Genomic DNA, 229385 nt, shown 5'->3' on the forward strand with positions numbered 1-229385 from the left:
GGTCCTGGAGTCCGGCGAGACGATCATGTTCTGCACGGACGGTCTCATCGAGACCGGCGGGCACGACATGGCCACCGGCTGGGACCGGCTGCGCCCGGTCCTGGAGGAGCCCGCCGAGGACCTGGAACAGCTGGCCGACGCCCTGGTCCAGGCCGTGCACGGGCCGATTTCGCACTACACGACGGGGCCGCTCGCGGACCGGCGGGAGGACGACATCGCGGTCCTGGTGCTGCGGCGCGAGAGCGTCTCCGCCCGGGAGACGCCGCCGCGCCGCAGCGTCATGACCATCGCGCAGGCCGAGCCCGAGCGGATCTCGGTCGGCCGGCATCTCGTGCGCGAACTGCTCCACGACTGGGGCGATCCCGAGCAGGTCGACTCGGCGGTCCTGATGGTCTCCGAGATGGCCACCAACGTGCTCGTCCACACCGACGGGGACGCGCTGATGGTGGCGGAGATCTCCGGCGAGCGGGGGAAGCGACGGCTGCGCGTCGAGGTCGCCGACGCCAGCGACGAACTGCCGCACAAGAGGCGACCGGGCGAGATGGCGTCCAGCGGGCGGGGGCTGATGCTGATGGAGATGCTGGCGGACGCGTGGGGGGTGGATCCGCGCGGAGAGGGGAAGTCGATCTGGTTCGAGCTGTACGAGGCGCCCGGCCCGGGCGAGCCGGCGGAGGCCGCGGCCTCCTGAGCCCGGCGCACCGGCCCCCACGGCCCTGCCCTGCTTGGGCCCCTGGGCCCGACCCCCTGGGCCCTGGCCTCCGGAGCGCTCGGGCTCACCTCCGTAACGGTTCCGTCCTCAGACGCCGGACGGGCTCGGGTGGCTGCCCGAAGGGCCACCGTCCGGGCCTCCCGGACCCGGCCTGGTGCCGGGTGGCCCGTACCCCCCGCGCAGCTCCCCCAGGACCCCGAAGGCCGCCGCGCACAGCGGCACGGCCAGCAGCATGCCGAGCAGGCCCGCCACGCTCGCGCCCGCCGTCAGCGCGATCATGACCATGGCCGGGTGCATCTGGACCGTACGGCTCTGGATCATCGGCTGGAGCACATGGCCCTCCAGCACCTGGACGGCGAGAACCACCCCCAGGGCCCACAGGGCGATCACGAACCCCCGGTCGGCCAGCGCGACCAGCACCGCCACAGCGCCGGAGAGGAACGCCCCGAGGTACGGGATGTACGCGCCGACGAACACCAGCGCGCCGAGCCCCACCGCCCCGGGAACGTCCAGGATCAGCAGGCCCACCGTGATGCACACGGCGTCGATCAGGGCGATGAACGTGGTGCCGCGCATGAAGCCCTCGACGGCCTCGAACGCCCGGCGCCCCATGGCCTCGACCAGGTCCCCGGTGCCACGCGGGGCCACCGAGTGGGCCAGGTTCACCGCCCGGTCCGAATCGCGCAGGAAGAAGAAGGTCAGCAGGAGGGCCAGCACGCTGGTCGCCACCAGCGAACCGACCAGGCTGATGCCGCTGAGCAGACCGCCCGCAGCGCTCGCCCCGAACTTCTCGACCAGGTTCTTCGCGTTGTCGGCCAGGTCGTCGACGTCCGTGGCCCCCGCGATGTCGAGATGGTCCACGACCCACTGGCCGGCGTCCTTCAGCGAGTCGACGATCTGGGCGCCGGAGTCGACGAGAGCGGTGACGACGATGTACCCGGCGCCCCCGACCACCGCGACGAGGGCCGCACAGGTCAGCCCCGCGGCCAGCGACCGGTTGAGCCTGCGGGCGATGAGCCACCGGTGGACGGGGCCGAGCAGCGCGGTACCGAGCAGCGCGAGCAGCACCGGGGTGACCGCGGTCTTGAGGACGACGACCAGCCAGATCGCGACGGCGGCGACGCCCACGACGAGCAGGACGACACCGCACCAGGCGGCCGCGCGGCGGGCGCTCTCGGGAAGGAGGGGCTTGGGTGCGGGCACCCTCCCACCCGATCACGGGGCAGGGCGGCCGGCCCGTCCGCCGCCCCCGTACGGGTGACGGGGAGTCACCTGACGGAAGCGGCCGGGAGGTGTCACATGCCGTGGACCGCGGGGACCGTGCCCAGGCGGCCGGCCTGGAAGTCCTCGAAGGCCTGCTTCAGCTCGGCCTGACTGTTCATCACGAAGGGCCCGTAGTGCGCCATCGGCTCCCGGATCGGACGGCCGCCGAGGAGGACGACCTCCAGGTCCGGGGTGTTGCCGTCCTGCCGCTCGTCCGCGCGGACGGTCAGCGAGCCGCCGGCTCCGAACACCGCGGTCTGGCCCATCGCCACGGGGCGGCGCTCCGCGCCGACCGTGCCGCGCCCGGCCAGGACGTAGGCGAGGCCGTTGAAGTCCTCGCGCCACGGCAGCGTCACCTCGGCGCCGGGCCGGGCGGTGGCGTGGATCATCGTGATCGGGGTGTGGGTGATGCCGGGGCCCTCGTGGCCGTCGAGCTCACCGGCGATGACCCGGAGCAGCGCACCGCCGTCGGGGGAGGCGAGAAGCTGGACCTCACCGCCGCGGATGTCCTGGTAGCGCGGGGCCATCATCTTGCCGGCCTTGGGCAGGTTCACCCAGAGCTGGAGGCCGTGGAAGAGCCCGCCGGACATGACGAGCGACTCCGGCGGGGCCTCGATGTGCAGCAGGCCCGATCCGGCGGTCATCCACTGGGTGTCGCCGTTCTCGATGGTGCCGCCGCCACCGTTGGAGTCCTGGTGGATGAAGCTCCCGTCGATCAGGTACGTGACCGTCTCGAAGCCGCGGTGCGGGTGCCAGGGGGTGCCCTTCGGCTCACCGGCGGCGTACTCCACCTCACCCATCTGGTCCATCATGATGAACGGGTCGAGGTGCCGGTAGTTGATGCCCGCGAACGCACGGCGGACGGGGAAGCCCTCGCCCTCGAATCCGCTCGGCGCGGTCGTGACGGTGAGGACGGGACGGGCCAGGGCGTCACCCGAAGCGGTCACCTTGGGCAGGGTCAGCGGGTTGTCGACGGTCACTGCGGGCATGGAAGCCACCTCCGGGCGAGTGTTCTGCGATCAATTTAGTTGAACAATGAACATCTTGCAAGGCGTCACGCATTCCCGGGCGGCCACGCCGAGGGGCCCGCCCGGGGCCCCGACAGCGAAAAAGGCCCGCGCCGCTTTCGGCACGGACCCGCTTCCGAACAAAGAAACAGCAGGCCGGCGACCCACCTGGAGGCCGCCCCCGCCCGTACGCGCCTACCCGTACATGCGGCGCATCGCGAAGTCGACCATCTGCTCGACGGCCTTGGCGTCGAAGACCATCCGGTGATCACCCTCCATGTCCAGGACGAAGCCGTACCCCGTCGGCAGCAGGTCGATCACCTCGGCCCCGGTGATCACGAAGTACTTGGACTCCTTGCCCGCGTACAGCCGCAGCTCCTTCAGCGTGGTGAACATGGGGATCACCGGCTGCTGCGTGTTGTGCAGCGCGAGGAAGCCCGGATTGTCGCCGCGCGGGCAGTAGACCTTCGACGTGGCGAAGATCTGCTGGAAGTCCTCGGCGGAGAGGGAGCCGGTGGTGAAGGCCCGTACCGCGTCGGCCAGGGAGGGCGGCGACGGTTCGGGATACAGCGGCTGCTCCCCGTAGCCGCCGCCCATCTGACCCATCTGGCCCATCTGACCCATCTGCTGCTGAGCACCAGGGTTCTGGTCGTAGCCGTACATGCTGCAAAGAGTAATCGGACACATCTACGGCTTGAGGGGTTGCGCCTTATTACTGACGGGTAGCATCATCGTAGAGGTCAGCTGACGGACCTACGCCTGCCTGCCGCCCGACCCGCATCACTCCCCGGGGCGCTGTGCGCCACTGCTATTGATTACGGAGCCTTCCCATGGGGCACTACAAGTCGAATCTCCGCGACATCGAGTTCAACCTCTTCGAGGTCCTCGGGCGCGACAAGGTGTACGGCACCGGTCCGTTCGGTGAGATGGACGTCGACACCGCGAAGAGCATCCTGGACGAGGTCGCGCGCCTCGCGGAGAACGAGCTGGCCGATTCCTACGCGGACGCCGACCGCAACCCGCCGGTATTCGACCCGGAGACGAAGACCGCTCCGGTCCCGGCGAGCTTCAAGAAGTCGTACCAGGCCTTCATGGACTCCGAGTACTGGCGCCTGGGCCTCCCCGAGGAGATCGGCGGCACCACCTCGCCCCGCTCCCTGATCTGGGGCTACGCGGAGCTGCTGCTCGGCTCGAACCCGGCCGTGTGGATGTACTCCTCCGGCCCGGCGTTCGCCGGCATCCTCTTCGACGAGGGCAACGACGAGCAGAAGAAGATCGCGGAGATCGCCGTCGAGAAGCAGTGGGGCTCGACGATGGTGCTGACCGAGCCGGACGCCGGCTCCGACGTCGGCGCCGGCCGGACGAAGGCCGTGCGGCAGGAGGACGGCTCCTGGCACATCGAGGGTGTCAAGCGCTTCATCACCTCGGGCGAGCACGACATGTCCGAGAACATCCTCCACTACGTGCTGGCCCGCCCCGAGGGCGCCGGACCCGGCACCAAGGGCCTCTCGCTCTTCATGGTCCCGAAGTTCCACTTCGACTGGACCACCGGCGAGCTGGGCGAGCGCAACGGCGTCTACGCGACGAACGTCGAGCACAAGATGGGCCTCAAGGCCTCCAACACCTGCGAGATGACCTTCGGCGACCAGCACCCCGCCAAGGGCTGGCTGATCGGCGACAAGCACGACGGCATCCGCCAGATGTTCCGCATCATCGAGTTCGCCCGCATGATGGTCGGCACGAAGGCCATCGCCGCCCTCTCCGCGGGCTACCTGAACGCGCTGGAGTACGCCAAGGAGCGCGTCCAGGGTCCGGACCTGGCGAACTTCATGGACAAGACGGCGCCCAAGGTCACCATCACGCACCACCCCGACGTGCGCCGCTCGCTCATGACGCAGAAGGCGTACGCCGAGGGCATGCGCTCCCTCGTGCTGTACACGGCCTCCGTCCAGGACGCGATCCAGGAGCAGGAGGCCGCGGGCGAGGACGCCAAGGCGCTCAACGGTCTCAACGACCTGCTGCTGCCGATCGTGAAGGGCTACGGTTCCGAGAAGTCCTACGAGCAGCTCGCGCAGTCGCTCCAGACGTTCGGCGGCTCCGGTTACCTCCAGGAGTACCCGGTCGAGCAGTACATCCGGGACGCCAAGATCGACACCCTCTACGAGGGCACCACGGCGATCCAGGGCCAGGACTTCTTCTTCCGGAAGATCGTCCGCGACCAGGGCGCCTCGCTCAACACGCTCTCCGAGGAGATCAAGAAGTTCCTCGCGGGCGCCCACGGCAACGAGGAGCTGGCCCCGGCGCTGGACTCGCTCGCCAAGGCCGCCGTGGACCTGGAGGCGATCGTCGGCACGATGATCACCGACCTCACCGCGACCGGGGAGGACGTCAAGAACATCTACAAGGTGGGTCTCAACACGACCCGCCTGCTGATGGCCTCCGGCGACGTCGTCGTCGGCTACCTGCTGCTCAAGGGCGCGGCCGTGGCAGCCGAGAAGCTGCCGACCGCCTCCGCCAAGGACGTCCCCTTCTACCAGGGCAAGATCGCCGCCGCGAAGTTCTTCGCCGCGAACGTCCTGCCGGGCGTCTCGACCGAGCGCGCGCTCGCCGAGTCGATCGACAACTCGCTGATGGAGCTGGACGAGGCCGCGTTCTAGGACCGCGTTCGCCCGCTCGTTTCGTCCATACGTGCCGCCGCCCGGACTTCGTTCGGGTGGCGGCTCTGTCGTATCGGCTGGGTACGCTGAGTGCACGGTCCGGAGTCCCGTCCATGGGAGGAACCATGACCGCCGAGGCATTGCCCGAATCGCTGCACCGTCAGCCGGACGGCTCCAAGTGGCCGGTCCCGCCTGCGGACGGCTACACCGTGGACAAATTCTTCACGCTTGGCCTCCCGCCGCACACAGAGCTGATCGACGGGAGCCTGGGCTCAAGCTCTCCGCCCCGTACGACATCGACACCGACCTGACCGCGATCGACGAGCTGTAGGGCCATCGATCTCCCCGGTCACCGGATACCGGACCCCGGGTCCTCGTTACAGTGAAGAACATGAGTTCTCCCCTCCGGTTCGACCGCGCGCACACCGACGACCTGATGTCCTTCCTGGCGGCCAGCCCGTCCCCGTACCACGCCGTGGCGAACGCCGCCTCGCTGCTGGAGGAGGCCGGCTTCCGGCAGGTCGAGGAGACCGCCGCCTGGGACGCGTCGGCCGGCGGGAAGTACGTGCTGCGGGGCGGGGCGATCGTCGCCTGGTACGTGCCGGAGGGCGCCGAGGCACACACCCCGTTCCGGATCGCCGGGGCGCACACCGACTCCCCGAACCTGCGGGTGAAGCCGCTGCCCGACACCGGGGCGCACGGCTGGCGCCAGATCGCCGTCGAGGTCTACGGCGGCACCCTGCTGAACACCTGGCTCGACCGCGACCTCGGCCTGGCCGGGCGGATCTCCCTGCGGGACGGCACTCACCGGCTGGTCAACATCGACCGGGCGCTGCTGCGGGTGCCGCAGCTGGCCGTGCACCTGGACCGGTCGGCCAACACCGAGGGGCTCAAGCTCGACCGGCAGAAGCACATGCAGCCGATCTGGGGGCTCGGCGAGGTCGAGGAGGGCGACCTGATCCGTTTCGTCGCCGAGGAGGCGGGTGTCGACGCGGAGGACGTCACCGGCTGGGACCTGATGCCGCACGCCATCGAGCCGCCCTCCTACCTGGGCCGGGACCGGGAGCTGGTGGCCGGGCCCCGGATGGACAACCTCCTCTCGGTGCACGCGGCGACCGCCGCCCTGGCCGCCGTCGCCGGGCAGGACGACGCCGACATCCCGTACATCCCCGTGCTCGCCGCCTTCGACCACGAGGAGAACGGCTCCCAGTCCGACACCGGGGCCGACGGGCCCCTGCTGGGCTCGGTGCTGGAGCGCTCGGTGTTCGCACGCGGCGGCACGTACGAGGACCGCGCCCGCGCCTTCGCCGGCACGGTCTGCCTCTCCTCCGACACCGGCCACGCCGTGCACCCCAACTACGCGGAGCGGCACGACCCGACGCACCACCCGGTCGCCAACGGCGGGCCGATCCTCAAGGTCAACGTCAACATGCGGTACGCCACCGACGGCAGCGGCCGTGCGGTGTTCGCCGCGGCCTGCGAGAAGGCGGGCGTGCCGTGGCAGAGCTTCGTCTCCAACAACGCGATGCCCTGCGGCACCACGATCGGGCCGATCACCGCGGCCCGGCACGGCATCCAGACCGTGGACATCGGCGTGGCGATCCTCTCGATGCACAGCGCGCGTGAGCTGTGCGGCGCCGACGACCCGTATCTGCTGGCGAACGCGCTCACCTCGTTCCTCGCGGGCTGACCCGCCCGCCCAAACGCCTTCGCACACATGCTTGTTGCCGGGCCGGGTACGCGACCCGTACACCGGCCCGGACTCACCGGGCGGTCGAGGAGGCGTGATTCATGGGACTCGGAGGATGCATTCTGCTGATCGGCGCGGGCGCGATCCTGGCGTTCGCCACCGACTGGCAGATGGACACCGTCAACGTCGACCTGGTCGGCTGGATCATGATGCTCGTCGGCCTCGTGGGGGTCTTCGTCTACATGAGCATCGCGCGGCGGCGCCGTATGGTCGTGCCGCCCACCACCACCACCGTCGTATCGGACGACGAACAGCGCTACCGCTGACGGCCCGGCCGGCGGTCGGCCCGCACTGCCGCTGAGGCCCGTGCGACGACCGGCGCGCACTGCCGCTGGCGGCCCGTGCGACGACCGGCCCGCGGAGACGGCCGAAAGCCGTCACCGGGTCGGTCGGATCTGCGCGGGGACCTGCGGAATCCCCGATATTCTGGGGCGGACCCCGTGCCCCCACCGTGGGCGCGTCACGCCCGGAAGGGGAGCCGCCCGTGGAGTTCCGGCTGCTCGGCACGGTCTCCGTCGAAACGCTCACCGGGCCCCTGCCGCTGGGGCCGGCCAAACGGCGCAGTCTGCTCGCCGCTCTGCTGCTGTCCGCCAACACGCCCGTGTCCATCGGGCGGTTGACGGAATGCCTCTGGGACGACGAGCCGCCGTCCCAGGCCCGTGGCGTCATCCAGGGGCATGTCTCCCGGCTGCGCGCCCTGCTGGCGGGCGCGGAAGCGGAGGCGTACGGAGTGGAGCTGGCCACCCTCGGCGACGCGTACGTGCTGCGGGCACCGGAGACGCTGCTGGACTCGCAGCGGTTCGAGGAACTGCTGACGCTGGCACGGGAACAGCGCGGCCCCGCCGACGCCGTGCTGATGCTCAAGGAGGCCCTGTCCCTGTGGCAGGGCCCCGCGCTCAGCGGGGCGTTCGCCGGTCCGCCGCTCCGGGTGGCCGCGCATTCCCTGGAGGAATCACGGCTGGCGACGGTCGAGCACCTGTCCCGCGCGTACGGGGCGCTCGGGGAGCACCACCGGGCCGCCGCCCTGTTGACGGCGGAGACGGCGGCGCATCCGCTGCGCGAATCGCTGGCCGCGGAGCTGATGCTGGCGCTGTTCCGGGCGGGGCGCCAGTCGGAGGCGTTGGACCGTTTCCACCGTACGAGGCGGCTCCTCGCCGACGAGCTGGGCATCGACCCGGGGCACGAGCTCGCCGACGCCTACGCGCTGATCCTGCGCGGCGCCCCGGGGCCGCCCACGGGCACCGCTCCGTCGGAGGCCGCCGGTCCCGCTCCCGCCGCCGGGCCCTCCCCTGCCGCCGGACCGCCCGGGAACGGGGGCCGGACCGCCGGGGGGCCGCCGGTCGGCGAACCGCACCCCGTCGATCTGCTGCCGCGCGCGCCCCGCGGCTTCCACGGGCGCGCCGCCGAACTCGCCGCGCTCAGCCGGTCGGCGGCGGGCGAGGCGCCCGTCTGTCTGGTCACCGGTCCTGCCGGGGTCGGCAAGACCGCGCTGGCCCTCCAGTGGGCGCACCGCAACCCCGCGCTCTTCCCGGACGGGCGGCTCTTCGCCGATCTGCGCGGGTTCAGCACGGCCGGGGAGCCCGCGCTCATCGACGTGCTGCGGGAGTTCCTGCTCGCGCTCGGCGTCTCCCCGCGCCGCGTTCCGGAGTCCGTGCCCGCCGCCGCCGCCCTGTTCCGCTCGCTGACCGCCCGGCGGGGGTTGCTGGTGGTCCTGGACAACGCGCGCGACTCCGCCACCGTCAGGGCCCTGCTGCCGGGCGGCGCCGACTGCGTCACGCTGGTCACCAGCCGCCACCGGCTGGAGGGGCTCATCGCCTCGGACGCCGCCCGGCCGGTCCCGCTCGACACCCTGGAGACCGACGACGGCACGGCGCTGCTCGCCGGAGTGCTGGGGGAGGAGCGGGTCCTCGCCGAACCGGTGGCGGCCCGCCGTCTCTCCGAGCTGTGCGGCGGACTGCCCCTCGCCCTGCGCGTCACCGCGGCCCGCCTGGCGGGGCGCCCCGGCTGGACACTGGCCACGCTCGCCGGAGAACTGGCCGACGAGCGCGGGCGGCTGGCCTATCTCGACGTGGACGACACCGGGGTCGCCGCCGCGCTACGGCTCACCGTCCAGCACCTGCCGCCCGGGGCCGTCCACCAGCTCGCGCGGCTCGGCCACCACCCGGGCGGCCATTACGACCCGTACGCGGCGGCCGCGCTCGCGGGGACGGACCCGGTCACCGCGCGGGCGGCGCTGGAGCGACTGGCCGCCGCCCACCTCGTCACCGAGACCGCCCCCGGGCGCTGGGTCCTGCACGACCTGGTGCGCCTCTACGCCCGGAGCCTGGACCCGGCGTCCGCGCGCGAGGCCCTGATCGGGGTGCTCGACCACTGCATCGCCACCGCCCTGGCCGCCGCCGACACGGCGGAGCCCGGCGGGGAACCCTGTTTCGTGCTCCCGGACGACTACCGCCGGCCCCGCGCCGTACAGGACTTCGCCGACCGTGCGGAGGCGATGCGCTGGCTGGCCACCGAGCGCGAGGACCTGGCGCTGACCGCCCTCGCGGCCCGGAAGGCCGGGTTCGACGACCGGGCCTGGCGGATCATTCTGCTCCAGTGGCCGCAGATGGTGTGGCGGGCGCGGGACAGCTGGTCCCCGCTGCTGGAACTGGCCCTGGAGTCGGCACGCGCGGAGAAGGACGCGTACGCGGAGTCGAGGGTGCTCACCCTGCTGGGCTGGGTGCTGACGGAGGAGGGCCGCACCGCCGAGGCCGCCGCGCTGCTGGAGCGCTCGCCCGCGCTCGCCCGGGAGGCCGACGACCCGCTGGGCGAGGCGACCGCGCTGATCAACCTGGCGGTCGTCCAGGCCGAACTGGGCGAACTCCCCACCGCGCTGGAGAACTGCGCACGCGCCGTCGAGCTGGCCCGCCGGGAGGGCGACCGGCACACGGAGACGCTCGCGCTCCAGCACCTCGCCCGGATGCACCTCACCGCGCACCGCCCCGAGGAGGCCCTCTCCTGCGCCCGGGCCGCGCTCGATCTGGGACCCGAGCACGAGGAGGCGGCGCGCCGCTCCCTGCTGCTGGCCGTCTGCGGCGAGGCCCGACTGGCGCTGGGCGACGAGGAGGACGGCGTACGGCTGCTGGACCGGGCCGCACAGGAGGCGGAGCGGGACGGCTACGACGAGGGGGCCGTACGGGCCCTGGAGGCGCTGCTGCGGGTGTCCGCGCGGGCGGAGTTCCGGCGGCGGCACGACGAGGCGCTGCGACGGCTCGCCGAGGAGAGCTGAGCGGAGCTCCGGCTCCAGGGGCCCGACGTCAGCAGGACGTCAGCGGGACAGCAGCGATACGTGAGCGGCGGCGGGCAGAGTCGTTCCCGTAAGCCGCTCACGGGCGGGCGTCTTGACCGGGCGTCCGCCTCACCATCACCTCGGGGGAATCTCCATGCGCACCTTCCGCGACCGCACCACCGTCCTGGCCGCCGCGACCACGGCCGCTCTCGCTCTCACGCTCACCGCCTGCGGTGACGACGGCACCGGAACCCGGTCGGAGGGCCCGGCGACCAGCGACTCCGCGACCGTCGCCGCGTCGGCCGCCGAGTCCGGGAAGACCGGCGACGACGCGGCGGAGTCCGGCACCACGGGCTCCACCGGCGGCGGCACCGGTACCGCGCGGGCCGCGGGCACCACCAAGAGCTCCGACGGCTCCGGAACCACCGGCGGCACGTCCGACAAGGCCTCCGCCCCCAAGGCCTCCACCCCCCTCTGCACGGCGAAGGGTCTGACGATCACCGCCGAGCGCCAGGACGGCCCGCCGTACACCCACCTCACGCTGAGCGCGAAGAACACCTCCGGCGCCGGCTGCGAGATGAAGGAGTACCCGCACATCCACTTCCTGGACAACGTGCGGGGCATCGTCCCGCCCGTCGCCAAGAGCAAGCCGGAGGCCCCGGTGATCCTGGAGCCCGGCCAGTCGGCCCATGTCGCGGTGCGCATGTCCGAGGGCGGCCGGAAGGAGAGCACCGAGACGGTGAAGGAGTTCACGGTCACGCTGAAGGCCAACGGCGGCGGCATGGCGGTCGTGCGGTCCCCCGCCTCCGAGGGCCTCTCCGTCAACCCGCAGAAGTGGGCCACGGGCTACTGGACCACCGAGCTGCGCAACGGCGCCGACGACTTCTAGGCGGCCCGGGCGGGCCGCCCGGTCCGAGGGGGCCGCCCGGACAGATCAGCTGTCGGCCCCCTCCGGCCCCTCGGCCTCCTCAGCCCTGCTCGTCCATGCCCGCCAGCACCAGCGGCAGCCGGGGCGTTCCCTCCGCGGTCACGCGGACGGGGACGCCCCAGTCCTGTTGGTGCACATGGCAGGCCGGGTACTCGTTGGCCGGGTCGTCGTCGCAGGACGCCGCCATCGCGGAGACGTGCAGCACGCCCTCGGTGACCCCGTCCGCGAGAACCAGGTCGCGCCCGAGGTCCGTCCCCGCGCCGGAACCTTCCGCCAGCAGCTCGGGCGGGGTCGCGGAGACCAGCAGCCGGGTCGAGGGGCCGTAGCGGGTGTCCAGCTTCTGGCCCGCGGGCGCCTGGAAGACGACGTCGAGGCGGAGGGTGCCCGGGGCGATCTCGGTCGCGGCTCGCTGGGTGCGGTGCGCCTGGTCGGCGACCCGGACCGCCTCCTCCGGCAGCCGGAGCCGGGTCAGCCGATGGCGGGCCGACTCGACGACGACCAGATCGCCGTCGACCAGCACCGCGTCGCTGGGCTCACGGACGTCGGTGGCCAGGGTGGTGACCTCGCCGGAGGCCGGGTCGTACCGGCGCAGGGCGTGGTTGTACGTGTCGCTGATCGCGACGGACCCGTCGGGCAGCGCGGTCACGCCGAGCGGATGCTGGAGAAGTGCCTGGTCCCCGGCACCGTCGCGGTGGCCGAAGTCGAAGAGGCCGGTGCCGACCGCGGTGCGGACGTGCTGCTCGCGGTCGACCCAGCGCAGCGCGGAGGTCTCCGAGTCGGCGACCCAGAGTCGCTCCCCGTCGGCGGAGACGGCGAGCCCGGACGGCTGGGCGAACCAGGCCTCGGCGGCCGGCCCGTCGACCAGGCCCTCGTTGGTGGTCCCGGCGGCGACGCGCACGGTCGCGCTCTCCGGGTCGTACGCCCACAGCTGGTGCACGCCCGCCATGGCGATCCACAGCCGGTCGCCGAACCAGGCGACGTCCCACGGCGAGGAGAGGTCCACCTCGCGCGCCGGACCGCTGGTCGGGGTCCCCTGCCACCACTGGCGGCCGGTCCCGGCGAGGGTGTTGGTCACGCCTGTCGTGAGGTCCAGGGCGCGGATGGCGTGGTTGACGGTGTCCGCGACGGCGACCCGGCCGTCGGGGAGCACGGCGAGCCCCTGCGGTTCACTGAACCGGACCTCGTCCGGGCCGCCGTCGTTCAGGCCGCGCTCGCCCGTGCCGAAGTGGCGGCGCACGGTCTCGCCGTCGGCGTCCAGCTCGACGAGGCGGTGCCGGGTGGTGTCGGAGACCAGAAAGCCCCCGTCCGGCAGGAGCAGCGCCTTGCCGGGGAAGCGCAGATGCGTGGCGACGGGCTCGGGCGCCACGTAGGGGCCGTCACCGCGGCGGAGGGTGCCCTTGGCCCCGTGCTCGGCCTCCAGCTCCTCGACGAGCTTCTCGATGGCGTGCGCGTGGCCCTCGCCCGCGTGCTGGGCGACGACGTAGCCCTCGGGGTCGATCACGACGAGCGTCGGCCAGGCGCGTACGGCGTACTGCTTCCAGGTGGCCAGCTCGGGGTCGTCGAGGACGGGGTGGTGGACCTCGTAGCGCTCGACGGCGTCGACGACGGCCTGGTGCTCGGCCTCGTGGACGAACTTCGGCGAGTGGACGCCGATGATCACCACGGTGTCGCGGTGTTTCTCCTCCAGCTCGCGCAGCTCGTCCAGGACGTGCAGACAGTTCACACAGCAGAACGTCCAGAAGTCGAGGATGACGATGCGGCCCCGCAGGTCAGCGAGGGTGTACTGCCGGTCGCCTGTATTGAGCCAGCCGCCCTTGCCGATGAGTTCGGGGGCGCGGACGCGTGCACGTGATGCCATGCCACCAGTCAACACCGTGACCACCTGCACGCATTCCGCAGGACCTCGGGGGAACCTGTGGCGCATGAGACTTCTCGTACGTGAGCGGCTGTTCGCCATCGGCGACGACTACTGGATCGAGGACGACGGTGGCCGCAAGGTCTTCCTGGTCGACGGCAAGGCGATGCGGCTGCGTGACACCTTCGAGCTGAAGGACGCAGACGGCCGGGTCCTGGTCGAACTGCGGCAGAAGCTGGTCAGCCTGCGCGACACGATGCTCATCGAACGGGGCGGCGAGGAGCTGGCCAAGGTCAAGCGCAAGCGGCTGTCCCTCCTCCGTAACCACTACCGGGTGACGCTGGTGGACGGCACGGAGCTGGACGTCAGCGGCAGGATCCTGGACCGCGAGTTCGCCATCGAGTACGACGGCGAGCTGCTGGCCCAGATCTCGCGCCGTTGGCTGACCCTCCGGGACACGTACGGCATCGACGTCGTCCGGGACGACGCCGACACCGCGCTGCTCATCGCGGTGGCGATGTGCGTGATCGTGCTGGCGGACAAGGAGAACGAGGACTGATCACCTTGCCCTCTCGCGAAGGCTGAGCGCCTGCCAGAACGCGGGCGTTCGTTGTTTCACGTGAAACGTGGAGCCCTGAAGGCCCCGGAGGACAGGGACGGCTGGAGCTCATGCCGCCTGTCGTGCGGCAGCCCGCCGGTCCGCCTGGACGAAGGCGCACGCCGTGAGGGCGACGGTGGCCGCGAAGGAGACCGCGAGGGCCGGGTTGAGCCAGGAGGGGACGACCCGGCTGGTGAACTCCCCGCCATCGGTGGTGCGGCACAGGACGTGCACCGGCAGGTAGCGCACCTCGTGCGCCTCCACGTGAGCGCCATCCGGCAGGTTGGGCGCGTATACGCACTGGTGCATGGGCGTCGAGTTCGTTCCCGACCCGACCTCGCTGACCGTGAGGCCCACGAGGAGGAGGCCGAAGAGGTAGAGGACGACCGTGACCGAGGCGGCGAAGATCGCCGTTCCACGGAGCAACGTCGATTCGGCGGTGCTCTGTTCAGCCATGGCGCTCACTGTAGACAGGGGCCCCGGCCGCCCGCGCCGGGCACCCGCGCGCCGGGCCGCCCTCAGAGCGGCGGCGCGAGCCCCAGGCGGCGGTCCTTCAGCGCCGGGAACTGCTCCCGGGTCTCGTGCACCTTCGCCGGGTCCAGCTCGACGGTCAGGACCTCCTCGTCCGCGCCCGCCTGGGCCAGCACCTCGCCCCAGGGGTCGACGACGATGCTGTGCCCGGCCTGCTGGATGTCGCCGTGGGTGCCCGCCGTCCCGACGGCGAGCACGTACGCCTGGTTCTCCACGGCACGGGCCTGCGCCAGGAGCGTCCAGTGGGAGCGGCGGCGCTCGGGCCAGCCCGCTGCGACGACCAGCGTCTCGGCGCCCGCGTCGACGAGTCCCCGGAACTGCTCGGGGAAGCGGAGGTCGTAACAGGTGGCGAGGCCCAGGGTGGTGTCCGGCAGGGCGACGGTCACCAACTCCTCGCCCGCGCCCATCATCACCGCCTCGCCCTTGTCGAAGCCGAAGCGGTGGATCTTGCGGTAGACGGCCGTGCGCTCGCCCTGGGGGGAGAAGACCAGACTGGTGTTGTAAAGGGTGCCGTTGTTCGCCCGTTCGACGAAGGAGCCGGCGTGCAGCCAGATCCCGGCCTCGGCGGCGGCCTTCGCCATCACCTCGTGCGTGGGGCCGTCCAGGGGCTCCGCCTCCGCCTCGAAGGCGGTGTAGGCGAACGCCCCGACCGGCCACAGTTCAGGGAGAACCACCAGGTCAGCGCCCCGCTGAGCGACGACCAACGAGGCCGCTCGCGCTCTGCGGGCATCGACGGATTCGTCCGGGTCCACTGCGATCTGGATGAGGGAGGCGCGCACACTACCACCGTCCTGGCATTCGAGCCGTCAACACGGGCCTACGATCGTCACACCAAAGCACTGCCGGGGTGCCTGCTCGCAGCGTAACTTGGACCCACCGCCGGTGGGTCCGGCGGTCGAACCTCCCACGCAGCTCGCCGACAGCGCCGTCAGTGCCAGCCCACCCGCCAGCACTCCCTGCTCTCTCCAGCCCATGCACCGCAGAACCGCACGAGGGGTCCCGTGACCGTCCATCCCAGCCTCCAGCCCTACACCGACGCCGCGACCCACTCCATCGAGGCGATAGCCGAGCTGGTGAAGCCCCTCCCCGAGGGCGAGTGGAACCGCCGAACGCCCTGCCCGGGATGGTCGGTGCGCGACATCGTGTCGCACGTCATCGGCATGGAGTGCGAGATGCTCGGCGATCCCCGGCCGATCCACACCCTGCCGCGCGACCTCTACCACGTGCAGAGCGACTTCGCCCGCTACATGGAGATGCAGGTCGACGTCCGGCGGCACCACACCTCCCCGGAGATCACCGCCGAGCTGGAGTACGTCCTCATCCGCCGGGCCCGCCAGATCCGCAACGAGTCGCGCAGCCCCGAGACCAAGGTCCGCGCGCCGCTGGGCGCCGAGCAGACCCTCGAAACAGCGCTGAACCTGCGGGCCTTCGACGTCTGGGTGCATGAGCAGGACCTGCGCGCCACGCTCGGTCAGCCCGGCAACCTGGACTCCCCCGGCGCCCTGATCACCCGCGACATGCTGCTCGCCGGACTGCCGAAGGTGGTCGCCAAGAAGGCCGGCGCCCCCGCGAATTCGGCGGTCGTCTTCGACGTGCACGGGCCGGTGGAGTTCCTGCGGACGGTACGGGTCGACGCGGAGGGCCGCGGTTCGGTGGACGGCGCGCCCTCACTCGGCCCCGCCGTGACCCTGTCGGTGGACTGGGAGACGTACGTCCGGCTCGCCTGCGGCCGGGTCCGCCACACGGCCGTCGCCGACCGGATCAAGGTCGAGGGCGACCAGGAGCTGGCCACCGCGATCCTGGACAACTTCGCCGTGACCCCGTAGCACCGGCCCCGTGCCCCGGCGGCGCCCGTCCCGGACCCTGGGCGACGGGCGCGCCGCCGAGCGCGAAGGAGACGGCTAAGCCGGTACGTGCACGGCCTCGACGCGGCTCACCACGTGGTGCTCGCGTTCCCTGAGCGCCGCCCGGCGGCGCAGCCGCAGGATCTGGGTGACGCCGAGCGCCTCCAGGACGAAGACCGAGGCGAACGCGGCACGGTAGTTGTCGCCCGTGGCGTCCAGCAGGACCCCGACGGCGAACAGGGTGGTCATCGAGGCGATGAACCCGCCCATGTTGACGATTCCGGAGGCGGTGCCCTGTCGCTCGGGCGGATTGGCCGGCCTGGCGAAGTCGAAACCGACCATCGAGGCCGGTCCGCAGGCGCCGAGCACGACGCACAGGACGACCAGCAGCCACATCGGCGTGTGGTCGGCCGGGTAGAAGATCGCGGACGCCCAGAGCAGGGCCGTCGTGGCCACCGTGCCCAGCGCGATGGGGACCCGTGCCTCGTGGTGGCGGGCGATGATCTGCCCGTAGACGAGCCCCACCACCATGTTGGACAGCACCACCAGGGTGAGCAGTGTGCCCGCCGTGGCCCGGCTCAGCCCCTGCGCCTCGACGAGGAACGGCATCCCCCACAGCAGCAGGAACACCATCGCCGGGAACTGGGTGGTGAAGTGCACCCACATCCCGAGCCGGGTCCCCGGCTCCCGCCAGGCGGCGGCGATCTGCCGGCGGACGTACGCGGCCCCGGCGTGCTCGGCGGGCGGCGGCTCGTGGCCCTCCGGGTGGTCCTTGAGGAACAGCAGGAGCGGCACCAGCACCAGGACACCGGCCAGCGAGCTGCCGACGAACGTCGCCGTCCAGCCGTAGCTGTGCAGCGCCCGCGCGATGAACAGCGTCGAGACGAGGTTGCCCGCCATCCCGAACAGCGCCGCGACCTGGCCGATCAGCGGCCCGCGCCGGGCCGGGAACCAGCGGCTGCCGAGCCGCAGCACGCTGATGAACGTCATCGCGTCGCCGCAGCCGAGCAGCGCGCGGGCCGCCAGCGCCATGCCGTACGACGGGGAGAGCGCGAAGCTCAGCTGCCCGACGGTGAAGAGAACGGCCCCGATGGTGAGGACCTTCTTGGTGCCGAGCCGGTCGACCATCAGGCCGACGGGTATCTGCATGCCCGCGTAGACGAGGAGCTGGAGGATCGAGAACGTGGACAGCGCCGAGGCGTTGACGTCGAACCGGTCGGCGGCGTCGAGTCCGGCGACGCCCAGGCTCGTACGGAAGATGATCGCGACGAAGTAGACGGCGACCCCGATGCCCCAGACCCAGGCGGCAGTCCGGCCGCCGGGCGGGTCACCGGGCAGCGACAGCGTGGGGGCGGCCGAACTCACCGGTCCTCACCCCGCACCAGCACCCGCACCCGGCCGACATGACGGCGCACGACCAGGGCCGCCCCCTCGGCTTCCCCGGCGCGGATCGCGTCCAGCAGCTCACCGTGCTCGGTGATGTTGGCCTCGATCCTGCCCGGGTGGGCCTCCATCACCGCGACGCCCATCCGCAGCTGACGGTCGCGCAACTGGTCGTAGAGGCGGGAGAGGATCTCGTTGCCGGCGTTCTTCACGATCTCGGCGTGGAAACAGCGGTCCTTGACCGCCACGGCGGCCAGGTCCCCGGCCTCCGCCAACTGCCGCTGCTCCTCCAGGAGCTGTTCCAGCCGGGCGATCAACTGCGGCGACGCGGGCACCGCCTTGCGCGCGGCGAACTCCTCGACCAGCAGCCGGGTCTCCACCACGTCCTTGATCTCCTGTGCGGAGACGGCGAGGACGAGCGCGCCCTTCTTCGGGTAGAGCTTGATCAGCCCCTCGACCTCCAGCCGCAGCAGCGCCTCGCGCACCGGCGTCCGCGAGACGCCGACCGCGTCCGCCAGATCCCCTTCGGTGAGCAGGGTTCCGCCCTCGTAGCGGCGGTCCAGGACGGCTTCCTTGATGTGCGTGTAGACGCGCTCGGCGGCGGGCGGACGCTTGAGGGAGGCGGTCGGCGGCTGTACGGGGGCAGAGGGGGCGGAGGGTGCGGCAGGCATGCGCACAGCATAGATACAACATGCACGCATGAGGGAACGGCGTCCGGATCCTGGGCCGGCGTGCGGCTGCCCGCGCCGCGCCCCTTGCGTTACGTTGAGCGGGTGACAGGTCACGCTCTCGAAGAGGTACGTCTCACCGCGTTCAAGAGCTTCCACGGCGCGGTGCTTCCGCTGGCGCCCCTCACGGTCCTCATCGGGCGCAACAGCAGCGGCAAGTCGAACGCGCTGGACGGGCTGGAGGTCCTCTCCCGGCTGGCGCGCGGCGACGACATCACCGAGGCCCTGGAGAGCCGGTACAGCGGGTCGGGTCCGGTGCGGGGCGGGCTGAGCGGGTGCGTGCCGCACGGCTCGGACCGGTTCGCGCTGGGTTGCACGGTCGGCACGGAGCACGGACCCATCACGCTCGATGTGACGATCCAGGTGGACCCAGAGGTCCAGATCACCGAGGAACGGCTCACCGGCCCGACCGCGAGCGGCACACGCCCTCTCCTCGTGAGCGGAGAACCGATCCCGCACCGCGCGGACATCGACGCCTCCTGGCACAACGGAAAGCGAGGGCGGAACCCGAGCGCCTCATTCCGGGGCACCCGGCTGCTGACTTCGCAGCTGCCCCTGCGCATTCCTGGTGACAGCGACGGCGAGATCGACACCATGCTGGCGGCCGGTACCCTGCTGGACGCACTCAGCGGAGCCTTCCACCTCGATCCCGTACCCCACCTGATGCGGCACTACGTACCGGCCCGCGACTTTCGCCTCCGCAGAACGGCAGAGAACCTCTCTGCGGCGATCGGCCACATCAAACGGCACGACGAGGAGACTTTCGAGAGCCTCGTCGGCCTCCTCCGAGGCGTGGCCGATCACGATATCGAGCGGCTGGCCGTCACCAGGTCGGAGCTCGGTGACGTCATGCTCGCGCTCGACGAGGGGCCGCTGGGGCTCACTCCCGCCCGCGAGATGAGCGACGGCATGCTCAGGTTTCTCGCGGTCACGACGTCGCTGCTGACCGGTGGGGACGGGCTGGATCTGGGACCTGCGCCGGAGGGCGACCACCTTCGGTCACTCACTCTGGTCATCGAGGAGCTGGAGAACGGACTGCACCCCTCCCAAGCGGCGGAAGTCCTGCGGCTCGTCCGTGGAGCGGCGGCCGAGAGCACGACGCGCGTCCTCATCACCACGCACAGTCCGGCCCTGCTCTCCGCCCTCAGTGGCGACGATCACCAAGGGGTCATCGTCTGCTCCCGGGACCGGGAGACGGGTGCCAGCCTCCTGACGAGACTCACCGAGCTGGACGGCTACGCCACGGCGATGGGAGCAGGGCCGCTGGGTGACGTGGTGACCCACGGCCGGCTGATGCGGGAAGAACGCGGCGAACAGGACTACGCCGAGTTCGACCGACTCCTCGGGATCGGGTGAGCCCATGGCTCGGGGGGTTGAGTTCGTGGACACGTCGATCCTGTGCAATCTGCTGGAGGTTCCCGGCAAATGCAGGACCGCAAGCGGGTCATCGACGAGCTGAAGAGGAAACGTGACCGCCGGGACACGGACCTCCTGCTGCCGGTGACCGCGATCATCGAGACGGGCAACCACATCGCCCAGGTGTCGGACGGCCGTGCGCGTCGCTCCTGCGCGGAGCGGCTCAGCGCGGTCCTGACCACCGTCGTCGAGGGCACGGCGCCCTGGGCGCTCAACGAGGTGGAATGGGACGCGGCCCACCTCCGGGCGCTCGTGGACGGCGGCAACACCGGAAGCAGCCTGATCGAGCACGCCTGCAACAAGCTCGGCTGCGGCGACCTCAACATCCTCATCGAGCGTGACCGGTATCTCGCCCGTACGTCCGGGGTACGGGCCACGATCTGGACGCTCGACGAACTCCTCTCCTCCTACGCCTGACCGAGAGCGCCTGGCTGTGCCGTGCAGGACTCCGCCACCCGGCAGCGACAGTTCACGCTTCCATGAATTCAGCTGTGCCTGTACTGTCACGTCATGCTGACCGTCGCTTCCGACATCGAGGTGCTCGCGCGGTTCGGCCGCGCGCTCGCCGACCCGATCCGCTGCCGCCTGCTGCTCGCGCTCCGCGAGGCCCCTGCGTACCCCTCCGACCTGGCCGACGCCCTGGGTATCTCCCGCACCCGGCTCTCCAACCACCTGGCCTGCCTGCGCGACTGCGGTCTCGTCGTCACCGTGCCGGACGGCCGCCGGACACGCTACGAACTGGCCGACGAACGCCTCGGCAGCGCCCTGGACGACCTGCGTTCCGCAGTGGTGGCCGTCGAGTCGGACCGCACCTGCGCGGACGCGGAGACGAAGGGCTGCTGCTGATGACCACGCTCTCCCTCGGCCCCTCCCCGGCCCGCCGGGAAGCGCTCGCCCGCCGGATACGGCTGCTGGTCGCGGTCACCATCGCCTACAACATCATCGAGGCGGCGGTGGCCCTCACCGCCGGAACGATGGCCTCCTCCAGCGCCCTGATCGGCTTCGGCCTGGACTCCGTCATCGAGGTGTCCTCCGCCGCCGCCGTGGCCTGGCAGTTCTCCGCCCGGGAGCACGCGGTGCGCGAGAGTCGGGAGAGGACAGCTCTCCGGATCATCTCCGTATCGTTCTTCGCGCTCGCCGCGTACGTCGCCATCGACGCGGTCCGGACGCTGACGGGGACCGGCGAGGCCGAACCGTCCCCCCTCGGCATCGTCATCGCCGCGCTCTCGCTGGCGGTCATGCCGTTCCTGTCGGCCGCCCAACGGCGGGCGGGTCGCGAGATCGGGTCCGCCTCCGCCGTCGCGGACTCGAAGCAGACCCTGCTGTGCACGTACCTCTCCGCAGTGCTGCTGGTCGGACTGCTCCTCAACGCCACGCTCGGCTGGACCTGGGCCGATCCGGTCGCCGCCCTCGCCATCGCCGGCCTCGCCGTCAAGGAGGGGCGCGAGGCCTGGCAGGGCAAGGGCTGCTGCGCCCCGACGGCCCATGGTCAAGCCTGCGCAAATTCACCCGATCAGTAACACATCCATTGCCCCGGCTCAGGAGTCTCACCTCCGAGCGGCACCCTTATGTGGCCGCATATCAGGGGCATTTGGAGCGTTCAGTTGAATAACGGCATCAAGCGCATCAATCGCGTCACCGTCACGGCCACCGTGACGCTCACCGCCGGCGCGGTGCTCGCGGGCAGCGCCTTCGCCTCCACGGCGCACGCCGCCACGCCGCCGACTCCGAAGATCGTCGCCAAGGGCGGCTTCGTGATGAACAACGGCACCGGCAAGACCCTCTTCACCAAGTCCGCGGACACCCGTCGCGCCACGGGCTCCACCACCAAGATCATGACGGCGCTGGTGGTCCTGTCGCAGAAGAACGTGAACCTGAAATCCAAGGTCACGGTCCAGAAGGCGTACAGCGACTACATCGTCAAGAAGAACGCCTCGTCCGCCCGGCTCATCGTCGGCGACAAGCCCACCGTGGGCCAGCTCCTCTACGGCCTGATGCTCCCCTCCGGCTGCGACGCCGCGTACGCCCTTGCCGACAAGTTCGGCTACGGCAAGACCCGCGCGGCCCGCGTGAAGTCGTTCATCGGCAAGATGAACGCCACGGCGAAGAGCCTCAAGCTGAAGAACACCCGCTTCGACTCGTTCGACGGCATAGGGGGCGGCAACAACTACTCGACCCCGCGTGACCTGACGAAGATCGCCAGCAAGGCGATGAAGAACTCCACGTTCCGCTCGATCGTCAAGACCAAGTCGACGAAGCAGAAGGTGACCACGAAGAGCGGTGGCTACCGCTACATGTCGTGGAGCAACACCAACAAGCTGCTCAGCAGCTACAGCGGCGCCGTCGGCGTCAAGACCGGCTCCGGCCCGACCGCCAAGTACTGCCTGGTCTTCGCCGCGACCCGCAAGGGCAAGACGGTCATCGGCACGGTGCTAACGTCGTCCTCCGAGGCGAACCGCACCGCCGACGCGAAGAAGCTGATGGACTACGGGTTCAAGAGGTAACCCGCACGCACGCGTTGTACGGCGAAGGGGCCCGGCCCGCACGGTGTGTGCGGGCCGGGCCCCTTCGCCCGTTCCTACGGCCTACGGCTGCCGGCGGCGCAGGTCGGCCGTGAAGGCGTCCCAGGCGGCGGCGGCGAGAGTGAGGACGGGTCCGCCGAGGCGCTTGGAGTCGCGGACGGCGACGGTGCGGGGGAGGTTGCGGGCCACTTCGACGCACTCGCCGTTGCCGCTGCTGTAGCTGGACCGGACGAACTCGAAGTGGGGCACAACTACAACTCCTTGCGAATACGCCCTATGAGAGCGATGGAATCGCGGGGAGCGAGTCCGCATCTGGCAATGCGACCGAATGTGACGTTGTGGCGGGCGGCATCCGTCTCACTCTCCAGCCACAGCGTAGACGACGTCGTGTCCATGTAGACCACGTCCATCGCACCAGGTTCAGCGAACGAGACAATGCTGAAAGCACTGGTCATGCCCGGGTGGGACCCCGCAAGGAAGGGGACAACCTGCACCGTGACATTTGGCTCGGCGGCCGCCTCCGCCAGGTGCGCCAGTTGAGCGCGCATCACCTCACGGCCACCAACCAGTTGATGGAGGGCCGCCTCGGCGACAATCGCCCACAACGCCAGCGGAGTGCTCTCCGTGAGACGCGCCTGCCGCGCGATCTTCGCTTCGACGAAACGCTCGATCTCGTCGGGGTCGTCCCAGTCCGCGTTCCCGACTGCGAGCGCCCTGGCGTAGTCCGGGGTCTGGAGCAGCCCTGGAACGAAAGCCCCCTGCCAGGTCCGGACGCCTGTCGCGATGTCTTCGAGCGCAACGTACTCGACCAGCGAACGCAGCTCGGGGTACTGGTTCCACCAGCCCTTCGCCTTGCGGCGCTCGCGGTCCATCCGGGCGACTTCCAGCAGCCGCCCGACGGACTTCGCATCCTCCAGACCGTAGAACTCGCAGAGGGTTCGGATGTCCGGATCCCTCATGGGAACCCAGCCCCGCTCCATCTTGACGATCTTCGAGTTGGTCGCGCTGATGACCTGGGCAGCCTGCTGCTGCGTTTTCCCGGACGCGTCCCGCAGGCGCAGCAGCTCGCTACCGAGCCTGCGCCCAAGAACAGTTGACGATCGGTTTCCCTGCGGAGTCGCTGGATTCACGGCCTCAGTTTCCCGCGTCCCCGGGCTGGGCGTCGACCACCTTCACCCGTTGGGGACAATTGTCTCCGTTTCACTTGCACCACCAGCAGGAGGTCAATACTTTCGGTACTCCACCGCTCGCACAGCGGAGCCAACTCGGCGGAAGTGCACCGCCCTGCCCTGCGCCGGAACCGAAGGACTCACGGCCCGGCCCACCGCAGCAGCGACATCGCCACCGCCCACCCCACCCCGGAGGCACGCACCCATGTCCGCAGCCCAGGAGACCCCCGTACCCGCCCCCGCCCTCCTCCGCGAGGACCGCGTCGACTACCCGCCCACCGCGCACAGCGTCGTCCGCAGCCGGCACCGTGCCGCCCGGCTCGTCCTCCAGTGGGGGCATCCCGGGCTCGCCGGTGACGCGGCGCTCCTGGTCAGTGAGTTGGCCACCAACGCCTTGCTGCACGGGGCCATCCGGGGGCGGCTCTTCCGGGTCCACCTCGCCCTCACCGCGAGCGCACTCCGTATCGCGGTGAGCGATCCGCGCGGGGAGCGGCTGCCCAGCCTCCGGCGGCCCGACGCCGACGACTGTTACGGGCGCGGGCTCCTGGTCGTCGCGCAGCTCGCCGACGACTGGGGCGTCGAGCCGCGCACGGTGGGGAAGACCGTGTTCGCCGAACTCGCCGTGCGAGCCGTGCGGTGAAGGCCGGACATGCCGGTGGGCCCGTACGCGGAAACGTACGGGCCCACCGGGAACAGGAGTTACGCCCAGGTGATCAGGCGCTTCGGCTGCTCCAGGATCGCCGCCACATCGGCCAGCACCTTGGAGCCCAGCTCGCCGTCGACCAGGCGGTGGTCGAACGACAGGGCCAGCGTGGTGACCTGACGCGGCTTCACCTTGCCCTTGTGGACCCAGGGCTGGAGCTTGATCGCGCCGACCGCCAGAATCGCGGACTCGCCCGGGTTGAGGATCGGCGTACCGGTGTCGACGCCGAAGACGCCGACGTTGGTGATGGTCACCGTGCCGCCCGCCATCGCCGCCGGGGACGTCTTGCCGTCCCGGGCCGTGGCGACCAGCTCGCCCAGGGCCGCCGCGAGCTGCGGCAGCGTCTTGTCGTGCGCGTCCTTGATGTTCGGCACGATCAGACCGCGCGGGGTGGCCGCCGCGATGCCCAGGTTGACGTAGTGCTTCTGCACGATCTCCTGGTTGGCCTCGTCCCAGGCGGCGTTGACCTCGGGGTGCCGCTTGATCGCGACGAGGAGGGCCTTGGCGATGATCAGGAGCGGGTTGACCCGCACCCCCGCCATGTCCTTGTCCTCCTTCAGCTCGGCCACGAGCTTCATCGTGCGCGTCACGTCGACCGTGACGAACTCGGTGACGTGCGGCGCGGTGAACGCGCTGCCCACCATCGCCTGCGCGATGGCCTTGCGGACGCCCTTGACCGGGATACGGGTCTCCCGGGCGGAGCCGGAGGCCACGGCGGCTGCCGGAGCCTCGGGGGCCGCCTGCGAGGGGGCCGCCTGCGAAGGGGCCGGGGCAGCCACCGGAGCCGTAGCAGCCGGGGCCGCCGCCGCGTGGACGTCCTCGCGGGTGATGACGCCGTCCTTGCCGGTCGGCACCACCGTCGCCAGGTCGATGCCCAGGTCCTTGGCGAGCTTGCGGACCGGCGGCTTGGCCAGCGGACGGCCGCCGGCCGGAGCGTCGGCCACAGGCGCGGGAGCGGGAGCAGCGGCCGGCGCCGCGTGCCCGTTCAGTTCGGCCTGCACCGCCGCCGCGACGGCGGCGGCCTCCGGAGCGGCCGACGCCCCCTTGCGCGGGCGGCGCTTGGTGGAGGACTCGGCGACGCCGTAGCCCACCAGGACCGGCGTACGTCCCTTCGGCTCGGCTTCCGCCTCGGGCTCCTCCACCGGCTCCTGGGCCGGGGCGGCTGCCGGGGCGGGCGCGTCGCCGCTGCCCGGGGCCACGTCGATCGCGATGATCACCTGGCCGACGTCGACGGTCGTGCCCTCGGGGAAGCGCAGCTCGTGCACCACCCCGTCGAACGGGATCGGCAGCTCGACGGCCGCCTTCGCGGTCTCGACCTCGCACACGACCTGGCCGTCGGTGACGGTGTCGCCGGGCTGGACGAACCACTTGAGGATCTCGGCCTCGGTCAGTCCCTCGCCCACGTCGGGCATCTTGAACTCACGGAAACGAGCAGACGTTTCGGTCATCGTCGTCACGAACCCTCTCCTCAGAACGCCAGCGAGCGGTCGACGGCGTCGAGCACCCGGTCCAGGCCGGGCAGATACTCGTCCTCCAGCCGGGCCGGCGGGTAGGGGACGTGGTAGCCGCCGACCCGCAGCACGGGCGCTTCGAGGTGGTAGAAGCAGCGCTCGGTGATCCGGGCGGCGATCTCCGCGCCGGAGCCGTAGAAGACGGGAGCCTCGTGGACGACCACGACCCGGCCGGTCTTCTCCGCCGACGTCTGGATGGCGTCGAAGTCGATCGGGGACATCGAGCGCAGGTCCAGGACCTCGATCGACTTGCCCTCCTCCTGGGCGGCCGCGGCCGCTTCCAGGCAGACCTTCACCATCGGCCCGTACGCGACGAGCGTGAGGTCGCTGCCCTCGCGGACGGTCACGGCCTTGTGGAGCGGGCCGGGGATGGACTCGGTGTCGACCTCGCCCTTGTCCCAGTAACGCCGCTTGGGCTCGAAGAAGATGATCGGGTCATCGCTCTGGACGGCCTGCTGCATCATCCAGTAGGCGTCGCTCGCGTTGGACGGCGAGACCACCTTCAACCCCGCCACGTGCGCGAAGAGCGCCTCGGGGGACTCGCTGTGGTGCTCGACCGCGCCGATGCCGCCGCCGTACGGAATGCGCACGACGACCGGCAGCTTGATCTTGCCGAGCGCGCGGGCGTGCATCTTGGCGAGCTGCGTGACGATCTGGTCGTACGCGGGGAAGACGAAGCCGTCGAACTGGATCTCGACGATCGGGCGGTAACCGCGCAGGGCCAGGCCGATCGCCGTGCCGACGATGCCGGACTCGGCGAGCGGGGTGTCGATCACCCGGTCCTCGCCGAAGTCCTTCTGGAGTCCGTCGGTGATACGGAAGACGCCGCCGAGCTTGCCGACGTCCTCACCCATGATGAGGACCTTGGGGTCGTTGTCGAGGGCGAGGCGGAGCGACTCGTTGAGCGCTTTCGCGATGGACATCTTTTCCACGGCCATGGCTACTTGCCCTCCTCGGCGGAATCGGCGAACGATGCCTGGTAGGCGGCGAACTGGGCGCGCTCCTCGTCCACGAGGGAGTTGCCGTCGGCGTAGCCGTGCTCGAACAGGGCCATCGGGTCCGGGTCGGGCATCGCGCGCACCGCTTCCCGCACCCGCTTGCCGAGGGTCTCGCTCTCCTCGTCCAGCGCGGTGAAGAAGGCCTCGTCCGCGAGCTTCTCCTTCTCCAGGTAGGCGCGCAGCCGCAGGATCGGATCCTTGGCCTCCCACGCGGCCCGTTCCTCGTCGGCCCGGTACTTCGTCGGGTCGTCGGAGGTGGTGTGGGCGCCCATGCGGTAGGTGAACGCCTCGACGAGGGTCGGGCCCTCGCCCCGGCGCGCGCGCTCCAGCGCGGAGCGGGTGACGGCGAGGCAGGCGAGGACGTCGTTGCCGTCGACGCGGACGCCGGGGAAGCCGTAGCCCTGGGCGCGCTGGTAGAGCGGCACGCGGGTCTGGCGCTCGGTGGGCTCGGAGATGGCCCACTGGTTGTTCTGGCAGAAGAAGACGACCGGGGCGTTGTAGACCGCGGAGAAGGTGAACGACTCGGCGACGTCGCCCTGGCTGGAGGCCCCGTCACCGAAGTACGCGATCACGGCGGAGTCCGCGCCGTCCTTGGCGACGCCCATGGCGTAGCCGGTGGCGTGCAGCGTCTGCGAGCCGATGACGATCGTGTAGAGGTGGAAGTTGTTGCTGTTCGGGTCCCAGCCGCCGTGGTTCACCCCGCGGAACATGCCGAGCAGATTGGTCGGGTCGACGCCGCGACACCAGGCGACCCCGTGCTCCCGGTAGGTCGGGAAGACGTAGTCGTCGTCGCGCAGGGCCCGGCCGCTGCCGATCTGGGCGGCCTCCTGGCCGAGCAGTGAGGCCCACAGGCCCAGCTCGCCCTGGCGCTGGAGGGCGGTCGCCTCGGCGTCGAAGCGGCGGGTGAGGACCATGTCCCGGTACAGGCCGCGCAGCTCGTCGGCGCTCAGGTCGATGCTGTAGTCCGGGTGCTCGACGCGCACGCCCTCGGGCGTCAGCAGCTGTACGAGCTGGGGCTCGGAACTCTGCGGCTTCTTCGCGGCGCTGGTCCGCTTACTGGCGCGTCGCGGTTTACGCGCGGCGGCAGTGCTCTCCACGGTCACGTGCGTGCTCCTCCGTCGGTCCGGCCCCCGGGGTCTGCCGGGGACCAGTGCGGCTCGCCTGGATCCGGAGCCGTGCACGGGGTGGGTGCCGGTCGGCCGGAGTCAGGCGTGACAGGTGCCCCGGCGAGTGCCCTGTCATAGGCACGTTACCCACAGCGTCGCAGAACTGCGAAACCCTATCTGACCTGCGATTTTGCTTGGATTTCCAAGTAAATCGAAAAAATCGCGAACCTCTGCTGGTCAGGGCGCTGAAAGCAGCCTTGCGGGCCGCCGGAACAACGGCACGTTATCCCGCGGATCAGCGCCAGGGAAGAGCGGAGGAGAGGCGAGTGTGTGAGACTGCGATCGTGCGCGAAGATGGAAAAATCACGGTATTTCTGCTCGATGATCACGAAGTCGTCCGGCGTGGCGTCCATGAGCTCCTCTCCGTCGAGGCGGACATCGAGGTGGTCGGCGAGGCCGGTACGGCCGCGGACGCCCTGGTGCGGATCCCGGCGACGCGTCCCGATGTGGCGGTGCTCGACGTGCGGCTGCCGGACGGCAGCGGTGTGGAGGTGTGCCGGGAAGTCCGTTCCCAGGACGAGAACATCAAATGCCTGATGCTCACCTCGTACGCCGATGACGAGGCGCTTTTCGACGCGATCATGGCGGGCGCGTCGGGATATGTGCTGAAGGCGATCCGCGGCAATGAACTGCTGAATGCCGTACGGGACGTGGCGGCCGGAAAATCCCTGCTGGACCCGGTGGCCACCGCCCGGGTGCTGGAGCGGCTGCGCGACGGCGGCAGCGGCAAGGGTGACGAGAAGCTCGCCGGCCTCACCGAACAGGAACGCAAGATCCTGGACCTGATCGGCGAGGGCCTGACCAACCGGGTCATCGGGGAGCGTCTGCACCTCGCCGAGAAGACCATCAAGAACTACGTCTCCAGCCTGCTGTCCAAGCTGGGCATGGAGCGCCGCTCGCAGGCGGCCGCGTACGTCGCGCGGCTCCAGGCCGAGCGCCGCTGAGTCTGCCGAGCGCCGCCGAGTCTCCCCGCTCCGCAGGGACTTTGGTCCCGGGCCACCCGGGGCAGGCGACTCTTACACGGCCCCTACGGCCGGGGGACAGTGGAATCCATGTCCTTCGACGAACTCCCCGCGACCGGGACGCTCCGGCGGACCCCGGCCGGCACGCTCGGGTCTCCCGCGACCGGCACGATCGAGCGGGCCGATCCGATCCGGAGAGCGGAACCCATCGAACTGCTCCGCCGCGTCCCGTACGGCCGCCTCGCGACCAGCATGCGGGCCCTGCCGTTCCTGACGGTGGCCCGGCACATCGTGTGCGACGGCCGCATCCTGCTCCGGATGCACAGCGGCTTCGGCCACCACGAGGCATGCGACGGGAGCGTCGTCGCGTACGGCGCGGACAACTACAACGACACGGCCTCCGGCGACGGCGGCGACCTGTGGTCGGTGCAGTTCACCGGCCCCGCCGAGATCGTGCACCCCTGCCCCGAACAGGAGCGGCTGTTCGGCACCGCGCCCGTCTCCGTCAACGGGGAACCCTTCGCGCCGGCCTACCTCCGGGTCGACCCGCACTTCGTCACCGAGCACACGCTGAAGTTCTGAGGCGTCGAGTCCCGTGCGCCCTCGACGGCGTGCCCTCTAGCGCACCTCCGGGCGTGACCGCAACTCCGCCGAGCGGCCACGCAGAGTGATCTAACATCTGGTAAGTGCCGCGCTCATATGTCACTCGTCCACCTGTTCCCCCGGTCGGCGAGGTGCTGCGCCGTTACCCCTACGTGGGCGAGCCTCTCGCCTGCGAACCGATCACCAAGGGCCTGCTGAACCACGGGTACCGCGTCTCCACCACGAGCGGGTCCTACTTCCTCAAGCACCATCTCGACAAGAAGCACCTGGACGACACCAGCGGCGAACCCGCCGCGATCGTGCGCCAGCACCGCGCCACCCAGCGCCTGAAGTCGCTCGGCGTCCCCGTCGTCCCGCCTCTGACGGACACCCGGGGCGAGACCGTCACCGTGATCGGCGATCGGTGCTACGCCCTGCACCCCTGGGTCGACGGCCTCCACCGGGTCGGCTCCGAGCTGACCCTCTCCCAGTCGCGCCGGCTCGGTGCGCTCCTGGGGACGGTGCACACCGGCCTGGAACAGGTGATGGCGCCGCGCGACGGCCCGCACCCGGCGAGCCCGCCCGCCCGGCCGGGCCACCGCAGCCCGGACGCCGCCGACACCTTCGCGCTGATCGACGACCTGCTGGCCGCCGCGCGCGGGCAGGACGGCCGGGACGCCCCCCGCGACGCCTTCGACGAACTCGCCGTGCACCGGCTCGTGGAGCGCCGCGCCCTGCTCGAACAGCACGCCCACCGTCGGCCGCCCACCCCGGACGGGCCCGCCACCGGCTGGGTGCACGGGGACTTCCACCCGCTGAACCTGCTCTACCGGGGCGCCGACCCGGTCGCGATCGTGGACTGGGACCGGCTGGCCGTACAGCCGCGCGCCGAGGAGGCGGTACGGGCGGCGGCGATCTTCTTCGTCCGCCCGGCCGGGGAGCTGGACCTGGCCAAGGTACGGGCGTACGCCCGCGCGTACCGGCGGGCCGCGGGGGTGGGGGCCGCCGAGCTTGCGGCCGCCGTGCACCGGGTGTGGTGGGAGCGGCTCAACGACTTCTGGATACTCCGCTGGCGCTACCGCCTCCACGACCGCAGGGCCGACCCGCAGTTCCCCGCGGTGTCGGCCCTGGCGGTGTGGTGGACGCGGGAGTACGAAGCGGTGTGCGCGGCCTTCACGGAGTGACGTGGCTTTCACGGAGCGAAGCAGTTTTCGCGGAGCGAGCGGCCTTCGCGGAGTGAAGCGGCACACCACCGCGTGAGCCCGGCGCGCGCCACGAGGGCGCACGCCGGGCTCAAGGCTGGTGCAGTGGTGCGTTATCCCGTTGTGGCGCCGAGCGCCGTCTCGCCGGGCGTCGTGCCCGTACCGCCGTCGTCGCCGGCCCCGCCGTCGTCGCCGCCCCCGCCGCCCGGGGTGCCGGGGTCGGTGGTCGGCTCGGTCGGCTCACCGGTGGGCTCACCGGTGCCGCCCTCGTTGGTGTTGCCGTCCGAGGTCCCGGTGTCCGTGCCGGTCGGGTCCGGGGACGGGGTGAACGAGGGCTCGCTCGGGGTCGGGTCCGGGTTGTACGGCGGCGGGTTCGGCTGCGTCTGACCGCCGCCGGTGGAGGTGTCCGGGTCCTCCGGCTCGTCGCTCTCCTCCTCCTCGGACGGAGACTCCGAGGGCTTCTCCTTCTCGGACTGGCTGACCGAGGGGGACGGGGTGACCGGGGCCTTCTTCCCGCCGCCGTCGTTCGCGGCGTTGACGGCGAAGGCGACCCCCGCGCCGATCGCGATCAGCGCGAGCAGGACGAAGAGCCACATCTTGCCGCGCCCGCCGGAGCGCCGGCCGCCGCCGTCGTAGCCCCCGTCGTCCGGGTTGTACGGCGGCAGGATCGGGCCCTGCGAGGTGTCCCCGTGCATCGGATGGCCCATCGCGCGGGTGGATCCGGACATCCCGTGCGGCGGGGTCTGGCCCCCCTCGTGCAGCGCGACCGGGCCGGTGTTCCACGTGCCCGTGTGACCGCCCTGCACCTGGAGCATCTGGAGGCTGTACTGGACGAGCCCGCGCATCTCCTCGGCGCTCTGGAACCGGTCGTCCGGGTCCTTCGCCAGCGCGCGCATCGCCATCCCGTCCAGCTCCGGCGGTACCACGTCCGAGACCTCGGACGGCGGCACCGGGATGTCCTGGACGTGCTGGTAGACCACCGAGAGCGGGGTCTCGCCGGTGAACGGGGGCCGCAGCGCCAGCAGTTCGTAGAGCAGGCAGCCGGTGGCGTACAGGTCGGACCGGTGGTCGACGGCCTTGCCGAGCGCCTGCTCGGGGGAGAGGTACTGCGGGGTGCCCATGACCATGCCGGTCTGGGTCATCGTCGACTGCGCGCCGTGCAGCGCGCGGGCGATGCCGAAGTCCATCACCTTGACCGCGCCCGATTCCGTGATGATCACGTTGGCGGGCTTGATGTCGCGGTGCACGATGCCGTGCTGGTGCGAGTACGCGAGGGCTTCGAGCACCCCCGAGACGATGATCAGCGCCTGCTCGGGAGGCGGGGCCTCCGCGGTCAGGAGCAGGTCGCGGATGGTGCGGCCCTCGACCAGCTCCATCACGATGTAGGGGACGGTCTGGCCGCCCACGACGTCCTCGCCGGAGTCGTAGACGGCGACGATCGCGTGGTGGTTGAGGCCCGCGACGGACTGTGCCTCGCGGGTGAAGCGCGCCTTGGAGACCGGATCCTCGGCCAGGTCGGAACGGAGCAGCTTCACCGCGACCGTGCGTCCGAGCCGGACGTCCTCCGCCGCGTAGACCTCTGCCATGCCGCCCCGGCCGAGCCGGTAGGTCATCCGGTAACGTCCGTCACCGACCACGCCGCCGATACCCCAGGCGTCGGTACCATCCGAAACTCCGCCGCCGTTTGCTTCGGAATCGGGTGCCATCAGTCCTCGCCGTCGTATCTGTCCGCGCGTCCGCGGGTTCTCACGGTGCCTTGCTGCATTGCAGCGTCACGCTACAGCCTCCACCGGACACCACGGTTCCGCTGCGGCAGGATCATCGGACCGCCCGGCGCGTCGTACACATGGATTTGATGCGTTTCCTGTAACGCTTCCGAGACGCTTCTTGTGCGTAGGGTCACGGAACGGGCACCCGGCTTGACGTGTCGTACCCCTGCGGCAGACTTGGCGCGTAATCGCGTTGTACGGAACCGCGTCGCACGCAACCACGTCAGACAGAAACGACGTCAGACAGACACACCGCGTGCGACCGCGCGCCGCCGAGGGGGATGCAAGTCATGAGCCAGGACGGCGCACAGGGCCGCTACGCGGGCGGGGCGGTCGCGGGCGGCCGCTACCAGCTGCGCGACCTGCTCGGCGAGGGCGGGATGGCGTCCGTGTACCTGGCCTACGACTCCGCCCTCGACCGCCAGGTCGCGATCAAGACCCTGCACACGGAGCTCGGTCGCGAGCAGTCCTTCCGCGAGCGCTTCCGGCGTGAGGCGCAGGCCGTCGCCAAGCTCCAGCACACCAACATCGTCTCCGTCTTCGACACCGGCGAGGACGAGCTCGGCGGTGCGCTGATGCCGTACATCGTCATGGAGTACGTCGAGGGGCAGCCGCTCGGCTCGGTGCTGGCCGCCGACATCCGCAGTCACGGCGCGATGCCCGCCGACAAGGCGCTCAAGGTGACGGCGGACGTGCTCGCCGCGCTGGAGACCAGCCACGAGATGGGCCTGGTCCACCGGGACATCAAGCCCGGCAACGTGATGATGACCAAGCGGGGCATCGTCAAGGTCATGGACTTCGGCATCGCCCGTGCCATGCAGTCCGGTGTCACCTCGATGACACAGACCGGCATGGTCGTCGGCACCCCCCAGTACCTCTCCCCCGAGCAGGCCCTCGGCCGCGGCGTCGACGCCAGGTCCGACCTGTATTCGGTCGGCATCATGCTCTTCCAGCTGCTCACCGGCCGGATCCCGTTCGACGCGGACTCGCCGCTGGCCATCGCGTACGCGCATGTGCAGGAGGAGCCGGTCGCGCCGTCCAGCATCAACCGTTCGGTCACCCCGGCGATGGACGCCCTCGTCGCCCGCGCGCTCAAGAAGAACCCGAACGAGCGCTTCCCCAGCGCCGCCGCGATGCGCGACGAGATCGCCCGCGTGCTGAACGCCTCCGGCGGCCAGACCGGCGCCCCGGTGATCGTGGCCGGCGGCGGGCCCGCCAACAGCGGCTCCGGTGTCGGCTCGGCGGTGTTCCCGCCGGTCGACCAGAGCACCTCGGCACCCCAGGGCGTCCAGACGCCGTACCAGCCGCATCCGCAGCAGCAGCCCCACCAGCCGGGCCCGTACAGCCAGCCGACCCCGGCGCCCACGCCGGGCTACGGCTACCCGCAGGCGGCCCAGAGCTATCAGACCCCGGGCCCGCTGGCCCACCAGACCCCGCCGCCGTACTCGATCAGCCCGCAGCACTCGACGGCCGTGGGCACCACCGCCGCCGGCGGCTCCAAGCGGAACATGCCGGTCGTCGTCGGTTCGATCGTCGTCGCGCTGCTGGCCATCGGCGGCCTGATCACCGCGATCGCCCTCCAGGACGGCAGCAAGGACGACGAGGCGGGCAAGGACGGCGACCCGGGCACCGCCGAGGTGGAGGGATACCGCCCGCCGGAGCGCAACCGGACGATGAAGAGCACGGAGTGCTCGGACGCCTCCGAGGACTCCAACGACCCGGCGAAGGTCCGGGCTCCGAACTTCGTCTACAAGGACATCCGGTCCGTGAAGGAGTGCGCGGCCGCCGCGGGATGGACCGTCAAGGAGATCGAGGAGAAGGGCAACACCTACGCCGAGGGCCAGGTCGTCGGCCAGTTCCCGTCCTCCGGCGCGGCCGTCTCCGAGCGCGGCGCCCACTTCGAGCTCCAGGTCTCCACCGGCAAGCCCTCCTGATCCGCCGGTCATCTGTCGACACCGTCCGGCCGGGCGGGCGAGCGGGTGGTGTCGACAGATGACCGTTACGGGCCCACGGATCTCCGTCCCGGACCGCTACCAGGGCACTATCTGGGCCCGTATTTCCGGATACCTCGTCCGGGATGCCGTATGAGGGGGCCCGTGTGACGCTGATCTCATGGCTCCAGGACTTCCGGCCGCATGGTCGTCGAGGTGTGCGGTCTGCCTGATGGCGGCGGCCGGAGCGGCGTTGGGGCCGCTGGGCGGCTCCGCCCACGGTTCACCGGCGCCCGAGGGCCCGCCCCGCACCGCCACGACCCCCGCCCCGGGGACGTCGAGCCCCGCCACCCCGTCCGCGGACCCTGCCCGCCCGGCCGCGCCACGGCCGCCCGTACCGCCGGGCTCCGCGTCCCCCTCGGCGCTTCCCTCCGCCCTGCCCCCGTCGTCCGGCGTCCCGGTCTCCGGAGCGCCGGGGACCGGCCCTGCCCCGTCCTCACCGGCAGCGACCGTGCTCGGGGCGCAGGCCCCCGACGGGCCCGGGTCCGACTCGCCGGACTCCACCTCCTCCTCCCCTTCCGCTTCCCCCGCCGTATCCGGGTCGACCGCCCCGCTCGCCGGGCGCGAGGCCGGGGCCGGCAAGGCGCGTCCGGGGCGTTCGCTGTCGCCGCCGGAGCTGGCGCGGGCCGAGGAGCCGGTGCCTGAGAACGAGCCCGATGCGGACCTCGTCGACCCGGTCGACCTGCCCGCTTCCACCCCGCCGCCCAGCGCCTTCACCGATCCGGGGCCCCGGTCGGGACAGGCTCTGGACGCCGCGTCCGTACGCCGGGTACAGCAGGCCTCGCTGGGGACGGGCATCGCGCTGGTCGGGCTGGGGCTCGGCTTCCTCGCCTTCCGTATGCGCCGGGTGAACTGAGCGTCGCGACCCCTGGTCGCGCTCTCCCGGACCGCGCCGACGAGACTTGCCAGGACGAACATACTCGGTATACATACTCAGTATGTCCATTCGCCACGGCCTCCTGGCCCTGCTGGAGCGGGGCCCTCGTTACGGGTCCCAGCTCCGCACCGAGTTCGAGTCACGCACCGGCTCCACCTGGCCCCTGAACGTCGGGCAGGTCTACACGACGCTCAGCCGGCTGGAACGCGACGGCATGATCGTCCAGGAGGGCTCGGACGACGCCGGGCACGACCTCTACGCGATCACCGACGACGGCCGCTCGGAGCTGCGCACCTGGTTCGAGACGCCCGTGGACCGCACCAGCCCGCCCCGCGACGAACTGGCCATCAAGCTCGCCATGGCCGTGGGCGCGCCCGGCGTCGACATCCGGGACGTCATCCAGTCCCAGCGCCACCACACGCTCAAGGCGATGCAGGACTACACCCGCCTCAAGGCCCAGGCCCTGGCCGACGTCCCGGCCAACCGGGACGAGGTCGCCTGGCTCCTCGTCGTGGAGCAGCTGATCTTCCAGGCGGAGGCCGAGGCCCGCTGGCTCGACCACTGCGAGTCCCGGCTCGTCCGCCTCGCCGAGGCCGCCGCGACCGAGCCCTCCGCCGGGTCCGGCCCCGCGGCCACACGTGGTCCGGCCCGCTCGCTGGCCGGCCGGACCCGGTCCGGGCGCTGACGCCGACTCCCGCGGTACGGCGGCGGTCCCGGCACCGCCGCCCCCATCCCGGGCACCACCACCACCGCCCGCTTCCCGGCCTCACGCCGTCCACACCCCGGCCTCACCGCCGTCCACATCCCGGCCCCACCGCCGCCCACACCTGACCCCATCCGTTCCCAGGGGGGAACCACCCGCCATGCCTCCGTCCGCCACACCCCCGCCCCCGCCGTCCTCCGGGACGCCCGGCGGCAGCCCCGTACTCGAACTGCGGGCGCTGACCCGTACCCATGGCTCCGGCGTCGCCGAGGTGCACGCCCTGCGCGGGATCCAGCTCGCCGTGCACCCGGGCGAACTGGTCGCCGTGATGGGCCCCTCCGGCTCCGGCAAGTCCACCCTGCTGACCCTGGCCGGCGGGCTCGACACCGCCACCAGCGGCCAGGTGGTCATCGAGGGCCAGGACATCGCCGCCCTCGGCCCCAAGGGGATGGCCGCCCTGCGCCGCCGCAGCGTCGGTTACGTCTTCCAGGACTACAACCTCATCCCCGCCCTGACCGCCGCCGAGAACATCGCGCTGCCCCGCGAACTCGACGGCGTCTCCGTGCGCAAGGCCCGTAAGGAGGCCCTCGCCGCGCTGGCCGAGCTGAAGCTGGAGGAGATCGCCGACCGCTTCCCCGACGAGATGTCCGGCGGCCAGCAGCAACGCGTCGCCATCGCCCGCGCCCTCGTCGGCGACCGGCGCCTCGTACTCGCCGACGAGCCGACCGGAGCGCTCGACTCCGAGACCGGCGAGGCCGTCCTCGCCCTGCTGCGCACCCGCTGCGACCAGGGCGCGGCCGGTGTCATGGTGACCCATGAGCCCCGGTACGCGGCCTGGGCCGACCGGGTCGTGTTCCTCCGGGACGGCTCGATCGTCGACCAGACGCTGACCACGGGGGCCGACTCCCTGCTCTCCGCCGGAACCGCCGAGGCCGCCACGTGAACCCGCTCCCCGGCTGGCGCGCCGCCTTCCGCATAGCCCGGCGCGACGCCGTACGGGCCAAGGGCCGCAGCGCCCTGGTCGTCGCGATGATCGCCCTGCCGGTCCTCGGCGTGACCGCCGCCGACCTCACCTACCGCAGCGCGCTGCCCACCAGGGCCGAGGAGCTGACCGGTGAGCTGGGGGCGGCCGACGCCCGGTTCTCCGCCACGAGCATGGGGCCGGTGAAGCTCCAGCAGATGCCCGACGGCGTCAACTGGAACCCACCCGAGGGCGCCCCGGACCCGACTCCCGAGGAGCAGGCGAAGCCCGTCGACGTGCCCGCCACCTTCCCCGAGGGGTCGCGGCACCTCACCGAGCGGAGCGTTCCCGCGTCGGTGACCACCCGGCACGGCATCGCGGACACCCGGATCACCGAACTGTCCATCGCCGACCCGATGCTGCGCGGCCGGATCGAGCTGACCGACGGCGCCTACCCACGGGCCGAGAACGAGATCGCGGCGACCGACAAGTTCATCGAGGCGTCCGGCCTGTCCATCGGCGACCGCGTCACCGTGCGCGGCCCCGACCGGACCTACACCCTCACCGGAGCGGTCGAACTCCCCGCCGACCTGCGGGCGGACTCCCTGTACGCGGTCCCCGGCTCGGTCATCGCCCCGTGGCAGAAGACGGCAGATCGAGACAAGAACATCCTGCCGCCCCAGGCGAGCGACCCGAAATGGCTGGTCCAGGGACCGGCCGGAGCAGGTGTGACCTGGCAGGACGTCCTCGCCGCCAACGAGAAGGGCGTGGTGGTCAAGTCCCGCCAGGTCGTCCTGAACCCACCGCCGGACTCCGAGGTCCCGATGGCGGCGACGACCAACGCGTACGACACGGACACGGAGCTGACCGCGGCGGTCCTCACGGTGGCCGCCATGGCGGTCCTGGAGATCGTGCTGCTGGCCGGCCCCGCGTTCGCCGTGGGCGCCCGTCGTTCACGGCGTCAACTCGGCCTGGTCGGCTCGTGCGGCGGCAGCCGGGGCCAGGTCCGGGCCGTGGTGCTCGCCGGAGGCGCGGTGCTCGGGGCGGTCGGCGCGCTGGCCGGCGTCGGCGCCGGATTCGGCCTGACCGCCCTGTTCCGCCCGATGATCGAGGACTACACGGGCAGCCGCTTCGGCGAACTGACCGTGCGTCCCTGGGAGATCCTCGGCATCGCCCTGCTCGGTCTGGTCACCGGCGTCCTCGCCGCGCTCGCCCCGGCGATCGTCGCGGGCCGCCAGTCCGTCCTGGAGTCGCTCACCGGCCGACGCGGTACCCGCCGCAGCTCCCGCGTCCTGCCCGTCGTCGGTGTCGTCGCGCTCACGACCGGCGTCGCCGTCGCGGTCTACGGCGGGGTGGCCGGTGACACCGCGCTCGTCGCCGGGGGATCCGTCCTCGCCGAACTGGGCGTCCTCGGCTGCATCCCGGTGATCGTCGGCTTCCTCGGCCGGCTCGGCCGACGGCTCCCGCTGACACCCCGCATCGCCCTGCGCGACGCGGCCCGCAACCGGGGCCGTACCGCGCCCGCCGTCGCCGCCGTGATGGCGGCCGTCGCGGGCAGCGTGGCCATCGCCACGTACACCAGCAGCAACGCCGCCGAGCAGGCGTACGACTACGAGCCCAATCTGACCCCGGGCACCGTCGCGCTGATGGCCGCCGACACCGGCGACAGCGCCGACCTGCCCCGCTCCCGGGCCGCCGTCGAGCAGAGTTTCCCGGTCAGCGGCGCACGCGCCGACATCAGCCGGGTCTGGGCCGGCAGCGACTGCATGGTCTATTACGACGAGGAGAACGGCTGCGGCACCCTCGAACTCGTCAAGCCCAGCGGCAAGGACCACTCCTGCCCGCTGAAGGGCAAGGGCGCCAAGGAGCTCGCCCTGCGGATCTCGGCCGACGAGCACAAGCGGCTGATGAACTCCCCGGCCTGCATGGACGAGCACTACACGATGGTCGCGTTCGGCACCGGCAGCGACAAGATCGTCGTCGGGGGCGCGGACGTGCTCGACTCGTACGTGAAGCTGGAGGACCCGGCGGCGGCGAAGTCCCTGGCCGAAGGCATCCCCGTCCTGCTGAACTCGGCGTACGCGAAGAACGGCGAGGTCTCCCTGAAGGCCACCCACGCCTACAACGACCGCGACAAGAAGAACCGGGCCCTGCACCCTGGCAAGACCCGCGTCACCAACGACCGGCTGAAGGTCTACGTCGCACCGGACCGCTACGCGGCGACGCCGGGCATCCGGATGGTCATGCCGGAGAAGACCGCCCAACGGCTCGGTCTGCACGTCGAGGAGCACGGCAGTTTCTACACGCTCGACCGCGATGCCACGGACGCCGAGAGCCAGGCGACCCACGCCGCGCTCGACCAGGCCGGCAACCGCGCGTACCTGATGACGTCGAACGAGGCGTTCCGCAGGCACGACGACACCGACACGGTCCTGCTGCTCCTCGCCCTCTTCGCCGGAGTGGTGACCCTGGGCGCGGCGGCCATCACGACCGGCTTGTCCAAGGCCGACGCGGAGGCCGACCTCACCACGCTCAGCGCGGTGGGCGCGCCCCCGGGGGTACGGCGTTCGCTGTCCGGCTTCCAGTGCCTGGTCGTCGCCCTGACCGGGGTGCTTCTGGGAACGGCGGCGGGGCTCGTGCCCGCGGTCGCGCTACGGCTGACCGACCTGCGCGCGGCGCTGGCGGACATGCGGAAGGATCCGATGGAGTCGGCCTACACGCCGATCGTGATGCCGTGGGAGACCGTCGGGCTGCTGGCCCTGGTCGTCCCGGTACTCGCCGGACTGCTGGCCGCCGGCCTCACCAGCTCCCGGCTGCCCCTGGCCCGGCGCGCGGGCTGAGCGGCGGCTCCGGTGCTGGTGGCGCTGCCGGTGCCGGCTGTGCCGCCGGTGCTGCCGGTGCTGCCGGTGCTGCCGGTGCTGCCGGAAGGCTTTCGGTGCCGCCGGAAGGCTTTTGGTGCCCCCGAAGACGGTGGATCTTCCGTTTTCGGGGGCACCAACGTGGGGTACGGCACGCGTACGAGACAATGGCGGCATGGAAATGCCGAGGAATGACCGGTCGCAGGAGCACCCGCAGGTCCTTGTCGTGGGCCAGGACGGAATGGCTATCGGCGGCGGTGCCAGTGACGACGAGTCGCGCGAGGTCCCGGTGACGGAAATGGTGGAACAGCCCGCGAAGGTCATGCGCATCGGCAGCATGATCAAGCAGCTCCTGGAGGAGGTCAGGGCGGCCCCTCTCGACGAGGCGAGCCGGGTCAGGCTCAAGGAGATCCACGCCAGCTCCGTGAAGGAGCTGGAGGACGGCCTGGCACCCGAGCTGGTCGAGGAGCTGGAGCGGCTCTCCCTGCCGTTCACCGAGGAGTCGGTGCCCTCCGAGGCCGAGCTGCGGATCGCCCAGGCACAGCTCGTGGGCTGGCTCGAGGGCCTGTTCCACGGCATCCAGACGGCGCTGTTCGCGCAGCAGATGGCGGCCCGCGCCCAGCTGGAGCAGATGCGCCGGGCCCTGCCGCCCGGCTCGGGACACGAGGACGAGGAAGGCGGCGCGGACCCGCACGGCCCGATCCGTTCGGGCCCGTATCTGTAAACCCCGTATCCGCCTCCCGAAGTCCGGGGACCGACCACGAGGGGCCCGGCGCACGTCACGGTGTGCGCCGGGCCCCTCGTAGTGTGCGGCCCGTTCGCGGAGTCGGGTATCCGTCGACGGGTCAGGTCGTCGCTCGCGCGTCGTCCACGGGTCAGGCGCCGACCGACGGCGCGACCAGGAGCACCTTCCCGATGTGCGCGCTGGACTCCAGCACCCGGTGCGCCTCGGCCGCGTCCGCCATCGGCAGCGCCCGGTCCACCACCGGCCGGACCACCCCGTCGGCGATCAGCGGCCACACGTGCTCGCGTACGGCGGCGACGATGGCGGCCTTCTCGTGGAGCGGGCGGCCCCGCAGGGAGGTCGCGGTGACGGCGGCCCGCTTGGTCAGCAGGGCGCCGAGATTCAGCTCGCCCTTGGCCCCGCCCTGGAGCCCGATGATCGCGAGGCGGCCGTTGACGGCGAGCGCCGTGACGTTCCGGTCCAGGTACTTGGCGCCGATGAGGTCCAGGATGACGTCGGCCCCCGCCCCGGCGGTGTTCTCCCGCAGCTCCTCGACAAAGTCCTGCTCGCGGTAGTTGATGAGGATGTCCGCCCCCAGCTCGGCGCACCGGGCGAGCTTCTCCGGGCTGCCCGCCGTGACCGCGACCCGGGCCCCCACCGCCTTCGCCAGCTGGATCGCCATCGTGCCGATGCCGCTGGAACCGCCGTGCACCAGGAAGGTCTCGCCGGGGCGGAGGTGGGCCACCATGAAGACGTTGGACCACACCGTCGCGGTGACCTCGGGGAGCGCCGCGGCCTCCACCAGGTCGACGCCCTCCGGTACGGGGAGGAGCTGGCCCGCCGGCACGGCGACCTTCTCCGCGTAGCCGCCGCCCGCCAGCAGCGCGCACACGGCGTCGCCGACGGCCCAGCCGGTCACCCCGGGGCCGAGCGCGAGGATCCGGCCCGCGCACTCCAGCCCGGGGTAGGGGGACGCACCGGGCGGCGGGTTGTAGAAGCCCTGCCGCTGGAGTACGTCCGCACGGTTCACGGCGGAGGCGACGACCTCGACGAGGACCTCGCCGTCGCCGGGTACGGGATCGGGCACCTCGGCCCACACGAGCGCCTCGGGGCCGCCGGGTTCGGGAATCGTGATCGCATGCATGGCCGCGAGGCTACTCCGGCACGGCGTGCGTTCAGGGGCGCGGCGGCATCGAGTTGTTCTGCGCGGAGACGGAGCTGGGGCTTTTTCGCACGATGGTGATGACCCGGTCCGTCAGCTGCAACGGGCTGGCCGCAGGGTCGTCGTAGCCGAGCAGCCGGTGCCCGCGCAGAACGCTGACGACGAGGTCGTCCGTCTCCCGTACGTTCTTGCCCACCTCGGCCTTTATGACCGGACGTTCCACCAGATCGAGGCCACTGCCCTGCTGGATCAGGTCCTCCATCACGGTGCCCGCGCTGGGGCTGAGGACGGAGAGGCCGAGCAGCCGCCCGGCGGCGCTGGCGCTGGTGATGACGGCGTCGGCGCCGGACTGCCGCAGCAGGGGAGCGTTCTCCTCCTCGCGCACCGCCGCCACGATCTTCGCCCCGCGGTTGAGCTGACGCGCGGTCAGGGCTACCAGGACGGCGGTGTCGTCGCGCTGGGTGGCGATGATGATCTGCCGGGCCTTCTGGAGCTCGGCGCGCAGCAGGACGTCGCTGCGGGTGGCGTCGCCGAGCACGCCGGTGAATCCCTCGGCGTTGGCGGCCTCGATCACCTTGGAGGCCGGATCGACGACGACGATCTGGTCCTTCCGCAGGCCGGTGGCGCAGAGAGTCAGGATCGCCGAGCGGCCCTTCGTACCGAAGCCGACGACGACGGTGTGGTCACGCAAGTTGGATCTCCAACGCTTCAGCCGGAAGTCCTCGCGGGTCCGTTCCGTGAGGACTTCGAGAGTGGTACCGACCAGGATGATCAGGAAGAGCACGCGCAGCGGTGTCACGAGCACGACGTTGATCAGCCTGGCGCCGTCGCTGAACGGCGTGATGTCGCCGTACCCGGTGGTGGAGAGGGTGACCGTCGCGTAGTAGATCGCGTCGAGCAGATCGACCTTGCCGTCCGCGTTGTCGTTGTAGCCACCGCGGTCGAGCCAGACGATCAGCACGGTCGCGGTCAGTACGAGCAGCGCCATCAGCAGGCGCTTGCCGACCTGGCGGGCCGGGCCGTCGACGACCCGGCGGGGCAGCATCACCCGGGTCGGCACGACCACTTCTTCGGCTCGCCTGGCCATCGCATCGTGGCCGGGAAGTTTCACGTGAAACACCCTTCCGTCCACGGCGTCGCCGGGGCCCATGGGAGATCAAGAATCTCCACCTCGGTGCCGGACCGTACCCCGCCCGGCACCACCACGGCCAGCCCGTCCGCCGCGGCGATCCCCCGCAGCATCGCGGGCCCGTTGTAACGCAGCGGCGCGACATGGTCCCGGCCACCCGCCCGGCCCGCGCGGTGGACCACGGGGACGAGGCGGGTGTCGTGCGGATGCCCGTGCACATCGGCATGGACGAGAGCCCGGTACGCGTCCTGGGCGGGGCGGCCCGCGATCCCCGCGAGCAGCGGCTCCACGAGCGTCAGCAGGCCTGATACGGCCGCTAGCGGATTGCCGGGCAGCCCGACCAGATAGGGCCCGTTCGGCGGCCCCTGCGACTGTCCGTTCGGCTCCCCCTCCGGCTGTCCCTCCGGCTGTCCCTGTGGCTGTCGCTCCGGCTGTCGCTGCGGCTGTCGCTTCGGATGTGCTGAAGTCGGCAGCCGTGCCAGCAGCATGGGGTGGCCGGGGCGGACCGCGACCCCGTCCACCAGGAGTTCGGCCCCGAGGGAGTCGAGGACCGGATGCACATGGTCGACCGGGCCGGAGGCGGTGCCGCCGGTGGTGACGATCAGGTCGGCGTCGGAAGCGGTGAGGGCATCGCGCAGCGCTTCCGCCTCGTCGCCGAGGCGGCGGGGCCCGGAGACCTCGGCTCCCAGGGCCCGAAGCCAGGGGCCGAGCATGGGGCCGAGGGCGTCCCGGATGAGCCCGTCGTGCGGCAGGCCGGAGGCGAGCAGTTCGTCGCCGAGGACGAGGATGTCGACGCGTGGACGAGGCACGGCGGGCAGCGCGTCGTATCCGGCGGCCGCGGCGAGCCCGAGCACGGCCGGGGTGACGACCGTCCCGGCCGGGACGAGCTGCTCGCCCGAGCGGCACTCCTGACCCCGAGATCTGATGTCCTGCCCGGCGACCACCGGCCGCCGGGCGTGCAGCAGCCCCTTGGCCTCGTCGGCGTGCGCGTGCTCGCTACGGATGACCGCCGTGGTGTCGGGCGGGACGCGGGCGCCGGTGGCGATCCGTACGGCGGTGCCGTCGGGCAACGCGGTGCCGGGGCCGCGTCCGGCGAGGAGCCCCGCCCCGGTCCCGAACACCCAGGGCCCCGGCCCGGCGACCGCCCAGCCGTCCATGGCCGAGGTGTCGAAGGACGGCAGATCGGTGAGCGCGCCGAGCGGCTCGGCCAGCACATGCCCGAGCGCTCGGTCGAGCGGCAACCGGATCCTCGCGAGCGGAGCCGCCCGCCCGGCCCGCGCCGCGACCGCCCGCGCCCGGTCCCAGGAGAGAGGCGGGGGCGGAGGCGGGGCGCCGGTCGGGGTGGGGCCGCCGGGGACGGCGCGGTGAGCGCTGTTCAGGGTGGAGTGGGGGCCGCCGGAGGGGGCTTCGTGCGCGTCACCGCACGGGCCGCCGGAGGGGGCTTCGTGCGCGTCACCGCACGGGCCGCCGGCGGAAGCGTCCTCGCGGCGGTCGGGTTCCCGGCCCGGGCCGGATCGCCCCCCGCCGACCAGGGCGAGCGCCTGCTCGACGGCCCGCTCCGCCTCCGCATGGGCGAGGCCGTCCGGGTCAGGGCGGGAGCGACCGGGCCCGACCGGGTCGGGGCCGGTCATGGGGTCCCGGTCCCTTCGCGCCCCGCGTCGGGCTTCGTCTCCGCGTTCGTCCCCGGGTTCGTCTCCGCTTCCCAGCGCAGCGCCAGAGCGGTGGCCTTGCGAGCGGCCTCCGTGACCGCTGCCGCGGCCTCGTCGGGACCCGCGCCCGCGCTCGCCCTGGCCGCCGCGTACCCGACCAGGAAGGTCGTGAGCGGTGCGGCGGGGCGGGCCACTCCGTGCGCGGCGTCACGGGCGAGGTCGAGCAGGACACCGGTGTCGACGTCGAGTTCGATTCCCAGTTCGTTCTTGACCGAGGTGATCCATTCGTCCAGCACGGCCCCATGCTCCCTGATCCGGGCTCTGGCGGCCGCGATGTCGTCCCAGGTGTCGCAGTCGAACGCGGCGTCGGGGCCCGCGTCGACCCGGGCGAGATCGAGCTCCGCCGTCAGGAGCCGGAGCGGCAGCCCGGCGAGGCCCCCGTACTCGGTGGCGAGCAGGGCCAGCTCCCGGCGGAGCGGCTCGGCGCGGTAGGCGGCCACCAGCGGCTGGTCACGCCCGCCGGGGTCGGTGCACAGGGCCCCTTCCCGGCCGGGCTGTCCGGCCGCGGCGAGCAGCGCCTCGACCGTCCCCGCGCCGAGGAACGGAAGGTCCGCGGAGAGGACGAGCACGCGCTCCGCCGTCGTCAGCCGCAGCCCCGCCCCCAGCGCCGCCAACGGGCCGCCGCCCTCGGGTGCTTCCCGGGTCCAGACGACCGGTCTGGCGGTGGCGCGACGACCGCCCACCACGACGGTGAGTGCCGCACCGGCGCAGGCCGCGAGCACTCGGTCGAGCAGCGCCCGGCCGCCCACCCGGACTCCTGGCTTGTCGACGCCGCCGAGCCGCTTCGCGGCCCCGCCGGCAAGGACGATCACGTCATAGGCGGTCATACGTCGAGTATGGGCGGGGGCCCGGAGCGACGCCCCCGCCGGGGTGGCCGGAAGGCCCGGTCCCGGAAGGGCGCGTCCGGCGGGGCACCGTCCGGTCGGCTACAGGGTGCGCAACAGCACCGCCGGCTGCTCCACGCAGTCCGCCACATACCGGAGGAAGCCGCCTGCGGTTCCGCCGTCGCACACCCGGTGGTCGAAGGTGAGGGACAGCTGGACGACCTGACGTACGGCCAGTTCGCCCTCGTGCACCCACGGCTTGGGCATGATCCGGCCGACGCCGAGCATCGCCGCTTCCGGGTGGTTGATGATCGGCGTCGAACCGTCGACCCCGAACACCCCGTAGTTGTTCAGCGTGAACGTGCCTCCGGTCAGCTGGGCCGGGCTCAGCTTCCCGGTCCGCGCCAGCTCGGTCAGCCGGGCGATCTCGGCCCCGATCGACTCGACGTTACGGGTGTGCGCGTCCCGGACGACCGGAACGACGAGGCCCCGCTGGGTCTGGGCCGCGAACCCGAGGTGGAGGCCGGGCAGCCGGACGATCTCCCGGGCCTCCGTGTCCACGGTGGAGTTGAGCTCGGGGAACCGGGCCAGCGCCGCCGTGCAGATCCTCGCCAGCAGGGCCAGGACCGACACCTTCGGCCCGGCGGACGGGCCCGTGGCGGCGTTCATCGCGGCCCTGACCGCCATCAGCCCGGTGGCGTCGGCGTCGACCCAGCAGGTGGCGTCCGGGATCTCGGTCCGACTCCGCGACAGCTTGTCAGCGACCGCTCCGCGCACCCCGCGCAGCGGGATCCGTTCAGCGGCCGGAGCAGCCGGGGGAGCGGAAGCCGCAGGCGCGTCGGCCGGTGCCTGGGCCGGCGCCTGGGCCGTACGTGCCGAGGCCGCGGCCTCCTCCGCCTGCCGGATCGCGCCGTCGACATCGGCGCGCAGGATCAGACCGTCGGGGCCCGAACCCGCCAGCCGCCGCAGATCGATGTCGTGCTGCCGGGCCAGCCGGCGTACCAGCGGAGAGACCACCGGTACGGGCCCCGGCCCGTTCACCACGGCGACAGCGGCAGCCGCGGGAGCCGTGGCGGTGGCAGCGGTCGCGGGCGCCGTGGCGGACTTCGCCGGGGCGAGCGCGAGCGCGTCGGACCTCGGGGCGTCGGACACCGGGGTCCGGACGACCGTCCGGTCGGATCGGTCCGGCCGGATGCGCCGACGCCTCGCGGCGGGTGCGCCCGTCCCGTACCCCACGAGCACGTTCCCCGAGCCGCCCGAGGACTCCGTGGCGGAGGCAGTGGAGGCGGTGGAGGCGGTGGAGGCGGTGGCGGACGACGGGGACGCCCCGGAGAGATCCAGCCCCTCCGGCGCTCCGACGGCGACCGTCAGCAGCGGTGCGCCGACGGGGAGTTCCGTGCCCTCCTCACCGAACCGCGCGGTCACCACGCCCCCGTAGGGGCAAGGCACCTCCACCATGGCCTTGGCCGTCTCGACCTCGACGACGGGCTGGTCGATGGCGACGACGTCGCCGACCTCCACCAGCCAGCGGACGATCTCCGCCTCGGTCAGACCCTCACCGAGGTCCGGCAGCTTGAATTCGAGCACCCTGGCCATCAGCTGTCCGCCTCCCACTGCAACCGGGCCACCGCGTCGAGCACCCGGTCCACTCCCGGCAGATGGTGCCGCTCCAGCATGGGCGGCGGGTAGGGGATGTCGAACCCGGCCACCCGCAGCACCGGAGCCTCCAGATGGTGGAAGCACCGCTCGGTGATCCGGGCCGCGATCTCACCGCCGGGCCCGCCGAAACCGGGGGACTCGTGGACGACGACCGCGCGCCCGGTGCGCCGCACCGACGCGGCCACCGTCTCGTCGTCGAACGGCACCAACGAGCGCAGGTCCACCACCTCGAGGTCCCAGCCCTCGGCGACCGCCGCCTCGGCGGCCTCCATGCAGACCGGCAGGGAGGGCCCGTACGTGATCAGCGTGGCGCTGCGCCCGGGACGGCGCACCGCGGCCTTGCCGATCGGTTCGACCGCGGCGGGGGCCTCGGGCGACCAGTCGGCCTTGGACCAGTAGAGCCGCTTGGGCTCCAGGAAAACCACCGGGTCGTCCGAGGCGATCGACTCCCTGAGCAGCCCGTACGCGTCGTCGACCGTGGCCGGTGTGACGACGTGCAGGCCGGGCGTGGCCATGTAGTACGCCTCGGAGGAGTCGCTGTGGTGCTCGACCCCGCCGATCCCGCCGCCGTACGGAACCCGCACGGTGATGGGCAGCGGCATGGCCCCGCCGGTGCGGTTGCGCATCTTGGCGACATGGCTCATCAGCTGCTCGAACGCCGGGTAGGCGAACGCGTCGAACTGCATCTCCACCACGGGCCGCAGCCCGTACATCGCCATGCCGACGGCCGCGCCGAGGATGCCCGCCTCGGCCAGCGGGGTGTCGGTGCAGCGGTCGTCGCCGAACTCCTTCGCCAGCCCGTCGGTGATCCGGAAGACCCCGCCGAGCGTGCCCACGTCCTCACCGAGCACATGCACGGTGGGGTCCTCGGCCATCGAGTCGCGGAGCGCGCGCCCGAGGGCCTGCGCCATCGTGGCCGGTTTCGCCTTCGTCCGGCGTCCGTCGGCCGTCACTGCCGCGGTCGTCATCGTCCCGCCTCCGCGTCGTGCTCGTCGTGGTCCTGCTCGGCGTCCAGCTCGGCACGCAGGGCGGCCGCCTGCTCCCGGAGCTGGCTGGTCTGCTCGGCGTAGACATGGGTGAACAGGTCCATCGGGGCCAGCTCCGGATCCGCGTTCATCCGGTCGCGCAGGGCGGCGGCCATGCGCTCCGCGGCCTCCTTCGCCTGCGCGATGCCCGCGTCGTCCAGCAGCCCGCGCTCCGTCAGCTCACGCTCCAGCAGCCGCACCGGGTCGTGCGCCTTCCATGCCTCGACCTCGCTGTCGACGCGGTAGCGGGTGGCGTCGTCGGCGTTGGTGTGGGCTTCCATGCGGTAGGTGACCGCCTCGACCAGGGTCGGGCCCTCGCCTCGCCGGGCCCGTGCCACCGCCTCGCTCAGCACCTGGTGCACGGCTGCGGCGTCGTTGCCGTCGACGAGACGGCCCGGCATCCCGTATCCGACGGCCTTGTGGGCGAGGGAGGGGGCGGCGGTCTGCTTGGCCAGCGGCACCGAGATCGCGAAGCCGTTGTTCTGGACGAAGAAGACGACCGGGGCCTTCCAGACGGCCGCGAAATTCAGCGCCTCGTGGAAGTCGCCCTCGCTCGTGCCGCCGTCGCCGACCATGGCGAGCGCCACCACGTCGTCGCCCTTGAGCCGGGCGGCGTGCGCCAGCCCCACGGCGTGCGGGAGCTGGGTGGCCAGGGGGGTGCACAGCGGGGCGATGCGGTGCTCGCGCGGGTCGTAACCGGTGTGCCGGTCGCCCCGCAGCAGGGTCAGCGCCTCGACCGGGTCCAGGCCGCGCGCGACAGCGGCCAGCGTGTCGCGGTAGCTGGGGAAGAGCCAGTCGCGCTCCTCCAGGACCAGGGCGGCGGCGATCTCGCACGCCTCCTGGCCGGTGCTCGACGGGTAGACCGCCAGCCGGCCCTGCTTCGTCAGCGCGGTGGCCTGGGCGTTGTAGCGGCGCCCCCGGACCAGCTCGGCGTGGAGGCGGAGCAACAGCTCGGGGTCGATGTCGGCGACCGCGTCCGTACCGAGCACCCGGTAGGGCTCCGGGTCCGGGAGCAGCGGGGCGGGGTCGGTGATCGGCTTCCAGGCCGGGGGCGGCGTGGGCCGGTAGGCGGCCGCGCCGGGCAGCTCTTGGACCGTCATGAGAAGCACCTCCTGGCATCGAGGGAGATCGGGGGTGGTCGATCAGGGGTCGACAGGGAGCGAGACGTCGAGGGGTGGGCGGGGCACGGATGTGGTGTGCCTCACCTACCGATTGTTCGGTCGCGGGGGCATTTTGGCTACAGGCGCCGTCAGCCTGTGGACAAACGGTTCTCCACAGCCTGGGATAGGGACAGGTCGTCCACGACAGGGAGGCGCGGGCAGATGGCAGCTGAACAAATGGCCGACAGGGGCGAGGAGCCGCGCCCTGCCTCGCCTGTCGGCACGCCGCCGACCGCACCGGCGGCCGTACCGCAGACCGCGCCCGCGGTCGTCCCGTCGGCCGCGCCCGCGGCCGTACCGTCGGTCGCACCCGTCGGCCCGGTGGCGGAGCCCCCGGTCCCGCCCGCGCGGCCGCTGGACGCCGTCGATCGCGACATCCTGCGCATCCTCCAGACGGACGGGCGCGCGTCGATACGTTCCGTGGCCGAACGGGTCCACGTATCGCGCGCCAACGCCTACGCCCGGATCAACCGGCTCGTCGAGGACGGCGTCATCCGCGGCTTCGGCGCCCGGGTCGACCACGAGCGGGCGGGCCAGGGGGCGTCCGCGTACATCACGCTCAAGATCGTGCAGAACTCCTGGCGCACCGTGCGCGAGCAGCTCCAGGCGCTGCCGGGGGCCACGCACATCGCCCTGGTCAGCGGCGACTTCGACGTACTGCTCCTGGTGCACACGCCGGACAACCGGGCGCTGCGGGAGCTGGTCCTCACCCGGATCCAGTCCATCCCCGAGGTGCTCTCGACGCGCACCCTGCTGGTGTTCGAGGAGACGGACCTCGGACCGCGCCCGGACCGGCCGGCCGAGCTCTCCTGAGCGCGACGGGCAGGCTCAGCGGCCGTTCGCCCGCAGCCCCTCGAAGGCCAGCTGGACGATGGTGTCCGCGAGCTGCTCCTCCCCCGGGAAACCGCCCGGCTGCGGCCGGTACCACTCGACCAGCGAGTTGACCATGCCGAACAGCAGCCGGGTCGCCAGCCGTATGTCCACGTCCGCCCGGAGGTCGCCCTCGGTGACAGCCGCCTGGAGCAGCTCGGACACCCGCTGGTCGAACTCGCGGCGCCGTTCCAGCGCCCAGCGCTCCGTCTTCGTGTTGCCGCGCACGCGGAGCAGCAGGGTGACGTAGGGGACCTCGGCCATCAGCAGGTCGACCGTCCGACGCGTGACGTACTCGACCCGTTCGACCGCGCGCCCGCGCTGCGCCCCCGGCTCGTCGAGGATGGCGAAGAGCCCGTCGAGCGCCCGGCTCACGGCCCGGCGCAGCAGCTCCTCCTTTCCCGCCACATGGTGGTAGATGGAGGATTTCGAGATGCCCGCCGCCCGGGAGAGGTGCTCCATGGAGGTGCCGTCGTAGCCGCGCTCGTTGAAGACCCTGACGGCGACGGTGAGCAGGGTCTCCGGTGTGTACGTGTCCCGCTTGGCCGTGGTCATGTCCGCGATCCTCCCCCATGAGGGATCAGTCCCGCACAGGCGGGGACCGTCGTAGTTGTCCACAGGTTCCCCAGGGCCCCTTGTCCCGACCGATCGTTCGGTTACGCTGACTCCGTCCGTACGTCCCCGCCCGGCTCGATGAGGAGTTGGTCCGCCATGGCCGCCGTGCTCACCCCCCAACAGCTGTCCGAGACCCACCGGCCCACGCTCGACCAGACCCTCGACGCGATCAGTACCCGCGCGTACTGGTCACCGCACCCCGAGCACCCGAAGGCCTACGGGGAGGGCGGGGCCCCGGGCAGTCTCGGCGCGGCCGAGGGCAAGACCGCCTTCGACGCCGTCCTGAACACCCGTCTCGACCTGGGGCAGCCCGGCACCGACGGCTGGACCGGCGGCGAGGTCTCGCCGTACGGGCCGGAGCTCGGCGTCGAGTATCCGCACGCCGACCTGGACGTCCTGCTTCCGGCCATGAAGGCCGGCACGGGCGCCTGGCGCGCGGCGGGACCGGAGATCCGGGCCCTGGTCTGTCTGGAGATCCTTTCGCGGATCAGCGCCCGCACCCACGAGCTGGGCCACGCCGTGATGCACACGAGCGGCCAGGCGTTCATGATGGCGTTCCAGGCGGGCGGCCCGCATGCCCAGGACCGTGGCCTGGAGGCCGTGGCGTACGCCTACCGGGAGCAGGTCCGCACCCCGGAGACCGCCGACTGGTCCAAGCCGCAGGGCAAGCGCGATCCGCTGAAGCTGCACAAGTCGTTCATCACGTCCGGCCGCGGCATCGCGCTGCTCATCGGCTGCAACACGTTCCCCACGTGGAACGGCTATCCCGGACTCTTCGCCTCCCTCGCCACGGGCAACCCGGTGCTGGTCAAGCCGCACCCGCGTGCCGTGCTTCCGCTGGCGCTCACGGTGTCCATCGCCCGCGAGGTGCTGAGCGAGGCGGGCTTCGACCCGAATCTGGTCGCGCTGGCCGCCGAGCGGCCCGGCGAGGGCATCGCCAAGACCCTCGCGGTCCGCCCCGAGATCCGGATCATCGACTACACCGGCTCCACCGCCTTCGGCGACTGGCTGGAGGAGAACGCCCGCCAGGCCCAGGTCTACACGGAGAAGGCCGGCGTCAACACGATCGTCGTCGACTCCACCGACGACTACCGGGGCATGCTCGCCAACCTGGCGTTCTCGCTCTCGCTGTACAGCGGCCAGATGTGCACCACCCCGCAGAACCTGCTGATTCCCCGGGACGGCATCGCCACCGACGACGGCGCCAAGTCCTACGACGACGTGGTCGCCGACATCGCGGCCGCCGTCACCGGACTGCTCGGCGACGACGCCCGCGCGTCCGCCCTGCTCGGCGCCCTGGTCAACCCGGACGTCAGGGCCCGGGTGGAGGCGGCCGGTGAGCTGGGCGAGGTGGCCCTTCCCTCGCGTACGGTCGCGAACGCCGAATTCCCCGACGCGGTCGTCCGCACGCCGGTCATCGTGAAGCTCGACGGCACCAAGACCGACGACGGCGCGGCCTACCTCTCGGAGTGCTTCGGGCCGGTGTCCTTCGCCGTCGCCGTCGAGTCGACGTCCGCCGCCCTGGACCTGCTCCGCCGGACGATCCGCGACAAGGGGGCGATGACGGTCGGCGCCTACACCACGTCCCCCGAGGTGGAGCGCGCCGTCGAGGACGTCTGCCTGGACGAGTCCGCCCAGCTCTCCCTGAACCTGACCGGCGGGGTCTACGTCAACCAGACCGCGGCCTTCTCCGACTTCCACGGCTCCGGTGGCAACCCCGCCGCGAACGCGGCGCTCTGTGACGGAGCCTTCGTCGCCAACCGCTTCCGCGTGGTGGAGGTGCGCCGCCAGGCCTAGACACGTCTCCGGCAGGCGTCAGAGGCGAGGGTCCGGGACGTCGGCGTGGCGCTGCACCCACGCGTGCATCGCGATGGCGGCGGCGGCACCGGCGTTGATGGACCGGGTCGAGCCGAACTGCGCGATCGAGCACACCATGGAGGCGTGCTCACGCGCTTCCTCGGTCAGGCCCGGCCCCTCCTGGCCGAAGAGCAGGACGCAGCGGCGCGGCAGCACGGTGCGCTCCAGCGGTACGGCGCCGGGGAGGTTGTCGATCCCGATGATCGGCAGCTCTTCGGCCGCCGCCCACGCGGTCAGGTCCGCCGTGTCGGGATGGTGGCGCACATGCTGGTAGCGGTCGGTGACCATGGCCCCGCGCCGGTTCCAGCGCCGCCGGCCCACGATGTGGATCTCCTTGGCCAGGAAGGCGTTGGCGGTCCGCACCACCGAGCCGATGTTGAAGTCGTGGCCCCAGTTCTCCACGGCGACGTGGAAGTCGTGCCGCCGAAGATCGAGATCGGCGACGATCGCCTCCCGCGTCCAGTAGCGGTACGCGTCACCGACGTTGCGGCGGTCGCCCTGGGCCAGCAGCTCGGGGTCGTAGCGCTCGCCCGCGGGCCAGGGCAGCGGGTGCGGCCCGACACCGACCTGCTGGCCGTAGCCGTCGTCGTACTGGAGGAGCTCCTCCTGAAGAGGCCCCGCCGGGGAGTCTTCCGCCGGGCGGGGTTCCGCCGCTGGCGGGGTCTGCTGGGTTCTGCCGGTCTCACTGCTCACCCGACGAGCGTATGGCCCCCGCCGCCGCCCTGACGCCGGGACTCCTCCGTGCCGCCCCCGCCGTCCTTCGCCGGCCCGGCCTCCGGGGGGCCGGCGGGGCCGTACGCGATGCCGGACGCCCCGGGCTCCCCCGGTGTGCGCGACCGGCCGGGCAGCCCGGAGAGCAGCCGCCGCCTGCCGATCGTGGCGCGGGCTCCCAGCCACATGAGGAAGGCCGTCGGCAGGAACACGGCGTCGGCCGCGATCATCGCCATGGAGAAGAACGGCAGCCCCAGGAGCAGGGCGATCCCCGCGTGCTCGCAGATCATCACCACCAGCAGGATGTTCTTGACGCGCCGGTTGAACAGCGTGAACGGAAAGGCGACCTGCACGATGACCGTGCCGTACGTCAGCACCATCACCATCAGCCCGCTGGCGCCCAGGATGTCCGACAGGGCGGGCCACGGGGTGAAGTAGTCGAGGTTGAGCGGGTAGTAGAGCGCGGTGCCGTCCTGCCAGCGCGATCCCTGGATCTTGTACCAGCCTGCGGTCGCGTAGATCAGGCAGACCTCGGCCATGATCACGGCGAGCGTGGCGTTGTGCGCGAGGTTGGCCAGCACATCGAGCAGGGTGCGGAGCTCGCCGTGCGGCAGATAGCGGTTCACGGCCCACCAAGCGGCGGCGGAGAGCCAGACCGTCCACAGCAGAGTCGGCAGCCACCAGGTGCCGCCGAGTCCTCCCATCAGCGTGGCCGTCACGAGGACGGGGCCGAGGAGCACCCAGAGCACCGGGCCCACGATGTCCCGCGGGGCCGGCAGGCCCGCCGCGGCACGTTGCGCGGCGCGCGCCGCGCGCCGCGCGTCCAGCGACCAGACCTGGGCGCAGCGCGTCAGCACCAGGTAGATCGCCACGAGGTGGACGACGTTGTCGCCGCCGTCGCCCATGAAGATGCTGCGGTTCTGCACGGAGAGCACGCCGACCATGAAGAGGACGGACATGGTCCGGGTCCGCCACCCGAGCAGCAGCGCCGCCGCGGACAGCAGCGTGAGGGCGTACACGGCCTCGAACCAGGCCGTGCTGTCCGTCCACATCAGGACGGAGAAGGCCTCGTTGCCGTTGGTGAGCCGGCGGGCCAGGTCCCAGTGCCACGGGCTGTCCGGGCCGTACAGCTCATGGCGGTTCGGCAGCTCGCGCAGCAGGAAGAAGAGGTAGGTGGCGGCGAAGCCGATCCGGACGACGGCGCTCTGGTACGGACCGAGGGCCGAGGCGGTGACGCGCTGGAGGGCACGGGCAGGGCCCCCGCCGAGACCGCCGGGACCGCCGGAAGGGGGCACGGTCGGGCGGGGAGCCGGGGGCTGTGCGCCCATGTTCTGTGGGCCCGCGCTCTGGGGGCCGGCGGGCGAGGGGACGGTCACTGGCTCGCCTCCACGCCGCGCGCCTCGTCCCGCTCCCGGTCCCGGTCCCGGTCCGCGTCATGCTCGGGAAGGTCGTCCGGCGTCACGGTCCACCAGGGGAGTACCCGGTAGACGGGCCGGGTACTGATTTTCTCTTTGCTCCACGGGGGCGGGGCGATGGAGCTGGTGGCGGAACGGAGCTGGATGCGCTCGATCGTGCCGCCGTAGTCGCGCTCGCTCAGCCGCAGCATCGTGATGCGCCGCACGTAGCGCTCGGAGAGATCCCCGCGCAGACCGTTGGGGCGGTTCTCGGTGTCGTGGGAATTGACGTAGAAGTCCCAGCCCCGGCGGAGCTCGTTCTGATCAACGTGGCTGGGGAAGAAGTTGCCACGTATCTGTTCGCCGTCCTCGTGCGTCAGGTTCATCCACCTGGTCGTGCGGCGGCCGTCGGCCCCCACCACTTCGGCGCGCACGTGGACGGCGACGTTCTGCTGGAGCGGGTTGGGAGCGAAGAGCTTCCAGTTCTGCTCGAACTCCGGGTAGATCCAGCGGTCGATCGTCTTCCCGTGCTGTTTGGACAGCGTGTTGGACGGGGCGACGTGCAGGAACACCATGACCACCTGTGTGCAGGCGAGCAGCCCGATCAGGGACAGCGCCAGAGCCGCGACCACCTGGTAGGGAAAGGAGAGCCCGGCCATGCCCCGGCCGGTGGCCGAGGGACCCGGCGCCGGGGAGGTCGGCGGGGGGGTCGGCGGTATGGCTTCGGGGGTGTCCCGCGCTTCCGCCGGCCGGTTCAACGCCTGCGGCCAGACGCCCTTCCCCCCGCCCGCAGAGCTCCTGTCGTGGTCCGAATCCATCCCGCCCCGATCACCGTCGATCACCACTCAGTTATCCACAGGGTTGACACCCTACGGGCCTCCGACTCACCATTGAAGCCAAGGAACCGAACGATCGGTCGGTAGGGAGCCCGGGATGGCGGCAGTGACTGCGGACCAGACGACGCAGAAGACGCTCGGCACGGAGGACGCGGTGGACGCGGACCGCATCGCGGCTTTCGACGCGGCCGTGGCGGCGGACGAGCGGATCGAGCCGCGCGACTGGATGCCCGACGCCTACCGGGCGACGCTGGTGCGCCAGATGGCGCAGCACGCCCACTCGGAGATCATCGGCATGCAGCCCGAGGCCAACTGGATCACCCGGGCGCCCTCGCTGCGCCGCAAGGCGATCCTCATGGCCAAGGTGCAGGACGAGGCGGGACACGGCCTGTATCTCTACAGCGCCGCCGAGACCCTGAGCACCAGCCGCGAGGAGCTGCTCGACAAGCTCCACGCGGGCCGCCAGCGCTATTCGTCGATCTTCAACTACCCCACGCTGACGTGGGCCGACGTCGGCGCCATCGGGTGGCTGGTGGACGGGGCGGCGATCACCAACCAGGTGCCGCTCTGCCGCTGCTCCTACGGCCCCTACGCCCGTGCGATGGTCCGCATCTGCAAGGAGGAGTCCTTCCACCAGCGCCAGGGGTACGAGCTGCTCCTCGCCCTCAGCCGCGGTACCGAGGCCCAGCACGCCATGGCCCAGGACGCGGTGAATCGCTGGTGGTGGCCCTCCTTGATGATGTTCGGCCCGCCCGACGACGCCTCGTCGCACTCCGAGCAGTCCATGGCCTGGAAGATCAAGCGGCACTCCAACGACGAGCTGCGCCGGCGCTTCGTGGACATCTGCGTTCCCCAGGCCGAAGCGCTGGGCCTGGAGCTCCCCGACCCGGACATCCGGTGGAACGAGGAGCTCGGCCGGCACGAGTTCGGCGCGATCGACTGGGCCGAGTTCCAGGCGGTCCTCAAGGGCAACGGCCCCTGCAACGAACAGCGGATCACCCAGCGTCGCAGGGCCCACGAGGAGGGCGCCTGGGTCCGCGACGCGGCAGCGGCGTACGCCGCCAAGCACGCCCCGGCGCAGTCATCGCCCCGGACGTCGGCACAGCACAGCGCGCCCGCGCACCACGTGGAGGAGACGGCATGAGCAGCTCGACCGACTGGCCCCTGTGGGAGGTCTTCGTGCGCTCGCGCCGCGGACTGTCCCACACCCACGCGGGCAGCTTGCACGCGCCGGACGCCGAGATGGCCCTGCGCAACGCCCGCGACCTCTACACCCGCCGCTCGGAAGGCGTCTCCATCTGGGTGGTCCCGTCCACCGGGATCACCGCCTCCTCCCCCGACGAGAAGGACTCCTTCTTCGAGCCGGCCGGCGACAAGCCCTACCGCCACCCGACCTTCTACGAGATCCCGGACGGGGTGAAGCACCTGTGAGCGCCGCCCTCGCCCTCGGCGACGACGCGCTGGTGCTCTCGCACCGGCTGGGGGAGTGGGCCGGCCACGCCCCCGTCCTGGAGGAGGAGGTGGCCCTCGCCAACATCGCCCTCGACCTGCTGGGACAGGCCCGGGTGCTGCTCTCGCTCGTCGGCGACGAGGACGAGCTCGCGTACCTCCGCGAGGAACGGGCCTTCCGCAACCTCCAGCTGGTCGAGCAGCCGAACGGGGACTTCGCGCACACCATCGCCCGGCAGCTCTACTTCTCGGTCTACCAGCACCTGCTGTACGAGCGGCTGGCGGCCGGGGACAGCGAGTTCACCGGGCTCGCGGCGAAGGCCGTCAAGGAGGTGGCCTACCACCGCGACCACGCCGAGCAGTGGGTCCTGAGGCTCGGCGACGGCACCGAGGAGAGCCACGACCGGATGCGGAACGGTCTGGACGCGCTGTGGCGGTTCACCGGGGAGATGTTCCAGCCGGTCGAGGGGCTCGGCTCCCCGGACTCCGGTCTCGACTGGCAGGCGCTGGAGGCCGGTTGGCTCGCCGCCGTCACCGATGTCGTCGAGCGGGCCGGTCTGACCCTCCCGGCGGGCCGGCGGTCCGGGGGCTGGGCGGCCGGAGCGGGTCGGCAGGGCCTGCACACCGAACCGTTCGGCCGCATGATCGCCGAGATGCAGCACCTGCACCGCAGCCATCCGGGGGCGTCATGGTGACCGACACCCGGCTGGAGGCGGAGCTGCGCGACCTCGCCGGCTCCGTGCCCGACCCCGAACTGCCGGTGCTGACCCTGGCGGAGCTCGGCGTCCTGCGGGACGTACGCCTGGACGGGCCGGGCCGGGTGACCGTACAGCTCACTCCGACCTACACCGGCTGCCCGGCGATCGAGGCGATGTCCGCCGACATCGAGCGGGTGCTGCACGACCACGGCGTACCGGTCGTCTCGGTGGTCACCGTCCTGACGCCGGCCTGGTCGACGGACGACATCAGCGCCGAAGGGCGCCGCAAGCTGGCCGAGTTCGGCATCGCCCCGCCGCGCTCCCAGGGTGCCGACGGCGGCCCCGTGCCGCTGACGCTCTCGGTGCGCTGCCCGCACTGCGGTTCCACGGACACGGAACTGCTCAGCCGGTTCTCGTCCACGGCGTGCAAGGCCCTGCGCCGCTGCGTCGCCTGCCGTGAACCGTTCGACCACTTCAAGGAGTTGTAGATGTTCCATCCGCTCCGGGTCAGCGCGGTCGAACGGATCACGGACGACGCGGTGGCCGTGACGCTCGCCGTGCCGGCCGAGCTGCGCGAGACCTTCCGCCACACCCCCGGCCAGCATCTGAACGTGCGCTACACCGTGGACGGCCAGGAGATCCGCCGTTCGTACTCGATCTGCGCACCGGCCACCGAACAGCCCGGCGAACCGGTCCTGCGGGTGGGCATCCGCAGGGTCGACGGCGGGGCGTTCTCCACGTACGCCCTCAAGGAGCTGGCCGTCGGGGACCGGGTCGAAGCCATGCCTCCGATGGGCCGATTCGTCCTGAAGCCCCGGCCCGGTCTGTTCGCGGCGGTGGTCGGCGGCAGTGGCATCACCCCGGTGCTGTCCATGGCGGCCACCCTGCTCGACCGGGAACCGACGGCCCGGTTCTGCCTGATCCGCAGCGACCGCACGGCGGCCTCGACGATGTTCCTCGACGAGGTGGCCGACCTCAAGGACCGTTGTCCGGACCGCTTCCAGCTGGTCACCGCGCTCTCCCGGGAGGAGCAGTCGGCCGGCCTCCCCTCCGGGCGGCTGGACGCCGAGCGGCTCACCGGCCTGCTGCCCGCCCTGCTTCCGGTGGCGGAGGTGGACGGCTGGTTCCTGTGCGGGCCGCTCGGCCTTGTACGGGGCACGGAGAAGGCCCTGAAAACCCTCGGCGTCGACCGCTCCCGGGTCCACCAGGAGATCTTCCACGTCGACGAGGGCCCCCGCGACGCGACGGTGGCCGAGGTCGCCGCCCCGTCCGACGCCGTGCTGACGGCCACCCTCCACGGCCGCTCGGGCAGCTGGCCCGTGCAGGACACCGAATCCCTGCTGGAGACGGTACTGCGAAGCCGCTCGGACGCTCCGTACGCCTGCAAGGGAGGGGTGTGCGGGACCTGCCGGGCGTTCCTCGTCTCGGGCGAGGTCCGGATGGACCGCAACTTCGCGCTGGAACCCGAGGAGACCGGGGCGGGCTTCGTGCTGGCCTGTCAGTCGCACCCGCTCACCCCGGAGGTGGAGTTGGACTTCGACCGCTGAGGTCGCTGAGGCCACTGAGGACGTCGAGGCGGTTGAGGTCCGAGATCGCCGAGGCCGTTGGGACAGCTGAGGAGCCGCTGGGATCGCCCAGGCCCGCTGGGATCGCCCAGGCCCGCCGGGATCGCTCAGGCCGCTGAGGGCCTCCAGTGCCGAGGCGCTTACGCACTGCACCGGCCCCGCACTGTTCCCTTCCCCTAGAACCTGTTCTATCTTGACGGCCCGTCATGTCGTGCACGGTTAGCGGGAGGCCGGGACAGTGGACTTCACCTTCACCGAGGAACAGCGAGCGGCCGTCGAGGCGGCCAGGGCGGTCTTCTCGGACGTCGCCCCCGACCGCGTTCCCAGCCCCGCCCTGACCCCGGGCGCCGTGGCGGAGGACATCGACCGACAGCTGTGGAACGAGCTGGCGCGCACGGATCTGCTCGGTCTCACCCTGTCGCCGGACCACGGAGGCGCGGGCCTCGACCCGATCGCGCTCTGCCTGGTCCTGCGGGAGTCGGCGAAGGTGCTGGCCAGGGTCCCGCTGCTGGAGAGCTGTGCGGTGGCCATGGCGGTCCAGCGGTACGGCGGGAGCACTCTCGCGGCGGAGCTGCTCCCCCCGGCAGGCCGGGGTGAACTGATCCTGACCGTCGGCGCCAACGGGCGCAGCGGTCACGATCCCGCCGAACTCGCCGTCGCCGCACGGCGGTACGGGGAGAGCGGCGAGAGCGATGAAGGCCTCGGGGCGGCGGCGAGCGGCTCCGGCTGGGTGCTCGACGGGGTGCAGTCCGCGGTTCCCTGGGCCCAGGTGGCCGACCGGATCGCCATCCCCGCGCACACCGCGGGGGGCCGCCCGGTCCTGGCCCTCGTGCCCCGTACCCGCGACGGCGTCACCTTGGCGGACCAGGTATCCACCAGCGGTGAGCGGCTGGCCGAGGTCCGGCTCGACGGCGCCCGGGTGACGGACCGCGAACTGATCGACGTTCCGGGCTGCTGGGAGTGGCTGCGGTCCCTGCTCACCACGGGAACCTGCGCACTCGCGCTCGGGCTGGGCGAGCGGGTGCTTGCGATGACCGCCGCGTACACCGGCGAGCGCGAGCAGTTCGGGTTCCCGGTCGCCACGTTCCAGGCGGTGGCCGTCCAGGCAGCCGACCGGTACATCGACCTGCGGGCGATGGAGGCGACGCTCTGGCAGGCCGCCTGGCGGATCTCGGCCGACGCCGGGGGGCCGATGCCCACCGCGGGCGATGTCGCCGTGGCGAAGATCTGGGCCTCCGACGGCGTCCGCCGCGTCGTGCAGACCGCACAGCACCTGCACGGCGGCTTCGGCGCGGACACCGACTACCCCCTGCACCGCTTCCACGCCTGGGCGAAGCAGATCGAGCTCTCCCTGGGCCCGGCCGCGGCCCATGAGGAGGCCTTGGGCGACCTGCTGGCCGCCCACCCGCTCGGCTGACCGGCAGCACCGACAGCACCCACAGCACCGACCAGGCCCGCCCGGGAGTCAGAGGACGAAGGCAGGTGTCCCGTTGTCCGTGACCATCGGGCGCCCTGCGCCGTCCCAGGCCTGCATGCCGCCGTCGATGTTCACGGCGTCGATGCCCTGCTGAACCAGGTACTGGGTGACCTGGGCCGACCGGCCGCCGACCCGGCACATCACATGGACGCGCCGGCCGTCCTCGGCGGACTCGGTCAGCTCGCCGAACCGGCCCACGAAGTCGCTCATCGGGATGTGCAGCGCACCCTCGACGTGACCGGCCGCCCACTCGTCGTTCTCACGGACGTCCAGGACGAAGCCGTCCGACGGCACCGCCGCGGCGTCCACCGAGGGCAGCGGGGCGAAGTTCATGGGTCATGCCTTCTCTCGTGCGGTCTTGGACCTCGTACATTGGGGCCTCGTGCAGGGGCCCCGTCCGTACGCGGCAGAGTCACCCGGAACGCTACTGCACCATCCCCGCGAGCTCGGCCTCGCGCCGGGACACCTCGCCCAGCAGTTGCTCCGCGACGTCCTCCAACAGCTGATCCGGGTCGTCCGGGGCCATCCGGAGCATCGAGCCGATCGGGCCGTCCTCCAGTTCCTTGGCGAGCACCGTCAGCAGCTCCTTGCGCCGGCTGAGCCACTCCAGCCGGGCGTAGAGCTCCTCGCTCTCGCTCGGCGGGGCCAGGGGCTGCACCGGGCCGGCCGCCCACTCCGCCACGAGCTCCTTGAGGAGGTCGACGTCGCCGCGCCCGTAGGCGGCGTTCACCCGGGCGATGAACTCGTCCCGGCGCTGCCGTTCCGGCTCGTCCTGGGCGAGGTCGGGGTGCGCCTTGCGGGCCAGCTCCCGGTAGAGCTTGCGGGCCTCCTCGCTCGGCCTGACCCGCTTCGGCGGCCGGACCGGCTGATCGGTGAGCATCGCCGCGGCCTCCGGGGACAGCCCGTCGGTGTCCATCCAGTCGTGGAACAGCTCGTCGACCCCGGGCATCGGCATGACGACCGCCCGCGCTTCCCGCGCCTTGCGCTCGTCCTCCGGATCCCCGGTCCGAGCGGCCCGCGCCTCGGCGATCAGTGCGTCCAGCTCGTCGAGGCGGGTGTACATCGGGCCGAGCTTCTGGTGGTGCAGCCGGGAGAAGTTCTCGACCTCCACCCGGAAGGTCTCCACCGCGATCTCGAACTCGATCAACGCCTGTTCGGCGACCTGCACCGCCCTGGCCAGCCGCGTCTCGGGGCGCGGCGCGGCGTCCTCGGGACCGGTGGACTCCCCGGCAGCGGCATCCGGAGGGCCGGAAGCGTCCGGCGCCTCCGGAGCGTCCCGCGCCCCTGGGGCGTCCCCCGCTTCGGGGACGGATCGGGGCGCGTCCGGCCGGTCGTTGTCCTGCCGGTCTTCATCGTTCCGGGTGGTCGGCACCCCGGCGGCTTCGTGGGTCACCCGTCCAGCGTATGGCCACGGCCCGGCGGCGCGGCACACACGGGTGGGCCCGGACAGAGCCCCACCCGTCACGAACAGAGTCACACCGCCTCGCGGACAGAGCCCCACCCGTCACGGACGGAGCCGCACCCCGACACGAACAGAGCCACACCGCCTCACGGACAGAGCCCCACCGCCTCGCGGCCCCGTCCCCATCGCCCCACGAACCCCTCATATGCCGAATTCGGCGGCCAGGCGGCCCGCCTTGATCGCCCGCACCAGCTCGGCGTGATCCGCTTCCGTACGGTCGGCGTACGTCACCGCGAAGGCGGCCACCGCCCCGTCGAGCTCGTCGTTCTTGCCGCAGTAGCCCGCCAGCAGGCGGGGGTCGGCGCTGTGCGCGTGCGCCCGCGCGAGCAGCGCGCCGGTCATCCGCGCGTAGTCGTCCACCTGGTCGGCTGCGAGCGCGGCAGGGTCCACGCTGCCCTTGCGGTTACGGAACTGCCGGACCTGGAACTGCCTGCCGTCGACGTCCGCCCAGCCGAGCAGGATGTCGCTGACGACCTGCATCCGCTTCTGCCCGAGCACCACCCGGCGGCCCTCGTGCGCCACCTCCGGAACGTCGAAACCGACCGCGGGCAGATAGGGGGCGAGGACCGAGGGGCGCGCCTCCTTCACCTGAAGGACCAGCGGCTCACCCCGGTGATCGAGCAGCAGCACCACGTACGACCGGGTCCCCACGCTGCCGGTGCCGACCACCCGGAACGCCACGTCGTGGATCGTGTAGCGAGCCAGTAGCGGCACCCGGTCCTCGGAGACGGTGGAGAGATAGCCGCCAAGACCGGCGGCCACGGCAGCGGCCTCGGCGTCCGGTACCCGGCGCAGCACGGGCCGGGCGTCGACGAAGCGCCGGCCGCCGTCGGGGCACTCCTCGGTGGAGCGGGCGGCGAAGCGGGCGCTGGTGTTGCTGCGGGCCTTCTCCGAGACCCGCTCCAGGGTGCCGACCAGGTCCCGCGCGTCCGTGTGCGAGACGAGCTCCTCGTCCGCGATCGCGTTCCAGGCGTCGAGGGCGGGCAGCCGGGCCAGCAGCCGCATCGTGCGCCGGTAGGCGCCGACGGCGTCGTGCGCGCCCCGGCGGCAGGTGTCCTCGTCGGCCCCGGCGGCCCGGCCCGCCAGCACCAGGGAGGTGGCGAGCCGCTTGAGGTCCCACTCCCACGGCCCGAAGACGGTCTCGTCGAAGTCGTTCAGATCGATGACCAGGCTGCCCCGGGCATCGCCGTAGAGGCCGAAGTTGGCCGCGTGCGCGTCGCCGCAGAGCTGGGCGCCCACCCCGGTGACCGGGCTGCCCGTCAGATCGTGGGCCATCAGCCCGGCCGCGCCGCGCAGGAAGGCGAACGGCGTCGCCGCCATCCGGCCCACCCGTATCGGCGTCAGCCCCGGCACCCGGCCCCGGTTCGACTCCTCGACCGCCCGCACGGCGTCCGGCCGTCCCGGCGGCAGGACCAGCGAAGCGTGCGAGGCCCGCGGCACCCGGTCACGGAGGGCCTTGCCCGCCGCCTTCGGTGAACTCGCGGCACCACGCCGGGCAAACCCGGGCACGACCGGAATGCGCGGACCCTCGCCCGCGGTCGCCGCACCTCCCGCAGTCGCCTCGATTCCCGTCGCTCCCGCAGTCCGCCGCTCAGGCGTCGTCGTCTCGGTTCCGCTCATGGAGCGTCGCCCCCACCCTCGTACCGCTTCCGGCTGCCCGGCCGTCGAACCGGTCAGCGGTCCTGTCCACCAGCGACCGAGCACGACGGTACCGCCGGATGCCCGACACCCGCCGGGCCCGTGAACAGACATAACGCGAGGGGGGCAGGCCCCGGTGGTCGGCAGTGACGCGCCCCGAGGCACCCGGGACGCCCGGTCGAGGTCAGCAGCCGGTCCCGGAGCCGGCCGCGTCGTCCCGTGGCAGATAGGTGTCCGCCCACCGCCCCAGCTCGTTGAGCGCGGGCTCCATCGCGGCGCCCGCCTCGGTGAGCCGATACGCGACGCGCAGCGGCGGTCCCGCGTCAGCCTCGCGGATCACCAGGCCGGCCGTGCCGAGTTCGGTCAACCGGTCCGAAAGCATGCGCTCACTGATGCCGGGAATCGCCCGTCGCAGCTCGGCGAAGTGCACCGGCCGCTGGAGCAGGACCGAGACGATCTGGCCGGTCCAGCGCTTGCCGAATAACGCGAAGACACGGCTGATCCCCCGGTCGACCCGCCGACAGGGCTGCTCGCCGTGATCCGCCATTTCCCCAGAATACTGGGCCACTCTTAGCGGCTTACTAAAGGTAAGTAGCCGCTCCGTGAACTCCGGCAGGGTCGGGGAGGCCCCAGGAGCACTGCGGCCCTACCGTATGATGATCTTGAACAATCGGACGTTTCACGTGAAACACAGCGTGCCCGGAGCGCATCAGGCGACGACCCCTCCGGCCGCCACCCCCGCGCCTGCGGGCTCCTCGTCGCCCTCGTCGCCGGCTCCCCCGGCCCGCGGACCACGACCGGCTCCGCCGCCCCGCAGGCCTGACCCGCCCGATCGGGAACCCCCGTCGGTCGCGGGATCGGAACCCGCACCCTTGGCCTCCGCGGCGATCCTGGCCTCCTGCTCCTCACGCTCCGCCCGCTCGCGGGCCTGGGCCGCCAGATCCACCCGGCCCTCCGGCTTGATGTGGGCGATGACGCCGGGATGAGCGAGCGACGGCAGGATGTGGCGCCACATCTCGGCCACCTGCTCGCGCAGATCGGCCCGGCCCGAGTCGGCCTCCGAGACCAGCTGAATACCGGTGAACGAGGCGACGATGATTTTGGCTGACACCATCGGGTCGATCTGCGGGAACACCTCACCGCGCTCCTGGCCCAGCTCCAGCATCCGGGCCGTCGCGTCGATCCAGTCGCTCCAGGGGTGCGGTCCGCCGAGGAAGACGCCCTCGATGGAGAGCCTGGTGCCGGCCCGGGCCATCGAATTGTGGCGCAGAGCGAAAGCGAACTGCTGACCACCGTCCACCAGGGACTGAAGCGGCGACCCCTCCTGTTCGAACTCGACCGTGGAGGTCTGCTCGTCCATGATCGCCTGCGCGATGGCCTCCTTGGAGGCGAAGTGGAAGTACAAGGCCCCCTTGGTGACCTTGGCGCGGCGAAGGATCTCCGAGATGGCGGCACGCTCGTAGCCGTAGTCGTCGAAGACACTCGCCGCGGCATCCACGATCGACCGCCACGTCTGGACTGCGCGAGCCTGCTTCGCCATTTCCTGCCTCCGGGACGTTCTGTGCGCTCAGCCCTTCACCGCCGAGTCGCCGTCGATCCAACCTCTGCGGCCAGCGTATGCAAGTGCGCTGTTGCACTGGCCATCGGTCTGTCCGGAAACCGTGCCCACACCCGGTGGATCACCGCCCGCGGACACCCGCTGTCGCCTCCTCCTTACCCGCCTGTCCGTACCCCGCCCGCCGCCGAAAACACGGACCGACGAGAACGTGGTGAAGGAGGAACACCACGGATACCAGGGTTCGGGCCACGGAACAACGAAGAACCCCCGCTCCGGATCTCTTCGAAGCGGGGGCTCTGACGAACCAAACCCGACAGTCGCGATCGACTGGGACTGTGCGAGGGAACTCAACTGTCCGCATACGGCTGAGCTTTCTCAGGCTACACGGAAGCGACCCGCCGCCCGGATCGACCTGCCTCGCCGATGGGGCTCGGCCAGGCCTGGAGAACCCGGCGAGAGGCCTGGACGACCGCACGGAAGGGTGCAGCCCCAGCGATAGCAAGCGCTCAGCCAGACCCGCGCCGATGGTGGGAGGAGCGAGCGGGGGAGGGGAAGCGAGCGAGGGGAGGGGAAAGGGGAGCAGAGGCGGCGGCTGCTTCCTCGTCGAAGCGGTCAGCGGGAGGGACGGGCACGCGGAAAACCGCAGCGGACCGGCGCAGATGTCGGGCACCGGGATCGAGGGGTGGACCGCGAAGCGGCAGGACGACCGAAATACGCCGCTGCCGCCGACGGCGGCCAGCGAGAAGCGCTCGTGTCCCTGGGCACGGGTGGTCCGACGCGCGACACTTTTCGCGCGGGCCTCCTTGAGCCCGTCGACGCGGAGCACGGCGGGTTCCAGAAGGTGCCGACCGTGTCGTCGGGCTCGCCGTCGACGGAGAACCGCCGGCCACCACAGACCGGGCGAGCGCCGGAGCCCAGCGCCGCGTGGAGCCCTTCGAAGAAGGCGTCCGTGCGCAGGACCGGGGAGAGCGTGGACTCGCTGCCCATGGAGGTCATCGGCTCCGTCGAGGAGCGGTACGACGTGCGCATCCCCGAGGCCGAGGCCAAGACCTTCAAGTCGGTACAGGAGGCCGTCGACTTCGTCGTCCTGTACACCGCTTGAGTACCGAAGGGCCGCGGCAGTACGGCACCGCCGCGGCCCGCACCTCAGCCGACCAGTTCCCGGTAGGCCCTGCGCAGCACTTCGGTGAAGCCGTCCGGATCGGTCAGGACCAGCAGGTGGGAGCCCGGCAGATGCTCGAGCCGGGCCCGCGGGTCGGCCGTTCGGGCGGCGGCCAGGAACGCGTCCTCGTCGGAGCGGAACAGCCAGTCGCCCCGCCCGTTGGAGATCAGCAGGGGCAGGGTCAGCTTCCCGGCCATGGCCAGATAGTCGTGCCGGGGCACATCCTGGGCCGCGTCGAAGAACCCGGGCATCGACAGCCCGCCGGCGATCGCCGCCTCGGCGCTCTCCGCCGGCAGCGCCTTGCGCAGCGCCGCGGCACCGAGCCGGTCCGACCACTCCTTCCCCGCCCACCGGCCCAGCCGCCCAGCCGCCCGGTACAGGGCGACCGCGGCGCCGCGCGGTTGGGCGGTGCAGTTGTTCAGCAGCAACCCACCGAGGGCCCCGGGGTGTTGGGCGGCGTACGCGAGTGAGGGGAAGCCGCCGAGAGACATCCCCGCGAGAACGACGGGCCGACCGCCCGACGCCGCGTGCTCGACCGCGGCACCGATCTGGTCGACCGCGCCGGCCAGAGTGAAGCGCCGTTCGCTCAGGGAGCCGTGCCCCGGCAGGTCGCAGGCGACGATCCGGTAGCCCGGCCCGATACGGCGGGCGTGCGGCAGCCACATGCTGGCGGAGAGCCGGATTCCGTGTACCAGGACCAAAGGCTTTCCATCCTTTTCCCCGGAAGCCCAAATTCCGCGACCTTCCACCGACTCGAATGCACGCAATTCTCCCGGACCGACTCTCGCACCCTCTTCCCTCTTGGCCCTCAATCCATCTTCACGACGGTCTCTGCCGGGCCCTTCCATAACCCCACCATCCTTGATTCTTTGATTCCTTGCGATTACCGGTACGGCGCCGAAGAATTTCCTGACAGCTACCGCGCCGCACTCTACCCTGAACGAGTCGTCTCGTTCTATAGCGCCTCCACCTGCGGCTTTACCGACAGCGAGACCCCGGGGAGTGAGATGAGCAAGATCATCACCATGTTCTTCGGCACCGTGAGCGACCTTGCCAGAATCTGCCGGGCGCTGTGGAACTCCTGGAACCGCCGGTGATCCCGCCCCCCACCATTTTCCACGCATTCCCCAGCACCCCGTGCGGCCGTTTTCTCCCACTCGAAGAGCGGGAATGCCGTGATGCCGAAAATCTTCACGTCACATTCAGAAGAAACTTACGAAGAAATCGAACTCCGCGCACGGGGCGTCGCGGCGGAACTCCGCCGACGCGGCCTGCTCTCCGGCGACCGGCTCACGTCCAAGGCGGCCACACCCGCGCCCGCGCTGGAATCCACCCTGCACGTGCCCGCTGTGGAGGAGCCACTGGCCGCCGCCGGCGTGGTACTCGCGGTCGGCACGTGATGGTGGGCCCTCTTCGGCGGCATCGGACCGGAGGCCGACCTGGCGGGCGCGAAGATAGAGAAGACCACGCGCGACGTCACCGGCGAGACCTTCGACAAGGGACGGTCCATCGGCGTCACATCGCGGCGCGCCGGTACCGACATCTCCCGGCAGAAGCTCTTCCTGCGCTGAGCCACCTGGAGCAATCGTCCTCGTCCCGCTGACTTTCCGGGCGGACGGTCGAGGGCTTTTCGTACCGCTCTCTCGTACGGGCGGGCCGGGTGCGGTCGGTCGGCTTCCGACTACGGGCGGCCGTACGTCCCGCTGTGCCGGCGGTGCCGAAGGTGCCGTCGGCCGGCCGCGGTCACTCCTCCCGGGCCGGACGCCCCCCCCGTGAGCCGCTTCCCCCGCCGGGTCCCGTGAGCGGACTCCTCCGTCAGGAGGGGCCCGCCCCTCCTGCGTCGCCTTCCGTCACCTCGACTGCCCTGCGCGGCGGCGAGACGATCGTGGCGTCGACCAGCCGCACCACTTCCTCCTCGGACACCGCCTCGGCGCCGAACAGACTCCGGAACAGCATCGTCCCGGCCCACATGTCCAGCACCAGCGAGAGGTCGGTGTCCTCGGGCAGCACGCCGCGGGCCACCGCCCGTTCCAGCACCACGGTGGACTGACGCTTACGGGGCTCCAGGATCTCCACCCGCATCACCTCGCGCAGCGCCTCGTCGTCGAACAGGTCCCCGACCAGCGACGGCAGCACGGCACGCAGCCGTCCCGAGCCGTAGAACCGGAGCATCGCGTTGTTCGCCAGCGTGAGCATCTCCTGCCGACTGTCGTCGAGGTCGTCCGTGGGCACGTCGTGCAGCTGGCTGCGGATCACGTCCAGCACCAACGCGGCCTTGTTGGGCCACGACCGGTAGAGCGTGGCCTTTCCCACCCCCGCGTCGGCGGCCACGCCGCCCACGGTGAGCTTCGAGTAGCCCAGTTCGGCAAGGTTCTTCCAGGCCGCTTCCAGAATGCGCTCACGGGCGTCCAGATCCCGCCGGTGTACCCCGGTGGAGTCCTCGACCACTCCGAGAGTTCGCTTCTGCCCCATGTCTTTCCTCCTGGTACCACGCGTTCAGGTCGGACGGCTCCGCTCGTCGACGTGAGTTCGGAACGATACGACTCGTTTAACCCTGTCTCAAGAAGCGCCGTTTCCGCTGGTCCTGACGCCCCCTCTTCCACAGGCGGTCCGTCCGCGGACGGACCGGCATCCCTTCGTCGGACACCGGCACGGCGCGCGCCGTCCCTGCCGCGCAGCGCCCGCCAGACCACCCCGGTGATCACCGCGGAGTTCCAGGGCGAGCGGCAGCCCGTCCGGCGCCCGGCAGATCCGCAGCATGTGCTGGGTGGTCCCGGCGTCCAGGGGGAAGCCGGGCATCCACACCATCCCGCTGCGAAGCGTCCTGGCCAGCCGGGCCCCGCCCCGCCCGGCGAAGACCGCCCCGCCGAGCCCGTACTCGCCGCGATTGGCCCGCTTCCACGCCCTCGGCCGCGCCCTTGACCCGGTGGACGACCAGGACCGGCCCGAAGGTCTCCTCGCGCACCACGGCCGAGTCCTCCGGCACGTCGGCGAGCACCACCGGCCCGCGCGCACAGGGGGGTCGCACGGCATCCGGCCCACCGACCACAGCCCGCCCGCCGTCGGCGATCGCCGCTTCGACGTGCCGGAGGATCCCGTCCAGCTGCCCCGGCATGGTCACGGGCCCGAAGTCCTCGCCCGCCCGTATCTTCTGGGCCCGCTCGACGAGCCGGATCAGGAACCGGTCATGCACGGCGTCCGCGACGTAGACCCGTTCGATGCCCGCGCACGGCTGACCGGCGTTGCCGCAGCCGGCCCAGAGCGCCGCCTCCACCGCTGCGACCACGTCCGCGGCCGCGACGACCACCAGGGCGTCCCTGCCGCCCAGCTCCATCAGTACCGGGTGAGCGTGGGCGCACGGGCGGCGAGAATCCTGGCCCCGTGGCGGATGAGCCGGTGAAGGCCACCTTGTCGACGCCCACCCGGCACGGCGGCACGGTTTCGCCCCGGTCGGCGGCGAGTTGTAGCAGCGGCGGGCCGGAAACCGCCTCGGTAAAGGTGTCAACCAGCCATTTTCCGCAGGCGGGGTGTACTCGCGGGGCTCGAACATCGTGGCGCTCCCGCGCGGGAAGCACCACGGTGTTCCCCGCGGCCAGTGCGTAGGCGATGGAGCCGAGCGGGGTGTGCCCCGGGAAGTTGCAGGGGCCGATCACCCGACGCCTCGGCACGGCCGGTACTCGACCGTGCAGGCCTGGTTGACCATGAGGAGCCCGAACAGCGCCCGCCGCCTGCCCAGCACCCGGGAGGCGTGCCGACCGCCCAGCCCACGTGTTCCAGCGCCGCCGCCGACTCGACCACCGCGTCCGCCCTGACCGTGCCGTTCCCCCGCTGGAGCAGATCAACCACCTCGTCGAGGCGGCGCGTCATCACCCGCCGCCACGCGAGCAGCCGTTCACGACGCCCGGCCTGCCCCTGCCGCTCCCACCAGGCGGCGGCCTCCCGGGCCCGCGCGACCTTCGCCCGCCCCGCCTCCTCGTCGTCCGCCGGCAACGCGGCGACGACCTCCCCGCTCGCCGGGTCGAAGGACGGCAACGCGCCCGTCGCCCCCCGGCTCCCTCCGGTGGGGAGCGACCGCGGGACCTGGCAGGGACTCCCCCTGATCCGCGACCGGACACGTCCGGCGCCAGGCATTCGATGAGTTGACCAGTTCACCCCGACCACACATCGGAACGAAACGACTCGACTCGCCCTAAGTCGCCACCCGTCACCCCGCCCAGGGCCGAACTGTTCGGCGTCCAGCCGATCCGCACCCGCGCCCAACCCCGTGACCAGGCCGGATACAGCGAAAAGGCCGACCCCGTATTCACGGGGCCGACCTTTTCGTTGGTACTGCTGGGCACTTTCGTGCCCTCTGTTGTGCGCGAGGGGGGATTTGAACCCCCACGTCCCTAAGGACACTGGCACCTGAAGCCAGCGCGTCTGCCGTTCCGCCACTCGCGCATAAGTGGTGTTCCAGACTCTCTCACTGTGTGGTGCGAGCGCCTGGCGACATCCGGAAGATTAGCACGGTGAACAGGGTGGAATCACATCCGTTGTTTCGTCGTCACCGGCGGGGGAAGCGGGAACCCCGAACCATCGCCCCCACTCCTCCTGAGTGCGTCCCGGGTGCGGGACACTGGGAGGAGGTCACCTCTACGATCCGTGTGAGGGGTGACACTCATCCACAGGCCAGACAAGGGGAACCAGCCGATTTCCCGACGCGTGGATACGATCAGTAAGCAGTACAGGGACGATGACAACGGAGGAGGTGCCCCATGGGGGTCATGAAGCGTTTCGAGCAGCGCCTCGAGGGGCTGGTCAACGGCACCTTCGCCAAGGTCTTCAAGTCCGAGGTGCAGCCCGTCGAGATCGCCGGCGCCCTCCAGCGGGAGTGCGACAACAACGCGACGATCTGGAACCGCGAGCGGACCGTCGTCCCCAATGACTTCATCGTCGAGCTCAGCACACCCGACTACGAGCGGCTCAGCCCGTACTCCGGTCAGCTGGGCGACGAGCTGTCCGGCCTGGTGCGCGACTACGCCAAGCAGCAGCGCTACACCTTCATGGGACCGATCAAGGTCCACCTGGAGAAGGCCGACGACCTCGACACCGGGCTCTACCGGGTCCGCAGCCGCACGCTGGCGTCGAGTTCGTCACAGCAGGACCCGTCGGCCCCGCCCCAGCCCGCGGCGGGGCGGCCCGCCGCCTCGCAGGCTCCCGGCGGCTACGGCTACCCCCCGAGCGCCGCTCCGCCGATGCCGGCGGCCCCGCCGCCCGGCGCCGGACGGCCCGCGGCCCCCACGAACGACCGGCGCCCGCCGGCCGCGCCCGGCGCCCTGCCGGACGCCCGGACACGGCGCTGGATCGAGATCAACGGCACTCGCCATCAGATCTCCCGCCCGACGTTGGTGATGGGACGATCCACCGACGCCGACGTGCGGATCGACGACCCCGGCGTATCGCGCCGGCACTGTGAGATCCGGACCGGAACGCCCTCGACGATCCAGGATCTCGGGTCTACCAACGGCATCGTGGTAGACGGGCAGCACACCACCCGCGCTACGCTCCGCGACGGCTCGCGGATCGTCGTGGGCAGCACCACCATCGTTTACCGGCAAGCCGAAGGGTGAAGCGGGGGCAATGTCAGAGCTGACCCTGACGGTCATGCGGCTAGGTTTCCTGGCTGTTCTGTGGCTGTTCGTCATCGTGGCCGTACAGGTCATCCGCAGCGACCTGTTCGGAACGCGCGTCACGCAGCGCGGCTCACGCCGCACTGCCGCCGACGCGCGCCCCCAACAGGGCCGCCAACAACAACAAGCGGCGCCGCCCCAGCAGCGCCAGCAGCCCGGGCGGCAGCGCCGCGGGGCACCCACCAAGCTGGTCGTGTCCGAAGGCACGCTCACGGGCACGACGGTCGCGCTCCAGGGGCAGACCATCACCCTGGGCCGGGCCCACGATTCAACGATCGTGCTGGACGACGACTACGCGTCCAGCAGGCATGCCAGGATCTACCCGGACCGTGACGGTCAGTGGATCGTCGAGGATCTCGGGTCCACCAACGGCACGTATCTGGAACGGACCCGGCTCACCACCCCGACACCAGTTCCGCTGGGCGCGCCGATCCGTATCGGCAAGACCGTCATCGAGCTGCGGAAGTAGTACGACAATGAGCGAGCGGAGCGAGCGAGCCGCGGCGGTCCCGACGGCGGACGCTGCCCGGTTCCCGACCGGAGGGTGGGCAGTGTGGCTCGAGACAGGCTGTACCCCGAGCCGACGGGCGAGGTGCGCATGAGTCTGTCGCTGCGCTTCGCCGCCGGGTCGCACAAGGGCATGATCCGGGAAGGCAACGAGGACTCCGGCTATGCCGGTCCCCGGCTCCTCGCCATCGCCGACGGCATGGGCGGTCAGGCGGCCGGTGAGGTCGCCAGCTCCGAGGTGATCTCCACGCTCGTCCCGCTCGACGACGACGTACCGGGATCCGATCTCCTGACCTCGCTCGGCACGGCCGTGCAGCAGGCCAACGACCAGCTGCGCGTCATGGTCGAGGAGGACCCCCAGCTGGAGGGCATGGGCACCACGCTCACCGCCCTGCTCTGGACCGGTCAGCGCCTCGGCCTGGTGCACGTCGGCGACTCCCGCGCCTACCTGCTGCGGGACGGTGTCCTGACGCAGATCACCCAGGACCACACCTGGGTGCAGCGCCTCGTCGACGAGGGCCGGATCACCGAGGAAGAGGCAACCACGCACCCGCAGCGCTCCCTGCTGATGCGGGCGCTGGGCAGCGGCGACCATGTCGAACCGGACCTCTCCATCCGCGAGGTCCGCGCCGGCGACCGCTATCTGATCTGCTCGGACGGCCTCTCCGGTGTCGTCTCGCACCAGACGATGGAAGAGACCCTGGCGAGCTATCAGGGCCCGCAGGAGACCATCCAGGAGCTGATCCAGCTCGCTCTGCGCGGCGGCGGCCCGGACAACATCACCTGCATCGTGGCCGACGTCCTGGACGTCGACAGCAACGACACCCTGGCCGGGCAGCTCAACGACACCCCGGTCGTCGTCGGCGCGGTCGCGGAGAACCAGGCCCAGCTCGGCGACGGCGGGGCCATGCAGACGCCCGCCGGCCGCGCCGCCGGCCTCGGCCGCCCCGTGCCCCCGCCCGCCGGCGGCTTCGGCCCGCCCGGCAGCGGCGACGTCGGCTACGGGGGCATGCCGGACGGCTCCTACGACGCCTACACGGACGAGGACTTCGTCAAGCCGGACGGTGGCCGTAAATGGCTGAAGCGTTCCGTCTTCATCGTGCTCGCGCTGGCCGTCATCGGCGGCGGTCTGTACGGCGGCTACCGCTGGACGCAGACGCAGTACTACGTCGGCGCGCAGGACGAGAACGTCGCGCTGTTCCAGGGCATCAGCCAGGACCTCGCCTGGGTCTCGCTCTCGAAGGTCGAGAAGAACCACCCCGAGATCGAGCTCAAGTACCTGCCGCCGTACCAGCGCAAGCAGGTGGAGGCGACGATCGCCGAGGGCAACATCACCGACGCCCGCGAGAAGGTCGCCGAGCTCGCCGCCCAGGCCTCCGCCTGCAAGAAGGACGCGCAGCGCCGCGCGGCCGACGCCGAGAACCGGGCCCGTACGGGCGAGGGCGAGGCCGGCGGCACCGCCGGAGCCCCCGCCACCAGGACTTCCGCCACGTCCTCCGCCAAGGGGACCAAGCCGACCACCGCTCCCACTCCCGGCCCCAGCCTCTCGGAGGAAGAGAAGAAGCTGGTCCCGCAGTGCGGTAAGCAGTAAGCCGTAGGGGGCCTTCAGCACCATGAGCGTTGTCACCAACACGACCACCATCGGCGCGATCGACGCACCGAGCCGCCGCAACACCGAGCTGGCACTCGTCGTCTTCGCCGTCGTCATCTCGGTGTTCGCCTACGCCAACGTGGGCCTCGCCCTCAACGGCGAACTGCCCACAGGCATGCTCAGCTACGGAGCGGGCCTCGCCCTGCTCGGCGGCGTCGCCCACCTCGTGGTGCGCAGATTCGCCAAGTACGCCGATCCGCTGCTGCTGCCCCTGGCCACCCTGCTGAACGGTCTGGGCCTGGCACTGATCTGGCGCCTGGACCAGTCGGAGCGACTGCTCGCCCACCCCAGCTTCGCGCCCGCCGCCTCCAAGCAGCTGATCTTCTCGGCGATGGGCGTGGCACTGTTCATCGGTGTGCTGCTCCTCCTCAAGGACCACCGCATCCTCCAGCGCTACACCTACATCTCCATGGTGGTCGCGCTCATCCTGCTGATCCTGCCGATGTTCTTCCCGCCCCAGTTCGGCGCGAGGATCTGGATCACCATCCCCGGCATCGGCTCCATCCAGCCCGGCGAGTTCGCGAAGATCGTCATCACGGTCTTCTTCGCCGGCTACCTGATGGTGAAGCGCGACGCCCTCGCCCTCGCCAGCCGCCGATTCATGGGCATGTACCTGCCCCGCGGGCGTGACCTCGGTCCGATCCTCGCCATCTGGGCGATGTCGATCCTGATCCTCGTCTTCGAGACCGACCTCGGCACCTCGCTCCTCTTCTTCGGCATGTTCGTCGTCATGCTCTACGTGGCGACCGAGCGCACCAGCTGGATCGTCTTCGGCCTCACCATGTCGGCCGTGGGCGCGGTAGGCGTGGCCTCCTTCGAGAAGCACGTGCAGGACCGGGTCACCGCCTGGCTCGACCCCTTCGCCGGCTGGGGCACCCATGCCGCCAGTGAGCAGATGGCCCAGGTGCTGATGGCCTTCGGCTCCGGCGGCACGCTTGGGACCGGTCTCGGTCAGGGCAACTCCGACCTCATCCTCTTCGCGGCCAACACCGACTTCATCCTCGCCACCGTGGGCGAGGAGCTCGGGCTCGCCGGAATGATGGCGTTCCTCCTGCTGTACGGGCTGATCGTCGAGCGCGGTGTGCGCACCGCGCTCGCCGCCCGCGACCCGTTCGGCAAGCTGCTGGCCATCGGGCTCTCCGGAGCCTTCGCCATCCAGGTCTTCGTCGTCGCCGGCGGTGTCATGGGCCTCATCCCGCTCACCGGTATGACGATGCCGTTCCTCGCGGCCGGCGGGTCGTCGGTCATCGCCAACTGGGCCCTGATCGGCATTCTGATCCGCATCAGCGACACCGCCCGCCGTCCCGCACCGGCTCCCGCGCCCTCCACCGACGCCGAGATGACGCAAGTGGTCCGCCCGTGAACAAGCCCCTGCGCCGGGTGGCGATCTTCTGCGGTCTCCTGATGCTCGCCCTGCTCATCCGGGACAACTGGCTCCAGTACGTCCGCGCCGACGAGCTGACCAGCCACAAGTACAACCGCCGCGTCGAGATCGAGCGGTACGCCCACGAGCGCGGCGACATCATCGTCGACGGCAAGGCGATCACCGGCTCCGCCGAGACCGAGGACGGCGACTTCAGGTACAAGCGCGTCTGGAAGGACGGCCCCCTGTGGGCCCCCGTGACCGGCTACTCCTCGCAGGCCTTCGACTCCTCGCAGCTGGAGAACCTGGAGGACGGCATCCTCACCGGCAACGACGACCAGCTGTTCTTCGACCGGACGCTGTCGATGTTCACCGGCGACAAGAAGCGCGGCGGCAACGTCGTCACCACCCTGAACGGCGATGCCCAGAAAGCCGCGTTCAAGGGGCTCGGCGAGAAGAAGGGCGCCGTGGTCGCCCTCGACCCGAAGACCGGCGCCATCCTCGCCCTCGCCAGCACCCCGTCCTACGACCCCTCGGTCTTCGCCGGCAACTCGCTCAAGGACTCGGACAACCGGCAGAAGCTCCTGAAGGACGAGGACAAGCCGATGCTCAACCGGGCCTTGCGCGAGACCTACCCCCCGGGCTCCACCTTCAAGGTCGTCACCGCCGCCGCCGCCCTGGAGAACGGGCTCTACGACGACATCGACGCCAAGACGGACTCCCCGCTGCCCTGGACGCTGCCGCAGTCCACCACGCAGCTCCGGAACGAGGGCGACATCCCCTGCGAGAACGCCACGCTGCGCGAGGCCCTGCGGGTCTCGTGCAACACCGTCTTCGGGAAGATGAGCGACGACCTCGGCAACAAGAAGATGATCGAGCAGACGGACAAGTTCGGCTTCAACAAGGAAGTCTTCACGCCCGTCCGCGCCGACGCGAGCATCTACCCCGAGGACAACAGGCCGCAGAACGCGATGGCGGGCATCGGCCAGGCGTCCAACCGCACCACCCCGCTCCAGATGGCAATGGTGGCCTCCGCGATCGCCAACGACGGCAAGCTGATGCAGCCGTACATGGTCGCCGAGCGGCAGGCGCCCAACCTGGACCCGGTCTACACCCACGAGCCCGAGGAGCTCAGCCGCGCGCTCTCCGGTGAGAACGCCCAGAAGGTCCAGCGGATGATGGAGACCGTCGTCGAGGACGGCACGGGAACCAACGCGCGGATCCCCGGCGTCACAGTGGGCGGCAAGACCGGTACGGCCCAGCACGGTCTGAACAACAGCGAGAAGCCGTACGCCTGGTTCATCTCGTACGCGAAGACCGACAGCGGCTCACCGGTCGCCGTCGCCGTCGTGGTGGAGGACGGCAACGCCAACCGGGACGACATCTCCGGCGGCGGGCTGGCCGCCCCCATCGCGCGCGACGTGATGAAAGCGGTCATCGACGGCAGGAAGTGAGACCTGTCACGGCGGTCGCCCGTCATACCGGACATCGGATACCGGTCGGATATCGGCTGCCGGGTGCGGGCTGAGCACGTCACCCGTGCCCGGTAGCGTATGCGCGAACAGCGCACCGCCGCGGACCACACACGGGTGCGGTCGGGACTGACGGAGAGGGCTGGAACAGATGGAAGAGCCGCGTCGCCTCGGCGGCCGGTACGAGCTGGGCTCGGTGCTCGGCCGTGGTGGCATGGCCGAGGTCTACCTCGCGCACGACACCCGGCTCGGCCGCACCGTAGCTGTGAAGACGCTCCGGGCCGATCTGGCCCGCGACCCGTCCTTCCAGGCCCGGTTCCGCCGTGAGGCCCAGTCGGCCGCCTCGCTCAACCACCCCGCGATCGTCGCCGTTTACGACACCGGCGAGGACTACGTCGACGGGGTCTCGATCCCGTACATCGTGATGGAGTACGTCGACGGGTCGACGCTGAGGGAGCTCCTGCACTCCGGTCGCAGACTGCTCCCCGAGCGCACGCTGGAGATGACGGTCGGCATCCTCCAGGCCCTGGAGTACTCGCACCGCGCCCAGATCGTCCACCGCGACATCAAACCGGCGAACGTCATGCTGACGCGCACCGGCCAGGTCAAGGTCATGGACTTCGGCATCGCCCGCGCCATGGGCGACTCCGGGATGACGATGACGCAGACCGCCGCGGTCATCGGCACCGCCCAGTACCTCTCCCCGGAGCAGGCCAAGGGCGAGCAGGTCGACGCGCGCTCCGACCTGTACTCCACCGGCTGCCTGCTGTACGAGCTGCTCGCCGTGCGGCCCCCGTTCGTCGGGGACTCGCCCGTCGCGGTGGCCTACCAGCACGTCAGGGAGGAGCCGCAGCCGCCGAGCAACTTCGACCCCGAGATCACGCCCGAGATGGACGCGATCGTGTTGAAGGCGCTCACCAAGGACCCGGACTACCGCTACCAGTCCGCCGACGAGATGCGCGCCGACATCGAGGCCTGCCTCGACGGTCGGCCGGTCGCGGCCACGGCGGCGATGGGCGCCGCGGGGTACGGGGGCTACGACGGCTACAACCCCGACCAGCCCACCACCGCCCTGCGCCCGGCCGACCCGAACAACGCGCAGACCTCGATGCTGCCGCCGGTCCACCCGGACGACGGCGGCTACGGCTACGACGACCGGTCGGGCCGCCGGCGCCAGCCGAAGAAGAGCAACACCTCGACGATCCTGCTGGTCGTCGCCGGCATCCTGGTGCTGATCGGCGCGATCCTGATCGGCCGGGTGATCTTCACCCCGACCAGCGACGACGGCCAGATCAAGGCCCCGAACCTGGTGGGCTCCACGGTGCAGGAAGCGGAGAAACTCGCGGCCAGAACCGACGTCACCGTGAAGGTCGGCGCCGAGGAGCCGTGCGAGGAGCAGGAGAAGGGCGAGATCTGCTCGCAGGACCCGGCGGCGGACGCGCTGATGGACAAGGACGGCACCGTCACGGTCGTCGTCTCCGCCGGAGCGCCGAAGATCGAGGTCCCCAACGTCCTGGAGAAGTCCGAGGACGGCGCCCGCGAGGAGCTGGAGAAGAAGGGCTTCACGGTCAACGTCACCACGGAGGAGTCCGAGAAGACCGAGGGCACCGTGATCGAGCAGGACCCCAAGGGCGGCGCGAAGGCCGAGGACGGGGCCGAGATCACCATCACCGTGGCGACCCAGGCGTCGCTCGACCTGCCGGACATGCGGACCCGCACGTACGAGGCCGCGGAGCAGCAGCTGCGGGGCATCGGCTTCACCAACATCTCGCGCACCGACGTGGAGTCGGAGAAGCCTGCCGGAGAGGTGATCGAGCAGACGCCCACGGGCCCGAGCAAGCAGGCCAAGGACGCGCAGATCGTTTTGAAGGTCTCCAAGGGGCCGGCGCAGCCGGAGCAGGTCGCGATCCCCGGTGACATCGGCAACAGGCCTTACCAGGACGTGAAGGCCCAGCTCGAAGGGCTCGGCTTCGTGGTCGCGCTCGCCCAGGGTTCGGTCGACAAGCCGAACGCCCGGGTGATCACCAGCAGCCCGGCGCCGACCACCCCGGCGGACAAGGGCAGCACCGTCACCCTCGTGACCATCGAGGGCGGCGGGAACGGCGGGAACGGGAACGGCGGGGGCTTCATCGGAGGCCTGGGCGACGACTGACCCACCGCCCACCCCGACCGTCACGGGAAGGGCCCCGGTCACCACGATGGTGACCGGGGCCCTTCCCGTGCTGTCCGGCGGCGAGCGGCTTTTCCTCGGCGGCTCAGCGCAGTTCGACCGGCTTGGTGCGGTCCTTGTCGACCTTCTCCGTACGCTCCAGCTCGCCCCACACGATGTACCGGTACTTCGAGGTGTAGACCGGGGTGCAGGTCGTCAACGTGATGTAGCGGCCCGGTTCCTTGACGCCCGACTCCTCCGGGACCGGCTGGATCACGTCGACGTTGAACTTCGACGTCTCGGGGAGCGTCTTGTAGACCTTGTAGACGTACCAGGTGTCCTTGGTCTCGAAGACGACCGGATCGCCGTTCTGCATCTTGTGGATGTTGTGGAACTTCGCGCCGTGCCCGTCACGGTGCGCGGCCAGCGTGAAGTTGCCCTCGTCGTCCCAGGGGAGGCCCGACTCGACCGGGTCCGTGTAGTAGCCCGCGATGCCGTTGTTCAGGGTCTCGGGGTCGGTGCCCTTCTTGACCAGGATCTCGCCGTTCTTCATGGCGGGCACGTGCAGGAAGCCGATGCCGTCCTTGGTGTCCAGGGCGCCGGGTCCGTCCGCCCATCTGCTGCGGACCGTGTCGCCCTGCCTGTCGGCCTCGCGGTCGGCGAGCACGTTGGTCCACCACAGGGAGTACGCGACGAACAGCGCGAGCACCAGGCCCGCGGTGATCAGCAGTTCGCCGAAGACGCTGACGGCCGTCGCGACGGGGTGACGGCCTCGCCGGCGCGGGGGCGCGTCCACCCGGGAGGGAGACGTGTCGGCCCGCTCGTCGTGCTCGGTCCTCGCTGCCACCGCACCGTCCCTGTCGTGAGGATGTTCAGCCGACGAGCGCGTCGGGCTTCCCCTGGCTGCGCGGCCGTTCGTCGACCATCTTGCCCCAGACGATCAGCCGGTAGGTACTCGTGAATTCCGGGGTGCAGGTCGTCATCGTGAGGTACCGGCCCGGGCCCTTGAACCCGGAACCCACCGGTACCGGCTCGATCACCGAGATGTTGGACGGCGCGGTCTGCGGAAGGATGCTGGCCATCTCGTACGTGTAGTACGCGTCCTGCGTCTCGACCACGATCGGGTCGCCGGGTTCGAGCTTGTTGATGTAGCGGAACGGCTCGCCGTGGGTGTTGCGGTGGCCGGCCACGGAGAAGTTGCCCTGCTTGTCGGAGGGCATCGCGGTCTTGAGCCTGCCCTCGCCGTAATGGCCGAGCATCCCCCGGTCGAGCACCTTCTCCTTGTCGATGCCCTCGGCGATGGGGGCGACGACGTCCAGCTTGGGGATGTGCATGATCGCGAAGCCCTGGCCGGGTGCGAACACCCCGGGCTTCCGGTCGCCCTTGGCCCACTCGTCCTGGATCCGGTTCGTCTCCTTGCCGGCGATCTGCTCGGCCCGGACGTTGGTCCACCAGAGCTGGTAGGTGACGAACAGCAGCATCAGGACGCCCAGCGAGATGAACACCTCGCCGACCACCCGGCTGGCGACGACCGCCGGGCTGTCCTTGGCCGCCTTGGCCGCGCGCCGGGCCTCCATCCGGGACATCGGGACGGCCGGGGAGGCCGAGGCGGCCTGTCCGGCGACCGGTTCCGGGCGCCGACGGCCGCGCCCCTTGGCCGCCCGCCGCCGCTCGGCCCTCCCACCGGTGGGAGGAGGACCGGGGCGGGCAGCCGGCTCGGGAGCGGGGTCCACCGGAACGCGGCGGATGACTGCGGTGCGGGGCTCGGCGGGTCCCCCGACGCCAGCGGCCATCACTTCGGTGGGCGGTTCGGCGGGGAGGCCCGGGGCCGGGGCCCGCTCCTCGGCCGGAGCCATGCGCGCCGACGGCTCCTGCGGGCCGTACCAGTCGCGCTGGTACCCGGCGGGGTCGTACCACTCGGTCGGGGCTCCCTGGGGCTGCTGAGGCCCTTGGTGAGCCGTGTAACCGGCCTCGTGCGCCGCCAACGCCGTCGGTACGTGCCCGGGCACGGTCTCCGGCACTTCCGGCGCTCCGGGGCCTGGCGCGGACACCGGCCCGGGGCCGGGGCCCGGTCCGGTGTCCAGGTCCCGTCCGCCCGGGATGTTGTCCGCCCGGAACCACGGCGAGCCGTGCCCGCCGGGCAACGGATCGCTGAGCGGATCCGCGAGGCCGTCCACCGCCGCCACGAACGCGCCGTCGGCCCCGTACGCCCCATGCGCGTGGGGGCCCTCCGGTCCGGCCTCGTGTCCGGGGCGGCCCACGGTCACGCGGCGGCCTTGCCCACCACCGGCGCGAGCCCCGCCGACCGCGCGACGGCCCCCTGGTCTCCGCACTGCTCCAGCCAGTTGGCGAGCATCAGGTGGCCGTGCTCGGTGAGCACCGACTCGGGGTGGAACTGCACGCCCTCCACCGCCCGGTCGCGGTGGCGCAGCCCCATGATGATGCCGTCCGCCGTACGGGCGGTGACCTCCAGCTCCGGGGGCAGCGCGCCGGGTTCGGCGGCGAGCGAGTGATAGCGCGTCGCGGTGAAGGGGGACGGCAGTCCGGCGAAGACGCCCTTGCCCTCGTGGGTCACGGGGGAGGTCTTGCCGTGCAGCAGCTCGGGGGCCCGGTCGACGACGCCGCCGTACGCGACCGCCATCGACTGCATCCCCAGACAGACGCCGAAGACCGGGACGCCGGTGTCCGCGCAGTGGCGCACCATCTCGACGCAGACGCCGGCCTGTTCGGGCGTTCCGGGGCCCGGGGAGAGCAGGACCCCGTCGAAGCCGTCCTGCGCGTGGGCGGTGCTCACCTCGTCGTTGCGCAGCACCTCGCACTCGGCGCCGAGCTGGTAGAGGTACTGGACGAGGTTGAAGACGAAGCTGTCGTAGTTGTCCACGACGAGAATGCGTGCGCTCACTGGTCGGCTCCTGCTCCACCGGCGCTCTCGCCGTCGACGGTCACATCACCGAACGGAAGCAGCGGCTCCGCCCAGGGGAACACGTACTGGAACAGCGTGTAGACGACTGCCAGAACCAGCACGAGCGAGATGACACCCCGCACCCACGCGTTGCCCGGCAGATGCCGCCAGATCCAGCCGTACATGCTGACCCCTCCATTCGGTACCCGCACCAGACTAGAGGGCCGTGGCCGGGGAGGGGGTCAGCTGTGGAAAAGCGTGGACCAGCACGGTCAGCCGGAGAGCTCCGGCGGCCTTCCGTCGCTCACCGGCCGTGTGGCGTCCAGCTGCGCCCAGGCGATCAGCCGGTGGCTGCTGCCCCATTCCGGCTCGCACGTGGTGAGCGTCAGATAGCGTCCGGCGTCCTCGAATCCGGAGCCGCGGGGCACCGGGTCGACGACGGCGGTGTCGGAGGGCACGGTCCGGTAGGGCTTCTTCGCGACGCGGTACGTGAACCAGGTCCTGCCGTCGTTCACGACCACCGCGTCCCCGGGCCGCAGCCGGGGGAAGTCCTTGAAGGGGTCGCCGTACGTCCGCCGGTGCCCGGCCACCGCGAAGTTGCCCGTGTCGCCGGGTCGGGCCGTTCCGCTGTAGTGCCCGAGTCCCTTCTGCAGGGTGGTGACCGCGGTGTTCTCCAGGACGGGCCACTCCCAGTCGGCGCCGAAGCGCGGGATGTGCATCGTCGCGAAGGGCCTTCCGGCGCGGTACGGGGCTGCGCCCGGGTCCGGGCCCGGGTCCGGGGTCTTGGAGGGGGACGTCTCCGGGGAGGCGGGCGGCGAGGCCGGGGCCACCGGCTCATCGGCCCACTCGCTCCGGAGGGTGTCGATCTCGCCCTCGGCCGCGTCGGCCGCCTTCACCCCTGTCCAGAACAGGAAGTAGACGACGAAGAGGATGATCAGCGCGCCCACGGTGATGCAGAGTTCGCTGAAGGTTCTGACGACGACGCGCACCGGCACCGGACGGCCTCCCCGGGGCTCTCAGCTCGGGCTCACTCCACAGGCTGTGCGTAGTGGAGATCCACTGTGCCCGAGTACCCGGGCAGAGTCACCGCCTCGTTCTCGTCGACTTTCCAGCCCAGCCCGTACGCCTTCACGTACAGCAGGTAGTTCTGGATCGCGGTCGAGTCGTTGAGCGCCCGCTTGAGCTTGCCCGGGTCGCCGACCGCGGTGACCTTGTACGGCGGGGAGTAGACGCGGCCCTGGAGGATGAGCGTGTTCCCCACGCAGCGGACGGCGCTCGTGGAGATCAGCCGCTGGTCCATCACCTGGATCCCCCGCGCCCCGCCCTGCCACAGCGCGTTCACCACGGCCTGGAGGTCCTGCTGGTGGATGACCAGGTCGTTGGGCTGGGGCTCGGGGTAGCCGGGGTTGGCGGTGGCGTCGGGGGGCGCGTCGTCGAGCGTCACGCTGACGGAGTCGCCGCTGATCCTCGTGGTTCCGGCCGCCTTCTCCAGGGCCTCCAGCCGGGCGTCCTCGGCCTTGGTGGAGCCGTCGTCGCGCTGGGCGAGCGCGTCGACGTCCGCCCGGGCGCCGGCGACCGCGTCGTTCAGCTCGCCGTTGTTCTCACTGCGCTCCCTGATCAGGTCGGAGAGCTTGAGCAGGGAGGAGTCGCTGCGCAGATTGGTGCCCTTGGCGGTGTTGGCGCTGGTGACGAAGATGAGTCCGGCCAGGGCGAAAACCACAGCGGTGAGGCCCCGGACCGCCCACGCGGAGGTGCGCCGGGCCGGGCCTTCTGGGGAGTCGGCGGAATTGCTCAACGTACCCTTATCTCATCAGGCGCCAGAGAAGCACTACGCTAACGGACGCTCGGGGGAGGCAGCATTCCCCCTGGCACCCGCCCCCGGCGCCCGCCACAGATCCCTGCGCGGTCACGCAGCGCATCGACAGGAGAGTCCCTCGTGCCGAAGTCACGTATCCGCAAGAAGGCCGACTTCACGCCGCCCCCGGCGAAGCAGGCAACGACCATCAAGCTGACCAATCGCAGTTGGGTCGCTCCGGTGATGCTGGCCCTGTTCCTCATCGGGCTGGCCTGGATCGTGGTGTTCTACGTGACCGAAGGCGATCTTCCCGTCGACGCCCTGGGCAACTGGAACATCGTGGTCGGCTTCGGCTTCATCGCCGGCGGCTTCGCCGTGTCGACGCAGTGGAAGTGACGGACCACCTCCGCGCGCAAGCCCTGCCCTGAGTTACCCACAGAGTTATCCACAGTCGGGGGAAAAGGTCAGACGATCTGTGGATAACCTCCGCTCATGTTGACGCCGGTGTGACCGCAGCCTCCCTCGTCGAGGGGGGCTGCACCCCGTTGCCCAGAAGGAAAGACCCAGCTCAGCGACGAGGGGAACGCATGTTCCTCTTGCCATGCACAAGATTCTGCGCAGACTGTGGACAACTTGGGCCCGCCTGGGGGTGGAGGACCCGCGTTCCGCCCGGCATTCGGCCCATCCGGCTCAGCCCGGCTCAGGTGAGGGACATCGTGCGAGCGACGACGATCCCGACGGACGCCAGCAGGACGAGCGCGCACGCACCCGCCTGCACCGCTGTACGCCGCTCGCGCGGGGCGTGGACCATGCCGATGGCGATGACGACGCCCGCGATCAGCCCGCCGACGTGCGCCTCCCAGGCGATGCCGTCCCAGCGGAAAGTGAAGAACAGGTTGATCGCCAGAAGCACCAGCACGGGCCGCATGTCGTAGTTCATCCGGCGCATCAGAACGGCGGTGGCGCCGAACAGGCCGTAGACCGCGCCGGACGCGCCCAGAGACCCCTGGTCGGGCTCGGCGAGCAGATACGTCAGGGCGCTGCCCGCGAGACCGGACAGCAGATAGAGCGCGAGGTAGCGGCTACGGCCGAGCGCGGCCTCCAACTGTCCGCCGAGCCACCACAGCCCCAGCATGTTGAACGCGATGTGCACCACTTCCTGGTGCAGGAACATCGAGGTCACCAGGCGGTACCACTGGCCCTCGGCCACGCCCGTGGCGGGAACCAGCATCGGTGCCGGGTCCCAACGCCCGACCAGCGTCAGATCGCCCACGAGCGCGGGACGGACGGAGACCAGGAGGAAGACGGCCAGATTGATGCCGAGCAGGATCTTGGTGACCAGGCGCGGGTCGGCGGCCACCGAGCCGCCCGCCAGCGTCCGCGGCCGACTGGCCGCCGGGTGGTGCCCGGTGCCGGAGCCCTGGCGTACGCAGTCGGGGCACTGGAAGCCGACCGAGGCGCTGACCATGCACTCGGGGCAGACGGGCCGCTCGCAGCGCGTACAGCTGATGCCGGTCTCGCGGTCGGGGTGGCGGTAGCAGGTCGGCGTCGGCGCCCCGCTTCCCGCGGCGGCACGGTCCTCCGGCGGCTGCTGGTCCATCGGTCCTGGCCTGCCTCTCGGTCCTCGTCGCTCGGCGGCGCGAACAGCGCCGCCCCGCTGGTCCGCTATGTATCAGTACGGACGGGCGGGGCTGTTGGTTCCCGCGCGGGTGTCCGGCGGGAGCCGACCGTCAGCGGGTCTCGACGACCACGGACTCGATCACCACGTCCCGCAGCGGACGGTCGGTGCGCGGATTGGTCGGGGTGGCCGCGATGGCGTCGACGACCTTGCGGCCGGCCTCGCCGGACACCTCGCCGAAGATGGTGTGCTTGCCGGTGAGCCAGGCGGTGGGGGACACGGTCAGGAAGAACTGCGACCCGTTCGTCCCCGGGCCCGCGTTCGCCATGGCCAGCAGGTACGGCTGCGTGAAGCCCAGCTCCGGGTGGAACTCGTCGGCGAACTTGTAGCCGGGGCCGCCGGTGCCGTTGCCCAGCGGATCGCCGCCCTGGATCATGAAACCGCTGATGACGCGGTGGAAGACGGTGCCGTCGTACAACCGGTCCGTGGACTTCTCGCCGGTCTCCGGGTTCACCCACTCGCGCTGCCCGGTGGCCAGCTCGACGAAGTTCCGGACCGTCTTGGGCGCGTGGTTCGGCAGAAGCCGAATCTCGATGTCGCCCTGATTGGTCTTCAAGGTGGCGTAAAGCTGCTCGGCCACGGTCTGCCTTCCTTCGTCCTTCACCTGACGTCACCTCCGTCGCTGACGTCCGCCGATCCTCCCACGGACCGGGAAATGTGCGGCCGGATGCCGGACGAAACGGCGCGTTCGACGGCGAACCGTGGCATTGTCGTCGGCACACCTCACATGAACCGTTTCGGCCGCAAATGACGACCATGACCCGGATGCCCGTCCCGCATGCCGGGCATGGACCTAACAGGCATGATTTCGAACTGGGCGGACAGGCGGAGTACCTACCCGCCACCAAGGAGGAGGATCTCGTGACCCGCATCGACAGCGTGCGCGCCGCAACCGACTCGGCGAAGGACAGCGCGCAGCACGCCGCGGAAGTGGTGGCGCCTTACGCCGACACAGCCAAGAAGCAGGCGGCCCACTACGCGCACGAGGCTCGCAATCAACTCGCGCCGAAAGTGACGAAGGCCGCCAAGCAGGCCCGTGTCCAGTACGCGTCCCACCTCGCACCTCGCCTCGAACAGGCCCGTACGCACGTGCCGCCCAGGGTCGACGAGGCCGCGCACCGCGCCGCGGTCTCCACCCGTAGGGCCGCACGGAGCGCCGCCGACTACACCGCCCCCCGCGTCGAGCACGCCCGTGCGGTGGCCCTGCCCGTCGCCGAGCAGGCTTCCGCCCGCAGCGCGGCCGCCCTCGCGGCGCTGCGCACCCAGGTGACGGCCAAGGAGATCCAGAAACTGGCCAGGAAGCACCAGCGGCGGGCCAAGGCGGGCCGGGCCGCGAAGGGGTTCCTGGTACTGGGCGTCCTGGCCGGCGGCGCTTACGCCGCCTGGCGCTGGTGGGACAAGCAAGCCAACCCGGACTGGCTGGTCGAGCCGCCCGTCGCCACCGAGGTGGGCGACGAGCGTTCGCCGCTCAACTCGGTCGATGGCAGCGCCCGGGCCGACCTCGACCCGGAGGTCGAGGCCAAGCAGGCCGAGGCCGAGTCGGGCGAGGGGGGCGCCCCCGGCCTCGACGACCGGCCCTGACCCGGGACTCCCCCGGGCCTGCCCCCCGAGAGTACGGACGCGGGGGGGGGGGGCCCCCCCCCCCGGGGGGCCCCCCCCCCCCCCGCCCCGGGCCCCCCCCCCCCCCCCCCCCCGGGGCGGGGGGGGGGGGGGGGCCCCCCCCCCGGGGGGGGGCGCCCCCCCCCGCGTCCGTACTCCGTCCCCGCCCCGCCCCGCCGTAAGACGGCGGCGGGGCCGCGCTCACCGACGACTACCGGCTCACGGCGAAGCGCATCAGGGCCTGCTCGTCGCCCTGCTTGATCTTCCCGGTCTCGTTGATCACCTGAAGCTTCCAGCCGGCGCCCTCGCGGATCGCCTTGGCCACGGCGACGCCGTTGTCCTGGGTGAGCATGCTCGGCCAGATGTCGGCGACCTGCTGCGTGCTGCCGCCCGTCGCGTCGTACACCTTGAAGCTGATGTTGCGCGCGTTGCTGAACGCGCTGCGCTTCTTGTACGCGGCGGCGATGAAGACGATCGCCGTGATGTTCGAAGGAATCTTGGCGAACTCGACGGTCACCGTCTCGTCGTCACCGTCACCGTGCCCGGTCTGGTTGTCCCCGCTGTGCACCAGCGAGCCGTTGCCCAGCGGGTCCAGCGAGTCCAGACCTGCCAGCCGCACCGGGTCCCCGCCCTGCAGCGCGATGGCGATCAGGTCGAGGTCCGTTCCGGCCTTCTGCCGGAGCTTCCCCATCAGGCCGCCGCTGCTCCCCACGGTGGGGTCCCAGGACGCCCCGATGGACAGATGGGTCACCCCACCCAGGTCGGCCGGGCCGTCTTCCTTCGTCAACGTGATCATGCCTGAGTCCTTTTGTGGCTCGACTGTTTACGTATGAAGTGTGCCTGGTGCCTCCGGCACTCGGTCCCCGCAGGAAGCGCGCCGGTTCCGGATCGTACGAGATCGGGGCCCGGCAGGGGCCCAGGCGCCCGGCGGTGCGCCGACGCGGGAGCAGGACGAGACGGAACGAGAAAGACCCCCCTGAACCGCGTTACCGCAGTTCAGGGGGGTCTGGGATGTGGAGCCTAGGAGATTCGAACTCCTGACATCTGCCTTGCAAAGGCAGCGCTCTACCAACTGAGCTAAGGCCCCGGGCCACAACGAACGAGGGCAACGCCCAGCACGTCCGTGCCAGGGCTACCGTCGCAGACCAGAGTACCGGGTGACCCCCGGGATCCTGCAAAAGGATAGGGACTCCCCGTGGACGACCACGCTCCGTAAGATGCTCGCAAGGTTCGCAGCAGCGAAGCGGCAGCGATGGGGAGACGCCATGGACGCAGCGCAACAAGAGGCGACGGCAAGAGCCAGAGAGCTTCAACGCAGTTGGTACGGAGAGCCGTTGGGGGCGCTCTTCCGTCGGCTGATCGATGACCTCGGCCTGAACCAGGCCCGGCTGGCCGCTGTTCTCGGGCTCTCCGCCCCGATGCTCTCCCAGCTGATGAGCGGCCAGCGGGCCAAGATCGGGAATCCCGCGGTGGTCCAGCGCGTCCAGGCCCTCCAGGAGCTGGCGAGCCAGGTGGCCGACGGAAGCGTCAGCGCGGGCGAGGCCACCGACCGCATGGGGGAGATCAAGAAGTCACAGGGTGGGTCGGTCCTGACCGCCACCGGCCAGACCCCCTCCACCGGCGGCGCTCCCACCGTCCGCCGCGTGGTGCGCGAGATCCAGTCCCTGCTGCGGTCGGTCGCGGCGGCCGGCGACATCATCGATGCCGCGGACGCCCTCGCCCCGACCCACCCGGAGCTGGCAGAGTTCCTCAAGGTGTACGGAGCGGGACGCACCGCGGACGCGGTCGCGCACTACGAGGGGCACCAGAGCTAGCGGCTCCGGACCGCGACGGACGACGGAGCCAGGGCACGCGCACACCGTGCGGCGCCCTGGTGCCGGCAGGGCACGGGGGCCGGACACGGGCCGCGGCGGACGCCGCGGCACCACGGGAACGGGGAGCGGGCGCAGCACAATGGGTGAGGTCTTCGCTGGTCGGTACGAGCTGATCGATCCGATCGGGCGGGGCGGGGTCGGCGCCGTCTGGCGCGCCTGGGACCACCGCCGCCGCAGGTACGTCGCGGCCAAGGTGCTCCAGCAGAGCGACGCGCACACGCTGCTGCGCTTCGTCCGCGAACAGGCCCTGCGCATCGAGCACCCGCACGTGCTCGCCCCGGCCAGTTGGGCCGCCGACGACGACAAGGTCCTGTTCACCATGGACCTGGTGAGCGGGGGCTCGCTCGCCCATGTCATCGGCGACTACGGCCCGTTGCCCCCGCGCTTCGTCTGCCTGCTGCTGGACCAGCTGCTCTCCGGACTCTCCACGGTGCACGCCGAAGGGGTGGTGCACCGCGACATCAAGCCCGCCAACATCCTGATGGAGGCGACCGGAACGGGTCGCCCGCATCTGCGCCTCTCCGACTTCGGCATCTCGATGCGCAAGGGCGAACCCCGGCTGACCGAGACCGACTACGTGGTCGGTACGCCCGGTTACTTCGCCCCCGAGCAGATGATGGGCGCCGAGCCCGACTTCCCCGCGGACCTCTTCGCGGTCGGCCTGGTCGCGCTCTATCTTCTCCAGGGCCGGAAGCCCGACTCCCAGGCGCTGGTGGAGCACTTCGTCGCGCACGGCACCCCGAGCGCCCCCAACGGCATTTCCGAGCCGCTGTGGCAGGTTCTCGCCGGGCTGCTCCAGCCGGACCCGCACGCCCGGTTCCGGACGGCGACGGGCGCCCGCAAGGCCCTGACCGCCGCGGTCGAGATGCTCCCCGAACCCGGCCCGGACGACGAGCCGGTGGAGGTGTTCGACCAGATCGGGCCGCTGCCGACGGGATTCGGCCCCGATGGGCCCGTGACCGCCCCTCAGCAGCCGGCGGAGCCCGCCCCCGCCCCCACGGCCGCCCCGGCGCGGCCGGCCGTTGCGGAGTTCGGCCCGCAGGCCTACGCACCGCCTCCCGCGTCGATGTCCGAGACGGGCAGCTTCCACCTCGCGCCCCCGCCCGGGTCCCCGCCCCCGCGGCAACCGCCTTACGTGCAGCCGAGTTTCCAGCAGCCGTCGGCCGCGCCGCTCGCCGCGGACACGCCTCCCCCGTACGCCGTCGGCGCGCCGGACCTCTCCCAGGCGCCGACCTCCGGCGTGCCGCACGACCCCGTCGCCACCCGCGCCTACACCGCCGAGCAGCGGCAACCACCGGTGCCGGCCCCGCCGGTACAGCACGCCGCTCCCCACGCGCCCGTACGGGTACCGCGTCCGGGGCCGCCGCCGAAGGTGGCGGCCGGGGTGCTGGTGGTGGCGCTGCTCTGCTTCGCGGTCGGGATCTGGGCCCTGACCCAGGTCTGACGGTCCCGCCGCCGGTCCGGCTACCGGACCCGCGGCGGCTGGTGGCCCCCGGCGACCGGCGTACCCGCCGCCGGGGACCCGGCGGCGCGGCGGCGGGCCAGCAGCGTCCAGACGCCCAGCCCGAGCAGCAGTACGGACCCCGTGCCGATCCCGGCCGCGGCGACCACCGTCATCGGGCCGCTCCGCGCGGCCTCCCGGGCGTTCTTGCCCTTCCGGGCCACTTCCCGGTCCTGGTCGGTGACGCCGAAGACGCCGGCGTCACCCTCGTACGGGGACGCCTCGGCCTTGTTCTTCACCTGGACCGCCAGCTCGAACGGGATCGGCTCGGCGCCGTAGGACTCCTTGAGCTTCGGGCTGAGGGAGACCGACAGGTAGTACCAGCCCGCGAAGCGCATGGCGCTGACCTGGGGCGAGGGGGCGAACCGGTTGCGGTAGGCCACCGGCGGCAGCGGCCTCAGGGACGCGGAGGCGGGCCCTCCGGAGTACGAGAGCGTGGCGTCGGAGACATGTCCCTGGGCGGGGTTGTCCAGCGACAGAGTGAGCGCGTTGCCCACGAACTGCTTGGTGGCACCCGTGCTGTTGGAGAGCCCCGCGGCGGCGTGGAGTTGCTGGCCCCAGTCGACCGGCACCCGGTAGAAGCGGGTCTGCCCCGGGGCGACCGTGTCCTGCCAGCGGCCGTTCTCCAGGCTGGTGGCCTCGGAGTACCCGGACCCACCGGACCGCTTCTGCTGCTTCCCGGTCAGCGGCTTCGCCGAGGCCGAGGGCCAGCTTTCGGGCCCGTCGGTCGGCATGGCCGCCCCACTCCTCAACCGCGGCTCCTGGAGGAAGCGCAACTCCAGGTCCCAGGCGTCGGAGTTGGACGTCTCCTTGCTCTCGCGCTCGACGAGGACGTCGTACTGGCCGCTCTCCTGGCAGGTGGAGCTGCCCTCCTTGACGGTCCGAAAGACGTACGCGGAGATGGGGCGCGCGTACGCGCCCGCGCCGAAGTTCGCCCGCTCCGCCCCGCATTGGGTGTCGTCGGTCTCCCGGAGACTGACGTTGATGCCGTCGCCGTAGGCGACCGCGCCGCTGTCGCCGGGCACCGCGACCGCCGAGACGTAGGCGGCGGAGGCGTCGTCCAGCGTGACCCGGTAGTAGAGCTTCTCGCCCGGCTTGATCATGCTGCGGTACGGGACGCCCTCGTCCAGCGTGGACGCCTCGACGTTGGTCGCCGCGCCCTGCACGTTCTTCGCGTCGGGGTCGAACGCGTACACCCCGGGACCGGCCGCGTGGGCCTGCCCCGGCAGGGCCGCCGCCGCGCACATCCCCGCGAGCACCGCGGCCACCACCCGGCCCCTGTTGCGCTGCCTCGTCACGCGCTTCCCCTCGTCGTCCTCACGCGCCGGTGCCGTCGACCGCCCGGCCGCGATGCCGGTCCATCCTGCCCCGCCCGCACCGCCGGTGTCTCCGGCCGCAGCCGCATTGCCCCTCTTGTCCGCGTTCCACCCCCTCGCCGAAGCCCGCCCGGAGTTCACCAGAGCAATTTATGTATGTGCTCCAGTGAACTCAAGAGGCCGGGAGGGCCGGAGGTACGGGCATCACGCGCGTACGACAAAGGGCCCGCTCGCCGACGCGCGGGCCCCCGGGCAGCACGAAGCCCCGGCCGCTCAGCGACCGGGGCCCGTAACAGACTGTGCCGTCTCACACACCCGAACCTGCGGGCACGGAGTCGGTCGCCTCCGTCCACAGATCCTGCTCGGCGCGATCCGCCTGGATCTGGCGGTACACGAGGAGCCCGCCGATGGCGGCCAGTGCGACCAGGAGAAGCTTCTTCACCGCGCGACCTCGTCTTTCCTTGGCGTATGGGCCTTCTGTCGCCGACTATACACACCGACCGATACCGATCGGTTACCTGCCCGGGGGCCCCGGAACACCCCTCCACGGCGTCCGGAAAGACCTCCCGGCACCCTCTTCCGGCCGTCCGCGAGGCCCCGTCCACTCCGGTTGCACCATACGAGTGGTGTTCATCCGAAGATCTGCGCAGAGCGGGCGTCGCTCCTCGAAACCACGGCCCGGATCCACATGATCGGAGAAGTCAGCAACCGGACCGTCCGAAAGCGAGGGGCCATGAGCACCTTCCAGCCCAAGAACCTCTGGACCGCCTTCATCACCGCGTTCTTCGCCCTCCTGGCGTCGCTGGGCCTCGCCACCGCCACGGCGGGCACCGCGAGCGCCACGAACGCCGCGGCGCAGCCGAGCACCACGACCCAGGAGCACACGGCAGCCACCGCGGCAACTCCGATCGTCCCCTCGGTCCGATGGACCCTTCCGCGTGACCGGGCCGTGCCGCCCACGATGAAGCAGCGCATCCGCGCCGAGGCCCACGGCTCCTCCCCGGCCACCCGGCACCTGTCGCTCGACCCCGCGGAGGCCGCCCGCACGACCGGCCCGGCCGGCTCCCACCACGCAGCCCCGGAAGGCGACTCCCCGGCGCCACCCCCCTGATCCCGGCGCCCACCGCACTCCGGGGCCCCTGGTCCGGTTCACACCGGCCGGGGGCCCTTCCCGTGCGCCCCGAGCCTGTCCTACGCCCCGGAGCCCCCATGGACACGGGGCCTTCGCCGTGTCCGGGGCCACCTCCGGTGGTCCCGGGGCCTTCCCAGGGCCCTCGACGCCCCGGCCGTACGCCCTGCTCCCCGCCCCGACGCGCCCACGCGAACCGACCCGGCCGCAGCCCGACCCGACCCAGCCCGGGCCGAGAGCCGACCGACAGCACCAGCACCCTCAACGCGAAGACCCCCAGCCACTGGTGACTGGGGGTCTTCGTTCTGTGGGGCTAACAGGATTTGAACCTGTGGCCTCATCCTTATCAGGGATGCGCTCTAACCAACTGAGCTATAGCCCCGCCGCGCTCTCGCGCTGACTTCTGAAGATTAGCGCACGTCGGGGCCAGTCCCAAAATCGATACTCGGCGCGCTACTCGTCCTCGGCCAGCGTGAGCTCGACGCCGCCCACGAAGCCCGCCGACAGGTTGTAGATGAAGGCGCCCAGCGTCGCCAGCGCGGTGGCCAGCACCACGTCGATCACGGCGATGACCGAGGTGAAGATGAGCACGCGCGGCAGCGACAGGAACGACTGCAGATCGAAGCCGTTGCTCTCGTTCGAGCCGGTGGCCTCGCTGATCGTGCCGCCGACGGTCTCGAAGACGCCCATCGCGTCCATGACCATCCACAGCACCGCCGACGCCACCACCGTGCAGATGCCGAGCGCGATCGACAGCAGGAAGCTGACCTTCATCACCGACCACGGGTCGGCCTTGGCCACCCGCAGACGGGCCTTGCGGGTACGCGGAGTGGTCCGCGCCCCCGTGCGTGGCTTACGCGTCGCCTGGCCGCCGCCCACGCCCTGCGCGCCGCCCAGCGTGCCGCCGGCCGGCTTTCCGGGCCCCTCGTACGCCTGGGGCGGGTGGTACGGCCCCGACGGCCCCGGTGCGGGCTCACGCTCGCCGGGCAGGGGCCCGGTCGCGTAACCCTCGTACTGGGGCTGAGGCCCTCGTGTGTCCGTCACAGTGCCCCCTTGGGAGTCCGTGGCAGGGCCACGGGCACCGTTCGCTCCAGCTCCGGAAGCGGCCGAACCGGCGCCCGTGGCTCCACTCACGCTCTACTCCTCGTGCTCCCCGGTCGAAGGCTCCATGCCCTCGACAGTGCCCTCGCTCACGCCCTCGGCGTGAACCCCGGCCTGCTCGCCGTCGACGTCATCGGCCCCATCGACCTCTTCCGCCTCACGGCCGGCCTCGGCGTTGCGCGCGATGCCGACGACGGCGTCGCGCTTGCCCAGATTGATCAGTTGAACGCCCATGGTGTCACGGCCCGTCTCCCTGACTTCATTGACTCGCGTACGAATCACACCACCGCCGAGCGTGATGGCGAGAATCTCGTCGGTCTCCTCGACCACCAGCGCACCGACGAGCGATCCGCGGTCCTCCACGATCTTGGCGGCCTTGATGCCGAGGCCGCCGCGACCCTGGACGCGGTACTCGTCGACAGGGGTCCGCTTCGCGTACCCGCCGTCGGTAGCGGTGAAGACGAACGTACCGGGCCGGACGACATTCATCGAGAGCAGTTCGTCGCCCTCGCGGAAACTCATCCCCTTGACGCCCGAGGTGGCACGGCCCATCGGACGCAGCGCGTCGTCCGTCGCGGTGAACCTGATCGACTGGGCCTTCTTGCTGATGAGCAGCAGATCGTCCTCGGCCGACACCAGCTCGGCGCCGATCAGCTCGTCGTCGCCGCCGTCCGGCATCTCGCGCAGGTTGATGGCGATGACACCGCCCGAGCGCGGCGAGTCGTAGTCCTTGAGCGCGGTCTTCTTCACCAGACCGCCCTTCGTCGCCAGGATCAGGTACGGCACGGCCTCGTAGTCGCGGATCGCCAGGATCTGGGCGATCTTCTCGTCCGGCTGGAAGGCCAGCAGGTTGGCGACGTGCTGGCCGCGCGCGTCCCGTCCGGCGTCCGGGAGTTCGTACGCCTTGGCCCGGTAGACCCGGCCCTTGTTCGTGAAGAACAACAGCCAGTGGTGGGTCGTCGAGACGAAGAAGTGGTCGACGATGTCGTCTTCCCGCAGCTTCGTCCCGCGCACGCCCTTGCCGCCGCGCTTCTGCGAGCGGTAGTCGTCCGTCTTCGTGCGCTTCACATAACCGCTGCGGGAGATCGTGACGACGATGTCCTCCTCGGCGATCAGGTCCTCGATGGACATGTCACCGTCGAAGGGCACCAGCGCGGAGCGCCGGTCGTCGCCGAACTTGTCGACGATCGCCGCCAGCTCCTCGCTGACGATCGTGCGCTGCTTGGCGGGCGAGGCCAGGATCTCGTTGTACTCGTTGATCTTCGCCTGGAGCTCGTCGTGCTCGGCGGTGATCTTCTGGTGCTCCAGCGCGGCCAGCCGGCGCAGCTGCATCTCCAGGATCGCGTTCGCCTGGAGTTCGTCGATCTCCAGCAGGCCCATCAGGCCCTCGCGCGCGATCTCCACCGTGTTGGAACGCCGGATGAGGGCGATGACCTCGTCGATGGCGTTCAGGGCCTTGAGCAGGCCGCGCAGGATGTGCGCCCGCTCCTCGGCCTTGCGCAGCCGGAACTTCGTCCGCCGGACGATGACCTCGATCTGGTGCGTCACCCAGTGGCGGATGAACGCGTCGATCGACAGCGTGCGCGGCACCCCGTCGACGAGCGCCAGCATGTTCGCGCCGAAGTTCGTCTGGAGGTCGGTGTGCTTGTACAGGTTGTTCAGGACGACCTTGGCGACCGCGTCCCGCTTGAGGACGACGACCAGGCGCTGCCCCGTACGCGAGGAGGTCTCGTCGCGAACGTCCGCGATCCCGCCGACCTTGCCGTCCTTGACCAGGTCGGCGATCTTCTGCGCGAGGTTGTCCGGGTTGGTCTGGTACGGAAGTTCCGTGACGACCAGGCACTGACGGCCCTGGATCTCCTCGACCGCGACGACCGCGCGCATCGTGATGGAGCCGCGCCCGGTGCGGTACGCCTCCTCGATGCCCTTGCGGCCCACGACCAGCGCGCCGGTGGGGAAGTCGGGGCCCTTGATGCGCTCGATCAGCGCGTCCAGCAGCTCCTCGTGCGAGGCCTCGGGGTGCTCCAGGTACCACTGGGCACCGGAGGCGACCTCGCGGAGGTTGTGCGGCGGAATGTTGGTCGCCATGCCGACCGCGATGCCCGCGGAGCCGTTGACCAGCAGGTTCGGGAAGCGCGCCGGCAGGACCGTCGGCTCCTGGTTGCGGCCGTCGTAGTTGTCCTGGAAGTCGACGGTCTCCTCGTCGATGTCCCGGACCATCTCCATGGACAGCGGCATCATCTTGCACTCGGTGTACCGCATGGCGGCGGCCGGGTCGTTGCCCGGGGAACCGAAGTTGCCGTTGGAGTCCACCAGCGGCATGCGCATCGACCAGTGCTGCGCGAGGCGCACCAGGGCGTCGTAGATGGAGGAGTCGCCGTGCGGGTGGTACGTACCCATGACGTCGCCGACGACGCGGGCGCACTTGTAGAAGCCCTTCTCGGGGCGGTAGCCGCCGTCGTACATCGCGTACAGCACCCGGCGGTGGACGGGCTTGAGGCCGTCCCGTACGTCGGGCAGCGCACGCGAGACGATGACGGACATCGCGTAGTCGAGGTAGGAGCGCTGCATCTCCGTCTCGAGCCCGACGGGCTCGACGCGCATGCCCACACCGGGGATGATCTCCGCCTCGGGCATCACGGGTTCGGGTGTCACAGGGGTGTTCTCGTCGGCCATTGCTGGTCAAAGTCCTTTCGAGCTGCGGCGTCGCTGGTACGGCCGACTCAGATGTCGAGGAAGCGGACGTCCTTGGCGTTGCGCTGGATGAACGAGCGCCGCGCCTCGACGTCCTCGCCCATGAGCACCGAGAACAGGTCGTCGGCCTGCGCCGCGTCGTCCAGCGTCACCTGCCCGAGCACCCGGTGGTCGACGTCCATGGTCGTGATGCGCAGCTCTTCGGCGTTCATCTCGCCGAGGCCCTTGAAGCGCTGGATCGAGTCTTCCTTGATCCGCTTGCCGTTCTGCTTGCCGAGCGCCACCAGGGCGTCGCGCTCCCGGTCCGAGTACGCGTACTCGAAGTCGTCCCGGCCCCATTTGATCTTGTAGAGCGGCGGGCGCGAGAGGTAGACGTTGCCCTGCTCCACCAGGGGCCGCATGAAGCGGAAGAGGAAGGTCAGCAGCAGGGTGTTGATGTGCTGACCGTCGACGTCGGCGTCCGCCATCAGGATGATCTTGTGATAGCGGAGCTTCTCGATGTCGAAGTCCTCGTGGACCCCGGTGCCGAACGCCGAGATCAGCGCCTGGACCTCGGTGTTCTGGAGGATCTTGTCGATCCGGGCCTTCTCGACGTTCAGGATCTTGCCGCGGATGGGCAGAATCGCCTGGTACATCGGGTTACGGCCGGACTTCGCCGAACCGCCGGCGGAGTCACCCTCGACGATGAAGATCTCGCACTTGGTGGGGTCGTTCGACTGGCAGTCGCTGAGCTTGCCCGGCAGCGAGGCGCTCTCCAGCAGCCCCTTGCGCCGCGTCAGGTCACGCGCCTTGCGGGCCGCCACCCGGGCGGTCGAGGCGGCGATGCCCTTGCGGATGATGTCGGCGGCCTCGTTGGGATTCCGGTCGAACCAGTCCGTCAGCTGCTCGTGGACGACCTTCTGCACGAAGGTCTTGGCCTCCGTGTTGCCCAGCTTGGTCTTCGTCTGGCCCTCGAACTGCGGCTCGCCCAGCTTCACCGAGATGATCGCGGTGAGGCCCTCGCGGACGTCCTCGCCAGTGAGGTTGTCGTCCTTCTCGCGGAGCAGCTTCTTGTCGCGCGCGTACCGGTTGACCAGCGAGGTCAGCGCCGCACGGAAGCCCTCCTCGTGCGTGCCGCCCTCATGCGTGTGGATCGCGTTGGCGAAGGAGTAGACGCCCTCGGTGTACTGCGTGTTCCACTGCATGGCGATCTCGGCCGAGAGGAGACGGTCCTTGTCCTCGGCCTCGATGTCGATCACCGACTGGTGAATGACGTCGCCCTTGCGGGAGTTGAGGTACTTCACGAAATCGACGATGCCGTTTTCGTAGTGGTACGTGACCGTGCGGGCGGTCTCCTCCTCGGCGGGCTCGACGGCGTCCGCGCTGTCCGCGCCCGCCGTCGCCTTCGCCGACTCCCGCTCGTCGGTGAGCTTGAGGGTGAGGCCCTTGTTGAGGAACGCCATCTCCTGGAAGCGGCGCGAGAGGGTCTCGAAGCTGTACTCGGTGGTCTCGAAGATGTCCCCGTCGGCCCAGAAGGTGACCGTCGTACCGGTCTCCTCGGTGGCCTCGTGCTTGGCCAGCGGGGCGGTCGGGACACCGAGCTTGTAGTCCTGGGTCCAGCGGTATCCGTCGGTCTTGACCTCGACGGCGACCCGGGTGGACAGGGCGTTGACGACGGAGACGCCGACGCCGTGCAGACCGCCGGAGACGGCGTAGCCGCCGCCGCCGAACTTGCCGCCCGCGTGCAGGACGGTCAGCACGACCTCGACGGCCGGCTTTCCTTCGGACGGCACGATGCCGACGGGGATACCGCGGCCGTTGTCGATCACGCGCACCCCGCCGTCGGCGAGGATCGTGACGTCGATGGTGTCCGCGTGGCCCGCCATCGCCTCGTCGACCGAGTTGTCGACGACTTCCTGCACGAGGTGGTGCAGGCCGCGCTCACCGGTCGAGCCGATGTACATGCCAGGCCGCTTGCGGACCGCGTCCAGCCCTTCCAGCACGGTGATCGCGCTGGCGTCGTACGAGGCGGCGACCTCGCCGTGCTCGCCCGCTGTGGACGGAATGTTCTCGTTGGGGTTGCCGGAATCGGCCACGAAGCGCCCTTTCTGGCACAGCACAGGCCGTTCTCCGGACAGGCGGGAGCGGCTGCGTCGTTCGGCTTGTATCGACGACTCCCGCCTCAGCGGCGGGATTACTCACCAGTCTACCGGTAGCACTGACATGAATGGGGGTTTGCCGGTACCTGAGTACGCATGTGCCGCCCTGAATGAGCGGCTGACGACTCCCCATATTCGGGAAGGGGCTCCAAGAGGCCCTGAAGGGCTTTGAGCGCTTCGGCCTGTCAACCTCTCGCTACGGTGAGGGACGCACCGGCCGTACCGCTCGGTTTCCTCCCGCACGAACCCCGACGAAACCACCCATACGCCCGCCCAGTACACGACAAGTTTACGCCAAAAGTGCAGCTCAGCGCGGTGCTCGGGGATCCTTACGGGAGGGTGTGAGGAGCGGAGGACCCGACTGCGGGCCCGCAGCTGCCCGTCCCTCCCGCCGACGGCCCGCACCCTCACCCGTAGGTGTCGCCAGGACCCTTGCTGCCTGGCGCCCGCAACGGCCCGAACCGGCGCTCCGGGCCCCCCGGACCGACCACCTTGATCATCCGTACGGTGCCCTGCCCCAGATCCGCGTTCAGCCGGGCCACCAGCTGCGGAGCCAGCAGCCGCAGCTGCGTCGCCCACGCCGTCGAGTCACAGCTCACGGTCAGCACCCGGGCGTCCGGATCGTCGTCGTACCGCAGGGGTACGCAGTGGTTCGCCAGATCGTCGCCGACGATCTGCGGCCACCGCCCCATCACCCCGCCGACCGCGGCGGGCGTCTCCCAGCCCCGCTCGGTGATCAGCCGGTTGATCGCGGAACCCAGCGGCTGCGGATCACGGCCGTCCGACCGGGCGCCCGAGCGCAGCCCGCCGCCCCGCCGGGCCTGCTTCTTCTGCTGCGCCGCCGCACCCCGCGCCCTGGCCTGCTCCTTCGCCGCCCGCAACGCGACCCGGGCGAGATCGACCCCGGTCACCTCAGGCGGCTTCGGCACCCCTGAAGGCGCCCCGGAGGAGGCCCCGGACGAAGCCCCGGCGGCCGTCCCGGAAGCGGCCGGATCCGGCAACGCCTCTGTCGGCCCGCCGGCCCGGCCCGCGCCCTTCGCGCGCGCCGCTCCCGTACCGCTCGCGCGGGAGGCCGATCCCCGTCGGCCCGCCCCGCTCTCGCCCCGGGCGGTCATACGCGCTCCACCTCGCCCGAGGACACCGCGTACCGCGCCCCCGCCAGCACGCCCGGAACGTCCTCCGCCACCGCGGCCGTCACGAGCACCTGCTCACCCGGAGCCACCAACTCCGCCAACCGCTCACGGCGCCGCGCGTCCAGCTCGGCGAAGACGTCGTCCAGCACCAGCACCGGCTCGTTGCCCTCGGAGCGCAACAGCTCGTAACTGGCCAACCGCAGCGCCAGGGCGTAGCTCCAGGACTCGCCGTGGCTCGCGTACCCCTTCGCCGGCATCCCCCGCAGACCGAGCACCAGATCGTCGCGGTGCGGGCCGACGAGGGTCACACCCCGCTCGATCTCCTGCTTGCGGACGTCCACGAGCGCCGCGATCAGCTGCTCGTACAACTCGTCGCGGGTGCGCGCGGGACCCACGCCCTCGCCGACCGAGCTGCGGTACTCCAGCGCCACCGGACCGCCGCCCGGAGCCACGTCCCCGTATGCCTTGTCGGCCAGCGGCTGGAGCGTGGCGATCAGGTCGAGGCGCTGCGCGAGCAGTTCCGCGCCCACCCGGCCCAGGTGCTGGTCCCAGACGTCGAGGGTGGACATGTCCATCGAGCGGCCGCCGTGCCGCCGGGCCATCGCCGCGGACTTCAGCAGGGTGTTGCGCTGCTTGAGCACCCGCTCGTAGTCGGAGCGGACCCCGGCCATCCGGGGCGACCGTGCCGTGATCAGCTCGTCCAGGAACCGCCGCCGCTCCCCGGGATCGCCCTTGACCAGGGCCAGATCCTCCGGCGCGAACAGCACGGTCCGTACGATTCCGAGCACATCACGCGGTCTGACCTGCGAGGACCTGTTGATACGGGCCCGATTGGCGCGGCCGGGGTTCAGCTCCAGCTCGATCAGCTGCGAACGCTCGCCCTGGGTGACCGCCGCACGGATCACCGCCCGCTCCGCGCCCAGCCGCACCAGCGGGGCGTCCGAGGAGACCCGGTGACTGCCGAGGGTGGCGAGATAGCCGACGGCCTCGACGAGGTTGGTCTTGCCCTGCCCGTTGGGCCCCACGAACGCGGTGACGCCCGGGTCGAGAGGGACCTCGACCCGGGCGTACGAGCGGAAGTCGGCCAGCGAGAGATGGGTGACGTGCATGGTGACCGACCTCTCCCGATGGTGCTTCGCAGGTTGTTGCGCTGCCGACGCGGCGTCGGCGTTCCGATCAGTTCTCGGACTTGGACTCGACCGCGTGCCCGCCGAACTGGTTGCGCAGCGCGGCGATCATCTTCATCTGCGGGGAGTCGTCCTGGCGCGAGGCGAACCGCGCGAACAGCGACGCCGTGATCGCGGGCAGCGGCACCGCGTTGTCGATCGCGGCCTCCACCGTCCAGCGGCCCTCGCCCGAGTCGGCGGCGAAGCCCCGGAGCTTCTCCAGGTGCTCGTCGTCGTCGAGCGCGTTGACCGCGAGGTCGAGCAGCCAGGAACGGATGACCGTGCCCTCCTGCCAGGAGCGGAAGACCTCGCGCACGTCGGTGACGGAGTCGACCTTCTCCAGCAGCTCCCAGCCCTCGGCGTACGCCTGCATCATGGCGTACTCGATGCCGTTGTGGACCATCTTCGCGAAGTGGCCGGCGCCGACCTTGCCCGCGTGCACGGAGCCGAAGTCGCCCTCGGGCTTGAGCGCGTCGAAGATCGGCTGGACCTTCGCCACGTTCTCCTCGGTGCCGCCGTACATCAGGGCGTAGCCGTTCTTCAGGCCCCAGACGCCGCCGGAGACGCCGCAGTCGACGAATCCGATGTCCTTGAGACCCAGCTCGGCGGCGTGCTTCTCGTCGTCGGTCCAGCGGGAGTTCCCGCCGTCGACGACGACGTCGCCGGGCGAGAGCAGCTCGGCGAGCTCGTCGATCGTGGACTGGGTAGCGGCACCGGCCGGGACCATGACCCAGACGACCCGCGGGCCCTTCAGCTCGCCCACGAGCTCTTCGAGGCTGTGGACATCGGCGACATCCGGGTTGCGGTCGTAACCGATGACGGTGTGGCCTGCGCGGCGGATGCGCTCGCGCATGTTGCCGCCCATCTTGCCGAGGCCGACGAGACCGAGCTCCATCAGAGATTCCTTAAGCGTCGTGGCGATAAGCGTCGGGGCGTTTGCGCCCAGGACCGAGCCTACGCCCGGCGGGGGACAGCGCGGCGGGCCCGCTCCGCGCCGAGCGGGCCCGCCGGAAACTGCCGCGGATACGTCCCCCGATCGGCCGGGGGATGCCGGGATCAGCCGGAGAGGCGCACCGGCATGATCAGGTACTTGTACGCGTCGTCCGCCTCGGCGTCCACGGCCGGGCGGCCGCTGAGCAGGGCGGGCTTGGTGGACGTGGTGAAGGAGAGCTGGGCGACCGGGGAATCGATCGCGCTCAGACCGTCCAGCAGGAACGTCGGGTTGAAGGCGATCGAGATGTCGTCGCCCTCCAGCACCGAGTCGACGCGCTCCACAGCCTGTGCGTCGTCACTGGAACCGGCTTCCAGGATGAGGACGCCCTGCTCGAAGCTGAGCCGTACGGGGGTGTTGCGCTCGGCGACCAGGGCCACACGCTTGACGGCCTCGACGAAGGGGGCCGTCTCGATCACCGCGACGGAGTTGAACTCGGTCGGGAAGAGCGTGCGGTACTTCGGAAGATCGCCTTCGAGGAGACGCGTGGTCGTCCGGCGTCCGGCGCCCTCGAAGCCGATCAGGCCCTCGCCCGCGCCGGAGCCGGAGAGCGCCAGGGTGACCGTGTCGCCGCTCGTGAGCGCCTTGGCGGTGTCCAGGAGGGTCTTGGCGGGCACCAGGGCGACCGCCGAGGCGTCGGCGTTCTCCGGCTTCCACAGGAACTCGCGGACCGCGAAGCGGTAGCGGTCGGTGGAGGCGAGGGTGACGGTGTCGCCCTCGATCTCGATCCGCACACCGGTCAGCACCGGCAGCGTGTCGTCACGGCCGGCGGCGATGGCGACCTGGGCTGCGGCCGAGGCGAAGACCTCACCGGGAACGGTGCCCGTGGCGGTCGGCATCTGCGGCAGCGCGGGGTACTCCTCCACAGGCAGTGTGTGGAGGGTGAAGCGGGAGGAGCCGCAGACGACCGTGGCCCGCACACCGTCGGTGGAGATCTCCACCGGGCGGTTCGGCAGGGCGCGGCAGATGTCGGCGAGCAGCCGACCGGAGACGAGCACCGTGCCGTCCTCGTCGACCTCCGCGTCCACGGAGACCCTGGCGGAGACCTCGTAGTCGAAGCTGGAGAAGCTGAGAGCGCCGTCCTCGGCCTTCAGCAGAAGGCCCGCGAGAACGGGCGCCGGCGGACGGGCCGGGAGGCTGCGGGCCACCCAGGCCACCGCCTCCGCGAGTACATCGCGCTCCACCCGGATCTTCACCGGAACCGCCTCCTGCTGTTGCTCGCTCGCCCTGCTGGCCTTCGTCGTCTGGACCGGAGCTCCCTGCCGAGGGCTGGGGAGGCTCCGGGGTCCAGTCTGACGTACGGCACCGACAGTCGTTGCTGCTCGGGGTCAAGTCGGGCCAAGAGCTTCGCGGCGGTCGAGGGTCGAGTTGTCCACAGCACCCACTTCGAAGCTGATTCCTGGCTAACTCTGGGTGGTAGTAGTAGTAGGCCTTGTGGATACCGTGGATAACGTCGTTTGCGCAGGTCAGCGACTGTTTTTTGTCCACCGGTCCTGTGGGTGGCGCCCGTGGACAACCGGGGCTTTCTGTGGACGGGCGAAAGTTCTGCACACCCGATGCACAGGAGGGGGCCACTTCTCCCCAGGCCTGTCCCCAGCTTTACCCACGTTCCCCACAGCCCAACCGACCCCCTTGGTGTGACGCCTTTCACTCCGGGCGGTGAGAGCGTGTGTTGCGTTGCCGAACAGTGGACAGGGGTGTGGAGAAGCCGGGAAAAGCTGGGGACAACACGGCTCACCCTGTGGGTCGCCGGTGGACAACGATGAGCACAGCCTGTGGACGAAAAAACTGTCCACAGGCTGTGGATCACGGTTGACCACAAATCCCCAGCCATGTGACCTGGTCTGATGGAGTATCGGCAGCGGTACCTGTGGATGCAATATGGACAACTTCCCAGTCCCCAGGCTGTGGACGGAAGATTTCTCCCACATCTGTGGAGAAGAGCCTCTGACCAGCCCGTATTCGAACAGCGCGGGGCCCACGGGGCGCTCGACGCGGGCTTCGAACAGCCCGGTGGGGGGCCCGGACGGTCCGGTGGAGGCTCCGGTCGGCCCGCTACGGGGCCCTGAGAACGCGAAAAAGGCGCCTGCCGCGGACCGTGGAGGTCCGTGACAGGCACCCTGGGAAACGCTCCAGGAGAAGCCCGGGAGCCGGTGCCGACAGTTCTCGCGTCCCGCGTCAGCCGTTCTTGATGCGGTTGGTCAGCTCGGTGACCTGGTTGTAGATGGAGCGGCGCTCCGCCATCAGCGCCCGGATCTTCCGGTCCGCGTGCATCACCGTCGTATGGTCGCGGCCGCCGAACTGCGCACCGATCTTCGGCAGCGAGAGGTCGGTCAGCTCGCGGCACAGATACATGGCGATCTGGCGCGCCGTCACCAGGACCCGGCTGCGCGAGGATCCGCAGAGGTCGTCCACGGTGAGGCCGAAGTAGTCCGCGGTCGCCGCCATGATGGCCGGCGCGGTGATCTCCGGCGCCGATTCCTCGCCGCCCGGGATCAGGTCCTTCAGGACGATCTCGGTCAGCCCGAGGTCCACCGGCTGCCGGTTCAGCGAGGCGAAGGCGGTCACCCGGATCAGTGCGCCCTCCAGTTCGCGGATGTTGCGCGAGATCCGCGAGGCGATGAACTCCAGGACCTCCGGCGGGGCGTTGAGCTGCTCCTGCACCGCCTTCTTCCGGAGGATCGCGATCCGGGTCTCCAGCTCGGGCGGCTGGACATCGGTCGTGAGCCCCCACTCGAAGCGGTTGCGCAGCCGGTCCTCCAGGGTCACCAGCTGCTTGGGCGGCCGGTCCGAGGAGAGCACGATCTGCTTGTTCGCGTTGTGCAGCGTATTGAAGGTGTGGAAGAACTCCTCCTGCGTCGACTCCTTGCTCGCCAGGAACTGGATGTCGTCGACCAGCAGGATGTCCACGTCGCGGTACCGCTTGCGGAAGGTGTCCCCCTTGCCGTCGCGGATCGAGTTGATGAACTCGTTGGTGAACTCCTCCGAGCTCACGTACCGCACTCGGGTCCCCGGGTAGAGGCTCCGCGCGTAGTGCCCGATGGCGTGCAGCAGGTGGGTCTTGCCGAGCCCGGACTCCCCATAGATGAAGAGGGGGTTGTACGCCTTCGCCGGAGCCTCGGCGACGGCGACGGCCGCGGCGTGCGCGAACCGGTTGGACGCCCCGATGACGAAGGTGTCGAAGAGGTACTTCGGGTTCAGCCGGGCGTGCGGTTCCCCGGGGCCGGGCGCGGGGGCGGGCTGGGCGCCCATCGGACCGGGTACCGAACCGCCGGCCCGCCCGGGGCCGTGGCCGCCCTGGCGGGGCCCCGGCTGCTGCTGGTCCTGGCGGTCGGGGCGCTGCTGCTCGTACCCCTGGCGCTCGGGAGGCTGCGACCGGTAGTCGTGCTGCTGGGGGCGCCCGGTGCCGTACGGCTCGCGCCACTGCTCCGGGGGCTGCTCCCGGTACTGCTCGTTCTCGCGCTCCCGGTACGACTCGCTCTCGCGGTACGGCTCGCCGGAGGGCTGCTCGCGGTCCTGGTACCCGCCGTGCCGCGGCTGCTGCCAGGAGAGGTCCTCCTGGGTACGCGGCCAGGCACCGGGCTCCGGGCGCTGCTGCTGGTAGTCGGGGTAGGCCGGCCGGGCCGTCGGCATGCCGTCGTCGGAGGGCCGGTGGCCGTATCCGTCGTACGTGTCGCCCCGCGGACCGTCGTCGCGCGGCTGCGCCGGGTAACGGTGGCCCTGCTGACTCTGGTGCGACTGGTGCATCGGGGGCGCCGGCGGGGAGGGCGGTTCACCCGCGGAGTCGTCGACGGTGATCGCGATCCGGATGGGCCGGCCGCACTCGCGGGTCAGCGTCTCGCCGAGGAGCGGTGCCAGTCGGCCCTCCAGGACCTGCTTGCCCCATTCGTTGGGGACGGCCAGCAGCGCGGTGTCGGCGACGAGTGCCAGGGGCTGGCAGCGCTCGATCCACTGCTTGTCCTTCGGCTCGATGCCCTGCTGACCCTCCCCGAGGAGTTGTTCCAGCACTCGCGGCCACACTGCGGCAAGATCGGCAGGTACGTCAGCCACAAGGCACGCTCTCTCGCATGTCCCACGAATGTGTGGTTCTCGGGACGGGATGGGTCGGGTCGGGTGAGGCCCGGCAGTCGGGAAGGAAAAGAACCGGAGTTCAGCCACGGTAGTCAGGCGGAGCCGCGCGGTTCAAGTTGTTGTCCACAGGCTGTGCACAATGAGGGGTCGCGCGGAGCCGGTTTGACCGGATGGCGTAGCCGCGCGTACCGTGACCAGGTCGAGTTGTCGATGGCTGCTGCCGCCTGCCTCCGATGGGCAAAGATCACGATCTGTGATTGTGAAGCGGTGCACTAAGGCGTTTACGCGAGTTCCTCGTGGGCGCACGGTGACAGCCAGGCGATGTCCCGCCAACACACGAATCATTTCTGGAGCCCCCGAGTGAGCAAGCGCACCTTCCAGCCGAACAACCGTCGTCGCGCCAAGACCCATGGCTTCCGGCTGCGCATGCGTACCCGTGCCGGCCGTGCGATTCTCGCGAACCGCCGTGGCAAGGGCCGCAGCAGCCTGTCCGCCTGATCGCCAACAGGTCCATGACGTGCTGCCTACCGAGAATCGGCTGAGGCGGCGCGAGGACTTCGCGACCGCGGTACGACGAGGACGTCGAGCCGGACGTCCACTGCTCGTCGTCCATCTAAGCAGCGGTGATACGGACCCGCACGTGACGGGGGAGACTGTTCCCCCGCCGCGTGCGGGTTTCGTTGTCAGCAAGGCCGTGGGGGGCGCAGTCGTCCGTACCGCGGTGAAGCGGAAGCTTCGCCGTCTGGTCCGCGACCGGCTGGCTCAGCTGCCCCCCGGTAGCCTTGTTGTCGTACGGGCGCTGCCCGGTGCGGGCGACGCCGATCATGCACAGCTGGCCCGAGACCTGGACGCCGCCCTTCAGCGGCTGCTGGGAGGGGGCGCGCGATGAAGTACCCGCTGCTTGCTCTCATCAAGCTGTACCAGTGGACGATCAGTCCACTGCTCGGGCCTGTCTGCCGTTACTACCCGTCGTGTTCCCACTATGGATATACGTCGATCGACAGGCACGGTGCCATCAAGGGAACAGCGCTGACAGCCTGGCGCATCCTGCGGTGCAATCCGTGGTCACCCGGCGGTGTGGACCATGTCCCGCCACGCAGGCGTCCGCGGTGGCACGAGTTGCTGCGCAATGCCCTGCGCGGCGAAAAGGGCGGGGAGTCCGCCGCTGATGTGCCGTCCGGGGGGTCGGTCTCCGAACCTCCGAGCCCGGCCGCAGAGACCTCGCCCAATGCTCAAGGAGCCTGATTAGTGGACACGATTGCCAGTCTGTTCAGCTTTATCACCACACCCGTCTCATGGGTGATCGTTCAGTTCCACAAGGTCTACGGGGCGCTCTTCGGCGACGACTCCGGCTGGGCCTGGGGCCTGTCGATCGTGTCCCTGGTGGTGCTGATCCGGATCTGCCTGATCCCGCTCTTCGTGAAGCAGATCAAGTCGACCCGCAACATGCAGGTGCTCCAGCCGAAGATGAAGGCGATCCAGGAGCGCTACAAGAACGACAAGCAGCGTCAGTCCGAAGAGATGATGAAGCTGTACAAGGAGACGGGCACCAACCCGCTCTCCTCGTGCCTTCCCATCCTGGCGCAGTCCCCGTTCTTCTTCGCCCTGTATCACGTGCTGTCGTCCATCGCCTCGGGCAAGAAGATCGGGGCGATCAACCAGGACCTGCTGGACAGCGCCCGTGAGGCCCACATCTTCGGCGCCCCGCTCGCTGCGAAGTTCACGGACAGCGTCGAGAAGGTCACCTCGCTCAACGCCGACCTGCTGGACGTCCGGATCGTCACCGCCATCATGATCGTGCTGATGTCGGCCTCGCAGTTCTTCACCCAGCGCCAGCTGATGACGAAGAACGTCGACCTGACGGTGAAGACCCCGTACATGCAGCAGCAGAAGATGCTGATGTACATCTTCCCGGTCATCTTCGCCGTGATGGGCATCAACTTCCCCGTCGGTGTCCTCGTCTACTGGCTGACCACGAACGTCTGGACCATGGGTCAGCAGATGTACGTGATCAACCAGAACCCGACGCCGGGCAGCAAGGCGCAGGACGCCTACCTTCAGCGGGTCCTCAAGAGCGTGACCGTCCGCGAGCAGGTGCGCGGCCGCACCCGGCGCAACACCGTCAAGGCCATCGTCGCCAAGGGTCCCGACCGCAACGACATCGAGCGCAAGTTCATCACCGGCCTCGGCAAGCTGGGTTTCGCGGCCCAGGAGGACGGCACGGTGCAGAAGAGTGAGACCGCCGCCGCCGATGCCGAGGGCAGCCAGGCGCCCAAGCGCCAGCAGCCCAAGCGCCAGACCAAGGCGAAGCGCCAGACGGCCGGTGCCACGGCCGGTGGAGCCAAGGACACGGAGCCCGCGGAAGCCGGCTCCAAGACCTCGCTCGAGAAGCAGGACGCGCCGCAGGACGACAAGCCGAAGTCGGCGGGCAAGCCCGCCTCCGGCTCCTCACGCCAAGCCAAGTCCGGACAGCGCAAGGGCCCCCAGCGGCCCAAGCACCCGTCCAAGAAGTAAGAAGGAGTCCATCCGTGACGGAAGGCACCACCTCCACGGCCGCCGCCGAGGCCGGCAGCGACACCCTGACCCGCCTGGAGCAGGAGGGCGAGATCGCGGCCGACTATCTTGAGGGTCTGCTCGACATCGCCGATCTCGACGGCGACATCGACATGGACGTCGAGGCGGACCGGGCCGCGGTGTCGATCATCAGCGAATCGGCGCGCGACCTCCAGAAGCTCGTGGGCCGCGACGGTGAGGTCCTGGAGGCGCTCCAGGAGCTGACGCGGCTGGCCGTCCACCGGGAGACGGGTGACCGTAGCCGTCTGATGCTGGACATCGGTGGCTTCCGGGCCCAGAAGCGCGAGATCCTCGCGGCGCTGGGCGCCAAGGCCGCGGACGAGGTCAGGAACTCGGGCGAACCGGTGAAGCTGGACCCGATGACGCCGTTCGAGCGCAAGGTCGTGCACGACGCGATCGCCGCGGCCGGGCTCCGGAGCGAGTCGGAGGGCGAGGAGCCGCAGCGCTTCGTCGTCGTTCTCCCGGCCTGACCGGATACTTGTACTGTCGGCCCCGTCTGTTCGCAGGCGGGGCCGATCTTTGTCAGCCTGATAGTCAGCCACCCACAGTGCGCTAGTGCGGTATGGAAGGACGGTCCTCGTGACGGAGGCAGCAGAGCTCCCCCAGGCACCTGCGGAGGCGCAGGCGGTGTTCGGAGAGTTCTTTCCGGAGGCTGTCCGGTACGCGGAGCTTCTGGCGGATGCCGGGGTCAAGCGAGGCTTGATCGGGCCGCGTGAGGTCCCCCGGCTGTGGGAGAGGCACCTGCTGAACTGCGCGGTGCTCTCCGAGGTCGTGCCCAAAGGCGTCACTGTCTGCGATGTGGGCTCCGGCGCAGGGCTGCCGGGCATCCCGCTGGCCCTGGTGCGCCCCGATCTCAAGATCACCTTGCTGGAGCCGCTGCTGCGGCGGACGAACTTCCTCCAGGAAGTCGTCGAACTGCTCGGCCTGGACCATGTGACGGTCGTGCGCGGCCGGGCCGAGGAGGTCCTCGGGACGCTTCAGCCCGTTCACGTGGTGACCGCCCGTGCGGTGGCGCCGCTGGACCGGCTGGCGGGCTGGGGCGTGCCCCTGCTGAAGCCCTACGGGGAGATGCTCGCACTCAAGGGTGACACCGCCGAGGAGGAGCTCAACGGCGCCAGGGCTGCGCTCAGCAAGCTCGGTGTCCTGGAGACCGAGGTGCTCCAGGTCGGTGAGGGTTTGGTCGATCCGCTCTCCACCGTGGTCCGTGTCGTGGTGGGAGAGAGTCCGGGCGGTGTGAGGTTCGCCGCAAAGAGGGCCAAGGCTGCTCGGACGGAGCGGACGCGCAGGCGTCGCTGAGGGGCGCCGCAGGGCGGTGGAGTCGTCCGGTCGGGAGCTCTGCCCGTCGGGCGATATGCGGTTTCTGTTGGTTCTCGCGCTACTTAGCAGTGGTTCCGCCGGAAAGTAGCGATACGTGCCCGTGCGGAGTGTCGTGGCCTGGTAGTTGCTTCGCGGGGGCATCGTGTTTCACGTGAAACGTCGCTCTCTGCTGCAGGGAATCATCGGCCGCGGTCGTGCGGCTGCCACGCCGCGCGACCGCAAGCCCGGACGGGTTGCCGAGTTGTCCACACGCACGGATTCATCCACAGAACAGCGGGCCTCGCTGGTTCACGACCCCGAAAGCATGGCAGGCTCTGTTCATTGCGAGCCTGAAGTCGAGGAGAGTGAATCCTTGCGGTCCGACGCCAACATCGCGGGACCGATGACCGACCCGGTCCCCGGTCCCCGAACCGAGTCCGTGGGTGAGGGTGTTTCACGTGAAACACCGCCGCCGATGGACGACACACCCATCGGCCGAGCCGCTCAGCTGGCGGTCGAGGCCCTCGGCCGCGCCGGCGAAGGGCTGCCCCGTCCTGACCGCACCCGTGTCATGGTGGTGGCCAACCAGAAGGGCGGGGTCGGGAAGACGACTACGACGGTCAACCTTGCCGCTTCCCTGGCCCTGCACGGTGCACGCGTTCTGGTGGTCGACCTCGACCCGCAGGGCAACGCATCCACGGCTCTGGGTATCGATCACCACGCCGACGTTCCCTCGATCTACGACGTCCTGGTGGAGAGCCGCCCGCTCTCCGAGGTGGTCCAGCCCGTACCGGACGTAGAAGGTCTCTTCTGTGCCCCCGCGACCATCGATCTCGCCGGTGCGGAGATCGAACTGGTCTCGCTGGTGGCACGGGAGAGCCGTCTCCAGCGGGCCATCCAGGCGTATGAGCAGCCGCTGGACTACATCCTCATCGACTGCCCGCCGTCACTGGGTCTGTTGACGGTGAACGCGCTGGTGGCCGGGGCCGAGGTACTGATCCCCATCCAGTGCGAGTACTACGCGCTGGAAGGCCTGGGTCAGCTTCTGCGCAACGTCGACCTGGTACGGGGCCATCTCAATCCGGAGCTTCACGTCTCGACGATCCTGTTGACGATGTACGACGGCCGGACGAGGCTCGCCTCGCAGGTCGCCGAGGAGGTCCGTACCCACTTCGGCAAGGAAGTCCTGCGGACGAGTATCCCGCGGTCGGTGCGTATCTCGGAGGCGCCGAGTTATGGGCAGACCGTGCTGACCTACGACCCGGGTTCCAGCGGTTCGCTCTCGTATCTTGAAGCCGCCCGGGAGATCGCCCTGCGGGGCGTCGGGGTGCACTACGAGACTCAGCACGCCCACACGAGCAGTCAGAACAGCCAGCAGAACGTTTCGGAGGGCATTCAGTGAGTGAGCGTCGTAGAGGACTGGGGCGTGGACTCGGTGCGCTGATCCCCGCCGCTCCCCAGGAGAAGCAGGTGTCAGCACCCGGGGGCGGTGCGGCGTCGTCCGGCGCGGGTCCGGTTCTGACGGCGGAGCGCGGGGTGGCCGCTGCGAAGGTGACCGCGCTGCCCTCCGTCCCGGTGGTGCCGGAGCCTGCGTCCACTTCGGAGGGCCGGTCCGAGCAGGAAGCCGGGGCGTCCGGTGCGTACTTCGCCGAGCTGCCGATCGGGACGATCACGCCGAACCCCCGCCAGCCTCGTGAGGTCTTCGACGAGGATGCGCTGGCCGAGCTGGTCGTCTCCATCAAGGAAGTCGGCCTTCTCCAGCCGGTCGTGGTCCGGAAGGCGGGCCCGGACAGCTACGAGCTCATCATGGGTGAGCGTCGGTGGAGGGCCTGCCGTGAAGCGGGCCTCGAGCGGATTCCCACCATCGTCCGCGCCACGGACGACGAGAAGCTGCTGCTGGACGCACTCCTGGAGAACCTCCACCGGGCTCAGCTGAACCCGCTGGAGGAGGCTGCTGCGTACGACCAGCTGCTCAAGGACTTCAAGTGCACCCATGACCAGCTGGCCGACCGGATCGGCCGTTCGCGTCCGCAGGTGACGAACACGCTGCGGCTTCTGCGGCTTTCGCCGCCCGTGCAGCGCCGGGTCGCCGCAGGCGTTCTTTCGGCCGGCCATGCCCGTGCGCTGCTGTCCGTGGACGACTCCGAGGAGCAGGACCGGCTGGCCCACCGCATCGTGGCCGAGGGGCTTTCGGTGCGTGCGGTCGAGGAGATCGTGACGCTCATGGGCTCGCACCCCACGAGCGCTGCGAAGCCCAAGGGCCCGAGGGCCGGCGGCCGTCTGTCCCCCGCTCTGACCGACCTGGCGACCCGTCTGTCCGATCGCTTCGAGACCCGGGTGAAGGTCGACCTGGGACAGAAGAAGGGCAAGATCGTCGTCGAGTTCGCCTCGATGGAAGATCTGGACCGGATCCTCGGCAGTCTCGCCCCGGGCGAGGGACGAGTGCTGGAGCGCCGGCTCGCTGAGACGTCCGAGGAGGACGACGAGGGCTGAGCAGCGGGACCCGAGGAAGGGCGGGCCGTGAGCCGGGTGCATACCGGAACACGGCCCGCCCTTTGCGCTCTCTCGGTATCCGCATCACCTCTGGGTGGATACGATGCGGTCTGGGACGGCGCATCCACGGTGATCGACCTCAGAGGAGGGCGGAGGCCTTGCGAAGAGTGAGCCGCAGTCGGCTCGTCACGGTCGGGCTGGGCCTGGGCGCCGTCGGGGGATTCGTCGGCAGTCTGTTCCATGAACGGAGCACACTGGCAGCCGCACATGGTGCGGCGGGCGAAGGAACGGAGGGATCGCTGTCATGGGGCGTCGGCTCGTACCACTCACCCTGGACAACCTTCCGGATCTCCCCGAGCGTTGCCGCTCGTGCGTCTTCTGGGAGCTTGACCCGGTCAGTGGGGAAGCCGCGGTAAAGGCGGGCAAGCCGGAGCCGGAGAAGGAAGCCTGGATCTCCGCGGTCCTCCTGGAGTGGGGGTCCTGCGGGCGGGTGGTCTATGTGGATGATGTGCCGGCGGGCTTCGTGCTCTTCGCGCCGCCTGCGTACGTCCCCCGCTCGACGGCGTTCCCGACCAGCCCGGTCTCTCCCGATGCCGTCCAGCTCATCACTGGGCTGATCATTCCCGCGTACCAGGGTCAGGGGCTGGGCCGTGTCATGGTGCAGACGGTGGCGAAGGATGTTCTGCGCCGGGGCTTCAAGGCGATCGAGGCATTCGGCGACGCGCGGTCCGAGCAATCCACCTGTGTACTCCCTGCGGATCATCTGCTGGCTGTCGGCTTCAAGACCGTGCGCCCGCATCCTGTGTACCCACGGCTGAGGCTGGATCTGCGGACGACGCTCTCCTGGAAGGAAGACGTGGAGATGGCGCTCGACCGGCTTTTGGGAGCGGTTCAGAAGGAACCGGTGCTGCGGCCGTTGTGAGGCCGGGGCGTCGCTGCCTGCAGCTGTGTGAAACGGGCCCACCCCCCTGAGGGGGCAGGCCCGTTTCACGTGAAACATCGCGTCGGCGTGCCGCTTCGCGATTACGCGCTGATGAAGCCTTCGAGGTCGCGGAGGATCGCGGCCTTCGGCTTGGCGCCGACGATGGTCTTGGCGACCTCGCCGCCCTGGTACACGTTCAGGGTCGGGATGGACATCACGCCGTACTTGGCGGCGGTGGCCGGGTTCTCGTCGATGTTGAGCTTGACGATCTCGATCTGGTCGCCGTGCTCCGCTGCGATTGCCTCCAGCGAGGGGGCGATCTGGCGGCACGGGCCGCACCAGGCGGCCCAGAAGTCCACCAGCACGGGCTTGTCGCTCTTGAGGACGACCTCGTCGAAGGTGTCATCCGTAACGTGCTTCAGGGCGCCGGCCACGGCGGCCTCCTTAGTCTCTCGGGGGGTGGGGTGCGGTGCGGACGTTCAGACGGCCGGGGTCTTCTCCGGCTCGGCGGGCTCTGCGTCGGCCAGGGCCGCGAGGAAGCGCTCGGCGTCCAGGGCGGCGGAGCAGCCGGTGCCCGCTGCCGTGATCGCCTGACGGTAGGTGTGGTCGACCACGTCTCCGGCGCCGAAGACGCCGGTGAGGTTGGTGCGGGTGGAGGGTGCCTCGACCTTCAGGTAACCCTCGTCGTCGAGCTCCAGCTGGCCCTTGAAGAGCTCGGTGCGCGGGTCGTGGCCGACGGCGATGAACAGTCCGGTCACCGGGAGCTCGGACGTCTCGCCGGTCTTGGTGTTGCGCAGGGTCAGACCGGAGAGCTTCTGGTCGCCCTTGATCTCGGCGACCTCGCTGTCCCAGGCGAACTTGATCTTCGGGTCGGCGAAGGCCCGGTCCTGCATGGCCTTGGAGGCGCGCAGAGTGTCGCGGCGGTGGACGATCGTGACGGACTTCGCGAAGCGGGAGAGGAAGGTTGCCTCCTCCATCGCGGTGTCGCCGCCGCCGATCACGGCGATGTCGTGGTCCTTGAAGAAGAAGCCGTCGCAGGTGGCGCACCAGGAGACGCCACGTCCGGAGAGAGCGTCCTCGTTGGGCAGTCCGAGCTTGCGGTGCTGGGAGCCGGTCGTGACGATGACGGTCTTGGCGCGGTGGACGGTGCCCGCGGTGTCGGTGACCGTCTTGACGTCACCGGTCAGGTCGACCGCGACCACGTCGTCGGGGATCAGCTCGGCGCCGAAGCGCTCGGCCTGGGCGCGCATGTTGTCCATGAGCTCGGGGCCCATGATGCCGTCCTGGAAGCCGGGGAAGTTCTCCACGTCGGTGGTGTTCATCAGCGCACCGCCGGCCGTGACGGCGCCCTCGAAGACCAACGGGTTCAGCGAGGCGCGGGCGGTGTACAGCGCGGCGGTGTACCCGGCCGGTCCGGAGCCGATGATGATCACATTACGGACGTCGCTCACGGGTTTCTTCCTCGTTTCTGCAGACTGCCTAACTGCCTACGGGGTCGGTTCAACGACTCACACCCCACCCAACGGATCCTACGGCTGATGCATTCCCGAACGTGCCGCGGCGGTCGCGGACCGTTCTCAGGGGCGGTCGTAGGAGCGGGTGAGCAGCAGCTGCCCCGTGGACTCCGGGGCGGTGTCCACGCAGGAGGAGGCAACGAGATAGGCCTGCACGCGTGAGGCGTCGCTCGGGTGGGGAAGGACGACGAGATGAGCGTCCGTTCCCTGGTAGGTCCCCTCGTCGAGTGCGAGGGCCGGTGTGGTGCGGCCGGTGGCCTGCTGGACACAGGGGGGAACAGCGACGGCAGGGGCCTTCAAGGGACTCCTGGACGCCTCGGCATCGGGGGTGAGGGCCTCACTCGTCGACTTGGTGTCCGCGCCCGGTGGCACCTTCTTGGCACCGGGGCTCTCCTGGGCGGCACCACGGCCGAGGAGGTCCCGCACCTGGGATTCCAGCGTGCCGTCGGCGTAGGTGTGCGCGCGGCTCTCCCCGGCGCTGACTCCGCTGTCGACCGCGGTCTTGGATGAGTCGCCGGACGGGGCGATGGACTGGAGGAAGAAGACGCTCATTCCGATGATCGCCGCGCCGAACGCGGTGCCGAGGACCACAGCGCGCCGCCGCGGACGGGAGGGGCGACGGCCCGGACCGGTGGCGGCGGAAGACCGGCCCGCGGGACGATCCTGGACGGAGGCGCCGCCGCTCCTGGGAGCGGGCTCGCGCGTCGCACGGTCGGCCGTCGTGTCTTCGGCGGTCGTTGTTTCACGTGAAACAACGACCGGCTCGTCCGCGGCGGGAGCGGTGGGGCGGGCCTCCGCCGCGAGAGCCGCGTCGATACGGGCGGCGATGTCTTCGGGCATCGGCTCCGGGGTGGGCATCGTTCCGAGGAGCCCACGGATCTCGGCGAGGGAGTCCTGTACCTCCGAACAGAGATCGCACCCCGTGATGTGCTGCTGGACTGCCGTCGCCCGGGAAGGGGTGAGCAGTCCCTCGGTGAGATCGGAGATCTCGGAGACCTCCGGGTGTTGAGCCGTGTCGGCCGCGGATGTCACGGGCGCCCACCTCCTCCCTTCGTAGCGGCAGGATCGCTTGCTCCTGCGTCTCTGGGGCCTGACGCAGGTGGGACGGATGCTCCGGGGGTCCGGTTCCTTCCAGCCGCGCCGTTCTCACTGTCGGGGGTATGCCCCCCGGTTCCCGCGCGCAGATGGCGGACCAGGGGGGCCAGTCTCGCCCGGCCCCGGGCACATCGGCTTTTCACGGTGCCGGACGGCACATCGAGGATGCTGGCTGCCTCCGCGACGGGGTAGCCCTGCATGTCGACGAGGACGAGGGCCGCCCGTTGCTCGGCGGGCAGTGTGGCCAGGGCTGCCTGGAGCTGGCGGTGGAGGTCCTGCCGGACCGCGGGGGCCTCGGCCGATTCGTGGGGTTCCAGGAGCTGGTCGAGTCGTTCCGCGTCGTCCACCGGGGACGTCTTACGGGAGGCGGCCTTGCGGACCCGGTCGAGGCAGGCATTGACGGTGATCCGGTGCAGCCAGGTGGTGACCGCTGACTGGCCGCGGAAGGTGTGGGCGGCGCGGAAGGCGTTGACGAGGGCGTCCTGGACGGCGTCGGCCGCCTCTTCCCTGTCCCCCAGGGTGCGCAGCGCCACGGCCCAGAGCCGGTCGCGGTGGCGGCGTACGAGTTCACCGAAGGCGTCGGGGTCGCCCGCCACATGCTGGGCGAGCAAGTCCGAATCGCTCGGGCCAGTGCCTGCGGAACCGGCGCCCATTCTGTCTCCCCAAAGCTACACAGAAGGTCACTTTAAGGGTGAAAGTGCCTTGGATTCTGATCGACACTATCTCAGACAGTTGATAACCTCTTCAAGGCCTGGGCGGAAAACGATGAAATATTTCGCCCAATTGAATAATATACGCAATATTGCACTTAAGGAATATACATGCACAAGAGACTTCGTACCGCTTCAGCTGCGATTGCCGTCGCCTGTTCGGCGCTGGTGGGCGTGCTTGGATCGGCCTCCGCCGCGAACGCGTCGATATCGGTCGACACCAACAAGATAGGCAACTGCGACTCCAGCTGCATCACCTTCTTCTACAACTCGAACTACGGTGGTTCGAGGACGACTATTAACTCCACCGGTGGTGCTGAGGGTATTTCAAACCTGGCTCCGTACACCTTCCTCACCTCGGGGAACGGCCAGGGGGTTTCGCTGAAGAACAACGCTGCCTCGATACAGACGAGGCTCCCCGGGGTCGGGGTGAATGTGGCGGTCTATTATAACAGTGGATATGCGGGTGCCTGTGATGCGATGCGGGCAAAGAACAGTGAATTTGGATACCTGCCCCAGTTGAAGGCCACCTACAACAACAACGCTTCGGTGTACTTCCGAGTCAGCGGCTCGCCCAGTGGAAATTGCACGATCTGGTCGAGCTGACCTGATCCGAAATGTAATCCTCGCTTGGCAGGCGTTCTTTCGAACGCCTGCCAAGCGCTTTATGTGAGGCGCAGGAAAGTGAATTTTTCGCAGCTCCATTGTGCGAGAGCGCTGTTGATCGGGTCAGTTGTTCTGCTTGCTGGCTGCGAGGCTCCGTCGGAGCCTGTTCGGTCAACGCCTCAGCCGGAGAACTCGGCAGGTCGCGTGTACTCCGACAAGGTGCTTCGGCTCCCCATCGATGAATATAGTGTGCCTCCTGAGGATCATGCGGTTGTCCAGAAGGCAAAGATTCACCTGGCCAATGCCTGTTTGAAGCGGCTCGGCTCCTCCTACTCGCTGCCCCCGGCCGAGGGTCCTGTTGAAGAAGCAGAGATCAGTAGGCGGTACGGCATATCGGATCGGGCAACGGCGGCGAGGTACGGATATCATATGCCGTCGGCTGCACCTGGCACTGATGAGAAGCTGAAACCTCTCTCGGACGACGAGAAGCGACTGGTCTTCGGAGAGCAGGGAGATCAGGAAATCACGAAAGGTGATTCTGTCCCCGAGGGTGGTTGCTACGGTGAAGCAGAAGCGAAGATTAATGCAGCCGGTGTGCCGGAGGCTGCCATTTCATTCGCTTCTCAGGTTAATAGGGAAAGCTTTGAACGTTCCATCAGTGACGCGAAGGTCGATGCGGTAGTGAAGGCATGGTCGAAATGTATGGCCGCAGCCGGATACTCCTATGCTTCTCCTTTGGAATCCGTGGGAGATCAAAAATTCCATAGCTCCGAGAAGGCCGGCGCAGAAGAGAAGCAGGCGGCCCTGGCTGACCTGGATTGTAAGGCCCGGGTCGGTCTCATCAAGAAGTGGGGCGCTGTGGAGGCCAGGATGCAGAAAGAGGCGATGAAGCGGGATCCTGAAAAACTGATGCAGTTGAAAGCTTTTCAGAAATCCCAGCTCCGCAACGCTCGCAAAGCCCTCTCGGATTCCTGAGGACTGTCCGGCAGCCCCTGGCGAGGCGAAGACCTCCTGCCTCGCGCTGATGCTCCGCGGCGACGGACAGCCCTCAGAAAAGATCGGTGTCGATGTTCACCCTGTGAACTCGACGTCGATCACGCCCTGCTTGTAACCGTCTGTGCTGAACGCATCTGCCGGTGACCTCGGCGCTTCCGTGATCCACACGAGGATGAACTGCGTGGGCACGGGCTCCTTCGTCGTAAGAGTGGCCTTGGTTCCCGTGGTCGCCGTCTCGGCGATCTTCTCCATGGAGGTCAGGGGCGTGGACGTGGAGAGGGAATCGGCGGCGTACAGCGCTACCTTGGTGCGCTCACCGCTGAACTTGAGATCGATGGTCGCTGACGAGACCTTCTGGCCTGCCTCGATCTCGTACATGATGCCGACCCCTTGCTTGAACGGGGCCAGCCGGGGCCCGTCCACGAAGGTCTTGGACCGCCAGTAGGTCGAGGCATCACTGTCATGGGTCAGCCTGACATCACCGGGGTCCTGCGCTTTTCCGTCCGGGGAGTACTCGACGGCGTTCTCGATGGGCAACGGCTTCAGGGCCGCTTTCCCCTTGCCGTCATCGTTCGGCTCGGAGGGTCCCTGTGTGGGAACGGCGTCCTCCGCGTTGCCCCTCCGGTCGAGCAGCGCCTCCGCGAGCTGCCAGCTGCCGAGGCCCAGTGCCGCGATGAGGAGCGCTGAGACGGTCCACTTGAGGGCGCGGCCGGCACGGCTCTGCAGGGGAGCCGGCGGGGCGGGCATCACGGGCTGAGCGACGGTGGACGGGTGGGAGGACGGCCGTCCGTACGTACCCTGCTGATAGGTCGTGCGCTGGTAGGCCGGCGGCGCGGTGAACGTGGGTTCCGGAGGAAGGATGCGCGGCATGGCCGCGACGGCCTTGGCCAGCTCGTCCGGGGTGGTGCAGGGCGGTTCCTGCCGGGAGGCGGTGGCACCGTCGTTGGCGAGCGCCCGCATCGCGAGTTCGGAGAGACCGCGGTGGACGCCGGCCCGGACCTGGTCCGGGGCGATGAGCCCCATGCCCTTGGGCAGCCCGGCGAGACCGTGGGCGTCGTCCCCGTACGGCCAGCGGTGCGTCAGTGCGGCGTACAGCAGGGCGCCGATGGCCTCCGTGTCCGTCCGGAGGGGGCGCTCCGCGGTGATGCCGCGCAGGGCGGCGTTCACGGCGAGGCCTCGGATGCGGTACTGCCCGGTGGAGCTGCGCAGGACCGCGCCGGGGGTGAGGCGCAGATGGGACAGGCCCTCGCGGTGAGCGGCGGCCATCGCCTGGGAGAGCTGGCTGACGAGCTGGTAGGCGTCGTGGGCCTCCATGGGCCCGGTGGCCAGCAGAGCGGTGAGCTCGGTGGCGTCCGGCAGCCATTCGTGGACCACGTAGACGAGGTCGTTCTCCTCGACGGCGTCCAGGACCTGGACGAAGCGGGGGTCGCCGAGCAGAGCTGATGAGCGGGCGGCGGCCAGCACCGAGCGGGCCCGCGGGTGATCCGCGGGCAGCAGGTGTACGCCCACCGCGCGGCGGAGCTTCTCGTCGACGGCACGCCAGCTGCTGAAGCCGTCCAGGCGGGTGACGCACTCCTCCAGGCGGTAGCGTCCGGCGAGTTTGTGACCGCTGTGCAGATCGGGTGAGGGCGGAACGGCCTCGGAACGCTCCCGCCCACCGTCCGTCTTCTCGGTGTCCTTGGGGCTCGCGCCCTCGGTTTTCTCGGCTTGCGCCGTCCCGTCGGTCGTGGCCTCGTCCGCCTTGGCGGTCAGCGGCTCGTCGCCGCTGTTGTCAGCCACGTCGACGGCAGCCGTGCTACGTTCCGCCACCGTCGTTCCTGCCTCCCCATCCGTTGCGCGATGCCAGCCAGCTCTGCACAGTCACGCCAATTGTGCCCACACTCCGGCGCTATGCACGACACGCGGAGTGCGGCGATGGTTGTGCGGGCAAGCGCTCATTCAGCGTCCGAGCCGTCCACGGACCATGCCGACCAGGCCGTTGACCTCTTCGATGCGCATCTTCTTCGCCGCGACGAAGAAGAGGCCCAGGAGGATGACGCCGCCACAGATCAGCGCGGCCAGTGAGCCGAGGGCGCCGGGCCCGACGAGTTCCAGGATCCCGAATCCGACGGCGCCGCCGACCAGGGCGGCGGGCACCGCGGCCATGCAGAGGCGCGCGTAGGTCCGCACGATGTGCGCGCCGTCCAGGTCGCCCCCCAGCCGGTCGCGCAGTCGGCGCCAGGCGACACCGACGCCGACCGCGTAGGCCAGACCGTAGGAGAAGGCCATGCCGACGACGGCCCAGCGGGCGGGCAGGACGACGTAACAGAGTGCGGAGGCGGCGGCGTTGACGGCCGCCACGATGACCGTGTTGTAGAAGGGGGTGCGGGTGTCCTCGTAGGCGTAAAACCCTCGGAGCACGACGTACTGCACGGAGTACGGGATCAGGCCGAGCGCGAAGGCCATGAGGATGAAACCCATGGAGCGGGCGGCCTCGATGCCGCTGGAGGCGTACAGCAGGGTGGCCATCGGCAGGCCGAGCGCGAGGAAGGCGAAGGCCACCGGCACGATGGCGACGGCCGAGTTGCGCAGTCCCTGTGAGATGTCGTCGCGGACCGCGCCCGGGTCGTTGTCATGGGCGGCCCGGGAGATACGGGGAAGCAGCGCGGCCATGACCGAGACGGTGATGATGGCCTGCGGCATGCCCCAGATCAACTGGGCGTTGGAGTAGGCCAGGAACCCGGTGCCGTCGTGGCCCGAGGCCGCGCCGGCGGCCGTGGACAGCTGGGTGACGACCAGTACACCGGCCTGGTTGGCGAGCACGAAGAGCACGGTCCACTTGGCCAGCTTGATGGTCTTGCCGAGCCCGTGGCCCTTCCAGTCGAACCGGGGGCGGAAGCGGAAACCCGTCTCGCGCAGGTACGGGATCATTGCCAGCGACTGGACGACGAGGCCGAGCAGGGTGCCGATACCCAGCAGCCGGACGCCCTCCGGCGGGATGGTGTCCACACCCATCTGCGACTCACCGGATGTGCCGTAGACCCAGATGAACAGCCCGAACGTGATGATCATGACGATGTTGTTGAGGACCGGTGTCCACATCATCGCGCCGAACTTGCCGCGGGCGTTGAGGATCTGACCCATCACCACGTGCACGCCCATGAAGAAGATGGTCGGCAGGCAGTAGCGGGCGAAGGTGACGGCGACGCTGTTGGCGGCGACGTTGTTCGCGATCGTGGGGGACAGCATGTGGATCAGCGTCGGCGCGGCGAACACCGCGACGGCGACGATCGCACCGAGCGTGACCATCACCAGCGTCAGCAGTCGGTTCGCGAAGGCTTCGCCGCCGTCCTCGTCGCTCTTCATCGCGCGGACGAGCTGCGGGACGAAGACCGAGTTCAGGCCGCCGCCGACCGTGAGGATGTAGATCATCGTCGGCAGGGTGTACGCGATGGTGAAGCTGTCGCCGAGCAGTACGGCCCCGAGCGCGGCGGTGATCACCAGGGACCGCACGAACCCGGTGAGCCGGGAGACGAGGGTGCCGGCTGCCATGACCGCGCTGGACTTGAGGAGTCCGGAGACCTTACCGCCGCCCTTGGCGGGAGCGGGTGCGGGAGCGGGTTCGGGCTGGGGCGGCACCGGGGGCTTTCCCGATCCCTCCTGGTCCCGGAAGAGATGGGCGAAGGCGTCCGGCTCCTGCCGGTCGTCCGACGCCTGGGTGACGAGCGCGTCGACGCCGACGAACTGCGTGGTCGCCGGGCGGTCCCCGTACGGCAGGTGCCGGGAGGGCCCCGCCGGCTCGGGGGGCGGGGTCTGGGCCCAGATGCGCGGGTCGGGGGCGTAGGGGGCGGCGGGCGGCTGCTGGTAGAGCGGCCCCGGTTCCTGGTACGTGCCAGGAGGCGGCGGCGGGTGCGCGGCCCGGTCGTAGAGCGCCTCGCCCACCGGGTCCTGAGCGGCCAGGCCCTGTGCCCTGTAGGGGTCGTCCTCGTAGGCGTGCTGGAGGTACGGGTCCGGCGGCACGGAGCCGTCCTGGCCCGCGCCCGGGGGAACCGGAGGCCCGTCCGGAGACGCTGCTCCGCCCGCGCCCTGCCCGCGGTCACCGTCGTACGGCGCGTTCATCGAAACCCCTACCTCATCGTCCCCGGCCGGCCGGCCACGACAGACATCGCTCAACGGTCCACTTTCTCACCCGTTCCCGACGGCGCCCCGCTTTCCGGACCGGTGTCCGGAGTCGGGTCACTCGGCTGCTCGGGTCCGTCGCCGTTGCCGTCCGCCGTGTCGCTTGCCACGGCGCGCTTGCGGTGGCTGTACATCCTGATACCCGCCAGCACCAGGAGCAGCAGGCCGCCGGCGATGACGAGCAGCACGGTGGGCGTCACCTCGGAGACCTTCACGGTGAAGGTCATCTCCTCGCCGTACTGGGTGCCGTCCTCCGTGTACAGCCGGGCGGTCACCTGGGCGCGGCCGTTGGCGCTGGTCGCCGTGTCGAACTTCACCGACTGGCTGTGGCCGCCCGCGATGCTGACCGGCAGCTCGGCCATGCTCCCGTCGTCGTTGAACTTGAGCCGGATGTTGTCCGACGTCAGCTGGAGAACCAGCCGGTCCACTCCCTGCACCAGCTTGTTCTGCACGGTGACCGGGATCGTCGCGCTGCGCCCGGAGAGGGTGACGTCGGACTTCTCGATGAGCTGTACCTCGGAGGTGAGGCTCTGCAGGTAGTCGCGGACCGCGTCCCGGTACTGCTGCGCCTCCAGCGACCGGCCGCGCCAGGATGTCGACATCGAGCGGTTGACGGCGTTGCCGAAGGGCGTCACCACGCGCTCGGGCTGCGTCAGGATCGTCTCGAAGCTGTCGAGCGAGCCCTGGGTGGTGCGGATGTCCTGGAACGCCTGTGTGGGCAGTTCCTGGGCCCGGAGCTTCTTGGGGTACGCCGAGGCCCGGGGGACCTTGGTGGTGGCCCTGGGGTCGGGCTTCGCCTCGGCGGCGGCGACGAGGTCCAGGGGCTGCGTCCAGCGGTTGCCCGCCAGGCCCTCCAGCGCGTGGGCCATCGTCTGGGCCTGTGCGACGGTGGGCATCCGCGGCGGGGCCACGACGATGCTGCGCTCGTTGTCCGGCGCCTGCTCGGTCAGTGCGAGGGTCTGGGCGAGGAACTTCTGCACCGCGCGGGTGGAGGAGCCGCCCCTCGACATGTCGCCGTCGAACAAGGTCGACAGCCGGGCGTCCGCGACGACCGCGGTGGTGCCTCCGCCGATCGGCCGCGCCGCGGTCGGTGTGTAGGGCAGTCTCGTGGTCTCCCGGAAGCTGTCGCTGCGGGCGATCACGTTGTGGGCCCCCGCCGAGGTCGCCACATCGACGATGGACGAGTCCACGGCGCCGTTCATCGGCCAGGCGAAGTCGGTGGACGGTTTCACATGGAGGATGGTCTCCACGGTGGTCGCGGCCACGGCGGAGGCGTTCTGCAGATGGCTGAGCGTTCCGGAGACGTTCTTGCCGCGGTGGGCGATGGAGGCCAGATCGGGGTCGGCGAACGGCAGCGCGATCACCTTGCCGTCCTCGACCACCTTCTCCAGCGCGCTGAGCCACTGCTTGGCAACGGCCTGGTTCTTCCCCGGAACGGTCGTGTCACCCGACTCGACCTCGTACTTCCCGGCCATCGCCGCGACGCTCGCCAGGAGATCGGGGTCGACGACCCAGGTCACGGGGAGCCGGCTGCCCAGGGAGACCAGCTGCTCCAGCCGGCCACCGGGCGCCAGCTCCTTGGCCAGGTCGTCGTCGGTGAACACGGGGGTCTGCTGTTCGTCCGAGCGGGTCTCAGCCGTGACGTGGGGGGACGCGATCAGCGGCCACAGGAAGGTGAGCTTTGTCCTGCTGTCCCTCGCCTCGGGTTGCCAGGGCAGGAACGAGCGCTCGATGCCCAGCACCTGCTCGTAGGGGGTGGTGGTCGTACGGCCGGAGACCGAGACGCCGAGCTGGTAGACGCCCGGGTCGTCGAGGCCGAGCTTGTCGACGGGCACGGTGAGCGTGAAGTCCTGGCTGATCCCCTTGGCGAGCTTGGGGAACTTCACCGTGTATTTGTCCCCGACGGTGACCGGGTCGACGCCGGGAACGTACGGCGAGCGCTTCGCGGCGTCGTCGACCGCTCCGCGGTCGGCGAGCCGGGGCCCGACCCGCAGATCGACCTCGGCGCTGCTGATCGTCTCCTTGCCCTTGTTGGTGAGGGTTCCGGAGACGGTCAGGGTGTCGTCCTCCGTCGGAACGCTCGGAGAGAGCGTGTTCAGGGACACATCGACCGTACGGGAGCCGGTGGGGGCCTTGGCGGGCTCGACGGCCGGGGCGGCACCGGCCGCGGGAACGGCCAGAAGGCCGGCCAGCAGCGGTGCTCCGAGCACCGCCGAGGCCGTGCGCCGGAGCCACCGGCGGGCAGGAGAGGGACGAGTCCCCTGGAAGTCTGCCGCCTCGGCCACGCGCCTACCCGTCCCTCGTCGTCATCAGATGCTGTCGATCGTTCGGTCCTGCGTCCCCGCATGGTAACGAGGTGCGGCGGACCGAAGTGCTGGGGTCCATCGCACATGATCGCGGGTCTCCCGCAGGGCCCCCGTAAACGATGACGCCGCGGCCGGTCCGTGCACGTACCCTTTTCTGTTGTGCCGAACGCCAACGAAGAGAACGCCAGTGCACTGAGCCAGGTGCAGCACCGTGCGGTGAGTGAGCTGCTGCGGGTGTCCCCGGTCGCCGACGACCTCGCCCGTCGATTCCAGGAGGCCGGATTCGGCCTCGCGCTGGTCGGCGGCTCGGTCCGCGACGCCCTGCTGGGCAGGCTCGGGAACGACTTGGACTTCACCACCGATGCCCGCCCCGAGGACGTGCTCAAGATCGTCCGCCCCTGGGCCGACTCGGTGTGGGAGGTCGGGATCGCCTTCGGCACCGTCGGTTCCCAGAAGGACGGCTATCAGATCGAGGTCACGACCTACCGGTCCGAGGCCTACGACCGGACCTCGCGCAAGCCGGAGGTCTCCTACGGCGACTCCATCGAGGACGACCTCGTGCGCCGTGACTTCACGGTCAACGCGATGGCCGTGGCTCTGCCGCAGAAGGAGTTCGTCGATCCGTACGGGGGGCTGAAGGACCTCGCCGAGCGGGTACTGCGCACCCCGGGAACACCGGAGGCGTCCTTCTCCGACGACCCATTGCGCATGCTCCGCGCTGCCCGCTTCGCCGCGCAGCTCGACTTCGAGGTCGCACCCGACGTCGTGACCGCCATGACGGAGATGGCCGCGCGGATCGGCATCGTCTCCGCCGAGCGGGTCCGCGACGAACTCAACAAGCTGCTGCTCTCCCAGCACCCGCGCAAGGGTCTGGGGCTCCTGGTCGACACGGGACTGGCCGAACAGGTGCTGCCCGAGCTGCCCGCGCTGCGCCTGGAGAGTGACGAGCATCACCGCCACAAGGACGTCTACGAGCACTCGCTGACCGTCCTGGAGCAGGCCATCGACCTGGAGGAGGGCGGACCCGACCTCGTGTTGCGTCTGGCCGCGCTGCTCCACGACATCGGCAAGCCCAGGACCCGCCGCTTCGAGAAGGACGGCCGGGTCTCCTTCCACCACCACGAGGTGGTGGGCGCGAAGATGACGAAGAAGCGCATGACCGAGCTCAAGTACTCCAACGAGCTGGTCAAGGACGTGTCGAAACTGGTGGAGCTGCACCTGCGCTTCCACGGGTACGGGGACGGTGAGTGGACCGATTCCGCGGTACGCCGGTATGTGCGCGACGCGGGGCCGCTGCTCGAACGCCTCCACAAGTTGACTCGATCGGACTGCACGACCCGGAACAAGCGCAAGGCGAACGCGCTCTCCCGCACCTATGACGGGCTGGAGGAGCGCATCGCTCAGTTGCAGGAGCAGGAGGAGCTCGACTCGATCCGCCCCGACCTGGACGGCAACGAGATCATGCGGATCCTCGACGTCGGTCCCGGTCCGGTGATCGGCAAGGCGTACGGGTTCCTGCTGGAGCTGCGTCTGGAGCACGGACCCATGGAGCGGGACGCCGCTGTGGCCGCGCTCAAGGAGTGGTGGGCGCGGCAGAACTGAGCCCGGCGGCTGATGTTTCACGTGAAACATCAGCCGCCGGATGTGGCGAGGGGCGGTGTTTCACGTGAAACACCGCCCCTCGCCACATCCATGACCGGCTACCGGTAACCGTCGATCCGTCGCCGACGGAACATCGTCACCGCGACCACCGCGTACAGCACCGACACGACCACCACGACGGCGACCGATCTGCCGTCCGGCGGGAGCATGAGAGCGGCCACCCCTGCGGCGCTCACGAACGCGACGTTGAAGAGCACGTCGTAGAGCGAGAAGACCCGGCCGCGGAAGGAGTCGTCGACCGAGGTCTGCACCACCGTGTCGGTCGCGATCTTCGACCCCTGGGTGACGACGCCGAGCACGAACGCGGCGATCAGCATCGGAAGGAGGGCGAAGGAGAGCCCCAGGGCGGGTACCAGGATCGCCGCCGCACCGGCACAGCCCACGATCCACCCGTACCGGCCGAGCTGTCCCACCGCCCAGGGGGTGAGGACGGCGGCGAAGAAGAATCCCGCACCGGACACCCCGACCGCCAGGCCGAGCAGGGCCAGACCATCGGACTCGGTGTCCGACCAGGCGTAGCGGCACAGCATGAGCACCGTCACGGTGAGGGCGCCGTAACAGAAGCGGATCGCCGTCATCGCGGCCAGCGCCCCGGCCGCGTGTCTCCGCTGCGCTAGATGGAGCAGCCCGGCGACGAGCCCGCGCGCGGTGACGGCCAGAGCGGCCCGCAGCCGCAGGGGGCTCCCGTCGGTATCCGGTCCCAGCAGGGCACGGGGCAGGCTCAGGGACGCCAACGCGGACAGCAGGTAGAGCATTGACCCCAGCAGTACGACCGCCGCGTCGGACTCGTCGGCCACCAGCCGTACGGCGAAAGCGAGACCGCCTCCCGCGGTGGCCGCCAGCGTGCCGGCGGTGGGAGACAGGGAGTTGGCGACGACGAGGCGATCGGTGTCGACCACCCGGGGCAGGGCGGCGGAGAGGCCGGCCAGCACGAAACGGTTGACGGCGGTGACGCAGAGGGCCGAGACGTAGAAGAGCCAGTCGGGCACCGAAGCGAGAATCAGCAGGGCCGTGGAGCAGGCCAGAGCGGCCCGCAGGAGGTTCCCGTAGAGGAAGACCTGGCGCCGGGGCCAGCGGTCCAGCAGAACCCCCGCGAAGGGGCCGATCAGGGAGTAGGGCAGGAGGAGCACGGCCATCGCGGAAGCGATGGCGGCGGCCGACGTCTGCTTCTCGGGGGAGAAGACGACGTACGCGGCGAGGGCGACCTGGTAGACGCCGTCGGCGGACTGGGACAGCAGCCGCACGGTGAGCAGGCGGCGAAAGTTCCGCAGACGCAGCAGGGTGCGCAGATCACGCGCGACAGACATGGGAGCAAGCGTCACACACGTCGGGGGTCCGCGGGCGGATTGCCCGGGGACCCCCGACGTGCGGCAGGAAGAGGTGAGCGTCTCCGCTCAGCGCTCCGGTGAGGCTTCTCGGCCGAGAGGGCCGGTTCAGCTCTCGGTGTCGCCGTTGATGAACCGCTCGACGTTCTCGCGCGCCTCGTCGTCGAAGTACTGCACGGGCGGGCTCTTCATGAAGTAGCTCGATGCCGACAGGATCGGGCCACCGATGCCGCGGTCCTTGGCGATCTTCGCCGCACGGACGGCGTCGATGATGACACCGGCCGAGTTGGGGGAGTCCCACACCTCGAGCTTGTACTCCAGGTTCAGCGGAACGTCGCCGAACGCGCGGCCCTCGAGGCGTACGTACGCCCACTTGCGGTCGTCCAGCCAGGCCACGTAGTCCGAGGGGCCGATGTGGACGTTGTCCGCACCGAGCTCACGGTCACGGATCTGCGAGGTGACGGCCTGAGTCTTGGAGATCTTCTTGGACTCCAGGCGCTCACGCTCGAGCATGTTCTTGAAGTCCATGTTGCCGCCGACGTTCAGCTGCATCGTGCGGTCCAGGATGACGCCCCGGTCCTCGAAGAGCTTCGCCATCACGCGGTGCGTGATGGTGGCGCCCACCTGGGACTTGATGTCGTCGCCGACGATCGGGACACCGGCCTCGGTGAACTTGTCCGCCCACTCCTTGGTGCCGGCGATGAACACCGGGAGTGCGTTGACGAACGCGACCTTGGCGTCGATGGCGCACTGCGCGTAGAACTTCGCAGCGACCTCGGAACCGACGGGCAGGTAGCAGACGAGAACGTCGACCTGCTGGTCCTTGAGGATCTGGACGACGTCGACCGGGGCGTCCGCGGACTCCTCGATCGTCTCGCGGTAGTACTTGCCCAGGCCGTCGTGGGTGTGGCCGCGCTGGACGGTCACGCCCGTGTTCGGCACGTCCGCGATCTTGATGGTGTTGTTCTCGCTGGCGCCGATGGCGTCCGCGAGGTCGAGGCCGACCTTCTTCGCGTCGACGTCGAAGGCGGCGACGAACTCGACGTCACTGACGTGGTACTCGCCGAACTGGACGTGCATCAGACCGGGCACCTTGCCGGCCGGATCGGCGTCCTTGTAGTACTCGACGCCCTGCACCAGCGAGGCGGCGCAGTTGCCCACGCCTACGATGGCTACGCGAACCGAACCCATTCCGGTTGCTCCCTGTGTAATCGGTGATTCCGATGAAGTCGCCGCGGAGTGCGATGACTTCACTTGGCGGTGTCGTCGGACGGATCCGGCCGGGTGTCGTCCCGGTACCGGGGCAGGCCGCCCGTCTCTCCAGGTGTGTCCTGCTGAGCAGAGCCTTCGGGCGAGGATCGTCGCTGATCCCGTCCCGACCGCTCGCTCTCGATGAGCTCGTTCAGCCAGCGCACTTCGCGCTCCACGGACTCCATGCCGTGTCGCTGCAGCTCAAGTGTGTAGTCGTCGAGTCGTTCACGGGTGCGGGCGAGAGAGGCGCGCATCTTCTCCAGGCGCTCCTCCAGCCGACTGCGCCGGCCTTCGAGCACCCGCATCCGCACCTCGCGCTCGGTCTGCCCGAAGAAGGCGAAGCGCGCTGCGAAGTGCTCGTCCTCCCAGGCGTCCGGACCGGTGTGCGACAGCAGCTCCTCGAAGTGCTCCTTACCTTCTGCCGTCAGCCGGTAGACGATCTTCGCCCGGCGTCCCGTCAGCGAGGGGGACGCGGCGGCCGGGCGTCCGGTGACCGGCCCGGTGTCCGCCGGATCACCGGCGGGCTCCTCGATCAACCAGCCGCTGGCTACCAGCGTCTTGAGGCAGGGATAGAGAGTTCCGTAGCTGAACGCACGGAAGATCCCCAGCGAGGTGTTGAGGCGTTTGCGCAGCTCATAGCCGTGCATCGGTGATTCGCGGAGCAGGCCGAGAACAGCGAACTCGAGGATGCCGGAGCGTCTGCTCACCGGTGCCTCCCCCTTCTCCCGCTGCGTCGGTCGGCACGGTCCACCGGAACCGGCGGCGTACTTATGCCGTGCTGATGTATCGACTCGATACATCAGCACGATAGATCGCTCCGACCTGTTCGACAAGGGTGACCTTCGTGAACGGCGTCACATCATCAATTCGCAGGGTTCGACTTGCGTTGTTTGGGGTGAAGTTCGGCCCTAGGCGGGTTTTGACCGTGCGTAGTCTGTGCGGCATGCAGACCACCGGGAACCGCGAGGCGCTTTCGCGCGTCAGTCATCGCGGACTGCCGGATGTACTGCGGATGAGCCTTCCGCAGTGGCTTGTCCGTAATTCGGGGGGACCGGATCTCAACTGCCGCTTCCAGGCGCTCTCGCCTGCCCGAGGAGTAGTCGTTCCATGAGCGAGCACCGTCGCAAAACGTCTCAGCCACAGGGTGGCGGGCGTGCAGCGGCCAGACGAGCCGCCCAGCAGCCGACCGGACGCCGAGCAGTCCCGTCACGCAGGGCCACGTCCGCATCACCTTCCGAATCACCGTCCGAGTCGCACGGTGACGAGCGCCAGTACGGCAGCCGCGCCGAGGCCCGCCGCGCGGCCCAGAAGGGTGGTCGGCGCCGGGGTGCCGACGCCGGGGGCCACGGCGCGGGCGGCGGTGGCCGACGCCGCGGTGGCGGTGGTTCCGACGGTCCGGGGGGCCGGGGGCACGACCACGGTGGCCCCGGCAAGAAGCGCATCATCGACTACCCGCGCCACGGCAGGTACGGGTTCCGCCGTTGGGTGCCCTCGTGGAAGCTGGTGTCGGGGCTCTGTCTGGGGTTCCTCGGCGTGCTGATGGGCGTCGGGGGTATCTCGTACGCCCTGGTGTCCAAGCCGGTCATCAACGAAGCGGCCAGGGCGCAGAACAACGTCTACTACTGGGCCGACGGCACGCAGATGGTGGCGACCGGTGGTGTGGTCAACCGCCAGGAACTCAAGTACGAGCAGATCCCGGAGGAGATGCGCAACGCCGTCATCTCGGCCGAGAACAAGAGCTTCGAGACGGACAAGGGCATCGACCCGGTGGGCATCGGCCGCGCGCTGCTGAACATGGCCACGGGCGGCGAGACCCAGGGCGGCTCGACCATCACCCAGCAGTACGTGAAGAACTCCATGCTCACCCAGGACCAGACGCTCAAGCGGAAGTTCCAGGAACTCTTCATCACGCTCAAGGTCGCCGGTGAGGACAGCAAGGAAGAGGTGATGGCGGGCTACCTCAACGTCTCCTACTACGGGCGTGGCGCCTCGGGGCTGCAGGCGGCGGCCCGCACCTACTACAACAAGGACGCCGGCGAACTGAACGCGAGCGAGTGCGCCTTTCTGGCCACCCTCCTCAAGGGCGCCAGCTACTACGACCCCGCCGGCGCCACCGACATCGACAGGGACAACGCGACCCCGGAGAAGAACACCGAGCGGGCCAAGGACCGTTGGAAGTGGATCCTTGACGAGCAGGTCAAGGACGGGCGCATGACAGCGGAGGAGCGCGCCAAGTACACGGAGTTCCCCATGCCGCTGCCGAAGAAGAAGGACGCCAAGCTGGGCGGCCAGACCGGCTACCTGGTGGAGCTCTCCAAGAAGTACTTCCTTGCCAACAACGACCAGAACATCGACGCCAAGAAGCTCGAACTGGGCGGCTACGAGATCCACACCACCTTCCAGAAGAAGAGGGTGCAGGAGCTCGAGGCAGCGGTGAACAAGGTCTACAAGGCCAAGATCCGGCCCAAGGACCGCCCCAAGACGGACACGCACGTCGAGTTCGGCGGTGCGTCCGTCGACGCGAAGACCGGCGCCATCATCGCGACGTACGGCGGCCAGAACGCCACCACGCACTTCACGAACAACGCGGACGCCACCGGTGCCCAGGTCGGTTCGACGTGGAAGCCGTTCGTCCTGGCCGCGGGCATGCAGTACGGCGTGCGTAACCCGTCCGGCGGGCCGGACCAAAGCAACTCCGAGCGCACCCAGGTATCGCCGGAGAGCATGTACAACGGCGACGACGGCCTGCGGATCAGGGACTACACCGGCAAGATCTGGCTGAACGAGGACGACAAGGAATGGCGCCAGACCAACGACGGCAACCGTGACTACGGAGACATCGACCTGCGGACGGCCATGGAGAAGTCCGCCAACTCCCCGTTCGTGCAGCTTGGTATGGACGTCGGTACGGACAAGGTCAAGGACGTCGCCGTCGCCTCCGGTCTGAAGGACGACACCTTCATGGCGGACTCCAGCGTTCCCTCGTTCTCCATCGGCACCTCGTCGCCCAGCGCCATCCGGATGGCTGGCTCCTACGCCACCTTCGCCACGAGTGGTCAGCAGAACGACACGTACTCGGTGACCGAGGTGAAGAAGGGGGGCGAGGTCGTCTTCCAGCACAAGAAGAGGCCCAAGCGTGCCTTCAGCCCGGCCATCGCGGACAACGTGACCGACGTGCTGAAGAACGTCGTGGAGAAGGGAACGGGCGAGCCCGCCCGCCTCGAGGGCCGTGAAGCCGCGGGCAAGACCGGTACGACGGACGGCAACCGGTCCGCCTGGTTCGTCGGGTACACGCCGCAGATCTCGACCGCCATCAGCATGTTCCGGCTCGACGACGACGAGACGAACAAAGAGCGCGAGTTCTTGAAGATGTTCGGCACCGGTGGCGAGGAAAAGATCCACGGAAACTCGTTCCCGGCCTCCATCTGGCACGACTACATGACCGGCGCGATGAAGGGCAAGAAGGTCATCTCCTTCCCGGAACCGAAGGAGCTGGGCAAAAAGGTGTGGGGCGGTGGCGCGGAGAGCCCCAGCCCGACGCCCAGCCCCACGCCTTCGCCCACGCCCTCCGAGGAGGAGGAGGAGCCGCCGCCGTCCCCGAAGCCGACCCAGACCACCCCCAGTCCGACGCCGTCGCCGAGCAGGACCTGCAGCATCTGGGACCCGAACTGCCAGGAGGCCAACGGCGGGGCGAACGCCGGGGCGGATGGCGGAGGCGCCAACACCGGAGCGGATGGCGGGGGCGACAACACCGGAACGACCGACGGGGGCGACAACACCGGAACGACCGACGGCGCCGACAACGGCGGAGCTCAGGGAGCCAACGGCAACCCGGGCGGAACCGGCTCCATCTGGGGCAACAACGGATAGCCGGGCGCCCCGGCCGAGACCTCGGGGCCGACCGACACAGCGGCGAGGGCCGCCGTACCCGTCCGGGTACGGCGGCCCTCGCCGCTGTGTCGGCGGCGGCACACGGCATCCCGGATCTGCGCCCGTGCCCCCGGGCGGTCCTTACCCCCGTGCACAGCCCGGTACGGCAGGATGTGCGGCATGCCAAGCCCCAGCGCAGAAGACACGAGCGTGCACCAGGAGCGGCCCGTCGTGCGGCCCACCGATCAGGACGAGCTCGCGGCGGCCGGCAGCGAGCTGTTCGGTGGCCGGGTGGGGCGCTGGGCACGGCTCGGCGACGGCCCGCTCACGCCTGTGCGTGTCGTCGCGCTGGTCATGATCGGGATGTTCGCCCTCGGCATGGTGCAGAAGATCCCCTGTTACGAATGGGCCTGGTTCCGCGGGGCCACCTCGCAGTACACCCACGCCTGCTACTCCGACATTCCGCACCTCTTCATGGGGCGCGGGTTCGCCGACGGCCTCGTGCCGTACTTCGACCGGCTGAGCGGCGATATGCAGTACCTGGAGTACCCGGTGCTGACCGGGGTGTTCATGCAGGTGGCGTCCTGGCTGACGCTGACGCCGGACAGCGACCCCATCCAGCAGCGTGAGCAGATGTACTGGATGGTCAACGCGGGCATGCTGATGATCTGCGCGGTCGTCGTCGCCGTGTGCACCGTCCGCACGCACCGCCGTCGCCCCTGGGACGGTCTCCTGGTCGCGCTGGCCCCCGCGTTCGTCCTCACCGCGACCATCAACTGGGACCTGCTGGCCGTCGCGCTGACGGCCGCGGCGATGCTCATGTGGTCCCGGGGCCGGGTGCTCGCGTTCGGCATCCTCATCGGCCTGGCGACCGCGGCCAAGCTCTACCCCGTCCTGCTGCTCGGCCCGCTGCTGGTGCTCTGCTGGCGGGCGGGCCGGTGGCGTGAGTTCGGGACGGCGCTGCTGGGCGCGGGAGCGTCCTGGCTGGTGGTGAATCTGCCGGTGATGCTCTTCGCCCCCGAGGGGTGGCGGAAGTTCTACACGTTCAGCCAGGAGCGGCCCATCGACTTCGGTTCGTTCTGGCTGATCATCACCCAGCGCACCGGCAAGCCCATCGACGTGGAGACGGTCAACACCGCGTCGGTCGTCCTGATGGTCGTGTTCTGCGCGGGCATCGCGGGCCTGGCGCTCTCCGCTGCCCGCCGGCCGCGCTTCGCCCAACTGGCGTTCCTGGTGGTGGCCGCGTTCATCCTGACGAACAAGGTCTACTCACCGCAGTACGTGCTCTGGTTGATCCCGCTGGCCGTCCTGGCCCGGCCCCGCTGGCGCGACTTCCTCATCTGGCAGGCCTGCGAGGTCATGTACTTCTTCGGGATCTGGTTCTACCTCGCCCACACCAGTGGCGGGGACAAGCACCAGGGGCTGCCCCAGGAGGGCTATCAGGTCGCGATCGCCCTGCATCTGCTGGGCACGCTGTACCTGTGCGCGCTGATCGTCCGGGACATCCTTCAGCCGGAGAAGGACCCGGTGCGCGGGGACGGCTCGGACGACCCGTCGGGCGGTGTGCTCGACGGTGCTCCGGACGCGTTCGTGCTGGCGCCCGATCCTCGTCCGTCCGGACACAGGGCCCTGACGGTCACGGGGCCCCCGGTGGAGTGGGGCGCCGCACCCACCCGGGACGGCTGACCCGGGGCCCGGCGCGGCCGTTCAGGCCGCGCCCGGGCGGGTTCAGCGGTCGACGAGCCGGTCGTACTGCGTGGTGGTGTGGCGCAGGTGCGCGACCAGCTCGTCACCGACCCGCGGCTCCTGGGCGTCGGAGGGCACGAACAGGATCGATACCTGCATGTGCGGCGGCTCGGCGAACCACCGCTGCTTGCCCGCCCAGACGAACGGCGACAGGTTGCGGTTGACCGTGGCCAGCCCCGCGCGGGCTACGCCCTTGGCCCGCGGCATGACGCCGTGCAGCGCCTTGGGCGCCTCCAGGCCGACCCCGTGGGACGTGCCGCCGGCCACGACGACCAGCCAGCCGTCGGAGGCGGCCTTCTGCTGGCGGTAGCCGAACCGGTCGCCCTTGACGACGGGGGTGACGTCCAGGACGGCCCCCCGGTACTCGGTGGCCTCGTGGTCGCCGAGCCAGAGCCGGGTGCCGATGCGGGCGCGGAACCGGGTCTGGGGGAACTGCTGCTGGAGCCGGGCCAGCTCCTCGGCGCGCAGATGGCTGACGAACATGGTGTGCAGCGGCAGCCGGGCCGCGCGCAGCCGGTCCATCCAGCCGATGACCTCCTCGACGGCGTCGGAGCCGTCGGTGCGGTCCAGCGGCAGGTGCAGGGCGAAGCCTTCGAGCCGTACGTCCTCGATTGCCGCGTGCAGCTGCCCGAGTTCCTCCTCCTTGACGCCGTGGCGCTTCATCGAACTCATGCACTCGATGACGACCCGGGCGCCCACCAGGGCGTGCACCCCGTCGACGGAGGAGACGGACCGGATGACCCGGTCCGGCAGGGGCACGGGCTCCTCACCGCGCCGGAACGGGGTCAGGACGAGCAGGTCGCCGCTGAACCAGTCCTTGATCCGGGCCGCCTCGTAGGTCGTCCCGACGGCGAGAGTGTCGGATCCGAAGCGGATCGTCTCGTCGGCGAGGCGCTCGTGACCAAAGCCGTAGCCGTTGCCCTTGCAGACGGGTACGAGACCGGGGAACTGGTCGATCACGGACTTCTGGTGCGCCCGCCAGCGCGCGGTGTCGACGTAGAGGGAGAGCGCCATGGCCGGCCCGGAACCTTTCTGGTGGCTGCGGTGAATCAGGAACGAACGGTGTGTGCCGAGATGTGTGCGGCCCAGAGGTGCAGTGAAGCGGATCAGCGGCGCGACATATAGATGTCGAGCGCCTTGTGGAGCAGCTTGTTGAGCGGGAAGTCCCACTCGCCGACGTACTCGACGGCCTCGCCGCCGGTGCCGACCTTGAACTGGATCAGGCCGAAGAGATGGTCGGTCTCGTCCAGCGAGTCGCTGATCCCGCGCAGGTCGTAGACGGTCGCGCCCATCGCGTAGCTGTCGCGCAGCATGCGCCACTGCATCGCGTTCGACGGCCGGACCTCGCGCCCGATGTTGTCGGAGGCGCCGTAGGAGTACCAGACGTGGCCGCCGACGACGAGCATCGTGGCCGCGGAGAGGTTCACGCCGTTGTGCCGGGCGAAGTAGAGGCGCATCCGGTTGGGGTCCTCGGAGTTGAGGACGGTCCACATGCGCTGGAAGTACGAGAGCGGGCGCGGCCGGAAGCGGTCGCGCACGGCGGTGATCTCGTAGAGCCGCTGCCATTCGGCCAGGTCCTCGTAGCCGCCCTGGACGACCTCGACGCCGGCCTTGTCGGCCTTCTTGATGTTGCGGCGCCACAGCTGGTTGAAGCCCTTGAGGACGTCCTCGAGCGAACGATTGGCCAGCGGTACCTGGAAGACGTAGCGGGGCTGTACGTCACCGAATCCGGCGCCGCCGTCCTCGCCCTGCTGCCAGCCCATCTTCCGCAGCCGGTCGGAGACCTCGAAGGCGCGCGGCTCGATGTGCGTGGCCTCGACGTCACGCAGGCGCTTCACGTCGGGGTCCTGGATGCCGGACTTGATGGCCGCCGAGTTCCAGCGGCGGATGACCACCGGCGGCCCCATCTTCACGGAGAAGGCACCCTGCTGCTTGAGGTGCGCGAGCATCGGCTGGAGCCAGTCGTCCAGGTTCGGCGCGTACCAGTTGATGACCGGGCCCTCGGGGAGGTACGCGAGGTAGCGCTTGATCTTGGGCAGCTGGCGGTACAGGACGAGGCCGGCGCCGACGATCTCGCCGTTCTTGTCGAACCAGCCCAGGCTCTCCGAGCGCCACTCGGTCTTCACGTCAGCCCACGCCGGGACCTGGCAGTGACTGGCCGAGGGCAGGCTCTGGATGTACGCCAGATGCTGCTCTCGGCTGATGGTCCTCAGGGTCAGGCTCATGCGGGGCGCTCCTCGGCAGGTGTGTCCCCATCGGTCAGGGGCTCCGGCTCTCGCGCCGAAGCCTACTGTGACCGAGGGGCGCCCGGCCTGGCCCCGGGGGCCGGAACATACGCCGGGCCGGTGCGGGCGCCTGGGCGCCCGCACCGGCCGGGTGTTCCGGCCGGGTGCTCCGGTCAGGTGATCACGCCGCCGAAGAGACCGCCGTGGGCCATGCCGAGGTAGAAGCCGAGCGCAGAGGCCCCGATGCCCATGATCAGGCCGAACCGCTCCCAGGTGGTCTTCGAGATGTACTGGCCGTAGGCGCCGGTCAGGATCCCGATGAGCCCCGCCCAGGAGCTGATCAGATGCAGATGGTGGAACATCGCCGTGACGAACGCGAGGACGCCGAGCACCCCGGTCACCACCATCAGGACATCCTGGACGGGATGCGGCCTGCCGTCCGTCGCGAAGAGTGAACCGGTGGCGCGGCGGCCGGTCGGGGACCGGGAGCCGGCGGGGCGGATGGTCTGTGCCATGGAGTACCTCCTGGCCGGACGGATGGGCGGCGGATCCAGCGCCCTGCTCACCGCGGCGGGTGTAGCGCCTCTCACACCGCATCTGTCTCGATTGTGCCCTCTGAGCTCCTGATTTCAACCGGAAGCCGGTCTACGGGTAGTCTGTACGGTCTGCACCGGTGTCTGCCCAGGCCAGCACGGCGAGCCTCCCCCGAACCCCCCTCCGGGATCGTTCGGGAGCGGGTTGTCAGTGCTGGGTGTTCTCCTCGGGAACGCCGTTGCAACACGCATCACGACCCTCCTGCCACGGAACGACCGTGGCCGCTGAGTCCAAAGGAGGTGGGTTCCACATGCGTCACTACGAGGTGATGGTCATCCTCGACCCCGATCTCGAGGAGCGAGCAGTCTCCCCGCTGATCGAGAACTTCCTCTCCGTCGTCCGTGAGGGCGACGGAAAGGTGGAGAAGGTCGACACCTGGGGCCGTCGTCGGCTCGCCTACGAGATCAAGAAGAAGCCCGAGGGCATCTACTCGGTCATCGACCTGCAGGCCGAGCCTGCGGTCGTCAAGGAGCTCGACCGCCAGATGAACCTGAACGAGTCGGTCCTCCGGACCAAGGTCCTCCGTCCCGAGATCCACTGAGCTTCTAGCTCAGCGGTTTTCGGGTCCGAGTAGCAGCAAGCAGCCAGAAGCAATCCCCGCCGAGAGGTTCACCCATGGCAGGCGAGACCGTCATCACGGTCGTCGGCAATCTCGTCGACGACCCCGAGCTGCGCTTCACCCCGTCCGGTGCGGCGGTCGCGAAGTTCCGTGTCGCGTCCACTCCCCGCATCTTCGACCGGCAGACCAATGAGTGGAAGGACGGCGAAGGCCTGTTCCTCACCTGCTCGGTCTGGCGTCAGGCGGCGGAGAACGTCGCGGAGTCGCTTCAGCGAGGCATGCGCGTCGTCGTGCAGGGCCGACTGAAGCAGCGGTCCTACGAGGACCGTGAGGGCGTCAAGCGCACGGTCTACGAGCTGGACGTCGAGGAAGTCGGCCCCAGCCTCAAGAACGCCACGGCCAAGGTCACCAAGACCACCGGTCGCGGTGGTCAGGGCGGCCAGGGTGGATACGGCGGCGGCCAGCAGGGCGGCGGCAACTGGGGCGGCGGTCCCGGTGGCGGTGGCCAGCAGGGCGGCGGCGGTGCGTCCGCCGACGACCCGTGGGCGACCGGCGCGCCGGCAGGCGGCCAGGGCGGCGGGGGACAGCAGGGCGGCGGAGGCGGTTGGGGCGGAAGCTCCGGCGGTTCCGGCGGTTCCGGCGGTGCCTCTGGCGGCGGCTACTCGGACGAGCCTCCCTTCTAGGGCTGCTCGTACCCCCACTTCTTGATCACACAGGAGAAACACCATGGCGAAGCCGCCTGTGCGCAAGCCTAAGAAGAAGGTCTGCGCGTTCTGCAAGGACAAGACCCAGTACGTGGACTACAAGGACACGAACATGCTGCGGAAGTTCATTTCCGACCGCGGCAAGATCCGTGCCCGCCGCGTCACCGGCAACTGCACGCAGCACCAGCGTGACGTCGCCACGGCTGTGAAGAACAGCCGTGAGATGGCGCTGCTGCCCTACACGTCCACCGCGCGATAAGGGAAGGGTGACAAGAGCATGAAGATCATCCTCACCCACGAGGTCTCCGGCCTCGGCACCGCCGGCGACGTCGTCGACGTCAAGGACGGGTACGCCCGTAACTACCTGGTTCCGCGTGGCTTCGCCATTCGCTGGACCAAGGGCGGCGAGAAGGACGTGGCGCAGATCCGCCGCGCCCGCAAGATCCACGAGATCGCGACGATCGAGCAGGCCAACGAGATCAAGGCCAAGCTCGAGGGCGTGAAGGTTCGTCTGGCTGTTCGCTCCGGCGACGCCGGCCGTCTCTTCGGCTCGGTCACCCCGGCCGACGTCGCTGCGGCGATCAAGGCTGCCGGTGGTCCCGACGTCGACAAGCGTCGCGTCGAGCTCGGTTCGCCGATCAAGACGCTCGGCGGACACCAGGTGTCCGTCCGTCTGCACCCCGAGGTCGCAGCGAAGCTCGGCGTCGAGGTCGTTGCTGCCTAAGGGCAGAGCTCAGCTGAGTCAGTGAAGGGCCGCACCCCATGGGGTGCGGCCCTTTCTGTCTTCTGTGATACGCGGTGTTTCACGTGAAACACCGGCGGCCTGTTTCACGTGAAACAGGCCGCGAAGCGTAGGGATCAGCGCGTGGCTCCGGTGACGATCCACCGGCCCGAACGGGTACGCAGCCAGAGTGTGACGAGGCGGACGGCCATCATCAGCGTCATCGCCCACCAGAGCGCGGTGAGCCCGCCGCCGAGAGAGGGCACCAGGAGCGCGACGGGCGCGAAGACGGCGAGCGTCACCAGCATCGCCCAGGCGAGATAGCGGCCGTCGCCGGCTCCCATCAGGACGCCGTCCAGGACGAAGACCACACCGGCGATCGGCTGGGAGACCGCCACGACCAGGAGCGCGGGGAGCAGGGTGTCCTTCACCGAGGGGTCGCTGGTGAAGAGCGGGATGAACAGAGGCCGGGCGAGCACGATCAGGACGCCGAGCACGATGCCGCAACCGATACCCCACTCGACCATGCGGCGGCAGGCCTCGCGCGCGCCCTTCTCGTCGTCCGCCCCCAGATAGCGGCCGATGATCGCCTGCCCGGCGATGGCGATGGCGTCGAGCGCGAAGGCGGTCAGACTCCAGAGGGAGAGGATGATCTGGTGCGCGGCGATGTCGACGTCTCCGAGCCGGGCGGCGACGGCGGTGGCGATCATCAGGACGGCCCGCAGGGACAGGGTCCGGATGAGCAGAGGCACGCCGGCCCGTGCGCTGGCCCTGATGCCGGCCGCGTCGGGGCGCAGAGAGGCGTTGTGCCTTCGGGCTCCGCGGATGACCACGATGAGATAGGCGGCGGCCATACCAACCTGGGCGATCACCGTTCCCCAGGCGGAACCTGCGATGCCGAGCCCGGCTCCGTAGACGAGGGTCACATTGAGGGCGGCGTTCACCGTGAAACCGCCGATGGCGACGTACAGCGGGGTGCGGGTGTCCTGGAGGCCGCGCAGTACACCGGTGGCGGCGAGCACGACGAGCATGGCCGGAATGCCGAGGATGGAGATCCTCAGATACGTGATGGCGTACGGAGTCGCGGTGTCGGACGCGCCGAAGACGTCGACGAGCCATGGGGCCGTCGGGATCGCGAGGGCGACGACGGCCGCTCCGAGCAGCAGGGCGAGCCAGATGCCGTCCATGCCCTGGCGGATGGCGGCGGGGAGATCGCCCGCTCCCACGCGGCGGGCGACGGCCGCCGTGGTCGCGTAGGCGAGGAAGACGAAGATGCTCACGGCCGTCATCAGGAGGGCTGCGGCGATGCCGAGGCCGGCCAGTTGCGGGGTGCCGAGGTGGCCGACGACGGCGCTGTCGACCATCACGAACAGGGGCTCGGCGACGAGTGCGCCGAACGCCGGGACGGCAAGGGCGATGATCTCGCGGTCGTGCCGTCGGCGGCCGTTCTTCGGTGTCGCGGGGGCCTTGGTCATGAGGGTCAATCTAATCTTCCACAGGTAAGAGATGCAATCGACCTACGGCCCTTACTTGTGGACCGGCGGGACGTTCCTTGCCGCGCCGTTTGCGGTGATCTTGAAATGAGGGCGAAAGTTTTTCTCCCCCACAGTCAGTGGACGGAGAAGATGCAGGTCAGGATGGTCACGCTGCTATCGCTATGAGTTTGTCCACAGTGCTGTCCCCCGGTCCGTGCACAGGTTCGGCAGGGTTCTCCACAGCATCTGGTCCGTCGTCCACATGCCCTGTGGATAACCAGATTGGCTGACGGTGCGGAGGGGCCTACCGTGGTGCGGCGCCCGCACTCCGTTCCGGCACCGGAATCCCACCGAACCAGATGCGCCGGAAGTGGAGTCGGGCGACTTGTTTGTCGGTGCCGTGCCGTAAGAAAGAGTGGCACGGCTAGGTCCGCGATGCGGACGTGAGGAGGCGGCCCGGTGAGCATTCCCGAGCCTTTGGACGACCCCTGGACCGAGACCGGTCCCGGGGACCGTCTGCCCGTCTCCCGCCAGCGTCGCGGGGACCGCAAGGGCCGTGAGGACCGCCACGACCGCGGCTCGGACGAGGCCTGGGAAGGCGGCTCCCCCGGGTTCGAGCGGGTGCCGCCCCAGGATCTCGACGCCGAGCAGTCCGTTCTCGGCGGCATGCTGCTGTCCAAGGACGCCATCGCGGACGTCGTGGAGATCATCAAGGGGCACGACTTCTACCGCCCCGCCCACGAGACCGTCTACACGGCGATCCTCGACCTCTACGCCAAGGGCGAGCCGGCCGACCCGATCACGGTCGCCGCCGAGCTGGTCAAGCGCGGAGAGATCACCAAGGTCGGCGGCGCACCGTATCTGCACACCCTGGTGCAGTCCGTGCCCACCGCGGCCAACGCCTCGTACTACGCGGAGATCGTCCACGAGCGGGCGGTGCTCCGGCGGCTGGTCGAGGCGGGCACGAAGATCACGCAGATGGGATACGCGGCCGACGGGGACGTCGACGAGATCGTCAACTCCGCGCAGGCCGAGATCTACGCGGTAACCGAGCAGCGCACCAGTGAGGACTACCTCCCCCTCGGCGACATCATGGAGGGTGCGCTCGACGAGATCGAGGCCATCGGGTCGCGCAGCGGCGAGATGACCGGGGTGCCGACGGGCTTCACGGACCTCGACGCCCTGACGAACGGCATGCACCCCGGCCAGATGATCGTCATCGCGGCCCGCCCCGCCATGGGCAAGTCCACGCTGGCGCTGGACTTCGCGCGCGCCGCGTCGATCAAGAACAACCTGCCCAGCGTCATCTTCTCCCTCGAAATGGGGCGCAACGAGATCGCGATGCGTCTGCTGTCGGCCGAAGCACGGGTGGCCCTGCACCACATGCGGTCCGGCACGATGACGGACGAGGACTGGACGCGGCTCGCCCGACGGATGCCCGAGGTCTCGGCCGCTCCGCTGTACATCGACGACTCCCCCAACCTGTCGATGATGGAGATCCGCGCGAAGTGCCGTCGGCTCAAGCAGCGCAATGACATCAAGCTCGTGATCATCGACTATCTGCAGCTGATGCAGGCCGGTGGATCGAAGCGTTCCGAGAGCCGTCAGCAGGAGGTCTCGGACATGTCCCGAAACCTCAAGCTGCTGGCCAAGGAGCTGGAAGTCCCGGTGATCGCGCTCTCGCAGCTGAACCGTGGTCCCGAGCAGCGCACGGACAAGAAGCCGATGGTGTCCGACCTGCGTGAGTCCGGTTCCATCGAGCAGGACGCCGACATGGTCATCCTGCTGCACCGCGAGGACGCGTACGAGAAGGAGTCACCGCGCGCGGGCGAGGCGGACATCATCGTCGGCAAGCACCGTAACGGCCCGACGGCCACCATCACCGTGGCGTTCCAGGGCCACTACTCCCGTTTCGTGGACATGGCACAGACCTGACGGCTGGCCCGGCCCGCCGGCCGCGCAGAACTCACCCGGACTCCTGGCTCAGGGGGAGGACGAGGAAGAGGGGTTCAGTCCGGCCACGGTCGAGGGCGTAGCCGGGTGCCGAGCAGGCGCGGTCCACGGGGATCCGGGCGCGACGAGCGGGGGCGCCGAGGGCCCTCCGGTCCTCAGGCGTCCGTCAGGGTGCGGGCGAGCAGGGGAAGCAGGCGGTCCCAGTGGCGCTGGAGTCCGGCCGGGTCGAAGGCGTCGGTGTCGGACATGGTGAAGCCGTGGACGGTGCCGGGGTAGATCTCGGAGGTGTAGCCGACGCCCGCGGTGTCCAGGAACCCGTTGAGCTCGCCCAGCGCCTCGGGCGTGATGTCCGTCGCCGCGTGGCCGAAGTGCACCTCGGCGGTGAGGCGGCGCAGGCTGTCGGGCCCGTCGGCGGAGACGGGGGCGTGGAACGCGGCGAGGGCGGCCACCTGGGCGGGGCGGGCCGCGGCGGTACGGGTCGCCAGGAGGCCGCCGATGCAGTAACCGGTCACCGCGACCGGTCCGGCCTCCACCTCGGGCTGGGCCGAGAGGAACGTGAGGTAGGCGTCGGCGTCGTGCACGACGCGTTCGGCGGTGTGGGCCTCGATCAAGGGCATCAGCCGGCCGATGAGCGCGGGTCGGTCCTCTTCTCCGATGTGATCGGGGAGATCGACGACCGGTGTCGGCCCGTGCCGGTAGAAGAAGTTGGGGACGAGCACGTAGTAGCCGTGCCCGGCCAGTTCGCGGGCCATCTCCCGCAGTACGGGACGGATGCCGAAGGCGTCCGCGTACATCAGCACCCCTGGGTGCCGGTCGCCGTTTTCGGGATGGACGGCGAAGGCGTCGGCCACACCGTCCGCGGTGGAGATCTGCACGGTCTTGCTGGGAATGGCGGCTCTTCCTTCCTGGAGTTCGCCGTTGACGGTCATGGCGCTACCGTTCGCGGCGCTATCGTTCATGGAGCTAACGTTTGTGGCACTAACGTTTTGGTGCGAGCGAACGTACAGTGCCGGTCGGCCCGACGCAAGGAGAGTGGACGTCATGGACGGATCCGACGGAACAGAATGGGTGGACAGCCCCGACGGCGGCTCTCCCAGAACGCCCGAACGGCTGCGCCGTCGCCCGAGCCGCTTGCTGTCGCAGCTGACCGGACGGTCGGACCGGCTGATCAACGACGGGCTGGTGCGGGTGGATGCACGCAAGTGGCACTACGCCGTGCTCGCCTCGCTGCAGGAGTACGGACCCGGCAGCCAGGCCGAACTGAGCAACCGCTCCGGCATCCACCGGAGCGACATGGTCGGCGTGCTCAACGAACTCGCGGAGCGTGGGCTGGTCGAGCGGGCGCCCGATCCCGCGGACCGGCGCCGCAACGTCATCACGATCTCCACACGGGGCCGTCGGCGCCTGAGCCTCCTGGACGAGACCCTGGACGTCCTGGAAGACGAACTGCTCGCGCCGCTGAGCCCGTCCGAACGCCACCAGCTCGTCCGGTTGCTCGCCCGCCTCCTGGACCACCACGCCGGTCCCTCCTGACCTCATGCCGGAAAGGCCTCGGGCCGGCGAGCGTGGCCCGGCGCCCAGGGCCGGTGGACGCGCTGATCGTCGAGGAGCCATCTCATCCCGGCTCGACGGGGCGTTCTCTCGGGCGGTGCGGGAGTTCCCCGGGCACGCCACGTTGAATGATCATGCATTCGGATGCATAATCTTCCTATGTCTAAGGTTCTCACCTCCCTGCCCATCGGCGAGCGGGTCGGCATCGCCTTCTCCGGCGGTCTCGACACCTCGGTCGCCGTCGCGTGGATGCGCGACAAGGGTGCCGTCCCGTGCACCTACACCGCCGACATCGGCCAGTACGACGAGCCCGACATCGCCTCGGTGCCCGGGCGCGCGTCGACGTACGGTGCCGAGATCGCCCGCCTGGTCGACTGCCGGGCGGCGCTGGTCGAGGAGGGGCTGGCCGCGCTCACCTGTGGCGCGTTCCATATCCGGTCGGGCGGGCGCGCCTACTTCAACACCACGCCGCTCGGCCGTGCCGTCACGGGGACCCTGCTGGTCCGGGCGATGCTGGAGGACGACGTACAGATCTGGGGCGACGGGTCGACGTTCAAGGGCAACGACATCGAGCGGTTCTACCGCTACGGGCTGCTCGCCAACCCGCATCTGCGGATCTACAAGCCGTGGCTGGACGCGGACTTCGTTACCGAGCTCGGTGGCCGCAAGGAGATGTCGGAGTGGCTGATCGCCCACGAGCTGCCCTACCGCGACAGCAGCGAGAAGGCGTACTCGACCGATGCCAACATCTGGGGCGCCACCCATGAGGCCAAGACTCTGGAGCACCTCGACGCCGGTATCGAGACCGTGGAGCCGATCATGGGCGTGCGGTTCTGGGATCCCGCGGTGGACATCGCTGCCGAGACCGTGACGATCGGCTTCGACCAGGGCCGCCCGGTGACGATCAACGGCAAGGAGTTCGCCACCCCGGTCGACCTGGTGATGGAGGCGAACGCGATCGGTGGACGGCACGGTATGGGCATGTCCGACCAGATCGAGAACCGGGTGATCGAAGCCAAGAGCCGCGGCATCTACGAGGCGCCCGGGATGGCGCTGCTGCACGTGGTGTACGAGCGGCTGGTCAACGCGATCCACAACGAGGACACCCTGGACAACTACTACAACGAGGGGCGGCGGCTCGGCCGGCTGATGTACGAGGGCCGCTGGCTCGACCCGCAGGCGCTGATGATCCGCGAGTCGCTGCAGCGCTGGGTGGGCACGGCGGTCACCGGGGAGGTGACACTGCGGCTGCGGCGTGGTGACGACTACTCGATCCTGGACACCGACGGACCGGCTTTCAGCTACCACCCGGACAAGCTGTCGATGGAGCGCACCGAGGACTCCGCGTTCGGGCCGGTGGACCGGATCGGACAGCTCACGATGCGCAACCTCGACATCGCCGACTCGCGTGCCAAGCTCGAGCAGTACGCCGGCCTCGGCATGGTCGGATCGACCCATCCCGCCCTCATCGGCGCCGCTCAGGCGGCCTCCACCGGGCTGATCGGCGCGATGCCGCAGGGCGGCGCCGAGGTCATCGCCTCGCGCGGCAGGGTGTCCGGTGGCGACGAGATGCTCGACCACGCCGCGATGGAGTTCGGCACCGACTGACCGGGGGCGCGTCGCAAGCGCTGGGTGCGGGATTTCAGCAGGGCGATTGACGACAGGACCTAGCCGGCCGGGATGATCCGGGTGACGACGGCCTCGACCAGGCGGTCGAGGCCGGTGTCGCCGAGCATGTCCGGGAGCGTGAAGTGCTCCAGAAGTACCCCGGTCATGGCCAGGTAGAGGAGCAGGAAGGCGTCGTGGTCGCCCGGAAGGCCCCGGTCGCGGTGGAAGGCGAGGCTCTCCCCGTAGCCGGCGCGCACGGTTCGGGTCAGCTGGGTGCGCAGTTCGGGTCGGCGGGTCGCCTCCAGGCGGAGTTCCAGCATGGCCAGATATCCGGTCCGGTCGTGGGTCATCCGCCGGATCAGCCAGTGCATCAGCTCGGTGACCAGCTCCCGGGAAGGGGCCGGGCCATGACCTGTTCGACCTGGGCGGATCCGGTGTCATCCGGCTGCTGATGCGGGCGCCGGTCTGCATCAGGAGGTCGCGTCGCGGCCGCTGAAGTAGTTCGACGCCGTGCCCACCGGCACGCCCGCCCGGGCGTCCACGGCGCGGAAGGTGAGCCCGCGGGCGCCTTCGTGTGCGAGGAGGTCGATCGCGGCGTCGGTGAGCACAACCCTGCGTCGGGGGTTCTTCGCCATGACCTGTCTCCCTGCCCGGGCCGGTCTCGGAAAGAGGATTGCACGACCACTACACGTGAAGCACTGTAAGTGACGTGGTTGAGACGGTGCCGCGTCGGCACGACGGTCGCTCGACCCCGGGCCGTCTCCGGCCCGACCCACCGGCGGATCGGGGAACTCATGCGCAGACTGACCTACTTCATCGCCTGCTCGATCGACGGCTTCATCGGGGATGCCAGTGGCGACGGCTCGGCGATGATGCCGTTTGTCAGGGAGGAGTTCCTCGGCTTCCTGAAGTCGGAGTACCCGGAGACCGTCCCGGTGCAGGGCCGCAACGCACTCGGGTTCCCCGACGCCGAGAACCAGCGCTTCGACACCGTGGTCCAGGGCAGGAGGAGCTATCAGCTGGCCCTGGACGCGGGCATCACCAGCCCGTACGGCCACCTGCGGGAGATCGTCGCCTCCCGGACGCTCACGGAGTCCCCGCACCCGAACGTCGAGCTGATCGCGGAGGACCCGGTCGCCCGGATCAGGGAGCTCAAGGCCGAGGACCGCGGGCTGGGCATCTGGCTCTGCGGCGGATCCCGGCTGGCGGGGGAACTGCTCGACGAGATCGACGAGCTCGTGATCAAGGCCTATCCGGTGGTGTACGGAGTCGGCATGCCGATGTTCGGATCCGGTCTCGGGACCATCGAGTTCAGCCTTGAGGGAGTGCGGACCTTCGAGAACGGCTCACTGGTCCGGACGTACCGCCGTAAGCGCTGAGTCTCCGCCGTAGTCCTGCACTGCGCGGGTCTCGCATCCGCCGGCTCGACTCCGTGGAAAAGAGTTCGTCAGGGAGCCGCCCTTCAGGTAGGGGTTGAGCCATGACTTCCAGCGACACAGACCTGCTTCCCAGCACCCGACGCGCCCTGCTGCACCGCATCGCCGTCGCCCAGCGGGACGGCCGCGCGCCGTCCCTCGTGGCCGCCGTGCGGCGGCAGGGGCGTACGGCTTGGAGCGGGGCGCGTACGTGCGTCGAAAGGCATGTTCCGGACGCCGATACGCAGTACCGGATCGGTTCGATCACCAAGACGTTCACTGCCGTTCTGGTTCTGCGGCTGCGGGACGAGGGCTTGATCGATCTGGACGACCCCCTGGAGAAGCACCTCCCCGGCACGGGGGCGGGCGGGGTGACCGTCTTTCAGCTGCTGGGTCACAGCGCGGGGCTGGGCGCCGAAGCACCCTCCCCCTGGTGGGAGCGGACACCCGGCGGCCTGCGGCCCGAGCTCGCCGACGTGCTGGGCGACCGGCCGCAGAGGCATCCGGCCGGTCATCGCCATCACTACTCCAACCCTGGCTACACCCTGCTTGGTTCACTGGTGGAAGCGGTGCGTGGCGTCTCCTGGGAGGAGGCGCTGCGCCGCGAGATCCTGGAGCCGCTGGGTATGCACCGCACGACGAGCGGGCCCGTGGCTCCGCACGCGGGCGGCTGGGCCGTGCACCCCTGGGCCGATGTCATGCTGAGCGAACCCGCCGAGGACCTCGGGATCATGGCGCCCGCCGGTCAGCTCTGGTCCACCGCGGCGGACCTGCTCCGGTTCGCCGCCTTCCTGACCGAGGGCGACGACCGGGTCCTGTCGGCCTCTTCCGTACAGGAGATGCGGACGCCCGCCGCACCCGCCGAGACGGGCGGCAGCGGTTACGGTCTCGGGCTCCAGATCGTCGGGGGCGAAGAGCGCGTGCTCTTCGGGCATTCGGGATCGCTTCCCGGGTTCGTCGCCGGCCTCTGGGTGAGCGAGGAGGACGACGTGGCCGCGGTCGTTCTCGCCAATGTCACCTCGGGGTTGCCCGCCGCGATGGTGGCCGCCGAACTTCTGGGGATCGTGGCCGAGGCCGAGCCGCGGATCCCGGAGCCCTGGCGCCCGCTGCCCGAGGTGGACGACGAGCTGCTCGCGCTGACCGGGATCTGGCACTGGGGCACCCACCCGGTCACGCTGAGGCTCACGGCGGAACGGGGGTTGCAGCTCACGCCGCTGGGCGGCAAGGGACGAGGCGCGGCCTTCACGTACCGCCCGGACGGCACCTGGACGGGCCAGAACGACTACTACGCGGGGGAGACCCTGCGCGTCGTACGCAAGGACGACGGCTCGGTGGACCACCTCGACCTCGGCTCGTTCGTCTTCACCCGGGAGCCGTACGAGGCGGGCGCGGCCGTGCCCGGCGGCGTGGACGCGGAGGGCTGGCGCGGGCTCGCCGACTGAGCTTCCGGCCGGGTAGCGGGTGGGTGTTCCACGTGAAACACCCACCCGCGTTTCACGTGAAACGCCCACTCGTCCTCGCTCGTCAGAGCGCCAGCTTGAAGCCCACATGGCTGGCGGTGAAGCCGAGCCGCTCGTAGAAGCGGTGCGCGTCCTCGCGGGTGACGTCCGAGGTCAGCTGCACCAGCTGGCAGTTCTGGCGGCGGGATTCGTCCACCGCCCACTGGATGAGCTGGGTGCCGAGGCCGCTGCCGCGCTCGTCGGCGTGGATGCGGACCCCCTCGATGATCGAGCGGGTCGCGCCGCGGCGGGACAACCCCGGTACGACGGTCAGTTGCAGTGTGCCGACGACTCGGTTCTCGCGAACGGCGACGACCACGTGCTGGTTCGGATCGTCGGCCAGCCGCTGGAACGCCTCCCGGTAGGGGGTGAGGTCGTCCGGTGACTCGCGCTGCGTCCCCAGGGGGTCGTCGGCGAGCATCGCGACCACCGCGGGCAGGTCGTCCGGGACGGCGGGTCGTATGGCGAGATCACTCATGATCGGCATCCTAGGACGGCCCCGGGGGCTACCGCGCCGATCAAGCTCGGTCAGGCCGGGACCTTGAGTTCTTCGACGGCCCTGACCAGAGGAGCGAGCTCGGGGTTCTCGGCCGCCTCGTCCAAGGCCGCCCGCAGCGCGGTGTCATGCGTCGGCCGGGCGGCCTCCAGCAGCGTGATCCCGGCCTCGGTGACATCGGTGTAGATGCCGCGACGGTCGGTGGCGCACAGGTAGCGGGTCAACAGCCCCCGGTCCTCGAGCCGGGTGACGAGCCGGGTGGTGGCGCTCTGGCTGAGGACGACGGCGTCGGCGACCTGCTTCATCTGGAGATGTCCGCCGGTGCCGTTGTGCTGTCGGCTCAACACGTCGAGCAGGGAGTATTCGCGTGCGCTGAGTCCGTGGCCGGCCTGGAGGGCCCGCTCGACACGGGTCTCGATCTTCCCGTGGAGCAGGGAGAGCGCGCACCAGCTCTGGGCGATGGCGGTCAGGGCGGGGTCGGTCGCTGTCATGTCTCTCTCCTCCGTACGGGAGCTGCGTGACTCCAGGATAGGGGACGCCTGCAATAGCCCGCGCTTGCAATTAATCGGCGTCTGCAATTATTGTGGACGCTCGTAAGGCGCAGACGCAATCTTCAGGGAAGGTGAAACCCATGCCGCTCGCGCTCCTCGCCCTCGCCATCGGGGCATTCGGGATCGGAACGACCGAGTTCGTGATCATGGGGTTGCTCCCCGAGGTCGCCGGCGACTTCCAGGTCTCGATCCCGACCGCGGGCTTCCTGGTGACCGGCTACGCGCTCGGTGTGGTCCTCGGAGCCCCGCTGATGACACTGCTCGGCACGCGTGTCACCCGCAAGCGCATGCTGATGCTCCTCATGGGGCTCTTCATCGTGGGCAACGTGGTGTCCGCGCTCGCCCCCGTCTTCGGGGTCATGCTCGCCGGACGGGTGATCGCCTCCCTCGCGCACGGAGCCTTCTTCGGCATCGGCTCGGTGGTCGCGGCCGGCCTGGTCGCCCCCCGGAAGAAGGCCGGGGCCATCGCCATGATGTTCACCGGGCTCACCGTCGCCAACGTCGTCGGCGTTCCGCTGGGCACCTTCATCGGCCAGACCGCGGGCTGGCGGACCACGTTCCTCCTCGTCGCCGTTCTGGGCGTCGTGGGACTGCTGGGCGTCGCGAAGCTCGTACCGGACCAACCCGGGCCGGAAGGCGTGCGCATGCGCCACGAGCTGGCCGCGTTCCGCAAGGTCCAGGTCCTGCTGGCCATGGCCATGACCGTCCTGGGCTTCGGCGGAGTCTTCGCCGCGATCACCTACATCACGCCCATGATGACCGGGATCGCCGGCTACTCGGCCTCGTCCGTCACCTGGCTGCTCGTTCTCTTCGGGCTCGGCATGGTGGGGGGCAACCTGATCGGCGGCAGGTTCGCCGACCGCCACCTGATGCCCATGTTGTACGTCTCGCTCGGCTCGCTCGCCGTGGTGCTCGGCCTGTTCACCGTGACAGCCCACAACAAGATCGCTGCGGCCGTCACCATCGTGCTGATCGGCGCCCTGGGCTTCGCGACCGTGCCTCCGCTGCAGAAGCGGGTCCTCGACCAGGCGGCGGGTGCGCCGACGCTGGCCTCCGCGGTCAACATCGGGGCGTTCAACCTCGGCAACGCCCTCGCCGCCTGGCTCGGAGGTCTCGTGATCGCCGCAGGCCTCGGCTACACCGCCCCCAACTGGGTCGGCGCCGCGCTCGCCGCGTCGGCCCTGGTCCTGGCCGTGTTCTCCGGACTGTTGGAGCGCCGGGAGACCGGCAGGAGCCGGATTGCCGCCGGGAGCGGCCCCGAGCCGGCCGTCGCGGCAGCGGCCCGGCACTGAGCCGCCCGCTCCCCGGGGGCACCCGTCGCGAAGCAGCCGCACGGTCCTCGTGGCGGTGCGGCTGCCCCGCGTCAGCCCGTCGCGAGGGTGAGCGGGGCGAACCTGCGGGCGGTATCGCCGGGCAGGTCCGTGATGTTGTAGGTCATCACGGTGGTTTGGGTGAGGGGCTCGAGCCCGCGCTTCACCAGCCAGCCGAGCAATTCCTTGTGCGCGGCGTGGACGTCGGTGCGCAGTGGTCGGTCCGTCGTGGCGGCCAAGGACGTGACCAGGGCCTGCGCGGTGGCCGTGTCCCGGGCGATCAGCGGCCCGATCACCTCGGCCTGCCCGCTCGGCCAGAGCGCCGCGTAGCCGGTCAGCTCGCCGTGTTCCTCGGCGACCTGGAGCCGGTCGGAGAAGGCGGGCAGCCGGGCGAGCAGATGCGTCCGGTCGGCGCCGAACACGGGGAGGTCGAGCCGGACCAACGCCCGCAGGTCGTCCGCCGCTGCCGGGCGGGTGGTCACGGACGGGCGCGAGGCCGAGGGGGAGCCGTCGGGGCCGCCCGCTCCGAAACGGCCGCCGACGCGTTCGGTCCGGCCCACGGGGGAGAAGCCGAGGTCCTCGTAGAGCGGCTGTCCCTGGTCGGTGGCGTACAGGACGAGCGGGGTGTCCCCCACGGCTTCCATCACGTGGCGCATGAGCCGACGGGCGAGCCCCCGACGACCGTAGCGGTCGGCGACGAGCAGCATGCCGACCGCGGTGAGGCCGGATCCGTAGGGCATGGTCAGGCAGGTCCCCGCCAGGCCCTTGCCGTCCGGGGCGTCGATCCCGTATCCGGCGCCGGCCGAGAGGAGCAGCCCCCACCGGTGTTCGTCGCGCGGCCAGCCGCGGTCCTCGCAGAGATCGGCGCACGGGACCAGGTCTCCCCGGTTCAGGCGCCGGATGGGCAGCTCGACGAGGGAGAGGGGTGATGGGCTGTGCATGGGGTCAGGCTGTCTGACGGGATGATCGCGCGTCCACCGATTTCGCGGAACTGGCCGAGATCCGCAGCCGCCTGCCGCGCCGGGTGAGTCCCCAGGGCTTGAGCCCCGAGATCGCGGTGATGAAGTGATAGGTGGGCCGTCGCCACCGACGGCGCGATCACGAGGTCGATGTCCACCGCTCCGTCGGCGACCGCGGCATTGGTGCCGGGGCGCAGGGAGAAGATCGACAGGCCTGTCGTGACCGGATAGTTTCACGTGAAACACGATGCCGAGTGGGGCTCCCCGGGCGTCTGGCAGAGGGGGCGTCCATGGGCACATGGGTACCCGCTGGGGAGTATGCGCCCCGGAGGGGCCGCCACGCGTGCCCCGTCGCTGGGGATGTCAGCCCAGGTCGGGGGCGTGCATCGCCCGTACGCCTTCGATGTTGCCGTCGAGGTAGTGCCGCAGTGACAGCGGAACGAGGTGCACGGCCGCGATCCCGACCCGACTGAACGGCACCCGGACGATCTCGTACTCCCCGGTGGGCTCGTCGATCTCCGGGCCGTGCCGCAGGGAGACGTCCATCGACGCCAGTCGGCAGACGAAGAAGTGCTGGACCTTCACTCCCGTCACGCCGCCGTCCGCGATGTGTTCCACGGTGTCGACGAAGCACGGGACCACGTCGACGATCTTGGCGCCCAGCTCCTCGTCGACCTCGCGGTGCAGTGCTTCGACGACGGTGGCGTCCTCCGGCTCGACCCCGCCGCCGGGGGTGAGCCAGTACGGATCGACTCCGGGCTTCGTGCGCTTGATCAGGATGAGGTCATCGCCGTCGAGCAGGACGGCGCGTGCGGTGCGCTTGACCACAGGACGTTCGGTCATGGCAAGAGAGTGGCCCGCCCGGGACCGTCTGAAACTCCCCCGGCCTACCGGACCGCCGTGTTCAGCGCCTGTTCGACGTCGGCGAGCAGGTCCTCGAGGTCCTCCGCGCCGACCGAGAAGCGGATGAAGCCCTCCGCGACGGCGTCGCCACCCCAGCGGCCCCGGCGCTCCGCGGTGGACCGGACGCCGCCGAAGCTCGTCGCGTCGTCGACCAGGCGCAGCGCGGACAGGAAGCGCTCCGCTGTCTCCCGGTCGGCCAACTCGAAGGACACCACGGATCCGAAGCGCCGCATCTGGCGCCCCGCGACGACGTGTGACGGGTCGGTGGGCAGTCCCGGATACCGCAGCCCGGTGACCTCCGGGCGCTTCGTCAACGCCTCGGCGAGAGCGAGAGCGCTGGTGCACTGCCGGTCGACGCGCAGGGGGAGGGTGGCCAGCGAGCGGTGCGCCAGCCAGGCCTCCATCGGCCCCGGAATCGCCCCGACGACCTTGCGCCAGCGCCGTACGTCCGCCGTCAACCGGGGATCGCGGCAGGTCACATGGCCGAGCAGGATGTCGCCGTGCCCCGTCATGCCCTTGGTGTCGCTGGCGACCGAGAAATCGGCGCCCAGCTCCAGGGGGCGCTGGCCGATCGGGGTGGCCAGGGTGTTGTCGACGGCGACCAGCACACCCGTCGCGTGCGCGGTTTCGACCAGCCGCCGGATGTCGCAGACGTCCAGGCCCGGGTTGGACGGGCTCTCGATCCAGAGCAGCTTCGCCCCGGCCAGCAGGGCCAGTTGGGCGTCGCCTCCCGTCGGCGCGGTCCGGACCTCGACCCCGTACGCCTCCAGCTGTTCCCGTACGAGCGGCAGTGCCTGGTAGCCGTCGTCGGGCAGGACCACGGCGTCGCCCGAGCGGAGCTGGGAGAGCAGTACCGCGGTGATCGCCGCCATGCCCGAGGCGAACACGGTCGTGCCCACGTCCTCACCGGGAGCCTCCAGCTCACCGATGGCCCGCTCCAGGTGGGTCCAGGTCGGGTTGGTCTCCCGACCGTAGGTGTAGGGGCCCACCGGTTCACCGGAGAGATGGAAGTGCGCGGCGAAGACCGGGCCGGGCAGGGTGGGCCCGAACTGCTCCGGTTCGGGGAGCCCGGCGCGTACCGCGCGCGTTCCGTCGCCCATGGTGCTCATGCCTGCTCCTTCGCTGCCGCCCGGTGGTGGACCGGTGTCCCCCGCACTCTTCCAGAGGCTCCCGGAGCGGACTTCCCCGGAGGTCCGGAATACCGAATACCGGGATCAGTTCTCGTCGGGCAGGACGACGTTGAGCGCCCAGGACACGACCGAGATGATCAGTCCGCCGAGCACCGCCGTCCAGAAGCCCTCGACGTGGAAGCTGAGATCGAACACGCCGGCCAGCCAGGAGGTCAGCATCAGCATCAGGGCGTTGACCACCAGGGTGATCAACCCCAGCGTCAGGATGAACAACGGGAACGTCAGCAGCTGGACCACCGGCTTCACCAGGAAGTTCACCAGGCCGAAGATCAGCGCGACCAAGATCAGGGTGAGGGCCTTGCGGCCCGTGCTACCGCCCTCCAGCGTGATGTTGCCGATGAGCCAGATGGCAACGGCCAGCGCCCCCGCGTTGGCGATCGTCTTGACTACGAAATTCTTCATGTGTCTGATCGTGGCAGACATGATCGGTGGTGGACACCGGCAGCGCGGGCACAGCCGACAGCGTGGGTACAAGAGGTGGGACGGGCCATGAAGGCATTCAGACTGGACGAGCTCGAGGCGGAGCGGGCTGCCAACGACGGCGCCTACCTGCAGTTCGTGCGGGAACGCAATATGTCGGTCGGCCTGTACGCCCTGGACGCGGGGGAGCTCGATCCGCAGCAGCCGCACCAGCAGGACGAGGTCTACTTCGTCGTCAGCGGACGGGCATCGATCACGGTGGGTACGGAGACGACGCAGGTCGGCAGGGGAAGCGTCGTCTACGTGCCCGCGGGCGTGGCCCACAAGTTCCACCACATCACCGAGGATCTGCGGGTGATGGTCGTCTTCTCGCCCCCTGAGGGCTGATTCCCGGCGCCGGGAGTCGAGCTCCGTCCCGGGGACCCGATGCGCCCGTCCCCGGGATCCCTAGGGGCTCGATCAGGGGTCTTCAAGGGCTGCCCGCCCCCCGCGGGAGGCCCTCGCGCCTTTAGCATCGGAGCAAGGACTCAGAGAGACGAGGTAGAGGCGATGGCCGTGCGGGAGATATTCGCGGGAATGCCCTGGTGGGTGAAGTGGATCGCGGTGCCCGTCATTGCGATCTTCGTGTTCGGCGGGCTGATCGCCAGCGTCGTCGGCTTCGTGATCAGCCTGCTCTTCAAGGCGCTGGTTTTCGTCGTCGTCGTCGGCGGCCTGATCTTCGTCGTCCGCAAGTTCATGTCGTCGTCGTCCTCGCGCGGTGACTGGTAGTACCCGGAACGCGGGTCGGCACGGGGGCGGCCCGTTCCGTCCGGCCCCTTGGCCCGGCCCCTCGACCTCGGGCCCGCAGGGCGAGGTGAGGTCAGCGCCGCCGGGAGATTAGCCCAGCAGAGCTAAGTCCCGGAGGAAACCACCCGTCTGCCGCAGGCGGCCGATACAGTGACAAACCACTGCCGCCATCCGGAATGTGACCTTCCGTCACCATATCGATCACCTGATCGGTCCTGGGTACGACAGTCCGGTCGTTGGCCTTCGATCGTCGGCGCCCGGACCGGTCCTCGCCGGTCACGGGCCGGATCTCCGGTCCTCGGGATCGCGGCAGGCCCGTGGGGGCGGCCCCCACGGGAGGGCCGACGGCCCGTCACCATGCCTGGGGGTGGCCCTTGACCACGGCATCTAGCACCGCTGTGCCGACGTTGATCGGTTCGGTTCAGCGGGCGTTGAGGCTGCTGGAGGCTGTGGGCACCCATCGGGACGGGGCGCCCGCCAAGCAACTGGCACGTGAGGCGGGGCTTCCGCTCCCGACCGCGTACCACTTGCTGCGCACCCTCACCCATGAGGGCTATCTCCGCCGCGAGAACGGTGTCTTCCTGTTCGGTGCGGCCGCCGAGAACCTGACCGTCGCACCCGGGGTCCGGAGCCGCCCGCGCCCCGCCTCCGTCGCCGACTCCCTCGGCCGCTGGCGGGACGTCATCGGAGCCCCGGTGTACTGCGCCGTCTACTGCGACGGCGAGATCGATCTCATCGCCGTCGCGGACGCCCCCGACACCCCGGCCGTGGAGGAGTGGGCCTCGTTCCGGGAAACCGGCCACGCGCACGCCATCGGTCAGTGTCTGCTCGCCCAACTCGACGAGCGAGCCCGCGAGGATCATCTGGACCGGCACCCCGTGCGCCCTCTCACCCGTTACTCAGTGCGAGATCGCGCCACACTTCTGGAACGGCTGCGCACCCTCCGACGAGGTGAACCGGTCATCGAACGCCAGGAGTACGCACTGGGGACCGTGTGCGCCGCGATTCCCGTCACGGCCGGTGCCACGATTGCGGCGATGGCCATTTCCGTACCTCTTGACCGAGAAGAACGGTTGCTCCCCGCAGTCGAACAGCTACGTGGCGAAGTCGCCAGCCTCTTGCGTTCGCTCGTGTTCTCTATCAGTATCTGAAAAATCACTCCTTGTGATCTGCTATCGCGTGCACCACGATGGCGTCAATAGGGCCATGGGGGATCATTCCTGGCCAGATTCATCTACTGCGGGGTTGAACGATGCGCGAATCGGTTCAAGCAGAGGTCATGATGAGCTTCCTCGTCTCCGAGGAGCTCTCGTTCCGTATTCCGGTGGAGCTCCGGTACGAGGTCGGCGATCCGTATGCCATCCGGATGACGTTCCACCTTCCCGGCGATGCCCCGGTGACCTGGGCATTCGGCCGCGAGCTGCTGCTGGACGGGCTCAACAGCCCGAGCGGCGACGGCGATGTGCACATCGGCCCGACGGAGCCCGAGGGCCTCGGCGATGTGCACATCCGGCTCCAGGTCGGCGCGGACCGTGCGCTGTTCCGGGCGGGGACGGCGCCACTCGTGGCGTTTCTCGACCGGACGGACAAGCTCGTGCCGCTCGGTCAGGAGCACACGCTGGGTGACTTCGACGGGAACCTGGAGGATGCACTCGGCCGCATCCTCGCCGAGGAGCAGAACGCGGGCTGACCGGGCGCGCACCCGATGCCCCGTCACCCCGTCTTACGACGACGGCCCCGACCTGTCCGCCCGGGTGCGGGCGTAGCCGCCTGGGCGCCGCCGGACCCCGGGCGGTCCGCGGAGACGACCAGCGCCGCGAGCACCGTGGTCACCGGCACCGAGGCGACCAGGCCGATCGACCCGACCAGCGTGCGGACGATCTCCTCGGCGACCAGCTCGCTGTTGGCCACCGTGCCCACACCGCTCTGGGCGATGGAGAAGAGCAGCAGCAGCGGCAACGCCGCGCCCGCGTACGCCAGCACCAGGGTGTTGACCACCGAGGCGATGTGGTCCCTTCCGATCCGGATACCTGCCCGGTACAGCCCCTTCCAACCCATCCGCGGGTCCGCCTGGTGCAGTTCCCAGACGGCGGAGGTCTGGGTGACCGTCACATCGTCGAGCACCCCGAGCGAGCCGATGATGACGCCGGCCAGCAGCAGACCGCTCATATCGATGTCCGGGTAGAGGCCGTGGATGAGGCCGGTGTTGTCGTCGGTGTTGCCACTCAGGCTCGCCCAGCCGATGAACAGGGAGCCCAACAACCCGATCAGCAGCAGCGAGATCAGCGTGCCGACGACCGCGACCGACGTACGGGCCGTCACCCCGTGGCACAGATAGAGGGCCGCCAGCATGATCGCGCTGGCCCCGATCACCGCCACGACCAGCGGGTTCGAGCCTTGCAGGATCGCCGGCAGGATGAACAGGGTCAGCACGGCGAACGACACGACCAGCGCCACCAGCGCCATCACCCCGCGCATCCTGCCCACCAGGACCACCGCCAGCGCGAAGATCCCGGCCAGCACCGCCATCGGGATCTTCCGGTCCACGTCGGTCACCGAGTACTGGAGGTCGCGCGGCGCGTCGGGGGCGTACGCGACGACCACGCCCTGACCCTCCTTCAGCTGTCGGGGGGCGTCCGGCTGGACCACCTCGACGAACTTCCGGCCCTGGTCGTCGCCGCTGGTCACCTCGATGGTGGCCTTCGCGCACTCCCCCTCCTGCTCGTTGACGGCCTCGCGGCCAGAGGGGGTGGAGGTATCCCCGGTCGGGGGCACCTGCGCGGCGTTGACGTCCGCGCAGTCGACCTTCACGACCTGGACGACCTTGCCGTCCTGGGTCTGTCGGTCGAATCCGACGCCGGTGCGCTCGTGGTCGGGCGCGCCGCCGGGCCAGAACGCGATCAGGCCGACGACGACTGCCGTCGCGAACGGGATCAGCACGGCGGCGATCACCTTGCGCAGGTGCCGGGAGACCGGAGCGGCCGGCCCGTGGCTGTGGGTGTGGCCGTGGCTGTGGCCCTGGGGCGGCTGGGGTGAGGGGTCGCTTCGAGGGGAGGTCACGGGGCGATCATCGCAAGAACAGGAGGGGCCATATGGTCAGCTCGCCCGAAAGGACGCTAGCGTGGAGGCACCTTTGCACACGCGGGAGCTCGGAGCACCGGGCTGAGAGGGCGCTGATCGCCGTACATCCGTACGGGACACGCTGCGCCGACCGCCGAACCTGTTACCGGGTAATGCCGGCGTAGGGAGTAGGTCTCATGACCACAGCGGACGCACGCACGCCTGCCTCGAAACAGAACGACGGAACGCCGGACGGCACGCCGGCCGACGGGACGCGGAACGACGAGGCCGGGAAGTCCATCGGCTGGCACAAGGGGTACGTCCTGGGCTCGCGCCCGGACCTCCGGGTGCCGGTTCGACAGGTGCACCTCACCAACGGCAAGGACGTGACGCTGTACGACACGTCGGGGCCGTACACCGATCCCTCCATCGACACCGATGTCCGGCGGGGCCTCGCGCCCCTGCGGGAGAACTGGATCATCGCCCGCGGCGACACCGAGGAGTACGCGGGCCGGCCGGTCCGCCCCGAGGACGACGGGCTCAAGCACACCTCGCCGCGCGGCGGACTGCGCAACCTCGACGCCGTCTTCCCCGGCCGCCCGCGCCAGCCGCGCCGCAGCCGCGACGGACGTCCCGTCACCCAGCTCGCGTACGCCCGGCGGGGGGAGATCACCCCGGAGATGGAGTACGTGGCGATCCGGGAGAACGTGGAGCCCGAGGTCGTCCGCGAGGAGATCGCGCAGGGCCGGGCGGTGCTGCCGGTCAACGTCAACCATCCCGAGATCGAGCCGATGATCATCGGCAAGCGGTTCCTGGTGAAGGTCAACGCCAACATCGGCAACTCGGCCGTCACCTCCTCCATCGAGGAGGAGGTGGACAAGATGACCTGGGCGACGAAGTGGGGCGCCGACACGGTCATGGACCTGTCCACCGGTCGCAACATCCACACCACCCGGGAGTGGGTGCTGCGCAACTCCCCCGTGCCGATCGGCACCGTCCCGCTCTACCAGGCGCTGGAGAAGGTCGACGGCCGGGCCGAGGAGCTGACCTGGGAGATCTACAAGGACACCGTCATCGAACAGGCCGAGCAGGGCGTGGACTACATGACGGTGCACGCCGGTGTGCGCCTGCCGTACGTCCCGCTGACGGCCCGCCGCAAGACCGGCATCGTCTCGCGGGGCGGCTCGATCATGGCGGCCTGGTGTCTCGCCCACCACAAGGAGTCGTTCCTCTACGAGCACTTCGAGGAGCTCTGCGAGATCCTCGCGACGTACGACGTCACCTACTCCCTGGGCGACGGACTGCGTCCCGGTTCGATCGCGGACGCCAACGACGAGGCACAGTTCGCCGAGCTGCGCACGTTGGGCGAGCTGAACACGGTCGCGAAGCGGTTCGGTGTCCAGACCATGATCGAGGGGCCCGGGCACGTCCCGATGCACAAGATCAAGGAGAACATCGACCTCCAGCAGGAGATCTGCGAGGAGGCGCCCTTCTACACGCTCGGCCCGCTGACCACGGACGTCGCGCCCGCCTACGACCACATCACCTCGGGCATCGGCGCCGCGATGATCGCCTGGTGGGGCACCGCGATGCTCTGTTACGTCACGCCCAAGGAGCACCTGGGGCTGCCGAACCGGGATGACGTGAAGACGGGCGTCATCACCTACAAGATCGCCGCCCACGCGGCCGACCTGGCCAAGGGGCACCCCGGTGCGCAGGAGTGGGACGACGCCCTCTCCGACGCGCGGTTCGAGTTCCGCTGGGAGGACCAGTTCAACCTGGCCCTGGACCCGGACACGGCACGGGAGTTCCATGACGAGACGCTGCCCGCCGAGCCGGCGAAGACAGCGCACTTCTGCTCGATGTGCGGGCCGAAGTTCTGCTCGATGAAGATCTCCCAGGACATCCGGCGTCAGCACGGTGGTTCGCAGCAGGAGATCGAGGAGGGCATGGCCGAGAAGTCGAAGGAGTTCGCGGCCGCCGGCAACCGGGTCTACCTGCCCATCGCCGACTGATGCGGGCCCGGCCGCCGGTCCACCCCCGGCGGTCGGCCCGTCCCCGGCGGTCGGTTCCTCCATGGGACCGAGGTCCGATCCGGCCGGGAACGTAGGGGCGCTCTGTGGCTTACCGAGTAACCACAGTCAGTTCAGCCTGGTTTGACATGGTTGGCTCCGTTGTCAAGCGACAGTATGGATACAGTCGTGTGGCAGCTGTATGTACGTTTGGCCCGCAGCTCACCTGCGCTTGACCCTTTCCTTATCTGTGGCTTACTTTCCGGCTTGCTTGGCTTGAAATTGGCGCCCCCTCGGAACGGGGGCCGGGGAGGGAATCACAGTGAACTGGTACCTGGACGTACTCAAGAACTACGCAGGCTTCAGCGGACGCGCGCGCCGCAAGGAGTACTGGATGTTCGTGCTCTTCAACTTCATCATCGCCGTGGTGCTGTCGGCGCTCGGCATGGCGATCGACACGCAGATCCCGTACTACCTCTACCTCGCCGCGGTCATCGTTCCGTCGCTGGCGGTCATGGTGCGTCGTCTGCACGACACCGGCCGCTCGGGCTGGTGGTTCTTCATCTCGTTCGTCCCGCTGGTCGGCGCCATCATCCTGCTCGTCTTCCTCGCCTCGGAGGGCAAGCCGGAGACGAACCAGCACGGTGCCAACCCGAAGCTGGCTCCGGCCGTCTGACCAACAGCTCCGGAGCACCGTGAGGCCGGGCGCGGCACACAGCCGCCCCGGCCTTCGCCGTACCCGGACCTCACTCCGGCCGGTGCTCCGGTCCGCCGAAGTCCGGGCTCGTGAAATCGGGACTGGTGAACGTCGGTCGGGGACCGGCCGCCGGCCCGTCGTCCGGGCCGGAGAAGTCCGGCCTGCTGTAACCGACCTTCGGGATGCGGTTGGGCGAACGGTGCGGGGTCCGTGCGGCGGGTCCCGCGGTGGGGTCGGCCAGGGCGTCCCGGAGGAACGGGAGGATGCCGCGCTCCAGCAGGGCGTGGCGCCACGCCTCCCTGGCCCGCGCGACGTCCTCCGGCAGCTCCTGCTCCTCGTTCTCGGCGGCCAGGGACGTCGCGCCGTTGCGGAGCGCGGTGACGAGCAGACCGACGGCCGCGACCAGGATCGCCGCGGCGGCGACCGCGGCGAAGAACCACCCCGCGGCGACCATGGAGCCGCCGAAGGTCGCCAACGGGCCGACCGCCTTCAGCAGATAGCCGACGAGCAGGAAGATGACAGCCGCGGAGCCGGCCAGCAGCGGGGTCAGGACCGTGATGACCGCGCCTATGCCGGCGCCCGAGCCGGCCGCCGTGCTCTGCGGCCCGTCCGTGGCCGGTGCGCCGTCGATCCCCTCCGCGGTCGCCGCGCGGCGCAGTTCGCCGCGGGCCTTCACGTAGTGCTCGTACTCGGTGGCCGCGGCCGCGGTGATCAGCGCCGTGGCGCTGAGCGCCATGGTGCGCAGCTGCTCGGTGTTGAGCCGGTCCCCGACGCCCTCCAGGTCCGGGCGTTCATGAGCGTGGCGCAGTGCGTCGCCCAGGATCCGCTCGTACTCGGGTCCGTCCTCGGCCAGCAGGTGCGGAGCGCTTGTCATCTGCATCCCCCGATGCTCCGTCGGTGCCCGGCTGCCCGCGTGTAGACCGGGCGATCGGGCGGAAACGGAGGAGAGCCTGCCACTGATACGCCGATGGTAGAGCGCTCACGGCACGGGGTGACAGGGTGTTTCCAGAATTGGGCCCGGTGGCGGGCCCGTCGATCGGCGAGGTCGGCGCAGGCGGAACCTGAAGCGCCTTCCCCGCCGACGGTCAGTCATGCAGCGGGAGCTGAACCACCAACAGCTTTCCGGCCATGGTCACTCCGCCGTCCATGGCGATGGCGAGGTCGTCCGCGTACACGTGCGGGCCGTTGATCACGGGCCCCGCGCCGTCCTCGCCGTCCTCCGTCCCGACCTCGCCCAGGAGGTAGGGAATGGGGCTGTGACCATGGACGACGCGCTGTCCGCCGTACGTCGTCAGCAGCTCGCGCACCGCCTGGGCGCCGCCCTCGTCCCGGAAGGCGAACCGCTTGGTGAGCTTGCGGAAGAGGTCCCAGCACTCGTCGGCGTCATTGCGCGTGAGAATGGCCGTGATCGTGTCGTTGACGTCCTCGATGGTGGACCCGTAGTCGAGGTAGGCCGTCGTGTCGGAGTGCATCAGCAGATGGCCGTCCTCCTCGACGACCGCGTCGAGCCGGGACATCCACTGGAGGTGGACGTCCTGGAGGCGCTCCATGTCGTTCTTCTGGCCGCCGTTGAGCAGCCAGGCGGCCTGGAAGGTGGCGGTGCCCGCCCCGGAGTTGACGGGGGTGTCGGCGAACCGCTTGGCGCCGATCAGCAGCAGCTCGTGGTTGCCCATCAGGGCCTTGCAGTAGCCGCCGGCGGCCGCCGCCTCGGCGGAGAGTCGCATGACGAGGTCGATGACGCCGATGCCGTCGGGCCCGCGGTCGGTGAAGTCGCCGAGGAACCACAGGCGGGCGTTGCCCGCGGCCCAGTTCCCGGCGGCGTCGATGAGGCCCTGCGCGCCGAGGGCGGCGATCAGCTCGTCGAGGTAGCCGTGGACGTCGCCGACGACGAAGAGCGGGCCGCGGCTGTCCTCGGCCACGGGGCGCGGCTCGGGAACGGTCTGCACCTGGACCGTGTCGCCGCGACGGATGACCGGGAGGTCCCGCTCGGTCGGGGTGTAGCCCTCCGGCTGCTCGCCGCCCATGACGGCGTTGCCGGGATGCGGCGGCCGGGGCGGGGCGGGAGCGCGCGGCGGCACTGCCGGGGGCACGGAGGCGCCGGGTGCCGGGGGGTTCGGTTCCGGCGCCCGCGGTGGCACCGGGGAAGGAGGCGCCGCCTGTGCTTGCGGTGGCACGGGTGACTGCGCATACGGCGGAACCCGGAAGTCACGCAACGTCGCCGTCCGCACCACGGGTTCCTGACCGGCCCCCTGAGTCATCGACCCCTCCACCACCGTCGCGCCGCCGTACACCTGACGGGCCTTGCCTGGTAGGGGTGGTCCGCGGTGTCGTGCGCCCATCATAGGAATGCGGATCGATCTGTGTGACGCACCAGGGGTGGTGAATCCGGGCGCACGCACGGTTCACCGGCTGATTAGTCCGAAAAGGGGTGATCAGTCCCCGCTGGGGGAGCGCGGCGCGCTGACCGTGGTGCGCGGTGGACGTCGTTGCGAGGAGGTCCGGACGATGAGCTCCGTCGGTATGACCTGCTCCACCGGCCCGTCGTGCTCGACCCCTTCGATGGCGTCGATGAGGAGCTGGACGACGGCCGTGCCGATGCGGCGGGGCTTCAGCGAGAGCGTCGTGATGGGCGGCTCGGTGGCCGCGTACACGGTGGACTCGCTGCAGCAGACCAGCAGCAGGTCCTCGGGGACCCGTAGGCCGTAGCGGCGGGCCGCCGCGAGGAGATCGGTCCCATTGGGGTCGAAGAGCCCGTAGACCGCGTCGGGGCGGTCCGGGCGGGCGAGCAGCCGGTCGGCGGCGACCGCCCCCGCGCAGGGGTCGTGGGCCGGATAGGACTCGTAGACGGGATCCTGGCCGACCCGCTCGCACCAGTGGAGGTAGGCGGTGGTGGACAGCCGGGTGTACGTGTCGGTGGTGTTGCCGGTCAGCAGGCCGATACGGCGGGCTCCGGCGGCGGCGAGATGGTCGAGGAGGTCGAGCACGGCGGCCCGGTGGTCGTTGTCGACCCAGGCGGTGACGGGGAGCGTCCCGGCCGGGCGGCCGTCCGATACCACGGGCAGTCCCTGGCGGACGAGTTCGGTGACGACCGGGTCCTGGTCGGAGGGGTCGATGACGACGGTCCCGTCGAGCGCGACGTTCGACCAGACGTCGTGCCGGGAGGTGGCGGGGAGGATGACGAGGGCGTAGCCGCGGGCGAGTGCCGCTGAGGTCGCGGCTCTCGCCATCTCCGCGAAGTACGCGAATTCGGTGAAGGTGAAAGGTTCATTCCCGTACGTGGTCACGGTCAGGCCGATCAGGCCCGACTTGCCCGTACGGAGGGTTCGGGCCGCGGCGGACGGGCGGTAGCCCAGCCGCTCGGCGACCTCGCGGACATGGCGACGGGTGGCGTCCGGGAGCCTGCCCTTGCCGTTGAGCGCGTCGGAGACGGTCGTGATCGAGACTCCGGCCGCGGCGGCCACATCACGGATCCCCGCCCGTCCTGGCCGGCCGCTGCGCCGGGGGGTCTCCGTCCGGCTCACCTGGTGCTTCCCTGCTGCTGTCATGGCGAGCCGATAGTAGGGCTCCGAGGGGTGGTCGGTCCGGTCGCATATGCACACGTTGACAGGCACGTTTCTGCAAGGTCACTTCTCATCAGAACCCTTGTAATGCAAGGGAGTTGACCGTTATTGCTTAGCTGTTTCAGGTACTGGGGGGCGGCGGCCTGCTGTATGTGCGATGTCTCGAAGAGGTCTCAACTCACCATTTCGGGGGACGCGCGCCACGGCGTGGGCCACCGGCGCGCGCCGGAATGCGAAACGCTCCCCCCGGGGAGAGGCTCGGACCGGCCCCGCGTGAGGCCCCATTCCCGGGCACTGCGGTCGATTTCCCGCTCGGGCCATTCGCAGCGGGGCCCAATCCTCTTAAGGTGTGCAGTATTGCTGTGAACAGACGGTCGAGGAGGACCTGCGGTGAGCGAGACGAGCCCCAAGCTGCGCGCCGAGCTGGACGGCGTTCCCGCCTATGTGCCGGGGAAGCCGGCGGCGGCCGGTGGACCGGTCGCCTACAAGCTGTCCTCCAACGAGAATCCCTTCCCGCCGCTGCCGGGGGTGCTGGAGTCGGCGCTCGCCGCCGCGGGGAACTTCAACCGCTACCCGGACATGGCGTGCACCGGCCTGATGAACGAGCTGGCCGACCGCTTCGGTGTGCCCCTGGCGCATCTCGCCACCGGCACCGGGTCGGTGGGGGTGGCCCAGCAGCTGCTCCAGGCCACCTCCGGACCCGGTGACGAGGTCATCTACGCCTGGCGGTCCTTCGAGGCGTACCCGATCATCACGCAGGTCAGCGGCGCGACCTCGGTGAAGGTCCCGCTGACCGACGGCGAGGTGCACGACCTCGACGCGATGGCGGAGGCGATCACCGACCGGACCCGGCTGATCTTCGTCTGCAATCCCAACAACCCCACCGGCACGGTGGTGCGCCGGGCCGAGCTGGAACGGTTCCTCGACCGGGTGCCGAGTGATGTGCTGGTGGTGCTCGACGAGGCGTACAAGGAGTTCATCCGCGATGCCGAGGTGCCGGACGGCATCGAGATCTACCGGGACCGGCCCAACGTGGCGGTGCTGCGGACCTTCTCCAAGGCGTACGGTCTGGCCGGGCTGCGGGTCGGCTTCGCGGTGGCCCACGAGCCGGTGGCCGCGGCCCTGCGCAAGACCGCCGTCCCGTTCGGCGTGAGCCAGCTCGCCCAGGACGCGGCGGTGGCCTCGCTCCGCGCGGAGGACGAGCTGCTGGGCCGGGTGGGCTCGCTGGTCGCCGAGCGCACCCGGGTGACCGCGGAGCTGGTGCGCCAGGGCTGGACGGTGCCGGAGTCGCAGGCGAACTTCGTCTGGCTGCGGCTCGGTGAGCGGACCCTCGACTTCGCCGGGGCCTGCGAGCGGGCCGGGGTGGTCGTGCGGCCCTTCAAGGGCGAGGGCGTCCGGGTCTCGATCGGCGAGAACGAGGGCAACGACCTCTTCCTGAAGGCGGCGGAGGCGTTCCGCGCGGAGCTGTAGACCCGCACGCGCGGTGCGACCGCGTGGCCCCGGGCCTCGAACGTGAGGTCCGGGGCCCTTTGCGTGGGGCCGGGGCCGAAAAGGGGTACCCCCGGCGAAGGGTCCGAAAGTGTGTGCGCCATAATTGCTTGTGAATGTGAACGCGTTCACAAGCGTGCCCTGCTTCCTCCCGTAATCAGGGGGACCAAAGGGGCGTAGTGCCGGTATGACCACGGCGATGTAAGGAGACTGACGACGTGGACCTCGCTCTGGCGCCGGAGACCCTGGCGCGATGGCAGTTCGGCATCACCACCGTCTACCACTTCCTCTTCGTCCCCCTGACGATCTCGCTCGCCGCGCTCACCGCCGGCCTGCAGACCGCCTGGGTGCGGACGGAGAACGAGAAGTACCTCAGGGCGACCAAGTTCTGGGGCAAGCTGTTCCTGATCAACATCGCCATGGGCGTCGTCACGGGCATCGTCCAGGAGTTCCAGTTCGGCATGAACTGGTCCGACTACTCGCGCTTCGTCGGTGACGTCTTCGGCGCTCCGCTCGCCTTCGAGGCGCTGATCGCCTTCTTCTTCGAGTCCACCTTCATCGGTCTGTGGATCTTCGGCTGGGACAAGCTGCCGAAGAAGATCCACCTCGCCTGCATCTGGATGGTCTCGCTCGGCACGGTCCTCTCCGCCTACTTCATCCTGGCGGCCAACTCCTGGATGCAGCACCCGGTCGGCTACCGGATCAACGAGGAGCGCGGCCGCGCCGAGCTCACCGACTTCTGGCGGGTGCTCACCCAGGACACCGCGGTCACCCAGTTCTTCCACACCATCACGGCGGCGTTCCTGGTCGGCGGGGCCTTCATGGTCGGCATCGCCGCGTTCCATCTGGCGCGCAAGAAGCACATCCCGGTGATGCGGACCTCGCTGCGCCTGGGCCTGATCACCGTCGTGGTCGCCGGAATGCTCACCGCCGTCAGCGGTGACAGCCTCGCCAAGGTCATGTTCCGGCAGCAGCCGATGAAGATGGCCGCCGCCGAGGCCCTCTGGGACGGGCAGAACGGGGCGCCGTTCTCGATCTTCGCGTACGGGGATGTCAGCAAGGGGCACAACTCGGTCGAGATCTCGATACCCGGAGTGCTCTCCTTCCTCGCCAACAACGACCCGAACTCGCATGTCCCCGGCATCAACGACATCAACAAGAGCCTGGAGGAGAAGTACGGCCCCGGCGACTACCGCCCCAACATCCCGGTCGCGTTCTGGAGCTTCCGGTGGATGATCGGCTTCGGTATGGCCTCCTTCGGCCTCGGCCTCCTGGGGCTCTGGCTGACCCGGAGGAAGTTCCTGCTGCCACCGGCGCTGCGGACCGGTGAGGACGAGGTGCCCCATCTGGTCCTCTTCAAGAACAAGGCGCTGAGCCCGAGGCTCACCAAGCTCTACTGGGTCGTCGCGCTCTGGACGCTGCTCTTCCCGCTGATCGCCAACTCATGGGGCTGGATCTTCACCGAGATGGGTCGCCAGCCGTGGGTCGTCTACGGGGTGCTCCAGACCCGTGACGGGGTCTCCCCCGGTGTCTCGCAGGGCGAGGTCATCACCTCGATGATCGTCTTCACCCTGCTGTACGCGGTACTCGCCGTGATCGAGGTGAAGCTGCTCGTGAAGTACATCAAGGCCGGCCCTCCGGAACTCACCGAGGACGACCTCAACCCGCCCACGAAGATCGGCGGTCACGACGAAGAAGACGCCGACCGGCCGATGGCCTTCTCGTACTGAGCGCAGGAGCTGAGAGATGGAACTCCACGACGTCTGGTTCGTGCTCATAGCCGTCCTCTGGACCGGCTACTTCTTCCTGGAGGGATTCGACTTCGGCATCGGGGTCCTCACCAAACTGCTGGCCCGCGACCGCAAGGAGCGGCGGGTCCTGATCAACACGATCGGGCCCGTCTGGGACGGCAACGAGGTCTGGCTGCTCAGCGCGGGCGGCGCGACCTTCGCCGCCTTCCCCGAGTGGTACGCCACCCTGTTCTCCGGCTTCTACCTGCCGCTGCTGATCATCCTGTTCTGCCTGATCGTGCGCGGCGTCGCCTTCGAGTACCGCGCCAAGCGGCCCGAGGAGCGGTGGCAGACGAACTGGGAGACCGCGATCTTCTGGACCTCGCTGATCCCCGCGGTGCTGTGGGGCGTGGCGTTCGGCAACATCGTGCGGGGCGTGAAGATCGACGCCGACATGGAGTACGTCGGCGGTTTCTGGGATCTCCTCAACCCGTACGCGCTCCTCGGCGGTCTCGTCACCCTCACCCTCTTCACCTTCCACGGGGTGGTGTTCGCCGGCCTCAAGACGACGGGCGACATCCGGGTCAGGGCCCGCGCGCTGGCGCTGAAGCTGGGGCCGGTCACCGCGGTGCTCGCACTGGGGTTCCTGGTCTGGACGCAGGCGGACAACGGGGACGCCTGGAGCCTGGGGGCCCTGCTCGTGGCGGTGGTGGCGCTCCTGGCCGCGATCGGCGCCATCGCCAAGGGCCGCGAGGGCTGGTCGTTCGCGTTCTCGGGCGTGACGATCGCGGCGGCGGTCGCGATGCTCTTCCTGACGCTCTTCCCGAACGTCATGCCGTCCTCGCTGAACGACGCCTGGAACCTCACGGTCACCAACGCCTCGTCCAGCCCGTACACGCTCAAGATCATGACCTGGTGCGCGGGTATCGCCACGCCCATCGTGCTGCTCTACCAGAGCTGGACCTACTGGGTCTTCCGCAAGCGCATCGGCACCCAGCACATCGCTGACGCGCACTGACTCCGGTGAGCTGCCGCGGGCCCGCGAGGTCCGCGGCAGCTCACCATCCCGCAGAGTTCACCGACCCCGCCGGGGGGATGTTTCACGTGAAACCGATCGATCCGCGTCTGCTCCACTACGCACGCGCCACCCGCCTCTTCCTGGCGGCCGTGGTGGCCCTCGGCCTGGTCGGCGCCCTGTTGGTGATCGCCCAGGCGATGCTCATCGCCGAGATCGTGGTGGGCGGTTTCGAGGGCGGACTCACGGTCACCGCGCTGCGCACCCCCCTGCTTCTGCTCGCCGCGGTCGCCCTCGGGCGGGCGCTCGTCGCCTGGCTCACCGAACTGGCGGCCCATCGCGCCAGCGCGGCCGTCAAGTCCGAACTGCGCGGCCGACTCCTGGAGCGGGCCGCGCGACTGGGCCCCGACTGGCTGACCGGGCAGCGCACCGGTTCGCTCGTCGCGCTGGCGACCCGGGGCATCGACGCGCTCGACGACTACTTCGCCCGCTATCTCCCTCAACTCGGACTCGCGGTCGTGGTGCCCGTGGCGGTGCTCGCCCGGATCGTCACCGAGGACTGGGTGTCGGCGGCGATCATCGTCGTCACCCTGCCGCTCATCCCGCTCTTCATGATCCTGATCGGCTGGGCCACCCAGTCCCGGATGGACCGCCAGTGGCAGCTCCTGTCCCGGCTCTCCGGGCACTTCCTGGACGTCGTCGCCGGCCTGCCGACCCTGAAGGTCTTCGGGCGGGCCAAGGCCCAGGCCGAATCGATCCGCACGATCACCTCCGACTACCGCCGGGCCACCCTGCGCACCCTGCGGATCGCCTTCCTCTCCTCGTTCGCCCTGGAGCTGCTGGCGACCCTGTCGGTGGCCCTCGTCGCCGTCACGATCGGCATGCGGCTCGTCCACGGCGAACTCGACCTCTACACCGGCCTGGTGGTCCTGATCCTGGCCCCGGAGGCATATCTGCCGATCCGCCAGGTCGGAGCGCAGTACCACGCGGCGGCCGAGGGCCTGTCGGCCGCCGAGGAGATCTTCACGGTCCTGGAGACCGAGCCCCGGGCCTCGGGCACCAAGGACGTCCCGGACGCGCCGCGCCTGGAACTGGCGGACGTGACCGTACGCCACGAGGGCCGCGCCGAACCCTCGCTGGACGCCGCGTCGCTCACCGTGGAGCCGGGGGAGACCGTCGCCCTGGTCGGCCCGAGCGGGGTCGGCAAGTCCACCCTGCTGAACGTGCTCCTCGGGTTCGCCGTACCCGACGAGGGGCACGTCCTGGTCGGCGGCCGGGACCTCGCGGACCTGGACCTCGAACGCTGGCGGAGCCGTATCGCCTGGGTCCCCCAGCGCCCCCACCTCTTCGCGGACACCATCGCCGAGAACGTGCGCCTCGCGCGACCCGAGGCCGACGACGATGCGGTCCTCGCCGCGCTGCGGGACGCGGGCGCGTACGACTTCGTCGCGGCACTGCCCGACGGGATGCGGACGGCCCTGGGGGAGGACGGCACCGGACTCTCCGCGGGTCAGCGCCAGCGCCTCGCCCTCGCCCGGGCGTTCCTCGCCGACCGGCCGCTCCTGCTGCTGGACGAGCCGACCGCGAGCCTGGACGGCGAGAGCGAGGCCGGCGTCGTCGACGCCGTACGGAGGCTGGCCGCCGGGCGGACCGTGCTGTTGGTCGTCCACCGTCCGGCCCTGCTGGCGGTCGCCGACCGCGTGGTGACGCTGGAGCCGCGTACCGGCGTTTCCACGGGGCCCGCGGCGGCGGCCCAAAGCCCGGTTGCCGCCGGACCGGCGGTCCCGCAGCCGCTCGCCGGCGGCGAACTCCTGGACGCCCATCGGGCGGAGGAGCTGCGCGCGGCCGACGGCGGACCGCGGAAGGCCGGTGCACGCTCCGGACGGGTGCTCGCCCGGGTCCGCGCGGCGGCCGGCGCGCAGCGGGGACGGCTGGCCCTGGCCCTGTTGCTCGGCAGCCTGGCGGTCGGGTCGGCCGTGGGGCTCATGGCGGTCTCCGGCTGGCTGATCTCCCGCGCTTCCGAAGAGCCGCCGGTCATGTACTTGATGATGGCGGTCACCGCGACCCGCGCCTTCGGCATCGGCCGGGCCGTCTTCCGCTACGCCGAGCGGCTCGTCTCGCACGACGCCGTCCTGAAGCTCCTCGCCGACCTGCGGGTCTCCGTCTACCGAGGTCTCGAACGCATCGCCCCCGGGGGCCTGCGCACCACCAGGCGCGGGGACCTGCTGTCCCGGCTCGTCGCCGATGTGGACGCGCTCCAGGACTACTGGCTGCGCTGGCTGCTGCCGGCCTGCACCGCCGTCGTGGTGGGGGCCGCGGCCGCCGGGTTCACCGGCTGGCTGCTCCCGGAGGCGGGTGTGATCCTTGCCGTGGGGCTGCTGGTCGCCGGGGTCGGCGTCCCGCTCGTCAGCGGCGCCTGTGCCCGCCGTACGGAGCGTCAGCTCGCACCCGCCCGCGCCGCCCTGGCCACCCGGGTCACCGACCTCCTGGGCGCCACCGCCGAACTGACCGTCGCGGGCGCGCTGCCCGCCCGGCAGACGCGGCTGCGCGCGGCCGACACGCTGTTGACCCGGATCGCCTCGCGCGCCGCCGCCGCGACGGCACTGGGCGGCGGGCTGTCCGCCCTGGTCTGCGGGCTCACCGTGGTGGCCGCCGCGACCGTCGCCGTCCCCGCCGTGCAGGACGGCCGGCTGTCCGGTGTCGCGCTCGCCGTGGTGGTGCTGACTCCGCTCGCCGCTTTCGAGGCCGTGACCGGGCTGCCGCTCGCCGTGCAGTACCGCCAGCGCGTCGCCCGGAGCGCTGAGCGGGTGTTCGAGGTGCTGGACGCACCCGTGCCCGTCCGGGAACCCGAGGCCCCCGTCGAGGAGCCCGCGTCACCCTTCCCGCTGGAGGTGCGGGGGCTGAGCGCCCGCTACCCGGGGGCCCGCCACGACGCGCTGGCCTCGCTCGACCTGACCCTGACGCCCGGTCGGCGCATCGCGGTCGTGGGCCCTTCCGGCTCGGGCAAGACGACGCTCGCCCAGGTCCTGCTGCGCTTCCTGGACGCCTCGTCGGGGACGTACCGGCTGGGCGGCGTCGAGGCGTCGGCGCTGGAATCGGAGAGGGTCCGGCGCTCGGTCGGGCTCTGCGCCCAGGACGCGCACGTCTTCGACAGCACGATCCGCGAGAACCTGCGGCTGGCCCGCCCCGGGGCGACCGACGCCGAACTGCTGGACGCGCTCTCCCGGGCCCGGCTACTGGACTGGGTGCTGGCCCTGCCGGAGGAGCTCGACACCCCGGTGGGCGAGCACGGCGCGCGGCTCTCCGGCGGCCAGCGCCAGCGCCTCGCCCTGGCCCGCGCGCTGCTCGCGGGCTTCCCCGTGCTCGTCCTGGACGAGCCGGCCGAACACCTCGACCTGCCGACCGCCGACGCCCTCACCGCCGACCTGCTGGACGCGACCCGGGGCCGCGCGACCGTACTGATCACCCACCGGCTGACCGGCCTCGACACGGTCGACGAGGTGCTGGTGCTGGACGCGGGCCGGGTCGTGCAGCGCGGACCGTACGCCGAACTCGCCGCCGAGGACGGGCCTCTGCGCCGCATGCTGGAGCGCGAACGGGAGATGGTCGGGGCGGGGGTCCGATAGCGGGGGCCGCTAGCGGCGGCACCGGGCCGGGCCTCGGTCGACCGGTGCCGTTCCGGTCGTCCGAGGCCTCGGTCGACCGTCGCCCCTCCGCCCGTCGAGTGCATTCCCGACTTTCGCCCCCCATCGGTACTAACTAGGCTCGGTCCATGGCAGAGCCCGACCCGCAGGACTCCCTGGACGCCGCCACCCGGGCCACCCGCAGCCTCCAGGGTCTGTCCACCGAGCTGACCGCGCGGGTGCCGCAACTCCTGGAGGCGATGCGTTCCGTCGGCGCGGGGCTGGAACTGCACTCCACCCTGGACCGGATCTGCGAGACGGCGGCCGAGCTCGCCCACGCCCGGTACGCCGCCATCGGCGTCGTCGACGAGTTGGGTGAGGGGCTGTCGGACTTCGTCACGTACGGCGTTCCGCAGGAGGTGGCCGAGGCGATCGGGCGTCGCCCCGACGGCCACCGGGGCCTGCTCGGCGCGCTGATCCACGACCCCGCCCCGGTCCGGCTGGCCGACCTGTCCACCGACCCGCGGTCCGCGGGCTTCCCGCCGGGGCACCCCTCGATGCGGACCTTCCTGGGGGTGCCCATCCGGGTCCAGGGGGAGATCTTCGGCAACCTCTATCTCACCGAGAAGCGACACGGCGCGGAGTTCACCGACTACGACCTCCACATGGTCCGGGTGCTCGCCACGGAGGCCGGGATCGCCATCGGCAACGCCCGGCTGTACGAGGCCGCGCGGCAGCGGGAGCACTGGATCGACGGTTCGGTCGCGGTCACCACGGCCCTTCTGTCGGGCGGGGACGCCGACGAGGCGCTGTCCGTGGTCGCCGAACAGGCCCGCCGGCTCGCCGACTCCGCCGCCGGGATCGTGCTGCTGCCCGCCGAGGAGGGCGGCCTGGAGATCGTCGCCGTATCGTCCGACGACCCCGCGTCCTCGCTCGGCGTGATCATCCCGCCCCGGAGCGCGGTGGTGGCGAGACTCCTGGCGGGCGAGGCGGTGTTCATCGACGATTCGGCCACCGACAGCCGGATGGTCACCAGGCTGGCCGACCGGTTCGGCCCCAGCATGATGCTGCCGCTCCACAGCGGCGGCCGGGTGCTCGGTGCGCTGGCCACTCCCCGGGCGCGGGGCGCGCGGCCGTTCACGGAGACCGAGCGGACGCTCGCCACGCAGTTCGCCTCCCAGGCGGCGCTCGCGCTGATGATGGCCGAGGCTCAGCGGGACCGGGAGCGGCTCGCGGTGTACGAGGACCGTGACCGGATCGCCCGCGACCTCCACGACCTGGTCATCCAGCGGCTGTTCGCCACCGGGATGATGCTGGAGAGCGCCCAGCGGCGGTCGGTGGTGCCCGAGGTGCGGACCGGCGTCGGCCGGGCTGTGGACGAACTGGACGTGACGATCCAGGAGATCCGCACGGCCATCTTCGCGCTCCAGCAGGAACCGGCCGAAGCCCCGTCGGGGCTGCGCACCCGCGTGCTGCGGGAGATCAACATGGCGGCCGTCCCGCTGGGCTTCAAGCCCACGCACCGCTTTCTGGGCCCGGTGGACTCGCTCGTCGGTGAGCTGACCGGCAAGAACCTGGTCGCCGCGCTGCGCGAGGCCCTCTCCAACGCGTTCCGGCACGCGGGGGCGTCGCTGATCGATGTGGTCGTCGACGCGACGGTGCCCCTGCCGGACGGGCGGGCAGCCGTACGCCTCTCGGTCGCCGACGACGGGGTGGGCATCCCGGAGGGCGGCCGCCGAAGCGGGCTGCGCAACCTGGCCCGCCGGGCCGAGTCCCTGGGCGGATCGAGCCGGATCGGACCGGGGATCGGGGAGGACGGCGGCGGTACGACGGTGGTGTGGGAGGCGCCGCTGTGAGGGCGGCCCGACGGTGACCACGCGGAGCGTGGGGGTCGGCCTCGCGGGCCCCGCCGGGCCTGCGAGGCGGTCTGCCGGGCCCGCGCGGCGTGCCGGTGTGTCGGCGTGCCGGCGGGCCGGTGTGCCGAAAGGTTTCAGCGGATCTCTGCGCCGGCGGCGAGGATCCGCTCGATGACGACCGCCACCCCGTCCTCCTCGTTGGTCGCGGTCCGGCCCGAGGCGGCGGCCACCGCGTCCGGGTGGGCGTTGCCCATCGCGAAGGAGGCGCCGGCCCAGCTGAGCATCTCGATGTCGTTGGGCATGTCGCCGAACGCGACCACCTCGGCTGGCGAGATGCCGCGCTCGGCACAACAGGCGGCGAGCGTGGTGGCCTTGGAGACGCCGAGCCCGCTGACCTCCAGGAGCGCGGAGGGGCTGGAGCGGGTGAAGGAGGCCCGGTCGCCGGCGGCCGTACGGGCCAGGGTGAGGAAGGCGTCGGGGGACAGCTCGGTGTGGTGGGCCAGCAGTTTGATCACCGGCGCGCCGGTGCCCGGGGCGTCCTCGTGCAGCAGCTTCTCGGCGACGGCCACGGCCGCGCCCGGGTCCAGGTGGAAGGGCGGGTAGGCCGGTTCGTAGTTGATGCCGGTGGTCATCTCGATGGCGAAGGAGGTGCCGGGGGCCGTCTCGCGCAGGGCGCGTACGACGTGCAGGGCGGCCGCGCGCTCCAGCGGCCGCACGGAGAGCAGCTCGCCGTCCGTCCGCAGGTCGGTGACCACGGCGCCGTTGGCGCAGATCGCCGTACCGTGGCTCTGGACGTGGTCCCGCACGACGTCCATCCAGCGGGCCGGCCTGCCGGTGACGAAGAAGACCTCGATCCCGGCCTCCTCGGCCGCCCCCAGGGCCGCGACGGTACGCGCGGACAACGTCTTGTCGTCGCGCAGCAGGGTGCCGTCGAGGTCGGTGGCGATCAGCCGGGTCACGGCGGGAAGAGGCGTATCGGTCACTGAGGTCACGCGACCATTCTCGCCCACAACGGTGCACGTGCGTGCGGAGGGGCGCACATCTGAGTGGGTGGGACGTTGATCTGCGGAAAAGTCCTCCGGCATATGCCAACGCCATCAGATGGCCGACAACCCCGCGTACGGTCGGAGGCCCAGGGGCATGAGCCTCCGCCCGAGCACCCTGATCCTCCCCGTTCATCACCGGACCCATCGGCTCGACGGCGTCGCGAGGGCCGCGAAGTCGAACGCCGCCCGGGCGATCCTCGGGTCGCGCGCTTCGGCAAGCGTTGCCGTGCTGGTCACGATCAGCGGATCGAGAGTGCGGGCGACGTCCAGCCATACCGTCATCTCGCGGTGCCCTCGGGAGCTGGTCGATGGGGCCGTGCTCGGCTTCGTGCTCCGAGATGTGGTCATCAACGGCCTCACGCTGGAGCTGACGCTGCACCGCTTCCTCGACGTACGACGAACGCCCTGCTTGCCAGCACGAGCGCGCATCGCTTCCAGGGGCTCGGCGCGCGGAGAAGCGCCGGTGACCCGGGTCCTGCCAGATCGGGGAGTGCTCATGGGCCCAGTGCTGCAGGAGATGTGTGCACCTACGAAAGGTGCTTTCTGGCGGAAACGCCTTCGGGAACGGGCAGCATTCGGGAAGATCGTGCGTGAGGCGTCCGTCAACCACCTGGCAGGTGGAGCGTGGCGCGTGATGATGCGGATGGGGAGCCGGGGAGCACGAGTGGTGGCACTGGACGGCCCGAGCCTGGGCAGAATGCTCGATGACGTTGCTGTGGGGAAGATCCAGTTACCGGACTTTCAACGTCAGTGGAAGTGGGACGACGACCGCATCAGGGCCCTGCTGGCCACCGTGACGCTCGACTACCCGCTCGGTGTGGCCATGACGCTCGAGACCGGCGGGGAGTCCCAGTTCAAGGCGAGGCCGCTCCACGGCGCCCCGGTCTCCCCGAGGACCGTGCCGGAACAGCTCCTGCTCGACGGGCAGCAGCGTCTGACCTCACTCTTCCAGGCCCTGCGGTCGGGCCAGGCTGTGGAGACGAGCGATGCGCGCAACAAGCCCGTGCGCCGCTGGTACTACATCGATATCTCCATGGCCGTCGGAGAAGGCACCGATCGGGACGAGGCTATCCGCTCGATCCCCGAAGACCGCCTGGTACGAGGCCCCTTCGGCCGGACGCTGCTCGACCTGCGGAATCGGGACGCGGAGTGCGCGCAGGGCTTCTTCCCCCTGAACCTGATCTTCGACGCCGACGGCACCGGCAAGTGGCAGCGCATTTACGTCAGTGCAGCCGAAGACCGGTGGGACATCTGGTCGGCCTTCCAGGAAAAGGTCATCGACACCGTCAAGGGCTTCAAGGTGCCGCTGATCCGCCTGCCCAAGGAGACGCGGAAGGACGCCGTCTGCTCGGTCTTCGAGCGAGTGAACACCGGGGGCGTCGTACTCAACGTGTTCGAACTCCTCACGGCCACCTATGCCGGGGACGCCGACTACACCCGGGAACACGGAAAGGACTTCAGCCTCAGTCAGGAATGGCTGACGACCAAGTCCATGCTCGGTGCCGCGTTTCCCGTCTTCGGCTCCATCGACCGGGACACCAGGCAGGAGACCGGGCTGACAAGTCTGGATTTCCTTCAAGCGATGGCGCTCACACAGACCTGGCAGCGCAAGCAACAGTACTTGGCGGCCAACCCCGGCGCTGCCAGCCCGCCGGCAGTCAGCTGCAAGCGCCGCGACCTGCTCCACCTTCCGCTGTCCGACTACACCGCGCTCGCCCCCGCGGTCACCAGTGCCTTCGCCTGGGCCGGCCACTTCCTGGCGTCGCAGCACATCTTCCGCGAGCGCGATCTGCCCTATGGGTCGCAACTGGTCCCGCTCGCCGCCATCGCGGCGCTCTTGGGGAACGCGCGCCGAGAGCCGAAGGTCCAGGAGGGACTGGCCCGCTGGTATTGGTGCGGCGTCCTCGGAGAACTCTACGGAGGAGTCACGGACACCCGGTTCGTCCGTGACGTGGAACAGGTGGTCCCCTGGCTGACGGACGGCGGTCCCGAGCCGGACACCATCTCCGAGGCGTCCTTCCAGGAACAACGTCTTCACCGGCTCACCTCACGCAACAGCGCCGCCTACAAGGGCGTGCACGCGCTGCTGATGAAGGAAGGCGCAGTGGACTGGGCCTTCCAGGAGGAGGAGATCAGCGAACAGAACCTGACCGGATGGTCTGTCGACATCCGGCAGATCTTCCCGAAGGCGTGGTTCCAACGCACCGCACCGGACCCCACTCGGATGACGAGCATCGTCAACAAGACCGCGCTCTCCTACCGGGCGTACCAGACCATCGGCGCCAACTCTCCTTCCGTCTACCTCACGGCCCTGGAGAAGGAGGCCGGTACCAGTGGGGACTGGCTCGACGACGTGGTCGGAACCCATCACATCGACCCGATGACCCTGCGTACGGACGACTTCGACACGTTCTATCGTGACCGGGCCGAGCGCCTGCTGGGTCTGGTGGAGAGAGCCATGGGCAAGGCCGTTGTCCGTGAAGGGGCGGACAGCGGTCGTGAGTGACGCGAGGATCCCGGCAGGCCTGGCAGGCTCCACATTGAGCCGACGTCAGCTCCTGGCACTCTGGGATGTCCGATTCCGCAACCATGTGGTGGTCTCGCGAGTGGCCCTCGACCTGGCCAACGCGGGACTGACGACAGAACCGGACTTCGCGACGGGCCCGCTCGACGACGAGATCCGAGTGGTATCGCTACGTGACGCGATGCCCCCTGCCCCTAGCGTTCCGGACGCGCCCCCGGTCGGGAAGCGGGGCGACCGCCCCGAAAAGGCGTCCGAGGATCCGGCGAGGGCGTCGGTGTCTTCGTCCTCCCCGGCCGGACCGTCGCCGGAGCCGTCTGCTTCGGATGCGGCCAACGCGCCCGGCAACGCCGGTGGGGCGGACGACGGTGCGTCCCCTCCGCCGGAGTACGGGCAAGGTGAGGATCCCCTCGGTCTGTTGCCGCAGTCAGCCATGCGGGTCGGTGCCATTCCCAGTGCCGGCCACGGGGTTTCCTCGGTGATGCCTGAGGACTCACTGGCGCGAGCCATGGGTGCCATGGCCGAGCTCGGTTACTCGCAACTACCGGTGCTGGACTCGTTCGGCAAACTCCAGGGTGTGGTCACATGGGCCTCGATCGCCCACATGCACGCCACCGGCCGGACACCAAGCGTCCCGAACGCACTCACCAGCGAATTCCACGTCGTGGACGCCGCGACGCATCTGCTGTCCGCGCTCCCGTTCATCCAGGCACATGGATTCGTCCTCGTCCGCAACCGCGCAGGCGAGCTGATCGGTATCGTCACAACCGCCGACCTCGCGTCCGAGTTCGTGTCTGTCGCCGGGCCCTTCTTCACTCTCGGTGAGATCGAGCGCCGGCTCCGCCGTTGCCTGGGACGTGTCTACGGCGAGGAGGACGTCCGGCAGGTGCACAAGGACCGCCGTCGACGCAGCGTCGACCAGCTGATGTTCGGTGAGTACATCCGGCTGCTCGATGACGAGCTGCGCTGGAAGAAGCTCAACTGGCCCGGCGTGGACCGTACTCATTTCGTCGGTCTCCTGCGGCATGTGAAGAACGTCCGGAACACGGTGATGCACTTCAACGGCGGCCCTCTCCGTGACGACCAGCTGGCCATGCTGGAAAGGTTCGTGGGTATCCTCCGCAGCTACGATCCCGACCACAGCCCCTGGTGACGCCGTGCCGGAACACCTCGTCGGCGAGATGCCCGGCGAACGTGGGCGTCCGGGCGCACGTCACGGGGTAGGGAAGACCACGAGCCTCCGGCCGCTTCGGCGGGCCCGGACCGTAGGCTCGGCGGCATGAGTCTGCGACTGAGCACTGTGATCCTGCCGATCCACCGCTGGCCTGAGCAGGGCCGGGAGGTGTGGCAGCGGGCCGAGGAGATCGGCTTCCACGCCGCCTACACCTACGACCACCTTTCGTGGCGGAGCTTCAGGGACAAACCGTGGTTCGGGGCGGTACCGACCCTGACGGCCGCAGCCATGAGCACGGAGCGGATCCGGCTCGGGACTCTGGTCACCTCGCCGAACTTCCGTCACCCGGTCACGCTGGCCAAAGAGCTGATCTCCCTGGACGACATCTCGGGCGGCCGGGTCACCCTCGGTATCGGCGCCGGCGGCAGCGGCTTCGACGCCACCGCCCTGGGCCAGGACGCCTGGACCCCGCGCGAACGCGCCGACCGCTTCGCCGAGTTCGTCCCGCTCCTGGACCGGCTGCTCACCGAGGACGCGGTGACCCAGCACGGGAAGTACTACACCGCGGAGGAGGCCCGCAACGTCCCCGGCTGTGTCCAGCGGCCCCGGCTGCCTTTCGCGGTGGCCGCGACCGGACCGCGCGGTCTGAAGCTCGCCGCCCGGCATGGGCAGGCCTGGGTCACCACCGGCGACCCCGGGTTGTACGAGAACGGCACCCCGGAGGAGTCACGGGCCGCGCTGCGGGGGCAGAGCGAGAGGCTCACGGCGGCCTGCGCGGAGATCGGCCGGGACGCGTCCGAGCTGGACCGGATCCTGCTCACCGCCTTCACGCCGGACCGCAACGGCCCACTGGAGTCCGTGGACGCGTTCGTCGACTTCGCGGGGCGCCACGTGGAGCTGGGCTTCACCGAGATCGTCATTCACGCCCCGGTCCCGGATTCGGTCTTCGACGTCGACCCGAAGGTCTTCGAGCGCATCGCGACCGAGGCGCCCGCGCAGCTGGCGTAGCGGCGGGGGCACGGGGCCTCGTACGGACTGGGAGCTGGGGTCGACGGGCACCGGGCCCGCCTCGGTGAAAGCCGGCCACCCCGGTGATCGGCTGGTGGACACGCCGCCATCGCCGCCGGCGCGGTGACCCGGACGGACTTCGACAGCCTGTTCCTCGCCCCGATGATCGCCACGGTTCGGGAGGGTCTCAGCCGCACGGGCGCAGGAACCGCGGAGGCACGGCGTCGGCGAGCCAGACCCCGTTGGCGCTGACCCGGAAGACATGGCCGGCGCGGTGCATCGCGCCCGCGTCCACGGTGAGGACGAGGGGGCGGCCGCGACGGGCGCCGACCCGGGTGGCTGTCTCCCGGTCGGGGGACAGGTGGACGTGGTGGCGGGCCATGGGGCGCAGGCCCTCGGTCCGGATCGCGTCCATCACCCGGGCGACCGTGCCGTGGTAGAGGTACGCGGGCGGTTCGGCCGGCGGCAGGCCCAGGTCGACGGCGACGGTGTGGCCCTGATGGGCGCGGATGCGGTCGCCCTCGACGCCGCGGCAGATGGTGAAGCGCCGCTTGTCGTTGGCGGTGACGACGTGGTCGAGTTCGGCGCGGGAGATGGCCGATCCGTGCAGGGCCGCGGCGCGCAGCAGCTCCTCGACCGCCACCCAGCCGTTCTCGTCGAGGGTGAGGCCGATGCGTTCCGGCTGATGCCGCAGATGCTTCGAGAGGTACTTGGACACCTTGACGGTGCGACGTTCGTCCATGGCGTCAGAGTGGCGTGGCGGGCCTGCCCGTGCATCCGTATTTCCGCTCGTCGGCCTCTCACCTCGTCACCTAGTCACCTCGTCGGTTCTTCGTTCTTCCGTGGTTCTCCGATCCTTCTTCTCCGGCAGGTTTGGTCCACAGCCAACTCTAGTTATCCACAGGCTATTTGATGATTCTGTGGACAACGGCCGCTGCCTTTAGGGGCTTTCGTTTATTTTGCCCTCTTTGGCAGGAGTTCCACTCAGATGGTCCAAGGTGCGCGCCTGCACCTCCCGTTCGGTGGCCGCCGCTACGAAAGCGGCCACATGCTCCGCGCCAACCAGTCGACGCACGGCGCGTGTTGTGCGAGCAGGGAGCAGCACGGGGTGCGTCGCGTTAGCGGCGCTCGTCGTGTCGGCCGCGCCGAGGTGCTGGTCCAGGTGGCGCGTGGCGAACGTCCGCATGGCGCGCGCCAGTTCCGCGTCCACCGTCTGCTGTGCGAGGGGACGCAGCCGCCGTACGAGAGACGCCGCCTCGGCCGCGTCGGAGTCGGTGGGCGGCCGATGGCCGAGATAGCGGGCGAAGACGTGCTCGGTGGTGAACTCGAGGAAACGGGAGGCGATGTGTTCCACCTGACCGCGAAGTTCCCTCAGATGGCCGGAGATCGCGGCCAGCGGGACCCCGGCGCCATGCAACTCGACGGCCACGGCGAGCTCTTGCGGACTGGGTACGAGGAACTCGTCGTCCCGGCCGGGCACCCGCTCCAGCACGCCGAGCTCCACGGCCTCGGCGATGGCCTCGTCGTCCTGCCGGCCGCCGAACCTCGCGTCCAGCTCCCGGCGGCTGATCCGGTCGGCCTCCTCGTCCGTCCACGGGCCGTGCACCTCGGCTACCAGACCGAGCACCCCGCCGAGCCCGCGCCCCGCGTCCCACGCCTCCAGCAACTCCTTGATGCTGGCCAGGGTGTAACCCCGGTCGAGCAGGTCGGCGATCTGGCGCAGCCGGGCCAGATGGGTCTCCCGGTACACATTGGCCCGGCCGCGCCGCTCGGGCGTCGGGAGCAGCCCCCGGTCCTGGTAGGCGCGGATCGTGCGCACGGTGGCCCCGCTGGCGTGGGACAGGTCCTCGATCCGGTACTCGGCGGCTCGGGCTCCGGCCCCGGTCACAGCGGGGGCTTCAGCCGGGCGACGGAGCGCAGGGCCCCGGGGCTCAGCCGGGACAGCAGCCGCGCGCCGCGTGCCTCGGGGGTCACCGGCACCACCGCCTGGTTGCGCACGACCGCCCGCAGGATCGCGTCGGCGACCTTCTCCGGCGGATAGTTGCGCCGCCCGTAGAGACGGCTCGTCCGCTTCTGGAGCCGTGCCTCCTCCGTCGCGTCGGCCCCCGCGAAACGCGTGGTCGCGGTGATGTTGGTGTTGACGATGCCGGGACATATCGCGCTCACCCCGATCGACTTCTCCGCCAGCTCGGCCCGCAGACATTCGCTGAGCATCAGCACGGCCGCCTTCGACGTGCTGTACGCGGGCAGCATCCGGGACGGCTGGAAGGCGGCGGCCGACGCCGTGTTGACGATGTGGCCGCCCTGGCCCCGGTCCGCCATCTGAGTGCCGAAGATCCGGCAGCCGTGGATGACCCCCCACAGATTGACGTCGAGGACCTTCTTCCACTCCTCGCTCGTGGTCTCCAGGAAGGGGCCGGACAGCCCGATCCCGGCGTTGTTGACCAGGACGTCGACGGTGCCGTACTCGGCGGCGACCCGGGCGGCGAGCTTCTCCATCGCGGCCTCGTCGCTGACGTCGACCGCCTCGCCCCAGGCCGCGGGCGCCCCGATCAGCCGCGCCATCTCCGCGGTCCGGGCGGCCCCCTCCGCGTCCCGGTCCACGGCCACGACCCGGGCGCCCGCCTCGGCGAACGCGAACGCGGTGGCCCGCCCGATCCCGGAGGCCGCGCCCGTCACCAGGACCAGCTGACCGCCGAACCGCTGCGCGTAGGGCCCCTGCGCGGCCGTCCGCTGCGCGGGCGCACCCTTCCGTCCGGCCGACTCGTTCGCGGTGACGAACTCGTCGACCCAGGAGGCCAGCTGGTCCGGTCGGGTCCGGGGCACCCAGTGCTTGGCCGGAAGCGAGCGGCGCAGCAGGGTGGGGACCCACTCCTCCAGCCCGTCGTAGAGCCGCTCGGAGAGGAACGAGTCGCCGGTCGGCGTGATCAGCTGGACGGGGGCGTGGGCATAGGCGTCCGCGCGGGGCCTGCTGAGCCGGGCGCGGACGTTGTCGCGGTAGAGCCAGGCTCCGTGCGCCGCGTCGTCCGGCAGGGAGGCGGTGGGGTAGTCGCCCGCGGGCACCTTCTCCATGCGTTCCAGGATCCGGGGCCACCGCTTCCCGAGCGGTCCGCGCCAGGCCAGCTCCGGCAGGACGGGGGTGTGGAGCATGTACACGTACCAGGACTTCGCGCCCTGGCCGAGCAGCTGGCCGACCCGGCGCGGGGTGGGGCGGGTCATCCGGCGCTTGATCCAGTGCCCGAAGTGGTCCAGGGACGGACCGGACATCGAGGTGAAGGAGGCGATCCGGCCCTCGGTCCTGCCGACCGTGACGAACTCCCAGGCCTGGACGGACCCCCAGTCGTGCCCGACCACGTGCACCGGCCGGTCCGGGCTGACCGTGTCGATCACGGCCAGGAAGTCGTCGGTCAGCTTCTCCAGGGTGAAGCCGCCGCGCAGCGGCTTCGGGGCGGTGGACCTGCCGTGCCCCCGCACGTCGTACAACACCACGTGCCAGTGCTCGGCCAGCCGGACGGCGACGTCCGTCCAGACCTCCTTGCTGTCCGGATAGCCGTGGACCAGCACCACGGTCGGACGGTCCGCGTCGCCCAGTTCGGCGACGCACAGCTCGACGCCTCCCGTGACCACGCGTCGCTCACGTGCCTGAGACAGATTCACGCCGCCACCTTCTCCTCGGCCCAGCGCCGCACGTGCGGCAGATCGTCGTCCAGCCAGAAAGCGCTCTGCTCGGGGTCCTTGGAGTCGGTGACGACCAGGATCTCCTCGAACTTCGCGCCCGTCCCCCGGAATCCGAGGTGGGGTTCGACCGCCCACAGGCCCGGCTGCGGAGGGTGGTCGGAGAAGCGGTGGGGGCTCCACAGCGGCGACCAGCCGTCCCGATGACCGTGCAGCGCGTCGCTCACCAGTCCCTTGAGAGCCTGGGTGCCGAAACCGAACACCCGGGGCGACCAACGGCGCTCCGCGACGCGGTCGATCTTGTGGGCGATCACGCCGAAGGGATAGGCCCGGTGCCTGTTCGCGTACCCCTGCGCGGTCAAGAGGCGTTCGACGTCCTCGTATATCTCGCGCAGCGAACGGCGCTCGCGCACCTCCCGCAGGATCAGCTCGCGGTGGGCCTCCAGATCGGCCAGCAGCCTGTCGTGCAGTGGATTGAGGCCGAGGCACCCCGCATACCCGACATCGGCGGTGAAGCCCTTGTACACCGGGGCCATGTCGAGGATGAACGGCATCCCCGGCTCCAGCTTCCGGTCGGTCGGGAAGAACTGCAACGGCACCTTGAACCCGGCGAACGCCGTGCGGTCCCCGAACCAGGCGAACGGGAGGTGGAACCAGTCGCGCACGCCTCGCTCGCGCAGCCACGTGCGCTGCATCCGGGCCGCCTCGCGCTCGGTCACCCCCGACCGCAGCTGACCGGCGACCGCCTCCGCGCAGGCATAGGCCAGACGCTGGACTTCCCTGAACCCCCGTAGTTCCGGGGCGCTTTCCTGCCGCACTGCCGCGGTCATGCCGGTCATGCCACCGTCCGTTCCCTGCCGAGTGCGGTACGCGTCCGTAACGTGACACTGATGAATGTGACCATGTCCGGCGGCTGCGTCAAGGGGGCCGCACGTCCTGTGGACAAGCACGGGCGCCGGGAGCCCTGTCTGTGGAAAACTCCGCCCCCGGTGGGAAGCCTGATCACCTCCGCCCGTGGGAACCCGGACCACCCGGCCCGTGGGATCCCCGAACCGACGCTCCGGTGGGACCGGAGCGTCGGCCCCTCTGATGGACCCCGGTCGCGCCGCCCGTCCCGGAGACCGGTCTCGTCCTGCGCGGGGTCCCCCTACGGGCGCGTACGCCTGGAGTCTGACGTGGATCCAGCCATCAGGGCTGACGACCCCTGTGGCCCGCGCCACTAACGTCGTTTCCGTGACAGCCGTTATCGCTACCGAAGCCCTGAGCATGCGGTTCCCCCGGGTGACCGCGCTTGACCGGCTCACGTTGGACATCGGACCGGGAGTGACCGGTCTGGTGGGTTCCAACGGAGCCGGCAAGTCCACACTGATCAAGATCCTGCTGGGTCTTTCCCCCGCCACCGAAGGCCGGGCCGCAGTGCTCGGGCTCTCCGTCGCGACCAGCGGCGCCGCCATCCGGGAACGGGTGGGGTACATGCCCGAGCACGACTGCCTGCCGCCCGACGTCTCGGCGACCGAGTTCGTCGTGCACATGGCCCGCATGTCGGGGCTGCCGCCCACGGCGGCCCGCGAGCGCACGGCCGACACGCTGCGCCACGTCGGCCTCTACGAGGAGCGCTACCGCCCCATCGGCGGCTACTCGACCGGAATGAAGCAGCGGGTCAAGCTGGCCCAGGCCCTCGTCCACGACCCCCAGCTGGTCCTCCTCGACGAGCCGACCAACGGTCTGGACCCGGTCGGCCGGGACGAGATGCTCGGCCTGATCCGCCGGATCCACACCGACTTCGGCATCTCCGTGCTGGTGACCTCGCACCTCCTGGGCGAACTGGAACGCACCTGCGACCACGTCGTCGTCATCGACGGCGGCACGCTCCTGCGCTCCAGCTCCACCAGCGACTTCACGCAGACCACCGCGACCCTCGCGGTCGAGGTGACCGACAGCGACACCCACCCCGACGGCACCGGCGCGCTGCGCAAGGTCCTCACCGACGCCGGGGTCACCCTCATCGGCCACGACGGGATCGACACGGAGGGGCTGCCGGGCGCGGGCCACATCCTGCTGATCGAGGCGGCCGGCGAGGACACGTACGACCTGGTCCGCGACAGCGTCGCCGGGCTCGGGCTCGGCCTGGTCCGCATGGAACAGCGCCGCCACCACATCGCCGAGGTCTTCCGTAACGAACAGGGCGGGGCGCACAGCACCGCCGTCCCGGCCGCGGCCGCCACCGCCGGGGCCGTACAGCAGAAGGGAAGCGGTCGCGATGAGCACTGAGACCGGGACCGCGGCCGGGCGCGACGCCTCCCGGATCCACAACATCGGCTACCGCTCCTACGACGGACCGCGGCTCGGCCGGGCCTACGCCCGCCGTTCCCTGTTCTCGCAGACGCTGCGGGGCTCCTTCGGACTGGGCCGCTCCGCCAAGTCCAAAGTGCTGCCCATGCTGCTGTTCGGCGTGATGACGCTGGTCGCGGCGATCCTGGTGGCGGTCTCCATGGCCGCCCCGGACGCCAGCAAGCTGGTGGTCGAGTACACCTCGTACGCGATCTACCTCCAGGCCGTCATCGGCCTGTTCATCGCCGCCCAGGCGCCGCAGGCCGTATCCAGGGACCTCCGGTTCAAGAGCGTCCCCCTGTACTTCTCGCGGCCGATCGAGCGCGCCGACTACGTGGGGGCGAAGTTCGCCGCCACCGCCGCCGCGCTCCTCATCCTCACCGGCGCGCCGCTGCTCGTCCTCTATGTGGGCTCCCTGCTAGCGAAGTTCGACTTCGCCGATCAGACCAAGTGGTTCGGCCAGGGCCTGGTGTCGGTGGCGCTGCTGTCCGTGCTGTTCGCCGGCCTCGGCCTCGTGATGGCCGCCCTGACCCCGCGGCGCGGCTTCGGCGTCGCCGCGGTGATCGCTCTCCTGACCATCACCTACGGCGCCGTCTCCACGGTCCAGGCCATCGCCTGGGAGACCGGGTCGGAGGGGGCCGTGCAGTGGCTGGGCCTCTTCTCGCCGATCACGCTGATCGACGGCGTCCAGACCGCGTTCCTCGGCGCCCCCTCCGCCTTCCCCGGAGGGGAAGGCCCGGGTGCCGGCACCGGCGTGGTCTATCTGTTCGCTGTTCTCGCGCTCGTCGCCGGCTCGTACGCCGTTCTGATGCGCCGCTACCGGAGGGTCGGGCTGTGACCACCATCGAGATCGACCACACCTCGCGCTGGTTCGGCAACGTGGTCGCCGTCAACGACGTCTCCATGACCGTGGGGCCCGGCGTCACCGGACTTCTCGGCCCGAACGGCGCCGGAAAGTCCACCCTCATCAACATGATGGGCGGGTTCCTCGCCCCCTCGACGGGGAAGGTCACGCTCGACGGCCGACCGATCTGGCGCAACGAGGACGTCTACAAGAAGATCGGCATCGTCCCGGAGCGGGAGGGGATGTACGACTTCCTCACCGGCAAGGAATTCGTCGTCGCCAACGCCGAACTCCATGGTCTGGGCGGGGCCGAGGCGCGGAAGGCGCTGGCCACGGTCCAGATGGAGTACGCGCAGGACCGCAAGATCTCCACGTACAGCAAGGGCATGCGCCAGCGCGTGAAGATGGCTTCCGCGCTGGTCCACGAGCCCTCGGTGCTGCTCCTGGACGAGCCGTTCAACGGGATGGACCCGCGCCAGCGGATGCAGCTGATGGAACTGCTGCGGCGGATGGGGGGCGAGGGGCGGACCGTCCTGTTCTCCTCCCACATCCTCGAAGAGGTCGAGCAGTTGGCCTCGCACATCGAGGTGATCGTGGCCGGGCGCCACGCCGCGTCCGGCGACTTCCGGAAGATCCGCCGGCTGATGACGGACCGCCCGCACCGCTATCTGGTGCGCTCCAGCGACGACCGCGCCCTGGCGGCCGCGCTCATCGCCGACCCGTCCACGGCGGGCATCGAGGTCGACGTGACCGAGAAGGCACTGCGCATCCAGGCCGTCGACTTCGGGCGGTTCACCGAACTGCTGCCGAGGGTGGCCCGTGAGCAGTCCATCCGGTTGCTCACCGTCTCGCCGTCCGACGAGTCCCTCGAATCGGTCTTTTCCTACCTCGTAGCGGCCTGAGTAGTGGCCTGAAAGGAGCTGTGCACCGTCATGTACGACCCCACAGTCGCCCGGCTCACCTACCGGGCCCTGCTCGGCCGGCGCCGGGCCGCCATTCTGTTCGTCCTGCCCGCACTGCTGCTGCTCATCGCCGCGGCGGTGCGCATGTTCGCCGGAGCCGATGACCAGATCGCCTCGGACGTCCTCGGCGGTTTCGCCATCGCCACGATGGTGCCGCTGATCGGCGTGATCGCGGGCACCGGGGCGATCGGACCCGAGATCGACGACGGTTCGATCGTCTACCTGCTCGCCAAGCCCGTGAAGCGGCCCACGATCATCTTCACCAAGCTGATCGTGGCCATCGCGGTGACCATGGTCTTCTCCGCCCTGCCGACGCTTCTCGCGGGCCTGATCCTCAACGGCAACGGCCAGCAGGTCGCGGTCGCCTACACGATCGCGGCGCTGGTCGCCTCGATCGCGTACAGCGCCCTGTTCCTGCTGCTCGGCACGGTCAGCCGGCACGCGGTCGTCCTCGGCCTGGTCTACGCGCTGGTCTGGGAGGCCCTGTTCGGCAGCCTGGTGGCCGGCGCGCGGACGCTCAGCGTCCAGCAGTGGTCCCTGGCGGTCGCCCAGAAGGTCGCGGGCGACGGCGCGGTGACCTCGGACGTCGGCCTGCCGCTCGCCACGGTCCTGCTGGTCGCGGTCACGGTCGCCGCCACCTGGTACGCGGGCCAGAAGCTGCGAGCGCTGAAGCTGGCGGGCGAGGAGTGAGGCCTGCGGCCTGAGCCGCCTGCCGCGCCCCGACGACCCCCGCCCTTTCGGACCTGGGCGGGGGTCGTCGTATGAGCGGACAGGTGTGCGCGTAACCGTACGTTTATCGGGTCGTTGGGCAGGGCGCGTGGAGGCAACCGGAATCCGTGGCGTCGTAGCGATCGTGAAATAGGGGAATGCCGACACCGGGTGAGGCTCAGCCCACCGGACCGGTCATCGAGTGAGTGGCAACCGTGAGCGTCCTCCACCCCTGAAGCCCGGGGTGTGGGCCGTCCTCGTCATTCCCTCGTACGAAAGGCACACCCATGCCCACGGAAGTCGCCCTGCTCGAATCGCGCGCGTTGCGCGGGGAGCAGATGGGGCGCGTCGACGTCCTCGACAAGGTGAAGAGCCTTGTCATGCTCCCGGACGGAATTCACGTTCGCACCGAGGAGGTGGCTCGTTACTTCGAAGTATCCACAGGTGCGGTCAAAAGGCTGACCGATCGGCACCAGGAGGAGTTGACCGAGAGTGGGCTGCGCGTGTTGCGCGGCGCTGACCTGCGGTCCTTCCAAAGCGACATGGTGTCTCTATGGCCCCGTGACGGAGTGGAAAGTTATCCACAGGCGGCCACGCAACTGCGGCTCTACACCCGCAGGACCGTCCTCAACATCGCCCTGCTTCTTCGCGACAGCGACATCGCCCGCTGCGTGCGTACGTACCTTCTCGACGCGGAGGAGGCGCTGCGCACGCAGTACGCCTCCCTCGACCAGCGCGTCACGAGCATCGAGAGCTGCCTCACCGGCGTCGGCAGCGCGCTGCAGGAGCTCGGGCCGGTGCTGGTGCGGATGTCGGAGCGGCTCGACAGTCTGGACCGCAAGGTGGAGGTGACGCACCAGGTGATCGGGGCGATGAGCCTGCGGCTGACGGACGTGCAGCAGGACGTCGTCCGTCTGGACGGGCGGCTGGACTCCTTCGCCCGGCAGCTGAAGGACCTGCGCCGCCGTAGTGGGCAGCGCGGGTAGCGCCGATACACCGGCGGCCCGGCACCGTGGGAAACGGTGCCGGGCCGCTGTCGTGCTGCCGGGTGGGCGTCCTACTGCACGGGCGCCGAGCGGAGCAGCTCCTCCAGTACCACCGCGATGCCGTCGTCATCGTTGGACGCCGTGATCTCGTGGGCGACGGCCTTCAGGTCGTCGTGGGCGTTGGCCATGGCCACGCCGTGGTGGGCCCAGCCGAACATCGGGATGTCGTTCGGCATGTCGCCGAAGGCGATCGTGTCGGCCGCCTTCACACCGAGCCGGCGGGCGGCCAGCGAGAGGCCGGTCGCCTTGCTCAGGCCCAGCGGCAGGATCTCGACCACGCCGGCCCCGGCCATGACCACGTCGACCAGGCTGCCCACCGCCGCCCGCGCGGCGAAGGCCAGCGCGTCGTCGTCCAGCTCCGGGTGCTGTATGTAGACCTTGTTGAGCGGAGCCGTCCACATCTCGGTGGCGTCGTCCACGAAGAGATACGGGAGCGGCCCCTCCTGCACCCGGTAGCCGGGGCCGACCAGCACTTCGCCCTCAAGACCGTCGCGGCTGGCCGCCAGGTACAGCGGGCCGACCTCCGCCTCGATCTTGGACAGCGCGAGACCGGCGAGCTGCCGGTCCAGGGTCAGCGAGGTCAGCAGCTTGTGCTCGCCCGCGTGGTAGACCTGCGCGCCCTGACCGCAGACCGCGAGTCCCTCGTAACCGAGGTCGTCCAGGATGTGCCGGGTCCAGGGGACCGCACGTCCGGTGACGATGATGTGCGCGGCTCCGGCCGATGTGGCGGCGGCCAGAGCCTCGCGGGTGCGTTGGGAGACCGTGTCGTCCCCGCGCAGCAGTGTGCCGTCGAGGTCGGTCGCGACGAGCTTGTAGGGGAAGGTCACTTGGCGACCGGTTCCAGGACCTCGCGCCCGCCCAGGTACGGGCGGAGCATCTCGGGTACCCGGACCGACCCGTCGGGAAGCTGGTGGTTCTCCAGGATGGCCACGATCGTGCGCGGTACGGCGCAGAGCGTGCCGTTCAGCGTGGCCAGCGGCTGGACCTTCTTGCCCTCGCGCATCCGGACGGACAGGCGGCGGGCCTGGAAGCCGTCGCAGTTCGACGCGGAGGTGAGCTCGCGGTACTTGCCCTGGGTCGGGATCCACGCCTCGCAGTCGAACTTCCGCGAGGCGGAGGAGCCGAGGTCACCGGTGGCGACGTCGATCACCTGGAAGGGCAGCTCGAGGGCGGTGAGCCACTGCTTCTCCCAGTCCAGGAGCCTGCGGTGCTCGGCCTCGGCGTCCGTGGGGTCGACGTACGAGAACATCTCGACCTTGTCGAACTGGTGGACGCGGAAGATGCCGCGGGTGTCCTTGCCGTACGTGCCGGCCTCGCGGCGGAAGCACGGGGAGAACCCGGCGTACCGCAGGGGCAGCTTGTCGGCGTCGATGATCTCGTCCATGTGGTACGCGGCGAGGGGGACCTCGGAGGTGCCGACCAGGTAGTAGTCGTCCTTCTCCAGGTGGTACACGTTCTCCGCGGCCTGGCCGAGGAAGCCGGTGCCCTCCATGGCGCGGGGGCGGACCAGCGCAGGGGTGAGCATCGGGACGAAGCCGGCCTCGGTGGCCTGCGCGATCGCCGCGTTCACGAGGGCGAGCTCCAGCAGCGCTCCGATGCCCGTGAGGTAGTAGAACCGCGAGCCGGAGACCTTGGCCCCGCGCTCCATGTCGATGGCGCCGAGCGCCTCGCCGATCTCCAGGTGGTCCTTGGGCTCGAAGCCCTCGGCGCCGAAGTCCCGGATGGTGCCGTGGGTCTCCAGGACGACGAAGTCCTCCTCGCCGCCGACCGGCACGTCCTCGTGGACGATGTTGCCGAGCTGGAGCAGGAGCCGCTTGGCGTCCGCGTCGGCCTCGTCCTGGGCGGCGTCGGCCGCCTTGACGCCGGCCTTGAGCTGTTCGGCCTTCTTGAGGAGCTCGGTGCGCTCCTCGGGGGTGGCCTTGGGGATCAGCTTGCCGAGGGCCTTCTGTTCAGCACGGAGTTCGTCGAAGCGGACGCCGGACGACCTGCGCAGCTCGTCGGCGGAGAGCAGGGCGTCGACGAGGTCGACGTCCTCTCCACGGGCGCGCTGGGAGGCGCGAACACGGTCGGGGTCCTCACGGAGCAGGCGAAGGTCAATCACTCCTCCAGGCTACCGGTGCGCGGTTCTCGCACTCGAATCGATATGGTCGAGCGCGCCACTTTGACCGAATTGCCGGAATTGATGTTTCTGCGGAGAATCGTCGGCGGCGCGGACTCCGACGCTGATGTCGCCCCCTATCGGTCTCGATGCCGCGCCGGCGCGGAGAGGGCGGGGCGGGGAAGAGGGGTCGACAGCGGTGGTTGACTCCCTCGAACAGGGCGGGAGGCGTGGTCCACCTTGCCGTACCCGCCTTGAGTGGGGCGGTAGTTGAGGGCATGGGGTGCGTCGTACTGTTCGCCGTTGTCCACAGGGAGTCCTGCCTCGGAATAGTTATCCACAGGCTGTGTGGAAGTTCTGTGGATACTGGAGGGCATTTGCTCCAGAACTCGGATGAATCCCTGCGTAAACCCCACTCAAACCCGTTCCGCGTGCTCGTTCGGGTGGGAATTCGTTGCCCTGAAGAGTCGATCAAGAGAAGGGGGTCACGTGGACGCCTCGCGCCGCCGCACGCCTCTGTGGACGACTCCGAGTCGACTCGGTTGATTTGTCGACGATGTCGCGTTGTGGAGTCGACTTGTCCCCAGGTCGAGATCCCCCTGTGGATAACTCTCCGGAGTGCGTGACTATCTGTAGAACGCACCGCTGCGGAGCGCGCAAGCAAGCCGCCCGGGAGCCTTCGAGACTCCGCGTCGGAGCTTCTCCTGCCCGCCTGTCAGATCCGGCCGTCCTGGCTGCGCGCCAGCCAGTCGGATGCTTCCGTGAACGCCGTGTCCGACGTGCCCGCCCGCAGTGGGCCCACCTCGTCCGGGGACACGCCCGCCCGCGGGTACGAGCCGAGGAACCGCACCTTCGGGCTGATCCGCTTCAGCCCCATCAAGGCCTCCCCGACCCGCCGGTCCGCGATGTGTCCCTCGGCGTCCACGGCGAAGCAGTAGTTGCCGATGCCCTCCCCGGTCGGGCGCGACTGGATCAGCATCAGGTTGACGCCGCGCACCGCGAACTCCTGGAGCAGCTCAAGGAGGGCGCCGGGATGGTCGTCGCCCAGCCAGATCACCACGGAGGTCTTGTCCGCGCCGGTCGGCGCGGAGGGCCGGGCGGGCCGGCCCACCAGGACGAAGCGCGTCTGGGCGTTCTCCGCGTCGTGGATCTCCGTCACCAGCGGCTCCAGGCCGTAGGTCGCGGCGGCGAACTCCCCGGCGAACGCGGCGTCGTACCGCCCCTCCTGGACCAGCCGGGCCCCGTCCGCGTTGGACGCGGCCGACTCCCACAGGGCCCCCGGGAGGTGGGTCGCCATCCAGTTGCGCACCTGCGGCTGGGCGGCCGGGTGGGCGGTGACCGTCTTGACGTCCGACAGCTTGGTCCCGGGCCGTACCAGCAGCGCGAAGGTGATGGAGAGCAGCACCTCGCGGTAGATCATCAGCGGCTCCCCGCCGGCCAGCTCGTCCAGCGTCGCGGTGATGCCGCCCTCGACGGAGTTCTCGATCGGCACGAGCGCCGCCGCCGCTTCGCCGCTGCGCACGGCGTCCAAGGCGGCCGGCACGGACACCATCGGGGCGAGTTCCCGGGTGGCGGCTTCCGGGAGCGTACGGAGGGCGACCTCGGTGAAGGTGCCTTCGGGACCGAGATAGGCGTAGCGCGTGGCTGACATACGGTCACCCTAATGCGCCCCGCGAGGCCCGCCGCGCAGTCTCAGAATGCGGTCGGAAGGGCGCGGGAAGACCACGTCACACGCGCTTCCCGGCCGAACAGCCCACGCGCTTCCCGGCCGGAGCGAGCACGGCGCGACGACGGCGCGAGGACGACGCGAGGACGGCGCGGGCACCCCTACGACTCCAGCAGCCGCTGACCCACGTACTCGCCCTCCGCCGCCCCGCCCGGGACCGCGAACACCCCGCTCGCCTCGTGCCGGAGGAACGGCGACAGCGCGTCGCCCCGGTCGAGCTTGCGCTGCACCGGCACGAATCCGCGGAACGGGTCCGCCTGCCAGCAGACGAAGAGGAGCCCGGCGTCCGGAGCGCCGTCCGCCGCGATGCCGTCGTGGTACGAGAACGGGCGGCGCAGCATGGCGGCGCCGCCGTTCTTCTCGGGCGAGGAGATCCGGGCGTGGGCGTTGTCGGGGATCACGAGCCTGCCGTCCGGGCCCGCCTTGTCGAGGTCCATCTCCGTGGTCTCGGTCCCACCGCTCAGGGGCGCCCCGTCCGCCTTGCGCCGCCCGATGACCCGCTCCTGCCGTTCCACCGGAAGCTTCTCCCAGTCATCCAGGAGCATCCTGATCCGGCGGACGACGGCGTATGAACCGCCTTCCATCCACTCCTGCGGTTTCCCGGGGGAGGCGGGGACGAAGACGCGCCGGTCGAAGTCCTCGTCGGTCGGCTTCGGGTTGCCGGTCCCGTCGATCTGGCCCATCAGGTTGCGGGCGGTCATCGGCCGGGCGGTCGCGCCGGGGGTGCGGTTGAAGCCGTTCATCTGCCACCGCACCCGTGCCGTGCCCGCGGCCTCCTTCTGGAGGGCCCGCAGCGCGTGGAAGGCGACCAGGGCGTCGTCCGCGCCGATCTGCACCCACAGGTCGCCGTTCGACCGCCCGGCGTCGAGGGCGTCGGCGGAGAACGCGGGCAGCGGGTCGAGCGCGGCGGGCAGGCGGGCGGCCAGACCGGTGCGCGCGAAGAACGTACGGCCGAAACCGAAGGTGACGGTCAGGGACGACGGCCCCGCGTCCAGGGCGATCCCGGTGTCATGCCCGGGGCCGTCCGGTCCGCCCGCCGTGGGGCGGCCCGCCATCAGCTCCTTCGCCACCGCGGACCAGCGCCGCAGCAGGGCCGCCGCCTCCTTGCGCCGGGCGCCCGCCGTCAGGTCGAAGGCGACGAGATGGCCCCGGGCCTGAAGCGGAGTGGTGATCCCCGGTTGATGTTTCCCGTGAAACATCGCCTCGGCCGCCCCGACGCTCGTCAGCGCGGCCTCCTCCTCGGGGCGGGTGGCGGCGTACCCGGCGGCCCCGCCCCCGGCCCCCAGCACCAACCCCGTGGCGCCCGCCGCACCCGCCGTGCCGAGCAGCCGCCGCCGAGATACGCCGGTACCGCCGGCGTTGTCGGCGCGCGGCGAACCGGTGGCGGGGCTGCCCGGGGAGCCGGGGGCGGCGGTCTCGTCCGGGGTCTGCTTCTTGGTCTTGCTCACCGTGCTCAGCCGATCTTCGCGTTCTTGTCGATGGTGACCTGGTCGATGTCGGAGGTCCGTACCGTCACGTCGACCTTCCAGTCCCCGGCCATCGGGATCTGTACGCCGCTCGCCGTCCAGTGCCCCTCGGCCAGCCGGTCCGGCACGACCGGCAGCGGGCCGATGTCCTTCGACTCCAGAGTGAGGGCCACCTTCAGCTCGGGAACGTCCATCGGCTCACCGTCACTGCCGTCGATCCACACGTGCAGATCGTTGGATCCGGTGCGGCCGGGGTCGATGTCGATGCGGACGGTGCCCTTGCCGTTCTCGCCGCCGGTGTCGAACGGCATGCTCAGGTTGACCGGGCCGCCGGCGGCGGGGGCCGTGGCCGTCGTGGCGCCGGCCGCGGCCTCCTCCTCCGTACGGCCGGGTTCGGTGGACGTCAGCATGGTGGTGACGGCCAGCAGGACGACGGCGACGGCGGCTTCGGCCAGCACCGAGCGGCGCAGCCCGGAGCGCTCCGGGTCGGCGTCCCGTACCCGCTTCTTCTCCGTCGCGGTCAGAACGGCCCGCTGACGGGCCAGTTGCGCGGCGCGCTCGGGGGCGATGTCCTCGTCGGAAGCCTCGGAAGCCTCGGAAGCCTCGGAAGCCTCGGAAGCCCCGGAAGCTTCAGAGGCCTGGAAAGCCGCAGAGGAGGCCTCCGCCGACGGGGCTGGGGCGGCGTTCCCCGGCTCCGTCGCGGCTCCCTCTTCCTCGGCTCCGGAGGAGGCGACCGCGGTGTCCGTCAGCCGCCCCGTCCAACGCCGGGAGAACCAGGCGACGGCGAGCAGGACGGCGATCAGCGCCACCTTGAGGATCAGCAGCTGCCCGTAGCGCGTCCCGGTCAGCGCCGACCAGGAGCCGACCTGCCGCCAGGACTGGTAGATCCCGGTCGCCGCCAGGACCACGACGCTGCCGAACGCGACCGCGGAGAAGCGCCGGACCGCGGCGCTCCCGATGTCCGGCGTCCGGTACAGAGCCACCAGGAGCGAGGCGAGCCCGCCGAGCCACGCGGCGACGGCCAGCAGGTGCAGGACGTCCACCGGCATGGCGATGGACGCCTGGATGCCGGTCGAGGCGTGCTCGGACATCGCCCAGGTGGCGGCGATGCCCGCCGCGACGACCCCGCCCCCGACGGCGAGGCCGAAGGTGAGGTCCTTCTTCTCCCGCTCGTCCTCACGCCGGGCGTACGTGCCGAAGAGCACGGCGATGAACAGGGCGGCGGCCCCGAGCAGCAGCAGCCGGGAGACGAGGGCGGCGCCGGGTTTGGTGTCCAGGACGGACTGGAGCCCGGCGAGGTCGAAGGCGTCGGCGAACTTTCCGCTGCCCGTGTACGGGTTGCGCAGCAGCAGCATGACCAGGGTCGCCGCGGTCAGCGTGAGCCAGCCGCGGACCACGAGCCGCTGCATCGGCAGGGCGGACGCGCCCCACCGCCAGCAGACCAGGACGAACGCGCTGCCGCCGACGAGCAGCACGAATCCGCCGTAGGCGGCGTAGCGCGCGATGTCGTAGACGACGCCGACCGGGCCGCCGCCCACGTCCTGGGAGGACAGGGCCACCGTGGTCTCGGACGGGGCGCCGATGGAGAACGTGAACGCGCCGGAGATGGGGTGGCTGTCGGCGGAGATCGCCTGCCAGGCCACCGTGTAGGTGCCGTCCGGCAGACCGGAGTGGAGGGCGACGCCGTAGCGGACGGTGGATCCCTCGGAGAGGTCGCGCGGTTCGGCCTCGGTGTCGGCGCGCTTGCCGCTGGGGTCGAGGACGCGGATGGAGTCGTCGCCCACGGCGATCGCCTCGGAGAAGCTGAGGGTGACCTCCTTGGGCGCGGTGTCCACCACCGCCCCGTCCTGCGGGTCGCTCCCGGTGAGGGCGGCGTGCGCGGACGCCGGGCCCGCGCCGGCCAGCAGCAGCCCGAACACCAGGCTGAGCAGCGCGGCGAGGAGCGCGGCGGCGGCGACGGGCCGTCGTATCGGGGACGGTCCGGCATACGGGGCGGTGGCAGACATCGATTCAGTCCCTCACGGCTTCTTCGGGTTGTGGGTGGTTTCCTTCACCGGCAGGTCGACCGTGATGAGGCCGGCCTTCTCGAAGTGCAGCTCGACGGAGACCTTCTCGCCCTGCTTGGGCTTCTGCTTGAGCTTCATGAACATGATGTGGTTGCCGCCGCGTTCGAGGTCGAGCTCGCCCTTGGCGGGCACCTCGAACGAGGAGACCTCGCGCATCCTCTGGTTCTTCGTCTCGTGGATCGTGACGTCGTCGGAGAGCGGACTGGTCACCGAGGTGAGCCGGTCCCCGGCATCGCCGTTGTTCTGGACGACGAGGAAGCCGGCGGCCATGTCGCTGACGGGCTGCGGCAGATACGCGCCGACGACCTTCAGGTCGGGCGTGCCGTCCGACGAGCAGCCGGCCAGCGTCAGCCCCGTGCTGAGGGCCAGGACGCCGGCGAGGGCCGCCCGGCGGTTCACGGAGCCTCCCCCTTGAGCAGCTTGGGGAGGTCCTTCGTGTACTCCTCGGCGGTGGTGTCCTCGCCGTAGAGCACATACCCCTGGTCCGTCTTCGGGGAGAAGGCGATGACCTGGGCGCCATGCATCGAGACGACGGTGCCGTCCTTCTCCTTCTTCGGCGCGTCGATGCCGATGCCGATCTGCCGCGCCCCGGCCTGGATGGTCGGGAAGTCGCCGGTGAGGCCGGTGAAGGAGGGGTCCTGGGCGGAGAGCCACTTGCCGAGCGAGGCGGGGGTGTCGCGCTCGGGGTCGGTGGTGACGAAGACGACCTGGAGCTTCTCCTGGTCGGCCTTGGGCAGCTCCCGCTTGGCGAGGGAGATGTTGCTCATGGTCAGCGGGCAGACGTCGGGGCAGTTGGTGTAGCCGAAGTAGATGAGCGTCGGCTTGCCCTTGGTCTTCTCGCGGAGGTCGTACTCCTTGCCGTGGGTGTCGGTGAGGACGAGGTTCGGCTTGGTGAACGGCTGGTCGAGTACGGTCGCGGCCTTGTTCTTCGGCGCGGCGCTGACGTCGGCGATGGCAGAGGACTCCGCCTTGTCGTCAGCGGTGCCGCAGGCGGAGAGGGCCAGTGCGGCCGCGGCGGCGAACGCCACGGCCGTCACTGCGTTCTTGTTACGCATGGGATGAGGTGTCCTGAACGTGGTGCGGGTGAGGGAACCGGCCGGTCAGGCCGAGCGGCGACGTCCGGCGAGCACGCCGAACGCGATGCCACCGATGCCGATGACGATGCCGATGATGCCCAGCGTGCGGGCGGTGGTGTCGCTGGAGGATGAGGACGCGGCGGTGCTGCTCTCCTTGGCCGACGCGTCGGCGTCGGCGGCCTTGGGGTCGTCGGTCTTCCCGGCGCCGTCGGCCGCGCCGCCGTGGCCGTCCTCGGCGGCGGCGGTCAGCTTCAGGACGGGGGCCGGGCTGGCGGGCTCCTCGCCGCCCGCCGTGGGCTCCTCGATCCAGCGGACGACTTCCTTGTTGTCGTACGTCTGGATCGCCTTGAAGACGAGCTGGTCGGCGTCCTCGGGGAGCGCGCCGACGGAGACCGGGAACTGCTGGAAGTAGCCGGGGGCGATCTCGCCCTCGTCCGCGGTCCAGGTCACCTTGGAGACGGCCTCGGTGATCTTCTTGCCGTGCACCTCAAGAGGCTTGTCGAGCTTGCTCTTGGCGATGTCGATCTTCCAGCCGGGGACGGCCTGCGGGGTGACGGACGACAGCGGGTGGTCGGCCGGGAAGTTGACTTCGAGCTTCACCGTCGAGGCCTGGTCGCGCTCGTTGGGGACCTTGAAGTTGAGCGTGGCGTATCCGCCCTTGGCGGCCTCGCCGACCGGCTGGACGCTGACGTGGGCGGCGGCCGGGCCGGCGATCAGCAGGACGGTGGACGCGGCGACGCCGCCGGCGAGGGCGATACGGGAAAGCTTCATGGCAGGAATCTCCACTGGGGAAACGGAACACGGTGGTCCGGCGCGCGGGTGCGCGGCGGCATCACGACACCTCGTGGCCCGGTTCCGCGGGCGTGCGTGCACAGGGACGTGCACGGACGGATCGCACGGGGCAGGTGGAGGCGTCGCGTCAGGCTGCGAGGGCGTACGGGGCCGGAGGCCCGCGCCTGATCACCAGGTGTTGCAGAGGATCCCCGGCGGCCGGTACCGGCACGTCGTCGGAGTGACGCGGAACGCGCGGCCCGGCCATGAGCTGCTCGCGCGCCCCGGCCCGCAGGGCGCGGACGAGGGCGAGCGCGGCCCGCAGGGACCGCAGCCGGGCCCCGGCCGCCAGTGCCTGGGCCCTGTGGGCGGAGAGCCGGGCCAGTTGGAAGAGGGCGATCTCGCCGCGCCGCAGCAGCCAGCCGGTGGCGAGCGCGACGAGGACGTGGGCCAGGAACATCGACAGGCTCGGCAGCAGTGCGGAGACCGCGGCGCAGACCTGCGCGATGTTGGAGACGCCGTCCGGGGCCGCCGACGCGGCAGTCCCGACCGCTCCGGCGGCACCGCCGTCCGCGAGGTGGCCGTGGGCTCCCGTGAGCGTCGCCGGGTCGATGCCGGCGGAGGAGACGATGCGGTGGGCGTCGGTCGCGGTCAGCTGCTCCGGGCCGGCACCGCAGACGAGACCGGCGGCGAACCGGATGACCGGGTTGTCGCCGCCCGTGGGCGTCGCGGCGGCAGGAGCGCCGGCGTGGCTGCCGTACGCGAAGAGCACGTGCAGGAGGAGCTGCCCGCCGGCCAGCGCGCCCGCGATCGACGGAAGGGAACGTTCCCGTCCGGCGAGGACCGTGGCGACGGCGAGGACGCCGAGGAATCCGGCGAGCAGTGTCCACGCGGGGACGGGCGCTCCGGCGGCGAGCGCGTGTCCGGCAGCGGACAGCACGACGCAGGCCGCGGTGAACACCGCGGCCCTCATGAGCCGCAGACCGGCTCCTGCGTGTGCGAGAGGCGTGGACATGGCCGGGACATCATCGCACTGCACCCGCCTGTCCCGTACGGCAGGTCGGGAAGGTCAGAGTCCGTCCCGAACCGTGCTTGTTGAGCCCGTTCGCGGGGGATGTACGGACCGGGGGCGCGACACCCTGGTCACCGGACGGACGCCCGGTGACCAGGTGCCGGGCGGGTACATACACCGGGCGGCCGAATGTCCGCATCCGCCGAATGAGGGCTTTCCCACCCGATCCGTGCTTACGAAGTGCCGAGGACGGCAATACGTATCGATACGTCGAGCCGCAGCCAGGAGGCTGAAAGATGAGCATCTGGTGGTCTCTCCATTTGCGGCGCGAAGCTGCGAGCGTCCCGCTCGCCCGTCGTTTTCTGCTCGGAACCATGGAAACCGCAGGGGTGGATCCGGACATCTCCTTCGACCTGTCGGTCGCGCTCAGCGAGGCCTGTGCGAACGCCGTCGAACACGGTGGCGACCGGACGGCGCTCGGGGAGCCGGGGGATTCCGGCTACGGCCGCCCTGCCACGGACTCCGGGCAGTACCGGGTCACGGCCTATCTGGACGGTGAGAAATGCCGTATCGAGGTCAGCGACTCGGGGCCGGGCTTTCCCGCCCGCCGCGCGCTTCGCCCCGCCGCGCACGCAGAACAGCACCCGCGGCACCCGCTCCCCCCGCGGGACGCCGAGGCCGAGAGCGGCCGGGGCCTCGACCTCATCCAGCAGCTCTCGGACCACGTCCAGTTCGGCAACCGCCCGGGCCACGGCGCGGTGGTGCGCTTCGACAAGGTCCTGAAATGGCGCGAGGGCGCGCTGCTCACGGTGTAGTGAACGGCGCGCCCTAGGGGGTGTCGCGGTGGGTCAGCCCTTCAGCCGAGCCATCCAGGCCTCGACCTCGTCCGCCTGGCGGGGCAGCGTGGCGGAGAGGTTCCGGTTGCCGTCCTCGGTGACGAGGATGTCGTCCTCGATCCGGACGCCGATGCCCCGGTACTCCTCGGGCACGGTCAGGTCGTCGGCCTGGAAGTACAGGCCCGGCTCCACGGTCAGGCAGACACCCGGCTCCAGAACACCGTCGACGTACGCCTCGGTGCGCGCGACGGCGCAGTCGTGGACGTCCATGCCGAGCATGTGGCCCGTGCCGTGGAGGGTCCAGCGGCGCTGGAGGCCGAGCTCCAGGACCTTGTCCACGTCCAGGTCGCCGAGCAGGCCCCACGCGACGAGCTTCTCGGCGAGGACGCGCTGCGCGGCGTCATGGAAGTCACGGAAGGTGGCGCCGGGCTTCACGGCGGCGATGCCCGCCTCCTGGGCCTCGTACACCGCGTCGTAGATCTTGCGCTGGAGCGGCGAGAACGTGCCGTTGATCGGCAGGGTGCGCGTCACGTCGGCGGTGTAGAGGTCGTTGGTCTCCACGCCGGCGTCCAGGAGCAGCAGCTCGCCGGCGCGGACGTCGCCGTCGTTGCGGACCCAGTGCAGGGTGGTGGCGTGCGGACCGGCGGCGCAGATCGAGGCGTAGCCGATGTCGTTGCCCTCGATGCGGGCACGCAGGAAGAAGGTGCCCTCGATGAAGCGCTCGCTGGTCGCCTCGGCCTTGTCCAGGCTCTTCACGACGTCCTCGAAGCCGCGCGCGGTGGCGTCGCACGCCTTCTGCAGCTCGGCGATCTCGAAGGCGTCCTTCACCAGGCGGGCCTCGGAGAGGTAGACGCGCAGTTCCTCGTCGCGCTCCGCGGTGACCTTGTCGGTGAGGGCGGCCTCGACGGACGCGTCGTGGCCGCGCACGTTGCGGACCGGGCCGGTGGCCTCGGCCAGGACGGCGGTCAGCTCGCGGACGTCCTTGGCGGGGATGTTCAGCAGCTGCTCGGCCTCGGAGAGGGAGTTCCGTCGGCCGACCCACAGCTCGCCCTGGCCGTCGAGCCAGAACTCGCCGTTCTCCCGGTTGGAGCGCGGCAGCAGGTACAGGGTCGCCTCGTGGCCACTGCCCGTCGGCTCCAGGACGAGGACGCCGTCCTGGGTCTGGTCACCGGTGAGGTACGCGTACTCCGTGGAGGCGCGGAAGGCGTACTCGGTGTCGTTGGAGCGGGTCTTCAGGTTGCCCGCGGGGATGACCAGGCGCTCGCCGGGGAAGCGGGCGGAGAGCGCGGCGCGCCGGGCGGCGGTGTGCTCGGCCTGGGCGATCGGCTGGAGGCCGTGCAGCTCCGTGTCGGCCCAGCCCGACTTCATGTTCTCGGCGAGCTCGTCGGAGACGCCCGGGTACAGGCCGTTCTTCCGCTGCTTGACCGCTTCTGCTTCGTTCTCCTCGGTCTCCTGCTCCGGGTTCTCCGGGATGAGCTCCTCAGACACGATGTGTTTCTCCTTGAGTACGACACTGGACCATCACCCATCGTACGGGCGTACGGAAGGGGGCCCAGGGTCGAAGGGCCTGTTACCGGAGACCGCCGCCGGACCGGTCGAAGGGGTCGGCCGGCGGCCCGCACGGGGCGGTCGGGCGGTCAGTCGAAGTGGGCGGCGAGGATCACGACGTCCTCGGCGGAATCGCTCCGGTCGAGGCCGTCGGGGAGCATCGTGCGCAGGACGTGGTCGGCGACGGCCGCCGGATCGTGCCGGTCGGATCTCGGTACGGAGGCGGCTGCGGAGTGCAGCCGGGCGAAGGCCCGGTCCATGGCGTCCCCCGTGCGGCGCAGCAGCCCGTCCGTGTAGAGCAGCACCGTTTCTCCGGGCGCCGGGCTGAACTCCACGCTGGGCGCCTCCCAGCAGGCGAGCATCCCCAGCGGGGCGGAGAGCGTGGTCTCGACGAACTCGCAGCGCCGCTCGCCGAGGACCAGGGGCGGGGTGTGCCCGGCCCCGGCCAGCACGACCTTGCGGGCGGCGGGCTCGCAGTAGGCGAAGAGGGCGGTCGCGGTCCGCGCGGGTTCGGTGAGCCGCAGCAGCAGTTCCAGGTCGGAGAGGACGGCGACGGGGTCCTCTCCCTCCATCACGGCGTACGCCCGCAGACTGGCGCGCAGCCGGCCCATGGCGGCCATGGCGCTCGGCCCGGACCCGCCGACGGAGCCGACGGCGAGCCCGAGCGCACGGTCGGGCAGCGGCAGCGCGTCGTACCAGTCGCCGCCGCCCCGGGGGCCGGTGCGGTGCCGGGCGGCGAGCCGGACACCGGGGATCCGGGGCAGCCGGCTGGGGAGCAGCTCCTCGGCGACGGCGGCGACGTCGGCGCGGGCGCGCTCCAGCTCGATCAGGCGGGCCAGGTGCTCGGTGGCGTAGCGCGCGTAGAGGCCGGCGAGGTGGCGCTGCTTCTGCACGGGCTCGGCCGGTTCGTCGTAGAGCCAGACGGCCGCGCCGAGCCGGCCGGCCGCGTCGGAGGCGAGCGGCAGGGCGTAGCCGGCGGCGTAGCCGAGCCGGGTGGCGACCTCACGGTGCCGGGGGTCCAGGTCCTCCTCGCCGAACAGGTCGGGGCTGGTGACCCCGTCGGCGGTGTCCGGCAGCCCGTCGAGGACCCGACCGAACGCGGTGGCCGCGCGCGGCACGGTCTCGATGTGGCCGATCTCGGCGTGGCTGAGCCCGAGGCCGAGGGTGGCGGAGGGGCCTTCGCCGTTCGCCGGTTCCAGGACGATCAGTCCGCGGCGGGCGCCGACGAGGGCGGCTCCGGCGTGCAGCAGCTCGTTCAGGGCGTCGTCGAGGGTGTTCGTCCCGGCCAGCCGCTCGGTGAGTTCGTGCAGGGTCGTGAGGTCCGATACCCAGCCCGCGAGCCGGTCCTGGATGAAGGCTCCGGGAGGTCCCGGGACCTCCCTCAGGGGAGCGGGAGTGTGCGTTGAAACCGAAACCTCTGGATCGATTCCAGCCACTTTCGGCAGGTGTGGGGCGCTCATGGCAGCCAGCTTTCCGACCGGTGTGATTCGTCGAATAGCATCGCAAACCCCCATGTGATTCTGCGCCACTATCAATACATCCACATGTACACGCAGAAGTAACCCGATGTCCAGCATTGTCCCTTCGGGGGCCGGGTGATTCCTGCTCTCCCAGTGTCGGCTAACTTGGCCAAAAAATGCACCCTATGGACGCTATTTGCGATCGACTGGAGCTGCTCAACAGGGGTGCCTCCGGGGTCAAGTCGCCGGAGGAGCGTCATTCCGGGCATGCTGGGTACGTAAACGGTGATGCGCGGGTGCGGTTGTGATCGCCCAGGAACCCGGCAGCGGGTCCAGGCGTCCTTACCCGTGAAGGTGACGTACCCGCCCCGGACGGCGGGGTTCGCACCAGGGACGGCAGGCGAGGCGCATGCCGCCCTCGCCCAGCGATCGCCGGTCCGGCTCGACCCGCTCGGTTCGACCCGCACGACTCTGCCAGGGCAGCACGACTCCGCTCGGTCAGTCCGACCCGTTCGGTCGGTTCGGCCCCGTTCGGTTCGACTCCGCTCGACTCTGCTCGGTTCGGCACTGCTCCACCCCAGATCGGTTCTATTCGGATCGGTTCCACTCGGCTCGGCTCGGCTCACGCTCGGTATCGGCGGCACGCCCGTACCGCAGAAGTGATGAGCACGTACGCACAGCGAAGAGATACGCACGTGGTGTCACACACGCGTGTGTCATGTGGACTCGGCGTTCAACGGAAAGGAACGAGCGCTCATGCGCGAGATCCTCGGAAGGCGACGCAGGCTCCGGCTCCGGCGCAAGGAGGGGGCCGCCCGGCTCGACACGGCCCTGACCTGTGCCACCGTATGGCGCTGGCCCGTGCTCCCCGGAGTGGGGACGGCAGAGGCCGGCCCGCGCGGCGAGAGCGGCGGCCCGGACTGCGCCTGCCCCGAACCCGACTGCGCCGTACCGGGCGCACATCCCTTCGATCCCGGCCTGCTGGCGGCCACCACGGACGAGCGCATGGTGCGCTGGTGGTGGACCCACCGCCCCACCGCCCCGGTGATGCTGGCGACCGGCGGCCGCGCGCCCTGCGCGGTGAGCCTGCCCGCCGTGGCCGGCGCCAGAGCACTCAGCGCCCTCGATGCCCTCGGCATGCGGCTCGGCCCCGTCGTGGCGACGCCCACCCGGTGGTCGCTGCTCGTGGCCCCGTACGGCCTGGAACGGCTCGGCGAACTGCTGTACGCGAAGGACTGGGTGCCCAGTTCGCTCCGGTTCCACGGTGAGGGCGGCTATCTCGTCCTGCCGCCGTCCCGGACCGGCGCGGGTCAGGTCCGCTGGGAACGGCCCCCCGCGCCGGTGGCGACCTCCGCCGCCGCTCAGGTGTCCCCCGGGCGGGCGAAGGGCGGGTCTCCCAAGGCCGCGGCACCCTGGCTCCCGGATGTGGAAGCGGTCCTGGACGCCCTGGTCGAGGCGAGCACCGGTGCCCCGGGCGGCGGTAGTCGGCTCGCCCACTGACCGGGGCGGGCGGAGACCGCGGCGGGAGGAGGCGTCTCTCACGGCGTCTCTCTCACGGCGTCTCTCTCACGGGGCCCGGATCGCGGTGCCCGGCTCGCTCGAACGGTTGTGAGCCGGGCCGGATCACCGATAAACGGGTGGCGGGCCGCCCGGCGGTGCGCACGGAGCCGATACCGGCGCCCCGGTGTCAGGAATTCCGCGCAGTCGCCAGCTGTGGCGCCACCATGAATCTCCATGAAGCTCCGCATGGTCGGGCACCTGGCGCCTCGCCAGAAAGCGTGCGATTAAGGGCGTCTGACGTCCTATTCGGAGCGAATTCCTTCGCCTCCCGTCCGCCGTTGCTGGCATCGCCATCGAGAATGAGCGCGGAAGCAGGATCCCTGCCCGATGGTGACCGTTCGGCCTTTTCTGGCGGTGCCGATCACCGGAGGTCGTCGAGGCGCAGACCTGCGGCCTGACCCGGGACGACGAGGCCGTGGCGCGCGGCTCCTACCGGAACGCGACCGGGGAGGACCTCCGTTCCGTGCCCACCCCGATGGGCCGGGCGAGCACACCGTGGCGCTGTCCTGCGGGCCGGCCGCGCACGACGAGCCGGACATCTGCGCGCGTCCCGTCCTCGGGTGCGCCCGGTCCGCGACGGCGGGGACGGAGTCCGTGGGGCCGCGCCGGTGGACGACGCGCCGCTGGTGCTGCTCCGCGCCCGATCCGAACCCGGCCGTCGGCCGCGAAGAACTGACCGGGACCGGCCGAGGAGTGGACGGGCCCTACGGACGACGGCCTGGGTGCAACAGGATGGAGGGTTCCGACGTGATGGGCACCAGCGCGCCGGGCGGGCTTCAGGGTGGTGCGGGCTCCGCGCCCGGGGGTGTCACAGGGCGGTCCGCAGCCGAGAACGAAGACGCCCGGTCGCTGGCGACGGGGGATGCACCAGCGACCGGGCTTCTAGAACCGTAACAAGAGATCTGCCGTTCGCAAATTCGATCTCGCTTGTAGGGACGCCGATTTACTTACGAGTACGGCGAGTTGTGACGCGGGTCACCGTCTGTTCCGCCCGGTCGTCACTGTCAGCTGAGGGTCACCTGACGGTTGGTGAGACCGCCCCGGGCGCGGCGTTCCTCGGCGGTGAGCGGGGCGTCGGACGCGAGCGTCGCCGCCAGTCGCTCGGCGAACTCGACGGCGGGCTTCTCGCACGCCTCGGCCCCCATCGAGCTGGGCAGGTCCCAGACGGGGACCACGAGTCCGTGCGCCCGGAACGATCCGACCAGGCGGGTGTCGTCGCCGAGCGAGGAGGTGCCGGCGGCGTGCAGCCGGGCGAGCGCGTCGAGGAGCTCCTCCTCGGGGTGCGGCATGACCCAGCGCAGGTGGTTCTTCTCCGGGGTCTCGCACCAGTACGCGGCGTCGACGCCGGACAGCAGCGTCGTCGGGATCGCGGCGGCGTTCGCGCGCTCCAGCGAGGCGGACACCTCCGGCGTGGCGTTCTCCGCGTCCGGGACCCAGAACTCGAACCCGGAGTGCACGTTCGGCGCGAACACGGCGTCCGGGGCGAGGAGGTCCTGGAGACGCGGGCCGTCGGCCGGCACGCGGCGCGCGGTGACCGGGGAGCCGGGCTCGGCCTCCAGGGCGCGCTGGAGGGTGTCCGCGAGGTCGCGGCTGAGGTCGCCGGAGGAGGTGTCGTTCTGCAGGGCGAGCAGGACGGAACCGTCGTCCCGGCGCAGGGCCGGCCAGGCCATCGGCAGGACCGTCGCGAGCGTCACCGACGGAACCCCCTCGGGCAGCCCGTCCTTGAGGGTCAGTTCGACCGTGGCGGCGGGCACCAGCTCGCGCAGCGCGACCCAGTCGCACTCGCCCGCGAGTCCCTCGAAGGGGCGGTGCACGAGCTCGGTCACGGCCTGGGCGGCGGCGCGTCCGTGACACGCCTTGTAACGGCGGCCCGATCCGCACGGGCAGGGCTCACGGGCCCCGACGACCGGGATCTCACCGTTCTTGAGCTGCTGCTTCCCGGCCTTGGACTGAGGGCGCTTCTTGGCCATGGTGGGCATTCTCCCGATTGCGACAGTGCGGACTCGGCGCGAGCCTAGTCGCCCGGGGAGCCCCGCTCGTCCGCCGTACGGGCTCGGCCCCCGTCGTCCGCGCGTCAGGTCCATGCCGTACGCGTGCCAGGCCCGTGTCCGTACGCGTGCCAGGCCCGTGGCCGTCCGAGCGCTCAGCCCACGTCGTCGAAGGCCTCGGAGAGGCCCAGCCCCTCGAACCCGGTGAGCCCGCCGATGGCGTCGGCGTCGATGCCATGGGCTCGTGAGCCGTTGGCGCCGGTTCCGTTCGGGGCGGAGCCGTTGCCGCCGATTCCGGGCGGCTTCTTCGAGGAGACCAGGGCCCAGACGGTGACTTCACCGGATGATCCGTCCCGTACGCCCCATTCCTGGGCCAGGGCGCTGATGATGCTGAGGCCCCGGCCGCCGCGTGCCGTCACCGAAGGGGTGGCCGGAACCGGGCGGGTCGGGCCGCCGCCGTCCGTGACCTCCACGGTGAGTGCGCCGGCGGTGTCCACCCGCCAGGCGGCGCGGATGTCTCCGTCGCCGACGTCGGTGTGCCGCCCCAGGGGTCTGCCGTGCCGACAGGCGTTGCTGAGCAGTTCGGAAAGGATCAGGACAGCGTCGTCGACGACCGCGTCCGACACCCCGTTGCCGCGCAACTGTTCACGCATCCGGCGTCGTGCCTGCCCCACGCCGGCAGGGCCATGAGGAATGGCCATGCTCGACGACGCGGGCACTTCTTGTGCCACCACCAACGCCACCCCCGAGACCTCCTTTGCCCCACGCCACGGGTTGGATGCCCCACTGAGCTGCACCGGAAACCGGCCAATGCACTCCCGGTGACGCACTCGTAACGATCGAACGCGCAGCGAGTGCGCCGGTGCACACCCTGTAAGGGCCGAGGTCGGGGACCTGGCGGGTCCTCATCCGTACTAAATGCGGCCCAGTTGGGACAGGACCTGCTTGGGGCGGTTGGTGATGATCGCCTCGACGCCGAGTTCGGCGCACATGTCGACGTCGGCCGGTTCGTTCACGGTCCACACGTGCACCCGGTGCCCCGCACGGTGCAGCCGTTCGATGTATCCGGGGTGGCTGCGCACGATCCGCATGCCCGGTCCCGCGATCCGGGCCCCGGCGGGCAGCCGCCCGTCGCGCATCCGGGGCGAGACGAACTGCATCAGGTAGACCGTCGGCAGGCTGGGCGCTGCGGCCTGGACGCGGTGGAGGGAGCGGGCGGAGAAGCTCATGACGCGGACGGGCGAGGGTCCGTCAGCGGGCGGGTCGGCCAGCCCGAAGCGCTTCAGGAGCTGCAGCAGCCGCTCCTCCACTTGCCCGGCCCAGCGGGTGGGGTGCTTCGTCTCGATGGCCAGTTGCAGCGGCCGGCCGGTGGCCCGGACCTCGGTGAAGAGCTCCAGGAGCCGTTCCAGGGTCAGTACGGAGGTGAGCTCGCCCGGCACCGGATCCCAGTCGGGCGACTCCTCGCGGTCCTTCCAGGAGCCGAAGTCGAGGGCGGCGAGGTGGGCGAGCTCCAGCGCCGACACGGCGCCGCGCCCGTTGGACGTACGGTTCACCCGCCGGTCGTGGACGCAGACGAGGTGGCCGTCGGCGGTGAGCCGGACATCGCATTCCAAGGCGTCGGCACCGTCCTCGATCGCCTTGCGGTAGGCGGCCAGGGTGTGCTCGGGGGCGTCGTCGGAGGCCCCGCGGTGGGCGATGACCTGGATGGAGGTGTGCGCGCTGCGCTGCCGTGCGTGGGTCACCCGCGCCATGGTGTCACCGCCGCGGGGAAGGCTGAGCACATGTCACCCTGGAGGTCTGTTTTGTCGGATGTAAAGATTGGTGTGCGGATGCACAGGTCCTGCTTACAGTGGCCCGACGTGTCGTGGGAAAAGCTGACCGCAGACACGTGCACAGCGGATTTCTTGCCGAACGCCGACTGGATGCCGAGTGGAACCGAGGAGTAAAGAGCTGTGAGCACCGAGAACGAGGGCAACGAGGGCAACGCGGTACCGGCCGTACCGTCCGTTCCGTCCGCACCTCCCGGGCCGGCCGCCACTCCCGAACCGGCGACCGAAGGAGCCATGCCGACGCCGGCCCAGGACCCGGCCGAGGACGTCGACCAGAAGGCGGCGCACGATCCCGCGCACGACACCGCGCGCCTTCCCGCGCACGACCCCGGAGCAGCGGAGGCGGCCCCCTACGCACCCGGTGCGGCGGCCCAGGCGCCGGGTGGGCCGCCGCACGCCGAGGCACCGCGCCACGACCCCACGCACCAGGGCGCCCCGGCCACGCCCGCGTACGCACAGGGCTCCCACCCGACGCCGTCCCAGCCTCCGCAGCCGCCGCTGCACTCCCCGTACGGAGCGACGCCCGGATACGGAGCGGAGCCCGGACTCCCCCCGGGCGCCGCGTCCTGGCCGCCGCCCCCGCCCGCCGTCCCGTCGTACGCCGAGGGGGGCGCCGGTCACGCGTCCGGGGGTATCGGCAACGGGAGCGGTCACGGCCCGGTCTGGGGCGCTCCGGTCCCGCCCGGCTCCGAGTCCCCGGGCGCGAAGAGCGGCAGGGGCCGCGGGAGCGGTCTGGTGGCGGCCGTGGCCGTCGCGGCCCTCGTCGCGGGCGGCGTCGGCGGAGCCCTCGGCTTCTGGGCGGCCGACCGGAACGACGGCACCGGTGGCGGCTCGACCACCATCTCGGCGTCGGACACCCCGAGGGACCTGAAGCGCCCGGCGGGCACGGTGGCCGGGGTCGCGGCGAAGGCGCTCCCCAGCGTGGTCACCATCGACGCGCAGGGCGGCGAGGGCGAGGGCGGCACGGGCACGGGCTTCGTGTACGACAAGGAAGGCCACATCCTCACCAACAACCACGTGGTGGCGTCCGCCGCCGATTCGGGCGAACTGTCGGCGACCTTCTCGGACGGCAAGAAGTACGCCGCCGAGGTGGTCGGCCGGGCCCAGGGCTACGACGTGGCCGTACTGAAGCTCAAGAACCCGCCCGCGGGCCTCGCCCCGCTGCCGCTGGGCAACTCGGAGGGCGTCGCGGTCGGCGACTCGACGATCGCGATCGGCGCGCCCTTCGGCCTCTCCAACACGGTCACCACGGGCATCATCAGCGCGAAGAACCGCCCGGTGGCGTCCGGGGACGGCTCCAGCAACAAGAACTCCTACATGAGCGCCCTCCAGACCGACGCTTCGATCAACCCGGGCAACTCCGGAGGCCCGCTGCTGGACGCGACGGGCGCGGTCATCGGCATCAACTCCGCGATCCAGTCGACCGGCGGCGGCCTGGGCCAGTCCCAGGCCGGCTCCATCGGTCTCGGCTTCGCGATCCCGATCAACCAGGCCAAGAACGTCGCCGAGCAGCTGATCAAGACCGGCAAGCCGGTCTACCCGGTGATCGGCGCGACGGTCACGATGGAGGAGAAGACGGGCGGCGCGGCCATCTCCGCCGAGGGCGCGGGCGGCACCCCCGCGGTCACCCCGAACGGCCCGGCGGCCAAGGCGGGCCTCAAGGCGGGCGACGTGATCACGAAGTTCAACGACACCGTGATCGACAGCGGCCCGACCCTGATCGGCGAGATCTGGACCCGCAAGCCGGGCGAGAAGGTGACCCTGACGTACGAGCGCGACGGCAAGACGGCCACGGCCGAAGTCACCCTGGGCCAGCGCGAGGGCGACAGCTGACCGGCTAGGCTGTCCCACGCGTCGAACCGGCCCCACGCGGGCCTGACGGCCCATCGGCTTGCCCAGCGACCGGACCGCCGACGCGAGGTGGGTTGCCCGAGCGGCCTAAGGGAACGGTCTTGAAAACCGTCGTGGCAGCGATGTCACCGTGGGTTCAAATCCCACACCCACCGCCAGGTGAACGGCCCCTGACCAGTTGCCTGTGGTCGGGGGCCTTTGCCATGCCCGGTCTCCGCCGGGCACCGCTGTTCCCCCTGGGTTTCCGCTCTGTCGGGCATGGAAGGGGCCCGCTGAGGGCACGGCTCCGATAGATCAACAGCTGAAGCGGTTCCGGTCGCGGTCATTTGGACACGACAGACGCTTGTTGTGTGCCCTTCTCCTGGGGAAGACGAGCCCGGCACTGCTCTGAGGACGGGAATCAGATGGCGAACTCGTGCGTGATCCCGACGCAGATGTCGTCTTCGAATAGCAGTGCTATGTGGTAAATGTCGCTTTGCCACTGCAGGAGTACTTGATGGGGACCTGCCACGCTAAAGCTGGAGTATGGGCCAACCGCTGCGACGATCTCAGCCTTGCTGCGGCCTGCCAAGTTGCCGAGCCCAGCAAAGGCCTGAGCTAGTGCCCGTCCACCGGGCAACAGTCCAGAGTCTTCACTCGTGATGCCTGCGAACTGGCCTTGATCGAAAAGGACTCCGATGTGGTAGCCCTCGCTCTGCCACTGGAGCAGAGTTTGCCCTGGCCCCATCATGCTCTGGCTGATCGGCGCACCGACTGAAGAGATGATCTCGTCCGCTGTGCGGCCGGTGAGGTCCCCTAGTTCGGCGAAGCTCTGTTGCAGTCTGTGCGCTGACAAACCAAACATGGCTCCTCCTCCACGTGATGACGGCCGCACTCTACGGGCCTCAAGTGGTGGGGCGAAGTGGAAAGGCCAAAAGTCCGGGGAGGGCTGTGATGTCGGGTGAGCAGCAAGCGCTAACGCTGGGTGGGATCCCGTAGACGATCTCGCAGTGCGCTGCGGGCACCACGGTGTCCGCTGCCTCCACGGGACGGCTTGGGCCGCTGTAATACGTCCGCCGGATATGCGTCACGAGTGCGGCCTTCGGGGAAGTCACGTGGGAGAACCGAACTGCTTGGCAGCGCAGCAGGATGGTCGAGGCAGGGCTTCTCAAGCCGTACCAGAGGCATGGTGATCCTTGGGCTCTCACTGAGACAGGGGGGATTGCTCACCGTGCAGTGAAATCCGGCCAGCTAGGATCCGCCTAGGAAGCAGTCGCTGCGGTCATCGCTGTTTCCGAGCCCCGGTCCGACGCCACGAATCCGCGCACACCAGCACACCGCAAGTCGTACGGCGCGCCTGGTTTAGCGGGCACGCCTCAGGGTGCGGGGCACGGAGCGGGCACGAGGCGTGCGCGTTGGGCACCGAACAGCAAGCAATCCCGGGGCATTTCGCCGTAGCGTGGCCGGGTGTTCGATTCTTTGGAGATCGGTGTGCTGCCGCGAGGGCGGCGGTTCCCGCCCCGTCTGCGGATCCTGGTCAATGGCGAGGACCTGGTGGCGGGTTCGGTCGGTGCCGGTGGCCGGGGGCCGCTCGTCGCCGATGCGCTGCCGGCCGGCGGCCCCGGTCTGCTGTGGGCGACCGGCGAGGCTCGGCGGGTGGAGTTGGGGGAGCCGGAGTGTTCGGGAGGGTGCTGCGGGTATCTGACCGTGGTCGTTCAGCGTCTCGGGGGCATCGTGCAGTGGTCCGACTGGGAGGCCCCGTACGAGGAGGACGCTCCGCTGGACCTCCACTTCGACGCCGAGCAGTACGACGCGGAACTGGTCCGTGCGGGAGGTGAGGCCGGGGCAACCCGGTGACGCGCGGAGTCGGAGCGGCCGGGCGGTGGCGGTCCGGGGCGCTCCACCGGGATCGGTCCGAGCGGTGTCACTCCGTCGGGGGCGGGGCCGAGCGGTCTCACCTCCCCGGGACGGGTCCGAGCGCGCCGAGGACGGCGGGTGCGTCCTTCTTCCGTGTGACGACGAGGACCGGTACGCCGTTGTCCTCGCACTCCACGACCACCGCCCGGCCGTCGTAGTCGGGGCGGCCCGTGGGGTCCGTCAGGTAGGGCGGGCGGACGCGGAGCGGGGTCAGGGTGCGCGGGGCGGCCTTGCGGTGGAAGGCGCCCGTGGGGTCGGGAGTCGTGGCCAGGACGCCGGGGCCCGCGACCAAGTAGCCCGCGTGGCCCGCGTACGGGACCTCGCCCATGATCAGGCCGGGGAAGCACGCCTCCTCGGCCGGCACGGACGGCTTCAGCGCGATCGTGTCGTCGCCGCGATGGCGCCGGTGCAGGAACGGGGCGATCAGGGCGCAGAGCCCCAGGACCACCCCGCAGGCCACGCCGGTCAGTTGCAGAGCGTCGCCGATGTTGTCGCTGTTCCAGGCGGCCATCGCGCCGAACAGAGTCAGGAACGTGCCGCCGGTGACCGTCAGGCCGACCTGCCAGGGGAATGCCCGGGGCGAGCGCCTCCTGCTCCAGGCTGTCGCGGCCGCGGCCGTCAGGAACGTCGCCCCCCAGATGCCGAGGAGCAGACCGATCGAGAGGGGCAGTCGGAAGGACTTGCGCGGGTCCGCGTTCGTGTAGTGGCGGTCCGGCCCGATGTCGACGTACCGGATCTGGTCCTGCCAGTACGTGACCTCGATGTTCGCTCCCGCACGGGCGGCCGGAAGTCGTTCCAGGTCGCTCTCGATCCGGGTGCGGGTGGACGTTCCGTCGGCCTCGGTGAGGTACAGCCAGTACGACGGCGTCTTGCGCCCGGTCTCCTTCTCGGTGCGGTCGAGCACCGCGGTGACCGTCCGCAGGCAGTCGGAACCCGCCCCACCGGGGGCCGTGCACGCGGGCGCGGTGGTGAAGGCGCGCTCGTCGTCGCGGGCGTCCGGCGTGGTGAGGAGCAGCAGCCAGGCCGCCACCAGGGACAACAGGATGCCTGCTGCCGGGTAGGCGACTATCGGCCCACGGCGGGCGGGCGCTGCCTCCTGGTTGGGTGTCGGGGTCACCTCCGCAGTCTGTGCCGGTGGGAGCGGAAGCGATATGAGTGATGTCCGCATGTTCTGAGGCTGCTTCCTGCCGGGATTCGGCAGTGGGCGGGAGCCGCGGGTCCCGGCGGCCCGGAGTCGCCGGCGCCTCTCGGCGAGGAGCCCGTCAGGCCGCGCCGTCGTGCTCCTCGCCCCGCCCCGAGGTCAGCCGTGCCGCCGAGGCGATCGCGGCGCGGGCCTCGTGTTCCGGCAGTCCGGTGCGGACGGCGGCGGCGGTGAGCCCGTCGGCCAGGGCGTCGCCGAAGCCGTGCTCGTAGGCGCGGCAGGCCGCCCAGAACAGGCGGGTGTTGCGCTGTCCCTCGTGGGCGGCCAGCACGAACTGGATCAGGCCCTCCCCGCGACGGGCCGCGGTCGCCGGTGCGTCGGGGCCCGTGCTGGTGGCCGGTCCGGACGCGGTGCCGGGGGCCGGGCTCGTACCCGTGCGCGGGGCGCGGCGGGGCGGTGGGGTAAGGAGGCGGAGCAGGGCGCGGGGGCAGGGGGCCGGGGTCAGGTGGGCGGTGCCTGGGGCCAGGCGGTAGCGGCCGTGTGCTGTGACCGAGCCGGGGCCGACCAGGTAGCCGCCGCTGCCGCGGATGTCGATGCCCGGGGCGAGGCGGCCGGCGGAGTTGGGGACCGCGGTGTCGGCGGGGCCGGTCAGCCAGAGGTGGCGGCCGCCGCTCGGGGTGAGCACCGTGACCGTCGGCGGGATGGTGAACAGGTGCTGGAGGGCCAGCTGCCGCAGCGCGCCCGCCGCGTCGCTGCCGTACGCGGGGTCGACGTCCAGGTCGATGCCGACGAGGCGGTGCGGGGCCCGTCCGCAGGCGATGCCGTAGCCGGTGGCGCGGGGCGCCGCGGCGAACAGGGCGCGGACGGCCGCGGGGTCGGTCGTGGCGTCGTGCACCCCGTGTCCCGGCAGCCCGCACTCTCCCCGGCAGTGCGCCGACGGCCGCTTCCCCCGGTGCGGCGAGCGCAGTGCGGGGAGCTTGGTGGCGGAGAGCGGGAAGACGGGGAGGCCGCGCCCGGCGGCGGCGAGGGCATGGGCGAGGGCCAGGGTGGGGGTCTGCCGGTCGATGATGGCCATGGATTCAGTTTCGTACACGCGTTCGAATAAAGGAAGAGGGAGGTCCGGAGGAGGTCGGGAGTGGGGTGGAGGTGCTCGGGAGGGGTGGGTGGCGGAACGCTTCTTCCCGGGCGTGCCAACGGGTCACCGAGGTCACTTCGCTGACCTGGGCTTTCTTGTGGCGCGGGAGGTTTATGCGCTCTTCGTCATACGTGAGGGGGAATCGGGTGGTGGGGAGGGGTTCGCCGAGGGCGTCCTGGGCAACTCTGGTCTCGCGACGTTGTGAACAGCACCGGGGTGGTCGGCCAACTCCCCCGGAACCAGCCGAATATGAAGCCGCAATTCCGTTTCCTGGAGGAAATGACATGGCACGTATCCGTACCGCTCGCACCCTCGCCGCTGTCGCCGCTCTGCCTCTGACCGTCGCGCTCTGCGGCGGTGTCGCCATGGCGGACAACGGCTCCTTCGCGAACGACGGATCGAACGCGGCCGTGGCGACGGTCGACGGCAGCGGCGTCGGCGGCATCAACACCGGCAACTCGTCCACCACCCAGCAGCAGGCGGTCGGGGCCGGTGCGTCGAACCAGAACACGTCCGCCCAGGTGAACGACTCGGCCTTCGTGCCGATCGACCAGTCCGACCACAGTGTCGCGGTGAACTTCACGCCCATCTTCTGGTGATCCGCCTCGGGCGACACGGGTGACGCGGTCGTCGGGACCTCCCGGGGGGTGGGTTCCGGCAGGCCGAACGGCAGCCCGCGCGAAGGCACCCAGGTGTCCTCGGGCGGGCTGCCGCCGTCTTGACACGGAACGGCGTCTGACGGACAGTCAGAAACGTCGGAGCCGACGCCGGTCGCCGGGTACGCGGGTAGCCGGACGGGAGGGCTCCGGCTTCTCCGTATCCGCGGCTCTGGAGGCTCCTCCGTGCATCTCGCTCCGACGGAACGCCACCAGCGGCTCCGTGCCGAACTCCGTTCGTACTTCAGCGCGCTGATGCCCGACGCGGCGGGCGGAGGAACGGGGGAAGGCGACGGGAAGGGGGAGAGCAGGGACGGCCGGCCGGACGCGGGCGAGCAGCGGCGGCTGCTCCGCCGGATCGGCGCCGACGGCCTGCTCGGTCTCGGCTGGCCCGAGGAGTACGGTCGCCGGGGCCTGGGCCCCGGCGAGCAGTTCGTCTTCTTCGACGAGGCGTACCGGGCCGGCGCCCCGGTCTCCATGGTCACGCTCAACACCGTCGGCCCGACCCTGATGGCGTACGGGACCGAGGAGCAGAAGGCGTACTTCCTGCCCCGCATCCTCGGCGGCGACCTCGTCTTCGCGATCGGCTACAGCGAACCCGATGCCGGTACGGACCTGGCGGCGCTGCGGACCCGTGCCGTGCGGGACGGCGACGACTGGGTCATCGACGGCCAGAAGATCTTCACCAGCAACGCCCAGCAGGCGGACTGGATCTGGCTCGCCTGCCGTACGGATCCCGAGGCTCCCAAGCACCGTGGCATCTCGATCATCCTGGTGCCCACGGACTGCCCCGGCTTCTCCTGGACGCCGATCCGGACGGTGGGCGGGGTCACCACCACCGCCACCTACTACGACGGCGTACGCGTCCCGGCCGCGAACCTCGTCGGCGAGGAGAACGGCGGCTGGAAGCTCATCACCAGCCAGCTCAACCACGAACGCGTCGCCCTGGCCGCGATCGGCATGCAGGCCGAGGACTTCTACGAGGAAGCACTCGCCCATGCCCGTACCCCCGATCCCGTGACCGGGCGCCGCCGGGTCGACGAGCCGTGGGTGCGCGCCCGGCTCGCGGAGGCGTTCGCCCGGCTCACGGCGACGCGCCTGTTGAACTGGCGGCTGGTCGACGCCGTCGGCGCCGGAGCGCCCGCCCCCGGAGAGGCCAGCGGGGTGAAGTTCGCGGGCACCGAGAGCGCGGTCGAGGTCTACCGGATGTGCCAGGAGGCCGTCGGGGACGCCGCCCTGCTCCGGGGCGGCTCTCCCGGCTGCTTCGGACCCGGCGGTGAGCTGGAGCGGATGAACCGCGCGGCGCAGATCAACACCTTCGGTGGCGGTGTCGGCGAGGTCCAGCGCGAGATCGTCGCCACGGCCCGACTCGGGATGACCCGGAGCAAGCGATGAGCGAGCGGGAGCGTGAGGACGGAAGCCGGGAGCAGGGCGGCAGGGAGGGCGAGAGCCGTCGTGAGCCCGACGGCAGCCCCCAGCCTGTCGGCAAGGGGCCCGACGGCAGCCCCCAGCCTGACGGCAAGGGGCCCGACGGCAGCCGGGCGCATGACGTCCGGGATCGGCTGTACGAGCGGCTCGCCGCCTACGAGGGCCGCGCCGCCGCCACCGGGGGCAGGGGCAAGGACCCGGTCAACGAGCCCATGATCCGGCACTGGTGCGAGGCGATGGGCGACACCTCGGCCGCCTACCGGGGGCCGGACGCCGTCGCCCCGCCCACGATGCTCCAGGCGTGGACGATGGGCGGGCTCTCCGGGCACACGGACGGAACAGGGCGCTCCGCGGCGTACGACGAGATGTTCGCCCTGCTCGACGGCGGCGGCTACACCTCGGTCGTCGCGACCGACTGCGAGCAGGAGTACGCGCGCCCGCTGCGCCCCGGCGACCGGATCACCTTCGACACGGTCATCGAGTCCGTCTCCCGGCGCAAGACGACCCAGCTCGGCACCGGCTACTTCGTCACCACCCGCACGGACGTCCGCGCCGACGGCGAGCCCGCCGGTACGCACCGCTTCCGCATTCTCAAGTACCGCCCCGCGCAACGGGAGAAGCCCGCTGATCCCCCTCTGCGCCCCCGCCCGGTGATCAACCGCGACAACGCCGGCTTCTGGGCCGGAGTCGCCGACCACCGGCTCCTCATCCAGCGCTGCACCGACTGCGCGGCCCTGCGCCTCCCCTGGCTGCCCGGCTGCAACGCCTGCGGCGGGGCGGAGTGGGACACGGTCGAGGCGAGCGGCCGGGGCACGGTCTTCAGCCATGTCGTGATGCATCACCCGCCGTTCCCCGCCTTCAGCCCGTCCGGCGGGGGCGGACCGTACGCCGTCGCGCTCATCGAGCTGGCCGAGGGCGTCCGCATCGTCAGCAACGTGATCGGTGTGCCGTACGAGGAGGTCCGCGTCGGCATGCCCGTGCACCTGGAGTTCCTCGTCACGGACCCCGACCTGGAACTGCCCGTCTTCCGGGCGAGCGAAGGCGGTTGAGATGGACTTCACCCCGAGCGAGGAGCAGTCCGCCGCACAGGGACTGGCCGCGAGCGTCTTCGGCGACCTGTCCACCCACGAGCGGCTGGCGGCGGCGGGAACGGGCACCGACGCGGAACTGTGGAAGGAGCTGTGCGCGGCCGGGCTGCCCGGCGCGGTCGAGGACATCGGGCTGCTCGACCTCGTCCTGCTCCTGGAGGAACAGGGCCGGACCACCGCGCAGGTCCCGTTCGCGGCCACCTGCGTGTACGGGCTGCTCGCGATCGCCGAGCACGGGGCGCCCGAGCAGCGCGAGCGCCTGCTCCCCGGTCTGCGCGACGGTACGGCGGTGGCGACGGGCGCCTTCCCGGCGCGGGGCGGCGTACACACGTCAGGGGGTGCGCTGCACGGGGCCGTGCCCTGGGTGCCCTGGCTGCGCGACGCCACCCAGGTGCTGGTGGCGGACGCCGACCGGGCCCTGTGGATCGTCGAGGCGGGCGCGCCGGGCGTGGCCGTGGTGCCCGTGGAGACGACCGCGCCCTGGGCGGCGGGGCGGCTGGTTCTCGACGGCGTACGCGGGGAGCGTCTGGGGCGCGGGCCGGAGGCGTACGCGGCCGTCCTCGCCGCCGCCCGTACCGCGTTCGCCGGACTCCAGGCCGGGGTGTGCGCGGGCTCACTCGCCCGCGCGGTCCACCACACCGTCACCCGCCAGCAGTTCGGGCGCCCGCTCTCCACCAACCAGGGGGTTCTGCTCCGCGCCGCCGAGGCCCACATGGACACCGAGGCGATCCGGGTCACCGCGTACGAGGCGGCCTGGCGGCGGGACGACGGACGCGAGTACGGGGCGGCCGCGCTGACCGCCGCCTGGTGGGCCTCGGAGGCGGGCAAGCGGGTCGTCCACGCGGGCCGGCATCTGCACGGGGGCGCCGGGGCCGACCTCGATCACCCCGTTCACCGGCACTTCCTCTGGGGGCGCCAGCTCGACGCGTATCTCGGCTGCGGCAGCGAAGTCCTGGAGGAACTGGGCCTGTTGCTCGAGCACAGCGGTCAGGGGGACGCGTCGTGACGCATACGTACGGCATCGACGATGTGCTGCCGCCCCTGGAGATCCCGCTGACCCGGACCCTGATCGTCGCCGGGGCCATCGCTTCGCGCGACTACCAGGACGTGCACCACGACGCGGACCTGGCCCGGGAGAAGGGCTCCCCCGACATCTTCATGAACATCCTCACCACCAACGGGCTCGTCGGCCGCTACGTCACCGACCACTTCGGCCCGAACGCCGTCCTGCGCAAGGTCACGATCCGCCTCGGCGTCCCCAACTACCCGGGTGACACGTTGTGGTTGACCGGGCGAGTCACGGAGCTGGCCGGCGAAGAGCCCGTACGCGCGACAATCGCCGTCATCGGCGACAACGGCATCGGCCGCCACGTCACCGGCACGGTCGTCGTGACCCTGCCGGGCCCGAGCGACGAAAGGGCCGGAGCATGAGCATCCGCAGGGCCGACTCGCTCGGCGGGAAGGCCGCGATCGTCGGCATCGGGGCCACCGAGTTCTCCAAGGACTCCGGCCGCAGCGAGCTGAAGCTGGCCGTCGAGGCCGTCCGCGCCGCCCTCGACGACGCGGGTCTCACCCCCGCCGACGTGGACGGGCTCGTCACCTTCACCATGGACACCAGCCCCGAGATCACCGTCGCCCAGGCGGCCGGGATCGGCGAGCTGTCGTTCTTCTCCCGGATCCACTACGGCGGCGGCGCGGCCTGCGCCACCGTGCAGCAGGCCGCCCTCGCGGTGGCGAGCGGGATCGCGGACGTCGTCGTCTGCTACCGGGCCTTCAACGAGCGCTCCGGCCGCCGCTTCGGCTCCGGCGTCCAGCGGCGCGAGCCCACCGCCGAGGGCGCGGCGCTCGGCTGGAACCTGCCGTACGGGCTGCTCACCCCGGCCTCCTGGGTGGCGATGGCGGCCCAGCGCTACCTCCACGCGTACGGCCTCGAACCGGAGGTCTTCGGGCACGTGGCGGTGGTCGACCGGCGGAACGCGGCGCGGAACCCGGCGGCGTACTTCCACGGGAAGCCGATCACGCTCGCCGACCACGCCGCGTCCCGCTGGATCGTGGAGCCGCTGCGGCTGCTGGACTGCTGCCAGGAGACGGACGGCGGCCAGGCCCTCGTCGTCACGAGCCTGGAGCGCGCCCGCGACCTGCCCCGGCCGCCCGCCGTCGTCGTCGCGGCGGCCCAGGGCGCGGGCCGTTCGCAGGAACAGATGACGAGCTTCTACCGGGACGGGCTGACCGGCCTGCCGGAGACCGCCGTGGTCGCCCGGCAGCTGTGGCGCAGCTCCGGACTGTCGCCGGCCGACATCGACGTGGGCATCCTCTACGACCACTTCACCCCGTTCGTCCTGATGCAGCTGGAGGAGTTCGGTTTCTGCGGCCCCGGGGAGGCCGGGGCGTTCGTCGCCGCGGACGCGCTGCCCCTGAACACCCATGGGGGTCAGTTGGGGGAGGCGTACCTCCACGGGATGAACGGCGTCGCGGAGGCCGTCCGGCAGATCCGTGGGACCTCGGTGAACCAGGTGGCGGGGGCGGTGAGGTCGCTGGTCACGGCGGGTGCGGGGGTGCCGACGTCGGGCCTGGTCATCGGTGCGGACGGCTGAGCGGCGACGCCCGGCCCCCGAGGGCTCTCGGGGGCGGACCCTTACGGCCGGGCGGAGGCCCGTCCACCTTCAGGAGGTGCAGGGCGCACACCCCCTACAACCTGAGGCGGACGAGCCTTCGGGACCTGGGGGCGATCCCCTCGGCGGCGCCCGCTCCTAGCGTGGAGTACATGACCACGCCAGTCTGCACGGGCGCCTCCAGGGCGGCCTCTGCCACCGCCGCCGGCCACCCCCACGCGCCCTACGCGTCGTTCTCCTCGTACGTACGGGCCCGTGGACCGGTCCTGCTGCGTACCGCGCGCTCGCTCACCGCGAATCCGTGCGACGCGGAGGACCTGCTGCAGACCGCGCTGGCCAAGACGTATGTCGCGTGGGAGCGGATCGAGGACCACCGGGCGCTGGACGGCTACGTCCGGCGGGCGCTGCTCAACACCCGCACCTCGCAGTGGCGCAAGCGCAAGGTCGACGAGTTCGCGTGCGAGGAGCTGCCCGAGCGGGAGGCCTTTCCGGCGCCGGACCCGGCCGAGCAGCAGTCGTTGCACGACGCGATGTGGCGAGCGGTGCTCAAGCTCCCGGACCGCCAGCGCGCGATGGTCGTCCTGCGCTATTACGAGGATCTGAGCGAGGCCCAGACGGCGGAGGTGCTCGGCGTGTCGATCGGTACGGTCAAGAGCGCGGTCTCCCGTGCCCTCGGCAAGCTCCGCGAGGACCCGGAGCTGACGCCGGTCCGCTGATCCGGGCGGCCCGGCACGTAATCCGGACGGTCCGGAAGGCCCCTCCACGGGTGTCGCCACATGCTCCGCCTCAGCTCCGAGGCAGGGGCCGGGGCAGGCTCCGCAGCAGGAATCTTCCCGCGAGTAGTGACATACCGTGTGGTATGTGCGCAGAATCAGCGGAACCTTACTGCCGCGTAGCGCCTACCGGGAGGACGCCGTGCTGAGCACCATGCAGGACGTACCGCTGACTGTCACCCGCATCCTGCACCACGGGATGACGATCCACGGGAAGTCGCAGGTCACGACCTGGACCGGCGAACCCGAGCCGCACCGCGTCACCTTCGCCGAGATCGGCGCACGCGCCACCCGGCTGGCCAACGCGCTCCGCGACGAGCTGGGCGTCGACGGCGACCAGAGGGTCGCGACGCTCATGTGGAACAACGCCGTCCACGTCGAGGCGTACCTCGCCATCCCCTCCATGGGCGCCGTGCTCCACACCCTCAACCTCCGGCTGCCGCCCGAGCAGCTCGCCTGGGTCGTCAACCACGCGGATGACAAGGTGGTGATCGTCAACGGCTCACTGCTGCCGCTCCTCGTGCCGCTGCTGCCGCACCTGCCGAGCGTCGAGCACGTGGTCGTGGCCGGCCCCGGCGACCGTTCCGGCCTCGCCGGAGTCACGCCGCGCGTGCACGAGTACGAGGAACTGATCGCCGGCCGCCCCACCACGTACGACTGGCCGGAGCTGGATGAACGCCAGGCCGCGGCCATGTGCTACACCTCCGGCACCACGGGCGACCCCAAGGGCGTCGTCTTCTCGCACCGCTCGATCTACCTGCACTCGATGCAGGTCAACATGACCGAGTCGATGGGGCTGACCGACAGGGACACCACGCTCGTCGTCGTGCCCCAGTTCCATGTGAACGCCTGGGGACTGCCGCACGCCGCGTTTATGAGCGGGGTCAACATGCTCATGCCGGACCGCTTCCTCCAGCCCGTTCCGCTCGCCGACATGATCGAGCGCGAGCGCCCGACGCACGCCGCCGCCGTTCCCACCATCTGGCAGGGCCTGCTCGCCGAGGTCACCGCCAACCCGCGCGACCTCACCTCCATGGCCAACGTGACCATCGGCGGCGCGGCCTGTCCGCCCTCGCTGATGGAGGCGTACGACAAGCTCGGCGTCCGGCTCTGCCACGCCTGGGGCATGACGGAGACCTCGCCGCTCGGCACCATGGCCAACCCGCCCGCCGGTCTGAGCGCCGACGAGGAGCGGCCGTACCGGGTCACCCAGGGCCGCTTCCCCGCCGGGGTCGAGGCACGGCTGGTCGGCCCCGGTGGGGAGCACCTTCCGTGGGACGGCGAGTCGGCCGGTGAGCTGGAGGTCAAGGGCCCTTGGATCGCCGCCGCCTACTACGGCGGCGCCGACGGCGAGCACCTGCGCCCCGAGGACAAGTTCAGCGAGGACGGCTGGCTGAAGACCGGGGATGTCGGTGTGATCAGCACCGACGGCTACCTCACCCTCACCGACCGGGCCAAGGACGTCATCAAGTCGGGCGGCGAGTGGATCTCCAGCGTCGAGCTGGAGAACGCGCTGATGGCCCACCCGGACGTCGCGGAGGCGGCGGTCGTCGCCGTTCCGGACGAGAAGTGGGGCGAACGGCCGCTGGCGACGGTGGTGCTCAAGGAGGGGGCCACCGGGACCGACTACGGGGCGCTGAGGGAGTTCCTCGCCGAGTCGGGCATCGCCAAGTGGCAGCTGCCGGAGCGCTGGTCGGTGATCGCCGCCGTGCCGAAGACGAGCGTCGGCAAGTTCGACAAGAAGGTGATCCGCAAGCAGTACGCGGAGGGCGAGCTGGACGTCACCCGGCTCTGAGGCCTGGGTTCCTCTGCTGTTTCACGTGAAACAGGGCGGGGGCGGTACGGGACCACCCGTACCGCCCCCGCCCTGTTCCGCTTCCCGCGTCCGTCGGGAGGCCCTAGTTGGTGCCGATCTTCGCCAGCAGGTCCACGATCCGCGACTGGACCTCGTCGCTGGTCGACCGTTCGGCCAGGAAGAGGACGGTTTCGCCCGACGTGAGCCGCGGCAGCTCCGCCTGGTCCATCCCGGCCGAGGTGTAGACGACCAGCGGGGTGCGGTTCAGCTGCCCGTTGGCCCGCAGCCAGTCGATGATCCCCGCGCGTCGGCGGCGTACCTGCATCAGGTCCATCACCACCAGGTTCGGCCGCATCCGGCTCGCCAGGTCGACGGCCTCGCTGTCCGTCGCGGCACGCGCCACCTGCATCCCGCGCCGCTCCAGGGTCTGCGTCAGCGCCATCGCGATCTCCTCGTGCTCCTCGATCAGGAGCACCCGCGAGGGATGCTGCTCGCTGTCGCGGGGGGCCAGGGCCTTGAGCAGGACGGCCGGGTCGGCGCCGTACGCCGCTTCGCGGGTCGCCTGCCCCAGACCGGCGGTGACCAGCACCGGGACCTCGGCCGCGACGGCCGCCTGACGCAGCGACTGCAACGCGGTACGGGTGATGGGGCCGGTCAGCGGGTCGACGAAGAGCGCGGCGGGGAACGCGGCGATCTGGGCGTCGACCTCCTCGCGGGAGTTCACGATCACCGGACGGTAGCCCCGGTCGCTGAGCGCCTGCTGGGTCGGCACGTCGGGCGCGGGCCAGACCAGCAGCCGACGCGGGTTGTCCAGCGGCTCGGGCGGCAGCTCGTCGTCGACCGGGTGCGGGTGCGGCCGGTTGGCGACCTCGACCGCGCCCCCTGGCCCGTCCAGCGGCTCGGGACCCTCCGCCCCCTCGTCGGGCGCCCCTATGGCGTACGCGCGCCCCTCCGCGACCGGCGGCGCGAGCAGTTGCCCCTCACCGTAGGCGGCGCCGGGCCCGACCTGCTCCGGCTGACCCGGCCGACCGGGCTCCTGCGCCTGGTCCGGCCCCTGGTCCTGGCCCTGGGGGTGCGTGAAGGGCTGGTGCTGCGGCCCGGGAGCCTGCGGGCCCGACGGCTGTGCCGGGCCCGGCTGGTCGCCGGTGGTCCGGGTCGGGGAGCGGTCGCCCTCCGGCGGGGCGGCGAGCTTGCGACGCCTGCCGGCCCCGCCGAGGCTCTGATGCGGCTGGTTCTGCTGGTGCGCGAGGTGCTGGGCGAACGGCACGCCCTGGCCCAGCGTTCGCACGCTGAAGGCCCTCCCCTGCGTCGAGTCGGGGTTGCCGCCGTCCGGCATCGGCTCCTCGGCGGGCAGCGGCTGCCGCCGCGCGTCCGGGGCCGGGACGCCCGCGTCACCGTCGGCCGGGTGCGCCGCCGGATCGGCGACGGCCGCGACGCCGGTGGTGTGGGCGGTCCGCCCGGCGCCGGTCTGCCCGGCGTCGGAGCGGGCGGTGTCGGGGTGGGCGGTGTCGGGGTGGGCGTTCTGCCCGGTGTCGCCCCACGGCGCGAGCTCCGGCGTGGGGCTCGGAGCCTGCGGTACGCCGCCGCCGTCGTGCGGGCCGGGCGCATGGGGCACCGCCCCGGGAAGGCGAGGCGCGTGGGCTGCTCCGGGTGCGGCCGGGAAGCCCTGCCCGGAGGTTCCGTCCGCCTGCGGGCCGGTGCGCGCCGGGGCGACGGGGTGCGCCTGCGGAGGCGTGTGACCGGCCTCCGGTGCGGTGCGCGCGTGGTGCGTGCTCGCCCCGTCGCCGGGCGCCACCGGGGCGTCGGGGACGAGCGGCGCCCGGTCCGCGTCGGCGGGCGGCAGGGCGAGGGCGGTGCGCGGCCCGGCGTCGGCCGCGATGCGCTCCTGGGCGGCGGCCAGCGCGCGCCGGGCACGCCGCCCCCCGGGCTGCTGGGACGGCTCCGCCCCGGGGCGACCGTCGTTGCTCTCGACGCCGCTGTTGCCGCTGTTGGCGGGCGCGGACGCGGGGGCGAGGGCGGGCAGGGCGGGGCGGGCGGGCTCGCCCTCACGGCGGGCCCGCCGACCGGTGGGCGGTACGGGCTGCTGCGGGTCGACCGGGACGCCCTGCGGCGGCACGGTCTGTCCGAGCTGCGGACGACCGCCGCCCTGGGCGTTCTCGGCCGCGGTGACGACCGACCCCTCGGAAGGGGCGGTGGGCGCCGCGGACGGGGCGGAGGTCAGGGCCAGCGCCCCCCGCTGCGGTGGCTGGGGCTGGTCCCGCGCGTCAGCCGGGACCATGCCCGGGGCCGACTCGGCCGGGCTGGGCCGACCGCGCCGCCGCCCGGAACCCTCGCCCTGCTGGGCCGGGATCAGCTCGGGAGCCTGCTGCTCCTCGGACGCGGCCGGTCCGCGGCGCGCCCGCCGCCGCCCGGTCGGCTCGGCGGCCGGACGGTCGTCGGGAGCGGGAGCCACGGCCTCGACCGCGTCGTCGCCGACGCTCTCCGTACGGCCGGGGCCACCATCCAGGAACGCGTCGGTGGAGGACCTGCGCGCCCGGCGCCGGCCGCCGCTGGTGACGCCCGGGGCTCCCAGCCCTTCGGGCGACGAGGAGGCGGCGGGGGGAGGTTCCGGCAGCAGCGCGGTGCCGTCCGTCTCCGGGGGCGCGATCGTGCCGGACGCGGTGCCGATGGGCAGGTCGAGCACGTACGCGCTGCCGTTCATGCCCGGCATCTCGTGCGTCTGGAGGACCCCTCCGTGCGCCCGGACGATGCCGCGCACGATCGGCTCGTGCACCGGGTCGCCCCCGGCGAACGGGCCGCGCACCTCGATCCGTACGAGGTCACCACGCTGGGCCGCGGCCACGACCACGGTGGAATCGACATAGCCGCCCCCGGGAACGGCCCGGGCCTTGCCGGTCGAATCGACGCCGCAGACGTCCGCGACGAGATGGGCGATGGCGGTCGCGAGCCGGGGCGCGTCGACCTCGGCCTCGATCGGCGGGGCGTGCACGGCGAACTGGGCGCGCCCGGGACCGATCAGCTCGACCGCCCCGTCGATACCGCCCGTGACGATGCCGTCCACCATCGCCGGGGCCTTGCGCAGCCCCTCCACCCCCGCGTCCAGGCGCTGGTACTCCAGCACGTTGTCGACGAGCGTGGTCATCCGGGCGTACCCGGCGGCGAGATGGTGCAGGATCTGGTTGGCCTCGGGCCACAGCTGGCCGGCCGGGTCGGAGGCGAGCGTGGTCAGCTCGCCGCGCAGCTCCTCCAGGGGCCCGCGCAGCGAACCGCCGAGGACGGCGGTGAGCTGGGAGTGCTGGGCGCCCAGGGAGGCGAGCAGCTCGGCCTGTCCCTCGATCTCGGCGGCGTACCGCTCGCTGCGGTCGGCGAGTTCGGCGGTGTGTGCCTCCTTCAGCGCCTCCAGCTCGGCGGCGTGCGCCTCCTTGAGCGCGGTGACTTCGGCGGAGTGGCTCCTGGTCAGCTCGGCGACGACGCTCTTGTGCTGCGTCGACAACTCCTCGTACGGCCGGCGGTCGGTGAACGTCATCACCGCGCCGACGAGCTGGTCCCCGTCCCGTACCGGCGCGGTCGTGAGGTCCACCGGCACCTGCGCGCCGCTCTTGGACCACAGCACCTGCCCGCGCACCCGGTGCTTGCGCCCGGACTTGAGGGTGTCGGCGAGCGGGGAGTCCTCGTACGGGAACGGCTCGCCCTCCGCCCGCGAGTGCAGGATCAGCGGATGCAGTTCCTGGCCGCCGAGGTCACTGGCCCGGAAGCCGAGGATCTGCGCGGCGGCGGGGTTGACGAGGACGACGCGCCCGTCGGTGTCCGTGCCGACGACGCCCTCGGATGCGGCCCGCAGGATCATCTCGGTCTGCCGCTGCGAACGGGCCAGCTCCGCCTCGGTGTCGACGGTGCCGGAGAGGTCCCGCACGACGAGCATGAGCAGCTCGTCGCCGGTGTAGCTGGAGTGGATGTCGTTGTACGCGGCCTGCCCGCTGTCGAGGCTCGCGCTGGTGACCTCGACCGGGTACTCGTGGCCGTCGGTGCGCCGCGCGGTCATCCGCGTCGGCTTGGTCCTGCCCTGCTCGTCCGCAGCCTCGGGCCGGCGCATCGAACCCGGGATCAGCTTGGAGTCGAACTCCGGCAGCAGATCGAGCAGTCCGCGACCGACGAGCGCGGTGCCCGGGGTCTCGAACATCTCGAGGGCGATGGCGTTGGCGTTGACGACCGTGCCGTTGCAATTGACGAGCAGAAGCCCGTCAGGAAGGGCATCGAGTATGGCTGCGAGGCGAGCAGTGCCTCGGGATGGCCTGCTGCTCACGACGACGCTTCCTCCCTGATTACCGCACCTTGCCGACAGCGGGCCCCATCTTGCCCCTCGGGCCGCAGACTGTCACTGGAGGAGTCTAAGGGCAGGGGAGGCCCGGGGGGCGGCGGATGAGGGGGAGCTCTCACCAAGGTTCTGTGCGCGACGTGTACGCCGCGGGCCCCTGACGTGAGCGTCCGTGCACCTTGTGACGTGCGCGGACGTGCGACGCTGCCAGGTCCTTCGGGGCCCGCGGGCCTCCGGATCCGTCTGCGGCGGACACGCGGAGGCGAATGCTTGTACGTCGTCGCCGACGGGCTATCGAACGTCCGGGAGCACCGGTACGAGGCTGTTCCAGCGCGCGATCTCGCATCCGTCGCGGCGGCTCGCGGTGGTGTCCACGGCCCGTCCCTCCCAGGTGCCCACGATGCGCGCGGTGGCGTCGCCGCCGTGGATCATCGTGCACATCGTGCCCTCCGGGGTCGGCCGGAACAGCTCCTGCCGCCCGGCCCGGGTGGCGCCGGCCTCCGCGAGCCGGTCACAGGCCGCCTGCCCCCGCGGGTGGCTGCCCCCGGTGGGCCCGCACTCCAGCTCGAAGGTGCCGTCGGCCCCGGCGACCCCGGTGTTCTCGACGGACACGGTGAGCCGCGTCAGTACCTCGCTCGCCTCACCCGCGCCCTTCCCGTCCCCTCCCTCCGGGAACCCGGGCAGCGGGAGGGGCATGGGCAGTGGCCCGAGGGAGGGTCGGGCGGCGGCGAACGGCCCGGAGGTGGGCACGGCGGCGGGCGTCGGACCGGAGGACCCGGGGCCGGAGGCGGTGGACGCGGGCACGGCGGTGGCGAGCGCGGCGAGCGAGACGACGGCGGTGAGGGCGAGACGGCGCAGCATGCGGAAGCTCCAGGATCTCTGCAGCGGGGTCGGCCACGGGCGGCGGTCACGGGTGATCACCGACCCGCCCGGGCGCCACGGCTGACGTTCGACTGACGGGCGACG

204 protein-coding genes, 4 tRNA genes, 3 pseudogenes and 1 riboswitch (1 of these 212 only partly in view) are annotated in these 229385 nt (G+C 70.6%); of the genes and pseudogenes, 101 read left to right on the forward strand and 110 right to left on the reverse strand.

The window, feature by feature from the left end; all coding sequences use genetic code 11:
* Window positions 1-688: the 3' portion of a SpoIIE family protein phosphatase gene (locus ACH4RG_RS00215; protein ID WP_398538857.1), read on the forward strand. 1433 nt of this gene lie to the left of the window's left edge; only the last 688 of its 2121 coding nucleotides appear in the window; its start codon lies beyond the left edge, outside the window; it ends in the stop codon at window positions 686-688.
* Window positions 689-796: 108 nt separating this feature from the next.
* Here the strand turns inward: ACH4RG_RS00215 and ACH4RG_RS00220 are convergent, their stop codons facing one another.
* The 3 genes from ACH4RG_RS00220 to ACH4RG_RS00230 form a co-directional block, all read right to left on the reverse strand.
* Window positions 797-1912, reverse strand: a complete 1116-nt coding sequence (locus tag ACH4RG_RS00220) for an AI-2E family transporter (protein ID WP_398162217.1) — start codon at window positions 1910-1912, stop codon at window positions 797-799.
* Window positions 1913-2004: 92 nt separating this feature from the next.
* Window positions 2005-2961: a pirin family protein gene (locus tag ACH4RG_RS00225; protein WP_398538858.1), complete on the reverse strand. Its 957-nt coding sequence runs from the start codon at window positions 2959-2961 to the stop codon at window positions 2005-2007.
* Window positions 2962-3174: 213 nt separating this feature from the next.
* Window positions 3175-3642 carry an SseB family protein gene (locus ACH4RG_RS00230; RefSeq protein ID WP_007447855.1) on the reverse strand — a complete coding sequence of 156 codons (468 nt, stop codon included), beginning with the start codon at window positions 3640-3642 and terminating at the stop codon, window positions 3175-3177.
* 167 nt (window positions 3643-3809) lie between these two features.
* Here ACH4RG_RS00230 and ACH4RG_RS00235 point away from each other — a divergent pair, with 167 nt between their 5' ends.
* The 6 genes and pseudogenes from ACH4RG_RS00235 to ACH4RG_RS00260 all read left to right on the forward strand — a co-directional run bounded on the left by ACH4RG_RS00235 (window position 3810) and on the right by ACH4RG_RS00260 (window position 11543).
* A complete protein-coding gene (locus ACH4RG_RS00235) occupies window positions 3810-5636 on the forward strand; it encodes an acyl-CoA dehydrogenase (protein WP_397918967.1) in 1827 nt (608 codons plus the stop codon).
* A 113-nt stretch (window positions 5637-5749) separates the two neighbouring features.
* Window positions 5750-5926: pseudogene (locus tag ACH4RG_RS00240) on the forward strand (Uma2 family endonuclease); the annotation flags it as partial.
* A gap of 101 nt (window positions 5927-6027) precedes the next feature.
* Window positions 6028-7326, forward strand: a complete 1299-nt coding sequence (locus tag ACH4RG_RS00245) for a M18 family aminopeptidase (RefSeq protein WP_397918965.1) — start codon at window positions 6028-6030, stop codon at window positions 7324-7326.
* A 101-nt stretch (window positions 7327-7427) separates the two neighbouring features.
* Complete coding sequence (locus tag ACH4RG_RS00250) at window positions 7428-7652, forward strand: DUF6458 family protein (RefSeq protein ID WP_018957233.1); 225 nt, start codon at window positions 7428-7430, stop codon at window positions 7650-7652.
* 218 nt (window positions 7653-7870) lie between these two features.
* Entirely contained in the window at window positions 7871-10654 is a 2784-nt protein-coding gene (locus ACH4RG_RS00255) for a BTAD domain-containing putative transcriptional regulator (protein ID WP_397929486.1), read from the forward strand.
* A 154-nt stretch (window positions 10655-10808) separates the two neighbouring features.
* Window positions 10809-11543: a DUF4232 domain-containing protein gene (locus ACH4RG_RS00260; RefSeq protein WP_398538859.1), complete on the forward strand. Its 735-nt coding sequence runs from the start codon at window positions 10809-10811 to the stop codon at window positions 11541-11543.
* 79 nt (window positions 11544-11622) lie between these two features.
* On the opposite strand, the gene ACH4RG_RS00265 is transcribed toward ACH4RG_RS00260, so the two are convergent.
* Window positions 11623-13440: a thioredoxin-like domain-containing protein gene (locus ACH4RG_RS00265; RefSeq protein ID WP_397929483.1), complete on the reverse strand. Its 1818-nt coding sequence runs from the start codon at window positions 13438-13440 to the stop codon at window positions 11623-11625.
* Window positions 13441-13504: 64 nt separating this feature from the next.
* Here ACH4RG_RS00265 and ACH4RG_RS00270 point away from each other — a divergent pair, with 64 nt between their 5' ends.
* Window positions 13505-13996 carry an LURP-one-related/scramblase family protein gene (locus tag ACH4RG_RS00270; RefSeq protein WP_397918957.1) on the forward strand — a complete coding sequence of 164 codons (492 nt, stop codon included), beginning with the start codon at window positions 13505-13507 and terminating at the stop codon, window positions 13994-13996.
* 108 nt (window positions 13997-14104) lie between these two features.
* Here the strand turns inward: ACH4RG_RS00270 and ACH4RG_RS00275 are convergent, their stop codons facing one another.
* Window positions 14105-14491 (reverse strand): hypothetical protein, encoded by a 387-nt coding sequence (locus ACH4RG_RS00275; protein ID WP_397918955.1) that lies wholly within the window; start codon window positions 14489-14491, stop codon window positions 14105-14107.
* A gap of 62 nt (window positions 14492-14553) precedes the next feature.
* Complete coding sequence (locus tag ACH4RG_RS00280) at window positions 14554-15345, reverse strand: carbon-nitrogen family hydrolase (protein ID WP_397918953.1); 792 nt, start codon at window positions 15343-15345, stop codon at window positions 14554-14556.
* 222 nt (window positions 15346-15567) lie between these two features.
* Here ACH4RG_RS00280 and ACH4RG_RS00285 point away from each other — a divergent pair, with 222 nt between their 5' ends.
* Entirely contained in the window at window positions 15568-16392 is an 825-nt protein-coding gene (locus ACH4RG_RS00285; protein WP_397918951.1) for a maleylpyruvate isomerase family mycothiol-dependent enzyme, read from the forward strand.
* A gap of 75 nt (window positions 16393-16467) precedes the next feature.
* Here the strand turns inward: ACH4RG_RS00285 and ACH4RG_RS00290 are convergent, their stop codons facing one another.
* The gene (locus tag ACH4RG_RS00290; protein WP_397929478.1) at window positions 16468-17775 is read right to left on the reverse strand and encodes a nitrate/nitrite transporter; all 1308 of its coding nucleotides are present in this window, start codon (window positions 17773-17775) and stop codon (window positions 16468-16470) included.
* Window positions 17772-18464 carry a GntR family transcriptional regulator gene (locus ACH4RG_RS00295; RefSeq protein WP_397918947.1) on the reverse strand — a complete coding sequence of 231 codons (693 nt, stop codon included), beginning with the start codon at window positions 18462-18464 and terminating at the stop codon, window positions 17772-17774. Before ACH4RG_RS00295 ends, ACH4RG_RS00290 begins: the two co-directional genes overlap by 4 nt.
* 102 nt (window positions 18465-18566) lie before the next feature.
* Here ACH4RG_RS00295 and ACH4RG_RS00300 point away from each other — a divergent pair, with 102 nt between their 5' ends.
* The 5 genes from ACH4RG_RS00300 to ACH4RG_RS00320 all read left to right on the forward strand — a co-directional run bounded on the left by ACH4RG_RS00300 (window position 18567) and on the right by ACH4RG_RS00320 (window position 22441).
* Window positions 18567-19877, forward strand: a complete 1311-nt coding sequence (locus ACH4RG_RS00300; RefSeq protein ID WP_398538860.1) for an AAA family ATPase — start codon at window positions 18567-18569, stop codon at window positions 19875-19877.
* Window positions 19878-19946: 69 nt separating this feature from the next.
* Window positions 19947-20354: a hypothetical protein gene (locus ACH4RG_RS00305; RefSeq protein WP_398538861.1), complete on the forward strand. Its 408-nt coding sequence runs from the start codon at window positions 19947-19949 to the stop codon at window positions 20352-20354.
* 93 nt (window positions 20355-20447) lie between these two features.
* Window positions 20448-20783 (forward strand): ArsR/SmtB family transcription factor, encoded by a 336-nt coding sequence (locus tag ACH4RG_RS00310; protein ID WP_398538862.1) that lies wholly within the window; start codon window positions 20448-20450, stop codon window positions 20781-20783.
* Window positions 20783-21457, forward strand: a complete 675-nt coding sequence (locus tag ACH4RG_RS00315) for a cation diffusion facilitator family transporter (protein ID WP_398538863.1) — start codon at window positions 20783-20785, stop codon at window positions 21455-21457. Before ACH4RG_RS00310 ends, ACH4RG_RS00315 begins: the two co-directional genes overlap by 1 nt.
* Before the next feature lie 84 nt (window positions 21458-21541).
* Window positions 21542-22441 carry a D-alanyl-D-alanine carboxypeptidase family protein gene (locus ACH4RG_RS00320; RefSeq protein ID WP_398538864.1) on the forward strand — a complete coding sequence of 300 codons (900 nt, stop codon included), beginning with the start codon at window positions 21542-21544 and terminating at the stop codon, window positions 22439-22441.
* Between the two features lie 81 nt (window positions 22442-22522).
* Here ACH4RG_RS00320 and ACH4RG_RS00325 read toward each other — a convergent pair whose 3' ends face one another.
* Both ACH4RG_RS00325 and ACH4RG_RS00330 read right to left on the reverse strand, forming a co-directional pair.
* On the reverse strand, window positions 22523-22708 hold the full coding sequence (locus ACH4RG_RS00325) for a DUF397 domain-containing protein (protein ID WP_397918937.1): 186 nt from the start codon (window positions 22706-22708) through the stop codon (window positions 22523-22525).
* A 2-nt stretch (window positions 22709-22710) separates the two neighbouring features.
* Complete coding sequence (locus ACH4RG_RS00330) at window positions 22711-23589, reverse strand: helix-turn-helix domain-containing protein (RefSeq protein ID WP_397918935.1); 879 nt, start codon at window positions 23587-23589, stop codon at window positions 22711-22713.
* A gap of 244 nt (window positions 23590-23833) precedes the next feature.
* On the opposite strand from ACH4RG_RS00330, the gene ACH4RG_RS00335 reads away from it, so the two are divergent.
* Window positions 23834-24268 carry an ATP-binding protein gene (locus ACH4RG_RS00335; protein WP_398538865.1) on the forward strand — a complete coding sequence of 145 codons (435 nt, stop codon included), beginning with the start codon at window positions 23834-23836 and terminating at the stop codon, window positions 24266-24268.
* A 59-nt stretch (window positions 24269-24327) separates the two neighbouring features.
* Here the strand turns inward: ACH4RG_RS00335 and ACH4RG_RS00340 are convergent, their stop codons facing one another.
* The 3 genes from ACH4RG_RS00340 to pdhA (ACH4RG_RS00350) are packed head-to-tail and all read right to left on the reverse strand — an operon-like array spanning window position 24328 to window position 27943.
* Window positions 24328-25788, reverse strand: a complete 1461-nt coding sequence (locus ACH4RG_RS00340) for a dihydrolipoamide acetyltransferase family protein (RefSeq protein WP_397918931.1) — start codon at window positions 25786-25788, stop codon at window positions 24328-24330.
* Between the two features lie 11 nt (window positions 25789-25799).
* Window positions 25800-26780, reverse strand: a complete 981-nt coding sequence (locus ACH4RG_RS00345; RefSeq protein WP_217221976.1) for an alpha-ketoacid dehydrogenase subunit beta — start codon at window positions 26778-26780, stop codon at window positions 25800-25802.
* 2 nt (window positions 26781-26782) lie between these two features.
* Window positions 26783-27943 (reverse strand): pyruvate dehydrogenase (acetyl-transferring) E1 component subunit alpha, encoded by a 1161-nt coding sequence (gene pdhA / locus ACH4RG_RS00350; RefSeq protein ID WP_397918927.1) that lies wholly within the window; start codon window positions 27941-27943, stop codon window positions 26783-26785.
* Between the two features lie 347 nt (window positions 27944-28290).
* On the opposite strand from pdhA (ACH4RG_RS00350), the gene ACH4RG_RS00355 reads away from it, so the two are divergent.
* The 3 genes from ACH4RG_RS00355 to ACH4RG_RS00365 all read left to right on the forward strand — a co-directional run bounded on the left by ACH4RG_RS00355 (window position 28291) and on the right by ACH4RG_RS00365 (window position 30734).
* The gene (locus ACH4RG_RS00355; RefSeq protein ID WP_397918925.1) at window positions 28291-28950 is read left to right on the forward strand and encodes a response regulator; all 660 of its coding nucleotides are present in this window, start codon (window positions 28291-28293) and stop codon (window positions 28948-28950) included.
* A gap of 108 nt (window positions 28951-29058) precedes the next feature.
* Window positions 29059-29550, forward strand: coding sequence for a pyridoxamine 5'-phosphate oxidase family protein (locus tag ACH4RG_RS00360; protein WP_398162203.1), 492 nt, complete (start codon window positions 29059-29061; stop codon window positions 29548-29550).
* A gap of 152 nt (window positions 29551-29702) precedes the next feature.
* Complete coding sequence (locus ACH4RG_RS00365) at window positions 29703-30734, forward strand: phosphotransferase (protein WP_398539373.1); 1032 nt, start codon at window positions 29703-29705, stop codon at window positions 30732-30734.
* A 131-nt stretch (window positions 30735-30865) separates the two neighbouring features.
* Here ACH4RG_RS00365 and ACH4RG_RS00370 read toward each other — a convergent pair whose 3' ends face one another.
* Window positions 30866-32458, reverse strand: a complete 1593-nt coding sequence (locus ACH4RG_RS00370; RefSeq protein ID WP_397918921.1) for a protein kinase — start codon at window positions 32456-32458, stop codon at window positions 30866-30868.
* 353 nt (window positions 32459-32811) lie between these two features.
* Here ACH4RG_RS00370 and ACH4RG_RS00375 point away from each other — a divergent pair, with 353 nt between their 5' ends.
* The 6 genes from ACH4RG_RS00375 (at window position 32812) to ACH4RG_RS00400 (ending at window position 40635) form a co-directional block, all read left to right on the forward strand.
* Window positions 32812-34455 (forward strand): protein kinase, encoded by a 1644-nt coding sequence (locus tag ACH4RG_RS00375; protein ID WP_397918919.1) that lies wholly within the window; start codon window positions 32812-32814, stop codon window positions 34453-34455.
* Between the two features lie 178 nt (window positions 34456-34633).
* Window positions 34634-35368 (forward strand): hypothetical protein, encoded by a 735-nt coding sequence (locus ACH4RG_RS00380; RefSeq protein ID WP_397918917.1) that lies wholly within the window; start codon window positions 34634-34636, stop codon window positions 35366-35368.
* Between the two features lie 82 nt (window positions 35369-35450).
* Window positions 35451-36074, forward strand: a complete 624-nt coding sequence (locus tag ACH4RG_RS00385; protein WP_397918915.1) for a PadR family transcriptional regulator — start codon at window positions 35451-35453, stop codon at window positions 36072-36074.
* A gap of 178 nt (window positions 36075-36252) precedes the next feature.
* Entirely contained in the window at window positions 36253-37035 is a 783-nt protein-coding gene (locus tag ACH4RG_RS00390) for an ABC transporter ATP-binding protein (protein WP_397918913.1), read from the forward strand.
* Window positions 37032-39893: an FtsX-like permease family protein gene (locus tag ACH4RG_RS00395; RefSeq protein ID WP_398538866.1), complete on the forward strand. Its 2862-nt coding sequence runs from the start codon at window positions 37032-37034 to the stop codon at window positions 39891-39893. Before ACH4RG_RS00390 ends, ACH4RG_RS00395 begins: the two co-directional genes overlap by 4 nt.
* 193 nt (window positions 39894-40086) lie before the next feature.
* The gene (locus ACH4RG_RS00400; RefSeq protein WP_073799940.1) at window positions 40087-40635 is read left to right on the forward strand and encodes a bacterial proteasome activator family protein; all 549 of its coding nucleotides are present in this window, start codon (window positions 40087-40089) and stop codon (window positions 40633-40635) included.
* A 151-nt stretch (window positions 40636-40786) separates the two neighbouring features.
* On the opposite strand, the gene ACH4RG_RS00405 is transcribed toward ACH4RG_RS00400, so the two are convergent.
* From ACH4RG_RS00405 to pdhA (ACH4RG_RS00435), 7 genes are all read right to left on the reverse strand, one after another.
* Window positions 40787-41779, reverse strand: coding sequence for an NAD(P)H-quinone oxidoreductase (locus tag ACH4RG_RS00405; RefSeq protein ID WP_397918909.1), 993 nt, complete (start codon window positions 41777-41779; stop codon window positions 40787-40789).
* A gap of 31 nt (window positions 41780-41810) precedes the next feature.
* Complete coding sequence (locus ACH4RG_RS00410) at window positions 41811-42947, reverse strand: potassium channel family protein (protein ID WP_397918907.1); 1137 nt, start codon at window positions 42945-42947, stop codon at window positions 41811-41813.
* The gene (locus ACH4RG_RS00415; protein WP_398538867.1) at window positions 42905-44557 is read right to left on the reverse strand and encodes a molybdopterin molybdotransferase MoeA; all 1653 of its coding nucleotides are present in this window, start codon (window positions 44555-44557) and stop codon (window positions 42905-42907) included. Before ACH4RG_RS00415 ends, ACH4RG_RS00410 begins: the two co-directional genes overlap by 43 nt.
* Entirely contained in the window at window positions 44554-45462 is a 909-nt protein-coding gene (locus ACH4RG_RS00420) for an NTP transferase domain-containing protein (protein WP_397918903.1), read from the reverse strand. The genes ACH4RG_RS00415 and ACH4RG_RS00420 overlap by 4 nt, the downstream gene beginning before the upstream one ends.
* A 99-nt stretch (window positions 45463-45561) precedes the next feature.
* Entirely contained in the window at window positions 45562-47055 is a 1494-nt protein-coding gene (locus ACH4RG_RS00425) for a dihydrolipoamide acetyltransferase family protein (protein WP_398538868.1), read from the reverse strand.
* Complete coding sequence (locus ACH4RG_RS00430; protein ID WP_398538869.1) at window positions 47055-48086, reverse strand: alpha-ketoacid dehydrogenase subunit beta; 1032 nt, start codon at window positions 48084-48086, stop codon at window positions 47055-47057. The genes ACH4RG_RS00425 and ACH4RG_RS00430 overlap by 1 nt, the downstream gene beginning before the upstream one ends.
* Window positions 48083-49243 carry a pyruvate dehydrogenase (acetyl-transferring) E1 component subunit alpha gene (gene pdhA / locus ACH4RG_RS00435; protein WP_397918897.1) on the reverse strand — a complete coding sequence of 387 codons (1161 nt, stop codon included), beginning with the start codon at window positions 49241-49243 and terminating at the stop codon, window positions 48083-48085. The genes ACH4RG_RS00430 and pdhA (ACH4RG_RS00435) overlap by 4 nt, the downstream gene beginning before the upstream one ends.
* 222 nt (window positions 49244-49465) lie before the next feature.
* Between pdhA (ACH4RG_RS00435) and ACH4RG_RS00440 the strand changes: the two genes are divergently transcribed.
* Window positions 49466-50116 (forward strand): Lrp/AsnC family transcriptional regulator, encoded by a 651-nt coding sequence (locus ACH4RG_RS00440; RefSeq protein WP_397918895.1) that lies wholly within the window; start codon window positions 49466-49468, stop codon window positions 50114-50116.
* A gap of 15 nt (window positions 50117-50131) precedes the next feature.
* On the opposite strand, the gene ACH4RG_RS00445 is transcribed toward ACH4RG_RS00440, so the two are convergent.
* The gene (locus ACH4RG_RS00445; protein ID WP_018957271.1) at window positions 50132-50728 is read right to left on the reverse strand and encodes a TetR family transcriptional regulator; all 597 of its coding nucleotides are present in this window, start codon (window positions 50726-50728) and stop codon (window positions 50132-50134) included.
* Between the two features lie 156 nt (window positions 50729-50884).
* Here ACH4RG_RS00445 and paaN point away from each other — a divergent pair, with 156 nt between their 5' ends.
* Window positions 50885-52585: a phenylacetic acid degradation protein PaaN gene (gene paaN / locus ACH4RG_RS00450; RefSeq protein ID WP_398538870.1), complete on the forward strand. Its 1701-nt coding sequence runs from the start codon at window positions 50885-50887 to the stop codon at window positions 52583-52585.
* An 18-nt stretch (window positions 52586-52603) separates the two neighbouring features.
* Here paaN and ACH4RG_RS00455 read toward each other — a convergent pair whose 3' ends face one another.
* Genes ACH4RG_RS00455 through ACH4RG_RS00465 form a run of 3 tightly spaced genes read right to left on the reverse strand, consistent with a single transcriptional unit; the run spans window position 52604 to window position 55568 of the window.
* The gene (locus tag ACH4RG_RS00455; protein ID WP_398538871.1) at window positions 52604-53338 is read right to left on the reverse strand and encodes a TrmH family RNA methyltransferase; all 735 of its coding nucleotides are present in this window, start codon (window positions 53336-53338) and stop codon (window positions 52604-52606) included.
* The gene (locus tag ACH4RG_RS00460; protein WP_398538872.1) at window positions 53335-54732 is read right to left on the reverse strand and encodes an HTTM domain-containing protein; all 1398 of its coding nucleotides are present in this window, start codon (window positions 54730-54732) and stop codon (window positions 53335-53337) included. The genes ACH4RG_RS00455 and ACH4RG_RS00460 overlap by 4 nt, the downstream gene beginning before the upstream one ends.
* Window positions 54729-55568, reverse strand: coding sequence for a DUF5819 family protein (locus ACH4RG_RS00465; RefSeq protein ID WP_398538873.1), 840 nt, complete (start codon window positions 55566-55568; stop codon window positions 54729-54731). The genes ACH4RG_RS00460 and ACH4RG_RS00465 overlap by 4 nt, the downstream gene beginning before the upstream one ends.
* Window positions 55569-55683: 115 nt before the next feature.
* Here ACH4RG_RS00465 and paaA point away from each other — a divergent pair, with 115 nt between their 5' ends.
* The 6 genes from paaA to ACH4RG_RS00495 all read left to right on the forward strand — a co-directional run bounded on the left by paaA (window position 55684) and on the right by ACH4RG_RS00495 (window position 60715).
* On the forward strand, window positions 55684-56730 hold the full coding sequence (gene paaA / locus ACH4RG_RS00470) for a 1,2-phenylacetyl-CoA epoxidase subunit PaaA (RefSeq protein ID WP_398538874.1): 1047 nt from the start codon (window positions 55684-55686) through the stop codon (window positions 56728-56730).
* Window positions 56727-57017 carry a 1,2-phenylacetyl-CoA epoxidase subunit PaaB gene (paaB, locus tag ACH4RG_RS00475; protein WP_007447213.1) on the forward strand — a complete coding sequence of 97 codons (291 nt, stop codon included), beginning with the start codon at window positions 56727-56729 and terminating at the stop codon, window positions 57015-57017. Before paaA ends, paaB begins: the two co-directional genes overlap by 4 nt.
* Window positions 57014-57730: a 1,2-phenylacetyl-CoA epoxidase subunit PaaC gene (paaC, locus tag ACH4RG_RS00480; RefSeq protein WP_397929426.1), complete on the forward strand. Its 717-nt coding sequence runs from the start codon at window positions 57014-57016 to the stop codon at window positions 57728-57730. The genes paaB and paaC overlap by 4 nt, the downstream gene beginning before the upstream one ends.
* On the forward strand, window positions 57724-58221 hold the full coding sequence (gene paaD / locus ACH4RG_RS00485; protein ID WP_397918880.1) for a 1,2-phenylacetyl-CoA epoxidase subunit PaaD: 498 nt from the start codon (window positions 57724-57726) through the stop codon (window positions 58219-58221). Before paaC ends, paaD begins: the two co-directional genes overlap by 7 nt.
* Window positions 58222-59280, forward strand: a complete 1059-nt coding sequence (locus ACH4RG_RS00490; RefSeq protein ID WP_397918878.1) for a 2Fe-2S iron-sulfur cluster-binding protein — start codon at window positions 58222-58224, stop codon at window positions 59278-59280.
* A gap of 256 nt (window positions 59281-59536) precedes the next feature.
* The gene (locus ACH4RG_RS00495; protein ID WP_397929423.1) at window positions 59537-60715 is read left to right on the forward strand and encodes an acyl-CoA dehydrogenase family protein; all 1179 of its coding nucleotides are present in this window, start codon (window positions 59537-59539) and stop codon (window positions 60713-60715) included.
* A 48-nt stretch (window positions 60716-60763) separates the two neighbouring features.
* Here ACH4RG_RS00495 and ACH4RG_RS00500 read toward each other — a convergent pair whose 3' ends face one another.
* The 5 genes from ACH4RG_RS00500 to ACH4RG_RS00520 all read right to left on the reverse strand — a co-directional run bounded on the left by ACH4RG_RS00500 (window position 60764) and on the right by ACH4RG_RS00520 (window position 65415).
* Window positions 60764-61108, reverse strand: a complete 345-nt coding sequence (locus ACH4RG_RS00500) for a rhodanese-like domain-containing protein (protein ID WP_215105740.1) — start codon at window positions 61106-61108, stop codon at window positions 60764-60766.
* Window positions 61109-61199: 91 nt separating this feature from the next.
* On the reverse strand, window positions 61200-62168 hold the full coding sequence (locus tag ACH4RG_RS00505; protein ID WP_397918874.1) for a J domain-containing protein: 969 nt from the start codon (window positions 62166-62168) through the stop codon (window positions 61200-61202).
* 210 nt (window positions 62169-62378) lie between these two features.
* Entirely contained in the window at window positions 62379-63857 is a 1479-nt protein-coding gene (locus tag ACH4RG_RS00510; RefSeq protein ID WP_397918872.1) for a DUF2252 domain-containing protein, read from the reverse strand.
* A gap of 202 nt (window positions 63858-64059) precedes the next feature.
* A complete protein-coding gene (locus ACH4RG_RS00515; RefSeq protein WP_397918870.1) occupies window positions 64060-64422 on the reverse strand; it encodes a winged helix-turn-helix transcriptional regulator in 363 nt (120 codons plus the stop codon).
* A gap of 162 nt (window positions 64423-64584) precedes the next feature.
* The gene (locus ACH4RG_RS00520; protein WP_397918868.1) at window positions 64585-65415 is read right to left on the reverse strand and encodes a ScbR family autoregulator-binding transcription factor; all 831 of its coding nucleotides are present in this window, start codon (window positions 65413-65415) and stop codon (window positions 64585-64587) included.
* Between the two features lie 967 nt (window positions 65416-66382).
* Here ACH4RG_RS00520 and ACH4RG_RS00525 point away from each other — a divergent pair.
* Complete coding sequence (locus ACH4RG_RS00525; protein WP_397918866.1) at window positions 66383-66535, forward strand: hypothetical protein; 153 nt, start codon at window positions 66383-66385, stop codon at window positions 66533-66535.
* 44 nt (window positions 66536-66579) lie between these two features.
* Here the strand turns inward: ACH4RG_RS00525 and ACH4RG_RS00530 are convergent, their stop codons facing one another.
* A complete protein-coding gene (locus ACH4RG_RS00530) occupies window positions 66580-67296 on the reverse strand; it encodes an alpha/beta fold hydrolase (protein ID WP_397918864.1) in 717 nt (238 codons plus the stop codon).
* A gap of 477 nt (window positions 67297-67773) precedes the next feature.
* Between ACH4RG_RS00530 and ACH4RG_RS00535 the strand changes: the two genes are divergently transcribed.
* Entirely contained in the window at window positions 67774-67995 is a 222-nt protein-coding gene (locus ACH4RG_RS00535) for a hypothetical protein (protein WP_397929419.1), read from the forward strand.
* Window positions 67996-68410: 415 nt separating this feature from the next.
* On the opposite strand, the gene ACH4RG_RS00540 is transcribed toward ACH4RG_RS00535, so the two are convergent.
* From ACH4RG_RS00540 to ACH4RG_RS00560, 5 genes and pseudogenes are all read right to left on the reverse strand, one after another.
* Window positions 68411-69067: a TetR/AcrR family transcriptional regulator gene (locus ACH4RG_RS00540; RefSeq protein WP_397918860.1), complete on the reverse strand. Its 657-nt coding sequence runs from the start codon at window positions 69065-69067 to the stop codon at window positions 68411-68413.
* A gap of 229 nt (window positions 69068-69296) precedes the next feature.
* A pseudogene (locus ACH4RG_RS00545) lies at window positions 69297-69887 on the reverse strand (aldehyde dehydrogenase family protein); the annotation flags it as partial.
* Window positions 69781-70203 (reverse strand): hypothetical protein, encoded by a 423-nt coding sequence (locus tag ACH4RG_RS00550; protein ID WP_398539374.1) that lies wholly within the window; start codon window positions 70201-70203, stop codon window positions 69781-69783. The gene ACH4RG_RS00550 and the pseudogene ACH4RG_RS00545, both read right to left, overlap by 107 nt.
* Window positions 70097-70726: an aldehyde dehydrogenase family protein gene (locus ACH4RG_RS00555; RefSeq protein ID WP_398538875.1), complete on the reverse strand. Its 630-nt coding sequence runs from the start codon at window positions 70724-70726 to the stop codon at window positions 70097-70099. Before ACH4RG_RS00555 ends, ACH4RG_RS00550 begins: the two co-directional genes overlap by 107 nt.
* A gap of 226 nt (window positions 70727-70952) precedes the next feature.
* Window positions 70953-71035: transfer RNA gene (locus tag ACH4RG_RS00560), tRNA-Leu, on the reverse strand.
* Window positions 71036-71349: 314 nt separating this feature from the next.
* On the opposite strand from ACH4RG_RS00560, the gene ACH4RG_RS00565 reads away from it, so the two are divergent.
* The 6 genes from ACH4RG_RS00565 to pknB all read left to right on the forward strand — a co-directional run bounded on the left by ACH4RG_RS00565 (window position 71350) and on the right by pknB (window position 79409).
* Window positions 71350-72204: an FhaA domain-containing protein gene (locus ACH4RG_RS00565; protein ID WP_397918856.1), complete on the forward strand. Its 855-nt coding sequence runs from the start codon at window positions 71350-71352 to the stop codon at window positions 72202-72204.
* Between the two features lie 10 nt (window positions 72205-72214).
* Window positions 72215-72733: an FHA domain-containing protein gene (locus ACH4RG_RS00570; RefSeq protein ID WP_003967913.1), complete on the forward strand. Its 519-nt coding sequence runs from the start codon at window positions 72215-72217 to the stop codon at window positions 72731-72733.
* 129 nt (window positions 72734-72862) lie between these two features.
* Complete coding sequence (locus ACH4RG_RS00575; RefSeq protein ID WP_397919297.1) at window positions 72863-74362, forward strand: PP2C family protein-serine/threonine phosphatase; 1500 nt, start codon at window positions 72863-72865, stop codon at window positions 74360-74362.
* A gap of 22 nt (window positions 74363-74384) precedes the next feature.
* On the forward strand, window positions 74385-75785 hold the full coding sequence (locus ACH4RG_RS00580; protein WP_397918854.1) for an FtsW/RodA/SpoVE family cell cycle protein: 1401 nt from the start codon (window positions 74385-74387) through the stop codon (window positions 75783-75785).
* Entirely contained in the window at window positions 75782-77239 is a 1458-nt protein-coding gene (locus ACH4RG_RS00585) for a peptidoglycan D,D-transpeptidase FtsI family protein (RefSeq protein ID WP_397918852.1), read from the forward strand. The genes ACH4RG_RS00580 and ACH4RG_RS00585 overlap by 4 nt, the downstream gene beginning before the upstream one ends.
* A gap of 169 nt (window positions 77240-77408) precedes the next feature.
* Complete coding sequence (gene pknB, locus ACH4RG_RS00590; RefSeq protein WP_397918850.1) at window positions 77409-79409, forward strand: Stk1 family PASTA domain-containing Ser/Thr kinase; 2001 nt, start codon at window positions 77409-77411, stop codon at window positions 79407-79409.
* Between the two features lie 103 nt (window positions 79410-79512).
* Here the strand turns inward: pknB and ACH4RG_RS00595 are convergent, their stop codons facing one another.
* From ACH4RG_RS00595 to ACH4RG_RS00620, 6 genes are all read right to left on the reverse strand, one after another.
* Window positions 79513-80253: a class E sortase gene (locus ACH4RG_RS00595; RefSeq protein ID WP_397918848.1), complete on the reverse strand. Its 741-nt coding sequence runs from the start codon at window positions 80251-80253 to the stop codon at window positions 79513-79515.
* A 25-nt stretch (window positions 80254-80278) separates the two neighbouring features.
* Entirely contained in the window at window positions 80279-81673 is a 1395-nt protein-coding gene (locus ACH4RG_RS00600; protein ID WP_397929407.1) for a class E sortase, read from the reverse strand.
* Window positions 81670-82308: an aminodeoxychorismate/anthranilate synthase component II gene (locus tag ACH4RG_RS00605; RefSeq protein ID WP_397918844.1), complete on the reverse strand. Its 639-nt coding sequence runs from the start codon at window positions 82306-82308 to the stop codon at window positions 81670-81672. Before ACH4RG_RS00605 ends, ACH4RG_RS00600 begins: the two co-directional genes overlap by 4 nt.
* On the reverse strand, window positions 82305-82493 hold the full coding sequence (locus ACH4RG_RS00610; RefSeq protein ID WP_397918842.1) for a hypothetical protein: 189 nt from the start codon (window positions 82491-82493) through the stop codon (window positions 82305-82307). Before ACH4RG_RS00610 ends, ACH4RG_RS00605 begins: the two co-directional genes overlap by 4 nt.
* Window positions 82494-82580: 87 nt before the next feature.
* A complete protein-coding gene (locus ACH4RG_RS00615; RefSeq protein ID WP_398538876.1) occupies window positions 82581-83303 on the reverse strand; it encodes a class E sortase in 723 nt (240 codons plus the stop codon).
* Window positions 83304-83335: 32 nt separating this feature from the next.
* The gene (locus ACH4RG_RS00620; protein WP_397929402.1) at window positions 83336-84103 is read right to left on the reverse strand and encodes a DUF881 domain-containing protein; all 768 of its coding nucleotides are present in this window, start codon (window positions 84101-84103) and stop codon (window positions 83336-83338) included.
* Between the two features lie 141 nt (window positions 84104-84244).
* Between ACH4RG_RS00620 and crgA the strand changes: the two genes are divergently transcribed.
* Window positions 84245-84499: a cell division protein CrgA gene (gene crgA / locus ACH4RG_RS00625; protein ID WP_097865620.1), complete on the forward strand. Its 255-nt coding sequence runs from the start codon at window positions 84245-84247 to the stop codon at window positions 84497-84499.
* Window positions 84500-84803: 304 nt separating this feature from the next.
* Here crgA and ACH4RG_RS00630 read toward each other — a convergent pair whose 3' ends face one another.
* Together ACH4RG_RS00630 and ACH4RG_RS00635 are read right to left on the reverse strand one after the other, a co-directional pair.
* Window positions 84804-85703, reverse strand: a complete 900-nt coding sequence (locus ACH4RG_RS00630) for a rhomboid family intramembrane serine protease (protein ID WP_397918837.1) — start codon at window positions 85701-85703, stop codon at window positions 84804-84806.
* Window positions 85704-85833: 130 nt separating this feature from the next.
* Window positions 85834-86361 carry a peptidylprolyl isomerase gene (locus tag ACH4RG_RS00635; protein WP_265600590.1) on the reverse strand — a complete coding sequence of 176 codons (528 nt, stop codon included), beginning with the start codon at window positions 86359-86361 and terminating at the stop codon, window positions 85834-85836.
* Window positions 86362-86642: 281 nt separating this feature from the next.
* Here ACH4RG_RS00635 and ACH4RG_RS00640 point away from each other — a divergent pair, with 281 nt between their 5' ends.
* The gene (locus ACH4RG_RS00640; RefSeq protein ID WP_397918835.1) at window positions 86643-87362 is read left to right on the forward strand and encodes a DUF5324 family protein; all 720 of its coding nucleotides are present in this window, start codon (window positions 86643-86645) and stop codon (window positions 87360-87362) included.
* A 229-nt stretch (window positions 87363-87591) separates the two neighbouring features.
* Here the strand turns inward: ACH4RG_RS00640 and ACH4RG_RS00645 are convergent, their stop codons facing one another.
* Together ACH4RG_RS00645 and ACH4RG_RS00650 are read right to left on the reverse strand one after the other, a co-directional pair.
* Window positions 87592-88176, reverse strand: a complete 585-nt coding sequence (locus tag ACH4RG_RS00645) for a TerD family protein (RefSeq protein WP_215103583.1) — start codon at window positions 88174-88176, stop codon at window positions 87592-87594.
* 218 nt (window positions 88177-88394) lie between these two features.
* Window positions 88395-88467 (reverse strand) — tRNA-Ala (locus tag ACH4RG_RS00650).
* A 178-nt stretch (window positions 88468-88645) separates the two neighbouring features.
* Here ACH4RG_RS00650 and ACH4RG_RS00655 point away from each other — a divergent pair.
* Both ACH4RG_RS00655 and ACH4RG_RS00660 read left to right on the forward strand, forming a co-directional pair.
* The gene (locus tag ACH4RG_RS00655; protein ID WP_397918833.1) at window positions 88646-89194 is read left to right on the forward strand and encodes a helix-turn-helix domain-containing protein; all 549 of its coding nucleotides are present in this window, start codon (window positions 88646-88648) and stop codon (window positions 89192-89194) included.
* 139 nt (window positions 89195-89333) lie between these two features.
* Window positions 89334-90698, forward strand: coding sequence for a serine/threonine protein kinase (locus ACH4RG_RS00660; RefSeq protein WP_398538877.1), 1365 nt, complete (start codon window positions 89334-89336; stop codon window positions 90696-90698).
* 20 nt (window positions 90699-90718) lie between these two features.
* Here ACH4RG_RS00660 and ACH4RG_RS00665 read toward each other — a convergent pair whose 3' ends face one another.
* Together ACH4RG_RS00665 and ACH4RG_RS00670 are read right to left on the reverse strand one after the other, a co-directional pair.
* Window positions 90719-92053 (reverse strand): hypothetical protein, encoded by a 1335-nt coding sequence (locus ACH4RG_RS00665; RefSeq protein ID WP_398538878.1) that lies wholly within the window; start codon window positions 92051-92053, stop codon window positions 90719-90721.
* A 325-nt stretch (window positions 92054-92378) separates the two neighbouring features.
* Entirely contained in the window at window positions 92379-92513 is a 135-nt protein-coding gene (locus ACH4RG_RS00670; RefSeq protein ID WP_003958712.1) for a DLW-39 family protein, read from the reverse strand.
* 291 nt (window positions 92514-92804) lie between these two features.
* On the opposite strand from ACH4RG_RS00670, the gene ACH4RG_RS00675 reads away from it, so the two are divergent.
* The gene (locus ACH4RG_RS00675; RefSeq protein WP_397918827.1) at window positions 92805-93182 is read left to right on the forward strand and encodes a DUF6344 domain-containing protein; all 378 of its coding nucleotides are present in this window, start codon (window positions 92805-92807) and stop codon (window positions 93180-93182) included.
* Between the two features lie 326 nt (window positions 93183-93508).
* Here ACH4RG_RS00675 and ACH4RG_RS00680 read toward each other — a convergent pair.
* The 9 genes from ACH4RG_RS00680 to dnaA form a co-directional block, all read right to left on the reverse strand.
* Window positions 93509-93582: transfer RNA gene (locus tag ACH4RG_RS00680), tRNA-Ile, on the reverse strand.
* A gap of 71 nt (window positions 93583-93653) precedes the next feature.
* A complete protein-coding gene (locus ACH4RG_RS00685; protein ID WP_398538879.1) occupies window positions 93654-94244 on the reverse strand; it encodes a DUF3566 domain-containing protein in 591 nt (196 codons plus the stop codon).
* Window positions 94245-94337: 93 nt separating this feature from the next.
* Window positions 94338-96977, reverse strand: a complete 2640-nt coding sequence (gyrA, locus tag ACH4RG_RS00690) for a DNA gyrase subunit A (protein WP_397918823.1) — start codon at window positions 96975-96977, stop codon at window positions 94338-94340.
* A gap of 47 nt (window positions 96978-97024) precedes the next feature.
* Window positions 97025-99094 (reverse strand): DNA topoisomerase (ATP-hydrolyzing) subunit B, encoded by a 2070-nt coding sequence (gyrB, locus tag ACH4RG_RS00695; protein WP_397918821.1) that lies wholly within the window; start codon window positions 99092-99094, stop codon window positions 97025-97027.
* A 446-nt stretch (window positions 99095-99540) separates the two neighbouring features.
* Entirely contained in the window at window positions 99541-100044 is a 504-nt protein-coding gene (locus ACH4RG_RS00700) for a DUF721 domain-containing protein (RefSeq protein ID WP_018957316.1), read from the reverse strand.
* Window positions 100045-100244: 200 nt separating this feature from the next.
* Complete coding sequence (gene recF, locus ACH4RG_RS00705; RefSeq protein WP_397929397.1) at window positions 100245-101375, reverse strand: DNA replication/repair protein RecF; 1131 nt, start codon at window positions 101373-101375, stop codon at window positions 100245-100247.
* A gap of 67 nt (window positions 101376-101442) precedes the next feature.
* A complete protein-coding gene (gnd, locus tag ACH4RG_RS00710) occupies window positions 101443-102327 on the reverse strand; it encodes a phosphogluconate dehydrogenase (NAD(+)-dependent, decarboxylating) (RefSeq protein ID WP_397918817.1) in 885 nt (294 codons plus the stop codon).
* A 161-nt stretch (window positions 102328-102488) separates the two neighbouring features.
* Window positions 102489-103619 carry a DNA polymerase III subunit beta gene (gene dnaN, locus ACH4RG_RS00715; RefSeq protein WP_018957319.1) on the reverse strand — a complete coding sequence of 377 codons (1131 nt, stop codon included), beginning with the start codon at window positions 103617-103619 and terminating at the stop codon, window positions 102489-102491.
* A 982-nt stretch (window positions 103620-104601) separates the two neighbouring features.
* Window positions 104602-106473 (reverse strand): chromosomal replication initiator protein DnaA, encoded by a 1872-nt coding sequence (gene dnaA, locus ACH4RG_RS00720; RefSeq protein ID WP_397929396.1) that lies wholly within the window; start codon window positions 106471-106473, stop codon window positions 104602-104604.
* Window positions 106474-106854: 381 nt separating this feature from the next.
* On the opposite strand from dnaA, the gene rpmH reads away from it, so the two are divergent.
* The 9 genes from rpmH to ACH4RG_RS00765 all read left to right on the forward strand — a co-directional run bounded on the left by rpmH (window position 106855) and on the right by ACH4RG_RS00765 (window position 113779).
* Window positions 106855-106992, forward strand: a complete 138-nt coding sequence (gene rpmH, locus ACH4RG_RS00725) for a 50S ribosomal protein L34 (RefSeq protein WP_003967884.1) — start codon at window positions 106855-106857, stop codon at window positions 106990-106992.
* A gap of 19 nt (window positions 106993-107011) precedes the next feature.
* Window positions 107012-107383: a ribonuclease P protein component gene (gene rnpA, locus ACH4RG_RS00730; RefSeq protein WP_398538880.1), complete on the forward strand. Its 372-nt coding sequence runs from the start codon at window positions 107012-107014 to the stop codon at window positions 107381-107383.
* On the forward strand, window positions 107380-107739 hold the full coding sequence (gene yidD / locus ACH4RG_RS00735; protein ID WP_078625761.1) for a membrane protein insertion efficiency factor YidD: 360 nt from the start codon (window positions 107380-107382) through the stop codon (window positions 107737-107739). The genes rnpA and yidD overlap by 4 nt, the downstream gene beginning before the upstream one ends.
* 3 nt (window positions 107740-107742) lie before the next feature.
* Window positions 107743-109008 (forward strand): membrane protein insertase YidC, encoded by a 1266-nt coding sequence (gene yidC / locus ACH4RG_RS00740; protein WP_397918811.1) that lies wholly within the window; start codon window positions 107743-107745, stop codon window positions 109006-109008.
* Window positions 109009-109022: 14 nt separating this feature from the next.
* Window positions 109023-109538, forward strand: a complete 516-nt coding sequence (locus ACH4RG_RS00745; protein WP_397929394.1) for a protein jag — start codon at window positions 109023-109025, stop codon at window positions 109536-109538.
* A gap of 109 nt (window positions 109539-109647) precedes the next feature.
* Window positions 109648-110364 (forward strand): 16S rRNA (guanine(527)-N(7))-methyltransferase RsmG, encoded by a 717-nt coding sequence (gene rsmG / locus ACH4RG_RS00750; RefSeq protein ID WP_397918807.1) that lies wholly within the window; start codon window positions 109648-109650, stop codon window positions 110362-110364.
* 325 nt (window positions 110365-110689) lie between these two features.
* On the forward strand, window positions 110690-111766 hold the full coding sequence (locus ACH4RG_RS00755) for a ParA family protein (protein ID WP_397919295.1): 1077 nt from the start codon (window positions 110690-110692) through the stop codon (window positions 111764-111766).
* Complete coding sequence (locus ACH4RG_RS00760; RefSeq protein WP_397918805.1) at window positions 111763-112857, forward strand: ParB/RepB/Spo0J family partition protein; 1095 nt, start codon at window positions 111763-111765, stop codon at window positions 112855-112857. The genes ACH4RG_RS00755 and ACH4RG_RS00760 overlap by 4 nt, the downstream gene beginning before the upstream one ends.
* A gap of 304 nt (window positions 112858-113161) precedes the next feature.
* Window positions 113162-113779 carry a GNAT family N-acetyltransferase gene (locus ACH4RG_RS00765; protein ID WP_398538881.1) on the forward strand — a complete coding sequence of 206 codons (618 nt, stop codon included), beginning with the start codon at window positions 113162-113164 and terminating at the stop codon, window positions 113777-113779.
* A 101-nt stretch (window positions 113780-113880) separates the two neighbouring features.
* Here ACH4RG_RS00765 and trxA read toward each other — a convergent pair whose 3' ends face one another.
* The 4 genes from trxA to sigM all read right to left on the reverse strand — a co-directional run bounded on the left by trxA (window position 113881) and on the right by sigM (window position 117041).
* On the reverse strand, window positions 113881-114213 hold the full coding sequence (gene trxA / locus ACH4RG_RS00770) for a thioredoxin (protein WP_397918801.1): 333 nt from the start codon (window positions 114211-114213) through the stop codon (window positions 113881-113883).
* A gap of 45 nt (window positions 114214-114258) precedes the next feature.
* Entirely contained in the window at window positions 114259-115230 is a 972-nt protein-coding gene (gene trxB / locus ACH4RG_RS00775; RefSeq protein ID WP_397918799.1) for a thioredoxin-disulfide reductase, read from the reverse strand.
* 126 nt (window positions 115231-115356) lie between these two features.
* Complete coding sequence (locus tag ACH4RG_RS00780) at window positions 115357-116325, reverse strand: hypothetical protein (protein WP_397929388.1); 969 nt, start codon at window positions 116323-116325, stop codon at window positions 115357-115359.
* The gene (gene sigM / locus ACH4RG_RS00785) at window positions 116322-117041 is read right to left on the reverse strand and encodes an RNA polymerase sigma factor SigM (RefSeq protein WP_397918795.1); all 720 of its coding nucleotides are present in this window, start codon (window positions 117039-117041) and stop codon (window positions 116322-116324) included. Before sigM ends, ACH4RG_RS00780 begins: the two co-directional genes overlap by 4 nt.
* 168 nt (window positions 117042-117209) lie before the next feature.
* Between sigM and ACH4RG_RS00790 the strand changes: the two genes are divergently transcribed.
* Window positions 117210-117704: a hypothetical protein gene (locus ACH4RG_RS00790; protein ID WP_397918793.1), complete on the forward strand. Its 495-nt coding sequence runs from the start codon at window positions 117210-117212 to the stop codon at window positions 117702-117704.
* A 204-nt stretch (window positions 117705-117908) separates the two neighbouring features.
* Window positions 117909-118679: a hypothetical protein gene (locus tag ACH4RG_RS00795; RefSeq protein ID WP_398538882.1), complete on the forward strand. Its 771-nt coding sequence runs from the start codon at window positions 117909-117911 to the stop codon at window positions 118677-118679.
* Window positions 118680-118775: 96 nt separating this feature from the next.
* Here the strand turns inward: ACH4RG_RS00795 and ACH4RG_RS00800 are convergent, their stop codons facing one another.
* The 3 genes from ACH4RG_RS00800 to ACH4RG_RS00810 all read right to left on the reverse strand — a co-directional run bounded on the left by ACH4RG_RS00800 (window position 118776) and on the right by ACH4RG_RS00810 (window position 125143).
* The gene (locus ACH4RG_RS00800) at window positions 118776-120509 is read right to left on the reverse strand and encodes a serine/threonine protein kinase (RefSeq protein ID WP_397918789.1); all 1734 of its coding nucleotides are present in this window, start codon (window positions 120507-120509) and stop codon (window positions 118776-118778) included.
* 129 nt (window positions 120510-120638) lie between these two features.
* Window positions 120639-122798 (reverse strand): murein biosynthesis integral membrane protein MurJ, encoded by a 2160-nt coding sequence (gene murJ, locus ACH4RG_RS00805; protein WP_397918787.1) that lies wholly within the window; start codon window positions 122796-122798, stop codon window positions 120639-120641.
* A 50-nt stretch (window positions 122799-122848) separates the two neighbouring features.
* A complete protein-coding gene (locus ACH4RG_RS00810) occupies window positions 122849-125143 on the reverse strand; it encodes a DUF6049 family protein (protein WP_398538883.1) in 2295 nt (764 codons plus the stop codon).
* 180 nt (window positions 125144-125323) lie between these two features.
* On the opposite strand from ACH4RG_RS00810, the gene ACH4RG_RS00815 reads away from it, so the two are divergent.
* Window positions 125324-126766: a CCA tRNA nucleotidyltransferase gene (locus tag ACH4RG_RS00815; RefSeq protein ID WP_018957335.1), complete on the forward strand. Its 1443-nt coding sequence runs from the start codon at window positions 125324-125326 to the stop codon at window positions 126764-126766.
* 98 nt (window positions 126767-126864) lie between these two features.
* Here ACH4RG_RS00815 and ACH4RG_RS00820 read toward each other — a convergent pair whose 3' ends face one another.
* From ACH4RG_RS00820 to ACH4RG_RS00835, 4 genes are all read right to left on the reverse strand, one after another.
* On the reverse strand, window positions 126865-128133 hold the full coding sequence (locus tag ACH4RG_RS00820; protein WP_397918781.1) for an MFS transporter: 1269 nt from the start codon (window positions 128131-128133) through the stop codon (window positions 126865-126867).
* Between the two features lie 126 nt (window positions 128134-128259).
* Window positions 128260-129342 carry an inositol-3-phosphate synthase gene (locus ACH4RG_RS00825; RefSeq protein ID WP_397918779.1) on the reverse strand — a complete coding sequence of 361 codons (1083 nt, stop codon included), beginning with the start codon at window positions 129340-129342 and terminating at the stop codon, window positions 128260-128262.
* A gap of 59 nt (window positions 129343-129401) precedes the next feature.
* Window positions 129402-130109 (reverse strand): helix-turn-helix transcriptional regulator, encoded by a 708-nt coding sequence (locus ACH4RG_RS00830; protein WP_398538884.1) that lies wholly within the window; start codon window positions 130107-130109, stop codon window positions 129402-129404.
* Window positions 130110-130641: 532 nt separating this feature from the next.
* On the reverse strand, window positions 130642-130815 hold the full coding sequence (locus ACH4RG_RS00835; protein WP_397919318.1) for a hypothetical protein: 174 nt from the start codon (window positions 130813-130815) through the stop codon (window positions 130642-130644).
* A 27-nt stretch (window positions 130816-130842) separates the two neighbouring features.
* Between ACH4RG_RS00835 and ACH4RG_RS00840 the strand changes: the two genes are divergently transcribed.
* Window positions 130843-133272 carry a transglycosylase domain-containing protein gene (locus ACH4RG_RS00840; RefSeq protein WP_397919292.1) on the forward strand — a complete coding sequence of 810 codons (2430 nt, stop codon included), beginning with the start codon at window positions 130843-130845 and terminating at the stop codon, window positions 133270-133272.
* Window positions 133273-133443: 171 nt separating this feature from the next.
* Entirely contained in the window at window positions 133444-134958 is a 1515-nt protein-coding gene (locus tag ACH4RG_RS00845; protein ID WP_398538885.1) for a glycosyltransferase family 87 protein, read from the forward strand.
* Window positions 134959-135000: 42 nt separating this feature from the next.
* Here ACH4RG_RS00845 and ACH4RG_RS00850 read toward each other — a convergent pair whose 3' ends face one another.
* The 3 genes from ACH4RG_RS00850 to ACH4RG_RS00860 all read right to left on the reverse strand — a co-directional run bounded on the left by ACH4RG_RS00850 (window position 135001) and on the right by ACH4RG_RS00860 (window position 137758).
* On the reverse strand, window positions 135001-136032 hold the full coding sequence (locus ACH4RG_RS00850) for an alanine racemase (RefSeq protein WP_003967862.1): 1032 nt from the start codon (window positions 136030-136032) through the stop codon (window positions 135001-135003).
* Between the two features lie 92 nt (window positions 136033-136124).
* Window positions 136125-137243: a lipid II:glycine glycyltransferase FemX gene (locus ACH4RG_RS00855; protein ID WP_397918773.1), complete on the reverse strand. Its 1119-nt coding sequence runs from the start codon at window positions 137241-137243 to the stop codon at window positions 136125-136127.
* A 173-nt stretch (window positions 137244-137416) separates the two neighbouring features.
* Window positions 137417-137758 (reverse strand): hypothetical protein, encoded by a 342-nt coding sequence (locus tag ACH4RG_RS00860; RefSeq protein WP_397918772.1) that lies wholly within the window; start codon window positions 137756-137758, stop codon window positions 137417-137419.
* 329 nt (window positions 137759-138087) lie between these two features.
* On the opposite strand from ACH4RG_RS00860, the gene rpsF reads away from it, so the two are divergent.
* The 4 genes from rpsF to rplI all read left to right on the forward strand — a co-directional run bounded on the left by rpsF (window position 138088) and on the right by rplI (window position 139824).
* Entirely contained in the window at window positions 138088-138378 is a 291-nt protein-coding gene (rpsF, locus tag ACH4RG_RS00865) for a 30S ribosomal protein S6 (protein ID WP_018957345.1), read from the forward strand.
* Between the two features lie 74 nt (window positions 138379-138452).
* Complete coding sequence (locus ACH4RG_RS00870) at window positions 138453-139079, forward strand: single-stranded DNA-binding protein (RefSeq protein WP_381969115.1); 627 nt, start codon at window positions 138453-138455, stop codon at window positions 139077-139079.
* 43 nt (window positions 139080-139122) lie between these two features.
* On the forward strand, window positions 139123-139359 hold the full coding sequence (rpsR, locus tag ACH4RG_RS00875) for a 30S ribosomal protein S18 (protein ID WP_003967857.1): 237 nt from the start codon (window positions 139123-139125) through the stop codon (window positions 139357-139359).
* Window positions 139360-139377: 18 nt separating this feature from the next.
* The gene (gene rplI, locus ACH4RG_RS00880) at window positions 139378-139824 is read left to right on the forward strand and encodes a 50S ribosomal protein L9 (protein ID WP_003967856.1); all 447 of its coding nucleotides are present in this window, start codon (window positions 139378-139380) and stop codon (window positions 139822-139824) included.
* Window positions 139825-139958: 134 nt separating this feature from the next.
* On the opposite strand, the gene ACH4RG_RS00885 is transcribed toward rplI, so the two are convergent.
* Entirely contained in the window at window positions 139959-141296 is a 1338-nt protein-coding gene (locus ACH4RG_RS00885) for an MATE family efflux transporter (RefSeq protein ID WP_398538886.1), read from the reverse strand.
* Window positions 141297-141755: 459 nt separating this feature from the next.
* Between ACH4RG_RS00885 and dnaB the strand changes: the two genes are divergently transcribed.
* Window positions 141756-143231, forward strand: a complete 1476-nt coding sequence (gene dnaB, locus ACH4RG_RS00890; RefSeq protein WP_026290418.1) for a replicative DNA helicase — start codon at window positions 141756-141758, stop codon at window positions 143229-143231.
* Between the two features lie 173 nt (window positions 143232-143404).
* Here dnaB and ACH4RG_RS00895 read toward each other — a convergent pair whose 3' ends face one another.
* Window positions 143405-144139 carry a dienelactone hydrolase family protein gene (locus ACH4RG_RS00895; RefSeq protein WP_397930878.1) on the reverse strand — a complete coding sequence of 245 codons (735 nt, stop codon included), beginning with the start codon at window positions 144137-144139 and terminating at the stop codon, window positions 143405-143407.
* A gap of 151 nt (window positions 144140-144290) precedes the next feature.
* On the opposite strand from ACH4RG_RS00895, the gene ACH4RG_RS00900 reads away from it, so the two are divergent.
* Both ACH4RG_RS00900 and argG read left to right on the forward strand, forming a co-directional pair.
* Complete coding sequence (locus ACH4RG_RS00900) at window positions 144291-144782, forward strand: MarR family winged helix-turn-helix transcriptional regulator (protein ID WP_397918768.1); 492 nt, start codon at window positions 144291-144293, stop codon at window positions 144780-144782.
* Between the two features lie 177 nt (window positions 144783-144959).
* Entirely contained in the window at window positions 144960-146408 is a 1449-nt protein-coding gene (gene argG, locus ACH4RG_RS00905; protein ID WP_397918766.1) for an argininosuccinate synthase, read from the forward strand.
* Between the two features lie 59 nt (window positions 146409-146467).
* Here the strand turns inward: argG and ACH4RG_RS00910 are convergent, their stop codons facing one another.
* Both ACH4RG_RS00910 and ACH4RG_RS00915 read right to left on the reverse strand, forming a co-directional pair.
* Complete coding sequence (locus tag ACH4RG_RS00910; protein ID WP_398539375.1) at window positions 146468-146839, reverse strand: hypothetical protein; 372 nt, start codon at window positions 146837-146839, stop codon at window positions 146468-146470.
* Between the two features lie 39 nt (window positions 146840-146878).
* Window positions 146879-147043, reverse strand: a complete 165-nt coding sequence (locus ACH4RG_RS00915; RefSeq protein WP_398538887.1) for a TetR/AcrR family transcriptional regulator — start codon at window positions 147041-147043, stop codon at window positions 146879-146881.
* 159 nt (window positions 147044-147202) lie between these two features.
* On the opposite strand from ACH4RG_RS00915, the gene ACH4RG_RS00920 reads away from it, so the two are divergent.
* Window positions 147203-147787: a dihydrofolate reductase family protein gene (locus tag ACH4RG_RS00920; RefSeq protein WP_398538888.1), complete on the forward strand. Its 585-nt coding sequence runs from the start codon at window positions 147203-147205 to the stop codon at window positions 147785-147787.
* A 101-nt stretch (window positions 147788-147888) separates the two neighbouring features.
* Window positions 147889-149265, forward strand: coding sequence for a serine hydrolase domain-containing protein (locus tag ACH4RG_RS00925; protein ID WP_397918763.1), 1377 nt, complete (start codon window positions 147889-147891; stop codon window positions 149263-149265).
* A gap of 82 nt (window positions 149266-149347) precedes the next feature.
* On the opposite strand, the gene ACH4RG_RS00930 is transcribed toward ACH4RG_RS00925, so the two are convergent.
* Complete coding sequence (locus ACH4RG_RS00930; protein WP_397918761.1) at window positions 149348-149800, reverse strand: GNAT family N-acetyltransferase; 453 nt, start codon at window positions 149798-149800, stop codon at window positions 149348-149350.
* Window positions 149801-149850: 50 nt separating this feature from the next.
* The gene (locus ACH4RG_RS00935; RefSeq protein WP_397930857.1) at window positions 149851-150309 is read right to left on the reverse strand and encodes a MarR family winged helix-turn-helix transcriptional regulator; all 459 of its coding nucleotides are present in this window, start codon (window positions 150307-150309) and stop codon (window positions 149851-149853) included.
* Between the two features lie 140 nt (window positions 150310-150449).
* Here ACH4RG_RS00935 and ACH4RG_RS00940 point away from each other — a divergent pair, with 140 nt between their 5' ends.
* Window positions 150450-151661, forward strand: coding sequence for an MFS transporter (locus ACH4RG_RS00940; protein ID WP_397918757.1), 1212 nt, complete (start codon window positions 150450-150452; stop codon window positions 151659-151661).
* 71 nt (window positions 151662-151732) lie between these two features.
* Here the strand turns inward: ACH4RG_RS00940 and ACH4RG_RS00945 are convergent, their stop codons facing one another.
* The 4 genes from ACH4RG_RS00945 to ACH4RG_RS00960 all read right to left on the reverse strand — a co-directional run bounded on the left by ACH4RG_RS00945 (window position 151733) and on the right by ACH4RG_RS00960 (window position 155133).
* Complete coding sequence (locus tag ACH4RG_RS00945; protein WP_397918755.1) at window positions 151733-152620, reverse strand: GNAT family N-acetyltransferase; 888 nt, start codon at window positions 152618-152620, stop codon at window positions 151733-151735.
* A 381-nt stretch (window positions 152621-153001) separates the two neighbouring features.
* Complete coding sequence (locus ACH4RG_RS00950; RefSeq protein WP_003967847.1) at window positions 153002-153481, reverse strand: NUDIX domain-containing protein; 480 nt, start codon at window positions 153479-153481, stop codon at window positions 153002-153004.
* 44 nt (window positions 153482-153525) lie between these two features.
* Window positions 153526-154650 (reverse strand): cystathionine gamma-lyase, encoded by a 1125-nt coding sequence (locus ACH4RG_RS00955; protein ID WP_397918753.1) that lies wholly within the window; start codon window positions 154648-154650, stop codon window positions 153526-153528.
* Between the two features lie 105 nt (window positions 154651-154755).
* Window positions 154756-155133 (reverse strand): phage holin family protein, encoded by a 378-nt coding sequence (locus ACH4RG_RS00960; protein WP_007453829.1) that lies wholly within the window; start codon window positions 155131-155133, stop codon window positions 154756-154758.
* An 87-nt stretch (window positions 155134-155220) separates the two neighbouring features.
* Here ACH4RG_RS00960 and ACH4RG_RS00965 point away from each other — a divergent pair, with 87 nt between their 5' ends.
* From ACH4RG_RS00965 to ACH4RG_RS00980, 4 genes are all read left to right on the forward strand, one after another.
* Entirely contained in the window at window positions 155221-155538 is a 318-nt protein-coding gene (locus ACH4RG_RS00965) for a cupin domain-containing protein (protein WP_069743704.1), read from the forward strand.
* Between the two features lie 168 nt (window positions 155539-155706).
* The gene (locus ACH4RG_RS00970) at window positions 155707-155919 is read left to right on the forward strand and encodes a DUF5326 family protein (RefSeq protein WP_265600552.1); all 213 of its coding nucleotides are present in this window, start codon (window positions 155707-155709) and stop codon (window positions 155917-155919) included.
* Window positions 155920-156311: 392 nt separating this feature from the next.
* Window positions 156312-157088: an IclR family transcriptional regulator gene (locus tag ACH4RG_RS00975; RefSeq protein WP_397918749.1), complete on the forward strand. Its 777-nt coding sequence runs from the start codon at window positions 156312-156314 to the stop codon at window positions 157086-157088.
* Window positions 157089-157189: 101 nt separating this feature from the next.
* Window positions 157190-157627 carry an SsgA family sporulation/cell division regulator gene (locus ACH4RG_RS00980; RefSeq protein ID WP_024263706.1) on the forward strand — a complete coding sequence of 146 codons (438 nt, stop codon included), beginning with the start codon at window positions 157190-157192 and terminating at the stop codon, window positions 157625-157627.
* Window positions 157628-157650: 23 nt separating this feature from the next.
* Here ACH4RG_RS00980 and ACH4RG_RS00985 read toward each other — a convergent pair whose 3' ends face one another.
* A complete protein-coding gene (locus tag ACH4RG_RS00985) occupies window positions 157651-158997 on the reverse strand; it encodes a YibE/F family protein (RefSeq protein WP_397930851.1) in 1347 nt (448 codons plus the stop codon).
* 71 nt (window positions 158998-159068) lie between these two features.
* Window positions 159069-159202: riboswitch (TPP riboswitch) on the forward strand.
* Between ACH4RG_RS00985 and thiC the strand changes: the two genes are divergently transcribed.
* Both thiC and ACH4RG_RS00995 read left to right on the forward strand, forming a co-directional pair.
* A complete protein-coding gene (gene thiC, locus ACH4RG_RS00990; protein ID WP_397918745.1) occupies window positions 159195-161012 on the forward strand; it encodes a phosphomethylpyrimidine synthase ThiC in 1818 nt (605 codons plus the stop codon). It overlaps the preceding riboswitch by 8 nt.
* Before the next feature lie 319 nt (window positions 161013-161331).
* The gene (locus ACH4RG_RS00995; RefSeq protein WP_397918743.1) at window positions 161332-161685 is read left to right on the forward strand and encodes a DUF805 domain-containing protein; all 354 of its coding nucleotides are present in this window, start codon (window positions 161332-161334) and stop codon (window positions 161683-161685) included.
* Window positions 161686-161755: 70 nt separating this feature from the next.
* Here ACH4RG_RS00995 and ACH4RG_RS01000 read toward each other — a convergent pair whose 3' ends face one another.
* The 3 genes from ACH4RG_RS01000 to ACH4RG_RS01010 form a co-directional block, all read right to left on the reverse strand.
* Complete coding sequence (locus ACH4RG_RS01000; protein ID WP_397918741.1) at window positions 161756-162586, reverse strand: hypothetical protein; 831 nt, start codon at window positions 162584-162586, stop codon at window positions 161756-161758.
* A 205-nt stretch (window positions 162587-162791) separates the two neighbouring features.
* Window positions 162792-163964 carry a metallophosphoesterase gene (locus ACH4RG_RS01005; RefSeq protein WP_397930846.1) on the reverse strand — a complete coding sequence of 391 codons (1173 nt, stop codon included), beginning with the start codon at window positions 163962-163964 and terminating at the stop codon, window positions 162792-162794.
* Between the two features lie 174 nt (window positions 163965-164138).
* The gene (locus ACH4RG_RS01010; protein ID WP_006126041.1) at window positions 164139-165251 is read right to left on the reverse strand and encodes a LacI family DNA-binding transcriptional regulator; all 1113 of its coding nucleotides are present in this window, start codon (window positions 165249-165251) and stop codon (window positions 164139-164141) included.
* Window positions 165252-165656: 405 nt separating this feature from the next.
* On the opposite strand from ACH4RG_RS01010, the gene hisC reads away from it, so the two are divergent.
* The 5 genes from hisC to ACH4RG_RS01035 all read left to right on the forward strand — a co-directional run bounded on the left by hisC (window position 165657) and on the right by ACH4RG_RS01035 (window position 174978).
* Window positions 165657-166736 (forward strand): histidinol-phosphate transaminase, encoded by a 1080-nt coding sequence (gene hisC, locus ACH4RG_RS01015; RefSeq protein WP_397930844.1) that lies wholly within the window; start codon window positions 165657-165659, stop codon window positions 166734-166736.
* A gap of 236 nt (window positions 166737-166972) precedes the next feature.
* Window positions 166973-168484, forward strand: a complete 1512-nt coding sequence (locus ACH4RG_RS01020) for a cytochrome ubiquinol oxidase subunit I (RefSeq protein WP_397918735.1) — start codon at window positions 166973-166975, stop codon at window positions 168482-168484.
* 16 nt (window positions 168485-168500) lie between these two features.
* A complete protein-coding gene (cydB, locus tag ACH4RG_RS01025; protein ID WP_397918733.1) occupies window positions 168501-169502 on the forward strand; it encodes a cytochrome d ubiquinol oxidase subunit II in 1002 nt (333 codons plus the stop codon).
* Between the two features lie 86 nt (window positions 169503-169588).
* On the forward strand, window positions 169589-173125 hold the full coding sequence (gene cydD / locus ACH4RG_RS01030) for a thiol reductant ABC exporter subunit CydD (protein ID WP_398162147.1): 3537 nt from the start codon (window positions 169589-169591) through the stop codon (window positions 173123-173125).
* A gap of 146 nt (window positions 173126-173271) precedes the next feature.
* Window positions 173272-174978, forward strand: coding sequence for a GAF domain-containing sensor histidine kinase (locus ACH4RG_RS01035; RefSeq protein WP_398162145.1), 1707 nt, complete (start codon window positions 173272-173274; stop codon window positions 174976-174978).
* Window positions 174979-175112: 134 nt separating this feature from the next.
* On the opposite strand, the gene ACH4RG_RS01040 is transcribed toward ACH4RG_RS01035, so the two are convergent.
* A complete protein-coding gene (locus ACH4RG_RS01040) occupies window positions 175113-175970 on the reverse strand; it encodes a Cof-type HAD-IIB family hydrolase (RefSeq protein ID WP_397930842.1) in 858 nt (285 codons plus the stop codon).
* A 148-nt stretch (window positions 175971-176118) separates the two neighbouring features.
* On the opposite strand from ACH4RG_RS01040, the gene ACH4RG_RS01045 reads away from it, so the two are divergent.
* The 3 genes from ACH4RG_RS01045 to ACH4RG_RS01055 all read left to right on the forward strand — a co-directional run bounded on the left by ACH4RG_RS01045 (window position 176119) and on the right by ACH4RG_RS01055 (window position 180727).
* Window positions 176119-178530: a DUF262 domain-containing protein gene (locus ACH4RG_RS01045; RefSeq protein WP_398538889.1), complete on the forward strand. Its 2412-nt coding sequence runs from the start codon at window positions 176119-176121 to the stop codon at window positions 178528-178530.
* Between the two features lie 496 nt (window positions 178531-179026).
* Window positions 179027-179698: a CBS domain-containing protein gene (locus tag ACH4RG_RS01050; RefSeq protein WP_397918721.1), complete on the forward strand. Its 672-nt coding sequence runs from the start codon at window positions 179027-179029 to the stop codon at window positions 179696-179698.
* Between the two features lie 126 nt (window positions 179699-179824).
* Window positions 179825-180727: an LLM class flavin-dependent oxidoreductase gene (locus ACH4RG_RS01055; protein WP_397918719.1), complete on the forward strand. Its 903-nt coding sequence runs from the start codon at window positions 179825-179827 to the stop codon at window positions 180725-180727.
* A 187-nt stretch (window positions 180728-180914) separates the two neighbouring features.
* Here ACH4RG_RS01055 and ACH4RG_RS01060 read toward each other — a convergent pair whose 3' ends face one another.
* From ACH4RG_RS01060 to ACH4RG_RS01075, 4 genes are all read right to left on the reverse strand, one after another.
* On the reverse strand, window positions 180915-181469 hold the full coding sequence (locus ACH4RG_RS01060; RefSeq protein ID WP_398538890.1) for an RNA 2'-phosphotransferase: 555 nt from the start codon (window positions 181467-181469) through the stop codon (window positions 180915-180917).
* A gap of 198 nt (window positions 181470-181667) precedes the next feature.
* Window positions 181668-182615, reverse strand: coding sequence for a MerR family transcriptional regulator (locus tag ACH4RG_RS01065; RefSeq protein ID WP_398538891.1), 948 nt, complete (start codon window positions 182613-182615; stop codon window positions 181668-181670).
* A complete protein-coding gene (locus tag ACH4RG_RS01070; protein ID WP_397918713.1) occupies window positions 182612-184384 on the reverse strand; it encodes an SDR family oxidoreductase in 1773 nt (590 codons plus the stop codon). Before ACH4RG_RS01070 ends, ACH4RG_RS01065 begins: the two co-directional genes overlap by 4 nt.
* Window positions 184381-185232: a M24 family metallopeptidase gene (locus ACH4RG_RS01075; protein ID WP_397930875.1), complete on the reverse strand. Its 852-nt coding sequence runs from the start codon at window positions 185230-185232 to the stop codon at window positions 184381-184383. Before ACH4RG_RS01075 ends, ACH4RG_RS01070 begins: the two co-directional genes overlap by 4 nt.
* 436 nt (window positions 185233-185668) lie before the next feature.
* Between ACH4RG_RS01075 and ACH4RG_RS01080 the strand changes: the two genes are divergently transcribed.
* The 5 genes from ACH4RG_RS01080 to ACH4RG_RS01100 all read left to right on the forward strand — a co-directional run bounded on the left by ACH4RG_RS01080 (window position 185669) and on the right by ACH4RG_RS01100 (window position 190233).
* Window positions 185669-186673, forward strand: coding sequence for an ABC transporter ATP-binding protein (locus ACH4RG_RS01080; protein ID WP_397919286.1), 1005 nt, complete (start codon window positions 185669-185671; stop codon window positions 186671-186673).
* Window positions 186663-187571, forward strand: coding sequence for an ABC transporter permease (locus ACH4RG_RS01085; RefSeq protein WP_397930832.1), 909 nt, complete (start codon window positions 186663-186665; stop codon window positions 187569-187571). Before ACH4RG_RS01080 ends, ACH4RG_RS01085 begins: the two co-directional genes overlap by 11 nt.
* The gene (locus ACH4RG_RS01090) at window positions 187568-188479 is read left to right on the forward strand and encodes an ABC transporter ATP-binding protein (protein ID WP_397918709.1); all 912 of its coding nucleotides are present in this window, start codon (window positions 187568-187570) and stop codon (window positions 188477-188479) included. Before ACH4RG_RS01085 ends, ACH4RG_RS01090 begins: the two co-directional genes overlap by 4 nt.
* Before the next feature lie 30 nt (window positions 188480-188509).
* Complete coding sequence (locus ACH4RG_RS01095; RefSeq protein ID WP_397918707.1) at window positions 188510-189229, forward strand: ABC transporter permease subunit; 720 nt, start codon at window positions 188510-188512, stop codon at window positions 189227-189229.
* Between the two features lie 305 nt (window positions 189230-189534).
* On the forward strand, window positions 189535-190233 hold the full coding sequence (locus tag ACH4RG_RS01100; RefSeq protein WP_398162135.1) for a hypothetical protein: 699 nt from the start codon (window positions 189535-189537) through the stop codon (window positions 190231-190233).
* 71 nt (window positions 190234-190304) lie between these two features.
* Here the strand turns inward: ACH4RG_RS01100 and ACH4RG_RS01105 are convergent, their stop codons facing one another.
* The 9 genes from ACH4RG_RS01105 to ACH4RG_RS01145 all read right to left on the reverse strand — a co-directional run bounded on the left by ACH4RG_RS01105 (window position 190305) and on the right by ACH4RG_RS01145 (window position 200511).
* Entirely contained in the window at window positions 190305-191120 is an 816-nt protein-coding gene (locus tag ACH4RG_RS01105) for an HAD family hydrolase (RefSeq protein WP_398538892.1), read from the reverse strand.
* The gene (serS, locus tag ACH4RG_RS01110; RefSeq protein ID WP_397930823.1) at window positions 191117-192394 is read right to left on the reverse strand and encodes a serine--tRNA ligase; all 1278 of its coding nucleotides are present in this window, start codon (window positions 192392-192394) and stop codon (window positions 191117-191119) included. Before serS ends, ACH4RG_RS01105 begins: the two co-directional genes overlap by 4 nt.
* A gap of 712 nt (window positions 192395-193106) precedes the next feature.
* Window positions 193107-194042: a prephenate dehydratase gene (gene pheA / locus ACH4RG_RS01115; protein WP_397918699.1), complete on the reverse strand. Its 936-nt coding sequence runs from the start codon at window positions 194040-194042 to the stop codon at window positions 193107-193109.
* 176 nt (window positions 194043-194218) lie between these two features.
* The gene (efeB, locus tag ACH4RG_RS01120) at window positions 194219-195565 is read right to left on the reverse strand and encodes an iron uptake transporter deferrochelatase/peroxidase subunit (RefSeq protein ID WP_398538893.1); all 1347 of its coding nucleotides are present in this window, start codon (window positions 195563-195565) and stop codon (window positions 194219-194221) included.
* 5 nt (window positions 195566-195570) lie between these two features.
* Entirely contained in the window at window positions 195571-197589 is a 2019-nt protein-coding gene (locus ACH4RG_RS01125) for a copper resistance CopC/CopD family protein (protein ID WP_398538894.1), read from the reverse strand.
* A gap of 12 nt (window positions 197590-197601) precedes the next feature.
* Entirely contained in the window at window positions 197602-198048 is a 447-nt protein-coding gene (locus ACH4RG_RS01130) for a copper chaperone PCu(A)C (protein ID WP_397930815.1), read from the reverse strand.
* Window positions 198045-198704, reverse strand: coding sequence for an SCO family protein (locus ACH4RG_RS01135; RefSeq protein ID WP_397918691.1), 660 nt, complete (start codon window positions 198702-198704; stop codon window positions 198045-198047). Before ACH4RG_RS01135 ends, ACH4RG_RS01130 begins: the two co-directional genes overlap by 4 nt.
* Before the next feature lie 45 nt (window positions 198705-198749).
* Window positions 198750-199496 carry a YcnI family protein gene (locus ACH4RG_RS01140; protein WP_397918689.1) on the reverse strand — a complete coding sequence of 249 codons (747 nt, stop codon included), beginning with the start codon at window positions 199494-199496 and terminating at the stop codon, window positions 198750-198752.
* Window positions 199497-199644: 148 nt separating this feature from the next.
* On the reverse strand, window positions 199645-200511 hold the full coding sequence (locus tag ACH4RG_RS01145) for a hypothetical protein (RefSeq protein WP_397918687.1): 867 nt from the start codon (window positions 200509-200511) through the stop codon (window positions 199645-199647).
* Window positions 200512-200804: 293 nt separating this feature from the next.
* Between ACH4RG_RS01145 and ACH4RG_RS01150 the strand changes: the two genes are divergently transcribed.
* Window positions 200805-201323: an ATP-binding protein gene (locus ACH4RG_RS01150; RefSeq protein ID WP_397918685.1), complete on the forward strand. Its 519-nt coding sequence runs from the start codon at window positions 200805-200807 to the stop codon at window positions 201321-201323.
* Window positions 201324-201356: 33 nt separating this feature from the next.
* Here ACH4RG_RS01150 and ACH4RG_RS01155 read toward each other — a convergent pair whose 3' ends face one another.
* Entirely contained in the window at window positions 201357-202832 is a 1476-nt protein-coding gene (locus ACH4RG_RS01155; RefSeq protein WP_397918683.1) for an aminopeptidase P family protein, read from the reverse strand.
* A 149-nt stretch (window positions 202833-202981) separates the two neighbouring features.
* A complete protein-coding gene (locus tag ACH4RG_RS01160) occupies window positions 202982-204469 on the reverse strand; it encodes a PP2C family protein-serine/threonine phosphatase (protein WP_398538895.1) in 1488 nt (495 codons plus the stop codon).
* A gap of 639 nt (window positions 204470-205108) precedes the next feature.
* Here ACH4RG_RS01160 and ACH4RG_RS01165 point away from each other — a divergent pair.
* Window positions 205109-205852, forward strand: coding sequence for a bifunctional DNA primase/polymerase (locus ACH4RG_RS01165; RefSeq protein WP_397918679.1), 744 nt, complete (start codon window positions 205109-205111; stop codon window positions 205850-205852).
* Between the two features lie 1064 nt (window positions 205853-206916).
* On the opposite strand, the gene ACH4RG_RS01170 is transcribed toward ACH4RG_RS01165, so the two are convergent.
* From ACH4RG_RS01170 to ACH4RG_RS01180, 3 genes are all read right to left on the reverse strand, one after another.
* A complete protein-coding gene (locus tag ACH4RG_RS01170; protein ID WP_397918677.1) occupies window positions 206917-207882 on the reverse strand; it encodes a DUF5926 family protein in 966 nt (321 codons plus the stop codon).
* A 173-nt stretch (window positions 207883-208055) separates the two neighbouring features.
* Window positions 208056-208730: an ATP-binding protein gene (locus ACH4RG_RS01175; protein ID WP_398538896.1), complete on the reverse strand. Its 675-nt coding sequence runs from the start codon at window positions 208728-208730 to the stop codon at window positions 208056-208058.
* Window positions 208731-208814: 84 nt separating this feature from the next.
* Window positions 208815-209651: a glycerophosphodiester phosphodiesterase gene (locus tag ACH4RG_RS01180; protein ID WP_397918673.1), complete on the reverse strand. Its 837-nt coding sequence runs from the start codon at window positions 209649-209651 to the stop codon at window positions 208815-208817.
* A 201-nt stretch (window positions 209652-209852) separates the two neighbouring features.
* On the opposite strand from ACH4RG_RS01180, the gene ACH4RG_RS01185 reads away from it, so the two are divergent.
* The gene (locus tag ACH4RG_RS01185) at window positions 209853-211562 is read left to right on the forward strand and encodes a trypsin-like peptidase domain-containing protein (protein WP_397930806.1); all 1710 of its coding nucleotides are present in this window, start codon (window positions 209853-209855) and stop codon (window positions 211560-211562) included.
* An 86-nt stretch (window positions 211563-211648) separates the two neighbouring features.
* A tRNA-Ser gene (locus ACH4RG_RS01190) sits at window positions 211649-211738 on the forward strand.
* A 242-nt stretch (window positions 211739-211980) separates the two neighbouring features.
* Here the strand turns inward: ACH4RG_RS01190 and ACH4RG_RS01195 are convergent.
* Together ACH4RG_RS01195 and ACH4RG_RS01200 are read right to left on the reverse strand one after the other, a co-directional pair.
* Window positions 211981-212424, reverse strand: a complete 444-nt coding sequence (locus ACH4RG_RS01195) for a hypothetical protein (RefSeq protein ID WP_397918635.1) — start codon at window positions 212422-212424, stop codon at window positions 211981-211983.
* A gap of 40 nt (window positions 212425-212464) precedes the next feature.
* Window positions 212465-212662: pseudogene (locus tag ACH4RG_RS01200) on the reverse strand (hypothetical protein); the annotation flags it as partial.
* 364 nt (window positions 212663-213026) lie between these two features.
* On the opposite strand from ACH4RG_RS01200, the gene ACH4RG_RS01205 reads away from it, so the two are divergent.
* On the forward strand, window positions 213027-213416 hold the full coding sequence (locus ACH4RG_RS01205; protein ID WP_397930766.1) for a hypothetical protein: 390 nt from the start codon (window positions 213027-213029) through the stop codon (window positions 213414-213416).
* A gap of 97 nt (window positions 213417-213513) precedes the next feature.
* Here ACH4RG_RS01205 and ACH4RG_RS01210 read toward each other — a convergent pair whose 3' ends face one another.
* The gene (locus ACH4RG_RS01210) at window positions 213514-214593 is read right to left on the reverse strand and encodes a hypothetical protein (RefSeq protein ID WP_398538897.1); all 1080 of its coding nucleotides are present in this window, start codon (window positions 214591-214593) and stop codon (window positions 213514-213516) included.
* A 145-nt stretch (window positions 214594-214738) separates the two neighbouring features.
* The gene (locus ACH4RG_RS01215) at window positions 214739-215692 is read right to left on the reverse strand and encodes a bifunctional DNA primase/polymerase (protein ID WP_397918629.1); all 954 of its coding nucleotides are present in this window, start codon (window positions 215690-215692) and stop codon (window positions 214739-214741) included.
* Window positions 215693-216036: 344 nt separating this feature from the next.
* On the opposite strand from ACH4RG_RS01215, the gene ACH4RG_RS01220 reads away from it, so the two are divergent.
* From ACH4RG_RS01220 to ACH4RG_RS01255, 8 genes are all read left to right on the forward strand, one after another.
* Entirely contained in the window at window positions 216037-216351 is a 315-nt protein-coding gene (locus ACH4RG_RS01220; RefSeq protein WP_397918627.1) for a hypothetical protein, read from the forward strand.
* 243 nt (window positions 216352-216594) lie between these two features.
* Window positions 216595-217803 carry an acyl-CoA dehydrogenase family protein gene (locus ACH4RG_RS01225; RefSeq protein ID WP_398538898.1) on the forward strand — a complete coding sequence of 403 codons (1209 nt, stop codon included), beginning with the start codon at window positions 216595-216597 and terminating at the stop codon, window positions 217801-217803.
* Window positions 217800-218885, forward strand: coding sequence for a bifunctional MaoC family dehydratase N-terminal/OB-fold nucleic acid binding domain-containing protein (locus tag ACH4RG_RS01230; RefSeq protein WP_398538899.1), 1086 nt, complete (start codon window positions 217800-217802; stop codon window positions 218883-218885). Before ACH4RG_RS01225 ends, ACH4RG_RS01230 begins: the two co-directional genes overlap by 4 nt.
* A gap of 1 nt (window position 218886) precedes the next feature.
* Window positions 218887-219930, forward strand: a complete 1044-nt coding sequence (locus ACH4RG_RS01235) for an acyl-CoA dehydrogenase family protein (RefSeq protein WP_398538900.1) — start codon at window positions 218887-218889, stop codon at window positions 219928-219930.
* Window positions 219927-220355 (forward strand): MaoC family dehydratase, encoded by a 429-nt coding sequence (locus ACH4RG_RS01240; RefSeq protein ID WP_397918619.1) that lies wholly within the window; start codon window positions 219927-219929, stop codon window positions 220353-220355. Before ACH4RG_RS01235 ends, ACH4RG_RS01240 begins: the two co-directional genes overlap by 4 nt.
* Entirely contained in the window at window positions 220352-221518 is a 1167-nt protein-coding gene (locus tag ACH4RG_RS01245; RefSeq protein ID WP_397918617.1) for a lipid-transfer protein, read from the forward strand. The genes ACH4RG_RS01240 and ACH4RG_RS01245 overlap by 4 nt, the downstream gene beginning before the upstream one ends.
* Before the next feature lie 170 nt (window positions 221519-221688).
* Window positions 221689-222252: a SigE family RNA polymerase sigma factor gene (locus ACH4RG_RS01250; RefSeq protein WP_012380021.1), complete on the forward strand. Its 564-nt coding sequence runs from the start codon at window positions 221689-221691 to the stop codon at window positions 222250-222252.
* 199 nt (window positions 222253-222451) lie between these two features.
* Entirely contained in the window at window positions 222452-224104 is a 1653-nt protein-coding gene (locus ACH4RG_RS01255; protein ID WP_398539376.1) for a long-chain fatty acid--CoA ligase, read from the forward strand.
* 103 nt (window positions 224105-224207) lie between these two features.
* On the opposite strand, the gene ACH4RG_RS01260 is transcribed toward ACH4RG_RS01255, so the two are convergent.
* Window positions 224208-228407 (reverse strand): PAS domain-containing protein, encoded by a 4200-nt coding sequence (locus ACH4RG_RS01260; protein WP_398538901.1) that lies wholly within the window; start codon window positions 228405-228407, stop codon window positions 224208-224210.
* Window positions 228408-228710: 303 nt separating this feature from the next.
* A complete protein-coding gene (locus ACH4RG_RS01265) occupies window positions 228711-229280 on the reverse strand; it encodes an SSI family serine proteinase inhibitor (protein WP_397918611.1) in 570 nt (189 codons plus the stop codon).
* Window positions 229281-229385: the final 105 nt, after the last annotated feature.

Source organism: Streptomyces sp. NPDC021019 (assembly GCF_044333295.1).
Classification (GTDB): Bacteria; Actinomycetota; Actinomycetes; order Streptomycetales; family Streptomycetaceae; genus Streptomyces.

Excerpts from the sequence above, each read along its gene's own strand:
- ACH4RG_RS00660 (WP_398538877.1), top strand. The coding sequence starts at position 89,334 with ATGGGTGAGGTCTTCGCTGGTCGGTACGAGCTGATCGATCCGATCGGG.
- ACH4RG_RS01055 (WP_397918719.1), top strand. The coding sequence starts at position 179,825 with ATGAGTCTGCGACTGAGCACTGTGATCCTGCCGATCCACCGCTGGCCT.
- rpsF (WP_018957345.1), top strand. The coding sequence starts at position 138,088 with ATGCGTCACTACGAGGTGATGGTCATCCTCGACCCCGATCTCGAGGAG.
- pheA (WP_397918699.1), bottom strand. The coding sequence starts at position 194,042 with ATGTCAGCCACGCGCTACGCCTATCTCGGTCCCGAAGGCACCTTCACC.
- ACH4RG_RS00675 (WP_397918827.1), top strand. The coding sequence starts at position 92,805 with ATGAGCACCTTCCAGCCCAAGAACCTCTGGACCGCCTTCATCACCGCG.
- ACH4RG_RS01005 (WP_397930846.1), bottom strand. The coding sequence starts at position 163,964 with ATGACTCAGGGGGCCGGTCAGGAACCCGTGGTGCGGACGGCGACGTTG.
- ACH4RG_RS00960 (WP_007453829.1), bottom strand. The coding sequence starts at position 155,133 with ATGAAGAATTTCGTAGTCAAGACGATCGCCAACGCGGGGGCGCTGGCC.
- ACH4RG_RS00235 (WP_397918967.1), top strand. The coding sequence starts at position 3,810 with ATGGGGCACTACAAGTCGAATCTCCGCGACATCGAGTTCAACCTCTTC.
- cydB (WP_397918733.1), top strand. The coding sequence starts at position 168,501 with ATGGAACTCCACGACGTCTGGTTCGTGCTCATAGCCGTCCTCTGGACC.
- ACH4RG_RS00630 (WP_397918837.1), bottom strand. The coding sequence starts at position 85,703 with ATGGACCAGCAGCCGCCGGAGGACCGTGCCGCCGCGGGAAGCGGGGCG.
- ACH4RG_RS00820 (WP_397918781.1), bottom strand. The coding sequence starts at position 128,133 with ATGTCTGTCGCGCGTGATCTGCGCACCCTGCTGCGTCTGCGGAACTTT.
- ACH4RG_RS01085 (WP_397930832.1), top strand. The coding sequence starts at position 186,663 with ATGAGCACTGAGACCGGGACCGCGGCCGGGCGCGACGCCTCCCGGATC.
- ACH4RG_RS00940 (WP_397918757.1), top strand. The coding sequence starts at position 150,450 with ATGCCGCTCGCGCTCCTCGCCCTCGCCATCGGGGCATTCGGGATCGGA.
- murJ (WP_397918787.1), bottom strand. The coding sequence starts at position 122,798 with ATGAACGCGCCGTACGACGGTGACCGCGGGCAGGGCGCGGGCGGAGCA.
- ACH4RG_RS01140 (WP_397918689.1), bottom strand. The coding sequence starts at position 199,496 with ATGAAGCTTTCCCGTATCGCCCTCGCCGGCGGCGTCGCCGCGTCCACC.
- ACH4RG_RS00500 (WP_215105740.1), bottom strand. The coding sequence starts at position 61,108 with ATGAACTTCGCCCCGCTGCCCTCGGTGGACGCCGCGGCGGTGCCGTCG.
- ACH4RG_RS00610 (WP_397918842.1), bottom strand. The coding sequence starts at position 82,493 with ATGTACGGCTGGATCTGGCGGCATCTGCCGGGCAACGCGTGGGTGCGG.
- paaB (WP_007447213.1), top strand. The coding sequence starts at position 56,727 with ATGAGCAGCTCGACCGACTGGCCCCTGTGGGAGGTCTTCGTGCGCTCG.
- ACH4RG_RS00765 (WP_398538881.1), top strand. The coding sequence starts at position 113,162 with ATGGGGCGTCGGCTCGTACCACTCACCCTGGACAACCTTCCGGATCTC.
- sigM (WP_397918795.1), bottom strand. The coding sequence starts at position 117,041 with ATGGGCGCCGGTTCCGCAGGCACTGGCCCGAGCGATTCGGACTTGCTC.
- ACH4RG_RS00415 (WP_398538867.1), bottom strand. The coding sequence starts at position 44,557 with ATGACCGGCCCCGACCCGGTCGGGCCCGGTCGCTCCCGCCCTGACCCG.
- ACH4RG_RS00825 (WP_397918779.1), bottom strand. The coding sequence starts at position 129,342 with ATGGGTTCGGTTCGCGTAGCCATCGTAGGCGTGGGCAACTGCGCCGCC.
- ACH4RG_RS00380 (WP_397918917.1), top strand. The coding sequence starts at position 34,634 with ATGGCTCCAGGACTTCCGGCCGCATGGTCGTCGAGGTGTGCGGTCTGC.
- ACH4RG_RS00310 (WP_398538862.1), top strand. The coding sequence starts at position 20,448 with ATGCTGACCGTCGCTTCCGACATCGAGGTGCTCGCGCGGTTCGGCCGC.
- paaN (WP_398538870.1), top strand. The coding sequence starts at position 50,885 with ATGGCCGCCGTGCTCACCCCCCAACAGCTGTCCGAGACCCACCGGCCC.
- ACH4RG_RS01080 (WP_397919286.1), top strand. The coding sequence starts at position 185,669 with ATGCGGTTCCCCCGGGTGACCGCGCTTGACCGGCTCACGTTGGACATC.
- ACH4RG_RS00390 (WP_397918913.1), top strand. The coding sequence starts at position 36,253 with ATGCCTCCGTCCGCCACACCCCCGCCCCCGCCGTCCTCCGGGACGCCC.
- ACH4RG_RS01230 (WP_398538899.1), top strand. The coding sequence starts at position 217,800 with ATGAGCGAGCGGGAGCGTGAGGACGGAAGCCGGGAGCAGGGCGGCAGG.
- ACH4RG_RS01195 (WP_397918635.1), bottom strand. The coding sequence starts at position 212,424 with ATGTTTGGTTTGTCAGCGCACAGACTGCAACAGAGCTTCGCCGAACTA.
- ACH4RG_RS01100 (WP_398162135.1), top strand. The coding sequence starts at position 189,535 with ATGCCCACGGAAGTCGCCCTGCTCGAATCGCGCGCGTTGCGCGGGGAG.
- ACH4RG_RS01060 (WP_398538890.1), bottom strand. The coding sequence starts at position 181,469 with ATGGACGAACGTCGCACCGTCAAGGTGTCCAAGTACCTCTCGAAGCAT.
- ACH4RG_RS00260 (WP_398538859.1), top strand. The coding sequence starts at position 10,809 with ATGCGCACCTTCCGCGACCGCACCACCGTCCTGGCCGCCGCGACCACG.
- ACH4RG_RS00845 (WP_398538885.1), top strand. The coding sequence starts at position 133,444 with ATGTGCGGCATGCCAAGCCCCAGCGCAGAAGACACGAGCGTGCACCAG.
- ACH4RG_RS00935 (WP_397930857.1), bottom strand. The coding sequence starts at position 150,309 with ATGACAGCGACCGACCCCGCCCTGACCGCCATCGCCCAGAGCTGGTGC.
- ACH4RG_RS00980 (WP_024263706.1), top strand. The coding sequence starts at position 157,190 with ATGCGCGAATCGGTTCAAGCAGAGGTCATGATGAGCTTCCTCGTCTCC.
- ACH4RG_RS00425 (WP_398538868.1), bottom strand. The coding sequence starts at position 47,055 with ATGGCCAGGGTGCTCGAATTCAAGCTGCCGGACCTCGGTGAGGGTCTG.
- ACH4RG_RS00250 (WP_018957233.1), top strand. The coding sequence starts at position 7,428 with ATGGGACTCGGAGGATGCATTCTGCTGATCGGCGCGGGCGCGATCCTG.
- ACH4RG_RS00275 (WP_397918955.1), bottom strand. The coding sequence starts at position 14,491 with ATGGCTGAACAGAGCACCGCCGAATCGACGTTGCTCCGTGGAACGGCG.
- ACH4RG_RS00855 (WP_397918773.1), bottom strand. The coding sequence starts at position 137,243 with ATGAGCCTGACCCTGAGGACCATCAGCCGAGAGCAGCATCTGGCGTAC.
- ACH4RG_RS00410 (WP_397918907.1), bottom strand. The coding sequence starts at position 42,947 with ATGGGCCCCGGCGACGCCGTGGACGGAAGGGTGTTTCACGTGAAACTT.
- ACH4RG_RS01235 (WP_398538900.1), top strand. The coding sequence starts at position 218,887 with ATGGACTTCACCCCGAGCGAGGAGCAGTCCGCCGCACAGGGACTGGCC.
- ACH4RG_RS01265 (WP_397918611.1), bottom strand. The coding sequence starts at position 229,280 with ATGCTGCGCCGTCTCGCCCTCACCGCCGTCGTCTCGCTCGCCGCGCTC.
- ACH4RG_RS01125 (WP_398538894.1), bottom strand. The coding sequence starts at position 197,589 with ATGTCTGCCACCGCCCCGTATGCCGGACCGTCCCCGATACGACGGCCC.
- ACH4RG_RS01180 (WP_397918673.1), bottom strand. The coding sequence starts at position 209,651 with ATGGCGCGGGTGACCCACGCACGGCAGCGCAGCGCGCACACCTCCATC.
- ACH4RG_RS00945 (WP_397918755.1), bottom strand. The coding sequence starts at position 152,620 with ATGCACAGCCCATCACCCCTCTCCCTCGTCGAGCTGCCCATCCGGCGC.
- ACH4RG_RS00535 (WP_397929419.1), top strand. The coding sequence starts at position 67,774 with ATGCCGAAAATCTTCACGTCACATTCAGAAGAAACTTACGAAGAAATC.
- ACH4RG_RS00920 (WP_398538888.1), top strand. The coding sequence starts at position 147,203 with ATGCGCAGACTGACCTACTTCATCGCCTGCTCGATCGACGGCTTCATC.
- rpsR (WP_003967857.1), top strand. The coding sequence starts at position 139,123 with ATGGCGAAGCCGCCTGTGCGCAAGCCTAAGAAGAAGGTCTGCGCGTTC.
- ACH4RG_RS01145 (WP_397918687.1), bottom strand. The coding sequence starts at position 200,511 with ATGTCCACGCCTCTCGCACACGCAGGAGCCGGTCTGCGGCTCATGAGG.
- rplI (WP_003967856.1), top strand. The coding sequence starts at position 139,378 with ATGAAGATCATCCTCACCCACGAGGTCTCCGGCCTCGGCACCGCCGGC.
- ACH4RG_RS00915 (WP_398538887.1), bottom strand. The coding sequence starts at position 147,043 with ATGGCGAAGAACCCCCGACGCAGGGTTGTGCTCACCGACGCCGCGATC.
- paaA (WP_398538874.1), top strand. The coding sequence starts at position 55,684 with ATGGCGGCAGTGACTGCGGACCAGACGACGCAGAAGACGCTCGGCACG.
- ACH4RG_RS00790 (WP_397918793.1), top strand. The coding sequence starts at position 117,210 with ATGCACAAGAGACTTCGTACCGCTTCAGCTGCGATTGCCGTCGCCTGT.
- ACH4RG_RS00245 (WP_397918965.1), top strand. The coding sequence starts at position 6,028 with ATGAGTTCTCCCCTCCGGTTCGACCGCGCGCACACCGACGACCTGATG.
- ACH4RG_RS01160 (WP_398538895.1), bottom strand. The coding sequence starts at position 204,469 with ATGCTGGACATCGGGTTACTTCTGCGTGTACATGTGGATGTATTGATA.
- yidD (WP_078625761.1), top strand. The coding sequence starts at position 107,380 with ATGAAGTACCCGCTGCTTGCTCTCATCAAGCTGTACCAGTGGACGATC.
- ACH4RG_RS01250 (WP_012380021.1), top strand. The coding sequence starts at position 221,689 with ATGACCACGCCAGTCTGCACGGGCGCCTCCAGGGCGGCCTCTGCCACC.
- ACH4RG_RS00295 (WP_397918947.1), bottom strand. The coding sequence starts at position 18,464 with ATGCCTGCCGCACCCTCCGCCCCCTCTGCCCCCGTACAGCCGCCGACC.
- pdhA (WP_397918897.1), bottom strand. The coding sequence starts at position 49,243 with ATGACGGTCCAAGAGCTGCCCGGCGCGGCCGCCTACCGGCCCACGCCG.
- ACH4RG_RS00850 (WP_003967862.1), bottom strand. The coding sequence starts at position 136,032 with ATGGCGCTCTCCCTCTACGTCGACACCGCGCGCTGGCGGGCGCACCAG.
- ACH4RG_RS00335 (WP_398538865.1), top strand. The coding sequence starts at position 23,834 with ATGTCCGCAGCCCAGGAGACCCCCGTACCCGCCCCCGCCCTCCTCCGC.
- ACH4RG_RS00565 (WP_397918856.1), top strand. The coding sequence starts at position 71,350 with ATGGGGGTCATGAAGCGTTTCGAGCAGCGCCTCGAGGGGCTGGTCAAC.
- ACH4RG_RS00515 (WP_397918870.1), bottom strand. The coding sequence starts at position 64,422 with ATGGCGGATCACGGCGAGCAGCCCTGTCGGCGGGTCGACCGGGGGATC.
- ACH4RG_RS01245 (WP_397918617.1), top strand. The coding sequence starts at position 220,352 with ATGAGCATCCGCAGGGCCGACTCGCTCGGCGGGAAGGCCGCGATCGTC.
- paaD (WP_397918880.1), top strand. The coding sequence starts at position 57,724 with ATGGTGACCGACACCCGGCTGGAGGCGGAGCTGCGCGACCTCGCCGGC.
- ACH4RG_RS00860 (WP_397918772.1), bottom strand. The coding sequence starts at position 137,758 with ATGGCACAGACCATCCGCCCCGCCGGCTCCCGGTCCCCGACCGGCCGC.
- ACH4RG_RS00870 (WP_381969115.1), top strand. The coding sequence starts at position 138,453 with ATGGCAGGCGAGACCGTCATCACGGTCGTCGGCAATCTCGTCGACGAC.
- ACH4RG_RS01095 (WP_397918707.1), top strand. The coding sequence starts at position 188,510 with ATGTACGACCCCACAGTCGCCCGGCTCACCTACCGGGCCCTGCTCGGC.
- ACH4RG_RS00430 (WP_398538869.1), bottom strand. The coding sequence starts at position 48,086 with ATGACGACCGCGGCAGTGACGGCCGACGGACGCCGGACGAAGGCGAAA.
- ACH4RG_RS00465 (WP_398538873.1), bottom strand. The coding sequence starts at position 55,568 with ATGGATTCGGACCACGACAGGAGCTCTGCGGGCGGGGGGAAGGGCGTC.
- ACH4RG_RS00540 (WP_397918860.1), bottom strand. The coding sequence starts at position 69,067 with ATGGGGCAGAAGCGAACTCTCGGAGTGGTCGAGGACTCCACCGGGGTA.
- ACH4RG_RS00510 (WP_397918872.1), bottom strand. The coding sequence starts at position 63,857 with ATGAGCGGAACCGAGACGACGACGCCTGAGCGGCGGACTGCGGGAGCG.
- ACH4RG_RS00520 (WP_397918868.1), bottom strand. The coding sequence starts at position 65,415 with ATGGCGAAGCAGGCTCGCGCAGTCCAGACGTGGCGGTCGATCGTGGAT.
- ACH4RG_RS00385 (WP_397918915.1), top strand. The coding sequence starts at position 35,451 with ATGTCCATTCGCCACGGCCTCCTGGCCCTGCTGGAGCGGGGCCCTCGT.
- ACH4RG_RS00965 (WP_069743704.1), top strand. The coding sequence starts at position 155,221 with ATGAAGGCATTCAGACTGGACGAGCTCGAGGCGGAGCGGGCTGCCAAC.
- ACH4RG_RS00575 (WP_397919297.1), top strand. The coding sequence starts at position 72,863 with ATGAGTCTGTCGCTGCGCTTCGCCGCCGGGTCGCACAAGGGCATGATC.
- ACH4RG_RS01215 (WP_397918629.1), bottom strand. The coding sequence starts at position 215,692 with ATGGCCATCATCGACCGGCAGACCCCCACCCTGGCCCTCGCCCATGCC.
- ACH4RG_RS01050 (WP_397918721.1), top strand. The coding sequence starts at position 179,027 with ATGCCTGAGGACTCACTGGCGCGAGCCATGGGTGCCATGGCCGAGCTC.
- ACH4RG_RS00230 (WP_007447855.1), bottom strand. The coding sequence starts at position 3,642 with ATGTACGGCTACGACCAGAACCCTGGTGCTCAGCAGCAGATGGGTCAG.
- ACH4RG_RS00955 (WP_397918753.1), bottom strand. The coding sequence starts at position 154,650 with ATGAGCACCATGGGCGACGGAACGCGCGCGGTACGCGCCGGGCTCCCC.
- gyrA (WP_397918823.1), bottom strand. The coding sequence starts at position 96,977 with ATGGCCGACGAGAACACCCCTGTGACACCCGAACCCGTGATGCCCGAG.
- ACH4RG_RS01010 (WP_006126041.1), bottom strand. The coding sequence starts at position 165,251 with ATGACAGCAGCAGGGAAGCACCAGGTGAGCCGGACGGAGACCCCCCGG.
- ACH4RG_RS00440 (WP_397918895.1), top strand. The coding sequence starts at position 49,466 with ATGGCAGCTGAACAAATGGCCGACAGGGGCGAGGAGCCGCGCCCTGCC.
- ACH4RG_RS01075 (WP_397930875.1), bottom strand. The coding sequence starts at position 185,232 with ATGACCGCGGCAGTGCGGCAGGAAAGCGCCCCGGAACTACGGGGGTTC.
- ACH4RG_RS00555 (WP_398538875.1), bottom strand. The coding sequence starts at position 70,726 with ATGCCTGGCGCCGGACGTGTCCGGTCGCGGATCAGGGGGAGTCCCTGC.
- ACH4RG_RS01220 (WP_397918627.1), top strand. The coding sequence starts at position 216,037 with ATGGCACGTATCCGTACCGCTCGCACCCTCGCCGCTGTCGCCGCTCTG.
- ACH4RG_RS00420 (WP_397918903.1), bottom strand. The coding sequence starts at position 45,462 with ATGACCGCCTATGACGTGATCGTCCTTGCCGGCGGGGCCGCGAAGCGG.
- ACH4RG_RS00930 (WP_397918761.1), bottom strand. The coding sequence starts at position 149,800 with ATGAGTGATCTCGCCATACGACCCGCCGTCCCGGACGACCTGCCCGCG.
- ACH4RG_RS00270 (WP_397918957.1), top strand. The coding sequence starts at position 13,505 with ATGAGACTTCTCGTACGTGAGCGGCTGTTCGCCATCGGCGACGACTAC.
- ACH4RG_RS01170 (WP_397918677.1), bottom strand. The coding sequence starts at position 207,882 with ATGGCCAAGAAGCGCCCTCAGTCCAAGGCCGGGAAGCAGCAGCTCAAG.
- ACH4RG_RS00655 (WP_397918833.1), top strand. The coding sequence starts at position 88,646 with ATGGACGCAGCGCAACAAGAGGCGACGGCAAGAGCCAGAGAGCTTCAA.
- ACH4RG_RS01135 (WP_397918691.1), bottom strand. The coding sequence starts at position 198,704 with ATGCGTAACAAGAACGCAGTGACGGCCGTGGCGTTCGCCGCCGCGGCC.
- ACH4RG_RS00900 (WP_397918768.1), top strand. The coding sequence starts at position 144,291 with ATGGACGGATCCGACGGAACAGAATGGGTGGACAGCCCCGACGGCGGC.
- ACH4RG_RS01150 (WP_397918685.1), top strand. The coding sequence starts at position 200,805 with ATGAGCATCTGGTGGTCTCTCCATTTGCGGCGCGAAGCTGCGAGCGTC.
- ACH4RG_RS00645 (WP_215103583.1), bottom strand. The coding sequence starts at position 88,176 with ATGATCACGTTGACGAAGGAAGACGGCCCGGCCGACCTGGGTGGGGTG.
- ACH4RG_RS00570 (WP_003967913.1), top strand. The coding sequence starts at position 72,215 with ATGTCAGAGCTGACCCTGACGGTCATGCGGCTAGGTTTCCTGGCTGTT.
- ACH4RG_RS01165 (WP_397918679.1), top strand. The coding sequence starts at position 205,109 with ATGCGCGAGATCCTCGGAAGGCGACGCAGGCTCCGGCTCCGGCGCAAG.
- ACH4RG_RS00580 (WP_397918854.1), top strand. The coding sequence starts at position 74,385 with ATGAGCGTTGTCACCAACACGACCACCATCGGCGCGATCGACGCACCG.
- ACH4RG_RS00375 (WP_397918919.1), top strand. The coding sequence starts at position 32,812 with ATGAGCCAGGACGGCGCACAGGGCCGCTACGCGGGCGGGGCGGTCGCG.
- ACH4RG_RS00400 (WP_073799940.1), top strand. The coding sequence starts at position 40,087 with ATGGAAATGCCGAGGAATGACCGGTCGCAGGAGCACCCGCAGGTCCTT.
- ACH4RG_RS00490 (WP_397918878.1), top strand. The coding sequence starts at position 58,222 with ATGTTCCATCCGCTCCGGGTCAGCGCGGTCGAACGGATCACGGACGAC.
- ACH4RG_RS00360 (WP_398162203.1), top strand. The coding sequence starts at position 29,059 with ATGTCCTTCGACGAACTCCCCGCGACCGGGACGCTCCGGCGGACCCCG.
- ACH4RG_RS01045 (WP_398538889.1), top strand. The coding sequence starts at position 176,119 with ATGAGCCTCCGCCCGAGCACCCTGATCCTCCCCGTTCATCACCGGACC.
- ACH4RG_RS00755 (WP_397919295.1), top strand. The coding sequence starts at position 110,690 with ATGGCAGGCTCTGTTCATTGCGAGCCTGAAGTCGAGGAGAGTGAATCC.
- ACH4RG_RS01035 (WP_398162145.1), top strand. The coding sequence starts at position 173,272 with ATGGCAGAGCCCGACCCGCAGGACTCCCTGGACGCCGCCACCCGGGCC.
- ACH4RG_RS00315 (WP_398538863.1), top strand. The coding sequence starts at position 20,783 with ATGACCACGCTCTCCCTCGGCCCCTCCCCGGCCCGCCGGGAAGCGCTC.
- gnd (WP_397918817.1), bottom strand. The coding sequence starts at position 102,327 with ATGGAGCTCGGTCTCGTCGGCCTCGGCAAGATGGGCGGCAACATGCGC.
- argG (WP_397918766.1), top strand. The coding sequence starts at position 144,960 with ATGTCTAAGGTTCTCACCTCCCTGCCCATCGGCGAGCGGGTCGGCATC.
- ACH4RG_RS01000 (WP_397918741.1), bottom strand. The coding sequence starts at position 162,586 with ATGCAGATGACAAGCGCTCCGCACCTGCTGGCCGAGGACGGACCCGAG.
- ACH4RG_RS00950 (WP_003967847.1), bottom strand. The coding sequence starts at position 153,481 with ATGACCGAACGTCCTGTGGTCAAGCGCACCGCACGCGCCGTCCTGCTC.
- recF (WP_397929397.1), bottom strand. The coding sequence starts at position 101,375 with ATGCACGTCACCCATCTCTCGCTGGCCGACTTCCGCTCGTACGCCCGG.
- ACH4RG_RS00345 (WP_217221976.1), bottom strand. The coding sequence starts at position 26,780 with ATGGCCGTGGAAAAGATGTCCATCGCGAAAGCGCTCAACGAGTCGCTC.
- ACH4RG_RS00445 (WP_018957271.1), bottom strand. The coding sequence starts at position 50,728 with ATGACCACGGCCAAGCGGGACACGTACACACCGGAGACCCTGCTCACC.
- thiC (WP_397918745.1), top strand. The coding sequence starts at position 159,195 with ATGACCACAGCGGACGCACGCACGCCTGCCTCGAAACAGAACGACGGA.
- ACH4RG_RS00265 (WP_397929483.1), bottom strand. The coding sequence starts at position 13,440 with ATGGCATCACGTGCACGCGTCCGCGCCCCCGAACTCATCGGCAAGGGC.
- ACH4RG_RS00305 (WP_398538861.1), top strand. The coding sequence starts at position 19,947 with ATGCAGGACCGCAAGCGGGTCATCGACGAGCTGAAGAGGAAACGTGAC.
- ACH4RG_RS00405 (WP_397918909.1), bottom strand. The coding sequence starts at position 41,779 with ATGCATGCGATCACGATTCCCGAACCCGGCGGCCCCGAGGCGCTCGTG.
- ACH4RG_RS00370 (WP_397918921.1), bottom strand. The coding sequence starts at position 32,458 with ATGGCACCCGATTCCGAAGCAAACGGCGGCGGAGTTTCGGATGGTACC.
- pknB (WP_397918850.1), top strand. The coding sequence starts at position 77,409 with ATGGAAGAGCCGCGTCGCCTCGGCGGCCGGTACGAGCTGGGCTCGGTG.
- ACH4RG_RS00885 (WP_398538886.1), bottom strand. The coding sequence starts at position 141,296 with ATGACCAAGGCCCCCGCGACACCGAAGAACGGCCGCCGACGGCACGAC.
- ACH4RG_RS00225 (WP_398538858.1), bottom strand. The coding sequence starts at position 2,961 with ATGCCCGCAGTGACCGTCGACAACCCGCTGACCCTGCCCAAGGTGACC.
- ACH4RG_RS00925 (WP_397918763.1), top strand. The coding sequence starts at position 147,889 with ATGACTTCCAGCGACACAGACCTGCTTCCCAGCACCCGACGCGCCCTG.